The 230,686-nt window shown below is 48.5% G+C and carries 199 protein-coding genes, 6 tRNA genes, 1 rRNA gene, 1 pseudogene and 1 riboswitch (2 of these 208 only partly in view); of the genes and pseudogenes, 111 read left to right on the top strand and 96 right to left on the bottom strand.

The annotated features are described in order from the left end of the window. Window positions 1-807, bottom strand: partial view of an EF-P beta-lysylation protein EpmB gene (gene epmB, locus AB8599_RS01070; RefSeq protein ID WP_407331977.1) — the 5' portion only. It extends 216 nt beyond the left edge of the window; 807 of the gene's 1,023 nt are visible here — the first part of the coding sequence; it begins with the start codon at window positions 805-807; its stop codon lies off the left edge, out of view. 34 nt (window positions 808-841) lie between these two features. On the opposite strand from epmB, the gene efp reads away from it, so the two are divergent. After that, on the top strand, window positions 842-1,408 hold the full coding sequence (gene efp / locus AB8599_RS01075) for an elongation factor P (protein WP_016959130.1): 567 nt from the start codon (window positions 842-844) through the stop codon (window positions 1,406-1,408). Window positions 1,409-1,512: 104 nt separating this feature from the next. Here the strand turns inward: efp and frdD are convergent, their stop codons facing one another. From frdD to frdA, 4 genes are read right to left on the bottom strand one after another with little or no spacing between them, the layout of a single operon-like run. After that, a complete protein-coding gene (gene frdD, locus AB8599_RS01080) occupies window positions 1,513-1,875 on the bottom strand; it encodes a fumarate reductase subunit FrdD (protein WP_407331978.1) in 363 nt (120 codons plus the stop codon). A gap of 25 nt (window positions 1,876-1,900) precedes the next feature. Beyond that, the gene (gene frdC / locus AB8599_RS01085) at window positions 1,901-2,284 is read right to left on the bottom strand and encodes a fumarate reductase subunit FrdC (RefSeq protein ID WP_407331979.1); all 384 of its coding nucleotides are present in this window, start codon (window positions 2,282-2,284) and stop codon (window positions 1,901-1,903) included. 2 nt (window positions 2,285-2,286) lie between these two features. Beyond that, window positions 2,287-3,045, bottom strand: coding sequence for a succinate dehydrogenase/fumarate reductase iron-sulfur subunit (locus tag AB8599_RS01090; RefSeq protein ID WP_407331980.1), 759 nt, complete (start codon window positions 3,043-3,045; stop codon window positions 2,287-2,289). Beyond that, on the bottom strand, window positions 3,045-4,856 hold the full coding sequence (gene frdA / locus AB8599_RS01095; protein ID WP_407331981.1) for a fumarate reductase (quinol) flavoprotein subunit: 1,812 nt from the start codon (window positions 4,854-4,856) through the stop codon (window positions 3,045-3,047). Before frdA ends, AB8599_RS01090 begins: the two co-directional genes overlap by 1 nt. 458 nt (window positions 4,857-5,314) lie before the next feature. Between frdA and epmA the strand changes: the two genes are divergently transcribed. Continuing rightward, complete coding sequence (gene epmA, locus AB8599_RS01100) at window positions 5,315-6,286, top strand: elongation factor P--(R)-beta-lysine ligase (protein ID WP_407331982.1); 972 nt, start codon at window positions 5,315-5,317, stop codon at window positions 6,284-6,286. Window positions 6,287-6,352: 66 nt separating this feature from the next. Here epmA and AB8599_RS01105 read toward each other — a convergent pair whose 3' ends face one another. From AB8599_RS01105 to rsgA, 4 genes are all read right to left on the bottom strand, one after another. Further along, window positions 6,353-7,240, bottom strand: a complete 888-nt coding sequence (locus AB8599_RS01105) for a DMT family transporter (protein WP_407331983.1) — start codon at window positions 7,238-7,240, stop codon at window positions 6,353-6,355. A gap of 139 nt (window positions 7,241-7,379) precedes the next feature. Beyond that, window positions 7,380-8,795 (bottom strand): SLC13 family permease, encoded by a 1,416-nt coding sequence (locus tag AB8599_RS01110; RefSeq protein ID WP_407331984.1) that lies wholly within the window; start codon window positions 8,793-8,795, stop codon window positions 7,380-7,382. A 186-nt stretch (window positions 8,796-8,981) separates the two neighbouring features. Beyond that, on the bottom strand, window positions 8,982-9,890 hold the full coding sequence (gene asd, locus AB8599_RS01115) for an archaetidylserine decarboxylase (protein ID WP_407331985.1): 909 nt from the start codon (window positions 9,888-9,890) through the stop codon (window positions 8,982-8,984). 121 nt (window positions 9,891-10,011) lie between these two features. Then, window positions 10,012-11,064, bottom strand: a complete 1,053-nt coding sequence (gene rsgA / locus AB8599_RS01120) for a small ribosomal subunit biogenesis GTPase RsgA (protein ID WP_407331986.1) — start codon at window positions 11,062-11,064, stop codon at window positions 10,012-10,014. A 78-nt stretch (window positions 11,065-11,142) separates the two neighbouring features. Here rsgA and orn point away from each other — a divergent pair, with 78 nt between their 5' ends. The 5 genes from orn (at window position 11,143) to AB8599_RS01145 (ending at window position 12,463) form a co-directional block, all read left to right on the top strand. Beyond that, window positions 11,143-11,688: an oligoribonuclease gene (gene orn / locus AB8599_RS01125; protein WP_407331987.1), complete on the top strand. Its 546-nt coding sequence runs from the start codon at window positions 11,143-11,145 to the stop codon at window positions 11,686-11,688. Window positions 11,689-11,801: 113 nt separating this feature from the next. Next, a tRNA-Gly gene (locus AB8599_RS01130) sits at window positions 11,802-11,877 on the top strand. Between the two features lie 83 nt (window positions 11,878-11,960). After that, window positions 11,961-12,036, top strand: a tRNA-Gly gene (locus tag AB8599_RS01135). Window positions 12,037-12,116: 80 nt separating this feature from the next. Beyond that, window positions 12,117-12,192, top strand: a tRNA-Gly gene (locus AB8599_RS01140). A 195-nt stretch (window positions 12,193-12,387) separates the two neighbouring features. Next, window positions 12,388-12,463 (top strand) — tRNA-Gly (locus AB8599_RS01145). A 675-nt stretch (window positions 12,464-13,138) separates the two neighbouring features. Here the strand turns inward: AB8599_RS01145 and queG are convergent. Continuing rightward, window positions 13,139-14,266, bottom strand: coding sequence for a tRNA epoxyqueuosine(34) reductase QueG (queG, locus tag AB8599_RS01150; RefSeq protein ID WP_407333156.1), 1,128 nt, complete (start codon window positions 14,264-14,266; stop codon window positions 13,139-13,141). Window positions 14,267-14,316: 50 nt separating this feature from the next. On the opposite strand from queG, the gene AB8599_RS01155 reads away from it, so the two are divergent. From AB8599_RS01155 to motX, 12 genes are all read left to right on the top strand, one after another. Further along, window positions 14,317-15,813, top strand: a complete 1,497-nt coding sequence (locus AB8599_RS01155; RefSeq protein WP_407331988.1) for an NAD(P)H-hydrate dehydratase — start codon at window positions 14,317-14,319, stop codon at window positions 15,811-15,813. A 49-nt stretch (window positions 15,814-15,862) separates the two neighbouring features. After that, window positions 15,863-16,330: a tRNA (adenosine(37)-N6)-threonylcarbamoyltransferase complex ATPase subunit type 1 TsaE gene (gene tsaE, locus AB8599_RS01160; protein WP_407331989.1), complete on the top strand. Its 468-nt coding sequence runs from the start codon at window positions 15,863-15,865 to the stop codon at window positions 16,328-16,330. Between the two features lie 4 nt (window positions 16,331-16,334). Continuing rightward, window positions 16,335-18,050 carry an N-acetylmuramoyl-L-alanine amidase gene (locus tag AB8599_RS01165; protein WP_407331990.1) on the top strand — a complete coding sequence of 572 codons (1,716 nt, stop codon included), beginning with the start codon at window positions 16,335-16,337 and terminating at the stop codon, window positions 18,048-18,050. A gap of 2 nt (window positions 18,051-18,052) precedes the next feature. After that, entirely contained in the window at window positions 18,053-20,110 is a 2,058-nt protein-coding gene (gene mutL / locus AB8599_RS01170) for a DNA mismatch repair endonuclease MutL (protein ID WP_407331991.1), read from the top strand. Next, window positions 20,103-21,029: a tRNA (adenosine(37)-N6)-dimethylallyltransferase MiaA gene (miaA, locus tag AB8599_RS01175; protein ID WP_407331992.1), complete on the top strand. Its 927-nt coding sequence runs from the start codon at window positions 20,103-20,105 to the stop codon at window positions 21,027-21,029. The genes mutL and miaA overlap by 8 nt, the downstream gene beginning before the upstream one ends. Window positions 21,030-21,124: 95 nt before the next feature. After that, window positions 21,125-21,397, top strand: coding sequence for an RNA chaperone Hfq (gene hfq / locus AB8599_RS01180; RefSeq protein WP_016959113.1), 273 nt, complete (start codon window positions 21,125-21,127; stop codon window positions 21,395-21,397). 26 nt (window positions 21,398-21,423) lie between these two features. Further along, complete coding sequence (gene hflX, locus AB8599_RS01185; protein WP_407331993.1) at window positions 21,424-22,713, top strand: ribosome rescue GTPase HflX; 1,290 nt, start codon at window positions 21,424-21,426, stop codon at window positions 22,711-22,713. Window positions 22,714-22,766: 53 nt separating this feature from the next. Beyond that, window positions 22,767-23,927 (top strand): FtsH protease activity modulator HflK, encoded by a 1,161-nt coding sequence (gene hflK, locus AB8599_RS01190; protein WP_407331994.1) that lies wholly within the window; start codon window positions 22,767-22,769, stop codon window positions 23,925-23,927. Between the two features lie 2 nt (window positions 23,928-23,929). Next, window positions 23,930-24,817, top strand: a complete 888-nt coding sequence (gene hflC / locus AB8599_RS01195) for a protease modulator HflC (RefSeq protein ID WP_407331995.1) — start codon at window positions 23,930-23,932, stop codon at window positions 24,815-24,817. Window positions 24,818-24,893: 76 nt separating this feature from the next. Continuing rightward, complete coding sequence (locus tag AB8599_RS01200) at window positions 24,894-25,088, top strand: DUF2065 domain-containing protein (RefSeq protein ID WP_407331996.1); 195 nt, start codon at window positions 24,894-24,896, stop codon at window positions 25,086-25,088. A 122-nt stretch (window positions 25,089-25,210) separates the two neighbouring features. Continuing rightward, on the top strand, window positions 25,211-26,527 hold the full coding sequence (locus AB8599_RS01205) for an adenylosuccinate synthase (protein WP_407331998.1): 1,317 nt from the start codon (window positions 25,211-25,213) through the stop codon (window positions 26,525-26,527). A 185-nt stretch (window positions 26,528-26,712) separates the two neighbouring features. After that, entirely contained in the window at window positions 26,713-27,333 is a 621-nt protein-coding gene (motX, locus tag AB8599_RS01210; RefSeq protein ID WP_407331999.1) for a flagellar protein MotX, read from the top strand. 85 nt (window positions 27,334-27,418) lie between these two features. Here motX and hmpA read toward each other — a convergent pair whose 3' ends face one another. After that, window positions 27,419-28,609 (bottom strand): NO-inducible flavohemoprotein, encoded by a 1,191-nt coding sequence (hmpA, locus tag AB8599_RS01215; RefSeq protein ID WP_407332001.1) that lies wholly within the window; start codon window positions 28,607-28,609, stop codon window positions 27,419-27,421. Window positions 28,610-28,809: 200 nt separating this feature from the next. Between hmpA and nsrR the strand changes: the two genes are divergently transcribed. From nsrR to rplI, 8 genes and pseudogenes are all read left to right on the top strand, one after another. Continuing rightward, window positions 28,810-29,244 (top strand): nitric oxide-sensing transcriptional repressor NsrR, encoded by a 435-nt coding sequence (gene nsrR, locus AB8599_RS01220; RefSeq protein WP_407332002.1) that lies wholly within the window; start codon window positions 28,810-28,812, stop codon window positions 29,242-29,244. A gap of 114 nt (window positions 29,245-29,358) precedes the next feature. Then, window positions 29,359-31,902: a ribonuclease R gene (gene rnr / locus AB8599_RS01225; RefSeq protein ID WP_407332003.1), complete on the top strand. Its 2,544-nt coding sequence runs from the start codon at window positions 29,359-29,361 to the stop codon at window positions 31,900-31,902. Between the two features lie 12 nt (window positions 31,903-31,914). After that, the gene (gene rlmB, locus AB8599_RS01230) at window positions 31,915-32,652 is read left to right on the top strand and encodes a 23S rRNA (guanosine(2251)-2'-O)-methyltransferase RlmB (protein ID WP_407332004.1); all 738 of its coding nucleotides are present in this window, start codon (window positions 31,915-31,917) and stop codon (window positions 32,650-32,652) included. A gap of 126 nt (window positions 32,653-32,778) precedes the next feature. Beyond that, window positions 32,779-34,194 (top strand): DUF5666 domain-containing protein, encoded by a 1,416-nt coding sequence (locus tag AB8599_RS01235; protein ID WP_407332005.1) that lies wholly within the window; start codon window positions 32,779-32,781, stop codon window positions 34,192-34,194. A gap of 212 nt (window positions 34,195-34,406) precedes the next feature. After that, complete coding sequence (rpsF, locus tag AB8599_RS01240) at window positions 34,407-34,814, top strand: 30S ribosomal protein S6 (RefSeq protein WP_078752775.1); 408 nt, start codon at window positions 34,407-34,409, stop codon at window positions 34,812-34,814. Window positions 34,815-34,935: 121 nt separating this feature from the next. Then, window positions 34,936-35,124: pseudogene (locus AB8599_RS01245) on the top strand (primosomal replication protein N); the annotation flags it as partial. A gap of 16 nt (window positions 35,125-35,140) precedes the next feature. Further along, a complete protein-coding gene (gene rpsR, locus AB8599_RS01250) occupies window positions 35,141-35,368 on the top strand; it encodes a 30S ribosomal protein S18 (protein WP_002539422.1) in 228 nt (75 codons plus the stop codon). A 33-nt stretch (window positions 35,369-35,401) separates the two neighbouring features. Beyond that, the gene (gene rplI, locus AB8599_RS01255) at window positions 35,402-35,851 is read left to right on the top strand and encodes a 50S ribosomal protein L9 (protein ID WP_407332006.1); all 450 of its coding nucleotides are present in this window, start codon (window positions 35,402-35,404) and stop codon (window positions 35,849-35,851) included. Between the two features lie 208 nt (window positions 35,852-36,059). Here the strand turns inward: rplI and AB8599_RS01260 are convergent, their stop codons facing one another. Then, entirely contained in the window at window positions 36,060-36,803 is a 744-nt protein-coding gene (locus AB8599_RS01260) for a YdiY family protein (protein WP_407332007.1), read from the bottom strand. A gap of 165 nt (window positions 36,804-36,968) precedes the next feature. On the opposite strand from AB8599_RS01260, the gene AB8599_RS01265 reads away from it, so the two are divergent. The 3 genes from AB8599_RS01265 to AB8599_RS01275 are packed head-to-tail and all read left to right on the top strand — an operon-like array spanning window position 36,969 to window position 40,747. Further along, the gene (locus AB8599_RS01265; protein ID WP_407332008.1) at window positions 36,969-38,378 is read left to right on the top strand and encodes a replicative DNA helicase; all 1,410 of its coding nucleotides are present in this window, start codon (window positions 36,969-36,971) and stop codon (window positions 38,376-38,378) included. 12 nt (window positions 38,379-38,390) lie between these two features. After that, window positions 38,391-39,467 carry an alanine racemase gene (alr, locus tag AB8599_RS01270; RefSeq protein WP_407332009.1) on the top strand — a complete coding sequence of 359 codons (1,077 nt, stop codon included), beginning with the start codon at window positions 38,391-38,393 and terminating at the stop codon, window positions 39,465-39,467. 17 nt (window positions 39,468-39,484) lie between these two features. After that, window positions 39,485-40,747 (top strand): BamA/TamA family outer membrane protein, encoded by a 1,263-nt coding sequence (locus AB8599_RS01275; RefSeq protein WP_407332010.1) that lies wholly within the window; start codon window positions 39,485-39,487, stop codon window positions 40,745-40,747. Between the two features lie 58 nt (window positions 40,748-40,805). On the opposite strand, the gene AB8599_RS01280 is transcribed toward AB8599_RS01275, so the two are convergent. Beyond that, on the bottom strand, window positions 40,806-41,225 hold the full coding sequence (locus tag AB8599_RS01280) for a secondary thiamine-phosphate synthase enzyme YjbQ (protein WP_407332011.1): 420 nt from the start codon (window positions 41,223-41,225) through the stop codon (window positions 40,806-40,808). 268 nt (window positions 41,226-41,493) lie between these two features. On the opposite strand from AB8599_RS01280, the gene pgi reads away from it, so the two are divergent. Continuing rightward, the gene (gene pgi, locus AB8599_RS01285) at window positions 41,494-43,146 is read left to right on the top strand and encodes a glucose-6-phosphate isomerase (protein WP_407332012.1); all 1,653 of its coding nucleotides are present in this window, start codon (window positions 41,494-41,496) and stop codon (window positions 43,144-43,146) included. 66 nt (window positions 43,147-43,212) lie between these two features. On the opposite strand, the gene AB8599_RS01290 is transcribed toward pgi, so the two are convergent. Continuing rightward, entirely contained in the window at window positions 43,213-43,674 is a 462-nt protein-coding gene (locus tag AB8599_RS01290; protein WP_407332013.1) for a chemotaxis protein CheX, read from the bottom strand. 17 nt (window positions 43,675-43,691) lie between these two features. Continuing rightward, on the bottom strand, window positions 43,692-44,150 hold the full coding sequence (gene zur / locus AB8599_RS01295) for a zinc uptake transcriptional repressor Zur (protein ID WP_407332014.1): 459 nt from the start codon (window positions 44,148-44,150) through the stop codon (window positions 43,692-43,694). 313 nt (window positions 44,151-44,463) lie between these two features. On the opposite strand from zur, the gene dusA reads away from it, so the two are divergent. The 3 genes from dusA (at window position 44,464) to AB8599_RS01310 (ending at window position 46,757) form a co-directional block, all read left to right on the top strand. Next, window positions 44,464-45,504, top strand: coding sequence for a tRNA dihydrouridine(20/20a) synthase DusA (gene dusA, locus AB8599_RS01300; protein WP_407332015.1), 1,041 nt, complete (start codon window positions 44,464-44,466; stop codon window positions 45,502-45,504). 193 nt (window positions 45,505-45,697) lie between these two features. Further along, complete coding sequence (pspG, locus tag AB8599_RS01305; protein ID WP_407332016.1) at window positions 45,698-45,964, top strand: envelope stress response protein PspG; 267 nt, start codon at window positions 45,698-45,700, stop codon at window positions 45,962-45,964. 154 nt (window positions 45,965-46,118) lie between these two features. Further along, window positions 46,119-46,757 (top strand): TIGR04219 family outer membrane beta-barrel protein, encoded by a 639-nt coding sequence (locus tag AB8599_RS01310; RefSeq protein ID WP_407332017.1) that lies wholly within the window; start codon window positions 46,119-46,121, stop codon window positions 46,755-46,757. A 137-nt stretch (window positions 46,758-46,894) separates the two neighbouring features. Here AB8599_RS01310 and AB8599_RS01315 read toward each other — a convergent pair whose 3' ends face one another. From AB8599_RS01315 to AB8599_RS01330, 4 genes are read right to left on the bottom strand one after another with little or no spacing between them, the layout of a single operon-like run. Further along, window positions 46,895-47,683, bottom strand: coding sequence for an ABC transporter permease (locus tag AB8599_RS01315; RefSeq protein WP_407332018.1), 789 nt, complete (start codon window positions 47,681-47,683; stop codon window positions 46,895-46,897). After that, window positions 47,680-48,408: an ATP-binding cassette domain-containing protein gene (locus tag AB8599_RS01320; protein WP_407332020.1), complete on the bottom strand. Its 729-nt coding sequence runs from the start codon at window positions 48,406-48,408 to the stop codon at window positions 47,680-47,682. The genes AB8599_RS01315 and AB8599_RS01320 overlap by 4 nt, the downstream gene beginning before the upstream one ends. Before the next feature lie 7 nt (window positions 48,409-48,415). Then, a complete protein-coding gene (locus AB8599_RS01325; RefSeq protein ID WP_407332021.1) occupies window positions 48,416-49,393 on the bottom strand; it encodes a YVTN family beta-propeller repeat protein in 978 nt (325 codons plus the stop codon). 12 nt (window positions 49,394-49,405) lie between these two features. Then, window positions 49,406-50,575, bottom strand: coding sequence for an ABC transporter substrate-binding protein (locus AB8599_RS01330; RefSeq protein WP_407333157.1), 1,170 nt, complete (start codon window positions 50,573-50,575; stop codon window positions 49,406-49,408). 256 nt (window positions 50,576-50,831) lie between these two features. On the opposite strand from AB8599_RS01330, the gene pedF reads away from it, so the two are divergent. The 11 genes from pedF (at window position 50,832) to AB8599_RS01385 (ending at window position 63,907) form a co-directional block, all read left to right on the top strand. Next, a complete protein-coding gene (pedF, locus tag AB8599_RS01335; RefSeq protein WP_407332022.1) occupies window positions 50,832-51,284 on the top strand; it encodes a cytochrome c-550 PedF in 453 nt (150 codons plus the stop codon). Window positions 51,285-51,299: 15 nt separating this feature from the next. Continuing rightward, window positions 51,300-52,283, top strand: coding sequence for a transporter substrate-binding domain-containing protein (locus AB8599_RS01340; RefSeq protein ID WP_407332023.1), 984 nt, complete (start codon window positions 51,300-51,302; stop codon window positions 52,281-52,283). Between the two features lie 121 nt (window positions 52,284-52,404). Continuing rightward, window positions 52,405-54,171 (top strand): PQQ-dependent methanol/ethanol family dehydrogenase, encoded by a 1,767-nt coding sequence (locus tag AB8599_RS01345; RefSeq protein ID WP_407332024.1) that lies wholly within the window; start codon window positions 52,405-52,407, stop codon window positions 54,169-54,171. A gap of 384 nt (window positions 54,172-54,555) precedes the next feature. Further along, window positions 54,556-56,064, top strand: a complete 1,509-nt coding sequence (locus tag AB8599_RS01350) for an aldehyde dehydrogenase family protein (protein ID WP_407332025.1) — start codon at window positions 54,556-54,558, stop codon at window positions 56,062-56,064. 101 nt (window positions 56,065-56,165) lie between these two features. Then, window positions 56,166-58,289, top strand: a complete 2,124-nt coding sequence (locus tag AB8599_RS01355) for a 4Fe-4S binding protein (protein WP_407332026.1) — start codon at window positions 56,166-56,168, stop codon at window positions 58,287-58,289. A gap of 171 nt (window positions 58,290-58,460) precedes the next feature. Next, window positions 58,461-58,532: a pyrroloquinoline quinone precursor peptide PqqA gene (gene pqqA / locus AB8599_RS01360; protein WP_081796241.1), complete on the top strand. Its 72-nt coding sequence runs from the start codon at window positions 58,461-58,463 to the stop codon at window positions 58,530-58,532. A gap of 134 nt (window positions 58,533-58,666) precedes the next feature. Then, a complete protein-coding gene (gene pqqB, locus AB8599_RS01365; protein WP_407332027.1) occupies window positions 58,667-59,587 on the top strand; it encodes a pyrroloquinoline quinone biosynthesis protein PqqB in 921 nt (306 codons plus the stop codon). Window positions 59,588-59,659: 72 nt separating this feature from the next. After that, a complete protein-coding gene (gene pqqC / locus AB8599_RS01370; protein ID WP_407332028.1) occupies window positions 59,660-60,436 on the top strand; it encodes a pyrroloquinoline-quinone synthase PqqC in 777 nt (258 codons plus the stop codon). Window positions 60,437-60,474: 38 nt separating this feature from the next. Beyond that, window positions 60,475-60,741, top strand: a complete 267-nt coding sequence (gene pqqD, locus AB8599_RS01375; RefSeq protein ID WP_407332029.1) for a pyrroloquinoline quinone biosynthesis peptide chaperone PqqD — start codon at window positions 60,475-60,477, stop codon at window positions 60,739-60,741. Further along, window positions 60,713-61,843 (top strand): pyrroloquinoline quinone biosynthesis protein PqqE, encoded by a 1,131-nt coding sequence (gene pqqE, locus AB8599_RS01380; protein ID WP_407332030.1) that lies wholly within the window; start codon window positions 60,713-60,715, stop codon window positions 61,841-61,843. Before pqqD ends, pqqE begins: the two co-directional genes overlap by 29 nt. A 21-nt stretch (window positions 61,844-61,864) precedes the next feature. Next, window positions 61,865-63,907, top strand: coding sequence for an insulinase family protein (locus tag AB8599_RS01385; protein ID WP_407332031.1), 2,043 nt, complete (start codon window positions 61,865-61,867; stop codon window positions 63,905-63,907). Window positions 63,908-63,965: 58 nt separating this feature from the next. Here AB8599_RS01385 and AB8599_RS01390 read toward each other — a convergent pair whose 3' ends face one another. Then, the gene (locus tag AB8599_RS01390; protein WP_407332032.1) at window positions 63,966-64,634 is read right to left on the bottom strand and encodes a LuxR C-terminal-related transcriptional regulator; all 669 of its coding nucleotides are present in this window, start codon (window positions 64,632-64,634) and stop codon (window positions 63,966-63,968) included. Between the two features lie 332 nt (window positions 64,635-64,966). Here AB8599_RS01390 and nosP point away from each other — a divergent pair, with 332 nt between their 5' ends. The 6 genes from nosP (at window position 64,967) to AB8599_RS01420 (ending at window position 73,683) form a co-directional block, all read left to right on the top strand. Next, window positions 64,967-66,184 carry a nitric oxide-sensing protein NosP gene (gene nosP / locus AB8599_RS01395; RefSeq protein ID WP_407332033.1) on the top strand — a complete coding sequence of 406 codons (1,218 nt, stop codon included), beginning with the start codon at window positions 64,967-64,969 and terminating at the stop codon, window positions 66,182-66,184. Window position 66,185: 1 nt separating this feature from the next. After that, window positions 66,186-68,822 carry a NahK/ErcS family hybrid sensor histidine kinase/response regulator gene (locus AB8599_RS01400; RefSeq protein ID WP_407332034.1) on the top strand — a complete coding sequence of 879 codons (2,637 nt, stop codon included), beginning with the start codon at window positions 66,186-66,188 and terminating at the stop codon, window positions 68,820-68,822. Between the two features lie 82 nt (window positions 68,823-68,904). Further along, the gene (locus AB8599_RS01405) at window positions 68,905-69,135 is read left to right on the top strand and encodes a thymidylate kinase (RefSeq protein ID WP_407332035.1); all 231 of its coding nucleotides are present in this window, start codon (window positions 68,905-68,907) and stop codon (window positions 69,133-69,135) included. Window positions 69,136-69,387: 252 nt separating this feature from the next. Further along, a complete protein-coding gene (locus AB8599_RS01410; protein WP_407332036.1) occupies window positions 69,388-71,211 on the top strand; it encodes an assimilatory sulfite reductase (NADPH) flavoprotein subunit in 1,824 nt (607 codons plus the stop codon). Further along, a complete protein-coding gene (gene cysI / locus AB8599_RS01415; RefSeq protein ID WP_407332037.1) occupies window positions 71,211-72,929 on the top strand; it encodes an assimilatory sulfite reductase (NADPH) hemoprotein subunit in 1,719 nt (572 codons plus the stop codon). Before AB8599_RS01410 ends, cysI begins: the two co-directional genes overlap by 1 nt. Beyond that, the gene (locus AB8599_RS01420; protein WP_407332038.1) at window positions 72,922-73,683 is read left to right on the top strand and encodes a phosphoadenylyl-sulfate reductase; all 762 of its coding nucleotides are present in this window, start codon (window positions 72,922-72,924) and stop codon (window positions 73,681-73,683) included. Before cysI ends, AB8599_RS01420 begins: the two co-directional genes overlap by 8 nt. A gap of 70 nt (window positions 73,684-73,753) precedes the next feature. Here the strand turns inward: AB8599_RS01420 and AB8599_RS01425 are convergent, their stop codons facing one another. Continuing rightward, window positions 73,754-73,912: a hypothetical protein gene (locus tag AB8599_RS01425; RefSeq protein WP_407332039.1), complete on the bottom strand. Its 159-nt coding sequence runs from the start codon at window positions 73,910-73,912 to the stop codon at window positions 73,754-73,756. 89 nt (window positions 73,913-74,001) lie between these two features. After that, a complete protein-coding gene (locus AB8599_RS01430; protein WP_407332040.1) occupies window positions 74,002-74,898 on the bottom strand; it encodes a LysR family transcriptional regulator in 897 nt (298 codons plus the stop codon). A gap of 128 nt (window positions 74,899-75,026) precedes the next feature. Here AB8599_RS01430 and AB8599_RS01435 point away from each other — a divergent pair, with 128 nt between their 5' ends. Then, on the top strand, window positions 75,027-75,833 hold the full coding sequence (locus tag AB8599_RS01435; protein ID WP_407332041.1) for a hypothetical protein: 807 nt from the start codon (window positions 75,027-75,029) through the stop codon (window positions 75,831-75,833). An 87-nt stretch (window positions 75,834-75,920) separates the two neighbouring features. Here the strand turns inward: AB8599_RS01435 and AB8599_RS01440 are convergent, their stop codons facing one another. The 8 genes from AB8599_RS01440 to AB8599_RS01475 form a co-directional block, all read right to left on the bottom strand. Continuing rightward, on the bottom strand, window positions 75,921-76,574 hold the full coding sequence (locus AB8599_RS01440) for a DUF2380 domain-containing protein (protein ID WP_407332042.1): 654 nt from the start codon (window positions 76,572-76,574) through the stop codon (window positions 75,921-75,923). 2 nt (window positions 76,575-76,576) lie between these two features. After that, window positions 76,577-77,455, bottom strand: a complete 879-nt coding sequence (locus AB8599_RS01445; RefSeq protein ID WP_407332043.1) for a quinoprotein dehydrogenase-associated putative ABC transporter substrate-binding protein — start codon at window positions 77,453-77,455, stop codon at window positions 76,577-76,579. Between the two features lie 12 nt (window positions 77,456-77,467). Next, a complete protein-coding gene (locus tag AB8599_RS01450) occupies window positions 77,468-77,857 on the bottom strand; it encodes a hypothetical protein (RefSeq protein ID WP_407332044.1) in 390 nt (129 codons plus the stop codon). A gap of 37 nt (window positions 77,858-77,894) precedes the next feature. Beyond that, window positions 77,895-78,344: a plastocyanin/azurin family copper-binding protein gene (locus AB8599_RS01455; protein WP_407332045.1), complete on the bottom strand. Its 450-nt coding sequence runs from the start codon at window positions 78,342-78,344 to the stop codon at window positions 77,895-77,897. Window positions 78,345-78,461: 117 nt separating this feature from the next. Beyond that, complete coding sequence (locus AB8599_RS01460; protein ID WP_407332046.1) at window positions 78,462-80,270, bottom strand: methanol/ethanol family PQQ-dependent dehydrogenase; 1,809 nt, start codon at window positions 80,268-80,270, stop codon at window positions 78,462-78,464. A 541-nt stretch (window positions 80,271-80,811) separates the two neighbouring features. Then, entirely contained in the window at window positions 80,812-81,594 is a 783-nt protein-coding gene (locus AB8599_RS01465; RefSeq protein WP_407332047.1) for a quinoprotein dehydrogenase-associated SoxYZ-like carrier, read from the bottom strand. A gap of 15 nt (window positions 81,595-81,609) precedes the next feature. Beyond that, window positions 81,610-82,527, bottom strand: coding sequence for a quinoprotein relay system zinc metallohydrolase 2 (locus AB8599_RS01470; protein ID WP_407332048.1), 918 nt, complete (start codon window positions 82,525-82,527; stop codon window positions 81,610-81,612). Continuing rightward, window positions 82,524-83,084, bottom strand: coding sequence for a rhodanese-like domain-containing protein (locus tag AB8599_RS01475; RefSeq protein WP_407332049.1), 561 nt, complete (start codon window positions 83,082-83,084; stop codon window positions 82,524-82,526). The genes AB8599_RS01470 and AB8599_RS01475 overlap by 4 nt, the downstream gene beginning before the upstream one ends. A gap of 148 nt (window positions 83,085-83,232) precedes the next feature. On the opposite strand from AB8599_RS01475, the gene AB8599_RS01480 reads away from it, so the two are divergent. Continuing rightward, window positions 83,233-84,180, top strand: a complete 948-nt coding sequence (locus tag AB8599_RS01480) for a LysR family transcriptional regulator (RefSeq protein WP_407332050.1) — start codon at window positions 83,233-83,235, stop codon at window positions 84,178-84,180. A 70-nt stretch (window positions 84,181-84,250) separates the two neighbouring features. Here AB8599_RS01480 and AB8599_RS01485 read toward each other — a convergent pair whose 3' ends face one another. Beyond that, window positions 84,251-84,871 (bottom strand): FKBP-type peptidyl-prolyl cis-trans isomerase, encoded by a 621-nt coding sequence (locus AB8599_RS01485; RefSeq protein ID WP_407332051.1) that lies wholly within the window; start codon window positions 84,869-84,871, stop codon window positions 84,251-84,253. Window positions 84,872-85,198: 327 nt separating this feature from the next. Here AB8599_RS01485 and AB8599_RS01490 point away from each other — a divergent pair, with 327 nt between their 5' ends. Next, window positions 85,199-85,828: a LysM-like peptidoglycan-binding domain-containing protein gene (locus tag AB8599_RS01490; RefSeq protein WP_407332052.1), complete on the top strand. Its 630-nt coding sequence runs from the start codon at window positions 85,199-85,201 to the stop codon at window positions 85,826-85,828. Window positions 85,829-85,852: 24 nt separating this feature from the next. Here AB8599_RS01490 and AB8599_RS01495 read toward each other — a convergent pair whose 3' ends face one another. Both AB8599_RS01495 and cpdB read right to left on the bottom strand, forming a co-directional pair. Beyond that, window positions 85,853-86,317 carry a GNAT family N-acetyltransferase gene (locus AB8599_RS01495; RefSeq protein ID WP_407332053.1) on the bottom strand — a complete coding sequence of 155 codons (465 nt, stop codon included), beginning with the start codon at window positions 86,315-86,317 and terminating at the stop codon, window positions 85,853-85,855. Window positions 86,318-86,492: 175 nt separating this feature from the next. Continuing rightward, window positions 86,493-88,445, bottom strand: a complete 1,953-nt coding sequence (cpdB, locus tag AB8599_RS01500) for a 2',3'-cyclic-nucleotide 2'-phosphodiesterase (protein ID WP_407332054.1) — start codon at window positions 88,443-88,445, stop codon at window positions 86,493-86,495. 291 nt (window positions 88,446-88,736) lie between these two features. Here cpdB and cysG point away from each other — a divergent pair, with 291 nt between their 5' ends. Genes cysG through cysC form a run of 5 tightly spaced genes read left to right on the top strand, consistent with a single transcriptional unit; the run spans window position 88,737 to window position 94,897 of the window. Further along, complete coding sequence (gene cysG, locus AB8599_RS01505) at window positions 88,737-90,158, top strand: siroheme synthase CysG (protein ID WP_407332055.1); 1,422 nt, start codon at window positions 88,737-88,739, stop codon at window positions 90,156-90,158. Window positions 90,159-90,172: 14 nt separating this feature from the next. Beyond that, on the top strand, window positions 90,173-91,081 hold the full coding sequence (gene cysD, locus AB8599_RS01510; protein ID WP_407332056.1) for a sulfate adenylyltransferase subunit CysD: 909 nt from the start codon (window positions 90,173-90,175) through the stop codon (window positions 91,079-91,081). 10 nt (window positions 91,082-91,091) lie between these two features. After that, complete coding sequence (gene cysN, locus AB8599_RS01515; RefSeq protein ID WP_407332057.1) at window positions 91,092-92,525, top strand: sulfate adenylyltransferase subunit CysN; 1,434 nt, start codon at window positions 91,092-91,094, stop codon at window positions 92,523-92,525. Between the two features lie 6 nt (window positions 92,526-92,531). Then, window positions 92,532-94,259 (top strand): SLC13 family permease, encoded by a 1,728-nt coding sequence (locus tag AB8599_RS01520; protein ID WP_407332058.1) that lies wholly within the window; start codon window positions 92,532-92,534, stop codon window positions 94,257-94,259. 17 nt (window positions 94,260-94,276) lie between these two features. Further along, on the top strand, window positions 94,277-94,897 hold the full coding sequence (cysC, locus tag AB8599_RS01525) for an adenylyl-sulfate kinase (RefSeq protein ID WP_407332059.1): 621 nt from the start codon (window positions 94,277-94,279) through the stop codon (window positions 94,895-94,897). A gap of 42 nt (window positions 94,898-94,939) precedes the next feature. Here cysC and AB8599_RS01530 read toward each other — a convergent pair whose 3' ends face one another. Together AB8599_RS01530 and AB8599_RS01535 are read right to left on the bottom strand one after the other, a co-directional pair. Then, window positions 94,940-95,857 (bottom strand): TIGR03899 family protein, encoded by a 918-nt coding sequence (locus AB8599_RS01530; RefSeq protein ID WP_407332060.1) that lies wholly within the window; start codon window positions 95,855-95,857, stop codon window positions 94,940-94,942. 293 nt (window positions 95,858-96,150) lie between these two features. Continuing rightward, window positions 96,151-96,723 (bottom strand): YtfJ family protein, encoded by a 573-nt coding sequence (locus tag AB8599_RS01535; RefSeq protein WP_407332061.1) that lies wholly within the window; start codon window positions 96,721-96,723, stop codon window positions 96,151-96,153. 505 nt (window positions 96,724-97,228) lie between these two features. On the opposite strand from AB8599_RS01535, the gene AB8599_RS01540 reads away from it, so the two are divergent. Then, on the top strand, window positions 97,229-97,438 hold the full coding sequence (locus AB8599_RS01540; protein ID WP_407332062.1) for a DUF1107 domain-containing protein: 210 nt from the start codon (window positions 97,229-97,231) through the stop codon (window positions 97,436-97,438). Between the two features lie 118 nt (window positions 97,439-97,556). Here AB8599_RS01540 and msrA read toward each other — a convergent pair whose 3' ends face one another. Then, on the bottom strand, window positions 97,557-98,198 hold the full coding sequence (msrA, locus tag AB8599_RS01545) for a peptide-methionine (S)-S-oxide reductase MsrA (RefSeq protein ID WP_407332063.1): 642 nt from the start codon (window positions 98,196-98,198) through the stop codon (window positions 97,557-97,559). 149 nt (window positions 98,199-98,347) lie between these two features. Here msrA and AB8599_RS01550 point away from each other — a divergent pair, with 149 nt between their 5' ends. Together AB8599_RS01550 and AB8599_RS01555 are read left to right on the top strand one after the other, a co-directional pair. Beyond that, complete coding sequence (locus tag AB8599_RS01550; RefSeq protein WP_407332064.1) at window positions 98,348-100,072, top strand: autotransporter assembly complex protein TamA; 1,725 nt, start codon at window positions 98,348-98,350, stop codon at window positions 100,070-100,072. After that, a complete protein-coding gene (locus tag AB8599_RS01555; protein WP_407333158.1) occupies window positions 100,072-103,806 on the top strand; it encodes a translocation/assembly module TamB domain-containing protein in 3,735 nt (1,244 codons plus the stop codon). The genes AB8599_RS01550 and AB8599_RS01555 overlap by 1 nt, the downstream gene beginning before the upstream one ends. Before the next feature lie 116 nt (window positions 103,807-103,922). On the opposite strand, the gene fbp is transcribed toward AB8599_RS01555, so the two are convergent. Next, window positions 103,923-104,939 (bottom strand): class 1 fructose-bisphosphatase, encoded by a 1,017-nt coding sequence (gene fbp / locus AB8599_RS01560; protein ID WP_407332065.1) that lies wholly within the window; start codon window positions 104,937-104,939, stop codon window positions 103,923-103,925. 306 nt (window positions 104,940-105,245) lie between these two features. Between fbp and mpl the strand changes: the two genes are divergently transcribed. Then, on the top strand, window positions 105,246-106,610 hold the full coding sequence (gene mpl / locus AB8599_RS01565) for a UDP-N-acetylmuramate:L-alanyl-gamma-D-glutamyl-meso-diaminopimelate ligase (RefSeq protein ID WP_407332066.1): 1,365 nt from the start codon (window positions 105,246-105,248) through the stop codon (window positions 106,608-106,610). Window positions 106,611-106,623: 13 nt separating this feature from the next. Beyond that, window positions 106,624-107,244: a flavin prenyltransferase UbiX gene (locus tag AB8599_RS01570; RefSeq protein WP_407332067.1), complete on the top strand. Its 621-nt coding sequence runs from the start codon at window positions 106,624-106,626 to the stop codon at window positions 107,242-107,244. A 95-nt stretch (window positions 107,245-107,339) separates the two neighbouring features. Here AB8599_RS01570 and AB8599_RS01575 read toward each other — a convergent pair whose 3' ends face one another. The 3 genes from AB8599_RS01575 to argR form a co-directional block, all read right to left on the bottom strand. Further along, the gene (locus tag AB8599_RS01575) at window positions 107,340-107,777 is read right to left on the bottom strand and encodes a universal stress protein (protein ID WP_407332068.1); all 438 of its coding nucleotides are present in this window, start codon (window positions 107,775-107,777) and stop codon (window positions 107,340-107,342) included. Between the two features lie 57 nt (window positions 107,778-107,834). After that, window positions 107,835-110,408, bottom strand: a complete 2,574-nt coding sequence (locus AB8599_RS01580; protein ID WP_407332069.1) for a TRAP transporter permease — start codon at window positions 110,406-110,408, stop codon at window positions 107,835-107,837. A 394-nt stretch (window positions 110,409-110,802) separates the two neighbouring features. After that, complete coding sequence (gene argR, locus AB8599_RS01585) at window positions 110,803-111,273, bottom strand: transcriptional regulator ArgR (RefSeq protein ID WP_407332070.1); 471 nt, start codon at window positions 111,271-111,273, stop codon at window positions 110,803-110,805. 301 nt (window positions 111,274-111,574) lie between these two features. On the opposite strand from argR, the gene mdh reads away from it, so the two are divergent. Continuing rightward, window positions 111,575-112,510 (top strand): malate dehydrogenase, encoded by a 936-nt coding sequence (gene mdh, locus AB8599_RS01590; protein WP_407332071.1) that lies wholly within the window; start codon window positions 111,575-111,577, stop codon window positions 112,508-112,510. An 89-nt stretch (window positions 112,511-112,599) separates the two neighbouring features. Here mdh and ispB read toward each other — a convergent pair whose 3' ends face one another. Continuing rightward, window positions 112,600-113,571, bottom strand: coding sequence for an octaprenyl diphosphate synthase (gene ispB / locus AB8599_RS01595; RefSeq protein ID WP_407332072.1), 972 nt, complete (start codon window positions 113,569-113,571; stop codon window positions 112,600-112,602). Window positions 113,572-113,840: 269 nt separating this feature from the next. On the opposite strand from ispB, the gene rplU reads away from it, so the two are divergent. The 6 genes from rplU to folA all read left to right on the top strand — a co-directional run bounded on the left by rplU (window position 113,841) and on the right by folA (window position 117,865). Then, window positions 113,841-114,152: a 50S ribosomal protein L21 gene (gene rplU / locus AB8599_RS01600; protein ID WP_016959029.1), complete on the top strand. Its 312-nt coding sequence runs from the start codon at window positions 113,841-113,843 to the stop codon at window positions 114,150-114,152. A gap of 17 nt (window positions 114,153-114,169) precedes the next feature. Beyond that, window positions 114,170-114,427: a 50S ribosomal protein L27 gene (gene rpmA, locus AB8599_RS01605; protein WP_028023518.1), complete on the top strand. Its 258-nt coding sequence runs from the start codon at window positions 114,170-114,172 to the stop codon at window positions 114,425-114,427. 379 nt (window positions 114,428-114,806) lie between these two features. Continuing rightward, a complete protein-coding gene (gene cgtA, locus AB8599_RS01610) occupies window positions 114,807-115,985 on the top strand; it encodes an Obg family GTPase CgtA (protein WP_407332073.1) in 1,179 nt (392 codons plus the stop codon). Between the two features lie 135 nt (window positions 115,986-116,120). Beyond that, the gene (locus tag AB8599_RS01615) at window positions 116,121-116,888 is read left to right on the top strand and encodes a threonine/serine exporter ThrE family protein (protein WP_407332074.1); all 768 of its coding nucleotides are present in this window, start codon (window positions 116,121-116,123) and stop codon (window positions 116,886-116,888) included. Then, window positions 116,885-117,349, top strand: coding sequence for a threonine/serine exporter family protein (locus AB8599_RS01620; protein ID WP_407332075.1), 465 nt, complete (start codon window positions 116,885-116,887; stop codon window positions 117,347-117,349). Before AB8599_RS01615 ends, AB8599_RS01620 begins: the two co-directional genes overlap by 4 nt. A 36-nt stretch (window positions 117,350-117,385) precedes the next feature. Next, on the top strand, window positions 117,386-117,865 hold the full coding sequence (folA, locus tag AB8599_RS01625) for a type 3 dihydrofolate reductase (protein WP_407332076.1): 480 nt from the start codon (window positions 117,386-117,388) through the stop codon (window positions 117,863-117,865). On the opposite strand, the gene AB8599_RS01630 is transcribed toward folA, so the two are convergent. From AB8599_RS01630 to lptD, 6 genes are read right to left on the bottom strand one after another with little or no spacing between them, the layout of a single operon-like run. After that, the gene (locus AB8599_RS01630) at window positions 117,862-118,698 is read right to left on the bottom strand and encodes a symmetrical bis(5'-nucleosyl)-tetraphosphatase (RefSeq protein ID WP_407332077.1); all 837 of its coding nucleotides are present in this window, start codon (window positions 118,696-118,698) and stop codon (window positions 117,862-117,864) included. The genes folA and AB8599_RS01630 overlap by 4 nt on opposite strands. Before the next feature lie 15 nt (window positions 118,699-118,713). After that, window positions 118,714-119,088: a Co2+/Mg2+ efflux protein ApaG gene (gene apaG, locus AB8599_RS01635; protein ID WP_407332078.1), complete on the bottom strand. Its 375-nt coding sequence runs from the start codon at window positions 119,086-119,088 to the stop codon at window positions 118,714-118,716. Window positions 119,089-119,119: 31 nt separating this feature from the next. Next, window positions 119,120-119,932: a 16S rRNA (adenine(1518)-N(6)/adenine(1519)-N(6))-dimethyltransferase RsmA gene (gene rsmA, locus AB8599_RS01640; protein ID WP_407332079.1), complete on the bottom strand. Its 813-nt coding sequence runs from the start codon at window positions 119,930-119,932 to the stop codon at window positions 119,120-119,122. Continuing rightward, window positions 119,929-120,921 carry a 4-hydroxythreonine-4-phosphate dehydrogenase PdxA gene (gene pdxA / locus AB8599_RS01645; RefSeq protein ID WP_407332080.1) on the bottom strand — a complete coding sequence of 331 codons (993 nt, stop codon included), beginning with the start codon at window positions 120,919-120,921 and terminating at the stop codon, window positions 119,929-119,931. Before pdxA ends, rsmA begins: the two co-directional genes overlap by 4 nt. Continuing rightward, a complete protein-coding gene (gene surA / locus AB8599_RS01650; RefSeq protein WP_407332081.1) occupies window positions 120,911-122,206 on the bottom strand; it encodes a peptidylprolyl isomerase SurA in 1,296 nt (431 codons plus the stop codon). Before surA ends, pdxA begins: the two co-directional genes overlap by 11 nt. A 22-nt stretch (window positions 122,207-122,228) precedes the next feature. Then, window positions 122,229-124,580 (bottom strand): LPS assembly protein LptD, encoded by a 2,352-nt coding sequence (gene lptD / locus AB8599_RS01655; RefSeq protein WP_407332082.1) that lies wholly within the window; start codon window positions 124,578-124,580, stop codon window positions 122,229-122,231. A 206-nt stretch (window positions 124,581-124,786) separates the two neighbouring features. Here lptD and djlA point away from each other — a divergent pair, with 206 nt between their 5' ends. After that, entirely contained in the window at window positions 124,787-125,617 is an 831-nt protein-coding gene (djlA, locus tag AB8599_RS01660) for a co-chaperone DjlA (protein ID WP_407332083.1), read from the top strand. Between the two features lie 28 nt (window positions 125,618-125,645). On the opposite strand, the gene AB8599_RS01665 is transcribed toward djlA, so the two are convergent. From AB8599_RS01665 to rapA, 3 genes are all read right to left on the bottom strand, one after another. Continuing rightward, the gene (locus tag AB8599_RS01665) at window positions 125,646-126,599 is read right to left on the bottom strand and encodes a D-2-hydroxyacid dehydrogenase (RefSeq protein ID WP_407332084.1); all 954 of its coding nucleotides are present in this window, start codon (window positions 126,597-126,599) and stop codon (window positions 125,646-125,648) included. Window positions 126,600-126,640: 41 nt separating this feature from the next. Next, window positions 126,641-127,363: a bifunctional tRNA pseudouridine(32) synthase/23S rRNA pseudouridine(746) synthase RluA gene (gene rluA, locus AB8599_RS01670; protein ID WP_407332085.1), complete on the bottom strand. Its 723-nt coding sequence runs from the start codon at window positions 127,361-127,363 to the stop codon at window positions 126,641-126,643. Between the two features lie 129 nt (window positions 127,364-127,492). Then, window positions 127,493-130,411: an RNA polymerase-associated protein RapA gene (rapA, locus tag AB8599_RS01675; protein ID WP_407332086.1), complete on the bottom strand. Its 2,919-nt coding sequence runs from the start codon at window positions 130,409-130,411 to the stop codon at window positions 127,493-127,495. 323 nt (window positions 130,412-130,734) lie between these two features. On the opposite strand from rapA, the gene AB8599_RS01680 reads away from it, so the two are divergent. Next, complete coding sequence (locus AB8599_RS01680; RefSeq protein ID WP_407332087.1) at window positions 130,735-132,108, top strand: PhoH family protein; 1,374 nt, start codon at window positions 130,735-130,737, stop codon at window positions 132,106-132,108. Between the two features lie 113 nt (window positions 132,109-132,221). Here the strand turns inward: AB8599_RS01680 and AB8599_RS01685 are convergent, their stop codons facing one another. The 10 genes from AB8599_RS01685 to leuA form a co-directional block, all read right to left on the bottom strand. After that, window positions 132,222-133,625: a diguanylate cyclase domain-containing protein gene (locus AB8599_RS01685; protein WP_407332088.1), complete on the bottom strand. Its 1,404-nt coding sequence runs from the start codon at window positions 133,623-133,625 to the stop codon at window positions 132,222-132,224. 218 nt (window positions 133,626-133,843) lie between these two features. Next, on the bottom strand, window positions 133,844-134,842 hold the full coding sequence (locus AB8599_RS01690; protein WP_407332089.1) for a GGDEF domain-containing protein: 999 nt from the start codon (window positions 134,840-134,842) through the stop codon (window positions 133,844-133,846). 93 nt (window positions 134,843-134,935) lie between these two features. Continuing rightward, window positions 134,936-135,625, bottom strand: a complete 690-nt coding sequence (gene thiQ / locus AB8599_RS01695; RefSeq protein WP_407332090.1) for a thiamine ABC transporter ATP-binding protein — start codon at window positions 135,623-135,625, stop codon at window positions 134,936-134,938. Then, the gene (gene thiP, locus AB8599_RS01700; RefSeq protein WP_407332091.1) at window positions 135,609-137,210 is read right to left on the bottom strand and encodes a thiamine/thiamine pyrophosphate ABC transporter permease; all 1,602 of its coding nucleotides are present in this window, start codon (window positions 137,208-137,210) and stop codon (window positions 135,609-135,611) included. Before thiP ends, thiQ begins: the two co-directional genes overlap by 17 nt. A gap of 4 nt (window positions 137,211-137,214) precedes the next feature. Continuing rightward, on the bottom strand, window positions 137,215-138,210 hold the full coding sequence (thiB, locus tag AB8599_RS01705) for a thiamine ABC transporter substrate binding subunit (RefSeq protein ID WP_407332092.1): 996 nt from the start codon (window positions 138,208-138,210) through the stop codon (window positions 137,215-137,217). A gap of 50 nt (window positions 138,211-138,260) precedes the next feature. After that, window positions 138,261-138,365: riboswitch (TPP riboswitch) on the bottom strand. Between the two features lie 38 nt (window positions 138,366-138,403). Next, window positions 138,404-139,210 (bottom strand): DUF547 domain-containing protein, encoded by an 807-nt coding sequence (locus AB8599_RS01710; RefSeq protein WP_407332093.1) that lies wholly within the window; start codon window positions 139,208-139,210, stop codon window positions 138,404-138,406. A gap of 216 nt (window positions 139,211-139,426) precedes the next feature. Beyond that, on the bottom strand, window positions 139,427-140,029 hold the full coding sequence (leuD, locus tag AB8599_RS01715) for a 3-isopropylmalate dehydratase small subunit (RefSeq protein WP_407332094.1): 603 nt from the start codon (window positions 140,027-140,029) through the stop codon (window positions 139,427-139,429). A gap of 9 nt (window positions 140,030-140,038) precedes the next feature. Then, a complete protein-coding gene (gene leuC, locus AB8599_RS01720) occupies window positions 140,039-141,454 on the bottom strand; it encodes a 3-isopropylmalate dehydratase large subunit (protein WP_407332095.1) in 1,416 nt (471 codons plus the stop codon). 89 nt (window positions 141,455-141,543) lie between these two features. Next, a complete protein-coding gene (leuB, locus tag AB8599_RS01725; protein WP_407332096.1) occupies window positions 141,544-142,632 on the bottom strand; it encodes a 3-isopropylmalate dehydrogenase in 1,089 nt (362 codons plus the stop codon). Between the two features lie 2 nt (window positions 142,633-142,634). Further along, window positions 142,635-144,191: a 2-isopropylmalate synthase gene (leuA, locus tag AB8599_RS01730; RefSeq protein WP_407332097.1), complete on the bottom strand. Its 1,557-nt coding sequence runs from the start codon at window positions 144,189-144,191 to the stop codon at window positions 142,635-142,637. A gap of 650 nt (window positions 144,192-144,841) precedes the next feature. Between leuA and AB8599_RS01735 the strand changes: the two genes are divergently transcribed. From AB8599_RS01735 to ilvN, 8 genes are all read left to right on the top strand, one after another. Beyond that, window positions 144,842-146,215, top strand: a complete 1,374-nt coding sequence (locus AB8599_RS01735; RefSeq protein ID WP_407332098.1) for an efflux RND transporter periplasmic adaptor subunit — start codon at window positions 144,842-144,844, stop codon at window positions 146,213-146,215. Then, window positions 146,212-149,316 carry an efflux RND transporter permease subunit gene (locus AB8599_RS01740; protein ID WP_407332099.1) on the top strand — a complete coding sequence of 1,035 codons (3,105 nt, stop codon included), beginning with the start codon at window positions 146,212-146,214 and terminating at the stop codon, window positions 149,314-149,316. The genes AB8599_RS01735 and AB8599_RS01740 overlap by 4 nt, the downstream gene beginning before the upstream one ends. Window positions 149,317-149,474: 158 nt before the next feature. Then, a complete protein-coding gene (locus tag AB8599_RS01745) occupies window positions 149,475-150,014 on the top strand; it encodes a phosphatase PAP2 family protein (RefSeq protein WP_407332100.1) in 540 nt (179 codons plus the stop codon). 16 nt (window positions 150,015-150,030) lie between these two features. After that, window positions 150,031-151,170 (top strand): MJ1255/VC2487 family glycosyltransferase, encoded by a 1,140-nt coding sequence (locus AB8599_RS01750; RefSeq protein WP_407332101.1) that lies wholly within the window; start codon window positions 150,031-150,033, stop codon window positions 151,168-151,170. 378 nt (window positions 151,171-151,548) lie between these two features. Further along, the gene (gene leuO / locus AB8599_RS01755) at window positions 151,549-152,496 is read left to right on the top strand and encodes a transcriptional regulator LeuO (RefSeq protein ID WP_407332102.1); all 948 of its coding nucleotides are present in this window, start codon (window positions 151,549-151,551) and stop codon (window positions 152,494-152,496) included. A gap of 319 nt (window positions 152,497-152,815) precedes the next feature. Continuing rightward, entirely contained in the window at window positions 152,816-154,612 is a 1,797-nt protein-coding gene (locus AB8599_RS01760; RefSeq protein WP_407332103.1) for an AMP-dependent synthetase/ligase, read from the top strand. Between the two features lie 572 nt (window positions 154,613-155,184). Beyond that, on the top strand, window positions 155,185-156,903 hold the full coding sequence (locus tag AB8599_RS01765) for an acetolactate synthase 3 large subunit (protein ID WP_407332104.1): 1,719 nt from the start codon (window positions 155,185-155,187) through the stop codon (window positions 156,901-156,903). After that, entirely contained in the window at window positions 156,903-157,400 is a 498-nt protein-coding gene (gene ilvN / locus AB8599_RS01770; protein WP_407332105.1) for an acetolactate synthase small subunit, read from the top strand. The genes AB8599_RS01765 and ilvN overlap by 1 nt, the downstream gene beginning before the upstream one ends. Before the next feature lie 184 nt (window positions 157,401-157,584). Here the strand turns inward: ilvN and pykF are convergent, their stop codons facing one another. Then, on the bottom strand, window positions 157,585-158,997 hold the full coding sequence (gene pykF, locus AB8599_RS01775) for a pyruvate kinase PykF (RefSeq protein ID WP_407332106.1): 1,413 nt from the start codon (window positions 158,995-158,997) through the stop codon (window positions 157,585-157,587). Window positions 158,998-159,639: 642 nt separating this feature from the next. On the opposite strand from pykF, the gene AB8599_RS01780 reads away from it, so the two are divergent. After that, entirely contained in the window at window positions 159,640-161,079 is a 1,440-nt protein-coding gene (locus AB8599_RS01780) for a sensor domain-containing diguanylate cyclase (protein WP_407332107.1), read from the top strand. A 31-nt stretch (window positions 161,080-161,110) separates the two neighbouring features. Here AB8599_RS01780 and AB8599_RS01785 read toward each other — a convergent pair. Beyond that, a protein-coding gene (locus AB8599_RS01785) for an IS3 family transposase (protein ID WP_407332108.1) occupies window positions 161,111-162,273 on the bottom strand; the annotation gives its coding sequence in 2 pieces (ribosomal slippage) (window positions 161,111-162,018 and window positions 162,018-162,273; 1,164 coding nt in all). Window positions 162,274-162,431: 158 nt separating this feature from the next. After that, complete coding sequence (locus AB8599_RS01790; RefSeq protein ID WP_407332109.1) at window positions 162,432-163,313, bottom strand: GGDEF domain-containing protein; 882 nt, start codon at window positions 163,311-163,313, stop codon at window positions 162,432-162,434. Between the two features lie 549 nt (window positions 163,314-163,862). Here AB8599_RS01790 and AB8599_RS01795 point away from each other — a divergent pair. Next, complete coding sequence (locus AB8599_RS01795) at window positions 163,863-164,075, top strand: cold-shock protein (RefSeq protein WP_407332110.1); 213 nt, start codon at window positions 163,863-163,865, stop codon at window positions 164,073-164,075. Window positions 164,076-164,354: 279 nt separating this feature from the next. After that, complete coding sequence (locus AB8599_RS01800) at window positions 164,355-164,564, top strand: hypothetical protein (RefSeq protein WP_407332111.1); 210 nt, start codon at window positions 164,355-164,357, stop codon at window positions 164,562-164,564. A gap of 141 nt (window positions 164,565-164,705) precedes the next feature. Here the strand turns inward: AB8599_RS01800 and AB8599_RS01805 are convergent, their stop codons facing one another. The 3 genes from AB8599_RS01805 to AB8599_RS01815 form a co-directional block, all read right to left on the bottom strand. Continuing rightward, entirely contained in the window at window positions 164,706-165,341 is a 636-nt protein-coding gene (locus tag AB8599_RS01805) for a PolC-type DNA polymerase III (protein WP_407332112.1), read from the bottom strand. A 239-nt stretch (window positions 165,342-165,580) separates the two neighbouring features. Further along, a complete protein-coding gene (locus AB8599_RS01810) occupies window positions 165,581-167,287 on the bottom strand; it encodes a glycoside hydrolase family 30 protein (RefSeq protein ID WP_407332113.1) in 1,707 nt (568 codons plus the stop codon). 423 nt (window positions 167,288-167,710) lie between these two features. Further along, entirely contained in the window at window positions 167,711-168,067 is a 357-nt protein-coding gene (locus tag AB8599_RS01815) for a hypothetical protein (RefSeq protein ID WP_407332114.1), read from the bottom strand. Between the two features lie 678 nt (window positions 168,068-168,745). Here AB8599_RS01815 and AB8599_RS01820 point away from each other — a divergent pair. Further along, window positions 168,746-169,984, top strand: a complete 1,239-nt coding sequence (locus AB8599_RS01820; RefSeq protein ID WP_407332115.1) for a tyrosine-type recombinase/integrase — start codon at window positions 168,746-168,748, stop codon at window positions 169,982-169,984. Window positions 169,985-170,025: 41 nt separating this feature from the next. Here the strand turns inward: AB8599_RS01820 and AB8599_RS01825 are convergent, their stop codons facing one another. Together AB8599_RS01825 and AB8599_RS01830 are read right to left on the bottom strand one after the other, a co-directional pair. After that, on the bottom strand, window positions 170,026-171,630 hold the full coding sequence (locus AB8599_RS01825; RefSeq protein WP_407332116.1) for a hypothetical protein: 1,605 nt from the start codon (window positions 171,628-171,630) through the stop codon (window positions 170,026-170,028). Next, entirely contained in the window at window positions 171,620-172,657 is a 1,038-nt protein-coding gene (locus AB8599_RS01830) for a hypothetical protein (protein WP_407332117.1), read from the bottom strand. The genes AB8599_RS01825 and AB8599_RS01830 overlap by 11 nt, the downstream gene beginning before the upstream one ends. A 567-nt stretch (window positions 172,658-173,224) precedes the next feature. Between AB8599_RS01830 and AB8599_RS01835 the strand changes: the two genes are divergently transcribed. From AB8599_RS01835 to AB8599_RS01850, 4 genes are all read left to right on the top strand, one after another. Beyond that, a complete protein-coding gene (locus AB8599_RS01835) occupies window positions 173,225-174,121 on the top strand; it encodes a hypothetical protein (RefSeq protein ID WP_407332118.1) in 897 nt (298 codons plus the stop codon). Between the two features lie 87 nt (window positions 174,122-174,208). After that, complete coding sequence (locus tag AB8599_RS01840; protein WP_407332119.1) at window positions 174,209-174,451, top strand: helix-turn-helix transcriptional regulator; 243 nt, start codon at window positions 174,209-174,211, stop codon at window positions 174,449-174,451. Then, complete coding sequence (locus AB8599_RS01845) at window positions 174,444-174,707, top strand: hypothetical protein (RefSeq protein WP_407332120.1); 264 nt, start codon at window positions 174,444-174,446, stop codon at window positions 174,705-174,707. The genes AB8599_RS01840 and AB8599_RS01845 overlap by 8 nt, the downstream gene beginning before the upstream one ends. Next, window positions 174,691-176,229, top strand: coding sequence for a replication endonuclease (locus AB8599_RS01850; RefSeq protein WP_407332121.1), 1,539 nt, complete (start codon window positions 174,691-174,693; stop codon window positions 176,227-176,229). Before AB8599_RS01845 ends, AB8599_RS01850 begins: the two co-directional genes overlap by 17 nt. A gap of 103 nt (window positions 176,230-176,332) precedes the next feature. On the opposite strand, the gene AB8599_RS01855 is transcribed toward AB8599_RS01850, so the two are convergent. The 7 genes from AB8599_RS01855 to rpsU all read right to left on the bottom strand — a co-directional run bounded on the left by AB8599_RS01855 (window position 176,333) and on the right by rpsU (window position 182,149). After that, window positions 176,333-176,809 carry a hypothetical protein gene (locus tag AB8599_RS01855; protein WP_407332122.1) on the bottom strand — a complete coding sequence of 159 codons (477 nt, stop codon included), beginning with the start codon at window positions 176,807-176,809 and terminating at the stop codon, window positions 176,333-176,335. A gap of 82 nt (window positions 176,810-176,891) precedes the next feature. Continuing rightward, window positions 176,892-177,134, bottom strand: a complete 243-nt coding sequence (locus tag AB8599_RS01860) for a hypothetical protein (protein ID WP_407332123.1) — start codon at window positions 177,132-177,134, stop codon at window positions 176,892-176,894. A 235-nt stretch (window positions 177,135-177,369) separates the two neighbouring features. Further along, a tRNA-Ile gene (locus AB8599_RS01865) sits at window positions 177,370-177,445 on the bottom strand. Window positions 177,446-177,598: 153 nt separating this feature from the next. Next, window positions 177,599-179,431, bottom strand: a complete 1,833-nt coding sequence (gene rpoD, locus AB8599_RS01870) for an RNA polymerase sigma factor RpoD (RefSeq protein WP_407332124.1) — start codon at window positions 179,429-179,431, stop codon at window positions 177,599-177,601. A gap of 93 nt (window positions 179,432-179,524) precedes the next feature. Continuing rightward, window positions 179,525-181,279 (bottom strand): DNA primase, encoded by a 1,755-nt coding sequence (gene dnaG / locus AB8599_RS01875; RefSeq protein WP_407332125.1) that lies wholly within the window; start codon window positions 181,277-181,279, stop codon window positions 179,525-179,527. Between the two features lie 186 nt (window positions 181,280-181,465). Then, complete coding sequence (locus AB8599_RS01880; protein WP_407332126.1) at window positions 181,466-181,909, bottom strand: GatB/YqeY domain-containing protein; 444 nt, start codon at window positions 181,907-181,909, stop codon at window positions 181,466-181,468. Window positions 181,910-181,933: 24 nt separating this feature from the next. Beyond that, a complete protein-coding gene (gene rpsU / locus AB8599_RS01885) occupies window positions 181,934-182,149 on the bottom strand; it encodes a 30S ribosomal protein S21 (RefSeq protein WP_002537656.1) in 216 nt (71 codons plus the stop codon). A gap of 197 nt (window positions 182,150-182,346) precedes the next feature. On the opposite strand from rpsU, the gene tsaD reads away from it, so the two are divergent. Then, window positions 182,347-183,366 carry a tRNA (adenosine(37)-N6)-threonylcarbamoyltransferase complex transferase subunit TsaD gene (gene tsaD, locus AB8599_RS01890; RefSeq protein ID WP_407332127.1) on the top strand — a complete coding sequence of 340 codons (1,020 nt, stop codon included), beginning with the start codon at window positions 182,347-182,349 and terminating at the stop codon, window positions 183,364-183,366. Window positions 183,367-183,521: 155 nt separating this feature from the next. Here tsaD and plsY read toward each other — a convergent pair whose 3' ends face one another. Next, on the bottom strand, window positions 183,522-184,145 hold the full coding sequence (gene plsY / locus AB8599_RS01895) for a glycerol-3-phosphate 1-O-acyltransferase PlsY (RefSeq protein WP_407332128.1): 624 nt from the start codon (window positions 184,143-184,145) through the stop codon (window positions 183,522-183,524). Window positions 184,146-184,324: 179 nt separating this feature from the next. Between plsY and folB the strand changes: the two genes are divergently transcribed. From folB to AB8599_RS01910, 3 genes are read left to right on the top strand one after another with little or no spacing between them, the layout of a single operon-like run. After that, window positions 184,325-184,684: a dihydroneopterin aldolase gene (gene folB, locus AB8599_RS01900; RefSeq protein ID WP_407332129.1), complete on the top strand. Its 360-nt coding sequence runs from the start codon at window positions 184,325-184,327 to the stop codon at window positions 184,682-184,684. Further along, window positions 184,681-185,166 (top strand): 2-amino-4-hydroxy-6-hydroxymethyldihydropteridine diphosphokinase, encoded by a 486-nt coding sequence (gene folK / locus AB8599_RS01905; RefSeq protein ID WP_407332130.1) that lies wholly within the window; start codon window positions 184,681-184,683, stop codon window positions 185,164-185,166. The genes folB and folK overlap by 4 nt, the downstream gene beginning before the upstream one ends. A 39-nt stretch (window positions 185,167-185,205) precedes the next feature. Next, window positions 185,206-186,009, top strand: coding sequence for an undecaprenyl-diphosphate phosphatase (locus tag AB8599_RS01910; protein ID WP_407332131.1), 804 nt, complete (start codon window positions 185,206-185,208; stop codon window positions 186,007-186,009). 136 nt (window positions 186,010-186,145) lie between these two features. Here AB8599_RS01910 and AB8599_RS01915 read toward each other — a convergent pair whose 3' ends face one another. Beyond that, the gene (locus tag AB8599_RS01915) at window positions 186,146-187,387 is read right to left on the bottom strand and encodes a multifunctional CCA addition/repair protein (RefSeq protein WP_407332132.1); all 1,242 of its coding nucleotides are present in this window, start codon (window positions 187,385-187,387) and stop codon (window positions 186,146-186,148) included. Window positions 187,388-187,603: 216 nt separating this feature from the next. Between AB8599_RS01915 and AB8599_RS01920 the strand changes: the two genes are divergently transcribed. Beyond that, on the top strand, window positions 187,604-189,898 hold the full coding sequence (locus tag AB8599_RS01920) for an AAA family ATPase (RefSeq protein ID WP_407332133.1): 2,295 nt from the start codon (window positions 187,604-187,606) through the stop codon (window positions 189,896-189,898). Window positions 189,899-190,034: 136 nt separating this feature from the next. Here AB8599_RS01920 and AB8599_RS01925 read toward each other — a convergent pair whose 3' ends face one another. The 3 genes from AB8599_RS01925 to AB8599_RS01935 form a co-directional block, all read right to left on the bottom strand. Beyond that, the gene (locus AB8599_RS01925; protein ID WP_407332134.1) at window positions 190,035-190,649 is read right to left on the bottom strand and encodes a TIGR04211 family SH3 domain-containing protein; all 615 of its coding nucleotides are present in this window, start codon (window positions 190,647-190,649) and stop codon (window positions 190,035-190,037) included. A gap of 230 nt (window positions 190,650-190,879) precedes the next feature. Then, window positions 190,880-192,145: an inorganic phosphate transporter gene (locus AB8599_RS01930; protein ID WP_407332135.1), complete on the bottom strand. Its 1,266-nt coding sequence runs from the start codon at window positions 192,143-192,145 to the stop codon at window positions 190,880-190,882. A 35-nt stretch (window positions 192,146-192,180) separates the two neighbouring features. Continuing rightward, window positions 192,181-192,861 carry a TIGR00153 family protein gene (locus AB8599_RS01935; RefSeq protein ID WP_407332136.1) on the bottom strand — a complete coding sequence of 227 codons (681 nt, stop codon included), beginning with the start codon at window positions 192,859-192,861 and terminating at the stop codon, window positions 192,181-192,183. A gap of 179 nt (window positions 192,862-193,040) precedes the next feature. On the opposite strand from AB8599_RS01935, the gene AB8599_RS01940 reads away from it, so the two are divergent. Beyond that, entirely contained in the window at window positions 193,041-194,567 is a 1,527-nt protein-coding gene (locus AB8599_RS01940; protein WP_407332137.1) for a CYTH domain-containing protein, read from the top strand. A gap of 68 nt (window positions 194,568-194,635) precedes the next feature. Here AB8599_RS01940 and AB8599_RS01945 read toward each other — a convergent pair whose 3' ends face one another. After that, a complete protein-coding gene (locus AB8599_RS01945) occupies window positions 194,636-195,445 on the bottom strand; it encodes an ion transporter (protein WP_407332138.1) in 810 nt (269 codons plus the stop codon). Window positions 195,446-195,558: 113 nt separating this feature from the next. Between AB8599_RS01945 and AB8599_RS01950 the strand changes: the two genes are divergently transcribed. Then, the gene (locus tag AB8599_RS01950; protein WP_407332139.1) at window positions 195,559-197,157 is read left to right on the top strand and encodes a methyl-accepting chemotaxis protein; all 1,599 of its coding nucleotides are present in this window, start codon (window positions 195,559-195,561) and stop codon (window positions 197,155-197,157) included. Between the two features lie 125 nt (window positions 197,158-197,282). Then, window positions 197,283-200,135, top strand: a complete 2,853-nt coding sequence (gene glnE / locus AB8599_RS01955) for a bifunctional [glutamate--ammonia ligase]-adenylyl-L-tyrosine phosphorylase/[glutamate--ammonia-ligase] adenylyltransferase (RefSeq protein WP_407332140.1) — start codon at window positions 197,283-197,285, stop codon at window positions 200,133-200,135. 165 nt (window positions 200,136-200,300) lie between these two features. Here glnE and lpxL read toward each other — a convergent pair whose 3' ends face one another. Beyond that, window positions 200,301-201,230 (bottom strand): LpxL/LpxP family Kdo(2)-lipid IV(A) lauroyl/palmitoleoyl acyltransferase, encoded by a 930-nt coding sequence (lpxL, locus tag AB8599_RS01960; protein ID WP_407332141.1) that lies wholly within the window; start codon window positions 201,228-201,230, stop codon window positions 200,301-200,303. 175 nt (window positions 201,231-201,405) lie between these two features. On the opposite strand from lpxL, the gene hldE reads away from it, so the two are divergent. After that, window positions 201,406-202,836: a bifunctional D-glycero-beta-D-manno-heptose-7-phosphate kinase/D-glycero-beta-D-manno-heptose 1-phosphate adenylyltransferase HldE gene (gene hldE / locus AB8599_RS01965; RefSeq protein WP_407332142.1), complete on the top strand. Its 1,431-nt coding sequence runs from the start codon at window positions 201,406-201,408 to the stop codon at window positions 202,834-202,836. Window positions 202,837-202,945: 109 nt separating this feature from the next. Here the strand turns inward: hldE and tolC are convergent, their stop codons facing one another. After that, window positions 202,946-204,268: an outer membrane channel protein TolC gene (gene tolC, locus AB8599_RS01970; RefSeq protein ID WP_407332143.1), complete on the bottom strand. Its 1,323-nt coding sequence runs from the start codon at window positions 204,266-204,268 to the stop codon at window positions 202,946-202,948. Between the two features lie 242 nt (window positions 204,269-204,510). On the opposite strand from tolC, the gene nudF reads away from it, so the two are divergent. The 8 genes from nudF (at window position 204,511) to idi (ending at window position 212,950) form a co-directional block, all read left to right on the top strand. Beyond that, window positions 204,511-205,143: an ADP-ribose diphosphatase gene (nudF, locus tag AB8599_RS01975; protein WP_407332144.1), complete on the top strand. Its 633-nt coding sequence runs from the start codon at window positions 204,511-204,513 to the stop codon at window positions 205,141-205,143. Between the two features lie 34 nt (window positions 205,144-205,177). Beyond that, the gene (locus AB8599_RS01980; RefSeq protein ID WP_407332145.1) at window positions 205,178-205,606 is read left to right on the top strand and encodes a DUF1249 family protein; all 429 of its coding nucleotides are present in this window, start codon (window positions 205,178-205,180) and stop codon (window positions 205,604-205,606) included. 30 nt (window positions 205,607-205,636) lie between these two features. Next, complete coding sequence (gene cpdA, locus AB8599_RS01985) at window positions 205,637-206,482, top strand: 3',5'-cyclic-AMP phosphodiesterase (protein ID WP_407332146.1); 846 nt, start codon at window positions 205,637-205,639, stop codon at window positions 206,480-206,482. A 3-nt stretch (window positions 206,483-206,485) separates the two neighbouring features. Continuing rightward, window positions 206,486-207,064, top strand: a complete 579-nt coding sequence (yqiA, locus tag AB8599_RS01990; RefSeq protein ID WP_407332147.1) for an esterase YqiA — start codon at window positions 206,486-206,488, stop codon at window positions 207,062-207,064. A 96-nt stretch (window positions 207,065-207,160) separates the two neighbouring features. Then, window positions 207,161-209,053, top strand: a complete 1,893-nt coding sequence (gene parE / locus AB8599_RS01995) for a DNA topoisomerase IV subunit B (RefSeq protein WP_407332148.1) — start codon at window positions 207,161-207,163, stop codon at window positions 209,051-209,053. Between the two features lie 26 nt (window positions 209,054-209,079). After that, window positions 209,080-211,359, top strand: coding sequence for a DNA topoisomerase IV subunit A (gene parC / locus AB8599_RS02000; protein ID WP_407332149.1), 2,280 nt, complete (start codon window positions 209,080-209,082; stop codon window positions 211,357-211,359). Between the two features lie 219 nt (window positions 211,360-211,578). After that, the gene (locus tag AB8599_RS02005) at window positions 211,579-212,307 is read left to right on the top strand and encodes a 1-acylglycerol-3-phosphate O-acyltransferase (protein WP_407332150.1); all 729 of its coding nucleotides are present in this window, start codon (window positions 211,579-211,581) and stop codon (window positions 212,305-212,307) included. 100 nt (window positions 212,308-212,407) lie between these two features. Continuing rightward, on the top strand, window positions 212,408-212,950 hold the full coding sequence (gene idi, locus AB8599_RS02010) for an isopentenyl-diphosphate Delta-isomerase (RefSeq protein ID WP_407332151.1): 543 nt from the start codon (window positions 212,408-212,410) through the stop codon (window positions 212,948-212,950). An 83-nt stretch (window positions 212,951-213,033) separates the two neighbouring features. Here the strand turns inward: idi and AB8599_RS02015 are convergent, their stop codons facing one another. The 6 genes from AB8599_RS02015 to AB8599_RS02040 form a co-directional block, all read right to left on the bottom strand. Continuing rightward, window positions 213,034-213,423 (bottom strand): RidA family protein, encoded by a 390-nt coding sequence (locus tag AB8599_RS02015; protein ID WP_407332152.1) that lies wholly within the window; start codon window positions 213,421-213,423, stop codon window positions 213,034-213,036. 229 nt (window positions 213,424-213,652) lie between these two features. Then, entirely contained in the window at window positions 213,653-214,120 is a 468-nt protein-coding gene (gene pyrI, locus AB8599_RS02020; RefSeq protein ID WP_407332153.1) for an aspartate carbamoyltransferase regulatory subunit, read from the bottom strand. A gap of 16 nt (window positions 214,121-214,136) precedes the next feature. Then, on the bottom strand, window positions 214,137-215,066 hold the full coding sequence (pyrB, locus tag AB8599_RS02025; RefSeq protein WP_407332154.1) for an aspartate carbamoyltransferase: 930 nt from the start codon (window positions 215,064-215,066) through the stop codon (window positions 214,137-214,139). 441 nt (window positions 215,067-215,507) lie between these two features. Next, window positions 215,508-216,512 (bottom strand): ornithine carbamoyltransferase, encoded by a 1,005-nt coding sequence (gene argF / locus AB8599_RS02030; RefSeq protein WP_407332155.1) that lies wholly within the window; start codon window positions 216,510-216,512, stop codon window positions 215,508-215,510. Between the two features lie 307 nt (window positions 216,513-216,819). After that, window positions 216,820-218,040, bottom strand: a complete 1,221-nt coding sequence (arcA, locus tag AB8599_RS02035) for an arginine deiminase (protein ID WP_407332156.1) — start codon at window positions 218,038-218,040, stop codon at window positions 216,820-216,822. Window positions 218,041-218,428: 388 nt separating this feature from the next. Next, complete coding sequence (locus AB8599_RS02040; RefSeq protein WP_407332157.1) at window positions 218,429-218,584, bottom strand: hypothetical protein; 156 nt, start codon at window positions 218,582-218,584, stop codon at window positions 218,429-218,431. A 41-nt stretch (window positions 218,585-218,625) separates the two neighbouring features. Here AB8599_RS02040 and rraB point away from each other — a divergent pair, with 41 nt between their 5' ends. After that, window positions 218,626-219,033 carry a ribonuclease E inhibitor RraB gene (gene rraB, locus AB8599_RS02045; RefSeq protein WP_407332158.1) on the top strand — a complete coding sequence of 136 codons (408 nt, stop codon included), beginning with the start codon at window positions 218,626-218,628 and terminating at the stop codon, window positions 219,031-219,033. A gap of 89 nt (window positions 219,034-219,122) precedes the next feature. Here rraB and AB8599_RS02050 read toward each other — a convergent pair whose 3' ends face one another. From AB8599_RS02050 to pepA, 5 genes are all read right to left on the bottom strand, one after another. Further along, a complete protein-coding gene (locus tag AB8599_RS02050; RefSeq protein ID WP_407332159.1) occupies window positions 219,123-220,031 on the bottom strand; it encodes a GNAT family N-acetyltransferase in 909 nt (302 codons plus the stop codon). Window positions 220,032-220,224: 193 nt separating this feature from the next. After that, window positions 220,225-220,629, bottom strand: a complete 405-nt coding sequence (locus AB8599_RS02055; protein ID WP_407332160.1) for a DUF2061 domain-containing protein — start codon at window positions 220,627-220,629, stop codon at window positions 220,225-220,227. 206 nt (window positions 220,630-220,835) lie between these two features. Continuing rightward, on the bottom strand, window positions 220,836-223,709 hold the full coding sequence (locus AB8599_RS02060) for a valine--tRNA ligase (protein WP_407332161.1): 2,874 nt from the start codon (window positions 223,707-223,709) through the stop codon (window positions 220,836-220,838). A gap of 24 nt (window positions 223,710-223,733) precedes the next feature. Continuing rightward, window positions 223,734-224,183, bottom strand: a complete 450-nt coding sequence (locus AB8599_RS02065) for a DNA polymerase III subunit chi (RefSeq protein WP_407332162.1) — start codon at window positions 224,181-224,183, stop codon at window positions 223,734-223,736. 143 nt (window positions 224,184-224,326) lie between these two features. Then, window positions 224,327-225,835, bottom strand: coding sequence for a leucyl aminopeptidase (gene pepA / locus AB8599_RS02070; protein ID WP_407332163.1), 1,509 nt, complete (start codon window positions 225,833-225,835; stop codon window positions 224,327-224,329). Between the two features lie 193 nt (window positions 225,836-226,028). On the opposite strand from pepA, the gene lptF reads away from it, so the two are divergent. Continuing rightward, on the top strand, window positions 226,029-227,129 hold the full coding sequence (gene lptF / locus AB8599_RS02075; protein ID WP_407332164.1) for an LPS export ABC transporter permease LptF: 1,101 nt from the start codon (window positions 226,029-226,031) through the stop codon (window positions 227,127-227,129). After that, window positions 227,129-228,202, top strand: a complete 1,074-nt coding sequence (gene lptG / locus AB8599_RS02080) for an LPS export ABC transporter permease LptG (RefSeq protein WP_407332165.1) — start codon at window positions 227,129-227,131, stop codon at window positions 228,200-228,202. Before lptF ends, lptG begins: the two co-directional genes overlap by 1 nt. A 110-nt stretch (window positions 228,203-228,312) precedes the next feature. Here lptG and AB8599_RS02085 read toward each other — a convergent pair whose 3' ends face one another. Further along, the gene (locus AB8599_RS02085) at window positions 228,313-228,789 is read right to left on the bottom strand and encodes an RDD family protein (RefSeq protein ID WP_407332166.1); all 477 of its coding nucleotides are present in this window, start codon (window positions 228,787-228,789) and stop codon (window positions 228,313-228,315) included. Between the two features lie 182 nt (window positions 228,790-228,971). Here AB8599_RS02085 and AB8599_RS02090 point away from each other — a divergent pair. Then, window positions 228,972-229,056 (top strand) — tRNA-Leu (locus AB8599_RS02090). 195 nt (window positions 229,057-229,251) lie between these two features. Here AB8599_RS02090 and AB8599_RS02095 read toward each other — a convergent pair. Then, the gene (locus AB8599_RS02095) at window positions 229,252-229,374 is read right to left on the bottom strand and encodes a hypothetical protein (protein WP_407332167.1); all 123 of its coding nucleotides are present in this window, start codon (window positions 229,372-229,374) and stop codon (window positions 229,252-229,254) included. Between the two features lie 512 nt (window positions 229,375-229,886). Here AB8599_RS02095 and AB8599_RS02100 point away from each other — a divergent pair. Beyond that, window positions 229,887-230,686, top strand: a 16S ribosomal RNA gene (locus AB8599_RS02100) (it continues 745 nt past the right edge of the window).

Below are 230,686 nucleotides of genomic sequence, written 5' to 3' on the forward strand. Positions count from 1 at the left end.
GTGTTTAAGTGCATCAACGGAGTCATTCACGCCTCTCAGTAACACACCTTGATTAAGCAACGTGACGCCAGCTTGTTTTAGCAACGCCATAGCCGAAATCAATTCGCTGTTGATTTCATTGGCATGGTTAATATGCGTGACTATCACTACATCGAGGCGAGTCTGAGCAAGTAGGTGAGTCAGTGCTAACGTCACTCGTGACGGAATGACGACGGGTAAGCGAGTGTGAATGCGAAGCCGCTTTACATGAGGAATAGATTCGATGGCATCGACTAACCATACCAATTCATGGTCCTTCGCCATTAGTGGGTCGCCACCAGATAAGATCACTTCATCGACTTCAGGATGTTGTTGTAAGTAAGTGATGGCTTCGCGCCAGATTGACTTCCCACCTTTATTTTCGTCATACGGGAAATGACGACGGAAGCAATAACGACAGTTTATTGCGCAGCCTCCTTTTACAATCATGAGTACACGATTTTTGTATTTGTGCAGTAGGCCTGGAACCGAATTACCCTGTTCATCAAGAGGATCGGTGGAAAAGCCTGCAACATCCGTAAACTCATCCATAAGAGGAAGGACTTGACGTAGAAGTGGGTCGTTTGGGTTACCTTTTTCCATGCGATCAATGAAACTGTGTGGCACACGCTGAGCAAACAGTTCACGCGCAGCAAAGCCAGACTTCCATGCAGCAGGCTCGATATCAAGCTGTTGCAGAAGAATTTGAGGATCTGAGACAGCATTTGCCATTTCTTTAAGCCAGTTTTGCTCAACAGGCGAGGCATTTCGGGTTATTATGTCCGGCATTTATGACAACTTCGAAGATGTTTAGAGGATAGACATGGCGTCTTTTAGCACCAATGAATTCCGTGGCGGAATGAAAATTATGCTCGATAACGAGCCTTGTGTCATTATCGAAAACGAGTTCGTTAAACCAGGTAAAGGCCAAGCGTTTAACCGCGTGAAGATCCGCAAGCTGCTTTCGGGCAAAGTGCTTGAGAAAACATTCAAGTCTGGCGACTCAGTGGAAGCTGCTGACGTTATGGATCATGAGCTTGATTACCTCTACTCAGATGGTGAGTTCTGGCACTTCATGAACGCTGAATCATTCGAGCAGATCGCTGCCGATGAGAAAGCGGTTGGCGACAACATCAAATGGCTGAAAGAGAACGATCGTTGTACTCTGACGCTTTGGAATGGTAACCCTATTGCGGTAACGCCACCAAACTTTGTTGAGCTGGAAGTGACCGAAACCGATCCTGGTCTGAAAGGTGATACTGCCGGTACTGGCGGTAAACCAGCGACTTTGGTCACTGGTGCCGTGGTACGTGTACCCCTGTTCATCCAGATTGGCGAAGTGATCAAAGTCGACACTCGTTCTGGCGAATACGTAAGCCGCGTTAAGTAATTTCTGGCTTATTGAGAAAAGCGTCCTTTCGGGCGCTTTTTGGTTTTTAGCTATAGAGGCGAAAAAAAAGCACCCGAAGGTGCTTTTTTATTTCACTGAGTGGATTAAATCATAAAGATAAAAATCACAGACAGTGCGCTGATCAGGAATGCAGTGGCATAGCACGCCACTTTTCCGGCGGTTCCTGTATGGAACTTCAGGTCGTGCATACCATGGTGCAAGCGGTGCATTGCATGCCACATAGGTAAAGACAAAGTACCGATCACAAACAGTGCGCCAATGAAGCTGGTTACAAAGCCTGTTACACGCTCATAGCTCAGCGCTTCCGCATCGAGCATACCGAGTGGCGCCATAATACCCAGCACGAGAATCGTCACTGGCGTGATCATCGCAAACCAAGAGCCGCCAGCACCAAATAGACCCCACCATACTGGTTCGTCAGAACGTTTTGGATTCAAATCGACCACGTTGTATCTCCTCACTTGTATGGCGTTAAACCAAAAACAAAATCACGGCAGAAATTACTGCAACCGCGGCCCATTGGGTCAGCACAATGATTTTCTTATCTACCTTTTTGCCACCGATGCGAATTGGCATCACTTGCGGCATCATGCTGAAGAAGGTTTGTGCATGGAATAAGCTACCTAGCAGCGCCACAATGTTAATGGCGATGACAACAGGGTTAGCCATAAAGCTCAACCAGCTCTGCCATGCACTTTCACCCACGACCAAGCTGCCCAAGCCAAAGGTTAAGAACAAGGTAAAGAAAATCAGTGGCAATACGGTAGCTTCACGCAGCATATACATGCGGTAGAACGGGTGATCCTTCCACCAGGTACGTTTCATTTCACGAACGTAGGGTTTACGGTTAGACATCCTTATGCCTCCACTTTCTTAGGTGAACCATCAGGTTTGAGCATGGCAATCACAAAGTCCTGAGAGGATACGATCTTGCCTTGGTTGACTGCAGCTGCAGGGTCAACGCTCTTTGGGCACACTTCAGAACAATAGCCAACAAAGGTACAACCCCATGCGCCGTTTTCACCGTTGATCAGTGCCATACGCTCCTGAGCACCGCTGTCACGGCTGTCGAGGTTATAGCGATGAGCTAGCGTCAGCGCCGCTGGGCCAATGAACTCAGGGTTCAAACCAAACTGAGGACATGCTGCATAGCAAAGGCCACAGTTGATACAGCCAGCAAATTGCTTGTAGCGAGCCATTTGTTCGGGCGTTTGGTTATTTGGACCATCTTCCGGTGTGCGGCCGTTGCCAATGATGTAAGGCTTGATCGCTTCTAGACGCTCAATGAACGGCGTCATGTCTACAATCAAATCTTTCTCGATCGGGAAGTTTGCAAGTGGCTCGATGGTCACGCCGTCAGGGTAGTCACGCAAGAAAGCTTTACAAGCCAGCTTAGGTACGTTGTTTACCATGATGCCGCATGAGCCACAAATCGCCATACGACAAGACCAACGGTAAGCCAGCTCTTTGTCTAGATGATCTTTCACGTAGCCTAGGGCGTCCAATACCGACATGGTATCGTCAAAAGGCACGTTAAAGGTTTGCAGGCGAGGTTCATCATCTTTCGCCGGATCGTAGCGAAGAATGCTGACTTTCTGAATGCGATTGTCTGACATTATGCCTGCTCCTTCTGTTCTTTCTCAGCCTTCTTTGCAGCGGCTTCTGCTTCTTCTGCCGCCGCACCGTATAGGCGTGCTTTTGGCTGAGACTTGGTGATTTTTACGTCACCGTATTTGATGGTTGGCGCGCCGTCTGGGTTATAGAGTGCCAGCGAGTGCTTCAGGAAGTTCACGTCATCACGCTCGGTGCAGCCATCATCTAGACGCTGGTGAGCACCGCGAGATTCACGACGCATCATGGCAGAGTGAGCCATGGCTTCTGCGACTTCTAAGCCGTAACCCACTTCTATCGCGTACAGAAGGTCAGTGTTGAACACTTTGCCTTTGTCTTTGATGCTAATGCGCTTGTAGCGCTCTTTCAATTCGGTCAATTTGTCGATTGTTTGCTGCATCAGATCTTCGCGACGATAGATACCGCAACCCGCTTCCATGGTGTGACCCATTTCAGTTCGGATGTCAGCCCAGTTCTCATCACCTTCTTGATTCATGAGCGCGCTGATACGGTCTTCAACTGCTTTCACCTGACGCGCAATTTCGTCGTCATTCCAGCCATTAAACTCGCTTGCACGTTCAACAGCACCTTCACCAGCCACACGTCCAAACACAACCAACTCTGCCAGAGAGTTAGAGCCTAGGCGGTTAGCACCGTGAAGGCCAACAGATGAGCACTCACCCACAGCGAACAAACCTTTGATTACGGTTTCGTTCTTACCGTTGGTTTCAATACCACCCATGGTGTAGTGCGCGGTCGGACGAATTGGGATTGGCTCTTTAGCTGGGTCAACGTTCACGTACGCTTTTGCGAGTTCGCAAATGAATGGCAGACGCTCGTTAAGGTACTCCTCGCCAAGGTGGCGAAGATCCAGCAGAACCACATCACCTAGCGCATGCTTGATGGTGTTGCCTTTTTGCTGCTCGTGCCAGAATGCTTGCGACACTTTGTCACGTGGGCCGAGTTCCATGTATTTGTTCTTTGGCTGGCCGATAGGGGTTTCTGGCCCCATGCCGTAGTCTTGCAGGTACCGGTAGCCATTTTTGTTGACGATAATGCCGCCTTCACCACGACAGCCTTCGGTCATCAAAATACCTGTGCCTGGAAGGCCTGTTGGGTGATATTGAACGAATTCCATATCACGTAGCGCAGCACCATGGCGATAAGCCATTGCCATGCCATCCCCTGTGACAATGCCGCCATTTGTGTTGCAGTTGTAAACACGACCCGCGCCGCCTGTTGCCAGAATGACTGACTTAGCTTTGATGCAAACCAGTTCGCCTTCAGACATGTGAATGGCAATCAGACCTTGTGCTTCACCGTCAACAACCAGCAAGTCAACCACGAAGTACTCGTCTAGGCGTTTGATTTGCTTATATTTGATTGATGTTTGGAAGAGCGTGTGGAGCATATGGAAGCCAGTTTTGTCCGCAGCAAACCATGTGCGCTCTACTTTCATGCCACCAAAGCGACGTACGTTGACGTCGCCGTTTTCCTTACGACTCCATGGGCAACCCCATTGTTCCAATTGGATCATTTCGCGAGTGGCATTCTCAACGAAATATTCAACAACATCCTGTTCACATAGCCAGTCGCCACCGCCAACGGTATCGTTGAAGTGGTTGTCGAGACTATCCTCATCCTTGATGACGGCGGCAGAGCCACCCTCAGCGGCCACCGTGTGGGAACGCATCGGGTAAACCTTAGAAATCAATGAAATTTCTAGTTCTGGGTTTGCTTCAGCAGCAGCAATAGCGGCGCGAAGGCCAGCGCCGCCAGCGCCAATAACAGCGATATCTGTGGTAATTGTTTTCACAGCTATCCTCCGGAGGATTGTTAAAAATAGAGATGCAATCAGTGCATCTAACTGAAAAGCTCCTCCCATCTTAGTAGACTTAAATTCGTCAAAATTTGACCTGAAAGGGTATTTGTTCCGACTTTCTGCTGCTACTTCCAATTAAGCCTCGGAAGTGTGATCTTGGTCGTTAGTGAAAAAGAAATGTGCTTGTTAAATGCTGGTTACTGTTCGTTTTTTTATGTTTCTAACACGTGAAAAATGCTTTTCTATGAAAACGGTTAACTCTCTATTTTTAAAGATTTTTCTTTTGATAATGAGAAATATTACCAACAGGTGTTTTCGGGTTTTCTAACATTTTTTCACTCTTGCATCTCAAGCTGGTAAAAGTGTGGCTGACCATTCCGTGCAATGGCGTTTGATGACATCAATCTAAGCGATACAATGTCGCCTATCATCATGAAAGAGAGTGTAAGTTTATGACCCATCAGTGGCGTCCCACGTCAGATATTGAGACGTTGAAAGCTCGTGCACGTTTGATGTACTCGATTCGTCAGTTCTTTGCAGAGCGTGATGTGATGGAAGTAGATACGCCCGCGATGAGCCAAGCGACCGTAACGGATATTCATCTGCACACGTTCAACACAGAATTTGTCGGTCCTGGTTTTGCCCAAGGCATTCCGCTTTATCTCATGACCAGCCCAGAGTTTCACATGAAACGATTGCTTGCAGCAGGAAGTGGCGCTATCTATCAGATAAGCAAAGCTTTTCGTAACGAAGAGGCCGGGCGTCATCACAATCCTGAGTTCACCATGCTAGAGTGGTATCGCCCTGGGTTTGATCATCATGCACTGATGGATGAAATGGATGTGCTACTGCAAACGACAATGGGCGTGGGGCAAGCGCAGCGAATGACGTATCAAGAGGCATTTATGACTGTGTTAGGCGTTTGTCCGCTCGAAGGTAGTATGGAGCAGCTAAAAGCGGCTGCCGCACCATTAGGATTATCAGACATTGCTGAACCTGAGCAAGACCGAGATACCCTGCTTCAGTTGCTGTTCAGTGTCGGTATTGAACCGAAAATTGGCCAAAGCGAGCCTGCATTTGTCTATCACTTCCCCGCTTCACAGGCAGCACTCGCGCGTGTTTGTGAGGACGACAGGCGTGTTGCTGCGCGTTTTGAAGTGTACTTTAAGGGCATTGAGCTGGCGAACGGGTTTTATGAGCTGGACAATGCTGATGAACAACTGGCGCGTTTTGAACGAGATAATCGTAAGCGTGAAAGCATGGGGTTGAAAACGCAACCTATTGATCATCACTTGATTGAGGCGATCAGATACGGCTTACCGGATTGCGCAGGTGTTGCTCTGGGCGTTGACCGCCTGATCATGTTGGCACTTGGAAAATCGCATATTGACCAAGTGGTGGCTTTCCCAGTAGAGCGAGCTTGATCGAAAACGCCGCAATAATGAATGCGGCGTTTTTGTTTTCTCGGTGATGACTCGCTGTTTTTGACGCTAGCTGGTTACAATCAGGCCAGCCCCCGTAACCGCAAGTGCAGCACCTATCCAAGCGCTTGGCGACGGGCGTACTTTAGTGAATAGCCAAATCAGTGGCAGTACCATGACTGGGGTGGTGGATGACAACAGTGCGACCATCCCCACTTCGCCCCATTTAAGCGCGTACATAATGAGTGTCATGCCAACAGCCATTGCAAGGAAGCCGTTCACCACGACCATCCCGAAAATGCGCCAATTGATGGGATTCACCGGCTGTGCCACCCGTACTTGCAGTAAAACCAAGGTGCCGTGTGCCAAAAAGGCGGCAATCATACGAATAGCAGACGCTGCAATTGGGTCCACATTCCCGGTTAATACCGGTTTGGCGATGACACCACCCAGTGACTGGCAAAGTGCCGCTAGCAAACCAAGCGCAATAGCTACTTTTAAACTGCCTTTGGTTTCTTCCCAATGATGAGCATTGCCTGTTTGACGGAAAAACACCGCCACCATCACGCCAGAAAACACCAATATCGCACCCACTAATCGGATGCCCTCTAGCGTTTCACCAAATAGCCACATGCCAAGCAGTGCAGAAAATACCGCATGGCAGGAGTACAATAGCCCAGAGCGACGAGGGCCAATTCGGTTCATGCAGCCAAACAGTGCGGTATCGCCGATAAAAATACCGATCAAGCCTGAAAGTGCCATTGGCCACCAGATATCAGAGGTGATGGTAGCCCACCCTCCCGTCAATAAAGCCAGTAGCGACAACATGATAGAGACGCAAGCCATACGCCAGCGACTATAGGCAAAGCTACCCAGATGACGGGCAGGTGTCACCGAAATAAGGCTGGAAATACCCCAAAGAAAGGCGGCAGCAAGCGCTAGCCATTCGTACCCCAAGAGAAAGCCCTCACAACATGCGACCACAGGTTCGCATCAATAAATTTGAAAAGAGCGCGAGTGTATATGGACTTGAGGCGAGGGAAAAGCAGCAAGCGCATTTTCCCTCCTTTTTTGGCTTCAGGGTGCTATCAGCGATCTACGTCAGAATGAGCATTGCGCTATAGACAAGCGCGAGGCCAACAAGACCAATAATCACGCCGACTTTTGCCATGTCTCTGCTTTCAATTAATCCGGTTGAATATGCCAGACTATTAGGGGGTGTAGAAACAGGTAAAATCATGCCAAGCGATGCAGAAAACGCCACCACAACCAGTAAACCTTGAATGCCGCCAATAGCAGAGAGGCTTTGCATAGAAGTCGCAACCGCTGCGGCGATAGGCATCAAAAGGTTGGCGGTTGCTGTGTTAGACATAAAGTTCGCCATCAACCAGCAGATGATAGACAAGGTCAGCACCACGGCCACTGGCGATAAACTGTCGTAATCCACGGCATGCGCCAATGCTGCAGCAAGGCCAGTTTTGTCGAGCGCCAAGCCAATCGCAATCCCGCCAGCCACAAGCCAAAGTACATCCCAATTGATGAGTTTCAGTTCTGCTTTGCCCATGATGCCCGTCAGTGTAAATACCGCGAGCGGGATGATTGATACCACATAGGTGTTCATGCCATGAAGGCTGGTGGTCATCCACAGTATTATTGTCGCGGCAAACGTGGCGTAAACCGTGTATGCGCGCCAACTTTTCTTAAATTGTCCGTCGAGCTTGAGTGTCATTGTATCCTGACTGGTTGGGAAGAGCCTTTGCAATAGCCACCATGCGAAAGCGAGTTGCACAACCACAAACGGTAAACCCATGGTCATCCATTCCAAAAAGCTAATAGCGTTTTCCCCTGTTAAATATTGGAGTGCAATGGCGTTGGGCGGAGTTCCGATTGGGGTGGCAATGCCGCCTGTATTCGCTGCGACTGGAATACATAATACCAAGGCCTTAATGCCAGTATCCCCTTTGGGGACAGAAGCCACGATAGGACCAAGCAGTGCCAGCATCATCACTGTGGTGGCAGTGTTTGACATAAACATCGAGAACACAGCGGTGATCAGCATTAAGCCCAACATGATAAAGCGAGGCTTGGTGCCAAAAGGTTTGAGAAGAACACGAGCGAGGTTGTTATCTAAATCGTATTTTGATGCAGCGATAGCAAGGGCGAAGCCGCCCATGAACAAAATAATGATGGGTGAGGAGAAAGCGCCAAAGATGTCGGTGTATTTCATTAACTCACCAAGATCGTGTCCCGGTTGGGCTTCACGAAACCAAGTGAGTCCTTTATCCGATATCATGATGAGTTCTAATGCGATGATGAGGATTGACGTGGCGAATACAGGCACAGGCTCTAGTACCCAAAGCAATGCGGCAAGCAAGAAAATCGCGAGCAGGCGGTGTTGGATTATCGTCAAATCGTCGAGCGGGATCCAGTTTATGGGCATAAGCAATACACCCAGAGGCACGCCAAACGCGACGATAAACTTGAAGATGGTGGCTTGAGAGAGTCTTGGCATGGTGCTGATTCCATCCACATTGAATGAGGGAATGGCATCACATTCATGCTTGAATTCATCAGCTTGGATGCCACTGTACGAACAACAGCATACGGGTAGAAGGAGAAAAAACTCTGTTCTCGGATAAAATTCACGTACAAAAAAAGGGCAATAATGCCCTTTTCGTCACAGATCCCAACTTTGTCGTTAAGCGGGTTTAGATTCGCTATGATCTTCGTTGCTGTCTGGCACCATTGAAGTCTGACGGGCGTAAACTTCACCCATGCGCGTTGGTTTGCCAGCCACGATGCTGTCGTCAAAGCGGATCGCATCTTTCGGGAACAGGTTGATCACGGTTGATCCCAATTTAAAGCGACCCATCTCTTCGCCTTTTTTCAGCGTAATGGATTTATCGCCCTGTGTTGGATAATCCCAGCGGCGGATACTTTGTCCGGTTGGTGGCGTAATTGTGCCAGCCCAAACGGTCTCAATGCTGCCCACAATGGTTGCGCCAACCAATACTTGTGCCAACGGACCAAAGGCCGTATCGAAAATACACACCACGCGCTCGTTACGTGCAAACAAGTTTGGCACGTTTTCTGCCGTCAGAGGATTAACTGAGAACAGATCGCCAGGCACATAAATCATTTGGCGCAATGTGCCATCGCAAGGCATGTGCACACGATGGTAGTCACGTGGCGACAAATACAACGTCGCGAAATCGCCATCAGAAAATTCTTCAGCCAGTTTCGCGTCGCCACCAAGGAGTTCACATGCATCGAAGGTGTGGCCTTTCGCCTGAATCAATCTGCCTTGTTCAATTGGCCCTGCTTGGCTAACACACGCATCTGCAGGATGGCTGATCACGTCGGCTTCATCGTTAAGTGGGCGAGCACCGTCTTGCAATTCACGTACAAAGAAATCGTTGAACGTAGGGTAGCTACCCGGATCTGGGTTTTTCGCTTCGCTCATTTCCACCTTGTACTGACGCACAAACCACTTAATCACGGCAGTAGTTAAAAAACCTGCTTTTGCAGCGGCAAGCTTACCGACTAAACGGGTTAGCAGATGTTTTGGCATGCAATACTGCAGGCCAATTTTCAAATCGTTAGACACGGTTATTCTTCCTAACTTGTCTTTTGCCCAAGAGAAATTCAAAAGGCCGGAATGTAAAAAGCGGCCTAGTTTACAAAATTAACAGGCCGCTAACCAGATGAAGTGAAAAGTCAGAGGGTTATCAGTTTTCCTTATCACGCGAAAACTGACGGTTTGCCTTCATCTCAGTCATGCTGTCGATGATCTTGTGATAGCTTTCAAAGCGCTCAATGCTGATCTTTCCGCCTTCAACCGCTTCACGGATCAAGCAGCCTGGATCATCTTTGTGTTTACAGTCTCTGAACTTACAGCCGCCAAGGTAATCACCAAACTCTTTAAACCCCTGTGTAACGTGCTCTGGCTCTAAATGCCACAGTCCAAATTCACGTACGCCAGGGCTATCGATCAAATCACCACCATCAGGGAAGTGATAAAGCCGTGCAGTTGTTGTGGTGTGTTGACCAAGTCCAGAGTTTTCAGATACTTCACAAGTGTCAGCGTTTACCTCAGGCAATAACACATTCACCAGGCTGGATTTACCCACGCCCGATTGGCCGACAAAAATACTGGTCACATCAGCAAGTTTGGCTTTTAACGCCGCCATGCCCTCACCAGTCTTCTGGCTTACCATCATGACGTCATAACCGATATCATGATAAAGAGACAGAATATTTTTAACCTTTTCAATGCCTTTATCGTCCAAAAGATCAATTTTGTTGATGACGATTAGCGGCTTGAAATCAACCTGTTCGGTAGCGATCAAGTAACGGTCTATAATGTCGGTAGACAATTCGGGTAATATCGCGGAAACGATCACAACTTGATCGATGTTGGCTGCGACTGGTTTTACACCGTCATAGTAATCTGGGCGAGTGAGTACTGAGCGACGTTCGTGAACAGCTTCCACGACGCCAGCAATACCTTGCAGTGCTTCTACACCTGGGCGCCAGACGACAGTATCTCCCGTCACCAAGCTTTCGATTGAACGGCGAAGGTTACAGCGTTGAATGGCTCCGGTTTGAAGATCTTCAATATCGGCATGTTGTCCAAAACGGGTAATAACGACCCCTTCACGAGATGATTGCAGTAAGGATTCATCCCACTGGACATCCTTTTGCTGACGATCAATTCGTTTATTTTGGTTTGTCCGTACTCGGCGCAATTGGCCTTTTGTGAGATTTTTCTTTTTTGCCACGAGAATGTCGCTAGTTTAGTTGGCTTTCAAGTCAGGCTAAGTATGATACATGGTTTATTTGTAAAATAGGCAATTTGGATGTCTTTCAGCGATAAGAATTTAATCTGGATTGATCTCGAGATGACAGGGCTGGATCCACAAGTTCATAAAGTCATTGAGATCGCTACCGTTGTAACAGATGCTCAACTTAATGTGTTAGCTGAAGGGCCAGTCATTGCCATTCATCAGTCTGACGATGAATTAGCAATCATGGACGAGTGGTGCACTAACACGCACACGCGCAGTGGGCTGGTGGATCGTGTTAAAGCAAGCACGACAAATGAAGAGCAAGCGATCAAAGAGACGATCACTTTTCTCAAAGAGTGGGTACCAGCTGGTGTCTCACCGATTTGTGGCAACAGCGTGGGTCAAGATCGTCGCTTTCTTTACCTGCACATGGCAGAACTAGAGCGCTTTTTTCATTACCGCACTGTAGACGTTAGTACCATCAAAGAGTTGGTACGTCGCTGGCAGCCAGAACTTCTGTCCGGCTTCCAAAAGCAGGGAACGCATTTGGCGATGGATGATATCCGAGAGTCAATTGAAGAACTGCGTTACTACAGAAGTAAGATCTTCACGATCTGATGCCAAAATAAGCGATACGAAGAAATTTCAAAATTTATGAGTTTAGAGGCTTGCATCCCTGATTTTTCTTCGTATAATTCGCAGCCCTGACAGAGACAAATGTCTTTGACGAAGCGACACTAGCTCAGCTGGTAGAGCGCAACCTTGCCAAGGTTGAGGTCACGAGTTCGAACCTCGTGTGTCGCTCCACTTCTTCAAGTGGAATAGCAGGCTCCTGATTTATCGGGATGGCAAAAAAAGTAAAAAGATCTGATGATCGTCAGATGATCAATGCGACACTAGCTCAGCTGGTAGAGCGCAACCTTGCCAAGGTTGAGGTCACGAGTTCGAACCTCGTGTGTCGCTCCAAATTCTCTCAGTACGAGAGCAGGCTTTCGGCTCGCCGAAAGTAGTAAAACAAAAAGTCCGGTGAGAATCGGCACTGTGATGCGACACTAGCTCAGCTGGTAGAGCGCAACCTTGCCAAGGTTGAGGTCACGAGTTCGAACCTCGTGTGTCGCTCCAAATTTTAATTTCTGAGTAATCAGAAGTTCAGCACACAAAGAACCTTGCCAAGGTTGAGGTCACGCCTAAGCCTTGAAGATCGGGAACCTCGTGTGTCGCTCCAAACTCTAAACTTTCGATAGGTCGGAAGTGCGAAACGCAAGTTACCTTGTAATCGCTTCAAAAATTGCCGAAGCAATTCGGACGCTCTTTAATGCGACACTAGCTCAGCTGGTAGAGCGCAACCTTGCCAAGGTTGAGGTCACGAGTTCGAACCTCGTGTGTCGCTCCAAATTTTAATTTCTGAGTAATCAGAAGTGCGAAACACAAGAGCCCTTGCCAAGGTTGAGGTCACGCTTAAGCCTTGAAGATCGGGAACCTCGTGTGTCGCTCCAAATTTCTTGCAGTTAATCATCTGTAAGCATCAACACTTCGCAGAATATGTACCAGTTACATGTAGGGTGCAGCGAGTCGTTGTCTTTAATGCTGTGAAGCATTATCTCAGGGCAAGGTCTAGCCCAACTAAAATCTGAAAACTAAGTAATATCAGCTATGCCACCAAGGCATACCACATGCTATCAAGTGTTTCTCACAGAGTTATCCACAGCAATCAAGCTGTGGGTAAAGCCGTTGATGAATATCTGAAGGTGTGACCTTTCGCAGAGTTATCTGCTTGGAAGATGATCAGTGGATAACTCATGCCTGTGCATGGTTTTTTTTATAACTTAATGTTTTTATTGGCTAAAAAAATCTTTTCGTTCTACTTTTCAAACGTTTATCCCCAACTTTGTCACCTTACGTGACATCACGCTAAGATTATTCACAGATTGTGTTTAACTTTATTGATATGCACTGATTTATGGCGTGCTGAAAATGTTTTCCACATTACGCAGCAGAAGTGAATCTATGTCTTATTTTTGAACTTTGCTCGGCTGAAAACTGGTAAATCTGTCAAGATTTTCACGATTTATGCGTCTCTAGGCAAACCTTTCTGGACAATTCTGACTAGCCGTTTTGTTGATGCGGGCAGTACATTAATCTCCCCTTCTTTTCTGCGCTCGACTTGTTGGGCGATTGCCCAATCGAGATGCTCATCAAGCATAGCAGAGAAACTTTTAGCTGCTTGTAAAAGCTCAATAATTTCTGGGTCGTAAGGGGCATTCCCCATCGCAACAGACAGGTTCCTGCGCCATTTTTCGTGGCCTATACGGCGAATAGCAGACCCTTCGGTTTCTTTTAAAAATGTAGATTCATCCCAACCAAAGAGTGTTTTTAATGATTGCTGAACCAAGCTTGAGCGACCGTGGAAATCCGATTCTTGTGTTAACTCCGCCTGACGGTTGTAAGGGCAGACCAATTGGCAGTCGTCACAGCCATAGATTCGGTTCCCCATGGCAGAGCGAAACTCCTCAGGAATAGCGCCATCAAGCTCTATAGTGAGGTAAGAAATACAGCGTCTGGCATCAACCACGGTTTCACCAACGATGGCATTGGTGGGGCATGACGTCATACAAGCCACGCACTTCCCGCACTGATTCTCCTTCGGCGTATCCACAGGAAGGGGCAAATCAATGAGCAATTCCCCAAGGAAAAACCACGAACCGGCTTCTTCACTCAACAAAAGCGAATGCTTACCTGTCCAGCCAAGCCCAGCTTTTTCGGCCAGAGGGCGCTCCAGTACTGGTGCAGAGTCAACAAATGGGCGATAGCCGAACTGTCCCACTTCTTGTGAGATGCGATCACCCAATTTCTTCAGTCGATTTCTGATCAACTTGTGGTAATCACGGCCAAGTGCGTAGCGGCTAATGTAGGCAAGCGATGGGTCGTCGAGTGTTTTGGCAAATCCTGCGTTGGGTGGCAGGTAGTCCATGCGCGCGCTGATGACGCGAATAGTGCCTTCCACCAACTCTTGTGGGCGGGCTCGCATCATCCCGTGACGTGCCATCCAATCCATCTCTCCATGGTAACCATCGTCAAGCCAGCGCTGAAGTTGGGCTTCATGCTGACGAAGATCAACATCGGTAATACCGATATGCTGAAAACCTAGTTCACGGCCCCATTGCCTGATATTTTCAGCAAGTTGGTTAAAATTGATCGACGATAGAGATCGAGAGTCAGACATAAGATCAGGATGGATAACTGAAGATGGCCGCAAGTTTACCACACTCCCTTTACCGATCGGATCAAGTAAGAGCAGGGGAACGTAAGATCGCATTGGATCTTGGTGTTGAAATGTACGATTTGATGGCGCGCGCAGGGGTCGGTGCATTTAAGGTGCTGTGTCAGCGCTGGCCTGATGCGAGAAGCATCCTGATCTGTTGTGGTAGTGGTAACAATGGTGGTGATGGTTATGTCGTCGGGCAATTAGCGATCGAAGCAGGGTTGAACGTGACGCTTTGGTCTGCCTGTGATCCTCATAAGATCACTGGCGATGCTTTACGGGCACAACACGCGTTCTCCGCCGTCGGGGGAAATATCTTAACGGGAGATTTTCCCGATAAAACCAGTGATGTGATTATTGATGCGTTGTTTGGTACGGGGTTATCACGCGATGTATCGGGGAGATATCGTGACGCCATCACGCTGATCAATGCCTCGTCGTCGCCAGTTCTTGCCATTGATATTCCTAGTGGATTGCATGCCGATACGGGAAGTGTGCTTGGTTACGCCGTGAATGCAGATATCACGGTAACGTTTGTCGCGTTGAAGCAGGGGCTATTTACCGGAAAGGCGGCGGATCATTGTGGTGAAATAACCTTTGATGGATTAGAAATTAATCACGCGTTTGAAGCGCATATCCCCACTTCAGTTACACTGCTTGGTTTAGAGCAAGCAAAGGCATTGCAGCCGACACGTAAGCAAAGTGCCCACAAGGGACATTTTGGTCGTCTTCTTTGCATGGGGGGTGAAAAAGGCACGGGCGGCGCAATCATTTTGTGTGGTCAGGCTGCATTGCGTTCTGGTGCTGGGCTGGTGGCATTGTTGACTCATGAAGCGAATGTGACAGCCGTACTCGCTCGACAACCTGAATTGATGACTCGGCAATGGGAAGAAAAACAAGGCAGTGAAGTGTTGGCAGAAATTCTAGCGTGGGCGGATGTTATTGCGCTTGGGCCGGGGCTAGGTCAATCTGTTTGGTCAACACAGCTGTTTGAGGCCGTATTGTCGTTGGATATGCCGATGGTTATTGATGCCGATGGATTAACTTTACTCGCCAGACACCGCCAGAATCAGGGGCAATACCAAGGTAAAACATGGGTGCTGACACCTCATCCGGGAGAAGCCGCAAGATTATTAGATCTCAGCGTCGAAGAAATTGAACGGGATCGTTTTTCTGCCGTCAAAGAAATACAGAATCGATACGGTGGTGTGGTGGTGCTTAAAGGTGCAGGCACAATCGTTTATGATGGCGTTCATTATTCGTTGATACATGCGGGAAACCCCGGCATGGCATCAGGCGGCATGGGTGATGTGCTAACTGGCGTCATCGCGGCTTGTTTGGCGCAAACTCAATCGGTGGAAGGTGCTGCAAGGTTTGGCACCTTTTTGCACAGTTATGCCGCCGATAGCGCAGCGCAGCAAGGGCCGCGCGGGCTATTGGCCAGTGACTTGCTCCCTTTGCTGGGAAACAACATAGAATAAATGCAGATTTGACGGCGATTGATCGTTAAACAATAAAGCAGTGAGAAACATGACAAAAATTTTTAATACTGAGCTTGCCGATGAGCAGGCCACAGTGGCGTTTGGTGCGGCACTTGCGTCGGCATGCTCACAACAAACGACCATTTATTTGCATGGTGATTTAGGCGCAGGGAAAACCACGTTTTCTCGTGGCTTTATTCAATCTCTAGGCCATGCGGGCAATGTGAAAAGTCCTACCTATACCTTAGTTGAGCCCTATCAGCTTTCTTTTTGGCAGGTTTACCACTTCGATCTCTACCGTTTGGCTGATCCTGAAGAACTCGAATTTATGGGGATCCGCGATTACTTCACACCTGACGCACTTTGTCTTGTCGAATGGCCGGAAAAAGGTGAAGGCTTGTTGCCAGAACCTGATCTCGATATCACACTGAAATATAACGGTGAGCAACGAACGGTGCAGGTCAAAGCCAATACCGATGTCGGGGAAGCTCTGATTGATACGTTGGAGTGGAAATAGATTTATGCGTTGGCTTGGCGTGTTAGCAGGGATCATAGGTTGGCTGGGGTTGATGACCTCGGCATGGGCAAATTCAATCGAAAATGTACGTATTTGGCCAGCACCGGATGAAACCCGCGTTGTTATGGATATGGCGAGTGAACCCGCCTATTCGTTTTTCACGCTAACCAAGCCTGATCGTCTTGTGGTGGATATCAAAGATACTTCGCTGGACATGACGTTGCCAAAATCGGTCAGTGACAGCAAAATATTAACTAAAATCCGCAAAAGTAATCCGGCTCAAAAAGGCGATTATCGCCTTGTTTTTGAACTGAAAAACAAAAGCATTCCACGCCTATTTGCGCTCGCACCTGGTGGCGAATATGGTCATCGTTTGGTTATCGACCTGCCACACAGCGCGCAAACTGTGGCGGTGACACCTGTGAAGAAAACACCGCCATCTGAGGCTCAAGCAGCACTGCCGTTTGGAACGGATGACATCATTATTGCTATTGATCCAGGGCATGGTGGTAATGACCCCGGTGCGGTTGGGCCAAAGCGTAAGTACGAAAAACACGTCACGCTTTCTATTGCTCGCCGCGTTGCAGACAAGATAAATGCGACGCCGGGTTTAAAAGCGGTGCTCACGCGAAATGGTGATTACTTCGTTGATTTGAACAAGCGTTCTGAAATTGCCCGTAAGCATGGCGCACATCTGTTGGTTTCTATTCATGCTGATGGCTTTCATAAGCCTCAACCTAGCGGTGCATCGGTTTGGGTGTTGTCACGCAGTCGCGCAAACAATGAAATCGGTCGCTGGATAGAGAAGCACGAAGAGCAATCAAACTTGCTTGGCGGTGGTGCATTGCTTAATGACAACGAAGACGAATATCTCAGTCGTGCAGTGCTGGATTTGCAATTTAGTAACTCGCAAAAAGAAGGGTATGACGTTGCGATCCGTATATTAAAGGAAATGGGCAAAGTCACCAAACTGCATAAGTCCAGTCCTGAGCATGCCAGTCTTGCAGTACTAAAGTCGCCAGATATCCCATCTTTGTTGGTAGAAGCGGGTTTTATTACCAACCCGAAAGAAGAACAACTTCTGCTCAGTAGCGGTCATCAGCAAAAAATTGCCAATGCGGTATTCAAAGGGGTATTGACCTATTTTGAAGATTTTCCGCCTGATGGCACCTTAATGGCGGCGCGAAAAAATGGCGTGAAACACACGGTAGAATCTGGTCAGTCTTTGTCAGTCATTGCTAAGAAATACGGCAGTTCTGTGTCTGCGATTAAAGCTGCGAATGGTCTCAAGTCGAATTCGTTGAGAGTGGGGCAAGTGTTGAGCGTACCTAACGTAAACTTAAGTACGTTAGCGTCGACGTCATCTTCTAAGCCTACAGCGCCTCAAAGCGGAGCAACAACGTCATTGAGTAAAACTATCACCAAAGTTCACACCGTAGGTCGTGGTGAATACCTTGGTAAAATTGCGGCTGAATATGGTGTGACGGTAGCCAGTATTCGCAGTGCGAATAAGCTTCGCTCTGATGAGTTAGCGGTAGGCCAGAAGTTAAAAGTGGTGGGTATCAAACCCAAGGACAAGCAGCACAAAGTGAAACGTGGAGAATATCTGGGTAAAATCGCCAGTAATTACGGCGTGACGGTCGACAGTATCCGCAGCGTTAATAAGTTACGCTCAGATCAGTTGGCAGTCGGTCAAACCTTGATTATTCCTGGGAGCTAAGCATGGCGATTCAGATATTACCTGCCCGTCTGGCTAACCAGATCGCGGCTGGCGAGGTCGTTGAGCGCCCTGCTTCTGTGGTCAAAGAACTTGTCGAAAACAGTATTGATGCAGGCGCAACGCGTATTGATGTTGATATCGAAAAAGGCGGCAGCAAGCTCATCCGCATCCGTGATAATGGTTCAGGTATCAACAAGGATGAGTTGGAGTTGGCGCTCAGTCGTCATGCAACATCAAAAATTACCTGCCTTGATGATTTGGAAGCCATCATTAGCCTTGGTTTTCGTGGTGAAGCACTCGCCAGTATCAGCTCCGTTTCCCGCCTAACGTTAACCTCCCGCACGCAGCATCAAACGGAAGCATGGTCTGCCTATGCAGAAGGGCGTGATATGGCGGTGCAAATAAAACCTGCCGCTCATCCAGTGGGAACAACAGTGGAAGTGGTGGATTTATTCTTCAATACACCTGCACGTCGTAAGTTTCTACGCACGGAAAAAACGGAATTTAGTCACATTGATGAATTGCTTAAGCGTATTGCGTTAAGCCGTTTTGATGTGGCAATTACATTGCGTCACAACGGGACTATGGTGCGTCAATATCGCGCCGCTACCAATGATGCCCAGCGCGAACGGCGTCTGGCTACCGCGTGTGGCAGTCAGTTTGTTAAAACGGCCGTCGAGGTGAGCCTTGAGCATCAAGGATTAACGCTTCGTGGCTGGATATGCACACCGGAAGGTGCGCGCAGCCAAAACGATATTCAGCATTGTTTTGTTAATCAGCGCATGATGAAAGACAAACTCATTAATCATGCAATTAGACAAGGCTATGAAGCGTCACTGCGCTCTGATCAGTTCGCCGCATATGTGCTTTATATCGATATTGACCCTCATCAAGTGGATGTAAACGTGCATCCGGCTAAGCATGAAGTACGCTTTCATCAAGCGAGATTAGTGCATGATTTTATCTATCAGGCCGTCGCTGATGCGCTGATGCAAGTCGCGGCAGAGCAGGTGCATGAAGTTCAATATTCACACCCAGAAACGGGTGAATATGAAACAGCTACTGACAGTACGCAGCTTGATTCGTCAGCACATCATTCGGCGTCTATTTCTTCAACCTCAATGCCGACAAAGACGGTTTCATCGACAGCCGAGCCACGAGGCTTCGCATCTTCTCGTTCAGTTGAAGGTACGTCTCCTTCGTTTGACTCAAGCGCCAATGCCAATTCGAGATACACGGGGCATCGTGAAGCAACAGAGTGGCGAGCGCAGACTGATATAACGGACAACACGAATACGCGTCATGTCCCTGGTGGTGCGTCGAGAGGTAACAGTCGTTCTCGCGGTGAAAATTTTGGTGAAACAGCACCATCTCACAGTGAGCAGCGCGCTTATCAGGCGCTAATGACAACCCCGACTGTTCCTGCTCAACATGAAGTCGCTGAGCCTTCCAAAGTATTTTTAAAAACGCCGATTTCAGTTGGCCATGTGGATAAAGGATTGGGCAAAGCACTGGCGATTGTCTCATCAAAATATTTGCTGTTGCAGCGCATGGATGGTTTCGCACTATTGGATTTAGATGTGGCGGCGTATCTTTCGATACTCGGTCAGATGCGCCTTGCCTCTTCTGAAGGGTTAAAAGCGCAACCACTGTTGATCCCGCAGGCTTTGCCTGCGTCAGCACAAGAAATTGCTTTATTGGCGCAATATGATGCATTACTTCAGCAGTTTGGTATTGTGATCCGAAAGAAATCGTCTTCGCAAATTATGGTGATGGCGGTGTGTCAGCCGTTGCGCAAGCACAACTTACAACACTTTGTTCCTGCGCTTTTGGAAGCTTTAGAGCAGAAAAAGGAGCAAGACGCCCTTTCCGTGGAACAACTGGCGAATTGGTTAGCAACGCAAGCGACGCAAAAAACAGACGACTATGGTCTGTCGCAAGCTATTACACTGATCACAGAGTTAGAACACTGCTGGCAGGATAAGCTGGCAGCGCATTTTTCAACGTTACTGCGTCCGGTAGATGTGGCAGCGGCAATAGAAGCATTCAAACATGACTAACCCTTTGCCTAAGGCAATTTTTTTAATGGGGCCGACCGCGTCGGGTAAAACCGCCTTGGCTATCGCGTTAAGACAGCAGTTCCCCGTCGATATTATCAGTGTCGATAGCGCCTTGATCTACCGCGATATGAATATTGGTACGGCCAAACCTAATGCACAAGAGTTGGCATTAGCACCGCATAGACTGATCGATATTCTCGATCCTTCAGAAGCGTATTCCGCCGCCGATTTTCGCGCCGATGCGCTGCGAGAAATGGCGGATATTGTCGCAAAAGGGAGAATTCCGCTTTTAGTTGGTGGTACGATGCTTTACTTCAAAGCATTATTGGAAGGTTTGTCACCTTTGCCCCCTGCGGATCAGGCGATCCGAGCTACTATTGAGCAGGAAGCGCAGATGCGAGGCTGGCAGTCTCTGCATGATGAGTTGTGCAGTATCGATCCTGTCGCAGGAGCGAGGATTCACCCGAATGATCCTCAGCGATTGTCGAGAGCGCTGGAAGTTTTTCGTATTTCGGGTAAAACTCTGACTGAGTTGACCGAAACCAAAGGTGAACCATTGCCATATGAGGTTCACCAATTTGCAATAGCCCCTAAGGAAAGGGGGGAGCTACATCGCCGAATCGAGTTGCGTTTTCAAAATATGATGGAAGCGGGATTCGAGGAGGAGGTTCGTACGCTTTACGATCGTGGCGATTTGAATTCAGATATGCCATCGATCCGGTGCGTAGGATATCGACAGATGTGGGATTATTTGGCGGGTAGCTGCTCGATTGATGATGCAGTTTATCGCGGCGTGTGTGCCACTCGTCAGTTAGCCAAACGTCAAATCACTTGGCTTCGCAGCTGGGACAATTTGACATGGCTTGATAGCGACGACGTGCCGCTATCGTTACAAACAGTCACAAAGTGTTTAACCTGATCGCAGTTTGAGCAGGGTATACTTGGATTGTTGTAAGCGGCGTTGTTGATCTTTTTGTTGCTAATACAACTACAAACCAATAAGGAAAATTAAAAATGGCTAAGGGGCAATCTCTACAAGACCCGTTTCTCAATGCACTGCGCCGTGAACGTGTACCTGTTTCTATCTATTTGGTAAACGGTATCAAGCTTCAAGGCCAGATTGAATCTTTTGACCAGTTCGTGATCCTGCTGAAAAATACCGTCAACCAAATGGTGTACAAGCATGCGATTTCTACCGTGGTCCCTGCTCGCCCAGTGAATCATCATCATAACAATCCTACTGACCGCCCAGCAGGCGAGCGTCAGCAAGATAAGACTGAGGAGTAACAATCCTTTGGTAAGGAGTTGATCGCTTGTTTGACCGTTACGAAGCCGGTGAACAGGCTGTTTTAGTTCATATCAACTTCACCCAACAAGGCGAATGGGAAGATCTCAGCGAACTCGAATTGCTGGTATCGTCAGCGGGGGTTACGCGGTTGCAAACGATTACAGGCAGCCGACAATCCCCGCATTCCAAATACTTCGTTGGTGAAGGGAAAGCCCTCGAAATCGCAGATGCCGTCCGGATGACCGGGGCAGAAATTGTTATTTTCAACCATGCGCTATCACCTGCGCAGGAACGAAATCTCGAGCGATTAATTCAATGTCGTGTGCTCGATCGCACCGGCCTAATCTTAGACATTTTTGCTCAGCGTGCCCGCACTCACGAAGGTAAGTTGCAGGTAGAGTTGGCGCAACTTCGTCACCTTTCGACTCGACTCATTCGAGGCTGGACTCACCTAGAGCGCCAAAAGGGCGGGATAGGTTTGCGAGGCCCGGGTGAATCGCAGCTAGAAACTGACCGTCGTTTGTTACGTGATCGTGTTAAGGCGATCCTGCGTAGACTTGATAAGGTCGCCAAACAGCGTGAGCAGGGTCGACGTGCGAGAAATCGCGCTGAGATACCCACTGTCTCGCTGGTGGGTTACACCAATGCGGGCAAATCTACTTTGTTCAATCGCATCACGGAAGCGGGGGTTTATGCGGCTGATCAGCTGTTTGCAACGCTCGATCCGACATTGCGTAAAATAGAAGTAGAGGATGTAGGTGATGTGATCTTGGCAGATACTGTTGGATTTATTCGACATTTGCCCCATGATCTCGTTGCGGCATTTAAAGCAACACTTAAAGAGACGCAAGAAGCAACGCTATTGCTCCATGTCATCGATGCTAGCGATGATCGTTTTCGGGAAAATATTGACGCCGTTAATGTGGTTCTGGAAGAGATTGACGCACATGAAGTCCCAACCCTGTTGGTGATGAACAAGATCGATAATATGGAAGATGCATTACCGCGTATCGAACGTGATGATGAAGGCGTCCCAAGAATTGTTTGGGTATCAGCACTTGCAGATCGGGGTATAGATCTTCTTTTTGAGGCACTGACCGAAAGGCTGTCGGGGACTATGGTAAGCTATCGCTTACGTATTCCACCTGCGGCCATTGGCAGAATGCACAGTAAATTCTGTCGGTTGCGTTGTATTTTGCATGAAGAATACGATCAGGACGGACATTTGCTGGTCGATGTGCGCTTGCCTCAGGCCGATTGGCTAAGGTTAAGAAAACGGGAAGGCAGTGAGTTAGGCGACTTCATCGTCAACTAACAGACTGTTACAGTATAAAAACTATCGTCATATCATATTGATGGAGTGCTCTAATGGCGTGGAATGAGCCAGGAAATAATGGCGGTCAGGACAAAGATCCGTGGGGTAATCGCGGAGGTCGTGACCAAGGGCCGCCGGACCTCGATGAGGTTTTTGGTAAGCTAAGCCGCAAACTAAGTGGTTTGCTTGGTGGCGGCAAAGGTAAAGGACCATCTTTTGGCAGCAGTGCTGCTGGTTTGGGCGTAATCGCCGTTGTGGGTGTGGTTATTTGGGGTGCGACAGGCTTTTACACTATTGGTGAAGCTGAACGTGGCGTTGTATTGCGCTTCGGTGAGTACAACCGCATTGTTCAGCCAGGTCTGAACTGGAAGCCAAATTTCATTGACGAAGTCACCACAGTCAATGTTCAAGCGATTCGTTCTTTGCGCAGTTCAGGTGAAATGCTGACCAAAGATGAAAACGTTGTGAGCGTTGATATGGACGTTCAGTATCGTATTGCGGATCCTGCGAAGTATCTGTACTCGGTAACCAATGCGGACGACAGTCTGCGTCAGGCAACTGACTCAGCGCTGCGTGCGGTTATTGGTGACGCGGTGATGGACGACATTCTGACTACGGGTCGTCAAGAGATCCGTACAAAAACTCAGACGGAAATCAATCGTATTATCGACCGTTATGATATGGGTATCTTGGTTGTTGACGTGAACTTACAAGGTGCGCGCGCACCGGAACAAGTTCAGGATGCATTCGATGACGCAATCAAAGCGCGAGAAGATGAAGAACGCTACATCAAAGAAGCGGAAGCTTACAGCAATGACATTTTGCCTAAGGCGACGGGTCGTGCTGAGCGTCTGAAGAAGGAAGCGTTGGGTTATCGCGAGAAAACCGTCAATGAAGCGGAAGGTGATGTGGCGCAGTTTGAAAAACTGCTTCCTGAGTATCAGGCTGCACCGGAAGTGACGCGTAATCGTCTGTACTTGGAAACCATGGAGAAAGTCTATGGTAACACCAGTAAGGTACTGATTGATTCACAAGCGGGCGGTGGTAACTTGCTGTATCTGCCTTTGGATAAGCTGATGAACCAAGCACCTCAACCTCGTACGAACTCTGATACCAATGCGATTGATTACGGCATTGAATTGGAAGCGTCAGGCCCGTCTGGAGTGCCTAGTCCAAGTTCAAGTCCAACGACATCACGTCAGGGGAGATACTAATTATGCGTAAGTTAATAATCCCTCTGATTATCGTGTCGATCGTTGTTGGTTTGATGTCAGTGTTTGTGGTTGATGAAGGTGAGCGTGGCATCGTGCTTCGTTTTGGTCGAATCCTTAAAGCGGATAATGACCAGGCGCAGATCTACGGACCAGGCTTGCAGTTCAAAGTTCCGTTGTTTGACCGCGTTCAGATCCTTGATGCGCGAATCCAAACCATGGACGATCAATCAGACAGATTTGTAACGTCTGAGAAAAAAGACGTGATCATCGATTCTTACGTTAAATGGCGCATTCAAGATTTCGGTCAATATTACCTATCTACAGGTGGTGGTAACCGTTTGACTGCTGAAGCGTTGTTGCAACGTAAAGTGTCTGATGGCCTTCGTGCTGAAATTGGTTCGAAGACAATTAAAGAAATCGTCTCTGAGAAGCGTGAGCAAGTTATGGCTGATGTTCTGGACGAAGTGCAACAAAGTGCCAATGATATTGGCATTGAAGTGATTGACCTTCGTATCAAGAAAATCAACTTGCCGGACAAGATCAGTGAATCTATCTATGCGCGTATGCGTGCAGAGCGTGAAACGGTGGCGCGTCGTCACCGTTCACAAGGTCGTGAGAAAGCGGAAGTTATCCGCGCTCAATCTGAGCTTGAAGTGGCAACCATACTTGCTGAAGCAGAAAAAACGGCCCGTGTAACACGTGGTGAAGCAGACGCAGAAGTGGCGAACATTTATGCAGGCACTTTCAACAAAGAGCCTGAGTTCTACAACTTCCTACGTTCTTTGCAAGCTTACGAGAAGAGCTTTAGCAACAAGGGTGACATCCTAGTGGTTGACCCAAGTAGTGAGTTCTTCCAGTACATGAAAGAGCCAAACGCTAACCTAAAATAGTGTGGCGTTAATCGAAAAATTGAAAAGACAAGGTATCGCGCCTTGTCTTTTTTTTACTCCAAATTTGAGGTGTTTTATGGGCAAGGAACTGCTGTTAGCAGCGGGGTTGGTTCTGGTTGTTGAAGGCTTGGGTCCCATGCTTATTCCGAACCGATGGCGAAATATGGTCAAGGAAATGAGTCAACTACCGGATTCGTCGCTTCGTCGCATTGGTGGATGCTTGGTCGTAGCAGGTGTTGTCATCGCATATATGATGTGGCCGTCTAAGTAAATGAACAGAGCAAAAAACTGTGACAGCCTGATTAACATGTTCGGGACGACGGTTAAAAAATGACTGCAACGATTAAATGAAGGTGCTAGAATCCCGTTTTAATCAGCAACTGACTGGAAAAGATGAGTAATAACGTAGTCGTTCTCGGCACTCAATGGGGTGACGAAGGTAAGGGTAAGATCGTCGATCTTTTAACTGAAGACGCAAATTACGTGGTTCGCTACCAAGGCGGTCACAATGCGGGTCATACTCTCGTTATCGACGGTGAAAAAACCGTTCTGCATTTGATTCCTTCTGGCATTCTGCGTAACAACGTTAAGTGCATCATCGGCAACGGTGTTGTTTTGTCTCCTGACGCACTGATGAAAGAAATGGGTGGGCTTGAAGCTCGCGGTATCCCAGTTCGTGAACGCCTGTTCCTGTCAGAAGCTTGTCCGCTAATTCTTCCTTATCACATTGCCCTTGACGTTGCGCGTGAAGCTGCTCGTGGTAAGAAAGCTATCGGTACTACTGGCCGTGGTATTGGTCCTGCTTACGAAGACAAAGTTGCTCGTCGCGGTCTACGCGTTGGTGATTTGTTCGATAAAGAAGCCTTTGCTGAGAAGCTTAAAGAAGTCATGGTGTATCACAACTTCCAGTTGGAGCACTTCTACAAAGCAGAGCCTGTTAGCTACGAAGAAACGCTAGCGAAGATTCTGGAACAAGCCGACGTACTCACCAGCATGGTTATTGACGTAACTCAAGAGCTTGACGATGCGCGTAAGCGTGGCGACAAGATCATGTTCGAAGGCGCACAAGGCACACTTCTGGACATCGACCACGGTACCTACCCATACGTAACTTCTTCTAATACCACTGCTGGTGGTGTAGCTGCAGGTTCTGGTTTTGGTCCACGTCATCTAGGTTATATCTTAGGTATCGCAAAAGCATACTGCACCCGTGTGGGTTCAGGTCCTTTCCCGACTGAACTGTATGATGGTCTTGAAAAACAAGATCCAGTGGGTAAACACCTAGGCACAGTGGGTCACGAGTTTGGTGCGACGACGGGTCGTCTTCGTCGCACTGGTTGGTTTGATGCAGTTGCTATGCGCCGTGCAGTCCAAATCAACTCTATCTCAGGCTTCTGCTTGACCAAGATGGACGTGATGGATGGCTTGGAAGAAATTAAGATCTGTACGGGTTACCAGAAAGCAGACGGCACGATTCTGACCGTGTCACCAATGGCTGCTGACGAGTACGAAAACATCACTCCGATTTACGAGACCGTTCCGGGTTGGAGTGAAAAGACCTTCGGTGCAAAAACAATTGAAGAACTGCCACAAGCAGCGCTTGATTACATTGCCCGTATCGAAGAGTTGACTGGTGTGCCAATTGACATCATTTCAACTGGCCCAGATCGCAACGAAACCATCATTAAAGTGCAACCTTTCGCATCTTAATCGGTTCTCGATTGAAAAAAACCAGCCTCTTTGGCTGGTTTTTTTTTGCTCAAACGACTCTATACTGTTCATATTCCAATGCGGAAAATTTTCGCCGTAAAAAGGGTAAAGTTAGGCAAAGCATTGCCGATACAAGTTAGGCAAGACACACAGTCTCTTAACTATCGTCGTTAAAGTGGGTATGCATGAAATTGCGCATTTTGTTTATATCAATCATGTTGGCAAGCTCAGTTGCGAAAGCTGAACTCGGGCCAGCATTGCCAGTATATGAAGAAACGCAATTGATCCGCTTGTTCGAAACCAATAGCCACTTGAAGAAAGTGAAAGAAGATGAGTGTCAGCTTCTGCAAGATATTGAAGCGCGTGCCATTCGTGTTGAATTACCTGCCTATCAATTTCTCTACGGTGACATGCTAGCGTGGGGAGTGTGTGTCGATCGCGATGTCGAGCAAGGCGTTTACTACATGCAGTCGGCCGCTCAGCAAGGCTTACCTGCCGCTTTGGAGCAACTCGGGCGTTACTACTCTTTAGGTACATTGGTGCAACAAGACAAAGAGCGTGCTATCCCGTATCTGCGCGAAGCTGCGTCTCTGGGCAATATGCGGGCAAGGCTTCAATTGGCTGAGTTGCTAGTGGCCGATTATGGCAGCCCTCTGGATTATGAAGATGCTTATCGCTGGCTTTATCACACCATTACAGCCGATCAATCGACACACCAAAAAGTGGCGATGCTACGAAAAGCGCTGGAAAATAAAATGCCGCGCAATGTTATCGCCCGAGCGAAGCGGCGAGACACCTACTGGTGATGGTGTGAGCCGACAGATTTAAACCCGATTTTAAAAACGCCCTGCAAGATGACTTGCAGGGAGTTGTCTTTTATTGCCCGCGGGGTTAATCGAGGACTTTATGTGGGCCAAAGCACTCGTAGAAAATACGATCTTTTGTTACACCAGCATCTGTTAACTGCTTGGCGATTGACTGCATAAAGCCAATAGGTCCGCACAAATAGAAATGACGCTGACTGTCTTCGGTTATACCAGAGACCTTGCTGACATCCATCATGCCATGGTGGTCGTAATCTTGGCCGCGTTGATCGCTGTTTTTTGGTTCGCGATACCACACGTTGCGTTGCGCGTTACCATGCTGTTTAACCAAGGTATCAATGCGCTGTCCAAAAGCATGTTGCTGACCGTTTTCAGCAGCATGTAGCCATTGAATATTAGCTTTATGTTGTCCGCTCAAGGTTTCTAGCATCGCCAGCATAGGTGTTAATCCCACGCCGCCGGAAATGAGTGCAATGGGTGTCGTTTTTTCTGACTGGAAGAAAAAATCACCGCTTGGTGGTGCCAGTTCAACCGAATCACCCACTTGCAAATGGTCATGCAGGTAATTAGAGACCGTGCCCAATGCTTCTCGTTTCACCGAGATTCGATAGTGCTCGCCATTGGGCGCACAAGATAAGCTGTATTGGCGAATCTCACGGTTAGCAAATTGCTCGGGTTTTAGGTAGATACCTAGGTATTGTCCTGGTGTGAAGTCAGCCACAGGTTCGCCGTCTTGTGGTGCGAACACAAAGCTTGTTATCTGGTCGCTTTCAGGTGTTTTACTGATAAGTACAAAGGGGCGAGTGCCGCGCCAACCACCTTGAGAAGCTTCGTTTTGCTGATAGATTTCTTCTTCACGTGTCACGAATACATGTGCAAGCACGCCGTAAGCTTCAGCCCAAGCATCCAACACGTCTTGCCCAGGGGCGAGCAGTTCATCAATGCTTGCCAGTAAGTTTTCGCCCACAATGGCATACATCTCAGGGGTAATGTTAAAGCTGATATGCTTTTGTGCGATTTTCTCCACCACTGGCAAGAGAGCGGGTAAGTTATCGATATTGGCGGCATAGCCATGTACCGCGTTAAACAGTGCTTCTCGCTGTGCGCCGCTGAACTGATTACTCATGTTGAAAATATCTTTCAGCTCAGGGTGGCGAGCAAACATGCGGTCATAGAAATGAGCGGTGAGTGTTGGTCCGGTTTCGGCTAACAATGGTGCGGTAGACTTTACGATCTCAATGGTTTTGGCGCTGAGCATGGCATACCCTTATTAGTGTTTTTAAGTATCATTTGAAATGCATGTTTAAAGTTGTATCTGAAATGAATGTTTAGATCAACAAAAAAGTGTGATCGACTTTGAGCAAGAGATAGACACAAAGAGTGGTGATAAAAGAAACTGAGCACATACGCGCCTTTTGAATCAGTTCGATGTACAATGCGCGCAAGGAGATTTGAAAAGTGCAATTAACCAGTTTTACAGATTATGGCCTCAGGGCGCTTATGTATCTGGCTATGCTGCCTCCTGGAGAGCTGACCAGCATTACCGTGGTCACTGAGAAGTATGGGGTGTCCCGTCATCATATGGTGAAGATTATCCACCGTATGAGTCAAGCTGGCTATGTGGAAGCCGTGAGAGGAAAAAACGGTGGGATCCGACTTGGTAAGCCTGCAAGGTCAATTGTAGTCGGCGATGTAATCAGAGCCTTAGAACCATTGCAAGTTGTCAACTGTGGCGCCGATAATTGCCACATTACCCCTGCCTGTCGCCTGAAAAGTGCTATCGCGAATGCGTTAGAAGCATTTCTTGCCGAAATGGATAAACACACACTTCATGACTTGGTGTCAGGCAACGACGACCTCCACCGCCTCCTTATCCCTGTTCGTCCGGCATAAAAAACAGTATTTGAGACGATCTGTCAGATTTTTCTGGCAATCCAGCCGGGCTACCCATTTTCTTTTATTTTAAGCGATATACTTGAAGACAAGTGTCGCTAACGGGAATCCTATATGTCTCAGGACAAACACCTACACAGCAACGATCCTTTTTTGGGTCGTGAAGCAAAAAACTACGATAACCCAGTACCAAGCCGCGAACACCTTCTTGAGGTCATCAAAGGTTTCACCACACCCGTAAATAGAGATCAGCTCTTTGAAGTGCTGGGCCTGAAAAGTGAAGAAGAATATGAAGGCCTTCGCCGCCGCCTTCGCGCCATGGAGCGTGATGGTCAGCTGATTTTCACCCGTCGTCAGTGCTATGCACTGCCAGAGCGACTCGATTTAGTTAAAGGCACCGTAATAGGCCATCGTGATGGTTTTGGCTTCTTGCGCCCAGAAGGCAAAGGCAACCGAGATGATTGGTTGTTACCGCATCATCAAATGAAAAGCGTCATGCACGGTGACTTTATTCTTGCGCAACCTGCGGGCACTGACAAACGTGGTCGTAAAGAAGCGCGCGTTGTACGTGTACTTGAAGAGCGTAAAGGACAAATTGTCGGTCGTTTCTTCTTGGAAGATGGCAATGCATTCGTTGTGCCTGACGACTCTCGTTTAAGCCAAGACATCATTATCCCTAAAGAAGATCGCAAAGGCGCTCGCATGGGTAACGTTGTTGTGGTGGATATTTTCCAACGTGCCACACGTCAACAAAACGCCATGGGTCGCATTGTCGAAGTCCTTGGTGAGAACATGGCGCCGGGTATGGAAATTGAGATTGCCCTGCGCACTCACGACATCCCGAATGAATGGCCGAAAGAGGTCGAAAAGCAAGTTAAAGATTTCACGGAAATCGTCCCTGAAGAGGCCAAAAAAGGCCGCGTTGATCTGCGTGATCTGCCGCTTGTCACCATTGACGGTGAAGATGCACGAGACTTCGATGATGCAGTTTACTGTGAGAAGAAACGCTCAGGTGGCTGGCGTCTTTGGGTTGCTATTGCCGATGTGAGCTATTACGTGCGTCCAGATTCAGCACTCGACAAAGAAGCGATTAAGCGCGGCAACTCGGTGTATTTCCCATCACAAGTGATCCCGATGCTGCCAGAAGTGCTGTCGAACGGTTTGTGTTCGCTTAACCCACAGGTAGATCGCCTGTGCATGGTGTGCGAAATGACCATTTCAGACACGGGTAGGTTATCGGGCTTCAAACACTATGAAGCAGTAATGAACTCCCATGCTCGTCTCACTTACACCAAAGTGGCGCAGATACTGGAAGGTGATGAAGAACTGCGCGAGCGATATACCGCGCTGGTTCCTCACCTTGAAGAACTCAACAACATGTACAAAGTGTTGAAAGGCGCGCGGGAGCAGCGTGGTGCGATTGAGTTTGAAACCGTCGAAACCAAATTCATTTTTAATGCGATGCGTAAGATTGAGCGCATCGTGCCGGTTGAGCGTAACGACGCGCACAAGATCATCGAAGAGTGCATGATCTTGGCGAACATTGCCTCAGCACGTTTTGTTGAGAAGCACAAAGAACCTGCACTGTACCGTGTGCATGAAGCACCTGCAGAAGAACGCCTGACAGGCTTTAAAGATTTCCTGAGAGAGATGGGTTTATCGTTGGAAGGGGGGCTTGAACCGTCACCAACCGATTACGCGCAACTGGCGCATATCATTAGCAGTCGTCCGGATAAAGAGCTTATCCAGACCATGTTACTGCGTTCGATGAAGCAAGCGGTGTATCAGCCAGATAATGCTGGCCACTTCGGTTTGGCATTGAAGCAGTACGCGCACTTCACATCGCCAATTCGTCGCTATCCGGATTTGCTGTTGCACCGTGCGATCAAATACCTCATTGCGAAGCAAGAAGGGCATGCGCACGATCGCTGGACACCAACAGGCGGTTATCACTACTCGGTGGATGAAATGGACAGCATGGGTGAGCAGTGCTCGATGACAGAGCGCCGCGCCGATGATGCAACCCGCGATGTGTCCGATTGGCTGAAATGTGAATACATGCAAGATCATGTGGGCGAAGTGATGCAGGGCACGGTGGCAAACGTCACAGGCTTTGGTTTCTTCGTGCGTTTGAATGATATTCATATCGATGGCTTAGTGCATATCTCAAATCTTGACAACGATTACTACAACTACGACATGGTTCACCAAAAGTTGGTGGGTGAAAGCTCGGGTCGGGTCTTCCAGCTTGGCGATCAAGTCACGGTCAAAGTGCTATCCGTCAACCTTGATGAGAGAATGATCGACTTTGGGCTGGATGGCATGACACGTAAACCACGTGGCGAGGGGAAAACCTCGCGAGACAAAGCCAAGAAAGGCCGTGCTGAATCAGGGAAAAAACCTGAGGAAAGCAAAGAGCGAAGTTCTGTTCGTCAGCAACTGAAACGTGGCGCTATTCCTAAGGCAGCAGGCGACGATAAAGCGTCTGAAGGGAAAGGAAAGAGAAAAGGAAAGCCTCGTCGCAAAGGTCCATCTAAAAACAAGGGGCCTGCCGAAGGTAAAGTGACTGACGGCACACCAGCGAAGAAAAAGAGCAAGACTCAAAAGGTGCGCAAGAAAAAAGCGCAACGAAGCAAACCCGAAAAAGCAGGCAATTAAAAGAAGTAACCCATGAGCAATGAAATGATTTACGGCATTCATGCCGTCAAAGCCGTGTTGGCATCCGACCCAGCACGCTTTATCGAAGTTTATGTTCTAAAAGGTCGTGAAGACGATCGTTTACTGCCCGTGCTGAAGGAATTGGCTGAGCTTGGTATCACTACACAGGAAATGGGACGCAAGGCGCTGGATGATAAAGCTGACGGCGCGTCGCATCAGGGGTTGATTGCTCGTGTTAAGCAGGGGCGTCAGTACAACGAGAACGATCTCGATCTGATTCTCGAGGGTAAAGAAAACCCATTGCTGTTGGTGTTAGACGGTGTGACCGATCCGCACAACCTTGGTGCATGTCTGCGTAACGCAGATGCCGCGGGTGCGTGTGCGATCATCGTACCGAAAGATCGCTCAGCACCACTAAGTGCAACAGCACGAAAAGTGGCTGTAGGAGCCGCTGAGATAGTGCCATTGGTTCGTGTGACCAATCTGGCGCGCACCATGCGTGCCTTGCAAGACAAAGGTGTCTGGTTCGTTGGCACGGCGGGCGAAGCCACGCACGACATTTACCAAAGCAAAATGACAGGGCCATTGGCGATTGTCATGGGCGCTGAAGGTGATGGCATGCGTCGTCTGACTCGCGAAACCTGTGATGAGCTGATCAGTATCCCAATGGCGGGAAGCGTATCAAGCCTCAACGTATCAGTCGCAAGCGGCATCTGCTTGTTTGAAGCGGTGCGCCAGCGTAGAAGTTAATATTGAAATAGTGAATGCTATTCAGTTGTTGAATGAAACCCGCCTATATCTAGGCGGGTTTTTTATTCCCAACTAAAAGCCGTGGTCTAGTCTTATTGATGAGAATGGCATTTATCAAGGGAGTGCATGACGATGACTCGGAACGTGATGGCAAGAAGGCTGTTTATGGTGTTTGCGATAGTGTTACTGAGCAGCTGTGGCGGTGACAGTGACAGTACGACCTCTACGTCGACACCAACAGAAAGTACATCGGCAGTGACAGGGGTTATCACTGGATTTGGCAGTGTGTTTATTAACGGTGTCGAGTACGAAACCAGCAGCGCATCCATCTCCACTGATGATGATGCTGGAGCAACAGAAAGCGATCTTGAAGTGGGTATGATTGTTTCCATTGCTGGGGAAATCAATAGTGATGGCGTAACAGGCAGCGCTACCGCCATTTTCTATGAAGAGCAATTGAAAGGGCCATTATCTGGCACCGTTGATACAACTAACCAAACGCTAACGGTTTTGGGGCAGAATGTCACCTATGACGATTTAACGTCTTTGGGCACGCTGGATCTGACCACGTTAACGGACGGTAATTTATTGGAAATCAGTGGCTATACGCAGTCCGATGGGTCTATTTACGCGACGCGTATTAAGCTTGAATCCGGTGGAGCCAATGTCACCTATAAAATTCAGGGAAACGTCTCTGGGGTTAATACGGGAGCCAATACGTTTTCTCTGGGTACATTGACGATCAATTACGCGTCAGCAGAGCTGAAAAAACTGACTGAATCTGACTTGGTGAATGGGCTACCCGTGCGAGTTAAGGGGGATGCCACCAATTACAATGCCGGACTCAGTACCTTCACGGTGAACGAGGTGAAGTCCAAGCAAGAAGACTATGACGACGGCAGTAAAGGCAGCATTGAAGGCTACATCACCCGCTTTGCCAGCTCGAGTGACTTTGATGTTAACAGTGTGTCTGTTGTGACTAACAGCAGTACGGAGTTTGACGATGGTGCTGCGTCTGACTTGGCATTAGATATTCAGGTTAAGGTGAAAGGTACATTTGATGACAATGGAAATCTTGTCGCGACAAAAGTAAAAATCGTTCAGCAAAGCAAGGTAGGGCTAGAAGCAACAGTGAGTGCGGTTGACGTGAGCGCGAGCACCATCACTGTCTTGGGAGTTGGGTTTACCGTCACCAGCCAGACAAAAATCGAAGATGACTCCGATGCTGAAGTGCGATTTTTTGATTTAACAGACATCAATGTTGGCGACTATGTCAAAATCAAAGGGTATGAAAGTGCCTCTAATACTTATGTCGCAAATTTACTGGAGCGAAAGGATCTTGACACGGAATATGAGGTGAAAGGTGAAGTCACCGCGGTGACGGGCAGTAGTTTTGATGTGCTTGGGTTGACCGTCACAGTTGATGGCAGTACAAGTTATTCTGATGGCCTTTCTTCTCTTGGTGATATTACCGTGGGTATGATTGTCGAAGCAGAAACGAACACCAGCCTTCTCGCTGATAGTGTGCAACGAGACGACTGATAAGAGCCCGTGTGTTAGGAAAGAGGGGGGCGCTTTTTTGCCACCCCTCTTTATTTTCTTCGCTACTCCTCACTTTACATATTTTCCTTGCGTCATTTGATGATTCTCTATACTATTCTGCCTCCAAATTCCCGGTCTTTTACTTTCGTTCCTTGCTTCCTTTGGACGACTGGGCCAACACTGGAAGCTGAATAATCCGTAAGGAGCAACCTATGCGTCATTACGAAATCGTATTCATGGTGCACCCTGATCAAAGCGAGCAAGTTGCTGGCATGATCGAGCGTTACACTGGTTCTATCAAAGAGTCAGGTGGTCAAATCCACCGTCTAGAAGACTGGGGTCGTCGTCAACTGGCTTACCCAATCAACAAACTGCACAAAGCTCACTACGTTCTGATGAACGTTGAAGCTGACCAAGCAGTTGTTGATGAGCTGGAAACTGCATTCCGCTTCAACGACGCTGTGATCCGTAACATGGTCATGCGTACCAAAGGCGCTATCACTGAGCCATCTGTAATGATGAAGGCTAAAGAAGAGCGCGCGCCACGTCGTGAAGATCGTGAAGATCGCGGCGACCGTGCAGATTTTGCACAGTCTGAAGGCGAAGCAGCAGCTGAGTAATTTGATTTGATGACCAATCGAACGGAGCTTTCTGGTGCTAAACCGATGGCCTGTTCGAGAGTAGCGTTCTGCCGAAACACCTTATCGTCATTGTATGCATGAGCGTGATTTGGAATAACAGGAAGCTGCATTGCCAAGGCAAGTTTACTGCCGATTATCGGAAGTAATGAGCGGGCAAAGGTCTCAAAGCAATACGCAGCACTTAGCTTTAGGCAGTAACATTAAGGTGAGTGAGTTTCTCTCTTACCAGACCAGCCGAAATGGCGAAGGTAAATTAGTGTTACATGCCGATGACATTATAGATATTTAGATCAGGAGATAGCCCCATGGCACGTTTCTTCCGTCGTCGTAAATTCTGCCGTTTCACTGCAGAAGGCGTACAAGAGATCGATTACAAAGACGTAGCGACTCTGAAAAACTACATCACCGAAGCTGGTAAAATTGTACCTAGCCGTATCACTGGTACCCGTGCTAAGTACCAGCGTCAGCTGGCACGCGCTATCAAGCGTTCACGTTACCTGGCTCTGCTGCCGTACACTGACAAACATCAGTAATCGGCACTGTCCAAGTTAATAGAGGAATAGATAATGCAAGTTATTCTGCTTGATAAAATCGGTAACCTGGGTGGTCTGGGTGATCAGGTAACAGTTAAGTCTGGTTACGCTCGCAACTTCCTTATCCCTAAAGGTAAGGCAGTAATGGCAACTAAATCTAACGTTGAGCATTTCGAAGCTCGTCGTGCTGATTTGGAAGCAAAAGTTGCTGAAGTTTTGGCTGCTGCTCAAGCACGCGCCGAAGAAGTTGCAGCACTAGAGGCGGTTGTTATCGCTTCTAAATCTGGTGACGAAGGTAAACTGTTCGGTTCTATCGGTACTCGTGACATCGCTGATGCAGTAACTGCTGCTGGTGTTGCTGTATCGAAGAGCGAAGTTCGCCTGCCAGAAGGTGCGCTACGTAACGTTGGTGAGTACGAAATCAGTCTGCAACTGCACTCTGAAGTATTCGCAACTGTTAAAGTGAGCGTTGTTGCTGAGTAATTCAGTCGCACGTAAGCTTTGAAAAAACCGGCCATTGGCCGGTTTTTTTGTGCCTGAAGAAACGGTACTGGAAAAAGCAGGCCTAGGGGCTAAGGGGCATTTTTCCCAAGCGTGGATCTATGAGGTTTCGGATAAGATCTGCCACTGAAAATACTTTTTTACCTTTACCTTTACCTTTACCTTCTTACAGCCTTATCTCTTGGCTTTTTCAAAACCGATAAACCATATTCACCGTAAAAATTGAATCGCGATTCTTCAGTCCTGGCGGTACTTGGTCGATGTATTTTTGCGTGGTCGAAATCTTCACGGCCAAATCGTCTATCAGGCTGGTGGACAGCGATGCACGGGTTTCGATACTGGAGTTACTTGGTCCTGCAATCGCGGTGACTCGCCCCTCAAACAAAGCGGTCTCATTGATTTGCCAAGTCAGCTCTGCTTGCGTCCTGACAATAAACTCTTGCACGTCATAGGGCATGACGAGGTCATCATCATCGATTTCATCAAGGTTAGGGCTTTGGTAGCGGTAGCCAGGACCAACTTCGAGCAGTAGTGAGAGATCTTCCTGCCAAATTGCTTGATAACCCAAACCGGTTGCGAGCGTCAGATCTTGATAATAAGGACCGTATTTGTCGTCAATGAAGCTGATGTTGCCTAACACATAGCGCTTGGGGTCAAACTTGTAGTTGGCTTGGCTTTCAAATTCACTTTTATGCTTATCTTCCTCGCCGTCTTTTTCAACCAGCAAGAATTTGGCTTCCGAAGTATGGCGATAAGGCCCTTCAGTGAAGTTCACGCCTAAACGACTGTTAAGCGTCATGGAATCAGAATTGCCTGAGAGAGACTGAAATCCAAGTTCCACCTCGGATTGCCAGCGTTCAGGTACGCTAGCCTCGGCGCAAAGAGGCAATGCAACCAGACAAAACAGAGACGGTTTCAACAGCACTCGCGCCATATGGGTTACCATTACAAAACTTGGGACGATATTTTATATGAATATCCCTTCATTGCGTCAGCAAGACGTTAAATAGACAGCAAAATAATTTGTCTTTGCACTTGGTCGTGCGTCGGAAAAGGATTCGGCTATAATGACCTGCGCAATGACAAGGTACTAAGTGATATGGCAGAGCAACGCAGCAAGCAATTTAATTCAAAGAAACCCAAAGACAGTCAGGTAGATGCCCTGAAGATGCCGCCGCATTCGTTAGAAGCGGAGCAATCGGTGATCGGTGGTCTGATGCTAGACAACGAACGTTGGGACAGCGTGGCAGAAAAGGTGGTAGCTTCTGACTTTTATAGCCGCCCCCATCGCCTGATTTTTGAAAGCACTAAGCTATTGCTCGATGCGGGACACCCTCTTGATCTCATCACACTTTCAGAGCATCTAGAAAAGCTCAATTTGCTTGACGATGTGGGTGGCTTTGCCTATCTCGCGGAGCTAGCGAAAAATACGCCAAGTGCAGCCAATATCGTCGCCTATGCAGACATCGTGCGTGAGCGCGCCATGGTGCGTAACCTTATTAGTGTGGCAAACGAAATAGCCGACGCGGGCTATGAACCTGAAGGTCGTTCGTCAGAAGATCTGCTCGACATGGCGGAGAGTAAAGTGTTCGCGATTGCCGAGTCGCGCACCACGAAAAACGAAGGCCCACAAAACATTGACACTGTGCTGTCAAAGACGCTTGAACGTATCGAAATCTTGTTCAAATCGCCGCAAGACGGTGTGACAGGGGTATCGACGGGCTTTACGGACCTGAATAAGAAAACCGCAGGCCTGCAAGGTTCCGATTTGATTATTGTCGCAGCACGTCCATCTATGGGTAAAACCACTTTTGCGATGAACTTGTGTGAAAATGCCGCGATGGATCAGGAAAAGCCTGTCCTGATTTTCTCACTAGAGATGCCCGCCGAACAGCTGATGATGCGTATGCTTGCTTCGCTATCCCGTGTCGATCAGACCAAAATCCGGACCGGACAACTGGACGATGAAGACTGGGCGAGGATCTCCTCTACGATGGGGAGCCTGATGCAGAAGAAGAATATGTACATCGATGATAGCTCTGGTCTAACGCCGACGGACGTGCGCTCGCGTGCGCGTCGTGTTGCGCGAGAGCATGGTGGTTTGTCGATGATCATGGTCGATTACCTTCAGCTGATGCGTGTACCGGGCTTACAAGATAATCGTACCTTGGAAATCTCTGAAATCAGCCGATCGTTAAAAGCGCTCGCAAAAGAATTAAACGTGCCTGTTGTTGCCCTGTCGCAGCTTAACCGCTCTTTGGAACAACGTGCCGACAAACGTCCTATCAACTCAGATTTGCGTGAATCAGGTGCAATCGAGCAGGATGCCGACCTTATTATGTTTATCTATCGTGATGAGGTTTATAACCCTGAAAGCCCACTGAAAGGCGTTGCCGAAATCATTCTTGGTAAGCAACGTAACGGTCCAATCGGTTCTGTTCGTTTGACCTTCCAAGGGCAGTATTCTCGCTTTGATAACTACGCAGGTCCTGCGTTTGATGAAGAGTAACCGCGAGGTATTATGAAAGCGGCAACCGCAATAATTCGCAAAGCAGCATTCAATCACAACATCGATGTTATACGAGCCATGGCCCCGAACAGTTGTACATGGGCGGCCATCAAAGCCAATGGTTACGGGCATGGACTATTACCTGTTGCTAAGGCGTTGGCGTCGCAGACTACTGGTTTTGGTGTTGCACGTATTGAAGAGGCGTTGAAGCTTCGTGCTGCTGGTGTAGTGAAACCCATTTTACTGCTCGAAGGGTTTTACTCTGCGATCGATTTACCGGTTGTGCTTGCTAATAACTTACAAACTGTCGTGCACTGCGAAGAACAATTGCATGCTTTTGAATGCGCAACGTTAGAACATCCAGTGACGGTATGGCTGAAAATCGATACTGGCATGCATCGTCTTGGCGTTCATCCAGAAGATGTTGGCGATTTTATCGAACGTTTGAATGCGTGTCCGAATGTCGCCAAACCGCTGCATTTCATCAGTCACTTTGGCCGCGCTGACGAGCCAGAGCATCCTCTTACCCAACAGCAAATCGATGTGTTCAAAACATTGACTGCCGGCCAGCCAGGTTACAAATCATTAGCCGCATCATCTGGCACTCTATTGTGGCCCGATAGCCATTTCGACTTTGTGCGCCCAGGGATCAGCCTTTACGGGATTTCGCCCGTGTCAGAGCGCACCGGTGCAGATTTTGGCCTGCAACCCGCGATGACCATGACATCTAGCCTTATTGCTGTGCGACGTGCCCAAAAAGGTGATGCCATTGGTTATGGCGGACGTTGGATTGCACCACGTGATACTAAAATAGGTGTGGTTGCCATCGGCTATGGTGATGGCTATCCGCGTGTCGCACCAGATGGCACGCCTTTGATTGTGAATGGTCGTCGTGTCCCCCTTGTCGGTCGCGTGTCGATGGATATGCTGACTGTCGATTTAGGCCCCGATGCTACCGATCGCGTTGGTGACGAAGTGATTTTATGGGGGCCTGAATTACCCGTGGAAGAAATTGCACAACACGTCGGCACGATTGGCTACGAGTTGGTCACCAATATCACATCGCGTGTCGATATTATTTATACCTGAAGACATCGTAGGTTCTTTTGAAAATATCCTTTTCCAAAGCCGTAACTTGGGTTGCGGCTTTTCTATGTATCCCTCTTAGTGTCATGGCGTCAGAAGCGGAAAGTACTGTCGCGACAGAGCCTTTAGATATTGAAGCTGTGCCTTTTGCTTTTTCCACTGAAGCCATGGGATTATCTGCGGGTATAGCCGGTCTTTGGAAGCAAGCGGGTCAGCCGCAGGCATCCTTGTTTGTCGCAGGCTTGGGGACCAGCAAAAGCACTTGGATGGGTTTTATATCCGCTAACAACTACACGTTTTCACCAGAAAGTCGTTGGCTGGTGAGCGCACAGTTTTATGAAGGCGATTTCAAGCAATTCGACTATTTTCTTGGGGAAGCTGCATCCAACTCCTCCTCGTTTGATGATCGTCTAACTGCCGATAGCCGAGATGCACAACATCATATTGGCTTTCGCTATATCTTGCCGTGGGGCGCTGGTGAACAGCAGCCTATTCGCGCAGCGCTGTCTCCTCGGCGCGAAGTTGACGGTGATACGCCTTGGAGTAGCGGTGTTTCTTCGTTAGAGCTGCGCCCCTTTTACCAAGCGCAGAAATTAACGGGTGAGGGGGTTGATGCGCCCAGTGATTTTTCGTCAGCTGATGACGTTTGGGGGCTAGAAACCCGATTTCGTTGGGATAACCGCGATAGCCTTAACAGTCCTACAACGGGCAGTCTCAGTGATGTGATTGTGACCGTTGATCCTGGTTCTGATAACAGAGCAAGCTGGTGGCAGTGGGAGGTTAATCAGAGCTGGTACTGGAACTTGGGCGCATGGAAAGATATCGCCAATCAACAGGTGCTTGCTTTCAATGTGTACACCTCAGATACCCCAAGCTGGGATAACACCACCACAATGAATGGACAAACCGAGTTTCACCGCCCGCCGGAATTTGCCAGTGCGCGATTGGGCGGCTTGTATCGTCTTCGTAGTTATCAAAGCGGCCGATTTGCGGGGCGTTCTGCGCTGAATTATAGCCTTGAATATCGTGTGATGCCTGAGTGGCAACCCCTTGATGAAATGCCTGTCTTTAATTGGTATGACGTACCTTGGTGGCAATGGGTGTTGTTTGCCGATGTCGGTCGAGTGGCAAATGAGTACGATGTTGCCGAGCTTCATCGTGATATGAAATGGAGTGGTGGTGTTGCTATGCGCTTTCAGGTTGAAGGTATTGTCGTTCGTTCAGAAATGGCATGGGGAAGCGAAGAAGGGCTCTTTAGGGTGATGATTAATCAGCCGTTTTAAGGTTTATTTGCGGCACTAGGAAGTACGCATCCTAGTGCCAAGTAAAAGCTTGCTGCCGCTATTCTCCTTGAATCGTGACAACTATACGTCGTGACCCTCCATGATCTCTGTGTTCGCCCAAGTAAATGCCTTGCCATGTGCCCAGTGCGAGTTGCCCATTGGTGATCGGAATCATCACGCTTGAACCAAGTAGTGACGCTTTAATGTGTGCAGGCATATCATCATCACCTTCATCGATATGTTCATAATAAGGTGCGCGCTCAGGCACATACTGATCGAAATGCGCTTCCATATCCGTACGCACCGTTGGGTCCGCATTTTCGTTTAGAGTGAGGCTTGCAGAGGTGTGTTGAATGAATATATGCACCAAACCTACCTGCATGTGCTGGATTTCAGTTAGCTGAGCGGTTAGCTCTTCTGTAATGAGGTGAAAGCCGCGTGGCTTGGCACGGAGATTAATGGTTTTTTGTAACCACATTTAAAACACCCTAAATGGTAAAAATTGGTTAAAGTCACCTGCATAGAAAAAGCGGCGATGTGGTGACGAATCGATCACTGACCTAGCGCAAAATTATCGTCACATAAACGTGCCAACATGACGACCCAAAGTTGCTCTGGAATCAGTGTAAACTACATCGTAACATTGCGTGATTCTGGAGGCCGAGTGATATGCACGGTCTGCCTCTGTAATGCGTGGGATAGCAGTGCCCGCGTCAACAGACTCTGTCTACAAAGGAATAATAATTATGTTGAAGTCCATCAATCCGACGCAAACGGCCGCGTGGAAAGCGCTGACCGCCCATTTTGAAGATGCGAAGGATTTGACCCTCACAAAGCTGTTTGCTAGTGACGCAAACCGTTTTGACAAGTTCTCTGTTCGTTTTGGCGACGGCATTCTGCTCGATTATTCTAAAAACCTCATCAGTGAGCAGACGCTAGACAAATTGTTCGCGTTGGCCGATGAAACCCAGCTGAAAGACGCTATCGCCGCTATGTTCCGTGGCGACAAAATCAACCAAACAGAAGATCGTGCAGTCCTGCACGTTGCGCTGCGAAATCGTAGCAACACGCCAATTATGGTTGATGGTGAAGATGTGATGCCACATGTCAACGCGGTTCTTGAGAAGATGAAAGCCTTCTCTGAGCGTGTGATTGGTGGTGAGTGGAAAGGTTACACCGGCAAAGAAATCACTGACGTTGTAAACATCGGTATCGGCGGTTCTGATCTGGGGCCATACATGGTGAGTGAAGCGCTAGCCTCTTACAAAACGCGCTTGAACCTGCACTTTGTTTCCAACGTAGATGGCACCCATATCGCCGAAACGCTGAAAGATCTGAACCCAGAAACGACCTTGTTCTTGGTTGCATCAAAAACTTTCACAACACAAGAAACCATGACCAACGCATTGTCAGCACGTGATTGGTTTTTGGCGAAAGCAGAAGACCAAGCACATGTGGCGAAACACTTCGCAGCGCTTTCTACCAATGCGAAATCGGTCGCTGAGTTTGGCATCGACACCGACAACATGTTTGAGTTTTGGGATTGGGTTGGCGGCCGCTATTCACTGTGGTCGGCGATTGGTTTGTCAATTTGTCTGTCTGTGGGTTATGACAACTTCATCGAGTTGTTGGCCGGTGCGCATGACATGGATAACCACTTCCAGCAAACCCCGTTCTCTGAAAACTTGCCAGTACTGTTGGCATTGATTGGTGTTTGGTACAACAACTTCTTCGGCGCAGAATCAGAAGCGATTTTACCGTATGACCAATACTTACATCGTTTTGCGGCATACTTCCAGCAAGGCAACATGGAATCAAACGGTAAGTATGTCGATCGTGATGGCCTGCCTGTTGATTACCAAACTGGCCCAATCATCTGGGGTGAGCCAGGTACCAATGGCCAGCATGCGTTCTACCAGTTGATCCACCAAGGCACCAAGATCATTCCTTGTGATTTTATTGCGCCAGCGATCAGTCACAATCCGTTAAGCGATCACCATCCGAAACTGATGGCCAACTTCTTCGCCCAAACCGAGGCGTTGGCGTTTGGTAAAACTCGCGAACAAGTGGAAGCGGAATTCATCGCAGCAGGCAAAACTGCCGCAGAAGTTGCTGAGCTTGTGCCATTCAAAGTGTTCGAAGGTAACCGTCCAACCAACTCAATCTTGGTAAAACAAATTACTCCGCGTTCGCTGGGTGCATTGATTGCGATGTACGAGCACAAAATCTTCGCGCAAGGTGTTATCTGGAATATCTTTAGCTTCGATCAGTGGGGCGTAGAGTTGGGTAAACAATTAGCGAACCAAATCTTGCCAGAGCTCGCAGACCAACAAAACGTGGATAGCCACGACAGCTCAACCAATGGTTTGATTAACACGTTCAAACAGTGGCGCGCATAAGCAAACTGTTTGACTAGAAAAGAAAAAACGCCGCAATTGCGGCGTTTTTTTATTTGGAATATATGACTAATCGAAACAGATTTCGATGTATGCACGACCAAATTCAGAGTCAAACGGCATGATAATAATCTGGCCTTCGCTCTTGTGGGTAATGGTGTGATTTTTTCCTGACACCACAATTGGTGTCGCCATTTCAAAATCGAAGCCTTTCTCAGCCAGTATGCGCTTCGCTCCGCCCGTCACCATGTTGGTGATTTCTCCGACCATATCGGTAACATCAGCATCGATTGACGTTGGGCGCTCACCCAACATGCGATTCATGATTTCTAGCGCAAGTTCTTCTTCAAACGTAACAGATAGAGAGCCTTTGGTTTTATCGCCAACCATGCCGATCAAACCAGAGACATCGCCTTTCGCGATTTCTGTTTTCTTTAACTGCGGCTTCTTTGGAGTGATTTCTAGCTGCGCCATCGTGGTCAGCACATTCACCAATGAAGACAAAAATGGGTTTACAAATTCAGCGCGCATAATAACTCTTCACCGTCCTACTGCATTTTATGTGGTGCCAGCTGGCATATGTGGCATGTTCCATGGGTTTCAATGACGTGATGACTCACTACAAAACCAACCTGACTTGCTTTTTTTTGAAGGGCGTTAGACAAGGTGTCGGCATGACATTCTTCTACCGTACCGCACGTATCGCAAATCAACAGTTGAGAGCAATGTTGCTCATGACCGGGCAGACAGCAAGCAATAAAGCAGTTAGTCGATTCAACTTTGTGCACAAACCCCTGAGAAAGCAAAAAATCGAGTGCTCTATAAACAGTTGGTGGCTTGGCCTGCGGCTCGACTTCCCTCAACACATCAAGCAGATCATAAGCGCTGATCGCACGCTTACTCTGAATGATGATGTCATACACTCGTTCCCGTTGTGCAGTCATCCGCACGCCCCGTTGTTCACACAGAGATTGGGCTCGGGCGATGAGTTGTGAATGATTGGCCATAAGACCTCAAAAATCAGATTGAGGTTGTTATTCTATCACAGCAAACAAAACACGCACTCTCAAGGCCGTGACCGTGGTTCGCCTTTTGAGACATTGTAGTTTGTGAATGTTGTAGCTGCCGCACATGTAGAGGGGTGAATCGAGGCATAAACATGTGCCGTTGAATATTTTTGCGGTCTTACGTTAACGGCAGTGCATTTCAGATTCTCTGCTATTTGGTCCAGCTCACACTTTGAGGTAGAATCCGCTCACTTTTTATCAGGTGCTGCTTTTGGTGGCATTTTTGCGTCACTAAGTGCAATGAGGTCGATCCATGCTTAACGAAACTACTGACATTCACAACCCGCAATCAGGCAGCGTGCCTGAGGGTTTGTCATACCCGTCAGCCCGTTTCTCCGTCGCGCCGATGCTCGATTGGACTGACCGTCATTGTCGCTACTTCCACCGCATTCTTTCGAAGAACGCGCTGCTGTATACAGAGATGGTGACCACGGGTGCAATCATTCACGGTAAAGGTGATTTTTTACTGTTTAATGAAGAAGAGCATCCTGTGTCTTTGCAATTGGGCGGTTCTAACCCTGTCGATCTCGCAACTTGTGCCAAACTGGCGGTTGAGCGTGGCTATGACGAAATTAACTTGAACGTGGGTTGCCCGTCTGATCGTGTGCAAAACGGCCGTTTCGGTGCGTGCTTGATGGGTGAAGCCGAGCTGGTGGCGCAGTGTGTTTCAGCTATGAAAGCCGTGGTGGATATTCCGGTTACCGTGAAAACTCGTATCGGTATTGATGACCAAGACAGCTACGAGTTCTTGGTCGATTTCGTGCGCACAGTTCACGAGAAATCAGGCTGTGACAACTTCACCATTCATGCCCGTAAGGCGTGGCTTTCTGGTTTGAGCCCGAAAGAAAACCGTGAAATCCCGCCGCTGGACTACCCGCGTGTTTATCAGCTGAAAAAAGACTTTCCACATCTGACGATGGCCATTAATGGTGGTATCAAATCTCTTGAAGAAGCCGAAGCGCATTTGCAATTCATGGACGGTGTGATGATTGGCCGTGAGGCCTACCAAAGCCCGTACATGATGGCAGAAGTTGATCAGCGTCTGTTCGGTAGCAATGCGCCGATCATTAAGCGCAGTGACGCGGTGAAAGCCATGTTCCCTTACATTGAAGAGCAGCTAAGCAAAGGCGCTCACCTGAATCACATTAGTCGTCACATGTTGGGCATATTCCAAAACATGCCTGGCGCACGTCAATGGCGTCGTTACATCAGCGAAAATGCGCATAAACCCGGCTCAGGTATTGAAGTGCTTGAAGCGGCATTGGCGAAAATCCCTGCTGAGTTAAATGTATAAACATTACCAGCAAAATGCTGGTTAAAATTACCGCAAGGATTGGTGTGATTTACCAATAAATAGGAAGGCGTAGCGAGTTAATCGTTACGCTTTTTTGTTATCTCTCTGATTTATAACGGCTAGTAAAGTTGGCCTGCTTTGTGCAATACCTGAACATAATTGGGAATGTCACTGTGTACTTGAGGAGAGTCTGATGATTGAGTTTCTATTTCTGGTGGGCTTCACCATTGCATTGTTAGCCACAGGCATTAGTTTTATTGGCGTGATTGCAGCCATGGTAGTGGGCTTCGTCGTGATGGCACTGGCGGGTATGATTGGCTTGGTGTTTAAGATGTTGCCATGGATTATTTTGATTGCGGTGATTATTTGGTTGCTAAAAGGGCGCGACAAAACGGCGACAAATGCCCGAGACTATTACCACAAGCGTTCACGCCGCAGTGATCGAGCGCGCCGCTACTAACGCGACAATGATATGGGGGGAAACCCCCTTTAGTGTCCAGATTTATATTGATGACTCCGCATGAAATTACGACAGTTTATGCGGAATTTTTGTGTCAGTTTTGCTATAGTCCTCGCAAACCATAAACTGCAAAATGTAAGGCGGAGTCCTTTCAATGAAAAAATTAAACCTTTCTCTTGCTGCGTTAGCCGTAGCAGCAACCGTTTCTCTGCCTGCGCAATCAGCGGTACTTTTGGGCGCGAAAGCGGGCGTCGATGCTTGGTACGCCGATGCGAAAATCAACGATGTTCGCGCTGATGATGCAAGTGTTCAGGGCTCTTACTACGTCGCATTTGAACACTTCATCCCATTGGTGCCTAACGCAAAAATTCGTTACACCGGTGTTGAATCTGAGAAGTTTAATACTGACTTCACTCAGTATGATCTGATTGCTTACTATGAAATTCTGGACAATGACCTGATTTCTTTCGATATCGGCCTGAACCTGCAGAAATTCGATGGTCGTTTTGCGGGTCAGAACTTCGATGAGTGGCAACCCGCTGTCTACAGTGATGTGCGTCTGGGTATTCCAGCAACGCCAGTGTCTTTGTTCGGTACATTTAGCTTTGGTAGCTACGATGAAACCAGCACGGTTGATGCGGAAGCGGGCGTATTGTTCACACTGGGTCTTGTTGCGGCAGATCTGAACTTCAAAGCGGGTTACCGTGTTCAAGATTACGACTTCAAATATTTCAGCGGCCCAGCTAAGTTCATGAACGACGGCTTCTTCGGTGGTGTTGAGCTGAACTTCTAATTGCTTTTAAGCAATGTGAGTTTCGAAAACCGCGCCTTGGCGCGGTTTTTTTATGCCTGTTGTTGTGGCTGAAAGGATTGCTGCAGGAGCGAAAAGGTTACTGACAAGCGGTTAACTGAAACAAGCAAAAAACGATGCTAGCGTCCGCCTTTTCCTTGATCTCGCGTGGGCTGAAAGCCCGCAACCGCAAGAATAACAAACACCAAGGTACAGGCAAAAACCACCAGCAGGGCGGTGACATTTAATTGTTTATACAGTGCAAAACGTATTAACTCGACGCCAAATGTGAAGGGATTAAAGCGGCAAATCTCATACAGCCACACGCTGGCTTCTTGCATCTTCCAAAGCGGGTAGAGCGCGGAAGAGAGAAAAAACATCGGGAAGATGACAAAATTCATCACCCCCGCGAAATTTTCCAATTGCTTGATGCGAGAGGCAATCACAATCCCGATCGCACTGAGCATGAGGGCGGTGAGAAAAAGGGCCGGGATCGCCAGAATGTAACCCATCGGCTCAAGCGGTCTGTCATAAAGGGCTGCGATGACCAAGAATACGCCGACCTGCAAAACGCTGACCAATGCGCTCGCAATTTGTTTTGAAAGCAACAAGAACGGTCTAGGCAAAGGGCTGGTGAGTAAGACTTTGATGCTGCCCATTTCGCGGTCATACACGATCGACAGTGAACTTTGCATACCATTGAACAGCAAGATCATGGCGCACAAACCCGGCAGTATGTATTCCTCGTAATTGATGTAAGTGGAATAGGGCTCCATGATGGCGATGCCGAGCGTTGCCCGAAAACCTGCCGCAAACACAATAAGCCACAGCAGCGGCCTGACTAAACTGGCGGCAAAACGCGCCCGCTGAGAGAAAAAACGTAGCCATTCGCGATAGCAGATCCCAACAAAGGCATACCAATAGGTCATCGGGCGGCCTCCGTGTTTTCATCATCCGTGGTCAATGCTGCAAACACTTTTGCCAGTGTGGGGTGTTGATGCAGGCTGCGTAAAGTGCTGGCTTTGTTGTGTGCCTGTAATTTACCGCGGTGTAAGATCAGCACGTCGTCATCGTCATCCACTTCTTCAATCAAATGGGTTGCCCACAGCACACAAAGTGGTTGCTGCTCGCAAAGGGCACGCACAGCATCGGACAGTGATTTGCGCGCTTTGGGATCCAGCCCGCTGGTAGGCTCATCCAACAGCAATATCGAAGGAGAGTGCATCAAAGCGCGAACAAGTTCGGTGCGACGACGGTGTCCGCCGTTCAATGAACGCACTTTGTCGTGAAGCCGATCTGATAGCGCAAAGTGCGCCAACAAAGGCGAGGCTTTATCCATGCTTTGCGCTTTGCTGAAACCGTGCAGTGCCCCGTAATAACTGAGGTTTTGCGCCACGGTCAAATCCATATCCAGCGTACTTTGCTGAAACACCACGCCTAGTTTGGCCATGGTGCGCCGGCTAGGGCTTTCACTCAGTAGTTTGATGTCCCCTTGTTGGCAGGGCGTGAGCTGGGTCAGCAGCGAAAATAGCGTGCTTTTCCCCGCGCCGTTGGGCCCAAGCAACATATGCAAACCCTGTCCGAGCGACAGGGTGATATCGTTTAGCGCAAGACGCGCGCCATATCGGTGAGTGAGTTCGCTAACATCTATCATGAATGGATTAGTTCGCCTCTTTGACTGCAACACCCCAAGGGTAGCGGCCGACTTTGACGGTTTTTAGTACCTTTCGGTTTGGCACGTCGATGATCGACACATCACCACTGACGCCATTGGTGGCAAGCAATCTGTCCTGCGCCCCGTTAAACGCCATTTGCCACACGCGGCGACCTACCAACAAGTAGTCCTCCACTTCTAACGTATCAGTATTAACTACCGCCACGTGGTTTGCTGGACCTAATGCGACAAACGCCGTTTTTCCATCACCGGTCAGGCGAACGCCGACGGGTTGCACTTTGTCTTTGTGCACGCCTTTGGGGGCAAAGTTGATTTTCTTGATGATCTCTTTGCTGGCAGTATCAATAACAGATACTGTGCCGCCGATTTCTGCACTGACCCAAAGCTGCTTACCGTCAGGAGTGAACTCGGCATAGCGTGGACGTGCATCGACCAAGGTGTTGTGCACCATAGCGTTGGTTTTGGTATCAATCCAATGAACCATGTTGGAGGTTTCAGAGGTAATGATCGCGGTGTTTCCATCCGGGCTGACTGCAACACCTTCCGGCTCCACACCCACTTCCACTTGCGCGATCACGCTGGCGCTTGGAATATCCACCACTGTCATTAATGCATCGTCTTCATTGGCGATGTAAAGGCGTTTGCCATCTGGATGAAGGGCGAACAATTCAGGATCTTCCCCTGATGGTAATTCACCCACTAAGGTGTTGGTCGCCAGATCGAGCACTTGTACGGTGTCAGATTCACTGGCGCAGATGTAAAGCTGCGTGCCGTCCTTACTGAGTTCGATGCCTCGAGGGCGATCGCCCACAGCGATGGTGTTGACCACTTCCATGGTATCCATATCAATCACACTCAGGGTGTCGTCTTTTTCATTGGCCACATAGGCAAGTTCCTTGGCCATCGCTGGCGAAGTCAGCAAGGCACCAAGTATCAGTGCAAGCAGTGAGCGAGTCAGAGTCATAACGTGATGTCCTTATGCGTTATCGGGTGAAGGGTATAAGCGGCATTGGCTTTGGGCGCGATCAATGCCGAGAGAGTCCAGTTCGTTGCGAGGGTGCAGAAAACCGTCAAATGGTGCGGAAGCAATCAGAGCCTGATCGTCAAACAGCGGCACGGTTTGGCGAAGTTGCCCATTCCATGAGCGATAGGTCAGCTTGCGACCTTTGTATGCGGCAAGCTGAAAACGCTCGCCCAACATAAAGGGCAGTAAGGTGGCTATGTCAGCCGTATTGGAGGCGGTGACAGCCTCGTTGACTGAACGCACCGCGACCCACGCGGCATAATCTTTAGCGCTCATGGTGCGGGCGAACAAATCATTGAAGCGATTTTGCAGCTGAACCGCGCCCCATTGCTCAATCACGTAGTGCCAACCGTCGGCGCGAAGGCCGTGTGTGCCAACCACAGGGCGAGGTAGCCAAGTGTTGTAAGGCAAATGCTGGCCAAACAGGTTGCTTTCGTCGACAACCCACACCACGTCGTAATCGCTCGCTTGGGTAAACAAAGGCAATTCCGCTGACGCAGTTCGGCGAAGGTCGGTGTCAAAATTCCACACCTTCTCTGCAACTACCTTGTGATTGAATTTATTCAGTGTGCGTTTGACTGTCGCCAAAAAGGCCTTGTCTTCTTGCGACGTTCCCGAGACCAAAAATACGCGATTGAGTCGACGTACTCTGAGCCATTGCGCAATAGCGTCGGCGCGCATGCTGTAACTGAGGGCGGTATGCAGGGTATTCGGCAGGCAGGTTGACGTGCGCAAGGTATCGTCTTGATTACCGATGTTGAGAAGCACGGCATCGTCCGGTAGTGCCTTTCGCAAATCGACGAGAGAAGGGGTATCTACATCGGTCAGGAAAAAACGCACACCGTCTTGGTACCACTGGTTCGCGGTGGCGTTTAACTGGGCATTATCTGCGTTGGTTTCGGTGCGCAGGCTGTATTTTTGACCCAAAAATTTGCCGGTGCCATTGGCATCACCTATCGACAAGGTTGCCCCTGCCTCGCCATTATTCTCTGGTTCTCTAAGGTAGACCGGCGCGGCGGTGGAGGTATCGATGGGCTGCCGTAAAAGGCCTATTTCGATGTTGACGCTGGCAAATGTCATACAAGAAAAGAACGTGGCAAAGAGCGGCCCACAAAGTGTCATTATCCGTCTGTTGACGCGCACAGCAAGTCTATCCATTGGTTAAAACACTCCGTATGAAATTCCGTCTTTACTGTATGCAGTGTGGTCGGCTTTTGCCAAAAAGCGGGTCTCTGTTTTAAAAAAATCCTCCCAAAGAATGAGGAATACCCCCGCTTTTGTAGCATGTTCTCAATACATTGCCGCTCCTACACTTCTCCCTGTACCGATTAAAACGTGTTTAAAAAACGCATTGATTGAAAAAGGGAGTTAGCGCCACATGGAAAAGGTTGAACGCAATATCTGCTTAGTCACCGCCGTCGCACTTGTCGCGGCACTCAGTTCACAGCTTGTTTTTGCTCATGGCAATGTCACCCCGCAATCTATTGATACATCAAGCATCCCTGTGCTGGGTGCTGACTGGACGGACACCAATCCTTATCGAGACCAAACGGGAGAGGTTCGAGGTGAAATAGAACGCATTGGCGCATCGGCATACAACCAAAACTGCGCTCGCTGTCATGGCCTTGAAGGTATTTCTGGAGGTATTGCACCGGATCTCCGTTTGCTGGCGCCCGATTATGACGGGGATGAGTGGTACATCTATCGCGTGCAAAACGGTGCGGTGCGCAATGGCGCGGTATACATGCCAAAAATGACAGAGCATCTGAATCAAGAAGCACTTTGGGCTATTCGCACATGGCTTGAATCTGTGGCGCCGGAAAACGGTTAACAGAGGAGCGCCGCGATGACTCGAATTCTGTCGTTTAACCCCACAAGGCTTGCTCACTTTTTCTTCATACTGCTTGCGACATGGATGCTGCAAGTAGGGCCTTCCTTTGCGCTGTCTTATGACGACATTCAAGCAAGAGGCGTGGTGAACATTGCGGTATATCGCGACTTTCCGCCTTATTCGTTTAGCGATGCCAATGGGCATCCGGCGGGAATAGATATCGAACTCGCCAAGGCTTTGGCGCAAGGCTTGGGGGTGGCGCTCAATCTGCAATGGATGACGCCAGACGAAACCGTTGAGGATGACATGCGCAACTATCTTTGGAAGGGCATGAATCTCTCCAGTGACGACGGCCAGCGCGTGAAAGCCGACGTGATGCTGCGTGTGCCTTATGACAGAGAGTTCGCCATGCAGCGGGACGATCTGGGTTTGCCTGCGCACGAGCTAGTGCACATGTTTGCACCATATCAACGTGAGCGTTGGTTACTGGCCTATGACACCGTCAAACTCGACACACCACAAACGGCGGCGCGCTTTATGTACCACCCTGTTGGGGTGGAAGTTGATACCGTGCCGCAGTTTTATTTGACCACCGCCTACGGTGGGCGCTTTCGCGACAACACCCATACTTTTCCTACTGTCACCGAGGCTTTTTCAGCACTCACAAGCGGTGAGGTTGCCATGGTGATGGGCATGAGTTCACAGCTTGAGTGGCTGAATCAGCAAGCCTCTGCAGACGCATCATCGTTCGATAAATCAGATCAAAGCGCACCACCCAAGGTTAACCACACACAACAACTTACTGAACTTGCGTTCCCTTTACTTGGTCGCGCCGACTGGGAGCTCGGAATCGCTGTGCACACAAACTACCGTCAGTTGGCGTATGCACTGGAAGACATTGTGGTCGCACATATCGAAAACGGCGACTTCTTACGCTGGGGCGAAAAGTATGGCGTCAGCTATCAATTGCCGAGCCGTTATTTGCCTGCGCCCCCTTAACGTTTAGCGTCTGCTTCCCCGTCAAATCAAGGTCGCGATGCGGCGAAATTGGGCGAGATAGGGCAGGCATGACAATCACGACACGCTTACCAAAGCAGTTAGCCAACAAAGAGGAATTCCCATGACAGCAAAGTCATTCAAACGCTGCAGCATGTATGCTGCGCTCTCACTCGCTTTGACCGCCGCGCCGGTCTATGCAGGTGTCACGGACGAAGACATCCTCGCCGATCAGGAAACCACTGAGGATATAGTGACTTATGGTCTCGGGCTCAGAGGGCAACGGTACAGTCCTATTGAATCTATTAACCGTGAAACGGTAAAAGAAATTCGCCCTGTGTGGGCCTTCTCACTCGGTGGGGAAAAACAACGCGGTCAAGAAAGCCAACCCATGGTCAAAGACGGCGTCATGTATGTGACGGGGTCTTACTCACGCGTTTACGCCATTGACGTAAAAACGGGTGATGAGCTTTGGCAGTACGACGCACGACTGCCGGATGGGATCATGCCATGTTGTGACGTGATCAACCGTGGTGTCGCTCTCTACGACGATCTGGTGATATTTGGCACCTTGGATGCCAAGCTGGTGGCGCTGGATGCCAAAACGGGCAAAGTGCGTTGGAAGAAAACCGTGGATAACTACCAAGACGGCTACTCGATCACTGCGGCACCCATCATTGTCAAAGGCAATGTGATCACCGGCGTTTCCGGTGGTGAATTCGGCATCGTTGGTAAAGTGCGCGCTTATGACGCCAAAACCGGCGCACTGGTTTGGGAGCGTCCAACTGTCGAAGGGCACATGGGTTATGTGTGGAAAGACGGTAAGAAAATGGAGAATGGTATTTCTGGCGGTAAGCCGGGTCAAACCTGGCCTGCGGATCTGTGGAAAAGCGGTGGCGCAGCACCTTGGTTAGGCGGCACGTATGACGCAGACACCGATTTATTGTTCTTTGGTACAGGTAACCCATCGCCATGGAACTCCCACATGCGTCCGGGCGATAACCTCTTTTCCTCTTCACGTCTTGCGATTGATCCCGATGACGGAAAAATTGTTTGGCACTTCCAAACCACGCCACACGATGGTTGGGATTTCGATGGCGTGAATGAGCTGATTGCGTTCGATTACACGGAAAATGGCAAGCAGGTGAAAGCGGCAGCAACCGCCGATCGAAACGGTTTCTTCTATGTGCTCAATCGCACCAACGGTGAATTCATTCGCGGCTTCCCGTTTGTCGACAAAATCAGCTGGGCATCGGGCCTCGATGAAAAAGGGCGTCCTCTTTATGTGGCAGAAAACCGTCCGGGTAACCCTGCGGACGTTAAAGAGGGTAAGCAAGGCAGCACGGTGGTTGCCGCACCCTCTTTCCTCGGAGGCAAAAACTGGATGCCCATGGCGTACAGCCAGAAGTCAGGTTTGTTCTATGTCCCCGCCAATGAATGGCAAATGGACATTTGGAACGAGCCTGTCGCCTATAAACGTGGCGCTGCATACCTAGGCGCTGGCTTTACGATTAAGGCGCTTAACGACGATTATATCGGCGTATTACGTGCATACGACCCGAAAACGGGCGAGCGCGTGTGGGAATACAAAAACTACGCGCCATTGTGGGGCGGCGTGCTGACCACGGCGGGTGGGTTAGTCTTCACCGGTAACCCTGAAGGCTATCTGATGGCATTTGATGACAAGACGGGCGAGCTGCTTTACAAGTTCAATACCGGCTCTGGCATCGTGGGCAGCCCTGTCACGTGGAACATGGACGGTGAGCAGTATATCTCCGTCTTGTCAGGCTGGGGCGGTGCCGTACCGCTTTGGGGGGGCGACGTTGCCAAGCGCGTGAAGGACTTTAACCAAGGTGGCATGGTGTGGACTTTCAAGCTGCCGAAGAGCTAAATCTTCGCGTTGAACTCACTTGATGAAAACCACAATGCCGAGCGGATGCTCGGCATTTTCTTGTCTAATTATCGCCATTGACGACAGGTATTCGTCATGCAACGTGTTGCGGTTATTGAAATCGGGACAGACAGAGATGTGCGGAGCGAATAATACTCATCGTTAAGCGCGTAAATCTGTGGCCTAGCCCTCGCTCCCGGTCTCATCTCCCTCCAAAGTATGAGATTTTGCCGACCATGGGGCGATGGAGAGATCCTGTGAGAGTTTCATACTCTATCCATAACGCCTGACAGGGTTGTGAATTAACCTAGTGCTCCCTAAGACAATGGTTTTTTCACAAACAGGTTGGGGACGACACAGGGACAATCGCCAAAGGGGTGGACAATGATTTACGCAAAACCGAATACCGACGGAGCCGTCGTTAATTTTAAGGCGCGTTATGCTAACTACATCGGCGGTGACTGGGTTCCGCCAATCAAAGGGCAGTATTTCACCGACACCTCGCCTTGCACAGGTGATACCATCGCTGAAATCCCACGTTCAAGCGCAGAAGACATTGAGCTGGCGCTCGACGCAGCACACCAAGCCAAAGCGTCTTGGGGAGCAACTTCTGCTACCGAACGTTCAAACATCTTGCTCAAAATTGCCGATCGCATCGAAGCCAACATCGAATACTTGGCCGTGGCGGAAACGTGGGAAAATGGCAAGGCTGTTCGCGAGACCCTCGCCGCTGACCTCCCGCTTTGTGTCGATCATTTCCGCTACTTCGCCGGCGCGATTAGGTCGCAAGAGGGGTCTGCGGCTGAAATCGATGCCAATACCGTGGCCTACCACATTCATGAGCCTCTCGGTGTTGTCGGACAAATAATCCCGTGGAACTTCCCACTATTAATGGCGGCATGGAAACTGGCACCAGCGCTAGCTGCTGGCAACTGTATTGTTCTTAAACCTGCCGAGCAAACACCGACCACTATCCTGCTGCTGATGGAACTCATTGGCGACTTGATCCCACCTGGGGTATTAAACGTGGTGAATGGCATGGGCCCGGAGGCGGGTCAAGCGCTGGCAACCTCAACACGTATTGCGAAAATCGCATTCACCGGTTCAACGGGCATTGGTAATCATGTATTGCGCTGCGCCGCTGACAACCTCATTCCTTCAACGGTTGAGCTTGGCGGTAAATCTCCAAATATCTTCTTTGAAGATGTGATGGATCAAGAAGACGCATACATCAGCAAAGCGGTAGAAGGTTGTGTGTTGGCTTTCTTCAACCAAGGTGAAGTCTGTACTTGTCCATCTCGTGTGCTGGTTCAAGAAAGTATCTACGATGCGTTTATCGCTAAGGTCATTGAACGCACTAAAGCGATTAAACATGGCAACCCACTCGACACTGAAACGCAAGTGGGCGCTCAGGCATCCAATGAGCAGTTCGAGAAGATCATGGGTTACATGGACATCGGCCGCGCCGAAGGGGCAGAGGTCCTAATGGGCGGTCACTCGACAGATCTGAACGGTGGTTACTACGTGCAACCAACGATCTTCAAAGGCGACAACACCATGCGTGTGTTCCAAGAAGAGATCTTTGGTCCAGTGATTGCCGTTACCACCTTCAAAGATGAAGCTGAAGCGTTAGCGCTCGCCAATGACACAGAATATGGTCTGGGTGCGGGGCTTTGGACGCGTGATGTTAACCGTGCGTATCGTGTGGGTCGTGCTATTCAAGCGGGACGTGTGTGGACTAACTGTTATCACCTTTATCCTGCTCATGCTGCATTTGGCGGCTACAAGAAGTCAGGTATTGGCCGCGAGAACCACAAAATGATGCTCAACCATTATCAACAAACCAAAAACTTACTGGTGAGCTACGACATCAATCCGTTAGGTTTCTTCTGATCCTTGTCCGCTCGTTGAAGGCAGTCGCGACCTCCCCGCACTGCCTGACACAATAGCTTTTGCGGGGCATGATGCCCCGCTTTTTTATGAGCAGGTTTGTCATGCGATGGCGTAGTGCCCTGTTTCTATGGCTGCTTTTAATCTTGCTGCCTTTCTTGGTTTCTGCCGAATCTTGGTTGGAAGTGAGTGAGGAGGCGCAGGCAATATTTCCTAGCGCCACACGGATGAAAGCGTCCAGTGATACTTTACCTGTCACTGAAATCTATCAACTCGATCAGCCCATTGGTTTTCTATTTGAAACGGATGACTTGACCGATTTCCCCGGCTTTTCTGGTGACAGCATTAATCTACGGGTTGGCCTCGACACAGACGGTCATATTCTTGGTATTGCCTTACTCGGTCATCACGAACCTATCTTTCTCCACGGTCTGGGCGAAAAACCGCTGGTGGATTTCATCAATCAGTACGGTGGGTTATCGCTCAAACAACAAGTGTTAGTGGGCAGCGCGCAACAGCGTATTGCCAGTGATGACATTGTCTATTTTGATGGCGTGACCAAAGCAACTGTCTCGGTGATGGTGGTGCATGACACCATTATTTCGGCTGCGCGAAAAGTGGCACAGGCTCGGCTGACAGGCTTTGGCTCGTCGGTACAAGCCAGATTGAATACCGATACCTTTGCGCCTAAATCTTTGGATGAGTTGAACGATGAAGGGTTGCTTTATCGTTGGCAGCTAAGTGATGACGATGCGGCAGCGGCGCTGGGGGTAAATGCTTCTCGGCTTGAAGACGCTCGCGATCCACAGCAACCGGATACCGTGCCGTTTATCGATCTGACGGTAGCGGTGTTAAACCCACCGATGGTGGGCAAAAATCTGCTCGGTGAAAGCGAATACCAACGTGTGATGGATGCGCTTGCGCCCGGAGATGTGGCCTTGCTGGTGGGCTCTCGCGGTGGCTATCATTTTGTGGCAGATGATTTTGTTCGTGGTACGACACCTGCGCGGATTTCACTGCGCCAGCAAGGCAGCCCTTTAGCGCTGCGAGACGCGGATCTGTTTCATCTTCAACACGCCAATTTTGCTTTATCACTCGCGCCGTTCGAGCGGGTGAATATTTTTACTTTTTCCGATCAGAGCGGATTTGATCCCGCTGTGCCGCTGTCGGTCGGCATGACGGTACAATTGGTGAAAAACCATTTGGAATCTGAGCATGTGTTTGTGGACAGCACCTATTCACTGCCGCAGAGCGTGCTCGTGGCTGTGCCAGCGCCTGAAAAACCTTTGCCATTGTGGCAACGAATTTGGCTCGACAGGCAAGCTGAGATCGCCGTGGTTGCGCTGTATCTCGTGCTGCTCACGGGCGTGTTTGTGTTTCAGCATCGGTTGGCGCGGTTTCATCGTTTCTTAACACCAATGCGTTTGGTGTCTTTGGTGTTTGTGATTGGCTTTATTGGTTTTTATGCGCAAGGGCAGTTGTCGGTGGTGAATATCTACACCTTGCTGTTATCACTCTGGAATGGCTTTGATATTCAGGTGTTCTTGCTCGATCCCATTTTGTTTGTGCTTTGGACGTATGTGTTTATCAGCCTGTTTTTATGGGGACGAGGGCTGTTCTGCGGCTGGTTGTGCCCGTTTGGTGCCATGCAAGAGTTAGTCGCCATCGCGGCGCAAAGACTTCGTCTGCGGCAATGGAAAGTTAGCGAGGCGTGGCATCAACGGCTTATTTACGTCAAATACGGTGTGCTGGTGGTATTGGTGAGTACCGCGTTTTATCAATTGTCACTGGCCGAAACCATGGCAGAGGTCGAACCGTTCAAAACCGCCGTGACCTTGGTGTTTGATCGTAGCTTGCCTTTTGTTATCTACGCGCTGGCTTTGCTACTGATCAGCGCACGTGTTCACAAAGCCTATTGTCGCTACCTTTGCCCATTAGGAGCGGGGTTGGCGGTATTGGGACGTTTTCGACTTTTCAGTTGGCTGAATCGTCGCAGCGAATGCGGTAGCCCATGCCGATTGTGCGAAAAACATTGCGGCATTCATGCCATCCACAAAGACGGCAGCATTGATTACAACGAGTGTGTGCAGTGTTTAGAATGCGTGGCGATCATCAGTGATGAACACCGCTGCGTGGCAAAAAAATACGGCAAGAACCGAAAATCGAAAAGGGCGACATCGTCATCGGACGAAAGCGTGGTAGTCGTTGTTTCTCCTCATGTTTCTTAATGGTTCGACGTTGATTGGCATTCGCTTTCTCCGTTTTGGCAAAAGTCTATTGTGTCTCGGACGAGAGAAATCATCACAAAGTAGGATTGGTAGTTTTAGGTCTTCTGATTAGGCTAGAAACGGTGGCGAGTATTTTTGTCACTTGAGTATCTGGTACAAGGAGCAATCACAATGTGGAAAAAACCTAGCTACACAGAACTACGACTCGGTTTTGAAGTCACCCTCTATATCAGCAATCGTTGAGAGAGTCGAAATGGGATGCCGCCTTCGGGATGCATCCCTTTTTTTTGTTCGTCAAAAGCGTTCGTCAAAAGCATTCGTAAAAGACGCTTCGAAAAATACCGATAATAAAAAACAGACAGCAAAGGAGTGCGTAGATGCAGATTGTGGTTCTGGGTTCGGCCGCAGGGGGAGGCTTTCCTCAATGGAATTGTCATTGCCGTATGTGTCAGTCGGTGCGTAACGGCACCAGCCGCGCTTTGCCTCGCACGCAATCTTCCATTGCTGTCAGTGATGATGGCGAAAACTGGGTCGTGATTAATGCATCGCCTGATATTCGCCAGCAAATTAATGCCACGCCTCAGCTTGCCAAAGCCGACGGTGCAAGGGGCTCAGCCATTCGCGCGGTGATCGTGACGGATGCGCAAATTGATCACACCACGGGGCTGCTCATCTTGCGTGAAGGCTTGCCGCTTGATTTGTATTGCACTCCGGAAGTGGAGCAGGAGCTCAGCACTAGCTATCCGATATTGTCGATGATGAAACATTGGGAAGGGGGCTATCGCACCCACACGGTGGATGCGCAATCCAAAGAGGGCTGGAATATTCCGGCGGTGCCGGCGCTACGTTTTACCCCGATCACGTTAACGTCAAACGCACCGCCATTTTCCCCTTTCCGCAATCGCCCTCGCCCCGGCGATAACATTGGGCTCAAAATCACCGATACCCGCAGTGGGAAATCCTTGTTCTATGCGCCAGGTTTAGGGGTGAAAGATGACCCTGCCGTGCTCTCAGCGCTAGCCGATGCCGATTGTGTGATGATCGATGGCACCTTGTGGACGGACGATGAAATGATCCGTGAAGGGTTGGGGGAGTCACTTGGCAGCGACATGGGACACTTATCCGTATCCGGTGAGAACGGCATGTTGGCGCTACTGGCAGAATACGAGAAACCGCGCAAAGTCTTGATCCACATTAACAACACCAACCCCATTCTCGACCCTGACTCTAACGAGCATCAAGCGGTGTTGGATGCCGGCGTTGATATTGCATTCGATGGAATGGAAATCGTGCTGTAACTCGAACCGACAAAATAGCACTGACCTTTGAATAAGAACCTAGATCGCACCACCTCAATCCAAGGAGGGATGATGACAAACACAGCCATGAGAGCCGCCATGAGCCGCGAAGCATTTCAGGAAGCACTGCTCAGCAAAGGGCAGTATTACCATATTCATCATCCTTTTCACAAAGCCATGTACAGCGGTAATTGCAGCAAAGCGCAAATTCGCGCTTGGGTAGCAAACCGTTTTTATTATCAAACCTCCATTCCTATTAAAGATGCCGCCATTATGGCCAATTGCCGTGACCCTGACATTCGACGCGAATGGGTGCAGCGTATTCTCGATCATGATGGGCATCAGAGCCTTGATTGCAAATGGGGCGGCATTGAAGCCTGGCTTCGATTAGCGGAAGCCGTGGGCTTGGATCGCCAAGATGTGATTGATGAAAAATGGGTTTTGCCCGGCGTACGCTTTGCGGTTGATGCCTATGTGAATTTTGCGCGTCGAGCAACATGGCAAGAGGCGGCGTGCTCGTCGTTAACCGAATTGTTCGCACCAGAAATTCATCAATCACGATTGGATTCTTGGCCAACGCACTATGCGTGGATTGATCCCGAGGGGCTGACTTATTTTCGTCAGCGCTTGAGTCAGGCACGTCGCGATGTGGCGCATGGCTTATCCATCACGCTTGATCATTTTCAAACCGCAGAGCAGCAGGATAGGGCGCTGAATATTCTTCAGTTTAAGCTCGATATTTTGTGGTCTTTGCTCGATGCCATCAGCATGGCGTATGAATTTGAACGCCCGCCGTATGTGGGGATCACGGACAAGCCGGTCTGGCATCATGCGCTTGACCGATCATGAACGGCCCTAGGCGGTCTAACATCAAGGAGTGACAGTGCGTGAGTGATGAGCCGAAGTATCAGCGAAATGCCATGTTTCGTATGCAGTTTGAAAAAGCACAGAATTGCCATGTGCTGCTGTTTCCAGAAGGCATGGTGAAACTCAGTGAAAGCGCCGCGGAAATTTTGACGCAGTTTGATTCGCCACGATCTGTCTTGGAGGTGATTACGCAGTTGGAAGAAAAGTTTCCCGGTGTGGATCTGGCGCAAGATGTGAATGAGTTTGTGGAGGTCGCCCGTGACAAAAAATGGCTCGAGAACTGTTAGTCCGCCGCTTTGGTTACTGGCAGAGCTGACCTATCGCTGTCCGCTTCACTGCGCGTATTGTTCTAACCCGCTTAATCTTGGTGACGCCGCTGATGAGCTTTCCACCGAAGAGTGGTATCGCGTGTTAGAGCAAGGGCGTGAGCTGGGAGCGGTGCAGTTGGGGTTTTCTGGCGGAGAGCCTCTGCTGCGCAAAGATCTCGAATTGCTGGTCGCGCATGCCCATCAGTTAGGTTATTACACCAACCTAATTACCTCAGCCGTTGGCCTCAACGAAAAACGCATTGAGGCGCTGAAGATGGCAGGGTTGGATCATATTCAGATCAGTTTTCAATCTGCCGATCCCGATCTGAGTGATGCCATTGCAGGCAAACGTCATGCTTTCGCCCACAAAAAAGCCATGTTCAATTCCGTGAAGGCAAACGGCTTTCCCATGGTGATGAACGTGGTGATCACAAGGCAAAATATCGAGTCAATCGAAGCTATCATGGCGTTGGCGATTGAACTCAACGCAGATTTTGTTGAGCTGGCAACCTCACAATACTATGGCTGGGCGCTGCACAATCGCGATGCCTTGCTGCCCTCACGCACTCAAATCGAACAAGCTGAAGCCAAAGTAAACGCACTGCGTGACAAGCAACAAGGGATTGGGCCTAAATTTATTTTTGTCACGCCGGATTATCACGAAGATCGCCCCAAGCCTTGTATGAGTGGCTGGGGGAACATATTCATGAACATTGCCCCGGATGGTTTGGCTCTGCCGTGCCACAGTGCGGCTATGCTTGATTTGCCTCACCCAAACGTGAAAGATCACTCGCTTTCGCACATTTGGCATGACTCAGAAAGCTTTAATCACTTCCGCGGATTTGACTGGATGCAGGAACCTTGCCGAAGCTGTAATGAGAAGGAAACGGATTTTGGTGGTTGCCGATGTCAGGCCATGTTGCTGACAGGAGACCCAGCCAAAGCCGATCCAGTTTGCAGCAAGTCTCCCGATCACCATGTGATCGAAGAGGCGGTGGCAAAGGCAAATCAAGGCTGTCACAGCACAGCATTGGCGAGAACCATTAAAAATAGCCAACTGATTTTGTCTGTCAAACCTTGAGCATCTTGATGAGGGAAGTCTATGGCGAAATCACATCCTGCCGCGTCGGATTGGCTATTGCTACCGCCCTCCGAGCAGCAATTCGCATCAGGATGGGTAGGCTATCGCCATGTGAGTGGGGCGTTGCATTGGCATCATGCCTCGTCGGAAGAAACGCGCTTAAGTGCAGCGATTGTTATCCCTACGCCTGTTAACGATGACAGCGGCATCACCCATGCGTTAGAACACATGGTGCTGCGCGGCTCCATGCGCTATCCCGAACCCGAAACTTTTCTTTCCCTTCGCAGTGAATTGGCTTTACTTGAATTCAATGCCAGTACCCAAAAAGAAACCACTCGTTTTCATCTTTCAGGATATGACCCTCATTCCGTGCTGCGAGGCATTGGCTTTTTCGCTGAGAGCATTTTGTCGCCGCAGTTGACGCAAGAAGATTTTGAGCAAGAAATTGTGCGCCAGCAAGGGGATGGGTATGACGGTGCCATGTATCGAGAGATCAACGAATACATGCGTCATCAAGGCTTTCGAGCGTCTACCGAGCAGGCGGCCCACAGTGACCCGCGAGCGGCGCTGTATGGCGGCATGCCCGATACCATTCCTCAATTAGACATCGGCATGCTTCGTCGCTATCACGGCCACTATTATCGCCCTGAAAAGTTGCTGCTACTGACCTCGGGCTCTTGGCCTATGGTGGCGCTGTGGAAACAAATGTCGAAAGCGCTTAACCCTGTAGGGGAGCCTTTTCCTGTGTCTGTACAATCGGTTGAAATATTGGCAGACATCCCACCCGAAAAAGACGGCGCGCACATTGAAACCTTGCCGTTTTCGCCGCATTGGGCGGCGGTGTTGCACCCTTCGCTTAGTGCGCTAAAAAGTCAGAAACAGCTAAAAGCCTTAGGGGCAGAAGTGCTGCCGTTGAGTCATGATTTTCAGCCCGTGCCCGCCCTGCGATTTCGTGTGTCAGCGCAATGTGACAAGCTCGCACTTGAGCGTTATATCGATGATTGCTGCTTACGCCTTTCTTCTCGTCGGGCTAGGTGGCAATCGGGTTATTTTACGTTGCAGCAAGGCCGAGATATGGTCAACCGCTGGGGGAATGGATTGCAGCGCTTGTATCACGAGTTTTCAGAAACCCCGTTTGCGCCAATGTGTTTGAAAGGGGATAAATGCGATTCGCTGTTGCAAAGCGATCCTAAACAGATCTCGGAAAATCCTCACGGAGAATGGCGTTCTCCTTGCCCGCCGCTGACGCGAATGGCGATTTTGTGTCGAAGCAATGTGCGTGATGCAGAAACACGTAGCAGTTTGGAGCGCTGGCTCATGCTTTGTCAGCAGCGCACGCTGAGATGGGCGTGGATGAAGGGCAAACCTATACTCGGTTCTGTTGGCGAGTGGCATTGTGCGAATGCCTTGGTGTTGGGTTATACCGTGGATTTGCCGGAAAGAGACGTCGTTGCACTGCGTCATTTTTGGCATCAAACACTGAGTGCAGACGAGATCAGCGCCATTGATGGCGAGTGGAATCATACCCCGCAAGGCATTGTATTTTATGGTGCCGGCAGTGTGCCAGTGTTTCGTGCGGGGGCCATTATGGCAAATCATCGCGATGAGGAAACCGCGATGCATGTCACCTTGTCTTTCCCTCATACCACAGAAGCGGGCACGATGGCAGCGCTTGGGCAAGCGGTGATGGCATCATCATTGGTGCAAAAGCGTCGATTGGGAGGGCGCTGTTACAGCTTCGCGGTGGCGCTGGATTTAATGAGCTACGAACTGACCTTCGATACCTTGGCAGACAGCGATCCTAGCGTGAGCTTCATTGCTTTGTTGAATGCGTTTGAAACCCTTTGTTTGCCATTGGAAGAGGTGGGTTTTGAACAGGCGTGCCGCGGCGGGCTTGGGTTGGTTTCGGCGCGCTATAACAAATCACACGCTCGATTCCATCGCGCGTTACTGAATACGGTGGGGCGAAGCGTGGCGCTGGATTTTTCGGTGGTGACGCCGACTAACCTCGCCCAGTTGGCAAACAAGGTACTCTACGCGTTAAAGCACACGACCCTGCATTGACATTCGTGTGCTGTGTTGAGCGGGACATCCCGCCAGCGGTTATCGTTTGAGGTAGCGATCACCGCTTAAGGTAGCGGTCAAAGTCGATATTGGTGACGCCAACAACGGCTTGGATCCGATTGTGTACGCCCAATTTTTTCAAGATTGCTGACACGTGAGATTTGACCGTTGTCTCTGAGATATTGAGTTCATAGGCGATTTGCTTATTGGCAGAGCCTTGCGCCATCGATTTTAAAACCAATAATTGGCGACGAGTCAGGGTGTGAAGCATTTCTGGGGAGAAATTCGGATCGTCTTTACGACGCTGCCCGCCGTCTTTATCACTTTCTGCGCGAATAATGTCAGCCGGTAAATACACATGGCCATCAAGGATTTGCTCGAAGGCTTCGCGCATTTTTTCCCGTGGCGCACTTTTGGCGATAAAGCCCACTGCGCCATATGCAATGGTTTGTAAGATGATTTGCTTATTGGTTTCCGCTGAAATAATAGCAATAGGAATGGTGGGGTGTTGATTGCGAAGTTCAAGTAAACCCTTAAGGCCAGCCATCCCCGGCATGTTGAGATCCAATAAAATAAGATCCAGTTCAGGGTGTTCGTCGGCCAGCACCAGCGTGCGTTCGATATCTTCTGACTGAAGGATTTCACACTCTTCATAACGCCCGCGGATCACGGAGATCAACGCATCACGAAACAAGGGGTGATCGTCAGCAACGAGAAATTTGTACATTACACAATCCCTTCAAGTAGTCGTACCACCATCTTCCCGATAGGGCTTACAACTGTGTGTTTGCAGGTTTAAAGCGCCAGATTCTACAAATTGAAAAAAAAAAGCGAAGCTATCGTCTCGTTATACGCAACGATAGGCTTGTTCTTCAGTGTAGTGAGCCTGATTCCATTTGTGACCCATGACCTGTCACATTCTTGAAATTTTTGATAAGCACAGTTTGCAAAATTGTAAATATCCTTCGTAAGTATGAGGTTTCATTGTCTGTACAAGGAGTAAACTAATGACATTGATTCCCGTTCTTAGCTCATTCTGAACATGAGTAGGAGACCGACATGGCAGCGCTTCAATCTTCACCGCTTCAATCGTCAGCGCAGAAACAAGCAATCTTCAGTGCAGCAACCTATCAGCTTGATGCGGCGAAGGCGGCGCATGAACTCGCCCTTCAGCTGGATAACGAAGAGATTGGTTTTGTCCTGTTCTTTTGTTCTTCGGCCTATGATTTGGAGGCGCTGGGCAAAGAAATGAATCATGCATTTTCTCATTGCGAGGTGATGGGCTGCACCTCGGCAGGGGAAATCACTGGATCAGGCTATGCCAAAAGTAGCATCAGTGCGCTGGGCTTTTCGCGCCGTGATTTTAAAGTGTCTGGCATGCGCGTGCCGTTAGAAGAGTTTGATCTGCAAGCGGCGCAGCTTTGTGTCAGCACCCTGATTGAAGCCTGTCAGCACGATCAGAAAGCGCCGATCAGCAATAACACTTTTGTGTTGACGTTAATTGATGGCCTCTCCCCCAATGAGGAACGCTTTTTGGTCACGCTTGATACCGCGCTGGGCCGTTTGCCGCATTTTGGTGGTTCTGCTGGGGATGACATCAACCTTGCTAATACCCATGTTTACAGCGAAGGGGCGTTTCATACTGAGTCTGCCATTGTGGTGATGTTCAACACCCACTGCCCATTCGAAGTATTCACGACTCATCACATTGAAAGCCTCGACAGCAAACTGGTGGTGACGGAAGCCGATTGCACGGCACGTCGCGTGTATGAATTTAATGCCGAGCCTGCCGCGGAGGTCTATGCGCGGGAAGTTGGGATCGCTCTCGAAGATCTGCGCCCTGAGATCTATGCCTTGCACCCCTTGGCGGTGTTGATCGGCGATCAGTATTACGTTCGTTCGATCCAGAAAGTGAATGAAGACCTAAGTCTGGATTTCTATTGCGCCGTGGACGACGGCATTGTGGTTACCGCGATGCGACCGGGCGATCTGTTTGCTGACACTGAAGCCAAGCTCAGTGCGATTGAAGCACGGATCGGCGAATTAGAGCTGACCTTGGGCTGTGACTGTTTTTTACGCCGACTTGAGATAGAGCAGGCACAGATGCGAGATAAAGCCAAAGCCATGTTTTCACGTTTTCGCTTAATCGGTTTTAACACGTATGGCGAGCAGTTGAATGGTATTCACATGAATCAGACGCTCACTGGAGTGATGATTGGGAAGCCACCGAAAGAAGCCCCACCTTATGCGGCGAATGCAGAGCGAAAGGTAGGTTAAGTTGAGTGATAAGCAGCAGGCACTGGAGCAAGAACTGGCGGCGCTGAAAGCCGAGAATGCGCGCCAGAAAAAGATGATTGATGCACTGGTTCGTCGTGTCGAGCAAGGCGGTGGTGCGCAGTTAGATGCGTGGGGGGCGTTTCAGCACTCTGTTGTGTTGGCGGATCAGGTTCGAGAAAAAACTGACGAGCTTAATCACGCGCTGCAATCCATTGAGTCAGCCAATCGTCAGTTATCGCAGGCTAAGTCTCTAGCAGAGCAGGCCCATCAGCGCTTTATTGATGCGATTGAATCGATCTCTGATGGCTTTGCGCTTTACGACCCTAACCGCGAGCTTGTCTATTCCAACAGCCATTTTCAGCGTTACTGGCGCGACAATGCTATCTCACTAAATACGCCAGCACTGACACCGGAGAAGATCCGTCAGTTGGCGGTAGAGCATGGTTTGATTGTGCGCGAAGTGGGTGAAAACCATAACGGGCACACGATAAAACTGCACGACAATCGCTGGTTACAAATCAAAGAGCGTGAAACCAGCGATGGTGGCATGGTGATGTTGTATTCCGATATAACTCAACTCAAGTTGGCGGAAACGGCACGCTTTGAAGCGGCGATGGCGGAAAAAAGCCGCGTGCTGCAAAACATGGTGGATAACCTGTCGCAAGGCGTGCTGATGGTGAGCAAGCAAGGTGGTATCGAGGTCTTTAACCAACGCTTTCTTGCCATGACAGGGTTTACTCAAACCCAGCTTAACGGCGCGCACATTGAGGCGCTAACGGCGGGATCGCCAATGACCTTATGGCGTATTGGGCGAGGTGGGATGCATCCGCCTGAAGGTATCCGAGTGCAAACCTTGCCCGATGGACGCGTGATAGAAGTGCGCAGCCATGCCATGGATGATGGCGGCTACGTTAATACCTACACCGACATTACGCAGCGCTACCTCGATGCCAAAGAGCTTCGAGAAACCGAACAGTGGCTGAGGCTCATCACGGACAACGTGCCCGCCCTTATCGCCTATGTCGGCGACGATTTATGCTATCAATTTACGAATCGTGCCTATGACCAATGGTATGGCTTTCCTCCCGGAGAATTGCTTGGGCAGCATATTTCTATTTCTCGCAGTCAGTCTAAATTTGCCGCGCTGAAACCCTATGTTGATCGCGCGTTATCTGGCGAATCTGTGGTGTTTGAAATTGAAGAATACAATGCCAGTGGCGAAGCCCGATACGTGGTGAAAAGCTACGTGCCAAATCAATCATCGAACGGCAAGATTACCGGATTATTTGTTCTCAATTGGGACATTACTGAACGTCGACAGAGTGCAGCAAAATTAGAGCAAGCTTACCAAACCCTCGAACTTCGTGTGCAAGAGCGAACCGCGCAGTTGCAAGCGCTGAACACCCAGCTTCAGGATGAAGTGGAAGAGCGTCGGGTGATCCAAGAGCGTTTGCTGGAAACCAAAAAAGAAGCAGAACGTGCGAACCTGTCTAAAACCAAATTCCTGGCGGCCATTAGCCACGATCTGTTGCAGCCATTGAATGCGGCGCAATTGTATCTTGGCTCTTTGCTCAGTCATCGCATGTCGCCCTCTGCACGCAAGCTGGTCAACTCGCTGACCCATTCTTTGGATGATGTGGAATCATTGATCACCACGCTGGTAGAGATTTCTAAGCTTGATGCGGGCGTGGTCAGGGCAGATAAACAGTCATTCCCAGTGAGTGATTTGCTGGACAATATCGCCCATGACTTTGCTCATGCTGCAGAAGGTAGCCGTGTCGAGGTGCGTTACGTGCCAAGCTCTGCCTGTGTCTACTCAGACTCCCAACTGCTTGCGCGTATTCTTCGCAATTTGATGACCAATGCGCTTCGCTATACCGCCTCAGGGAAAATTCTATTGGGTAGTCGCCGTTGTCGTGATGGATTGCGCATTGAGGTGCTCGATACAGGCGTTGGGATTCCGGAAGATAAGAAAAAAGAAATATTTCAAGAGTTTAAGCGCTTAACATCCGATCATGATCACCATCATACTCAGTTAGGGCTTGGCCTTGCCATCGTGGATAAAATTTCCAGCGTACTGGGGCATGCCGTAACGGTAGATTCCATTCCCGGCGTTGGTTCGCGCTTTTCTGTTCTTGTGCCTTATGGCGCCGCCGAAACACATACCCCGCGCAATATTGAAGCCTTGGTGGCGGATGGCGGAGTGGCGCTACAAGGGGCGCGCGTATGGGTGGTGGATAACGATCAAAACATCTGCAGTGCGATGGAAGAACTCCTGCAACGCTGGGGCTGTGAAGTGACTACGGCAGGTTCATTGCAAGAACTGCAAATCAGTTGTGATACGGTGCAATCGCCCGTCGAGTTGCTGATTGCCGACTATCATCTTGATAATGAATTAACGGGACTCGCATTAGCAAAGTCGATCAATGCACAGCGCTTGCAGCCCGTACCGACTGTGATTGTAACAGCCAATCGAAGCGAAGAATTACAGCACCATGCGCGAGATTGCGGGTACTTGGTGCTTCATAAGCCCATCTCGCCCATGCGTTTAAAAATGACCATGGTGCATCTGCTTAGTGGTGATCATGGTGACGGTCTGCAACTAAAGTCGGTGTCTGCATCGTCTCGAAATCGATAGCACGACCTGTGGCACATCCAAGTGGCGGCGACTATGCTTTTGTTACTGACCCCGCTGTTTGATATGTAAGCAGGTAGGCACAATGACAAAATCAGAACTTCGTTCCCTCTATACACAACAAATGCTGGTGGAGGCGGTGGTAGAGCCTTCTTTATCCAGTGACGGATGGATTGTTGAGTTCCGCCATGCCAGAGGCGGCCTCGTGCCACTCACTGATGGTAACGGTTTAGAGCAGTGTTTCGGTGACGTGGATTTAGCCACGGAGAACGCGCTGGATATTGGTTTTCATCAAGTGCGCATTATTGACGTCTAGCCTCATTTTATTTCTTTAATTCATTGTCTTGAGCGGGTCTTTCTTTGTCGACCTTAACGCTTTTCGCCCTCCATCCCGCAACTTTCTTTGTATCTAATCCTTTTTGTTGCCTGCCCTCGATGAGCGTTTTGTCAGGGACTAACCGCGGGTGCTACTCAAACACAAAGTTATAAAACATGCGTTTCTATTCTTTCTAGTTATTACGTCAAATGGCTACTCTATGCTCACGAAATAATAAAGGAATGTCGTGACATGTTACTCAAGGAACTTTCTGCGCTGGCAAGTCCGCTTAACGATCAGCAGATCGGTCAACTGCAGCAGACCGTGGCAGAGTTGTCGCCACAACAGCTTGCATGGATCAGCGGTTACTTTTGGGGCTTAAGCCAGACCCCTGCATCAGTAGGTAGCAACCCTCAACCGCTTGCCCAGGCGGTTGCCACAGCGGCGAAGCCTGCGGGTAAGCTCACCATTATCTATGCATCGCAAACCGGTAACGCAAAAGGCGTTGCTGAGGCGTTGGAAGCCAGTGCGAAAGCGGATGGCGTTGAAGTGGCGTTGTTCTCCGCTGACGATTACAAACCGCGTGATCTGGCGAAAGAGACGCACGTTATCATCGTGGCTTCAACCAACGGTGAAGGCGAGCCGCCTGATAATGCGATTTCATTGCACGAATTCCTTCAATCGAAGAAGGCACCTAAGCTGGATAACCTGCAATATGCGGTGTTGGGCTTGGGCGATTCTAGCTACGAATTTTTCTGCCAAACCGGTAAAGACTTTGATGAGTACCTGTCAAAGCTAGGCGCAAAAGCCATTATTCCTCGTCTTGATTGTGATGTTGATTATGACGCCGACGCGGATAGCTGGCGTTTGAATGTGCTGGCGAAAGTGAAAGAGACCCTTGGTGGTGTCGAGAATGAGGTGGTTGTTCCGCTTCATGCTGCAACCACAGTCGGTGCGGCATCAGCGTATAACAAGCAAAATCCGTATGCGGCTGAGTTGGTCACTAACCAGAAGATCACGGGCCGTGATTCCGGCAAAGATGTTCGCCACATCGAAATTGATTTGGGCGACTCTGGCTTAACCTATCAGCCGGGTGACGCGCTGGGCGTCTACTACAGCAACAGCCCTGAATTGGTTGATGAGATCTTGGCCAAAGTGAGCCTAACCGGTGAAGAAACGGTTGAAGTGGCAGGCGAGTCTCTGTCGCTACGTAAAGCATTGATCGACAAGTTTGAAATCACCGCAGCCAATCCACAACAAGTGGCAGCATTTGCTGAGCTATCGGGTAGCAAGAAGCTGCAAAAGCTGGCCGAAGACAAAGACAAGCTTCGTCAGTACGCCAACAACACTCAAGTGGTCGATGTGCTGGGTGAGAAGAAAACCAAGCTGTCTGCTGAACAACTGGTTGGTTTACTTCGTAAGCTCACACCTCGCCTGTATTCGATTGCATCGAGCCAAGAAGAAGTGGGTGAAGAAGTTCACTTGACGGTGGGTTTGGTTGAGTTTGCAAACGGCGATAACACACGTTTTGGTGGCGCATCAAGCTTCTTGGCACAACGCGCAGAAGAGGCGGAGTCAGTGAAAGTGTTCATTGAGCACAACAACAACTTCAAGCTGCCAGCAGACGACAGTGCCCCTGTTATCATGGTGGGTCCGGGTACAGGTATTGCGCCGTTCCGCGCCTTCATGCAAGAGCGTGATGCACGTGGTGCAGAAGGTAAAAACTGGTTGTTCTTTGGTGATCGAACTTTTACTCAAGACTTCCTGTATCAAGTTGAGTGGCAGAAATTCTTAAAAGACGGCGTGTTGTCGAAAATTGACCTCGCCTTTAGCCGAGATCAAGCGGAGAAAGAGTACGTTCAGCATAAAATCCTTGAGCAAGCAGAAGCGGTTTGGCAGTGGCTACAAGACGGTGCCTACTTATATGTCTGTGGTGACGCGACGCACATGGCGAAAGATGTCCATGAAGCATTGATTCACGTTGTTGAGCAGCAAGGCGGCAAGAGCCGAGAAGACGCAGAAGGTTATTTGAATGATCTGCGTAAGGCGAAGCGCTATCAAAAGGATGTGTACTAATGAGTGACAAGCAAGTTGTATTGGGCGAAGAGCTGGGCCCGCTAGCGGATAACGAGCGCCTGAAAAGAGAAAGTAACTTTCTGCGCGGAACGATTGAGCAAGATCTGAAAGACCGTGTCACGGGTGGATTCACCGCAGATAACTTCCAGCTGATCCGTTTCCACGGTATGTATCAGCAAGATGACCGCGACATTCGCGCTGAGCGTCAAAAGCAAAAACTTGAACCGCTGCAAAACGTCATGCTGCGTGCCCGTATGCCCGGAGGCATTATCTCGCCAGAGCAATGGTTGGCGATTGATAAGTTTGCAACTGAACACACTATGTACGGCAGTATTCGCCTGACTACGCGCCAAACATTCCAGTTCCACGGTGTGCTTAAGCCGAACATTAAGTTGATGCACCAAACGCTAAACAAAATTGGCATTGATTCTATTGCTACCGCGGGTGACGTGAACCGTAACGTACTGTGTACCACGAACCCTGTCGAATCTGAGCTTCACCAAGAAGCGTACGAGTGGGCGAAGAAAATCAGTGAGCACTTGCTGCCGAAAACGCGCGCTTATGCGGAGATTTGGCTAGACGGTGAGAAGGTCGAAGGGCATCAAGACGAAGAGCCGATTTTAGGTTCGAACTACCTGCCTCGTAAATTTAAAACCACGGTAGTGATCCCGCCGCAAAACGACGTGGATGTGCATGCGAACGATTTGAACTTCGTGGCGATTGCCGATAACGGCAAGCTGGTGGGCTTCAACGTATTGGTAGGTGGTGGTCTGGCCATGACCCACGGCGATAACGCGACGTATCCGCGTAAAGCTGACGACTTTGGATTTGTGCCATTGGACAAAACCCTTGATGTTGCAGCAGCCGTGGTCACCACGCAGCGTGATTGGGGTAACCGTTCAAACCGTAAGAACGCGAAAACCAAATACACGCTGGATCGCGTCGGCACTGACGTATTCAAAGCAGAAGTGGAAAAACGTGCGGGCATTAAATTCGAAGCGGTTCGTCCGTATGAATTCACTGACCGAGGCGATCGCATTGGTTGGGCAGAAGGCATTGATGGCAAACATCACTTAGCACTGTTCATCGAAAATGGCCGTTTATTGGATTACCCAGGCAAGCCGCTGAAATCCGGTGTGGCTGAAATTGCCAAGATCCACAAAGGCGATTTCCGCATGACTGCGAACCAAAATTTGATCGTCGCGGGCGTCTCTAAATCCAATAAAGCGAAGATCGAAAAGATCGCCCGTGAATACGGTTTGATTGACGACGGTGTGAGCGAGCAACGTAAAAACTCGATGGCGTGTGTGGCATTTCCAACCTGTCCGTTGGCCATGGCGGAAGCCGAGCGTTTCTTGCCACAGTTTGTGACCGACGTTGAAGACATTCTGGAAAAACACGACTTAGAGGGTGAGCACATCATCTTGCGTGTGACGGGTTGTCCTAATGGCTGTGGCCGCGCCATGCTGGCGGAAATTGGTTTGGTGGGTAAAGCACCGGGTCGTTACAACCTGCACCTTGGCGGTAACCGTGAAGGTACGCGTGTACCTAAGATGTACAAAGAGAACATTACTGACGCCCAGATCCTTGAAGAGATCGATGCGCTGGTTGGCCGCTGGGCCACAGAGCGTAACGACGGAGAAGGCTTCGGTGATTTTGTTATCCGCGCTGGCATTATTGCGGAAGTGAAAGTCTCTAAGAGGGATTTCTATGCCTAAATTTCAACTGTCCGATTTGCTTAGCCGCACCAGGGCTTCGCAAATCATGGAACTGGCGCCAATTAACGCTGAACTGGAAAGCCTGTCAGCACAGGAGCGGGTTCAGTGGGCGTTGGAAAATTTGCAGGGCGAATTCGCCCTGTCATCAAGCTTTGGCATTCAGGCTGCGGTCATGCTGCACTTGGTGGTGAAAGAGAAACCTGACACTCCGGTGATTTTGACGGACACCGGGTATTTGTTCCCAGAAACGTATCAATTTATTGATGATCTCACTAAGCAGTTGTCATTAGATTTACGTGTCTACCGCGCCGAGCAAAGTGCAGCATGGCAGGAAGCACAATACGGTAAATTGTGGGAGCAAGGTGTCGAAGGTATTGAACGGTACAACCGACTCAATAAAGTAGAGCCAATGCGTCGTGCATTAGATGAACTTAACGTGGGCACTTGGTTTTCGGGGCTTCGCCGTGACCAATCAAGTTCACGTCAAACATTGCCGATTTTGGGTATTCAAAATGGCGTGTTTAAGTTCTTGCCCGTGATTGATTGGACCAACAAAGACGTGCACTACTACCTGAAAGAGCACAACTTGCCTTATCACCCATTGTGGGATCAAGGCTATGTCTCAGTCGGTGATGTGCACACCACGCGTAAACTTGAAGAAGGCATGACAGAAGAAGAAACCCGTTTCTTTGGCCTGAAACGAGAGTGTGGTTTGCATGAAGATCATGTTGGTGGAGATGGCGAGGGGATTTAAGCATCAACTCATCTCGCCATCAGAACTGACATAGGAAAAAGTGACGCTTAAAGTGTCACTTTTTTTATGCCTAGTAATCACGAAAGGTACGATCGACGTCTTTGTAGCACTGCTCTCTGTCGGCGTTGTTACGAATTTTAGAGCAATCATTCTCCGCCCATGAACGGCCCATATCAGCACTGCAGGCGCTTAAAATGAGCGGCATAACAAGCAGTAGAATCTTCTTCATGGCAGCTTTCTCCGTTTGGTGTTCATTGTCGTGTCGTGGGCATCACTGACGGTTCGACTTTTCACATTTAATCGTTTCAGTTCGCACTGTCAGCCATTGATTAGCGTGGTCAGGGTTTCTCTGAGCCATTGATTGGCAGGGCTGTTCTGATTGCGTTTATGCCACACCATTTTGTGCACTACCTTGTGCGTTTCGAATGGCGGCGATAGTACTTGCAGATCGAAGCGCGCAGCGTATTTACTGGCCAGCTTTTCACTGGTCATACCCAGACACTCCCCCTCACTGACTAGCGCCATCATGGATAAAACCGATTCACATTCAGCGCTGATTTTCCGCTCTTTGATGGTTTCCGTGGAGAAAAAATCAACCGCATACATGTTCGCGCGGCGGACACGCAACGTAATGTGCTTCTCGGCGTAGTATTGCGCTTGGCTGATGGTTTTTTGAATACGCGGGTGTCGCTTGGCGCAGATGAGTTTCATTGATTCGCCAAACAGCGGCACTGAGGAATAAGACTGACCATCTACTTTTCCAGCATCAATCGCCAAATCTGCTTTTTGCATGCTCAGTAACTCCAACATTTGATCTTCTTGGACGGGCGTTGGATTGAACTGAATATTGCAGTTTCCAAGTGCGGAAGAGCGCTCCACGATGGGTTGTAGGATTTGCACCGCCACTTCATTGGCTAACACGTTAAACGTGCGATGGCTCTGCGGAGTGAATTGGTTGATGTTCCCCATCGCCTTGTCCATTTGTTCAAATGCTGGGGTGATGTCACTGGCGAGCTGCACCGCGGCATAGGTAGGGCTGATCCCTCGGCCTTCTCGGACAAATAATTCCACCCCCACTTGTTGTTGCAAGCGCTTGAGAACACCGCTGACACCGGGCTGAGTCATGTGGAGCGCGTCTGCCGCTAAGGTAATCGAGCGCAGTCGATAGACCTCTAAAAACACAGAGAGCAAATTAAGGTCGAGTTTTGTATCCATACCGGTGTGCCCACACATAACAAATGGTGATGTTTAAAGTAAAATTACATTTATTTATGCTTATGTGTCAACTCGCTACGATCCTCTCATCAAAACAAAAGCCCTTATTTCTGTTAAGAGAGGCAATCATGGTTACGTTCAAAAAAACACCCAGTCAGCGCATTCATTTCTTTCGTTATTCTCGCACGCTGACACTGCTTTCTTTCGCTCTGGTAAGCCCTTCTTTGCTGGCGTCAGATAGCGACGAGACCTTGCAAGATATGTCAGACCCACTGGCGGTCTATACCCAAGGCGGTATGGGAGTGACAGACCAAGGTTTGAATTTCAAGCTGGGTATGGCATATGACACGGGCAATCCCGATACCATGGCCATGAACATTTTGGAACTGAAAGGCTTTGCGGGCGATTTTTTGCCTCTGGACGGTAATGACAGTTTTGATTCTCTTCGTTATCGCCATTTCAGTTTAGATACCACCACTGGGCGCGGCTCACAACTTGATGTGAATTGGGACTTTGACAACGACCTTGGTAGTGCGTCTTACAGCTTTATTCAAGCGTTGCCTGCGATGGGGAATTTGCAATTATACCCACTGGCTGGCGTGGGATTAACCGTGACCGACACCGCTGAAATTCGTGGGGTTGATAATCCAGTTGGCAGCGTTGGGTACGCCATTCCATCGACTTTCATGGTGGTGGGGACGTATGCAAAATACACCGTCAATGAAAACATTTGGCTCAACTACAACCCCATGTATATCAATACCCTGAACAGCAATCACTATATGTCAGATTTGATGGATGGTTGGCACCACGAAGTGGCGGCAAGCTACCAACTCAATGCCCGTCAGAACGTGCGTTTGTTCGGTAATTACTCCGACAGCGAAGGTTCAAGCAGCAGTGTGGATTGGCGTTTGGAATTTAACCATCAATTTTGAGGACTCTGATCAGCCTCTCGGTCTCGCATCAAGAGATTAAAGCGAATGGATACTTAGGATACAAGGATGTACCGTTTTCAGCGTTCATTACTTTTTCACTTTCTGCTGCTGTGTCACCGTATTTATCGCCTCATTGATTTGCCTCGCTAACGCATTCACCCCTCGCTGGTTCAGTTTCTGTTGCTGCCCTTTTATTTCCACGATGATTTCAGGCAGCGGCTTGCCTGTCGGCACGTGGATAACATGGGTGATCAAATAGGCGAACAGGAAGCTGGGTTTATGAAGGCGACTCACCACCACCCATTCGGCATTCATACTGTTTCCTAGGCTAGCGGCAGCGTTTGGGTGCGAAAATAGATAACCAAAGCCTTGATCGGCCTCGGCGTAAAGTGCCGTAGGTACAGGTGTTATCGTAAAATCGTATTGCGTATTTAGGGCTTCTCTCAGAAGAGGTGCGAGTGTGGCGGTACGGGCAATTTCTGGGGCGTTTGGTGCATTTTCGCTGTATTGCGTTGCACGGTCGCTTTCTGCCATTGTCAGATCGTTGAGTTCAAAATCCAGCACAGCGACGGCAGCAAAAGCGATGGGTATCCAAGCCAGCAGTAAAGAAATGAACAGCATCACGATAAAGGGGCGAAGACTGCGAGCGCGTTTTTTGATGATGGGTGGCGTGGAATGCTCTGACGCGGCAGGCAAGCGAGAAGGGGCTTCTCTGCCGCGTTGCGATTTATTGACGGGCATGATTAATCATCATCGTCATCTTTACGCGGTGTTGAGGATGCCTCGACAACAGGCACGCCATAGTCGTTTAATATCATGGCTATCTGTGGCGCGTTGGCATCCATCGCCATTTCTACCGTTTCTTTCCACGGCTTTTCGCCGTATCGCACACCCATTGAGATGGCGAAATCGAACACATTACCGCCTTCTGATGTCATAGGGATCACTGCAAGATCAGGGTTTTCTTTGGCAAAGTAGCCGGCGATTGGCCCCCAGATCACTAATACATCGAACTCGCCATCGGCGACACGATTCACCATTTTCCCTGGGTAGTCTTCAGGATCGCCATTCATGATGCGGAAAAATTGGGTGTTATCCTTAAAGCCGTTGTCTCTGAGCCAACTCACCGCGGGTGATGGGCTGAATGCAGCCACTTTTAGCGATTTTTTTACGCTATCAGGTAAGTTGAGCAGTGCTTCTTGGTTGGTCACGTTCGCCAAAGCACCGTCTTTTTTGAAGATCAATGAATAGGCAGAGCGATAATAGGGTTTGGTGGTGGCGGCGATATCGAATTGTACGGGTACACCAATCACGAGATCGCAGGCGAAACGACCTGTGTTATCAGACCAATTTTTTAAGGTATTACGGATAAACCCCATGCGCTGCGGGAACCAGACGTATTCCACATCAAGCCCCCAATACTCGCCCAGTTGTTCGGCAATTTTGTTTTCAAAGCCTTGTTGATCCTTATTGGAATAAGGAAGGTTGTTAGGGTCGGCACACACTCTCAATTTGTCAGGCAATGGTGAAGGAAAGGTTTTCTCTTCGGCCAGCGCAGGTTGCAAGGCGAGGGTGAATGACAAGGACAATAAGGCAATACAGCGACAACAAAATGATTTCATCTTTGCCTCCAACTATTGAGTACGGGTGATTTGCTGTGCCGAGAAGCAAAGCTGTTCGGCGTCATTGCGAATGGTGAGCAGTTCACCTCTGGCGGTGCGACTGTCTTTGGATGAGCGGAAATAGCCGCCACGTTCACCGCGCATATTACGTAGGCGCAAGAATGCATCAGCATGAACATAATCATCAAAGGTGAGTTGTTCGGAGATTTTGTCTATGACGCAGCTGCAACCGTACATGTTGACGTAGCTAGGGCCACCTTTGAGCGCCATGCACTCTTGAACGAATTTGACCCTTTCTAGTGTTGGGAAATCATTGGCATTGGCATTGGCATTGGCTTGCGGGGAAAGTGCCAGCAATGCCAAGACAAAGAGCGAACTTACCGTTTTAACTGCTTTCATCATAAGTTGCCTCCTGCAATTTATTCGTGCGTTAGCGGCGCTATAACAAACCTTGCTGTTGCATCTGTTTCTTGAATTTCTTTAGTAGCCCTTTGGCGGGTAGCAGCGATTTATCTTTTTCTATTTCAGCCATATAACCGTCGATGATCCCTTCAATGTCGCTCGGGTTACCGACCAGCAACACGCCACCCATCCGCGCGCCCCAATGTGGGGTGCATTTGTAGACGTAAACCCCTTCTCTATCGAATACGAAGCTAACGTTTACGCCCATCTCTGTTAGTATTTTTTCTGAGCCTTCGGGCACCATGACATCAATAGTTTCAATCAAATGCGCGGGCATGTTGGTCCATGACACTCTGTCGCCGGGTTGCAATACCACCACCATTGGGGAGAATTGCACCCCAACCGCTTGCACTTCAAACTCTTCTGCATATCCCTGATTTGCCAATCCGAACAATAAGCAGATTGACCATAAAAAACGTTTAGCCATATAAATTCCTTTTGTATGAAACAATGTTAATTTTAGAAGGCAACGCCATCGTCCCATTGATCTCAGTGCATCAAGATCGAGAAAAGGGGAGTAAAAACTCCCCTGTTTTGTTTTTTGTTAATTAGGTAATGCGAAGACAGTCAGAACACCACCCAATTGGGTGTAATCAGACAGTTTGCGATAAGCACCTACAGCACCAAGACCGTCAGTGTCACCTTCTAGGCCAGCAGCCATACCGATGCCTGCCCAACCCCCAACGCCTGACAGAACCGCAACATATTGCTTGCCGTCGTGTACATAGGTGTTCACGTTGCCAATGATGCCGGACGGTGTTTTGAAACGATAAAGCTCTTTGCCGGTTTTCTCGTCCACGGCTTTGAGGTAGCCCTCAAGTGTGCCGTAAAACACCACTCCGCCGCCTGTTGCCAGCGCACCACTCCATACGGAGAATGGCTCTGGGATTGACCAAACAATTTCACCTTTTTCCGCATCCCAAGCGATGAAGTTACCCAAACCGCCATGGCTTCCCGGTGCTGGGAACATGGAAAGCGTCGCACCTACATAAGGTTGACCTGCGGTGTAAGCCACTTCAAACGGTTCGTAGTTCATGCACACATGGTTGGTAGGGACATAGAACAAACCGGTACGCGGGCTGTACGATGCGGGTTGTTGGTCTTTCGAGCCCAATGCAGCAGGGCAAATACCTTTGGTATTGACATCCTCGCCGTTTTGGCTGGTGGAGTATTTCGCTACAACTTGCGGTTTGCCGGTTTTCATGTCGACATGGGTTGCCCAGTTAACAGCAGGGTCAAACTTCTCTGCCACTAACAATTCACCTGTTGCACGATCAAGGGTGTAACCAAAACCGTTGCGGTCAAAGTGAACCAGTAGCTTGCGATCTTTGCCGTTGAATTTCTTATCGACAAGGATCATCTCGTTGACGCCGTCATAATCCCACTCATCGTGTGGCGTCATCTGGTAGAGCCATTTGGCCATGCCCGTGTCAGCATCACGCGCCATGATGGTCATGGAGTATTTATTGTCACCCGGACGTTGAGACGGGTTCCATGTACTTGGGTTACCTGTGCCGTAGTAGATGAGATTCAACTCAGGATCGTAAGAGAACCAACCCCACGTTGTACCGCCACCAATTTTCCATTGATCCCCTTCCCAAGACTCAAGGCTAGAATCTTTGCCGATGGGTTTGAGCATGGCGGTGGTTTTTTCAGGATCGACCAGCATTTCGTCGTCAGGGCCTGTGCTGTATGCACGCCAAGCAAGGCTGCCGTCTTTGATGTTGTAAGCCGTGAGGTAGCCGCGAACACCAAACTCACCACCACTGATACCGGTTATGATTTTGTCTTTCACTACCAGTGGCGCATTGGTATTTGTGCCACCTGATTTTGGATCGCCATTCACGACTTTCCAAACCACTTTACCGGTTTTCTGATCGAGGGCGACTAAGGTGGTATCTGCTTGTTGCAGGAAGATCTTGCCATCGGCGTAAGCTAAGCCACGGTTGACCGTGTCACAGCACATAACCGCGATGACGGAAGCGTCTTGTTTGGGCTGGTATTCCCAAACCAAGGCTTTGGTTTTCAAATCGATGGCAAACACTTTGTTGGGAAAAGGGGTGTGGATGTACATGGTGTCGCCCAACACAAGTGGCCCACCTTCGTGTCCACGCAATACGCCGGTTGAAAATGTCCAGGCAACCTGAAGATCTTTCGCGTTTTTGGCGTTGATTTGATCCAGCGGACTGTAACGTGTGCCGGAATAGTCACCGCCCCACATTACCCACTGGTCCGGATCTTGCTGTAGTTTTATTAGCTCGTCGTTTGCCTGAGACGCTGCTGGAAACAGCAGAGTAAGGGAAACAGTTGCTACTGCGAGCAAACTGCTTCGCAACCTTTCTACACCTATCATGTTTACTTCCTCCGTGACAGCGAGTGCTCTTGAACATCAGGTGCTCTTGGGCACATCAGCTTTTATTGTCTCAATTTTTGATGGGCGCAATCCGCGGGTTGTGAGGGACGCTATTTTGGCCAGTACTCAACGTATGAAAGAACATTAGGTTGTGTTTGTGGCGCGTTGGCGATCTACAACTATGCGGTCTCGCGTTTCAGCATTGACCCCGAATGCCAATTCGTTCCAACATCGGATAAAGCGACAATGCTGCCGCCCACTGATAACGAAACGTCGTCATCAAAACGTTGGTGAATTGAGTTTATGGCAGGTTTGAAGGTTGTGTGAGGAGCAAACGGGCACAACACTTTTGTTGCGAGGCAACAATGTCTAAGGGATGAAAGGGCGGCTTTAACGCTTTAATAAATAATGGATTAGTGGCGGGGTGCTGGCGTGACATTTGGCAAGTTTCGATAGGAAGCAGAAGATGTCGTCTCTGTCTTTTCAGTAAGATACGACATCACATTACCCTCACTTTTTGTTGGGATTTTTCGCTTTAATTTCAAATGTCCCATTCACTGGAAAATTCTCGTCCCGTTGAATCTTTCACATTCGCTTTGAGTTTCCCGCGTTTTTGAGCATCGACATGAAAGGTGAAGGTTGGGTTTTCGCTTATCGAGATCCCACCGTTAAATTGCATAACAGGTTCGCCTTCGAGCGTGATCTGCACATCACTCACATAATCCGATGGGATCCAGTGGCGTGTGAGTTGATCGATTTGCAGACCGCTGTAGTTAGGATGACTGATCAGCAGTTGCAGCATGCGCGTGTCGGCTTGACCGAGATCTTTCAGTTTCATTTTGCCCATTCTCTGGCGCGCCAGAAGATCGTCTGCGCCCGCAGGTGCTGAGCAACCACCTGACGCTTTGACAAAATTACTCGTCATGTGCAGTTTTCCATCGGCAGTTTTGGCAATAACTCGCACAGGACTGTAGGCGTTGACGCGCACACGGGTAGAAATATTGGCGATACCATTGTTGGGGCTCATATCAAAGGTGCCCACAATGGGGGAGGGATTGTTGTCGACGATAAGATACAGGGTATTAATCGGATTGGGGTCGTTCTGACGGACATTCACTTTTATGTCGAGGGGGACTAGCGCAGCGTCGAGCGCACGGACTGGCGAGATAAGCGTGACCACATCATCTTCAAGGATATCTGGCGAGCCCGGGAAGAGGCTGTCACGGATCAGTGGCCAATTCATGCTTTCTTGTTCAGTTTGGGCGTAAGAAAAGGCGGGCATTAGCGCCAGCGCGGCGGTCAGTAATAGTGCAGTCTTGTTCATTTCGATTTCCTCACATCATTCCCACTCCAGCTCTTTGTATGCCTGAATCACATTGCGTGAATGAAACTGCTCGAACAATTTCCAATCTTTAGCATGTGACGTCAGCACTGTGAGGCTGGCAGTGTTGATATCAATAGGTTGATTGATGGCGGCACGAACTTCCTGTGCCAGCGAGAAGAGATAATGTGTTTGTTTTTCAAACGCATTTTTTCCAATTTGGACAGGGCCATGACCAGGGATCACTCGTTGAAATGGCATGGCTTCTAAGGTTTTTGTCACGTTAATCCAGCCTGTGAGGCTGCCATCTAGCGTGGGAACATGTTCAACAAATAACAGATCGCCCGTGATAAGCGTACCTGTGGTTGAGTCAAACACGCTCAAATCGTGGCGTGTGTGCGCCCGCTCGTGCGCAGTGAGCAATAAGATGCGGTGACCCAAATCAATTTCGGCTTGTGATTCAATCAGGCGGGTCGCGCCGATGGGCGTTGTTCCCTCAAACCACGGCGCGGTGAGGCGCTGAAGGTAATATCCTGCTTTGGCGTTGAAATCCCCCGGATAACGCGTATGGGCAATAAATTCAGGTTTATCAGCGACAAATGCCTGATTACCGAAGTTATGGTCAGGGTGGACATGAGTATTGATGACATAACGAATGGGTAGGGGCGTGATGTCGCGAATAGCTTGATAAATCGCTTCGCCTGCACGGCGACTGCCACCTGTGTCGATCACAGCCACAGCCTCATCACCCACAACGACGGTGATATTGGCGACAGGGTCAGATTCGGTGGTAAATAAGTCGTCAATTTTCCCCTGATGGTAGTACACGCCAGGGGCGACTTCTTGGAGATATATAGCCTGAGCCAACGAGGAAAAGGCAGCAAAAATGGATAGCCAGATACTCGCTAACAGTAGGCGTGTTTGGATGCTTTTCATGGACGAATCGGCGTGTGCGTTTCAAGCGCAAACCCCGCCTCCCTCCAGCCAGTAACACCAGCGCGATACCAAACAACTTCTGATGCGCCCAATTCGAGGGCACGCTTGGCAGCATTCCATGAGTGCCAGCAATTAGGCTCGCAAAATATCACCACAGGCTGGTCGTCAGGCAGGTTTTTTTTGAGCAAATCAATCAGTGAATCCGGCATGATCCCATGACCCACATTGGCCAACCAACGCGTGCCAGGCAGCGTGTCACGCTTGGGTTCAATCCACAGAGTGCTTTTGAGCAGATTATCCGGTTTGTTTGGTGCGGGATAGACATCAATCAAGCGAGGGTTGTGGCTGGAAATAAATTGCTTGAGCGCCTCGGGTGTGTCAATCACCGTGGCACCAATGAGTGTATTTGGAACCGGTGCACGATAATTCTCGGTGCGATAACTATCAGGCTCCGACACGTGCTCTGTCTTTGTTTCTGCGGTGACACTAAAAGCGCAAAAATAAAGCAAAATCGCATACTTAAGATGCTTTTGTATTCCTTTGATCTGGCTGTTCATACTACTTTCATCCGATAACTCTCCTACCTTAGTAGGAGATGGGCGGAGAGCTATCCATTATGGAGTAACATTAGGATAACAATCAGACCGTCAAGGGGCGGGTTTTATTGTTGCAGCAATCAATAAACTTCTTTTCAGTGGAGCAAAGATGAACCGTTGGAGTGGTGTTGAAGAATTTGTTGAAGTTGTTAACAGTGGCAGTTTTACCGCCGCCGCACGAAAGTTAGGTGTTTCAACCTCGCATGTGAGTCGACGTATCGATGCGCTTGAGAGCAGATTGAGTACGCGTTTGCTTTATCGTACAACCAGACAGATCACGCTGACCGAGGTCGGCAAAACCTATTTTGAGCATTGTAATGATCTCATCGAAGCATTCGGAGAGGCAGAAGCGCTCGTCACGCAAATGCAAACAGAGCCTGTAGGCACGCTAAAAATTACCGCACCTTCGGTGTTTGGTGAGAAATATATCGCGCCGTTGACCAATGATTTTATCAAGGTCCATCCTAAGCTGAGCGTCGAGTTTCACTTCACCAATGATGTCATAGATATGGTGCACGATGGCTATGACTTGGCGATACGAACGGGTGATTTGAAAGACAGTACGCTAATGGCGAAGAAACTTGCGCCACGTAAATTGCATGTCTGTGCGTCACCTGCCTATATCAAAGAGTTTGGCATTCCGGACGACCTTGAGGCGCTGCATGGGCACAATTGCTTGGTCGGGCTGGTGGATTCGTGGGCGTTTCAAGATAACGGCGCCATCATTCAATACAAACCGAAAGGGCGCTGGCATGGCAACAGTGGAAGTGCGGTATTAGACGCGACATTGCGTGGATTGGGGCTGGCGCAACTCCCCGATTATTACGTCAGCCAGAAACTGCAATCAGGTGAATTGGTAGAGATACTGCAAGACTATCGCGCACCGGATTCCGCAGTGTGGGCGGTGTATCCGTTCAATCGCAATTTATCGGCCAAAGTCCGCTTGTTTGTGGATTTTCTTTCAGACCACTTTTCCAAGCATCTTCCTTGGGTGGAAGAGGGCGTGGAGGCTGACTCCGACGATCTGAATGATGATGAGCGGCAGGCCGCGAACTAACGAGATCCGTGAACAACGGAAACAAAAAAAGCCAGCGAGTGCTGGCTTTTATCTTGCAGATATCCTGAAATTACAGGATATCTAGCAGCTCAACTTCGAATACAAGTGCTGCGAATGGTGGGATTGCTGCGCCAGCGCCGCGCTCACCGTAAGCAAGATCTTGTGGGATAGACAGTTTCCACTTAGAGCCAACAGGCATCATTTGCAGCGCTTCAACCCAACCTTGGATTACGCCAGTCACTGGGAACTCAGCAGGTTGGCCGCGCTCTACAGAGCTGTCAAACACAGTGCCGTCAGTCAGCATACCGTGGTAGTGAACACGCACTTGCTTGTCGCTGGTAGGGATTTCGCCGTTGCCTTCAACCAGAACTTCAAACTGAAGGCCTGAATCCGTCACCGTCACTTCGTCACGCTTTGCGTTTTCAGCAAGGAATGCTTCGCCGTCAGCAGCTGCAGCTTTTGCCGCTTCTTGACGAATCGCGTCTGCTTTCATGTGCAGCTCACGCAGTGCGTTGTTGATCTCGTCAACTTCAATTGCTGGCATGTCGCCTGCTAGTGCGGTTGCGATACCTTTTGCGATTGCGTCAACGTTCAGACCTTCCAGACCGCTTCCAGCCAGTTGCTGACCCATTTGAAGGCCAATGCCATAGCTTGCTTTTTGTTCTACGGTCTCTAGTTTAACTTCAGACATGTCGTCTCTCTTTGTTTGTGGGTTTACACCCAAACCGCTGGCGAAATGTTACATCCTCACCGCGTTTAGGTTTAAAGTGGGAAAGGATAACAGGTGCAGGTAGCTCGGGACAAATCGTGTTACTTGAATCTGGCTGAAAAATGCCGGACAGTACGATTGTCAGTCTAAGCAATGTGTTTGTTCAAACATAAGAGTTTGTGTCAATTCAGCTTTATTGTGCGAATTGAACGCGGTGACGCTGACATTTTTCTGATATTACGAGTCTACTATGCGTTACCGTATTCTTTGCATGTTGGACAAAACCCGATGAGGAAATTGGGAGAGGTGATGACCTTGAAAGGAAAGCGCGAGAAGGGAAAAGCATCGACCACGCCGCCTCTGGGCGAGATGTTGAAACAAGCGCAAGAGAAAATAAAGGGGGCCTTAGCACCAGCTATTGCCCGTGTAATGCCTTATTGGCAAGCATTGCCAAAGCCACATCGTATCGGCGTGTCTGCGCTAGCGGCGTTATTGGTGGTGCTGTTGTTATGGCCATCGAGTGAGCCCTCACCGACGTCGGTAGCAGTGGAAGGTCAACGCGTGGCTGTGCCATTGAATATCGATGACAATTCAAGCGCGGGTAATGGGCAAGCATCAGAAGATACGGCGTTTGACCGCACTTCGGCACCGGTCGTTGCACCGCAAACTATCGACACGGATTGGGTGAATTACGAAGTAGCCCGAGGTGATACGCTGTCAAATATCTTCCGCACGCAAAACGTGCCGCTAAAAGATTTGTATGCGATTTCAGCCATTGAAGGCACTGACAAACCTTTAAGCCGTATTCAGCCAGGTCAGCTATTGCGCTTCAAGCGCAACACCCAAGGCGATCTGGATATTATCCAGATTGAGAGTGCGGGTAATCAGTCAGTGATCTTCTTCCGGTTGTCAGATGGCAGTTTTGCTCGTCGTAAGTAGCAAATTCAATCAGTAACGGCTGCATTAGGCGGCCGTTTGTTCCTCTGCTCGTCGCATATCAATGTGCGGAATACCATCCTCTAGGTACTGATCCGAAATCTCTTCAAAGCCGTGTCGACGATAAAATTCACGCAGGTGATATTGCGCGCCGATGGTGATCGGTGCTTGTGGCCATGCTTCATGGGCTTGGAGGATCGCTTGGTGCACTAAATCATTGCCACAGCCATTGCCGCGTTCTGTGTTGGCCGTGACCACTCGACCAATGCTGATCTCTGGGTAAGTGAGGCCTGCGGGTAGAATACGGGCATAGGCCGTCATCTTGTCGTCACGATAACCCAGAAGGTGGCGTGTTTCTGGGTGCGTGTCGTAACCGTCTAATTCAGGGTAAGGGCAGTTTTGCTCAACCACGAATACGTCGGTGCGCAGGCGAAGTAAGTCGTAAAGTTGCCTTGTAGACAACTGACCAAAGGTCAAGGTTATCCATTGCATGGGTTGTTCCTAATAATTATAAAATTCTTGGTTTTTCTCGGGCATACATTTGTTTGTAGTTCAGATAATGTATTTCTACTCGCCAAGATAATGAAAAACCGCGACCAAGGCCGCGGTTTTTTGTATCAAAAATGGTCTTTTTCAATAATTAAACATGCCGTTAACAGGCTGTTAATTATTTCTTTAAATCAATGCGGTACTGCGCGAAGCCCACATCGTCAGTGCCAATCTTCTCCATAGGGTATTGGCCTTTCGCACCAATAAACGCAGCCGCTTTGTCACTCGGCGATGTTTCAAACACCACATTGAGGTCGGTGTCGGTCGCAATAGGGGCAAATGACCAGTTGTTGTCTGCTGTTGGTGTCACTTCACCTTTCTCTTTGGTGACGGCGCTAATGTAGTTTGCGACCACGGTGCGGTTTTCATCGGGTGATGCAAAAGCAATGAAATCATTACCTGTGCCCGGGAACTTACCCAAGTACGCGCGGTAGTTGTTGGTTGCAATCAAAAATGGCTGCGCCATGTCGACAGGCTTACCGTTGAAAGTCAGGTTCTGAATGCGCTGTGAGTTAGGATTGATCAGAGTGCAATCACCATCATAACGTGCCGGTTGAGTCACATCGATTTGGTAGTTAACGCCATCGATCACATCGAAGTTATAAGTACGGAAGCCGTCCCAATCGATCAGCGATTGTTGAGCTGATGATGAAGGGTCGATTTGTTTGAATTGACCCGCGCTGCACTCAAGCCACTCTTTTACTTCTTTACCGGTGACTTTCAGGGTGACCAGGGTGTTTGGATACAAGTAAAGATCTGCTGCATTTCGGAAAGTTAGCTCGCCAGATTCCACTTCGGTGAAGTTAGACGGATCGTTTTTACGACCACCCGCTTTAAATGGCGCGGCGGCAGACAGAACAGGAATACCATCCAGATCTGGGTCGCCTTGAATGAAGCGCTCTACGTAATCTTTCTGCGCCAGATTAACGATCTGCACGGTCGGATCGTCTTGTACCAGCGACAGGAAGCTATACATCACGTCATTGGCTTTGCCGATAGGCTGGTTAACAAACTCACGGGTGGCATGATGATCGTGCTCAAGCGCCTTTAGCATCGCAGGATCGGCATCGGCGAGAGATTTCCCATCAAAGATCGGACGTGATTCACTTTGAACGGGCGTAACAACCCAATTGTCGCCTTGTTTGTCGAGTTGTAGATCCATGATACCGACATGGCTACCCCAGCGCCCAGGCATGACAGCCGCAACGCCTTTGATGGTGCCTTTTTCGTTATCGACGCCTTTGATATTTTCAAAGCCTTTACCTGGGAACACGGCGTGAGAGTGGCCAAAGGCAATGGCATCGATGCCTTCCACGTCAGCAAGGTAGTAGACTGAGTTTTCCGCCATGGCTTTATATTCGTCTTGCGACAAACCAGAGTGCGGAATGGCAACAATCACGTCTGCGCCTTTGGCTTTCATCTCAGGCACCAGCTTTTCTGCGGTGGCTTTGATGTCTTTGGCAATCACTTTGCCTTCAAGGTTTTTCTTATCCCACACCATGATTTGCGGCGGTACAAAGCCGATATAACCCACTTTCACCAAATGCGCTTTGCCGTCCGTGTCCATCATGGTGTGTTCTTTAATGATGTAAGGTGCGATGAGTGGCTCGCCCGTATTGGCATCAAACACATTCGCCGATACATAAGGGAAGGCGGCACCGTCTAAGGTGCGATCAAGGAAATCGAGGCCGTAGTTAAATTCGTGATTACCTAAGTTGCCCACATCGTAATCAAGCTGATTCATGGCTTTGTAAACAGGGTGAACCTCACCTTTTTCAAGGCCTTTTGCCGCCATGTAATCGCCCATCGGGCTGCCTTGGATTAAGTCACCGTTGTCGACCAATACACTGTTAGCTGCTTCTTTTTGGGCGGCTTTGACTAAGGTGGCGGTGCGAACCAGGCCAATTTTCTCGCTAGCTTTGTCTTTGTAATAGTCGTAATCCATCACATTGGTGTGGATGTCGGTAGTTTCTATGATGCGCAGTTTGATGGTTTCTGCCATCGCTGGGCTTGCCATTGCAAGCATGCCAGTGAGAACGGCAATGGACAGAGGTCGGGCTGTGAGTGTCATAAATGTCTCCGAAACTTTAGGACTAAAAGTGGGTGTATTTTGCATAGTAGTGCCATGAAAAGGTTACATTTCACTCTGTAGTGTGATCTTTGGCGCGATAAATGTGACCGGATGCATAGTCAGCTCGGTCTGAGGTCGTGTCATGATGAGAGAGAAGTTCGATGTAACGTTTTTTGACTATGTGTTTATAAGCAATATTTCCAAAAAGTTATAAAAGATGAAATTTTAGAATTTCAAGTAATATCAGCAACTCTCTATAGTGGCAGGCATTGGATTGAAAGGACTCACACTATGGATTATTTGCCGATTTTTGCGAAGCTTGAGAACCGCCCGTGTTTAGTGGTTGGTGGAGGCGAAGTCGCTTGGCGCAAAACACGCATGCTGATGAAAGCAGGCGCTGCGGTAACCGTTGTTGCCCCGCATGCTGACGCTGAGATTGTTGAAGCGGCGGAGCGTGGTGAATTGGTGTGGGTCAAAGAGGCGTTTTCGCCACTGCACCTAAATGCCGTGGTGTTGGTGATTGCTGCGACAGACAATCCGCTGGTTAACGAGCTGGTTTCACAGGCTGCCAATGCCCGCCACATTTTGGCCAATGTGGTGGATGACACCCCAAAATGCAGCTTTATTGTCCCTTCTATTGTTGATCGCAGCCCGATTGTTATCGCCATTTCTTCTGGTGGTAAGTCTCCTGTGCTGGCGCGTTTGTTGCGCGAGAAACTTGAAACACTTGTTCCTTCTCACATTGGCCGCATGGCGAAACTGGCTGGCGATTTTCGTGACACCTTGAAGAAAAAAGTGACCACGTTAAACGGACGCAGAAAATTCTGGGAAACCGCGTTTGATGGCCGCTTTAGTTCACTGGTCGCCGCCGGTGATGAAGAGGGCGCAAAAGCCGAACTCGAAAAGCTGACATCAGGTGTGTCGCTGCAAGGAGAGGTCGCCTTGATTGGTGCAGGCCCTGGTGACCCAGGACTGTTAACCCTGCGTGCTTTGCAATTGATGCAGCAAGCCGATGTGGTGCTTTACGACTATTTAGTGTCTGACGAAATCATGGAGCTTTGCCGCCGTGATGCGGAGCTGATTTGCGTTGGAAAACGCGCGTCTTACCACAGTGTGTCACAAGAAGAGACCAATGCATTGTTGGTTAAACACGCTCAAGAAGGTCGCCGTGTGGTACGTCTTAAGGGCGGTGACCCATTTATGTTTGGTCGCGGCGGTGAAGAGCTTCAAGTGCTGCAAGAATCTGGCGTGCCGTTTCAGGTTGTGCCAGGAATCACCGCTGCCGCAGGCGCAACGGCGTATGCAGGCATTCCGCTGACGCATCGCGATCATGCCCAAACGGCAATGTTTGTGACGGGTCATCTGAAAAAAGAAGATGACAGCTTCCGCTGGGCAACACTTGCGCGCGGTCGTCAAACTTTGGTCATTTATATGGGCCTAATGAAAAGTGCCCATATTCAAGAGCAACTTATTCAACATGGGCGTGACCCGCAAACACCGGTAGCCATCATAGAAAATGGCACCCGTATCAATCAGAAAATCTATAAAGGCACATTGAGCGAACTTGAATCGCTGGCCGAAGGTGTAGGTTCGCCTGCACTTATCGTGGTCGGTGAAGTGGTTCAACTTGCCGACCAGTTGAGCTGGTTTGGAAAGCAATCCTTCGATTCGGCGGGTGATATTCACGCACCTTCCGTGGTTAATTTAGGCTAAGGGAATATCAAAGAATGGAAGCCAAAACCTTTACCCACCTCAAACAACTTGAGGCAGAAAGTATCCATATCATTCGTGAAGTGGCGGCGGAATTCGACAATCCCGTGATGATGTACTCCATCGGGAAAGACAGCTCCGTCATGCTTCACCTCGCGCGAAAAGCCTTTTATCCGGGCAAGATCCCGTTTCCTCTTCTTCATGTCGATACCGACTGGAAGTTCAAGGAAATGATCAAGTTCCGCGATGAAGCCGCAACAAAATACGGCTTTGAGTTGTTGGTTCACAAGAATCCAGAAGGCTTGGCAATGGGCTGTAGCCCGTTTGTTCATGGTTCGTCTAAGCACACTGACATCATGAAAACTCAAGGCTTGAAGCAAGCGCTGGACAAATATGGCTTTGATGCCGCGTTTGGTGGAGCACGTCGTGACGAAGAAAAGAGTCGCGCGAAAGAGCGTGTTTATAGCTTCCGCGATAAGCACCACCGTTGGGATCCGAAAAACCAGCGCCCTGAGCTTTGGCACACCTATAACGGTCAGGTTAACAAAGGCGAAAGCATCCGTGTTTTCCCACTGTCGAACTGGACTGAGTTAGATATCTGGCAATACATCTACCTTGAAGGCATCGACATTGTGCCGCTATACCTGTCAGAAATTCGCCCAGTGGTTGATCGTGACGGCATGTTGATCATGGTTGATGACGATCGCATGGAGCTGCGTGAAGGCGAGAAAGTGGAATACAAGAGCGTGCGTTTCAGAACGCTGGGCTGCTATCCACTGACGGGAGCGGTTGAATCAACGGCAGACACCTTGCCGGGGATCATTGAGGAGATGCTGGTGGCGACTTCAAGTGAACGTCAAGGACGCGCCATTGACCACGACCAATCTGGCTCCATGGAATTGAAGAAACGTCAGGGATATTTCTAAGGGATTTAGCATGAACAGCTTAATTGAACAACAAGTGGCCGAGTTGGGTATCGAGGCCTATCTGGATCAGCACCAGAATAAATCGATGCTGCGTTTTTTGACCTGTGGCTCAGTGGATGACGGTAAAAGTACCTTAATTGGTCGTCTGCTACATGACTCGCACCAGATTTATGAAGATCAGTTGGCCGCGATTCACTCCGACAGCCAAAAAGTCGGTACAACTGGCGAGAAGCCAGATTTGGCGCTGTTAGTTGATGGATTGCAGGCTGAGCGTGAGCAAGGGATCACCATTGATGTGGCGTACCGTTATTTCTCAACACGCCCACGTAAATTCATCATTGCCGATACCCCAGGACACGAGCAATACACGCGCAACATGGCGACAGGTGCGTCAACGTGTGACGTAGCTGTGATCTTGATTGATGCGCGCAAAGGCATCTTGGATCAGACGCGTCGTCACTCGTTCATTGCAAGCCAACTTGGCATTCGCCACTTTGTGGTTGCCGTTAATAAGATGGATTTGGTCGGCTTCGACGAAGCTCGCTATGAAGAGATCAAGGCGCAGTATCTTGCGTTTGCTAAAAACCTCAACCGTCAGATTGATATCCAATTGGTGCCGTTGTCGGCGCTGGATGGTGACAACGTGGTTGAACGCAGTGTGCATACGCCTTGGTACGAGGGCGATACGCTCCTCACCATGCTAGAAACAGTGGACGTAAACAGCGAAAAAGACCAAGGTGCATTTCGTTTCCCTGTTCAGTATGTGAACCGTCCAAACCTCGATTTTCGCGGTTTCTCGGGAACCATTTCTAGCGGCGTTGTGCGTCCGGGCGATGAAGTGAAAGTATTGCCATCAGGTAAAACTTCCACGGTTGCACGTATCGTAACCTTTGATGGCGATCTTGATTATGCCCATGCAGGTCAAGCGGTGACGCTGACGCTGGCGGATGAGATTGATATCAGCCGCGGTGATTTGATTGTTCCCGCTGGTGATACTCAAAAGGCGACCAGCCAATTTGCTGCTAACATTGTTTGGATGGCGGAAAGCCCGCTTGAAGTAGGCCGTCAATATGACATTAAAGTTGCCGGTAAGAAAACCGTGGGCTCAGTGACGAAATTCCACCATCAAGTGGACATTAACTCACTCAACACGTTTGAAATTGACAGCTTGCCGTTAAACGGTATCGCACAGTGTGAAGTGACACTGACCGAATCTGTGCCGCTGGATGTTTATCAAGATTGTGCCGACACAGGTGGCTTCATTCTGATTGATCGCCTGACCAACGTGACGGTTGGCGCAGGGATGATCAGCGAGCTACTGGAAGACACGGCAACACAAACTCAGGCAACAGATATCTCTGCGTTTGAAGTGGAACTCAATGTACTGGTTCGCAAGCATTTCCCACATTGGAATGCACGTGACATCAGTAAGCTACTGGGGTAATCCATCATGAGCTGGGATCAGTCTCTGGTGATGGGTTTGCTGCTGGCAGTGGTCGCAGGCTTGGTGTTTACCAAGATCAAGCCTGCCATCTTGTTTGCGGCGGTGGCCTTTGTTGTCTTTCAATCTGGATTGATCTCGGTCGAGGCATTGGCTGGTAACTTTACCAACAGTTCCTTGCTTACCCTGGTGATGTTGATTCTGGCGTCAGCGGCGTTAGAAAAAACCCGATTGGTGAGCTGGGTCAGTGGTCAACTTTCCACGGGTCGATTAGGCACCGTCGTGGCCAAGCTTGGCCTGTCGACTGCTGTTTTGAGCTCATTTACTAACAACACCGCGGTGGTGGTTTCCTTGATTGGTGCTGTAAAACGTAACCGTCGTCATGCCCCATCGCGTTTGTTGATCCCGCTGTCTTATGCGGCGATCTTGGGGGGAACCCTCACGCTGATAGGCACGTCCACCAACCTGATCATTAACAGCTTTGTTGAAAGTGCGGGTTTGCCTTCTCTTGGCTTTTTCGCGCCATCGATGATCGGCCTTGCTGTGTTGGCGGGTGGCTTGTTGGTATTGATCCCGTTCTGCTACCTACTACCCAACCATGACGATCAAAGCGAAGATGATCTGCCTTATGTATTGGAAGCTGTTGTCACCAAAGGATCACCGTTAGTCGGCAAGACCGTGGCTGAAAATGATTTACGTGCATTGCGCCGATTATTTCTCGCAGAAATTGTGCGCCATGGTGAGCTTATCGCGCCGGTTTGCCCTGATACGGTATTGCGTGAAGGGGATAAACTGCAATTTTGTGGCGACGTAGAAAGCGTGGCTACCTTGCAAGAAATTGAAGGTCTGGCGCTGTTTGGTCAACATCATATTAATGGTCAGAACTTACTAGAATTGGTTGTCAGCCACAGTGCGTCTATTTTGGGGAAATCACTCAAAGAAGCCAAATTTCGTGAAAATTTTGATGCGGTAGTGGTGGCCATTCGTCGCGGTCATGAAAAACTTGAAGGCGGCTTAGGCAACATCTCCTTGCAAGCGGGTGATACCTTGGTGATCGTGCCGGGTAAAGGCTTTGCCAAAGCGCAGCAGCGATTGCAGCGTGAGTTTGTGTTGGTCAATGGCTTGGATTCCAGCGCGCGTTTAGATTCCGCGATGAGTGCGTGGGTGCTTGTCGGTTTTGCTACTGTTATTGGCGCAGCCTTGATGGAATGGATACCGCTTCTCAATGGTTTGGTGGCGTATCTCACCGTGCTGTTACTAACGGGAGTGGTCAGCCTGGTAGAAGTGAAACGCCGTTTCCCCGCCGAGATTGTCGTGATTGTCGGCAGTGCGCTAAGTTTGGCACAATTGATGATTACTTCTGGGCTTTCCGAGCAAATGGGCCAGCTTTTTATCTTTTGGTTTAATGGTTGGGGAGTGTACGGGGCGTTGATCGCAACTTATTTACTGACGCTGGTATTAACTGAATTAGTGACCAACAATGCAGCTGCCGCGTTAGCCTTTCCGATTGGATATAGCCTCGCTCTCGGATATGGAGTAGATCCCATGCCATTTATTATGGCAGTCTTGTTCGGCGCGAGTGCGAGCTTTATCTCGCCTTATGGTTACCAAACCAATTTGCTGGTCTACAGTGTGGGTAATTACCAATTGATGGATTACCTGCGCATCGGATTGCCCCTGTCGCTGGTGTATTCTGCGCTGGTGCTGGGATTGATTCCGGTATTTTTTCCATTTTAATCAACAAGGATAGAGTTATGAGTGCTTTGGACTCGAAGCATACGGATGAAAACGTAGTGTGGCACAGCCATGCTATAGATAAGAACTTCCGTGCCGAGCAGAAAAAGCAACGTCCGGCACTGTTGTGGTTTACCGGCTTGTCTGGTTCAGGTAAATCGACAGTTGCAGGTGCGCTGGAAAACAAACTGGCAGAGCTGGGTTACCACACCTATCTGTTAGACGGTGACAATGTGCGCCATGGACTGTGTCGCGATCTTGGTTTTTCGGATCACGATCGTCGCGAAAACATTCGTCGTGTCGGTGAAGTCGCCAAGTTGATGACCGATGCAGGGCTTATCGTGCTATCCGCGTTTATTTCACCGTTTCGTGAAGAGCGTGCTTTGGTACGTGAACTGTTGCCGCAGGGCGAGTTCTTTGAAGTGTATGTTGATACGCCGCTAGAAGTGTGTGAATCACGCGACCCTAAGGGGCTGTATAAAAAAGCCCGTGCGGGGGAAATCAAAGCGTTTACAGGAATTAGCTCGGCCTATGAAGCGCCAGAGCAACCTGAAATTCATCTGCACACGGATCAACATGAGATTGATGCGATTGTTGAGCAATGCCTTAGCGTATTGCGTGATCAAGGTGTGATCGCCTGATCGACACCTGATCACATATGTTGAGCGCTTCTGTTGTTGTGCTTACGCTTTTTCGTTGACGGTTGATCCGACATCACTGTCGATGGAAAACGCGCGCGACAGAAGCGCAATTAATGCGTCCAGATATTCTGGGTGGGATTTCTGACCCACCAGCTTAGCCAATTCGTTACCTGTCGGACTAAAGCGGTAGTAATAGATCCGTGAGCCTTTACGAAGCGGTGTGATCATAAAGGTTTTTCCTTGCCCGCTAAGAGGAATAGAAGAGGCTGGGTCTAACAGACCTGATTCTAATTCGGTTCTCAAAATGAGTCCGAGATCCATCAAAAGCATCAAATCGGTAAAGGGCAGCTTGAAACTTCCCAGTGCCAATCTCTCCGCAAGATCCGGCTTAAAATACCTGCGCATGCCATTTTCTGGCTGGCGAAACCCCGTTATCAATTTATTGGAACCGTCGCTACCAAAGGTGCAGGCGAGTGAACATGCGCGTTGTAGCGCTTGTGCCTCTCGCTGAGTCATGGTCTCTAGCAGTGCGAGCGCTTTGAGAGATGTGCTTCCGGGTTTTAGGATCTCTTGCTTTAAGATCCGCGCCCATAAGTTTTGCATCCCTTCGCCGTATATGGTTTTTGCCATGTCGAAGAAGCGGTACAGCCAATCAGGATCCGGCGATCGGGAGGTTTCATCTCGGCAAAGGTCGTGGGCAATCTTAATGATCTGCTCAAGGTTGGCTTGCTGCTGTTGCTTGATCTGTAACTGTCTAAATGCCGCTCGTGTCGTCAGGCTGTCGTGCTCAATTTCGTGCAACTTTGCATCAATATGGTGAGCCGTCGCAATGGCAGATACCCTCTGCTGACTGGATTTGACATGATTCTCTTGGCTGCTCTGTGCGCGACCTGTGTGTTTCTTGTCGTTTTCGTCGATGATGACCGCTTCAATCACCACGTTTTTCTTGGGTTCAGCCATATTATCGTCCGCCTAAATGCGATAAATGAATGTTTTAGCAATGGTTTCGCAAGATAGGTTATCAATCAGCTATGTTAAAATTAATTTAAATTTGTTAACATTTAGCGAAATGCCGAACAAACAAGGAGGAGTCATCGCAGTGAAGAAGTTCAAAGTGAATTCTGTGAATATCCTGCTTGTCGTTTTTTATATTGCTACCTTGCTTTATCTGTCTCAGTTTATCGGCTAGTTGGTGAAAAACATTAAAAAAACCCGCCATTGGCGGGTTTTTTCGATTCAAGCAGTGAGTAAGATCACTGCATCAGCTTATTGACTAAATCAATAACTTGCGTCACTTCGGCATCGCTTAGTGCACCCTCTTTAGCAAAGCGAACCTCGCCTTGAGGGTCAATGACGACGATGGCAGAACTCTCGTCTTTTAGGTGCCATGCTTTTGCCACTGCGCCACTTTCATCCAATACGATAGATGACCAGCTGAACTCTTTTTTGCTGTCTTCTGCCGATGATTTTACAAAACCGCCCGTACCCCAGATGGCGTCATCTTGGTTGATGATAGTGGTGGTTTGGTACTTATCATTCGGAAAATCAGCCGCTTTGATGGCCTCCACTAGCGGTGCATTCATTTCTTTGGCACTACTGCGTCCTGCAATCGCCTGAATGATGCGCACTTTGCCAGTGAGATCGCTGCTGTTCCATGTTTGATAGCCGATTTTATCCCCATTTAATGTCAACTCACCGTATTTTTCGACAGTGGCTGAAGGGACGGGTTGGCCGTTAGAAATGATATGTGCCGAAGCGAAACCTGAAATGAGAGCGGTTGCTAAGGCCAGAGTTTGAATACAACGCAGAGTTTTAATACAACGCATAGAGGTGATGTCCCCATTTATTAGTGTGTGGTTTACCTTCGTACCCTCCATACATCGAAAATACATCGAACTCAGAGCACCTCATCGATTCTAATGTGATGAGCCAAAAATGGATGGAATGATGATCCCATTTAACGCTTCATCGTATATATCAATGACTGAAGTCCTTCATCTTTAGGAGGTTACGGTATTTGACTATAGCTGATACAGGGTGTCTGCCCGTATCAATAACAGATCCAACCACTCAAAATCGGAAAAATCCTTTGCACTAAAAGGAATCATTTTTGAGGCAAGGTGTCATATTTTTGCCATTTGATTATTTTTAGCTACGCTTACTCGGTGTGGCAAGAAATAGGGAATCCTTGCCCGTAACAGCTGTCCAATTTTGTACGGGAACACTCCCTGAACTTTTGGCATTTAGATTGCATCGCAAAAATGTCGGCCATCAGTGAAACTTTTGGCGTGCGATACAGGTCTTTTATATTGGCATGGAAGGAGTTCATCAATGTTTCGTATTTTTAATCAATACCGTCCGCGTCAGGTTGCTCGCTACGTGAAAGGTTTTTTCCGTGGTCGACTTTATATCGATGGCGTTGGTGCATTCGAATTTGATGGTGGGAGATTGCTTCCGCCAACGAAAAAAGACAAGCGAGCGCTGACTGTGATGTCCGAAGTGAATAATGAGATCAGGGCAATGACCGCCGCCGCCGCGTAAACACGTTGCGATCATAGTGATCAACAAACAAAAAAACGCCCGTCGATGACGGGCGTTTGCGTTTCTGCGGTTTAGCGCTAAATCTGACCCTATTTGTCACTTAAAAAGATCAGCGTGTTCATCGCTCCCAAGGGGGCAAGCAGACACCAGTCCCGCCAATGCCACAGTACCCGTTCGGATTTTTATGCAGATACTGCTGGTGGTACGTTTCTGCAAAATAATACGCCCCTGCGAGAGCGATTTCCGTTGTAATATCTGCCGGTTTTCCTGCATCAGCCAATGCTTGTTGATAGGCTGATTTACTGGCAAGTGCCGCTTCTTTTTGTTCGTTATCAAAGTAATAGATCGCTGAGCGGTACTGTGTTCCGACATCATTTCCTTGGCGCATCCCTTGTGTGGGATCATGACTTTGCCAAAAGTGTGTCAAAATAGCCGCCAGAGAAATCTTATTTGGGTCATACACGACTTGCACAACTTCGGTATGACCCGTTTGTGCAGTACACACATCTTGATATGTCGGGTTGACAGTAAAACCGCCACTGTAGCCAACTGACGTCGAGACGACGCCATCTAGCTTCCAAAACAGGCGCTCAGCGCCCCAGAAGCAACCCATGGCGATAAGTATCTGAGACAGATCATCAGGTGCACTTTTACTCAGAGGCGTGCCGTTGACGGCGTGAGATTCAGCCGGAATAATCTCAGTGGGTCGGTCAGGAAGTGCTTGTTCAGCAGTAACCTTTGTTTGTTTATTGTTGAGCATGCTGCGACTCCTTGTCGTCTGGATCGTTGTGATTCCATATTTATCGTGGTTTGGTGCACTTTTGCAACAAGACATCTGATCATATGGAGGGTCATACTGTTCAGTAAGAATCAAATTGGCTCTCAGGGTGAGAGAAAGACGTACGGTTGATGATAAAAAAACGATTAATACCTTGGGTACTAAGTGGATTCGTGTTGATGCCTGGGATGGCTATCGCCAGCGTGGATTTCGACATCAAAGGGCTAGACGATGCACTCGAGGAAAATGTCAGCATTTACATTGACGCTATCCCTGAAAGTGAACGACGACTGAATTTTCGCCTTCAAACCCGAGTGGCGGATGAAGTCAAAAAGGCACTTCAAGCTTTGGGTTACTACTCTCCTGTCATTACTTTTAAGGTTGAAGACCAAACGTCAGACTCTGATGCCACCATTGTGCTCAACATAGACCCGGGCAAGCCAATCATTATTTCAGAGGTGGATATTCAGCTCGACGGCGATGCCACCAAAGACGAAGCTTTTGCCGCGCTGTTGGAAACGGCACCCAAAAAAGGCGATATCCTAAATCAGGGTAAATATGATTCGCTCAAATCGGGGATTCAAAGCCTGGCTATCCGCCGTGGCTATTTCGATGGAGAATACACGCTTACACGTCTAGAGGTCGCCCCTGGTCTTCATGAAGCATTTATTCGCCTCCATTTCAGCAGTGGTATGCGTTTCCACTTTGGCGATGTTTATTACCACAATAGTCAGATTAACGAAGAGCGACTAAACAGCATGCTGACTTTTGAAGAAGGTCAGCCCTATCTGGTTAGTGATTTGGGGGCGTTCAATCAGGCGTTAGCGAATACGGGCTGGTTTTCATCTGTGTTGGTCGAGGCGGGATTAGATGATTTACGCCAAGACAGAGTGCCCATCTCGGTCAGTCTCGAGCCTGCGCCGCGAAACCAGTTTGAAACGGGTATTGGCTATTCAACGGATGTTGGGCCTCGCGTGAAAATAGGCTGGAAAAAGCCATGGTTTAATAGCCGAGGGCACAGTCTAAATACGGACTTGTATGTGTCGAGCCCCAAGCAAACTCTTGAGTCGACCTACAAGATCCCACTTGAAGACGTGCAGCGTGAGTACTATCAGGTTCAAGTGGGTGTTGAGAATCTTGATAACAATGACACCCAAAGTTTAGAGCTGACCTCGTCTATTTCTCGTCATTGGAAATATGACACGGGCTGGCAGCGTTCCGTTTATCTGCGTTGGTTGTATTCTGACTATACCCAAGGCAGTGTTTCAGACATATCCAATCTTATTTTGCCGGGCATCAACTTTTTACGCGTAAGAAGCCGTGGTGGCGCGATGCCTTATTGGGGTGACAAACAGTCGATCACGTTTGAAATGGCCGATCCTCTCTGGGGTGCTGACATCAATCTATATCGCGTGATTGGGCAAACAACTTGGATTCGAAGCCTTAACAACAATAACCGATTTATCTTTCGCGCGAATGGTGGCGGTGTGTTTACCGATGATTTTGAGCGTGTACCGCCGTCTCTGCGCTTTTTCGCTGGTGGTGATAACAGTATTCGTGGTTACAGCTATGAGTCTATTTCCCCCAAAGATGCCGAAGGCAAACTTGAGGGTGGTAGCTACTTGGCAACGGGCTCGCTTGAATACAATTATCGCGTTACGGGCAACTGGTGGGCAGCCTTGTTTACCGATGCTGGTGATGCGTGGACAGGCAGTGCCCCTGAATGGAAAACCTCAGCCGGTGTTGGTGTGCGTTGGGAATCCCCCGTGGGTCCTATCAGCTTGGATGTCGCCCATGGATTCGAAAACAAAGATGATAATTTCATGATCCACTTTAGTTTGGGGCCAGAATTGTGATTCGCTGGCTGAATCGTTTTGTTATTGCCATCGTCTTTTTGTTGGTACTTGTTGTGCTCGCTGTTGGGGCACTGCTGCTGACGCCTGCAGGGGTGAGAATTGCGGTTTGGGGGGCTCAAGAAGCAGTTCCTGAATTGACGATCGAGAAAAGCCGAGGTTCGCTGCTCAATGGTTTTACGCTCAACGGTATTTCCTACCAAAGCCCTACATTCTCTTTGACGGGGAAATCGCTGTCGCTCGACATCGAAAGCAAGTGCCTATCTGGCCCCGCTTTGTGTATTGACGGTTTAACGGCTGATGGTTTGGTGGTCACCGTCAGCGAAACGGAGCCATCGCCAGAAGAACCTTCAGCGCCTCTCGCGCGCATATCGACCCCTATTCCAGTATTCCTCACTGGCGTGTCTTTGAGTGATATCTCCCTTGATATTCTTGGGACTAAGGTTCACTGGGACAGCTTGACTGCCGCGGCGCAAATGCAGCGTGATACGCTAACGTTGAAACCGACCAAATGGCAGGGAATTAATCTGGAACTGGCGGCGTCCAGTGAGAGCGAAGAGACAAAAACGGATACGTCCGCGAACACAGACATTGATGCATCGTCACAAGGCATCGTGTTGCCTGAAGTGACCTTGCCATTAAATGTCGTGATCGAGCGTTTCGAACTCAAAGATGCCACCTTATTACTGCCAGAAAAACAGGTCATTCATCAATTTTTGTTGGTCGGTAAGGCGGCTGGGAGCGACATTACGCTTTCACAAGTGGTGCTGGATGCTGAGCAAGGCAAAGTCTCGTTGAATGGCAATGTTGCCCTTGCAGGGGATTACCCGCTTACGGTAGAAGCGGATGCCAGCATTCGCATGCCGCCTTTGGGTGGACACTCACTGAGCCTCGATGCGAAAGGCGATCTGAGTGCGTTGGCATTGGGTGCCCAGCTAAAAGGCACCTTGCTTGCTAATCTTTCTGGCAAGCTCAATGTCCTTAATCCTAATCTACCGTTCGATTTGCTGTTAAACAGTAAGAATCTGCAGTGGCCGATTGATACAGCCGCAGAATATCGACTCCGATCTACCTCACTCAATGCTCGTGGCAGCCTGAAGCGCTATAACGCCACATTGAAAACATCCGCCTCGGGCGATGCGATTCCGGATATGGCACTTTCAACCAAACTGAGTGGCGATTTGTCTGAAATCACCTTGAGTGATTTTAAGCTCATGACGTTAGGCGGTGACATTGCAGGCACAGCGAATGTTGGCTGGGCGGACAAGGTGAAATGGGAAACGGCGCTCGATTTTAACGACATTCAACCTGGTCTCAAGTGGCCCGAGGCAGAAGGTAAGCTCTCGGGGCAATTTGAAAATAACGGTGAGCTCACCTCTCAAGGTGGTTGGAAAATCAGTGTTCCCGAGCTGGACATTAAGGGCATTGTGCGCGATCAGGCGTTGACCTTGGTGGGCCAGGTAGATGCCTCTGATGTGAAGGGCAAAGGCGATATTAAGGTAGAAACACAAGGTTTATCGCTACGCCATGGTCCGAACCAAGTGGCAGTCAGTGGACGTATCGACAACACCTTAGCGTTAAACTTGAAGCTGAATTTACCCAAGTTGTCGGCGTCTTTGCCGCAAGCAGGCGGCAGTATTCAAGGCGATGTGGCGCTGTCTGGCACCTTGAAAAAGCCAACGGCGTCGATGACGCTAAATGCCAAAACACTGCGCTGGGAACAATTGGTGAAGGTACAAAGCGTCAATGTTCGTGGCTCGGTGACACCGCTCCCTATCGTTAGCGGTGGCCTAATTGTTGATGTCACAGGTTTGAAAGCTGAAGGCGTGGATGTGTCTCAGCTATCGCTTCGTGCCTCAGGGGATGAAAAAGATCAAACCCTGACAGTGTCCTTGAAGGGCAAACCAGTCGGCGCAGATTTGGCGCTGCGTGGTAGTTTGGATCGTAACAAAGGCTGGAAAGGCACCTTGTATGAATCCAAACTTAGTACGCCTGTCGGGCCTTGGAAACTAGCGAATGATGTACCGTTAGGCTTTGATTTGAAAACCAGTAAGGTTGACGTTGGCGCATTTTGTTTGATGCAGAGTCAAAGCCGTATCTGTTTGGATAAACGAATTTCAGTCTCAGACAGCGGCGCTGCGAAGGTGTCTATCGTTGATTTTAACCTTGATATTATCCAATCGTTTTTGCCCGTCACGACGACCTTATCAGGGGCGCTTAATGCCAATGCCGATGTGGCGTGGAAACCCAATGTACTGCCTACGGTAAAAGCTTCAGTCTCCCTAGGTAAAGGGCAAGTGGTTGAACAGCTCGATCAACCATTTACACTGGGTTGGGACAAGACGTTGCTGAACGCAACGCTGAAAGATAACAAGCTCAATGCCGATCTTTTGATTGATGTGACCAACAACGGTTCAATTTCTCTCAACGCGCTGATGACCAATTTGTCGGGCAAAAAGCGTGCTTTGCAAAGCACTTTTGACATTAACGCGATTAATCTCGATCTGCTTACGCCTTTATTCGGTGAAGAGTCAAAATTTGCTGGCATGCTAAACGGTAACGTGGTGATTAATGGTGACCTTAATGCACCAACTGCCAATGGCAGCATTAAACTCACGGGATTGGAATTGCAAAGCCAGTCTGCGCCCGTGGAGGTGCGACAAGGCAATGTGGCCATTGCGTTAACAGGGAAGCAGGGAAGTATCTCAGGTGATATTAAAACGCCGGATGGTGATTTGGTGCTGTCGGGGGATGCAGATTGGCGTGATCTCAATGCTTGGCTAGCTTCTCTTAATGTTAAAGGGGAAAGACTAAAAGTGGTGGTGCCGCCCATTGTGGCACTGGAAGTGAGCCCTGACATGACCTTAAAAGCAACGCCTCAGCAAATCGACGTGACGGGTAATGTATCCGTGCCTTGGGGGCGCATTGTCGTTGAGTCTTTACCGCCATCGGCAGTGCAAGTTTCCAGTGATGTGGTGATACTCAATGACCAATTGAAACCTGTCAGCGAAAACGAGAGTTCACCTATTACGGTTAACGCTCAAATTGCGGTCAATATTGGCAATGATGTGCGGCTTGAAGCCTTCGGCCTTAAAACCAATCTGGTTGGAAAGCTCGATGTGGGTAGCAATAGCAAAGGCCCTAGCGTCAGCGGAGAGATCAATCTGAAGGAAGGGACTTATCGTTCATTCGGTCAGGATTTGCTCATTAAAAAAGGCCAAATTCTGTTTAATGGCCCGCCTGAGCAACCGTATCTTCAGGTTGAAGCTATCCGCAACCCTAATGCAATTAATGATGGCGTGGAAGCCGGTATTCGCGTGACAGGCCCTGCTGATTCACCAGAAGTACAGGTGTTCTCTGATCCTGCTATGCCGCAGGCAAATGCCTTGTCTTATTTGACCCGAGGGCAAAACCTTGACAGCGAGTCAGACGGCAACGCAATGACATCTATGCTGATTGGTCTAGGGCTTTCACAAAGCGGCAAGCTAGTGGGCCAAATTGGTGAAGCCTTTGGCGTTCAGGACTTGAGCTTAGATACCTCGGGTAGTGGTGATGACGAAAAAGTAGAAGTGTCAGGCTACATTCTACCGGGTCTTCAGGTGAAGTATGGGGTGGGGATTTTTACCAGTTTGCCAGAGTTTACGGTGCGCTATCGACTGCTGTCAGATTTGTACGTTGAAGCCGTGTCGGGCGCAGACAATGCGGTCGATCTGCTTTACCAATTCAGTATTAAGTAGGGCAGCAACTGGGGCAGCATGGTTCAATAAACAGCCCGCATGATGCGGGCTGTTTGGTTTCTATAGATTCTTTCACGTATTAAGGCGCAGGGTTATTTCCGCGCTTTTGCGCTCGCTTAATGGGTGTCAGGGTTTTCAGCAATAAATGCTTCCAACTTGTTCACCATATTGGTCGAGCCAACAAAAAATGGCACGCGCTGGTGCAATTCTGTCGGTTTGATGTCCATGATGCGTTGTTTGCCGTCAGACGCTTTACCACCCGCCTGCTCGATGATGAATGCCATCGGGTTGCATTCGTAAAGAAGGCGCAACTTGCCGCTCGGATAGGCTGCGGTGCTTGGGTAAAGGTACAAGCCGCCTTTGAGCATATTACGGTGGAAATCAGACACCAGTGAGCCAATATAGCGTGACGTATATGGGCGGCCTTGTTCGGGTTCATTTTCCTGACAGTACTTGATGTACTTCTTCACGCCCTGTGGAAACTTAAAGTAGTTCCCTTCGTTGATGGAATAAATCTGGCCATCTTTCGGCACGGTAATGCTTTCATGAGACAAGCAGAAAACGCCGATAGACGGGTCATAAGTGAAACCATGAACGCCATTACCTGTGGTGTAAACCAGCATGGTGGACGAGCCATAAATGATGTATCCCGCAGCGACTTGTTGATTGCCAGGTTGAAGGAAATCTTCCATGGTCGCAGGCCCGCCTGTTGGAGAGACACGGCGATAAATGGAGAAAATAGTGCCGACAGAGACGTTAACGTCAATGTTGGATGAGCCATCGAGAGGATCCATTAAGATCACGTATTTGGCGTTATGCCCTTGTGCGTTGTCGAAGATAACGGCGTCATCTTCTTCTTCACTGGCAACACCGCAGACCTGATCTCGCGCAGCCATGGCTGCTTTGAATTTTTCATTAGCATAAACGTCCAGCTTTTGTTGTTCTTCTCCCTGCACGTTTTCGCCGCCGATGGCACCCGTGATATCAGCAAGCCCCGCTTTGTTGATTTCACGGTTGACGATTTTTGCCGCCAAACGAATGGACGACAAGAGAGAGCTCAGCTCACCGCTCGCATGTGGATACTCATGCTGTTTTTCAATGATGAACTCGCCAAGTGTACGCATATCTGACATTTCAGATCCTTTTGATGTCTGTAACTAAATTCTTGGGTAAGATGCTTGAAAACAAAGAGGTGTACGCCACAAGCGTTAGGCGAAAAATGCTCCTTATTTTCTCAAGTTGATTTCAGCGAAAACCAAGCCTCATGTTCTTAGTGGTATGCGTGAACGCATTCCTTGTCATGGTATGGCGGGATAGAAAATCAACTTGTTACAAAGTTTATAGTGTAGAACTTTTTATTCGTACCGAAGTAATTTGGACGTGTCCGGAACTGTGATCGCCCTGCGATACAGAACGGGTAACTAGGCTGGCGGAAGCGTATGCATATACATATTTTGGGAATTTGCGGCACGTTTATGGGTGGTGCTGCCATTCTGGCAAGACAGTTGGGCCATAAAGTGACAGGGTGTGATGCCAATGTGTATCCGCCAATGAGCACACTACTTGAATCACAAGGGATCGAGATCATTCAAGGTTACGATCCTTCTCAGCTTGATCCCGCACCTGATCTGGTGGTGGTTGGTAATGCCATGAGTCGTGGTAATCCTTGTGTGGAATATGTGCTGAACAAAAACCTGAATTACACGTCAGGCCCACAATGGCTGTTGGATTTCCTTCTTAAAGATCGTTGGGTACTGGCTGTAGCAGGGACACACGGTAAAACCACCACGGCAAGTATGTTGGCGTGGGTGTTGGATTCATGCGGCTATCAACCGGGCTTTTTGATTGGCGGCGTGCCGGGCAATTTCGGTGTGTCTGCGCGTCTTGGTGAAAGCATGTTTTTCGTGGTGGAAGCCGACGAATATGACAGCGCTTTTTTCGATAAGCGCTCCAAATTTGTTCATTATCATCCTCGTACCTTGATCCTCAACAATCTTGAGTTTGATCATGCCGATATCTTCGACGATCTGGCGGCTATTCAGCGTCAATTTCATCATTTGGTGCGCACGGTTCCTGGCATTGGCCGCATCATTGCGCCTTCTAATGATACCAATGTTAAAGAGACACTAGATAAAGGCTGCTGGAGTGAATTGGAGTTCGCCGGTGAAGATGGCCTTTGGCGCGCTGAAAAACGCCAAGCCGATGGCAGCGAATTTGATGTTTGGTTTGAGGGGGAATGGGTTGGTACTGTGTGTTGGGATTTGATTGGCGATCATAACGTCAACAATGCACTGATGACCATTGCGGCCGCCCGTCACGTAGGTGTTACGCCAGATTTAGCCTGCGAAGCGCTGGGAAGTTTCATCAACACCAAGCGCCGCCTTGAACACAAAGGTGAATTTGCGGGTGTCACTGTCTATGACGATTTTGCTCACCATCCCACAGCCATCAAGACCACGCTGGAAGGGCTGAGAGCGAAAGTCGGTGAAAAACGTATTCTTGCTGTGCTCGAGCCGAGATCCAACACTATGAAGCTTGGCGTACATAAAGAAGATATTGCGCCTTCTTTAGACTGTGCAGATGCAGTAATGCTGTTCCAGCCAGATCATATTAAATGGTCAGTTGATGATGTTGCTAAGGCCTGTAAAGCGCCTTCTAAGACGTTCGATGATATTGATCTTCTGGTGCAAGGCATTGCACAAGAAGCGCAAGCGGGTGACGTTATACTGGTGATGAGCAACGGTGGTTTTGGTGGTATCCACGACAAGCTTAAATTGGCATTGGAACAAGGTGTACAAGGATGAAATGGTAACGTTGATGAACGACAAACGCATTACCTTGGCTTGGAGCGGTGCATCTGGCGCGCCATATGGCCTTCGTTTGCTTGAGTGTCTGCTGGCAGCAGATTATGAAGTGTATCTTCTGATCTCATCCGCAGCGAGAGTCGTGTTAGCCACTGAGCATGGCTTGAAGTTACCTTCAGGCCCCGAGGCAGCTCAACAAGCACTCGTTAAACACTTGAGTGTACCGACTGACAAGCTAGTGGTATGCGGCAAAGAAGACTGGTTCTCTCCGGTGGCATCGGGTTCAGCTGCGCCTAAGAAAATGGTGGTATGCCCGTGTTCAGCAGGATCGCTCGCGGCAATTGCTCATGGCATGTCTGATAATTTGGCTGAACGTGCGGCGGACGTGGTGTTAAAAGAGCGAGGCCAACTGTTGCTGGTGGTGCGCGAAACACCGTTCTCAACGCTGCATTTGGAAAATATGCTCAAGCTTTCCAAAATGGGTGTCACCATCATGCCGGCTGCGCCAGGGTTTTATCACCAGCCTCAATCCATCGACGACTTGGTAGACTTCATGGTGGCAAGAATTCTTGATCACTTAGGAATTGAACAGGTGTTGGTGCCTCGCTGGGGATATGATCACCGCAGCGAGTGATATGGCGATGTTCAAGCAAGATGACATTGAAATAACACATTGAAATGAAAAAAAGGGCGGTTCGCAATGACCGCCCTTTTTATGTCTGAAGGTTATCAGCCTTGTGGCTTTAAAATCAGCACGTTAACTTTTGATTGCTCCAGCACTTTTGAAGCGACTGAGCCTATCAGCAATTTGTTGGCTTTCGAGCGCTTATGGCTTGGCATCACAATCAAATCACAACCTAGGGTATCAGCGGTTTTCACGATCGCTTTATACGGTTTCCCTTCGGCAACGGATATGTCATACGCCACACCATCAGGCACCATTCGCTCTGCGAAAGCCTTGAGGTTCAGCTTGACGTCTTGCTTCATTTTACGCGCTGCGTCTTCTGGGAAATACGACGCCACCATGGAATTATGTATCCCTGGCAATGCGGTTAAAAGATGAAGGGTCGCGCCAGTTTGAGCTGCTAACCAAACTGCATGTTCAACGGCGTTATCGGCAAAACTCTCATCATTCAAATCAACGGGGACCAGAATGTGTTTATACATGAGTGACACTCTCTTATTCGTTAGTGAACAGTCGGGGCGCGAACGCCCCAGCCGAATTTAAGCCGCTAGTTTAATGCGACGACGCTGATTCCACGCCAGTACACCCAACAACAGGAAGGTTGGAATGAATACCCACTCTTTCATTGGTCGATCAGCTGGCGTGCTGACTTGAACGATTTCCCAATCAAAGTCGATTCCCGCTTTTTCTGCTGGGCTGCCAAATTGGATCATATCGACAAATTTCGCGCCATCTTCATCTCGAAGTTCCAATCCTGTCGACAAGACGCGAGCTAAACCTTCAGCTTGCGCTGTATCTACAGGCAGATGAACGTGCTTGGTGATGATATCGCCATCGATATTTTCACCGCGAACTTGCAAGTTAAGCGTTTGACCATCAGGCAGTTTTTCCGCCACTTCAATAATAGCAGAACCCTCAAAGTCATTCGTTGGTGCGTATACCTCATCCCAGAAAAATCCGGGACGGAAAAGCGCGAATGTGATGAGAAGCATTAAGACGGTTTCCCACCACTTGTTTTTGGTTAGCCACCACCCTTGGGTTGCAGCAGCAAACACGAGCATTGCTACGGTTGCTGAAACAATGGTGAGGATCAAATGCACAGGACCATCAATATCGAGCAACAACAACTGGGTGTTGAAGACAAACATAAACGGCAAAATGGCAGTACGAATATCGTAGGTAAAACCCTGTATACCCGTTTTTATTGGGTCGGATTTGGCTATCGCAGCAGCAGCAAAAGCAGCCAAGCCCACTGGTGGCGTGTCATCGGCAAGAATACCGAAATAGAACACGAACAAGTGAACCGCAATCAATGGAATGATCAAGCCAGATTGTGCGCCTAAGGTAACGATAACTGGTGCCATCAGAGTCGATACGACGATGTAGTTTGCTGTGGTCGGCAAGCCCATACCAAGCAACAAGCTGATCACTGCAGTGAACAGAAGCATAAGTATGATATTGCCGCCAGAGACAAATTCGACAAAGTCAGTCATTACAAGGCCGATACCGGTTAGTGTCACTACACCAACTACGATACCCGCGGCAGCGGTAGCAACACCGATACCGATCATGTTGCGCGCGCCTGTTACAAACGCTTCTGTCAGATCAACAAAGCCCGCTTTGGTTTCTGTGTCCATTGGGTTCTTCTTGTTGAAAAACGCGAGCAGTGGACGGTGCGTCACAACGATAAACATCATGAACAGGGTGGCCCAGAATGCAGACAAACCCGGTGAAAAACGCTCAACCGTTAAACACCAAACCAGCACAAAAATAGGCAAAAGATAATAAAGACCTGCGCGAGCGGTTGGACCAGGTTCTGGCACCTCTGACAAATCTGCCGCGGCAGGGTCTTCGACGGCGTCAGATTTGTAGCGTGATGAATAGCGAACTAGTGCTACGTACGCAACCATCACAACAATACCGATTACCACGGTTGCTGCAGCGCCGAACACATCTTTTGTCCAGCCAATACCATAGTAGACAGCAAGGCTTAGCACGATCATGCCGACAATCACTGTCATGTAAGAGAACAGGCTCTCAAGGAACGTCGGTTTATGGCGACGAGGGAGTCCTTCCATGCCTGCCTTGCAGGCTTCGAGGTGAACAATGTAAATCAGCGCGATGTAGGATATTAGCGCCGGCAAAACAGCGGCTTTAATGACCTCTACATATGAAATGCCGACGTATTCGACCATGAGAAATGCAGCTGCACCCATGATAGGTGGCGTTAGCTGACCATTGGTTGAAGCCGCAACTTCAACAGCACCGGCTTTGACACCGGAAAAGCCAACACGCTTCATAAGAGGTATGGTAAACGTACCCGTGGTAACAACGTTCGCGATAGATGAGCCAGATACCAGACCGGACAGGCCTGATGCCACAACCGCCGCTTTCGCTGGCCCACCACGCATGTGACCGAGTAATGAGAATGCGACTTTAATGAAGTAGCCACCTGCGCCTGCTCTGTCTAATAACGCACCAAATAGTACGAATAAGAATACGAACGAGGTTGAAACGCCAAGCGCTACACCAAATACGCCTTCTGTGGTTAGCCACAGATGTGACATGGCCTTATTGATACTCGCGCCTTTGTGGGCGATGACATCAGGCATATGAGGGCCGGCAAAGGTGTAAAGCAAGAAGAAACCTGCCACGACCATTAACGGTGGACCCAGTGCGCGGCGCGTTGCTTCAAGCAACAACACCATCCCCATCACAGACACAACAATGTCAATTTGAGTGGGGGCGCCTGCACGTGATGCTAATTCGTTGTAGAAGAGGAATAAATAGCCTGCCGCAAAGCTCCCTAATGCCGCAAAAACCCAATCAAGCGCAGGGATACGATCACGAGGGGAGGATTTAAACGCAGGGTACGCAGTAAACGCCAAGAAGATGGCGAAAGCGAGGTGGATAGATCGTGCTTCAGTATCGTTAAGTAAGCCGAACCCAAAAATGAATGGCAGCGGTGAGGCATACCAAAGCTGGAATAGGGACCAGCATAGTGGAACGAACCACAATATTCGCCCCGGTATTCCTAATGGAGCTCTGGCCCCAGTGTCCGCCTGCGCAACAATGTCTTGAGCATCAAGCGGTGTCTCGGTCGTCTTCGTCATGCCATTGTCCCTCTATTGGCAAATGAAAGTGTAAAAACATCTGACATCAGATGTGGATAACCCGCATCGAAGCGGGCTATCTCCTCAGCTCGTTTTATACGGCCATTTCTTTTTCATCCGGTGATGTCAGCTGTAACGCATCGTCAGGTAAAGACGGGTTTACTCGGTGTAAATTGTTGTGTCTAGTGATGAATGATAACAAACTTGTATCGAGAATTTAAAACTAGAGAAATGTTTTGTCATGACCTTTCACATCGAAGTGTGGCTTCGGGAGTAAGAAAATGCAAAAGTCTCAGATTTGAGAAGGGTTTTAATGAAAGCATTGTGTGTGAGGGGAGAGAAAGAGGCAGAAGCTTAAAGAAACATCCTGCCATAATTTGCGTTTTTTACCGTATTAACGACTGTAATCAAACAGGCTGCAAACCGCGTTGAAAAGGCCTTCTGTCGTGGTAGCGCGTGTTGGGGTAATAAAGATGGTGTCATCACCAGCAACCACACCAAGAATACCTTCTGCTTTGCCCAATGAATCGAGTAAACGCGCGATTAACTGTGCTGCGCCAGGACCTGTGTGAATAACGACTAATGCATCATTGTAGTCAATATCCATCACCAACTCTTTGAGTGGGCTGCTGGTGGTAGGCACACCCAGTTCAACAGGCAGGCAATACACCATTTCCATTTTCGCGTTTCGCGTACGCACCGCACCAAACTTGGTCAGCATTCGTGAGACTTTTGATTGGTTAATATTTTCGTAGCCCTGCGCTTTCAGCGCATCAACGATTTCACCCTGCGAGCTAAATTTTTCTTCTTTTAGGATGGACTTAAAGGCTTTGACTAATAGATCTTGCTTGTCTGAATTGCGCATATTTCTTCTTTCTTACCCGTGTCACGATGGCGCATTTTTGCATAGTGATTCAGTCGCGAGCAATAAAATCCGCATTAAAGTGACGCACCTATCACCTTTCAACAGCAGGAGAGGGCATTAAAAAGAAAAATGAGAAGCGTGGCTTATCCTTACCCTCATAAGCTTGTCGGCACTGACTTAAGCCACGTATGATGCGATGAGGTCTACAACAAGGGAGTAGGTGTCGGCTATTTTGTAAACCTCAAAGACAACTACATCCCAAAGGTCTGATATAAAAATAATCGTAAATAAGGAGAACGTGATGAAAGTTGCTGTGATTGGCGCCGCTGGAGGCATTGGTCAAGCTTTAGCCCTGCTTTTGAAAAACCGTCTGCCTGCGGGCTCAGATCTGGCATTGTATGACATTGCCCCTGTAACACCTGGTGTTGCCGTTGATCTTAGCCACATCCCGACACCTGTATCGATCAAAGGCTACTGTGGCGAAGATCCAACGCCTGCACTTGAAGGTGCTGACGTTGTATTGATCTCTGCGGGTGTTGCTCGTAAGCCTGGTATGGATCGTTCTGATCTGTTCAACGTAAATGCTGGCATCGTTCGTTCTCTCAGTGAAAAAATTGCCGATGTTTGCCCAAAAGCGTTGATCGGTATTATCACTAACCCTGTGAACACCACAGTGGCCATTGCTGCAGAAGTGCTGAAAGCCAAAGGTGTTTACGACAAGAACCGTCTGTTTGGTATCACGACACTGGACATCATTCGTTCAGAGACCTTTGTGGCTGAGCTAAAAGGTAAAGATCCAAGCAACGTGCGTGTGCCGGTTATTGGTGGCCACTCTGGTGTGACGATCCTACCTCTGCTTTCTCAAGTTGAAGGTGTTGAGTTTACCGAAGAAGAAGTGGCTGCTTTGACACCACGCATCCAAAACGCGGGTACCGAAGTGGTAGAAGCGAAAGCGGGTGGCGGCTCTGCAACATTGTCTATGGGTCAAGCGGCATGTCGCTTTGGTCTGGCGCTAGTACGCGCTGCTCAAGGTGAGAAAGACGTGGTTGAGTGTGCATATGTAGAAGGTGACGGCAAATACGCACGTTTCTTCGCACAACCCGTACGTTTGGGAAAAAATGGCGTAGAAGAAATTCTAGACCATGGCCCACTCAGTGCGTTCGAACAAGACGCACTAGACAGCATGTTAGACACGCTGCGTAAAGACATCACCTTGGGTGAAGAGTTTGTGAAGTAATCACAAGCCAGATACGAAAAAAGCGGCTGATTAAGCCGCTTTTTTTATGTCTGATATCCGACGACGGATAGGGAAAAGGTCATTCACCTTTACTTGCGGCGGCGTACAGCGATGTGTGCCAGCGCTTTCAATGCATCCTTGTATTCGGATTCAGGCAATGGCGCGAGCGCTTCAATCGCTTTCTCCGCTTCTTGCTCAGCACGTTGGCGGGTGTATTCCAAGGAGCCAACTTGTTCCATGCAGGTCAATATCAGCTCGAGCTTATCAAGACCATTGCCTTGTTCAATGGCTTCGCGGATCATGGCAGCTTGCTGCTCATTACCATTCGCCATCGCGTGAAGCAGGGGCAGTGTCGGTTTGCCTTCGGCTAAATCATCGCCTGTGTTCTTGCCCATTTCATCGCCCTGTGAGGTGTAGTCCATCACATCGTCGATAAGTTGGAATGCGGTGCCTAAATAGCGACCGTAATCCTGCATGGTAGATTCGATGTCTTGAGGCGCCTCAGCAAGAATAGCACCAATTTGCGTGGCAGCTTCGAACAGGCGAGCGGTCTTCGAGTAGATCACCTGCATGTAGCTTTCTTCGGTCGTGTCAGGATCGTTACAGTTCATTAACTGCAGCACTTCACCTTCAGCGATCACATTTGTCGACTCACTCATGACATCAAGGATCCTTAAGGATCGAAGCTGTGTCATCATCTGAAACGAGCGTGTGTAGATAAAATCGCCTACCAGCACGCTGGCAGCATTGCCGAACATCGCATTTGCGGTCGCTTTGCCACGACGAAGATCAGATTCGTCCACGACATCATCATGGAGCAAAGTGGCAGTGTGGATAAATTCGACAAACGCGGCAGCAGTGACATGCCCCTCACCCTGATAATTGAGTGATTTTGCAGCCAATAGCGCGAGCATAGGGCGCAGACGTTTGCCTCCACCGCTGACGATATAAAAACCCAGCTGGTTGATCAATGCGACGTCAGAATCAAGTTGCGCAAGAATTTTTTTATCCACTTTTGCCATGTCGTCGGCAATAAGTGCTTGGATGGTGTTAAAGTCCATTGATGCGTCCGGTCCAAGGGATGAATGCAGTGTGAAACTGTCATTTTTTCGATGATAGTACACTAAATTTTTAGCCTCGACACAGGGTCTTTAATGAGAAAAACGAGGCTTAGTAACAGTGGACAGGTTTTCACCAATTTTCTTTCATTGCCCTATTGCCAGTTGGCAAATCTTGCCGTAGAATTCGCGCCCTATTGATGAATTAAATGCGCACCCCTCACTGTACACTTTTTAAACACAGTAGGCTGTGCGGAAATGCGGAGAAACCCATGTACGCAGTTTTCCAAAGTGGTGGTAAACAACACCGTGTAAGCGAAGGCCAAACTATTCGCTTGGAAAAGCTAGACATTGAAACTGGCTCATCAGTTGAGTTTGATTCAGTTCTGCTGGTTGCTAACGGTGAAGAAGTTACTGTTGGCGCACCGTTCCTGGCTGGCGGCAAAGTAACTGCAGAAGTAGTTACGCACGGTCGTGGCGACAAAGTTAAAGTCGTTAAATTCCGTCGTCGTAAGCATTCTCGTAAGCAAATGGGCCACCGTCAGTGGTTCACTGAAGTCAAAATTACTGGCATCAGCGCTTAATTTAGGAGAAGAGAAAAATGGCACATAAAAAAGCTGGCGGTTCTACTCGTAACGGCCGTGATTCAGAAAGCAAACGTCTAGGTGTTAAGCGCTTCGGTGGTGAATCTGTTCTTGCAGGTAACATCATCGTTCGTCAACGTGGTACTAAATTCCACGCTGGCACTAATGTAGGTTGCGGTAAAGACCACACTCTATTCGCTTTGACTGATGGCAAAGTGAAGTTCGAAGTTAAAGGTCCTAAGAACCGTAAGTTCATTAGTATCGAAGCTGAATAATAGCACTCGAACTTATTCTGAAGCCCTGCCTTACGGCGGGGCTTTTTGTTGTATATCCAAGTGACTTTTAAGAAAAGGCTATTGCCTCTTTGACGTGACTTGGATATATAGCGTTTAAAGGCGACTAAGCAGCTATATTTGCGTGAACTTCGCTCTGTGAAGTGTAAGGATTCTCGTCACGCAAACGTCACAGGTGTTACGAATAGGTTTGTTCGAACACAATGCATGACGATATCAAACGAAGTGCGGCATTTGATCCTAAGATCATTATGATCATCAGCCCAAAGTGCTCCATCAGGGTGCTGCTAAATCGCCAATGTTAACCCGATGACATGTAATACCTAACTTGGTTTAGGTGATGCTGGGTATGGAGAAGAAAATGAAATTTGTAGACGAAGCGGTGATCCGCGTTGAAGCGGGAGATGGCGGCAATGGTACCGTTAGCTTCCGTCGTGAAAAATATGTCCCTCGTGGCGGCCCTGACGGCGGTGATGGTGGTGATGGCGGCGATGTTTATTTGCTTGCCGATGAAAACCTGAATACGTTGATCGACTTCCGTTTTGAGCGCTTCCATGCGGCCCTTCGTGGCGAAAATGGACGTGCGGGTAACTGTACCGGTAAACGTGGTGATGATCTGGTATTGAAAGTGCCAGTGGGCACACGTGCTGTTGACGAAGATACTGGTGAGATCATTGCCGATCTGACTCAGCATGGTATGAAGATCATGGTCGCGAAAGGTGGCTGGCATGGTTTGGGTAATACCCGATTCAAGTCGTCAGTAAACCGTGCGCCTCGCCAGAAAAGTATGGGCACTAAAGGTGAATTACGTCACCTTCGCCTAGAGCTGTTGTTGCTGGCTGACGTGGGTATGCTTGGCTTGCCAAATGCGGGTAAATCGACCTTCATTCGTGCAGTATCTGCAGCAAAACCAAAAGTGGCGGATTATCCGTTCACTACCTTGGTTCCAAGCCTTGGTGTTGTGCGTGTCGCACAAGACAAGAGCTTTGTTATTGCCGATATCCCTGGATTGATTGAAGGTGCAGCTGAAGGTGCGGGTCTGGGTATTCGCTTCTTGAAACACCTAGAGCGTTGTCGTGTGCTGCTACACATGATCGACCTGATGCCTGCTGACGGTTCAGATCCTGTCGATAACGCCTTTACCATCATTGAAGAGCTGCAACGTTACAGTGATAAATTGGCTGACAAACCGCGTTGGATCGTCTTTAACAAGATTGATCTCATGTCGGAAGAAGAAGCTGAAGCTCAGATTGAACGTGTGCTAGAAGCGCTTGCTTGGGATGAACCTTATTACGCGATTTCTGCGATCAATAAAGGTAACACTCAACAGCTGACGTTTGATTTGATGGAATTCATCCAATCTCTTCCAGCGGAACTGACAACAGAAGTCGCTGAAGAGAATAAAGTTGAATTCAAGTGGGATGATTACCACGAGCAGCAGCTTAAGAAACAACAAGAAAGCGCTGATGATGACGACGATGATGATTGGGATGACTGGAATGAAGACGACTACGACGTCGAAATCATTTACCGTCCGTAATTATCCGTTATAAAAAAAACCGCCCATCGAGGCGGTTTTTTTTCATCCAAATCAAAGTAAAGCCAGTTCAATTAGCGTACAAACATACCTCTGTCAGGGAAAGAGTGGAGTAGTAAGGTGCAAGAGGTGCCAGAAATGAGCGAACCCGTCCAGAGAGAAGTCTCGAGGCTAGTGAGCCATGCCGGACAAATGTTGTTACAACATGGGGCGGAAAGTAAGCTTGTCAGTGATATTTGCTGTCGACTTGGCGAAGCGCTGGGTTTAGACAGTGTTGAGATTTCATTGTCGGCAAGTTCAATGGTGATCACGACGATCACCCATAAACATTGCATCACTACAGCGAGGCGTTGCCCAGATCGCGGGATCAATATGCGAGTGATCACCGAGATCCAGCGTATTTTGATCATGACAGAGAAAGGCTTACTCGAAAGAGATGGGGTAAGTAAGCGCCTCGAAAGGCTATCACCCGCGCGCTACAATCGCTGGTTAGTGGCTGTGATGGTTGGACTTTCTTGTGCCAGTTTCAGTCGCCTTTCTGGTGGCGATAGTGCGGTGTTTGCGATTACTTTTCTGGCCTCTTTCGTGGGGATGTTGGTTCGACAAGAAATCGGGCATCGCCAGTTCAATCCTCTCCTTAATTTTGGTGTTACCGCTTTCGTTACAACATTGATTTCAAGCATTGGCGCTATGCAGCAGATAGGTAATCAGCCCTATCTAGCAATGGCGTCTTCTGTGCTGATGTTAGTCCCTGGTTTTCCGCTCATCAATGCAGTATCAGACATGGTCAAAGGCTACGTGAACATGGGTATCGCACGTTGGGTGTTTGCCAGTTTGCTGACTCTGGCGACCAGCCTTGGGATTATCGGGGCGATGAATGTAACAGGCGTGTGGGGGTGGTTATGACATTATTGCTGGCGTTACTCCATGACATGTTATTCGCAGCCATCCCTGCCATTGGGTTTGCATTGGTGTTCAATGTACCCGTTAAGGCGCTGAAGTACTGTGCAATGTGCGGTGCATTGGGGCATGGAAGCCGTTTTCTATTCATGCATTTTGGTGTGCCAATCGAATGGGCGACACTTGGTGCAGCAACCTTGGTTGGTATGGTTGGGGTGTATTGGTCTCAGCGTTTGCTGGCACATCCTAAAGTGTTTACGGTCGCCGCTATCATTCCTATGGTGCCGGGTGTGTTCGCGTTTAAGGCCATGATTGCCTTGGTCGAGATAAACAGCTTAGGTTATAGCGAAGCGTTATGGGCGACCATGATGAACAACGCCATTAAGTCTCTTTTCATTATTGCAGCACTGGCGATTGGCTTGGCAATGCCAGGATTGCTATTTTACCGTCGTAAGCCTGTGGTGTAGCATGTCGCGGCGTTTATTAGAAAGGATCAATCCAGCATGAAAATCAGTATGATTGCCGCGATGGCAAAGGGAAGAGTAATAGGCAAAGACAACGCGATGCCGTGGCATTTGCCGGCAGATTTTGGCTGGTTCAAACGAAATACTTTGGGCAAGCCTGTGATCATGGGGCGTAAGACCTATGAATCGATTGGCCGTCCTTTGCCGGGAAGACGCAATATAGTGATCAGCCGAAATAGTGCATGGTCAGCGGAAGGCGTTGAAACGGTGTCGAGTATTGATCAAGCGCTGGGGCTGGTAGATGGCGTGGACGAAGCGATCATCATCGGTGGTGGCGCGATTTATACGGCGTGTTTGCCGCGCGCCGATCGTTTGTATTTGACGTTTATTAATGCGGATATCGACGGTGATACCTGCTTTCCTGATTGGGGCGATGGCTGGCTGACCAGCCATTCAGAAACCTACACGGCAGATGACAAAAACCGCTATGACATGGAATTTGTGGTGCTCGAGCGTTAATGGGCATGCACAGGGCAAGGAAGGCTAAATACTTGGCCATCCTCCCATCGCACCATGGTCAAGGCACCGCCCCAAACACAACCTGTGTCGAGTCCCATTAAATGACGATTTACCACACCCCCCAACGCAGCCCAGTGTCCAAATACAAGAGTTTCGTCAATGGGTTGGCGGTTTTTAACATCAAACCAAGGCACTAAATCGCCGTCAGTCATTTGTTCCGGTGGTAATTTGCAGTCCATATCTAAGCTGCCATCAGCTTGGCAAAAACGCATGCGCGTTAATGCGTTGATGGTGTAGCAGTAACGATCGATCCCTTCCAAGGCCTCTGACCACTTAGCTGGCTTGTTGGCGTACATGTTTTCTAATAGCCATGCATAGCGGTCACTTCGCAAGATGCTTTCTACGACATTGGCATGACGCTTTGCGCTATCAAGATCCCAATCCGGAGGGATGCCTGCGTGGGTCATGACAAAACCAGGTGCGTTGTCATTGCTCGAATCACAATGGATCAGAAGGGGTTGTTGTCGAAGCCAATACAAAAGCTCAGCACGATCGGGGGCATAAAGGATAGGCAGTGTTTTGTCTTTGGTTTTTGCTTTTTTAAACCCTTCCGCAACCGCTAACAAGTGGAGATCATGGTTACCTAGCACCGTATGTCCGTGATCACCCAGAGACTTCACATAGCGCAGCACGGAGAGTGAATCTGGCCCGCGTGCAACTAGATCCCCTGCAAGATACAGATGATCATGGTTTTCATCGAAGCTGACAGTGTCTAGCAGTGTTTTTAGATCGTCAAAGCAACCTTGAATGTCGCCGACAAGGTAAGTGGCCACAGAAGCTCCCGAAAACTAGTGAAGGATATTAGGTAAGGCGAGGCGAAATGGCATCACTTCAATATCAAACTCTTTGTCATCCATATCAATCATGGAGTAAAAGCCTTGCATTACACCGACGGGTGTCTCTATCACAGTCCCACTGGTGTAAGTGTACTGTTCACCAGCCTCGATGAGCGGCTGTTCACCAACAACGCCATCACCTTCAATGACCAGCTTTTTGCCATTTGCATCGGTGACTAGCCATTTGCGGCGAAGAAGCTGTGCGTCGTGATCACCATTGTTTTCAATGGTAATGGTGTAGGAGAAAACGTAGCGCTTGTTATCTGGTTCGGATTGCTCTTCCACATAGTGTGTGACAACCCGAACCATAAATTTGTGATTAACCATCCCTGTCACGCTTCCTTGTTATTGTTATTTTTTACTGCTGTTGGTGGTTTGCATCCAGCCAGTTAGCCAGCGCGACAAACTGCCCCAATGTCAGGCTCTCTGGGCGAGCGGTTATATTGATACCAAGAGACTCAAGTGTTTCCGCGTCAACCAGTGCCTTAAAGCAGTTACGCACGGTTTTACGACGTTGGTTGAAGCCTTCTCGGCACACTCGCTCTAGCCATTTCAGACTGGTTGCTGGGTGCGGTAACTCTTTGTGCGGAATAAGGCGCACAACGGCTGAATCCACTTTAGGCGCTGGCGTGAAGGCCGTTGGTGGCACTTCTAGCACAGGAACAACCTTACAATAGTATTGTGCCATGACGGTCAAACGGCCATATGCTTTGCTGTTTGGACCTGCGGCTAAACGGTTAACCACTTCTTTTTGAAGCATAAAGTGCATGTCTTTCACTGCACCCGTAAAGGTGAACAGGTGGAACATCAGTGGGGTAGACACGTTGTATGGCAAGTTACCAAAAATACGCAATGGATTTTCTGGCGATGACAAAGCGGCAAAGTCGAACTTCATGGCATCACCTTGATAAATTGTCAGCTTCTTTGACAATTCAGGATGATGGCGAAGACGTTCTGCCAAATCGCGGTCAAGCTCAACCACGCTCATTTTGTCAACTTCACGTGCAACAGGCTCAGTCAATGCGCCAAGACCTGGACCGATCTCGACCAAGTTTTCGCCTGGCAGTGGGTTGATGGCCGATACAATGCCGTCAATGATGTACGGGTCGTTCAGGAAGTTTTGACCAAAACGCTTACGGGCACGGTGGCCTAGATGGACTTTATCGCTCATGCTTTCTTATTCACTAATTCGATGGCGTGGGATAGCGCTGTCCGCAGGCTTCCAGTATCCGCCGTACCGGTACCCGCTAAATCCAATGCGGTACCATGATCTACAGAAGTTCGGATGAAGGGCAGGCCAAGCGTAATGTTGACCGACTTTCCAAATCCCTTGAATTTTAACACAGGCAGCCCCTGATCGTGATACATCGCAAGCACAGCATCGGCGTCTTTCAGGTATTTGTCTTGAAATAGGGTGTCGGCGGGCAGCGGACCAATCAGATTCATGCCTTGTTGGCGCAGTTTTTCGAGCGCAGGTTCGATGACTTCAATTTCTTCTCGACCAAGGCAACCGTCTTCCCCTGCGTGAGGGTTAAGGCCGCAGACGTAAATCTTGGGCTCGGCAATACCAAATTTGGTTTTGAGATCGTCATTCAGTATTTCAATGACTTGAAATAGACGCTCTTCAGTAATGGCTTTTGACACGTAGGCCAGCGGGATGTGAGTGGTCACTAGCGCCACGCGCAACCCTTCTGTCGCCAGCATCATCACCACTTGTTGTACATTAGCGTGGTGCTGGAAGTATTCAGTATGGCCGCTAAACGAAACGCCAGAACGATTGATGACACCTTTGTGCACAGGTCCTGTGACGACTGCTGCAAACTCACCCTGCATATTGCCTTCAGCAGCACGTGTGAGTGTATTGAGCACGTAACGGCCGTTGGCTTCATTTAGCTCACCAGGAACGACGTTGGCATCCAGTGGCTCATCGCACACCACTAACACGCCCGGTTTGTGTGCTTCGGCTGGACGTGTGGGGTCGTAATCTTCAAAAGCCACATCAATGCCAAGCACTTTCGCGCGCTCAGCCAGCATGGCTTTGTTGCCACAAATCACCAGTTGGTGAGGCCAATCATCATGCGCAAGCGCTAAGACCAAGTCTGGGCCAATGCCCGCCGGTTCACCCGGGGTGATGGCAATACGTTGAGGATTAGCTTTCATCCGCATCACCAATTTGTTCCACGTAAGCGCCCGCACGAAGCTCTTGCAGCCAAGCTTGAGCTTCTTCGTTGAACTTACGATTCATCAGCATACGGTAGGCACGGTTTTGCATGGCGGCGTCGGTGCGATCTGCCTGACGGCGGTCCAGCACTTCGACAATGTGCCAGCCATGCACAGTTTTAAATGGCTCGCTGATTTCGCCTTCTGAAAGCGCATCCACTTTATCTTTAAATTCAGGCACGTAAATTTCAGTGGTTTGCCAGCCCAGATCGCCACCTTTTATCGCCGATCCTGGGTCCGCACTGTATTGCTTCGCTAAATCTTCAAAGGTTTTGTCGCCATTTTCGATTTGCTTAACCATCAGCTGCAGCTGGCGCTGTGCACCTTCATCACTAAGAACAATCGATGGTTTGATCAGAATGTGTCGTGCTTTCACTTCCGTGACGGCGATGGATTCGAGCCCTTTCACGTCGGCAATTTTCAGAATGTGATAGCCCACACCGCTGCGGAAAGGACCGAGAATAGCCCCTTTACCGTTATTGCCGATCTGGTCTGCAAAAATGGTTGGCATTTCTTCTAAACGTAGCCAGCCCCAATCACCGCCTTCTAGCGCTTTTGGCCCTTTGGAGTTAGCCAATGCTAAGCTGGCAAAGTCTTTGCCTTGTTTTAGCTGTTTAGCCAACAGTTCAGCGTTAGAGGCAACCGCATCGCGCTCTGCTTTTTCAGCATCCTCGTCTAAACGAAGCTGAATATGGCTAATTCGGTACTCGACTTTTTCCAAGTTCTTGGCATTAAGTTGAGTAGCGAGTGATTCCACCTCTTGAGGCAAGATGTTGATACGACGACGAACTTGCGCATTACGTGCTTCGCTAATGGTCATTTCGCGGCGGATTTGGTCACGATACTCTGACCAAGAAATGCCGCTGCGTTTAAGAGACTCTCTCAGCGCGGCCACGGATGTGTTCTTTTCGGCGGCAATGGCATCGATGGCTTGCTCTAAACGTGTATCGTCAATACGGATACCGAGGCGGTTTGCTTCTTGAAGTTGCAATTCTTCTAAGATCAGTTGATCCAGGATCTGTTGTTCCAAAATATCAGCTGGCGGCAGAGATTCAGCATTCGCGTTGAGCGCTACCGTTTTTTTCAATGCCTCAATATCACTTGATAAGATCACGCCTTCATTCACAACAGTGATCACGCGATCTAGCTCTGCCGGTGAGGCAGAGACTGACAACGAACTGGCTGAGATTGTTGCGGCCAGTAAAGCTTTCGTCCATTTATTCATTAGCTGTTCCAAAATCTCACTATTAATTCTTCAGGCCAAATGGGCTGCGGTATCCCAATGCGTTGCCACTGCCTGTGCTGTAGCCAAAGCCTGCGTTTGCACCCAGCCCCAATAAGCTGAAGGACAAAGATATACTATTGTCATACCTTGCAGGATCATTGATGTTACCTCTGGCCAGTAGGTACTCGTTATAATTTAACCCTATGACCCAGCATGCCGATGTGTAGGTGATGCTAAGTTGGTTTTCTAGCATTAAATCTTGGGTTAAGTCGTGGAAATACTGCCCTTGGAAGTTTACCTTGTCGGTGATGGGGAATCCTGTCACCAGACCTGCTTGAGAAATGCCATCTTCAGTGATCAAATCTAGGTTGTCAGCACCTATTGTACTCGCGATGTAGTCCTTTGAAACATAACGGTAACTGGTTTGTGCGAAGAAGCTACCATCGCGGTATTCCAGTGTGGCATTACCAAACTGAAGGTTACTCAAGTTATTGTCATATTCCACTGAGCCTCGCACAAACAGTTTGTCGCTGACGTTTAATTCGCTTTCCACAGCCCATGCTGAGTAGTTGATCGAAGCGTCGTCATCTTGTTGCTGGCGATCCAAGTAATAAATTTGGCCAAAGGCGATGTTAAATCGCTCTTTATAGGCATCATCAAAAAAGCGCGATGCGGCACCAAGGGTAAATTGGTTCGCGGGGTTAATGTAATCAACACTGCTGAATTGATTGGCGCGGAATAAGCCATAGTAATCGGTTTGTAGACGGGCGGTATCATAACCACCACCGGCATAGTTGACTGGGTTGTAGATTCCGCTTTGATCAACATCCTTGATGTACAGGTACTGCACTTGCGGCTCTAAGGTCTGGGTGTAATTGTTGCCCCAAAACGTGTCATCACGTTCTAACGTTACTGTCGCATGCAATTTAGCCATCGGTACGACACGAGACACCGTTTCTTCCAGTGTCTCGCCGTTGTAGCCCGTAACGCCTTTGACATTTGACTGGTCGTAATAGGTGGAATAAACCTTGCCTTGTGCCGACGCACTCAGCCATGGCAGGTTGTAAGGCAAAGTGATGGTAGGTTCTAGATTAACGCGCAGTGCATCGGGTTTACTGTCGTCGTCTGTAGCAAATTTGCTGATCTGCGATGGCATGGAAAAATCCATTCCATAAGCGAGTTCAGGACGATAGTAGTTCATCGCCAATTGAGGCAGCAGCTTATAGACCGAGGTATTTGGGCTTAGTGATTGGAAGCTGCGAACACTTAGCGTGGTGTCCCAGTTGAGATCGCGATACGACACGTCACCCGTTTGCAGCAAGGTATTGTCTTCACGGCTACCAACACGCGAGTCAGTGTGACGTGTGAAATAACCGATATCGCTGACTTTGCTGTAATCAATGTCGTATTTCCAGTGATTTTGAATACCTGAGTGGCGCCAGTTGGCCCCCCAACTCTTGTCGAATTCGGGGTATAGCTCATCGCTTCCCATGTACTCAAACACCATGCTGCCACTGCCGGCCTCAGTGAGGTAACGAGGCTCCATGGTCATGAAAAGGCCACGGTTGGACATGTATTTTGGTGTGATCAACATGTCAGCTTGAGGGTGGATATTCCAGTAAAACGGTGTTTCTAGCTCGAAGCCATCATTGTCATTCCAGCTAACCGACGGGTAGAGAAAACCTGTTAGGCGGCCATCTTCAACCGGCACGCGAAGGTAAGGAAGATAGAAAACCGGCGTGTCGAGCACTTCAAATCGTGCGTGATAGAGATCGGCAAAAATATCACCGTCTTCTTTTTCAATTTTTCCCGCACTAAAGCGCCAACTGTCGTCATTGTCTGGGCATGTTGTGTATGTGCCGTCATCGAGTTCATAAAACGTGGTACCGTTTTTAAACACGCGCTTTGCTTGACCGCGACCAGGCGTACACATCATTTTGTATTCTGCGTCGGTTAGCGTGGTGTCTTCGTTATCGAGGTTGCTCTGCAGCGATTTACCTTTGATCGCAATCTCGCCATCATGAAAATAGACATTGCCTTCTGCGGTCACGATATTTTCTGGCTGACGCAGTGTCGCGGTATCCGACTTTACGGTTCGGTTGCCTTGAGTGACGATCACATCACCACGATAGATAGCCTTCTCGTTCGCTTTCGCTTCGGCATGATCGGCGACGATAGTGACAGGGAGATTGTTTATATCGTCAGTTTTGTCATTTTTCGTGAGGCATCGATATTCTGGCGCGAGGCAGGTTTCTTTCGGGATCACCAAGGGTTTAGTGCTGCCTTGGTTTACATTTGCCTCTTCCGCCACAGCCTGTCCATAGAGCGCGAGCCAAATCATGGAAGATAAAAAACTTTTGGCAGTCGGTGACATGAAAACTCAATCCTGTTGTTGGCATACAGCGCTGGTATACTGTTGCGCGGCACTGTGGCAAATTTGTTCTGCAAAATGTGGGTTATGATAATGCAAATTACTCATATACCCAAACTACCTCTGTCATCATACAGAGAAGGTGGCTTGGGTATATGCGGTTCTGCGTTGTTGCAAATCAAATAGATTAACTAAAAAGAGAAAGAAACATGGCAGTGTGGGGAAAGGTACTTGGGGCATTCTTTGGTTACCTGCTAGGTGGGCCATTCGGATTACTGTTAGGTTTGTTTTTAGGGCATAAGTTCGATAAAGCGAGACGAAATACATCTTTTGGCGGTGGTTTTCGTGGTGCGGATCAACAAGCGCGTCAACAGGCCTACTTTCATGCCACATTCGCGGTAATGGGACATGTCGCCAAAGCCAAAGGGCAGGTGACGCAAAATGAAATTCGTTTGGCCTCCGTTTTAATGGATCGCATGGGGCTACAAGGCGAAGCTCGCCGACAGGCGCAAGATGCATTTCGTGAAGGCAAAGAAAGTGGGTTCCCACTTGAGGATGTGCTGCAAGATGTGAGGCGAACCACTGGCGGTCGCTTTGACTTACTGCAATTCTTTTTGGAAGTACAGATCCAAGCGGCATATGCCGATGGCACCGTGCAGCCCAGCGAGCGTCAGGTGTTGTACACCATTGCAGATATGTTGGGTTTTTCGCGTCAGCAGCTAGAGCAGCGTCTGGCGATGCAAGAAGCGGCGTTTCATTTCTATCAACAGCATGGTCAAAACGGCGGTGGCGGACATCACCAGCAATGGCAGCCTGATACCGCTCAGCGCTTAAAAGGGGCGTACCAAATTTTGGGCGTCGATGAAGATGCCGATGGTCAAACCATTAAGCGTGCCCATCGCAAGCTGATGAATGAGCACCATCCTGACAAATTAGCAGCGAAAGGCTTGCCACCGGAAATGATGGAAATGGCCAAGCAAAAAGCGCAAGAAATTCAAGGTGCTTACGATTTAATTAAGAAAGAAAAGGGCTTCAAGTAGCCCTTTTTCGACCTTGCCAGTGGCTTATCTAAACCAGATTCTGAGGGGCGCCTTTGACAAAGGTGTCCATGTTCTCTGTTAATTGGTTTGCCAGTGCCTGAATGCTGGAATCTGAACCCCAGGCAACGTGTGGCGTCAGAATAAGATTCGGCATGCCAGCATGCGCCAATAACGGGTTCGACATGGTCGCTGGTTCTTGGGTGAACACATCGACACCTGCACCTGCAATCACCCCTTTTTTTAGTGCCTCAACGAGCGCCTGCTCATCAACTAAGCCGCCACGACCCGCGTTAATTAGTATTGCTGACGACTTCATCTGAGCGAACTCTTTGGTGCTCATCAAATTTGTCGTGTTTTCGTTAAGTGGGCAGTGAAGCGTCACCACATCAGCTTGCGAGAGCATAGTTTCAAACGGCACGTAGCCTTCTCGGGTGTGCGTAGCGCCTTTTCTTTCTGAACGTATCACCATCATCCCCACCGCTTTTGCGAGCGTCGCAACACCGTCTCCAAGGCTACCCGATCCAATAATGCCTAGGGTGGCGTCAGCAATGTCGCCGATGGGGTGCGTGAAGAAGCAAAATTGATTTTTCTCTTTCCATACACCGTTTTCTATGTCGCGATGATAGGCGTTGAGGTTGCGACGCAGTGCAAATGTCATTGCTATTACATGCTCGGGCACGGAGCGAGTGGCGTAGCCGCGGATATTGCACACAGGCAAGCCATTCGCGTGGCACCAGTCGACATCAACATTGTTGTAGCCTGTGGCTGATACTGCAATGAGCTTGAGCGATGGTAGCTTAGAAAGCGTCTCTGCGCTTAACATCACCTTGTTAGTGATGACAATGGTCGCGTCAGCAAGACGCTCAAGGATTTGTTCCGGTAAGGTGGATTCAAAGCTTTCCCATTGATGGGGAAATGAAGGCGCAGGAATGCGAATGTGAGCAGGGATGGTGGCGCTGTCGAGAAAGACTATCTTTTCCATGGCGGACTTCCTTTTTCCGCCACTGTAGAACGTTGACAGCGCTATTTCAATAAACTTGCATCGGCTTTAATGCCACGTTTGACCAATGTATCAGTAGGGGCATTGGCGTAGAAATCACAGGGTGCCGACAAATGCATGGGTTCACCTGTGCCAGGGTGAAGAAAACATAACTCGCCCGCATGAAGTTGAAGACGTGGCGAATACTTGTACGCTTGCGGATACGCATAAAATTCATCACCAACAATCGGGTGCTCGAGCGCCAACATGTGTACGCGAAGCTGATGAGATCGTCCCGTGATGGGCAGCAGGCGCATCAATGTGGTTTTCTTCTCGCGCTTGATCACTTCATAGTCAGTGATAGACGGCTTGCCGTTTTCGAAGCACACCATTTGTTTTGGACGATTCGGCCAATCACAAATTAGCGGTAAATCCACACGACCTTCATCAAGCTCAACATTCCCCCAAACCCGCGCGTAATAAAGTTTGTGGGTTACTCGCTCGCGAAATTGCGCTTTCAAGTGGCGTTCAGCGTCTTTGTGCATAGCGAACACAATTAAGCCAGAGGTGGACATATCAAGGCGATGTACCAATTCCGCCTTGGGATACTCTTGTTTGATGCGTGACCAAGCGCTGTCGTAATGCGCAGGGTCGCGACCCGGATTGGTCAAGAGTTCGCTGGGTTTATTCAGGGCGATAATGTCATCATCCTGATAAATAACGTCCAGCCAAGGTTCCTTTGGCGGGTTGTAGATAAAGTCGCTCATGAGTTCGCTCGAAAATTAAACGGCCGGAAGTGTAGCACGACAGGCTTGAAAAAGAAGAGAGTGAAAAACAAAGGCACCGCCGAAGCAGTGCCTTGATTGAGTGTTTAGCAAATGTTTACCGGTAACGGATTACTGGTGGCTAACCACAATCACACGTAACGCATCAAGACGAACTTGCGCTTGGCTGATGTAGGTACGCAAATCCGACATTTGTGTTTCCAAGCTTTCCAACTCGTCATCACGAATGTTCGGGTTTACCGCTTTCAAAGCCTGTAGGCGATCCAATTCCGAGCGCAACTTGGTGGTCATCTCCGCTTCGGCACTTTCTTTTACCGACACCAGATGAGTTTGTGCAATCGGGGTGCCCATCTCAATCAATCCATGGATCTGCGTTTGAACCGAAGAGACAAGCTTGCTGCCAAGGTGGCGGTTAACTGGGCTTAATTGACGGTTGAAGCCTTCAAATTCCACTTGGGCTGCTAAGTCATTGCCTTTGGCGTCCAGAAGCACCCGAATTGGCGCAGCCGGAAGGAACTGATGAATGCCTGAATTTTTCGGCGCTTGCGCGTCAGCAACATACAGCAGTTCAAGGAACAAAGTCCCAACAGGCAGGGCTTTGTTTTTCAACAGTGAAACCGCCGTCGTACCGACATCTTCTGACAGCAGTAAATCGATGCCGCCTTGGATCATCGGGTGTTCCCAGCTGATAAAGCGCATGTCTTCACGTGAGAGTGCTGTTTCGCGATCAAACGTGATGGTGCAGCCTTCTTCAGGTAGCCCTGGATAGCTTGATACCAGCATGTGCTCTGATGGCGTCACCACAATGGCGTTTTCGCCTTTGTCGTCTTGGTTCAGGCCAACCGTATCAAACAGACCCAATGCGAATGTCACTAGATTGGTGTCGCCATCAAGTGAGGCAATTTTTTCTGCCAACGCTTTCGCTTGCTCACCACCGTTAGAGTGCATTTCCAGCAGACGGTCACGGCCTTTTTCCATTTCACCTTTCAAGCGGTAATGCATCTCGGCACTGGTTTCGACCAGTGCATCGAGAGACTCATCAATGCTGCCTTTTGCCAGAAGCTGAAGCAGGTCATCTTGAACGTGCTCAAACACGGCACGACCGGTTGGGCAGGTTTCTTCAAAGGCGTTTAGGCCTTCGTTGTACCAGCGAGCCAGCAGTGCTTGTGAGGTGCCAATCATGAAAGGCACATGGATTTCGATATCGCGCTGTTGGCCGATACGGTCCAAACGACCAATACGCTGCTCAAGCAAGTCAGGGTTCATGGGCAAATCGAACATCACCAATTGGTTTGCAAACTGGAAGTTACGACCTTCTGAACCGATCTCAGAACAGATAAGCACCTGCGCGCCAGCTTCGTCTTGGGCGAAATAAGCCGCCGCTTTGTCACGCTCAAGAATCGACATGCCTTCGTGGAAAACGGTGCCACGAATGCCTTCACGCTCACGCAGTGCTTGTTCTAGCGAAAGCGCCGTTTGTGCTCGTGAACAGATCACCAGCACTTTTTCTTGTCGGTTAGATTTTAGTAGATCCAGCAGCCAATCAATGCGCGGGTCAAAGCCCCACCAGGTGGCGTTTTCGCCTTCAAACTGCTGGTAGATATCTTCAGGGTACAACCACTGAATCGCTTTCTGCTCAAGGCTTTGATTACCGCTACTCATGATGCCCGCCACGCGCATCGAGGTTTGATACTGTGAAGGTAACGCAAGTGGGTACAGATTTAGGTGGCGCTGAGGGAATCCTTGAATAGCAGCACGGGTATTCCGGAACAAAACACGGCCAGTGCCGTGGCGATCCATCAGGTTATCAATCAGCTCGTTACGTGCGTCGCGACGTTGGTTATCATCGATGTCATTGGCTTCGATGATGCGTAGCAATGGCTCAACATCTTGCTCAGACAGCAGCTCAGTGATGCTGTTTTTTGCATCATTGGTCAGCGTTTCGTTAGACAGCAACTGACTAACCGCATCAGCAACGGGTGCATATTGCTGCTCTTCTTTGACGAATGCTTGGTAATCATAGAAACGATCTGGGTCTAGCAGACGCAGACGTGCAAAGTGGCTTTCATGGCCCAATTGCTCTGGGGTTGCAGTCAATAGCAGCACCGCTGGCGTGTTTTCTGCAATGGCTTCAATCACCTGATATTCACGGCTTGGCTTTTCTTCGCTCCACTCAAGGTGGTGCGCTTCATCCACAACCATCAGATCCCATTCGCCTTCTGCCGCTTGTTCCGCACGCTTGCGGCTTTTGCGCAGGAAATCCAGCGAGCAAAGTACAAGTTGCGCAGTATCAAACGGGTTATCAGCATCGGCAAACGCTTCTACACAGCGCTCTTCATCAAACACTGAAAAATGTAAGTTGAAGCGACGTAGCATTTCTACCAGCCATTGGTGTTGCAGGGTTTCTGGCACCACGATCAATACACGAGATGCACGACCCGACAGCACTTGCTGGTGGATGATCATGCCTGCTTCGATGGTTTTACCCAGACCGACTTCATCGGCTAATAAAACACGTGGCGCGTGACGTCGACCCACTTCATGAGCAATGAATAGTTGGTGTGGGATTAAACCAGCACGCATACCACACAGGCCACGCATCGGGCTTTTATGCTGCTCGTATTGGTTTTTCAGCGCGCGATAGCGAAGTGCAAAGCGATCCATTCGGTCGATTTGACCCGCGAACAGTTTGTCTTGCGGTTTATTAAAGCGAATTTGGTGGCTCAGAAAAATTTCGCGAAGTTGAACATTGTCTTCGCCTGTGTCTGAGCGTTGGCCGGTATAGGTCAGTATTCCCTGTTCTTCGTCAACGTGCTCAACCTGCAAAAACCAGCCTTCGTGGCTTTCAATGCTGTCACCCACATTAAACATTACACGGGTGATTGGCGCGTCGCTGCGGGCGTATAAACGATTTTCTTCGCTGGCGGGGAACATTAGGGTAACGGTACGCGCGTCGATAGCAACCACAGTACCAAGACCTAGGTCACTTTCAGTATCGCTGATCCAACGTTGTCCGAGGGCGTAGGGCATAAGGGAAGAAACCTCTGGTTAAAGCTGACACAAATTGGAGCGTGCTTTTCGAGAACTACAGTGTAGGCCATGATGAGCACTGAGAAAATGGTCGCTAATGGTACTTGAAGTTGTGAACATGGTCACGGTCAATGTAAGAAATTTGGCGCGCGTAACAAATAGGCAACAAATTCGTGAAAATGTGGCGTAATCGACGTGTAAGGATTTGAAATTGTCTTACGATTAAGAATATCCCCCGATGCGAGTGTCTTTCTTCAGGAGGGCATCGTCATTAGGGGAATATGTGGGTTGTCCCACTTGCCTATGTTACCAAGGAGGTGTCTATGGGCGATGCCGAACGGAAATTCTTTGTGCTGGATACCAATATCCTGCTTCACGAACCATTCGCCATCTATTCATTTCAAGAACATGATGTGGTCATTCCTATGACCGTCCTCGAAGAACTTGACCGGATCAAAGACAGTAAGCGGGATGTGTCCCGTGATGCACGGGTAGCGATTCGGGCCCTCGAAGATATATTCAAAGACGCAACGCCGGATCAAATCTCAGAAGGGATTGTCGTTGGCAAAGAAGGTGGCACTGGCACGGTTTCGATCCTGGTGGATTTTGAAATCAAAGAAACAGTCCAAGCTTTTGCGGACAAAGCCGGTGATAACCGTATCCTCAATGCCGTTTTGTTCCTGCAAGCCAAACGTACGCCCCGCAAGGTGGTCTTGGTCACCAAAGACATCAACATGCGACTTCGCGCCAAAGGTGCGGGTGTGCTGTATGTTGAGGACTACCGTACTGACCAGTTAATCGACGATGTCAGCCTGCTTACCAAGGGCTTTCAAGTATTCGAAGGCAGTTTCTGGGATAGAGTCGGGCAATGCGACACGCAAAACAGCGGCAGAACCACGTTGCATACCGTGCCGCGTGAATTGGTCGACAACACCTACATGAACCAATATTTCCTTGACGAAGGCGATGACTTTGCGGGGCGAGTGGTTGGGCTCAATGACAACGAACTCCAACTCAAAGACATTAGCCGTGAACGCTTAATGCATCGTGAAGCATGGGGGGTGCGTCCGAAAAATATTTATCAAGGTATGGCCGTGGATGCCTTGCTCGATCCGAATATCGATTTGGTCATTCTAACGGGGCCTGCGGGTTGTGGTAAAACCATTCTTGCCATGGCAGCAGCGCTTGAGCAGGTGGTGGAAAAAGGGATGTATGACAAGATCATTGTCACCCGAAATACCCCAGAAATTGCCGAGTCTATTGGTTTCTTACCCGGAACCGAGGAAGAGAAAATGCTCCCTTGGCTCGGCGCGGTTACCGACACACTAGAAGCGCTGCATAAAAACGACGAGTGCACCGATGGCTCCATGCGTTACATCATGGATAAAGCCAACATTCAGTTTAAATCGGTTAACTTTATGCGCGGTCGCTCCATACAGAACGCTTTTGTGATTCTGGATGAGTGCCAAAACCTCACGGCATCACAGCTCAAAACTATTATTACGCGCTGTGGTGAAGGAACAAAAATTGTCTGTTCAGGAAACCTTGCGCAGATTGACAGTCCGTATCTGACCCCTGTGACGTCAGGGCTAACTTATATCGTAGAGCGGTTTAAAAACTTTGAAGGCAGTGCATGCGTCTACTTGAATGGCGTGGTGCGAAGTCGTCTGGCCGAGTTCGCTGAAGAAAATTTATAGCAGCTTGATGGATAGTCACTATTAGATAGTTGATAGAGCAAGGGTAAAAAAATGGCTGCCTTCGGGCAGCCTTTGTTGTGTTGGTTTTCACTACTGTGTTTTTGCGATCACGATTAAGCCCAATGACGCTCAGCCATGTTGTCTGGTTCATTATCATTCGCGCTATAAGTGCCATAGTTTGGCTTGTTTGCTCGCATACGCATCGATGCGATACGTACCAAAGCTTCACCATGCTCACCGTCATAAGGGTAACAGCCCACTCCCGCACTGAATTTCACTGGAACGACTTGTTGATCAAAATAGAGTGGACTCAGTTGTAGGGCTTTTTGTATCTGATTAATTTTTCGCATCGCCTGACTGCTATCACTCAAATCAAACAATATCGCAAATTCCCCGCCACTGAGGCGTGCAAACATGGTCTGGCTTGAAAGTTGAAGGCGCAGTTGGGTCGCAAGGTGTTTTAGTGCCATATCACCAATGTATTGGCCATAATTTTCATTGATGTGTTTCAGCCCGTCGATGTCCAGCACAGCAACCACAAATGGCGAAGGAGAAAAGCGCTTGTCGGCGAGTTGTGTGAAAAATTGATGACGAGATTTAGCGCCGGTTAGAACGTCATTTTGCACAGCACTTTCAAGGCGATCATTTGAATCTTTCAGCGCCTCAACGGCACTTTTTAGCTCATTGGTGCGAAATTTCAATAAGCGATGGTAAAGCGTTAGTCCGCCTATCAGCAATACCAAAGAAGAAATGAGAATCACATAGTGGGCTTTTTTATCCAGCCAAGGCAGGGTCGCATAGATCTTGCTAGCAGGGATCCACTTGTTATAAATCGCACTAATGTCATCTGCGCTTATATTATCTAACCCTCGTTCAATCTGAGTCACTTCATTTTGCGCGCTTTTTGTCACCGCAAAATGAAGAGGAAAAGAGTAGAGCTTACGTCTTGGTGTAAACAGGCCCGTATTTCCTGAGTGGCGCATATCGTAAAGTGCGGTGGTGAGATCATCGATAAACACATCGATTTCACCACGGTATGCCGCTTCATTCAGCGCACCAAAGGTGGGGAATAGCGCAATGTTTTTTTCCGGCAAGCGGGACAAGAGAAAGGCATGCTTGGTGCTGTCTTTAACTGAGCCAACTTTGGCAGTTCCAAGGGTATTAAAGTTCTCGAAGGGCAGGTCTTTTTGTACGAATAGACTGACGTTGTAGTGCTTGAGTGGTAACTCGCGTGAGAATGCTAAGCGTTTAGCGCGATCACCCGTATAGCCTAAGCCGCCGTGGATCACGCCTTCGTTGTTGGCTACGAATTGAAGAGACTCACTCCAAGGCAACAAATGAAAGCGCACATCAACATCGTTGGCTTTAGCATACAGGCGCCAATAGTCGACCATGATCCCATCGGGCTGCCCGTCACGGTTAATGAATGAGAAAGGTTGCCAAGTTGATGAGCCAGTGACGATCAATTGCTTTGTATCGGCAAGTGAAGCAGGCGAAACCAAAAAAAGAAACAACATTAGTGCGGTAACTACGAACTGGCGAATGCGGGGCATAAATGAACTCGAAATGACCAACCTGTCTAGATTTTCTGGCGTGGATTATACGCAAGCATCTGCATTTAGGGAATTGATTCGTGATGTTTTTGTCAATGGCTTCGGGGGTGTGAATTTGGATTTTGTGTCACAAAAACAAAAGCCGCCTTTGTGGGCGGCTTACATTGTAGCGTGCATGGCACTTAGAACAGCTCTACGTCATCTTCTGGTACGAGAGATTGTAATTCGCCACTGGCAATCAAATCTTCATAAAATGCCACTTGGTTACGTCCATTTTGTTTGGCTTTATAAAGCGCCTGGTCGGCAAAGCCTAAAACGGTTATCGCATTAAGTTCCTGATCACTGATCGAGGCCGCACCCATTGAGATTGATACATCTTTGGCTTGCCCATAATCGCGCTCGTTGACTGTCTTAATAAAACCACGAACAGTGACTTCCATATCCTCGCGAGACTGCGGATGCATAATGACCACAAACTCGTCTCCTCCGTAGCGGAACAGAAGATCTTCATCGTCGAATGCTTTTTTCATCATTGCCGTGATCAGCAGAATCACTTCATCACCGAATACATGCCCTAACGCATCGTTAACCTGCTTGAAATGGTCGATGTCAAAGATGCATACCCAATGGTGGTGAGAAGGGTCATCAGTAATGCTGTTTCCCTGTATGAGAAAGCGGTCAAGCAGTAAATCAATTTTCGTCGTGAGCAACTTGCGATTATATAGCCCTGTTAGGCCATCACGTTCACTGGCAGAAATGATTTTTTGATAGTTTTCATAGATTTTTGCTAAGCCTTCAATCAGCTGGACTTCATCACCCTTTAACTGATCGCACTTGCAGAAAACCACGGCGCTAATTTCGTCACTCTCGCCATTGATAGGCACCGCGAGGAGAGACTGGTTTTCAGAGGCAATGTATTCCACCACATTGTCACCAATAGTCACGCAATTGTGCAGCACTCGCTCAATGGCATCTTTCTCTTCTTCATAGAGAAAGATGTCTGAACATGCGACGACCATAAATTCAGGATTTGTCTCAGGATTATAATCCAACACCAGAACCTGATTTGCCGGGGTCAATTGCAAAATTGTTGTGATGAGGCTTTCAGAAATGGTATCGGACTCCGTCTGGGCCGTAATATCGACCACCGAGTCCAGCACATCAATACTGGTAACAGTCACAATCGCATCTCTCTTATGAGTTAAGTGTCTTAAAAATAAGTATAGATGCGGTTGATTGATGCGCAATGTCTGACCAGTGTTTCAATGCTAACATTATGAAATATATTGCTTTATGATTTCATTTGGCGCGCTAAGTTCTGAGATTTCCGCGTGATAGACCACTTTTCCATCGTCTATAAACAAAACGTTATCAGCGACAGCCATGGCATCTTCAGGGTGATGAGTAACCATCAAAATGGTGATGTTTGATTGTCGAGCGAGTTGTTTTACCTGTTCTAGCATATCTTTACGCAACGAAGGATCGAGTGCAGAGAAGGGCTCATCAAGCAGCAACAGCGGACGGTTGCGAACCAGGCATCGTGCCAGTGCGACACGTTGTTTTTGGCCGCCAGAAAGCTGCCCAGGCAATCGGTCAAGATAGCCTTCTAATCCAACTTGCTCAGTGGCTTGCTCTACGGATTTTTTATCATCGGCATTAAGTGCCAAACGCGGACTGATGCCGAGCCCAATGTTTTCGAACACGGTTAAATGGGCGAAAAGGTTGTGCTCTTGAAACAAGATCGAAAGTGGACGCTCATGTGCAGGGGCTTGGGTGAATGTCTCGTCACCAAATTGCACACTGCCACCACTTGGCGGCAGTAAACCGCACAGCAGCGAGAGCAGGGTGCTTTTACCCGCCCCACTTGGGCCGAGAATCGCGGTGATGGAACCTGGCGCAGATTCAAACGAAAAAGACAGTGTTTCTGCCTGATAGTGATACGACAATTCACTGACTTTTAGCATGACGTTTTCTCGTGATCAAAGTTTCAATAAGGGCATAGCTGCCAAGGCTCAGTGCAAACAGGACAAGCGATGCTGCCGCCGCTGCATCCATTTGGTAGCTTCCCATTAAATGGAACAAGTACAGAGGGAGAGTTTGAAAATCTTGACTGCCGACTAGGGCGATTGCGCCTAAATCTCCCGTTGATAATACGAAGCTGACGGCGAATGCGCGCGCAATGGGTGCGCTAAGGGCTCGCCATTCGATCAAACGTAGTCGGTTGAGTCCTTTGATACCAAGGCTATTACAAAGACCATGGTATTGCTGTGCGAGCTGATAGGCTGGCTGGCTGAGTACCTTCACCACATAGGGCAAAGCCATTAAGGTATTGACTGCGAGTATTAACCAATACGGTGAACTGAAGACATCCATATGTTCACGCAGCATCAAAAATAATCCCGTCCCCAATACCACGCTAGGTACAACCAAAATGAGTGAGGCGGCCATTTCAATACCATCGGCACGTTTTGATTGCTCTGTCAGACGCCAGAATCGGCTGGTCAGCACAATTGTCGCACCCAACACAAATGCGCAGACAGCACTGCCAAACGCCAAAGAGACAGAGTTGGCCGTTGCGCGCCATAACGCACCTTGTGTGAGTACTGACAAGGCGCTGGTGTTGATACCACTCACCAGCACCATGACGAGTGGAGGCAAAACCAACAGCGCTGAAAAACCGATCCAAACGCTATCCCATATTTTCTCGCCTCGAGAATCACAACGTTTGGGCAACAGAATGTTGCTGTCTTTACCTTGCAGGGTCACAGGCTTGGTCATGCGCTGCACCACCAGATGGAATAAACCGCAGAGAATCAATTGCCACAAGGCAAGCAGCGCACCTGTTTGCAAATCGAAATCAAAACGGATGGCCTGATAAATAGCCAGTTCAATGGTGGTTGCACCCGGGCCGCCACCGAGTGCCATTACGGCGGCAAAGCTGGTAAAGCACAACATGAATACCAAGCCAATGGTATGGGGCAATTGCTGGCGTAAATACGGCCATTCAAGCAAGCGAAATTGATGCCATCCTCGTATCCCCAGTTGCTGCGCCAAACGGCGTTGATCTGACGGGATTTGATCTAGGGCTTGAACCAGTAATTGAGCAGAAAAGGGCAAGTTAAAGAAAACGTGTGCGAGCAATATGCCGGGCAAGCCGTAGATGCTCACATCCCATTCCATGCCAAATAGCGGCAGCGTGTCTGCCAGCAATCCGCTTTTACCATAAATCGCCAACAGGCCAAAAACGCCGACCAACACGGGTAGCACAAGGGTCATGGAAAACAGTTTAAGCAGCAGCGCTTTGCCTTTGAACTGACGTCGCGATAACGCATGGGCAACGGGGATCGCTAGCCCGACAGAAAGCAGTGTGGAAAGCAGCGCTTGTTTGAAACTGAAAACAGTGACGTGTTGAAGGTAAGGATCACGCCATAGCGAGGCGACATCTAACGACGGTGCTTGAGAAAGCAAAGAAAACAACGCGGCGCTGATCAGCGCCGCGATTAACGAGGCCGAGAGAATGCCCGGCCACGTTCTAGATGGGTTTAGCACGATGTTATTTCACTAATGCGGATTGCCATTCACGGATCCAAGTGCGACGATTATCCGCGACTTTTTCAGGTGTGAACTGCAAACTTTTGCTAGGAACAGACAGGGTATCAAAGCCTTTTGGTAACTCGACGCTCGTAACGGGATACATCCAGTTGCCTGTTGGAATCGCGTTCTGAAAACCATCACTTAAGATAAATTGCATAAACTCATCAGCCAATTTTTGGTTGTTCGAGCTTTTCACTTTTGCCGCCACTTCCACTTGCATATAGTGGCCTTCTTCGAAGTTAGCGCTGGTGAAGTTCGGGTTTTCTTCCGCAATCAGGTGATACGCAGGGGACGTGGTGTAAGAAAGCACCATGTCGGACTCGCCGTTCAAGAACATATTGTAGGCTTCAGACCAACCTTTGGTCACCGTGACCGTTTTGCCCGCCAGTTTCTGCCATGCGCTAGCAACATGATCGCCGTAGACAGATTTCATCCACAGCATTAAGCCTTGGCCGGGTGTTGAGGTGCGCGGGTCTTGGTAGATAACGGAAATGTCATCGCGTGTTTCAACCAGATCTTTCAAGCTTTTCGGCGGGGTTTTCAGTTTGGTTTTGTCGTACACAAACGCGAAGTAGCCATAGTCGAAAGGCACGAACGTGGTATTTTTCCAGCCATCGGGTAGCGTGACGTTTTTCACGTCCACAGTGTGCGGTGCAAGCAAGCCAGTTTTTTCCGCTTCCGCCATTAAGTTGGTGTCTAGGCCAAGCAGGATGTCAGCTTTGCTGTTTTTACCTTCAAGGCGCAGGCGATTAAGAATGGTTACGCCATCTTCCAATGCCACTAGGTTCAAGGTGCAATCACATTGCGCTTCAAACGCTTTTTTCACCGCAGGACCCGGACCCCAATCAGCGGCAAACGAGTCGTAGGTGTAAACGGTTAACGTGTTAGAAGTATCGGCTAACGCAGGGCCCGCCATGGCCATGGTTAACATCAGGGTGGAAAATGGGATTTTCATGGTTGCCTCACATCATGTTCGGCGAGGCTGAGGGTCATTGAGTTGAGTTGCACTCCGCGACATCTCATTCCTACGCCAGCATTATCTGGTTCAGGTTTATGGGTTTAGCGTTCGCAATCTCAGCCGACTTCATGTCAGCTCCCCACGAGATGGTTGATATTGTAATCATCAAGGCGATGATTACCAATCATTGTTATGGCTTATTGAGCGACCAGTCGTAATCGTACTGGATTTTACCTGACCAGCCTTTCAGCGGCTTCCCGTCACGATATAGGTCTATCTGTTCCAAAATAGCTTGTTCATTGCGACCAAAATCAACGCCATACCAGTCGTAAATGGATGATAAGGTCAATGTATTGCCTTCAATGACGGCACCTTTGGCGCTATTGGTGAACTGTGTTGCCGCTGCATCAAGCAAAGACTCGGTGTTCTCAGCAGTAAAGGCAGTGTTGGCCAAATTCGGGCAACCAAGACTGGCGCAATTCACGGCATAATGAATGCGCGAATCGTTCCAGATCGGACGAAGAATGCGGTGCTCAATATCATTTAATGTCAGCGATTGCCCTGCGACCGTGGTGACTTTGTCATCCCATGGGCCAAAACTTAAAAAACCACCCAGCTTGGTGATGGATTTAATGGGGTATTCATCAAGAATAAGCTTCACGGTCAGCGCATTGTACAGATTCACCCAGTAAGCAAATTGCTCGCTTTGACGATAGTTACGTGGGTCAAGTGAGGTTAAATCGGTCAGGTATTGCTCCAGTACAGCCTTGTCTTGAGCTGACACTGCGCCATAGTTGAATAGGGTATGCTGACCTTGTTCGGTCAGGTAAGAATCTAGAAGCTGTTGCCATTTGCTGTGATCGAAAGATGCTGAAGATGTTTCGTTGCTGCGATCCCAAATGGGCCATAACTCACTTTTCGGCGCAGCAAAAGCTTGACTCGACAGTAAGAGCAGTGCGGCGAATAAGGTGAGGTAACGTGGCAGAGTGTTGTGCATGGCTTATCCCTAACTTGATGTGATTCAATTGACACGTACACCCAAGCAACCTCAGATGCTTGTTCAGCGAGAGGTTGATTGGGTTCATACCGATAGCGCTTAGATATCAGACCTTCTCTCTTGCCGTTTTCTTTCTTTGTGTTTACGGATGACATAAAAAAACCGACCATCACGATCGGTTTTTATAGCAGTTATACTCTTTTAGTGCCGAGTGGCTTACGCCAAAAACGCCGGGATCTTCGCTTCGTATTCGGCAATTTTGTCTTCATGTTGCAGTGTCAGGCCAATGCTATCGAGACCTTCCAGCAAACAATGACGACGGAAATCGTCGATTTTAAACGAATAGACCTTGTCACCCGCAGTCACCGTTTGCGCTTCCAGATCCAAGGCGATTTCTGCCCCATCGTTGGCTTCAACAAACGCAAACAACTCGTCAACTTCCGCTTCTGTTAATTGCACTGGCACCATCTGGTTGTTGATGGAATTACCGTAGAAAATATCGGCAAAGCTGGGTGCAATCATCACTTGGAAGCCAAAATCGGCCAGTGCCCAAGGGGCGTGCTCGCGCGATGAACCACAACCAAAGTTTTCACGAGCAAGCAAAACGCTCGCGCCCTTGTAGCGAGGCTGGTTCAGCACAAACTCAGGGTTGTCCTGTGTGCCGGCTTCATCGAGGAAACGCCAATCGTGGAATAGGTGCTTACCAAAACCCGTGCGATTTACTTTCTGCAAAAATTGCTTTGGAATGATCGCGTCGGTGTCGACGTTCGCCGCGTCCAGTGGTGCCACCAGACCAGTATGTTGTTTAATTCCTGACATGGTGATTCCTTATACGCTCTGAATGTCGAAGCTGTTTACGTCAACAAAGTGACCGGCGACAGCGGCAGCGGCGGCCATGGCTGGGCTAACCAGATGAGTACGGCCTTCACGACCCTGACGGCCTTCGAAGTTACGGTTACTGGTGGATGCGCAGCGCTCTTTTGGCCCTAAGCGATCGTTGTTCATCGCCAGACACATAGAACAACCGGGCAAGCGCCATTCAAACCCAGCTTCGATAAATATCTTATCCAAGCCTTCTGATTCCGCTTGGGCTTTCACTTGCTCTGAGCCCGGTACAACCAGCGCTTGAACGCCAGCGGCCACTTTGCGGCCTTTAGCAACAGCCGCTGCCGCGCGCATGTCTTCGATACGTGAGTTGGTGCAAGAGCCGATAAAGACTTTGTCGATGGTGATGTCGGTAATTTTCTGACCCGCTTCGATACCCATGTATTTCAGCGCGCGCTCTGCAGAGTGACGCTCAATCGGATCGGCAAAGCTCTCTGGAGCAGGAACCACACCGTTAATACCCACCACTTGACCTGGATTTGTACCCCAAGTGACTTGATTGGTGATCTCAGCTGCATCTAACGTGACAACCGCATCAAATACTGCGTCATCGTCAGTTTTTAACGTCTTCCAGTACTCGACAGCAGCATCCCAATCCGCGCCCGTTGGCGAGAATTTGCGGCCTTGCAAGTAATTGAATGTGGTTTGATCAGGAGCCACCAAGCCCGCTTTCGCGCCTAGCTCAATTGCCATGTTACAAACCGTCATACGGCCTTCCATGGTCAGATCTTCAATCGCTTGACCGCAGAATTCGACCACGTAGCCCGTACCACCGGCATGGCCGACTTTGCCGATAATGGCGAGAACGATATCTTTGGCGGTGACGCCATCAGCAACCTTGCCTTTGACCTCAATCTTCATGGTCTTGGCACTGCCTTGTTTCAAGGTTTGGGTTGCCAATACATGCTCAACTTCTGAGGTGCCAATACCAAACGCCAATGAACCAAATGCGCCATGGGTTGCGGTGTGGGAATCACCACAAACAATGGTGGTACCCGGTAGGGTAATACCCAGTTCCGGCCCCATGACATGAACGATGCCTTGATACGGGTGGTTCAAATCGTAAAGGGTGACGCCAAACTCTTCGCAGTTTTTCGCGAGGGTTTCCATTTGGATTTTTGCCATCTCGCCAGAGGCATTGATGTCTTTGGTCTGGGTCGAGACGTTGTGATCCATGGTGGCGAAGGTTTTTGACACCTGACGCACCGGACGACCTTTTTCACGCAAACCATCAAACGCTTGCGGCGAGGTGACTTCATGCACCAAGTGACGGTCAATGTACAGCAAAGGGGTTTCACCTTCGGCTGCAACCACCACATGGGCGTCGTAGACTTTTTCGTAGAGTGTTTTTGCAGACATTGCTTCTTCCTTATTTTCCCTGTTGTCTTGAGACTCGCAGCGGCGTTGGCGACGAGATCTAAGACTAACGGGAAGAATCCTTTCTTATTTTATGCTTCGCGAACATACGCGGCGATTTTATCACCCATTTCCGATGTCGTCAGCGGGGTGGTGTTGCCAGCCAGATCAGCAGTCAGTTCGCCAGCTTCTAATGCCTTGCTTACCGCATTTTCGATAGCGAGCGCTGCATCTTCTTCGCCCAAGCTATAACGTAGCATCAATGCCGCAGACAGGATTTGTGCCACAGGGTTAGCGATGTTTTTACCTGCGATATCCGGTGCACTGCCGCCTGCTGGTTCGTATAAACCAAACTTACTGTCATTGAGGCTGGCTGATGGCAGCATGCCCATTGAGCCTGTGATCATCGCGCACTCATCAGAGATGATGTCACCAAAGATGTTCGAGCACAGCATCACATCAAACTGCGACGGGTCTTTGATCAGCTGCATGGTCGCGTTGTCGATGTAGATGTGTGAAAGCTCTACATCTGGGTAGTCTTTGGCGATTTCTTCCACCACTTCGCGCCATAAAATCGAGCTTTGCAGCACGTTAGCTTTGTCGACAGACATGACTTTTTTGCGGCGAAGACGTGCCGATTCAAACGCGATGCGGGCAATGCGTTCGATTTCGTAGCGATAGTAAACTTCAGTATCAAATGCACGTTCTTCAGCGCCAGAGCCTTCGCGGCCCTTTGGTTGACCAAAGTAAATGCCGCCCGTCAGTTCACGGACAACCACGATATCGAAACCGCGCTCAGAGATGTCAGCACGCAGTGGCGAAAATGCTTCAAGACCTGCATGAATTTGCGCAGGGCGAAGATTACAAAACAGTTGGAAGTGCTTACGCAGTGGCAGCAGTGCGCCACGCTCTGGTTGCTCGTTTGGTGGCAGATTTTCCCATTTTGGGCCGCCGACCGAACCGAACAGCACGGCATCGGCAGCTTCACAACCTTTTAAGGTCGCGTCAGGCAGTGGCGAACCATGGTTGTCGATGGCAATACCACCGACGTCATATTCATTTTTTTCAAAGGTGATATCGAACTTTTCACTGATTGCATCCAGCACTTTATGGGCTTGTTGCATCACTTCTGGGCCAATACCGTCTCCCGGTAGAACGGCAATCTTATACGTACCTGCCATGGTTACACTGTCTCCGTTTTAAATGTTGCTTGTTCTTTGATTTGAGCGATGCGGTCAGCACGATAAATGCTGTTGATGACGTGCAGTAGCGCCTGTCCCGATGCTTCAATAATGTCGGTTGAAACGCCCGTACCGTGGTACTTACGCCCTTTATAATTCGCGATAATGTCAGCTTGTCCTAGACCGTCTTCCCCTTCGCCTTTGGCGGTTAGGTCAAACTTGTCCAGCACGATTTCGTAACCCGTAATACGGTAGATAACTTGGTACAAGGAATCTACTGGGCCGTTACCGATGGCGGCGTCACTGACTTCTTCGTCGCCACACTGCAAGCTGATGGTGGCGGTGGCTTTCACGCTACCACTTTGCACGCTCAGGTACTTCAACTTATAGAAGTCGTCTTCTTCTTGTAGGTTATTGAAGAACATCAGTGCTTCCAAGTCATAATCGAAAACCTGTCCTTTTCGGTCGGCCAGCTTCAAAAATGCTTGATACAGATTATCCAAGTCGTATTCAGTATCGCTGTAGCCCATGGTGTCCATGTGGTTCTTCACCGCAGCGCGACCCGAACGGCTGGTCAGGTTCAGGGCTTTTTGACCCAAACCGATTGACTGAGGGGTCATGATTTCATAAGTGTTCTTGTTCTTAATCATGCCGTCTTGGTGAATACCTGAGCTGTGGCTAAAGGCATTGGTACCGACAATCGCTTTGTTGGATTGAATCGGCATGTTGCAAAGTTGGCTGACCATCTTACTGGTACGACTGATTTCGCTATGGTTGATGCCTGTATCCACGCCCAGCAATTCACTGCGGGTTTTGATGATCATGGCTATTTCTTCCAGTGCGCAGTTACCTGCACGCTCACCAATACCGTTAATTGTGCCTTCGATTTGACGCGCACCAGCTTGCACTGCGGCAATCGAGTTCGCGACCGACATGCCCAAGTCGTCATGGCAGTGAACTGAAATCACGGCTTTGTCGATGTTTGGTACACGGTTAAACAAGGTTTCGATAATGCCACCAAATTCACCCGGTACGGTGTAGCCAACGGTATCAGGAATATTCACCGTGGTTGCGCCTGCTTTGATAGCTTCTTCTACCATGCGGCACAAGTTGTCAATTGGGGTGCGACCTGCATCTTCACACGAGAACTCGACATCGTCGGTATAGCGACGCGCACGTTTAACGGCGTTGACACCCATCTCGACCACTTGGTCATAGCTGCGACGCAATTTGTCTTGTACGTGAATGGTAGAGGTAGAGAGAAACGTATGGATGCGGAACGCTTCGGCGGCTTTTAACGACTCAGCTGCGACATCAATGTCTTTATTAACTGCGCGGGACAAGCCACAAATACGGCTGTTTTTGATCGTTCTGGCAATGGTCTGCACCGATTCAAAATCGCCTGGGCTTGAAACTGGAAAACCCGCTTCAATCACATCAACACCGAGACGTTCGAGCGCCAGTGCGATCTGCAACTTCTCTTTCACAGTCAGGCTGGCTGACAGCGCTTGTTCGCCGTCACGTAAGGTGGTGTCAAATATGATGACTCGGTCTTTCATGGTCGTTCCCTCTCTTGCCGTTGAATACCCATATCGTGAACAGTTTTTTAGCTACTGACTGATAGTGATAATAGTGATCCGCACCGCTGGCAGGTAATACAAAAAAACCCGCGCACTTGGCGCGGGTTTCGTAAGTCTTGGTGGATGTTATCTTCAGTCCATGACCTACCCGCGCGAGAAATTCACGAGGAGTAGAAGGTCTAGGAGGAAAATACGCATCATCATTTTTACAGTTTCCTAATAAGGTCTGTACAAAGGAATACCAAACCGTTCACTAAAACGTCAATATCAAAATACAAAATAACAAGAATGCGTTACTCATACTGTTAACTGTGGTGTAAAACACTGCTTTTAGTGTTGTTAATTGGTTTTTTTCACTAACTAGAATTTAAGGCGACATGGTGACTTAATCAGCAACTGGGTTTTGAGGCTTTAAATCCTGCATTTTGAGCTTGCTTGGGTATATCTGTATTGACGTAGGACACACGCGCCAACAAGGGGGCGCGCTTGCCTTGTTAGCATCAGTCCGGTTTGTCACAAATTGATACTTTAGCAATGCAATGTTTTGTAAATTGAGAGAAAAGCTCTATGTTCCAACGTAGTATTGATCCTTGTATAAATCGTGTTGTTGGAAATGGAGGTCAAACTTGATGTCACTGCGCCGAAAACTGCTTTTCTTCCCAGCCTTGGCGATCGGTGTTTTGGTGCTCTTTATTGCCATTACATCACGACCGGATATTCCCGTTAAACCCGCACAATCAAAAGCGCGCGCAGTGGATGTGATGACGCTAGCCCAGATAGACATCGCCCCTGAAGTGACGGGGTTTGGGCGCGTTACCCCGAAACTAACATGGCAAGCCATCGCGGAAGTGAATGGTAAAGTGACGTATCGAAATCCAGCGTTGGAGAAAGGGCGCGTGTTGCCCGCTGGCACCGAATTGCTGCGTATTGACCCAACGGACTATCAACTTGCCGTTGCGCAGGCGCAAGCGGATGTCAGTGCTAAAGAGGCGCGTCTCGCAAAGCTAGATTTAGACAGCGTTAATGTGCAAGCCACGTTGGACATTGAAGTGCGCCGTCTCACCTTGAGTAAAGATGAGCTGACACGCCAAAAGAATCTGCGCCAAAAAGGGCTCACATCCCAATCCGATCTGGATGCCGAGCAGCAAGCCTTCTTATCTCAACAATCACGCGTGCAAGATTTACGGAGCCAGTTAAAAGTCTTGCCGGACGAAAAGCGCATTACACAGGCGGAATTGGACGCAAGTCGCCTTGCTCTCGAGCAAGCTGAGCGCAATTTGGCGAAAACCCAAATTGTTCTTCCGGTGGATAGCCGCATAGCGGAAGTGAATATCGAGCAAGATCAAGTCGTCACGCCTCAACAAATCATGGTGGTGGCGCATGGCCTTGAAGCAGTAGAAGTGGACGCGCAGGTGTCTATTCACGACATGCAAACGGTGTTTGATACGCTGGTGGACGCGAGTGGCAGTGGCTTTGAAAATAAAATCCATCAGCTTGGCGCTAGTGTTGCGTTGTCGAGCGGCTCGTTTACCCGAGAGTGGGATGCCAATGTGGCGCGCATTAGCGATACCGTGAACCTCAATCAGGCCACGGTGGGCGTGATTTTGGAAATTGCGTTGAGCGAGGAAAAGCAAACAGGCATTGCGGCCATGCCGACCCTGGTGAATGGCATGTTCGTGAAAGCCGTGATTGATGGACAGCCCATTGCTCATTGGGTGATCCCTGAGCAAGCGCTGCGAGGCGATAAAATCTACGTGCTCGAAGAGGGAGTGCTTGCCATTGTGCCGGTCAATGTGGTGTTTCGTCGTGGAGAGCAAGTGGCAATTGAGGGTGATCTGAAACAAGGCCTGCAAATTATTATCAACGATCTCTTACCTGCCGTGCCGGGCATGGCGTTAGAGGCGGTCACGGTAGACGGACGAAAACGTGATGAAACGGGGAATAACGAAAACCGTATCGATGAGCGGCAAGCGAGCGAGGAAGCAGGAGAGATCGCATCATGATCCGTTTCTTTGCGCGACATCCTACCGCCGCCAATTTGTTGATGCTGACGCTGATCTTGCTGGGCCTTACGTCATTATCCAAGCTTAAACGCGAAACCTTTCCCGAATTTGCGCCACCTTACATCCTTGCCAATGTGGTCTATCCCGGCGCGAGCCCAGAGCAGGTAGAGCAAAACATCTGTCTGTTGATGGAAGAGGCGGTAGATGGGCTTTCCAATATTGAAGAAACCCGCTGCGAAGCGGTGGAAGGCGCTGCGAGTTTGGTGGTCAAGCTCAACGCCGAAGCCGATATTTCACGCATGCTGGTGGATATTCAAACCCAAATCAACGCTGTCAATAATTTCCCCAGTGACATCGAACCGCCCGTGGTGCGCGAGCTGGATTGGAATGAACCCGTGGTTGATGTTGCGATTGCCGCAGAAACTGATTGGGTTGGCTTAAAAGCCTACGCAGAAGATCTAAAGCAAAAGCTTAAGCATCAATATGATGTACAGCTCGTGAACGTGGCGGGATTTTCCGACAAGCAAATACGCATCGAAGTACGCGAAAGTGCCATGCGTCAACTGGGCTTGAGTGTGGAAGATATTGCTGCCCAAGTCAGCGCGCAAAACATCAACTTACCCAGTGGTAACCTCGAACTGACAGACAAAAGCCTGCTGATCCGTTTTGATCAGCGACGCATTGCGGCAGATACCTTGGGTTTGATTGTGGTCGCAGCGGACAGTGAAGGCGGCGTGATCCGCTTGCAGGATATCGCCACGCTAACAGAGCGTTTTGAGCTAGATGAACAGAAGGTTTGGTTTGATGGTAAGCCATCAGCACTGCTGAAAATCAGCAAAAACAAAGCCGATGATGCGCTGCGTATTAAAGAAAAAGTGGTGGAGTTTGTTGAGAACGAACAAGCCATTGCCCCGGCGGGTGTCACCTTAAACCTAACCAATGATTTCTCGTCACTGCTGTGGGATCGCCTCACCATGATGGCGCGAAACGCATGGCAAGGGGTGTTGCTTGTCTTTGGCGTTATGTGGCTGTTTTTCTCGTTTCGTTACTCGTTTTGGGTCGCCGCGGGTTTACCTGTTGCCTTCCTCGGCGGTTTCTTTCTCATGGCGCAGTTCGGGCTTTCCATTAACATCATGTCGTTGGTGGCGCTATTGATGGCAATCGGCATCATGATGGATGATGCTATCGTGATCTCTGAGTCCATTGCCTCTCATATTGATCGGGGACAAAAGCTGGAAGATGCCGTGGTCAACGGGGTGAAGAAAGTGATGCCGGGCGTGGTGTCTTCTTATCTCACCACTGTGTGTATTTTCGGTAGCTTGATCTTCTTACAAGGGGAAATGGGGGCGGTACTTCGAGTTGTCCCTATGGTACTGATCTTGATCCTCACCCTTAGCCTTGTTGAAGCCTTTCTCATTTTGCCGCATCACTTGCAGCAGTCCCTGTCAAAAGCGGGAGAATCTAAGCCCGATCTTGCCTTTAAACGAAAATTTCTCCAAAAATTTGAGCATTTCCGTACCCACAGATTAGCGGCTTTAGTGACCAAAGCGGTCGAGTGGCGCTATGCCTTTGTGGGCGGTGTACTTGCTATGTTGCTGATCTCTTTTGCCTTGTTGGCATCGGGTTCATTGCGTTTTGTGGGCTTTCCAGAATTGGATGGCGACATTGCCGAAGCGCGAGTGATCCTACCGCCGGGCTCGTCACTCGCACAAACCGAGTCCGTGGTGGCAACGCTGATTGAATCTGCAAATCGTGTGAGTGAACGGTTAAGTGAAGATAATGAGCAAGGACAACCGCTGATAGAGCACATCACTCAGCAATTTAATTTCAATGCAGACGCCGATGAAAGCGGGCAGCATATCGCGACGGTGCGCCTAGATTTGCTCAGTGCGGAAATCCGGGAGACTCTGATTGATGGTTTTGTCGCAGAGTGGGAGAAAGAAACGGGCGTGCTGACTGCACCGATCTCCTTAGTGTACAAACAGCCCGCCATGGGGCCGGGCGGGAGAGATTTTGATATTCGATTGCAGCACGACGACCTAGATGAACTAAAACAAGCATCGGTGCAAATTCAGCAATTCATCGGACAGTTTCAGGGTGTATCGGGTGTGCTTGATGATATGCGCCCAGGCAAAGAAGAAGTGAAAGTAACGCTGCGTCCCGGCGCGGAAAGTTTTGGCATTAATGGCCAGATGATCGCTCGCCAGTTACGGGCGGCCTATTTCGGGCAAACCGCCGATGAAATTCAAGTGGGGCCAGAGTCGATCGAAGTGGATGTGCGGCTAGACAGTGCTGATGCTAGCAGTCTGCAAGGGTTGGCGAACTTTCCCATTGTCTTGCCAGATGGCAGCTTGATTCCACTCTCGACGGTGGCAGAGCTCAATTACCAGCGTAACTATGTGCGCATTCAACGCATTGATGGGCTTCGCACTCTGAGCGTTTTTGGTGACGTGGTGCAAAGCCAAGTCAGTATCGGTGATGTGTTAGCGCGGCTAAAAGAAGAAGTTGTGCCCGGCTTGGAAACGCAATATCCGGGGTTGCGCGTGTTGTTTGAAGGACAAAGTCAGGATTCGGCAGAAACAGGGCGTTCAATGGGCATTGGTTTTGCTCTTGGTCTGTTTGGCATTTTCGTCATCTTGAGTTTCCAGTTCCGTAGCTACCTTGAACCTTTTGTGGTGTTGATAGCGATCCCACTGGCGCTGATTGGCGTGCTTTGGGGGCATTGGCTGCTTGGTCATCCACTGAGTATGCCAAGTATGATGGGCTTTGTTTCTCTGGCTGGCGTAGTGGTGAATGATTCCATTTTGCTGGTGCAATATATCCGCCATCATCTTGATGAAGGGGACGATGTTTACAGTGCCGTGGTGCGCGCCAGTCAGGCGCGTTTTCGTGCGGTGTTCTTAACCTCGTTAACGACTGCGGTTGGTCTTTTGCCCTTAATGCTGGAAACCAGTTTGCAAGCGCAAGTGGTGAAGCCATTGGTCATATCTATCGTGTTCGGCATCTTTACCTCAACCCTGCTAGTGTTGTTCATGATCCCCGCGGCCTATGCCATTTTGGCGGATTTTGGCAAAGTGAAACGCCATGAAGGTTTGAGCTAGAAAACAGATACGAGCGTCGAGATAAAAGATGAGAGATAAGGGGTCTCGCGACCCTTTCTGCAATCCATAAGTTTCATCAACTCGTCTGCAAAACGTCACCGGATTGTCACTCCCCACTTCTACGCTGATTGTGTAACGTCAATAAATGGAGTTGATGAATGCGCAGTCTCGTAACCATCCAACGGATGGATCTAGCCGTATCCACCCTTTGTTTAAGCCACCGATTCAGTGCCGACATTGCACGTGTGTTTCGTTGGGTGTCCAAAAGCGGAGATGGACACCTTTATTTGGCTATCGGTGCTTTGCTTGCACTGACCGCCGGCGACAAAGGTGTTTCGTTTCTTGTTTGTGGTTTGCAAGCCTTTGCCATTGAGTTGCCCCTGTTTATGGTGCTCAAACGCGTGTTTCGCCGCGCAAGACCGCAGCATCTTCCTGCCTTTATTGTTCCTTCCGATCTTTACAGCATGCCATCTGGCCACACGTCAGCAGCTTTCTTGATGGCAGCGGTTCTTAGTCATTTCTATCCCGATTACAGCGTTGTCTATTGGGCATGGGCAGCCAGTATCGGAGCCTCACGCGTGTTGCTCGGCGTGCATTACGTTTCTGATGTATTGGTGGGCGCGCTATTGGGGCTAGGGTGTGCGTCACTGATTTTGCGCTTTTCCGAATATGCGAATTTCACAGGATCGGCTGTTTAAAAATAAGAGAGCTGCGATGAAAATTCTTTATGGCGTGCAAGGAACAGGTAACGGGCATATTTCACGAGCGCGAGCGATGGCAAAAGCGCTCGCTGACATCCCGAGCATAGAGGTGCAATTTTTGTTTTCGGGGCGTCCAGAGTCTGAATATTTCGATATGGCAGTGTTTGGTGATTACGCGGTTCGACGTGGGTTCACCTTCTACAGTCGCGCAGGCAAAATTGACCGGATTCAGACAGCACGAAATAACAACCTGTGGCAATTTTTGCAGGAAGTGCGAACACTGGATGTATCGGAATATGATTTGGTGATTTCAGATTTTGAGCCCATTACTGCGCATGCTGCTAAGCGCAAAAATGTGCCTTCGCTTTCAATCAGCCATCAGTCAGCATTCATTTATGATGTGCCCAAGCAAGGGCAAAGCCTGTTAGATAAAGCCATTATGCGTTTCTTTGCGCCAACTGCATTAAACATTGGCCTGCATTGGTATCACTTCAATCAGCCTGTGTTGCCGCCCATTATCGATTTGTCATTAACGCAATCATCATCAAAAAATGGGCCTGTGCTGGTGTATTTGCCGTTCGAGCAACTCGACCATGTTGTCAGTACCTTGCAGACATTATCATCCCCGTTTGTTTGTTTTCACCCTGATTGTCAGCAGGCGAAACAAGCCAAAAATGTTGCTCTTCGGCCGCTCAGCAAAAACGATTTTCATCAGGCGTTGTTTGCTTGTCATGGCGTGATCGCTAATGGGGGATTTGAGTTGCCTTCTGAAGCGTTGTCATTGGGCAAAAAGTTACTTCTTAAGCCACTCACCGGTCAGTTTGAGCAGCAAAGCAATGTCACCACGTTAGACATGCTTGGGCTGGCAAGCACCATGGAAAGTTTAGACGTAAAAGTGATCCGCCAATGGTTAGCGCATTCAGATAGCCAGAGAGTGAAATACCCCGAAGTGGCGAAAGCTATTGCTCAATGGCTTGAGATAGGCGACATGGACACCTTGCCTGAGCTTCATCGAGCGCTCTGGTCACAGGTGGAATTTCCAGAACATGTGAACGATTTATTGTCAGATTTCTGGCCGAGTCAGCGTCGGAAACAGGCGATGTTCAACATGCAAATTTCTACGGAGTCAAATATGAAAGCCAAGCGGCATTGATCTTGTGAATGTGTAAATAACAACTAAGTCAATTGTGGTTTTTAGATCTATCTCTTTGTTTTTTTGGTGTTAAATGGGGTCTCTTTTTAGGTTTTTACTCCTTCCTGTGAACATGTTTTTATAACAATTTACTGGGGTATCTTTCGCCAGTCATGTTACTAAGTTTATGTCCCCGTCAAAGTGTGTTCAGCTTCAGTAAGTAAACTCATCACCAATGGGGACATGAATGCGTGTTTGACGTTCCGTTATCCAAACTCGAGCCAATGCGCTCGATGGCATGGCAGCCTAATCGCTTTGTAACCGCCTTTGTTAGGTGCGAAAGCCGTTTGTATTGATGGGCGACGTTTACACATAAACTCCCTTGTTCAAGGTTTAGGTATGACGCATATAGAGTCGACGAATAATTCTGAAAATCGCGCTGATACGACGCTGAGAAGTGTCGATCTTAATCTGATCACAGTATTCGATGCGGTGATGCAAGAGCAGAACATTACTCGTGCCGCACAAAGTTTGGGTATGTCGCAACCTGCAGTGAGCAACGCAGTGGCGCGTTTGAAAGTGATGTTTAACGATGAGCTGTTCGTACGTAACGGCCGTGGTATTAAACCCACTCAGCGTGCACGCCAGCTATTTGGCCCTATTCGTCAAGCCATACAGTTGATCAAGAACGAACTGCCAACGTCAGTGTTTGTTCCTGAAACCAGCAACCGAACGTTCCGACTGGCCATTTGCAGCCCGTCAGACATGCGTTTTGTTCCACAAATCTTGAACTCAATCAGTCGCGTTGCACCGGCGATTAATGTTCAGGTCGAAACTGAATTTGACCGCGATATTTCGCGCAAGCTTCGCTATCAGGAAATCGATTTTGTGATTGATTACCTACGTTTTGGTGAAGCAGGCTTTTCGAGTACCGAAATGTTTAACGACGAGCTGGTCGTGGTGGTAAACAAAAATCACCCGCGCTTAGGTGACACCATTACCGCGAAAGCACTGCTCAATGAAGCACATGCCGTGCTGAAGCACAGCGGTGAAATGCTCGGCTATGCTGAAGGATTTTATCGTGATGGTCGTTACCGTGAAGCCTACCAAGGCGTGAGTTTAAGCAATATTTTGTACGTGGTGAGCCAATCTGAACTCGTGGCGGTTGCCCCGCGCTGGATGGTGGAATCGGGTCAGCATGAAAATAATCTTAAGACGCTTCCATTACCATTGGAAAACAACCGCATTAGTGGCTATTTAAGCTGGCATGCATCCGCAGAAAAAGACAAAGGTCACCTCTGGATGCGTGATCAACTGCTGTCGATTTGCGGCAACTCGTTGAGCTAATTCCTCAGCATTCATTTGCCAATTTCCCGCCAAAGCCGACCTTGTGTCGGCTTTTTGCATACCTACCGTTTTTTCTTGTCACCTTGATACGTCTTGTTACAACTTGCTCAGCAATTGAGAGAACACGTGTACCCTTAAATGAACACTGTTCTTAATATTTATTGTTCGCTTTTTGAGCGTTTCTCAGGCGCTTTTTCTTGTAATTGATGTGGGAGTCATTACACTGCATACCTAGTTTGAGCTTACAAGTGTTAGCTCATTTTTTTGATGTTTCGCGAGGTGTTCTTGCGGAGCATAAGATGTGCTGAGAGAGAATTGAATGGCGCTGAAATTTCATATCGTTAATCGTATCCGTGAGCAGGTAAAAGCGCAGGGAGACAAAACCGCATTGCGTTTCCAAACAGGGAAAGGTTGGGGCGATATCAGCTGGCGTCAATTTGGTCAGCGCATCGACGATATATCGCGAGCGATGTTGGTTTCAGGCCTTGCTGTGCAAGACAAAATCGCTATCTTTGCGAATAACTGCCCAGAGTGGACCATTGCGGACATGGCAGCACTGCAAATTCGTTGTGTGCCTGTGCCAATTTACCCAACAAACACGCCAGATCAAACGGCTTACATTCTTAAGGATGCGGGAGCACGCATCATGTTTGTTGGCGATCAAGCGCATGCAGATATTGCAATGGCCATTGCTGAGCAATGCCCGACGCTTGAACATATCATCAGTTTCAGTGAAAACGTGGATTTTGCCGGCCACCCTATGGGAATGAGCTGGGAAGTGTTTATGGCGCTTGGGAACGACAACGTTGAGCAAGAGCTTCAAACGCGCATTGCCGAGGCGGCGATGGATGATTTGACAACCCTGATTTACACCTCAGGCACAACGGGCGAACCCAAAGGCGTGATGTTGGATTACGCCAACTTTGCTGCTCAACTTGAAAGCCATGATAAAGTATTGTCGATTTCTGAAAATGAAGTCTCGTTAGCCTTTTTGCCGTTGTCCCACGTGTTTGAGCGTTGCTGGACCTTGTTTGTGCTGCATAACGGCGCAACCAACTGTTACTTGTCTAACACATCCATGGTGCGCGAAGCCTTGCAAGAGGTAAAACCCACCGTGATGTGTGCTGTGCCGCGCTTCTACGAGAAGATCTACAGTGCCGTGCATGAGAAAGTCGCCACGGCGAGCCCGGTGAAAAAAGGCATGTTCCATGCCGCTGTTGCCATTGGCAATAGAATGGCAACGTGTATTCAGCAGGGCAAAAAACCGTCGGCTCCGCTAAAAGCGGCGTATCGCGCGGCAGACAAATTGGTATTGAGCAAACTGCGCCAATTACTCGGTGGTCAGATCAAAATGATGCCGTGTGGTGGCGCAAAACTTGAGCCTGCGATTGGCCGCTTTTTCCACGCGATTGGCATTAACGTGAAGCTAGGTTATGGCATGACCGAAACCACGGCGACGGTTTCATGCTGGGACAATGCAACGTTTGACCCCGATTCAATCGGTTTGGCGATGCCTGGTGCTGAAGTGAAGATCGGCAAAAACAATGAAATTTTGGTTCGCGGCCCAATGGTCATGCGTGGCTATTTCAACAAGCCAAAAGAAACCGCCGAGACTTTTACCGAAGACGGTTTCTTAAAAACCGGAGATGCCGGTCATATTGATGCTGCAGGTAACTTGTTCATTACCGATCGCATCAAGGAGTTGATGAAAACGTCTGGCGGCAAATACATTGCACCTCAAGTGATTGAAGGCAAACTGGGTAAAGACCACTTTATCGAGCAAATTGCGGTCGTTGCAGACGCACGCCACTTTGTGTCTGCACTCGTTGTTCCTTGCTTTGAAACGCTGGAAAGCTGGGCGAAAGAGCTCAATATTAAGTATCACGATCGCATGGATCTGATTAAACATAGCGACGTGGTTGAAATGTTTGAAAAGCGGATCACCGAGTTGCAAAAAGAGTTAGCGAAGTTTGAGCAGGTGAAAAAATTCACCCTGTTACCTTCAGAATTCTCAATGACAACGGGAGAGCTAACACCGACGCTGAAGTTGCGACGTAAAGTGATCCTTGAACGTTACAAAAAACAAATCGAAGCCATGTACAAAAAGCACATGTAATTCGAACTGAATACGATAAACAAGCATCTTGACGTTGCTTTTGTCTATGTAACAAACAAGCCCAGCGAGAATATCGCTGGGCTTTGCTTTATCTGGAGTTAGGCTGCGGATAATCCTCATGTTTCATCCTGTCTTATTTCTGATGCGAACGCTAAAAAACTGCACTTTACGGACGGCTTGATCCACTTTTCGTTCTAAGTTCGTAAAATTTGATGTTTTACATCACGACAAGGTGACACATTTCGAACACTAAATGTTGTCTATTGGTCGTATTTCAGCGGGAGATGCTACTATGGCAAGCTGTAACAGAGTCTTTGCTGATGAAAAGTTCATCAGATAGAGTTTTAATGGGAATTTCGGTTAACCAATAGACAGATTTGCTAACAAAGCGTTAAAGTTGGTCGTATTCGATACACTCTCAGGAGTGGGTTGAAAATTGCTGTTTTGATTCCTGTTACGACCGGAATCAAAGGCATAGCTGGAATGGGATATCGGCGATGAAACAGTAAATTCCGATACCTATCAATAGGCTAAAAATAAGTCCTAATACTATGCATACATGGAGGCGTATAGTGGAAATGTTATCCGGAGCCGACATGGTCGTTCGTTCAATGATCGACCAAGGCGTGAAACATATTTTTGGTTATCCAGGCGGATCAGTGCTGGATATCTACGATGCTCTACACGAAAAAAGCGACATAGAGCATGTGCTCGTTCGCCACGAGCAAGCAGCAGTGCATATGGCAGATGGTTATGCCCGTGCAACCGGTGAAGTGGGCGTGGTACTGGTTACCTCTGGCCCCGGCGCAACCAACGCGATCACAGGTATTGCGACTGCGTATTACGATTCCGTTCCTATGGTTGTGCTTTCCGGTCAGGTGATGAGTAACCTGATTGGTAACGATGCTTTCCAAGAATGTGACATGGTGGGTATTTCGCGCCCTATCGTAAAACACAGCTATCTAGTGAAAAATGCGGAAGACATTCCGAAAATCATCAAAAAAGCCTTTTATCTCGCATCGACTGGCCGTCCTGGTCCTGTGGTTGTTGATCTGCCAAAAGATATGCTTAACCCTGCCAATAAATTTCCGTATGAATATCCGGATAGCATGTCTATGCGCTCGTACAACCCGACGACCACAGGTCACAAAGGACAAATCAAGCGTGGCTTAAAAGCCCTGCTTGAGGCGAAAAAGCCAGTTCTTTATGTGGGTGGCGGAGCCATTATCTCTGAATGTGGCGAGCAAATTAAAACGCTGGCAGACACGTTAAATATTCCGGTTATCAGTACACTGATGGGCTTAGGGGCTTATCCGAGTACGGGTGACAAAGCGCTAGGTATGCTTGGCATGCACGGCACCTACGAAGCCAACATGGCAATGCATAATTCTGACCTTATCTTTGGTATTGGTGTGCGTTTTGATGACAGGACGACCAATAACGTCGAAAAATACTGTCCGAATGCCAAGATCATGCATATCGACATCGACCCGTCGAGCATCTCGAAAACGATCTCCGTGGATATCCCGATTGTTGGTTCGGCAGATACGGTACTGAGCAACATGCTCAAGCTCCTGACCGAGCAAGGCGGCACGAACGATGCTGCAGCGATTGACGCTTGGTGGAGTAACATCAAAGTATGGCGTGATCGCAAGTGCTTGGCGTATGAAACCAACAATGAGCGCATTAAGCCGCAACAGGCGGTTGAAGCCGTTTATAAGCTGACTAATGGTGATGCATACGTGGCATCCGATGTGGGTCAGCACCAAATGTTTGCGGCCCTGTATTACCCGTTTGATAAGCCACGTCGCTGGATCAACTCCGGCGGTCTCGGCACCATGGGCTTCGGCCTGCCAGCAGCCATGGGTGTGAAATTCGCGCTTCCAGATGCTGAAGTGATTTGTGTCACTGGTGATGGCAGTATCCAGATGAACATCCAGGAGCTGTCAACCGCATTGCAATACGACATTCCCGTTAAGATTATCAACCTTAACAACCGCTTCCTCGGTATGGTGAAGCAGTGGCAGGACATGATTTATCAAGGCCGCCACTCACAATCGTACATGGATTCGGTGCCTGATTTCGCGGCCATTGCAGAAGCCTACGGCCATGTAGGTATTCGCATTAACGACCCTGCTGAGCTGGAAAGTGAGCTGGCGCGTGGATTGGCGATGAAAGACAAATTGGTCTTTTTCGATATCAGCGTTGATGAAACTGAGCACGTTTACCCAATGCTGGTAAGAGGCGGTGCGATGAATGAAATGTGGTTGAGTAAGACGGAGAGAACGTAATGCGCAGTATTTTATCGGTTTTGATGGAGAACGAACCAGGCGCATTGTCTCGTGTTGTTGGTTTATTTTCTCAGCGCGGTTATAACATCGAATCTTTGACCGTTTCACCGACAGATGATCCCACTCTGTCTCGTCTCAACATTACCACAACGGTGGTGAAAGACTCTGAACGTGAGCAAATCGAGAAGCACCTACATAAGCTGATTGATGTGCTGAAAGTCAGCAACGTGACTGAGTCTGAGCACATCGAACGTGAACTGGCGATGGTAAAAGTGAAAGCAACGGGTTTTGCGCGTGCTGAAGTGAAACGCACTGCTGACATTTTCCGTGGTCAGATCGTTGATGTCACCAACTCCTTGTATACGGTTCAGCTAGCCGGAACCAGCGAAAAGATTGATGCCTTCATTTCAGCAATGAAAGACGTCACTGACATCATCGAAGTCGCGCGAAGCGGTGTGGTGGGTATTGCACGCGGTGAGCGAGCACTGCGTCAGTAAGCGCTAAGTGCCAGAAAAAAGAGCGATTTGAACATTAAAACCGACAGTGAAAGCTGTCGGTTTTTTTTTGGGGTCTGAAAGCGGTTCTGAGGGCAAGGGCCGCTCTCTACCTGCTTTTCCTAGCCTCTTACAGGCATAAAAAAAGGAGCCAATCGGCTCCTTTTTCAGCTTCAGTAAACGCCTATTACAGAACGTGTACAGAAGAAGTGTTAGTGGTACCTGAAGCAACCAATGCGCCAGAAACCATAACAACGATGTCGCCTTTCGCGCCCAGACCAGATTCCAGAGCGATTTCTTTACCTTGACGGTAGAATTCGTCAGTGCTTTCGTACTGGTCAACAACAACAGGCGTGATGCCTTTGCTTAGACACAGCTGCGCAGCAGTTTTTGGATTAGTGGTCACTGCAATGATGTTTGCAGTTGGGAAGTATTTACGCACTGAACGTGCAGATTTACCCGCTTCAGTTGCAACAACGATCAGTGGAGCACCCAGCTTCTCAGCGGTGTCTACTGCGCCTTTACATACTGCTTCAGTGATGCGTAGACGAGCGCTGTCTAGACGTGAACCCAGCTCAGCTTTCAGTACTGAATCAGTACGCTTAGCGATTTGCGCCATGATAGTTACTGCTTCTACTGGGTATTTACCTTTAGCGGTTTCACCAGAAAGCATCACTGCATCAGTACCATCCATGATGGCGTTCGCAACGTCGCCCGCTTCAGCGCGAGTTGGACGTGGGTTCTTGATCATTGAATCCAGCATTTGAGTTGCAGTGATAACAACTTTACGTGCACGATTACATTTCTCGATCATCATCTTCTGCGCGAAGATAACTTCTTCAGCAGGGATCTCTACGCCCAAGTCACCACGAGCAACCATGATGCCGTCAGACAGCTCAAGGATCTCATCGAAGTTATCTACACCTTCTTGGTTTTCGATCTTCGAGATGATTTGGATGCTCTCGCCGCCGTTAGCAGCAAGAATTTCACGAATTTCTTTAACGTCAGATGCTTTACGGATGAAAGAAGCCGCAACGAAGTCAACGCCTTGCTCACAACCAAATACTAGGTCGCTCTTGTCTTTTTCAGACAGTGCAGGAAGGTTAACTGAAACACCTGGTAGGTTAACGCCTTTGTTTTCACCCAGATCGCCATTGTTCAGTACTTTACAGATAACTTCAGTTTCTGTGGTTTCCAGTACTTCCATTTCGATCAGACCATCATCAACAAGGATGATGTTGCCAGCGTTCAGGTCTTGAGAAAGACCGGTGTAAGTCACAGCAACGCGCTCTGAGTTACCCACTACTGATGCGTCAGTTGTGAAAGTGAACGTTTGGCCTGCAACTAGAGCAACGTCGTTGCCGCCTTCTAGTTTGATAGTGCGGATTTCAGGGCCTTTGGTATCGAGCAGGATTGCCAGCTGCTTACCAGTGTTCTTCATCACTTCACGAAGATTTGCGATACGCGTACCGTGTTCGTCAAAGTTACCGTGTGAGAAGTTCAGACGCATTACGTTCATGCCAGCATCAGCTAGCTTGGTCAGCATTTCTACTGATTCAGTTTTTGGTCCAATCGTACAAACGATTTTGGTCTTTTTCATGTAGGGTTCTCTCCGGTCGAGCTTTTAACCAAGGGACAATTGTTGCTGTAATCACAATTATTAGTGCTCGATGTCTGTAATAAAACAACAAGCTAATCGAGGTGAGCAACAAGATTGCCCTTATGCTCTTACAGCGTTAATACAGATTCATGACACAGTAATTGTGTTGTCCAAACGGCGTTTATCGCTTGGACAACACAACTCATCCATGAAAACGGACACAGTATACATGCTTTGTGTGGCGGAAATTTGATCGCAGGCAATGGATAAAGCGTATTTTCTACCTTCATTCCATCATCTACTCAAATGATACAGGTATAGAGCCGATCTCAAGGGCCGTAAATTTACCACAAAAAATGAGGTAGATCACTAACTGGCAACGATTCAGCAAAGACCAGTAAACCTTGGGGATTAAAGGGGAGAAAGTCGCTAATAAAGGGCTAATGGCGCGTTTATCTCTCCGTATTCACATGAAAATTAACTACAATTCTCTTTCTAAAAATCGGTTTTATCATAACGTTTCATGTGAAAACCGAGACACTTCTCGTTCTCGTCATTCAATATTATTCAAGGTAGAGCGACCCGCTCAAATTTTGCGACAATGTTATCAAATTATTCGCCAAGGTGGCGTTCTTCAAGGAAATGCATTTGTATCGTCAATTGGTTGCGTGGGTTGTAACAGCCGCGATTTTCTCGTGGGCGTCGGTCGGTATGGCGATGCCTTCGACGGGTGAAAATACTTTGACAGTGACTAACTCCCACAGTTGGAAACCTTTTGCATTTGTTGAAAATGGTGAGCCGAAAGGGCTATTGGTGGACTATTGGCGTTTGTACGGTGAGGTCAACAATGTTCCTGTGGAATTCATTCTGTCTGATTGGAGTGATTCCTTAGATTTGGTGGCAGAAGGGGGAAGGAAAGTGCATGCCGGACTGTTGTACTCATCATCTCGCGATCTTTATTTGGAGTACACGCTACCACTCTTTGAGATATCCGCTTCTCTGTATATTGTTAACGACAGTGAACAACTGAAAACGCAAAGTATCCTGCCCGGAATGAAGATAGGTGTGGTGCGAGGAGGATACGAAGAAGAGCATCTAGGCTCTCGATATCCGTTGGTTGAATTGGTGGCTTTTGATAACAACGCCAAGCTGATTGATGCCGCACTGAATGGGCAAGTGAACCGTATGTTGCTCGACACCCAAGTCGCCACCTATTACCTATCACAGCGGGCTGACCCATATCAGTTCATTCCTGTTGATATTCTTTATACCAAAATGATTTATGCCGCCGTGCCTGAAGGCAATGAAGCACTGCGAGATGAGATCATGGCAGGCATGAAGAAAATTCCAGTTTTAGACATGACACGCATTGAACAGAAATGGCTCAATACCAGCCGTGTGTTTACTGTGCCAGGATGGATTTGGCCTTTGGGGATCGTGTTGGTTGTCTTGGTGACACTAAGCTACATTGTCCTTCTTCGCCAAACCGTACAGCGTAAAACGCGTGATTTGAAAGCACTCAATAAAAAACTGGAAGCGTATGCTTTTACCGACTCGCTGACTGGCTTGTTGAATCGTCGAGGCCTTGAAAAAGAGTTTGAAAGCCGAAAAGTCACAGCATTGATAAAACGTCATCAATTGGCGGTGTTAGTGATTGATGTCGACCATTTCAAGAAAATTAACGACAGTTTTGGCCATAGCAAAGGTGACGAAGTGTTGATGAGCTTGGGCAAAGCATTTGAACAGGCGCTGGAAGAAGGTATTGCACTATCGCGTTTGGGTGGGGAAGAGTTTTGTTTACTCTTGGATGTCAAAAGCCGTGAACAGCTTGATGCCGTCACTGAATATATTTGTTACTACCTGGTTCCTAGCGCATCGCAATCAGACCTAGGGCTGCAAGTGAGTGCTTCAATTGGAGCAGTACTGGTGGATACGAATCAAGGTCAACTGTCGCTAGATTCCTTGATCCATCAAGCGGATAAGTTGATGTATTTGGCGAAAGCTGCTGGGCGTAACACGGTGAGAGCGAAATCCCTATCGAGTGAGCTTAAGCCTTCTCAGTTACTGGGTGTTATGAATTAACATGACACATACCCGAGTCACTTTGTAGTGGTCAACTCATTCCGGACAGTAAATTAGGCCGATTTTCAGCTTTTGCAGGTGGAAGACCACCGTTATAACTATGCGGTCTCTTCCAGTTGTAATAGCTCATCAGGTAATGGCTGATATCTTTGGATGCCTCAGCGAAAGATGCATAGCCTGTTGCTGGTATCCATTCAGATTTTAGACTTCTAAATAGCCTTTCCATCGGAGCGTTGTCCCAACAGTTGCCACGGCGACTCATGCTTTGTGTCATCCGATACCGCCACAGGTGTTGTCGAAACTGGCGGCTGCCGTATTGAGACCCCTGATCCGAATGGAACATCACGCCACTTGGTTTTCCTCGTTGCTCATACGCCATCGACAACGCTTTTGTAACCAATGCCGCATCAGGACTGTCAGACATGGCCCAACCGACAACCCGTCTGCGATACAGGTCAATGACAACGGCAAGATAGCACCAACGTTGACCCGCCCATATATAGGTAATATCACCGCACCAGACTTGATCTGGGGCTGCGACACTGAACTGACGATCAAGCTGATTGGGAATATCAAGCCGTTCAATCGAGGCTTGCTTATAGTTATGTGAGCCGGGTTGCTTACTGATGAGTTGTGCCTCTTTCATCAATCGGCGAACCTTGAATCGGCCAATCTTATGTCCGAGATCAGTCATCATGTCGACCAGAGTGCGACTACCCGCAGAGCTTCTGCTCAGCGTAAACAGTCGGTTGATCTCGCTACGAAGATGCAAACGTTCAGCATCAATATCATGGCGCCGTTGGCAATGCTCATAGTAAGTCGACGTAGCAATATCTAACACAGCACAAACCAATTCTACCGGTTCTTGCTCTCTCAATTGGTCTATCAGCGCGTACGTTCGAGTTCGTCCGACATCAAGAGAGCAGTAGCCTTTTTTAGAATGGATTTTTCTCGTTCAAGTCGATGGATCCTTGCCTCTAACTCTTGGATTTTCTGCTGCTCTGGCGTTAAGGCTTTGGAAACTGGCGTACTACCTCCGCGCTCTTGTTCAAGTTGTGTGACCCAGCGTCTGAGTCCCGTTTCACCGACGTTTAATGAGCGGCTAGCCTCAGCAATTGAATACCCTTGGTCAAGTACCAAACAGGCTGCTTCCAGTTTAAATTCAGCGGAGAATGAACGACGTTGTCTTGTCATGGAACACCTCTTTCTTTAGTGGTGACTTTACCACCTTAAATGGTGTCCGGGATCATTAAACCACTACACTTCTTACACAAGAAGCATGCCGCGGTCGTAGGTGTGGTTATTTCACTGCCGAGCTAACGCGATTCATCATGCTGGCAAAGAGTCGGGACTTAATCACCACAGTCATTATTCATGACCTTATTGCGACCAGATTCTTTGGCCTGATACAGTGATTTATCTGCTCGCAGGCTGGCTGATATAAACCCTTCCGAATCGCTGATTTGAGTGAAACCAATCGACACGGTGCAGTTGATAGCCAATGGCTGCTTATTTGACTGACTAACACGTACCGTTAGATCTTCTATCGAACAACGCAGCATCTCAAGCCTCCCACTGGCATGGTTTCGGTCGTCAGCTCTTAGAAGTAGTGCAAATTCCTCACCACCTAAACGAAAAGCACACTCTTCCGGCTCTGTGAATTCTTCGATAATGCGTGCTAATTGCTTGAGGACAAGATCACCAACAGGATGGCCAAAACTATCGTTGATGCGTTTAAAGTGATCAATGTCCACCATTGCAAGGTACTGTCGGCGTTGGGGCGTTGTATTTCGATCGTTAAACAAATCGAGCAAATAACGGCGATTATAGAGGTTGGTGAGATCATCTCTATTTGCCATGTCCCTCAACGTACGCTCTCGGCATACCTGATCGGTTACCACACTCACAAACGTACACATCGCTTTTTCACCATACCAATCAATCACTTTATCTGTGATTTCCGCGATCATTGGATTGCCTTTTAAATCAGTGTGATTGATGACTTCTGGTGGGGTAGGTGTGCCTGTTTCAATGGCATGCTTGTAGCGCCGGCGTGCTTCTGGCCAGTGATCTTCTTCAAACAACACTTGAATACTTTCTAGGTTCAATACGTCCTCGGCGCTCGCCATGCCGCTGAACTTTGCGAAGGCATTGTTGGCGTACTTAGGCACGAAATCGATATGGATCACGCAAGGATTGGGATGAATGTCTAAAATGTCTTTGAAATCTGGCATCACATGGATAACGGTTTAGTCAAAAGAGTGTGAAACTTATCATTTATTTATGTAAAAACTGAGATGAATTTCAATAAGTTGGGATTATTACCCTCATTTTCTCAATAACGAAATGAGTGTGTTGCATATCTACGCGTGTTAACGCTTGGTTTATAGCCCTACTTATTGATTAAAGCGTCAGTTATTTGGGCGATGAATGCGCAGGTGCTTCCGCAAACGTTCTCAATGTGCAACGCAGAAAGTCAGGTGAAAAAGTACAAGAAAATCGACGACTTTTGGTGCTAACGTCCTCAAGAACTGCCGAAAAACCACTCAAGAAGTGATGCAAAAATAACTTAAAAATAAATCTCGCTATTTAAATTTTAAGCGGTATAGTGATGGCTGGCTCTTAGAAAAGAGTTGTTAATGCCACATTTAGTATAAGTTTCTTCTCAGCTACTTCTCGATACCCTTCGTTTAATATCCTGCGTCAAAATTTGTCTTCATCGAACATTCAATAGCTTTCATTATCAGCCTTACTTAACATTAATCTAAAAAATAGAGGTCACTATGTCTGCTAAAACGACTGGTTCAGTAAAATGGTTTAACGAAGCGAAAGGTTTTGGTTTTCTTACTCAAGATAATGGCGGAAAGGACGTATTTTGTCATTTCAACGCGATTGTTTCTGACGGTTTTAAAACCCTAGCCGAAGGTCAAAAAGTTAGCTTTAACGTAGAAGATGGGCCTAAAGGCCTACAAGCAAGTGAAGTGTCAGCGCTATAATCTATGATCGATTGGTTAGTACGCTTACTTTAACTGATCGGTGTTAGCGTTGTGTAATGACGCAGTGTGGCAATGCACAATCACCATGTTGCGTCTTTAGACCTTTCTTAAAAATCACGAAAAAACACCCTTTCTTATGCTCGTTTACGCACTCAGTGTGTGTAGAAACGAATCTGTAGAAAAACAAAAAGGAATAATAATGTCTCGTAGAACAACACGCCAAAAACATTGGTACCAATTATCACGTGAAAAAAAGCAATTAATGACTAAGAGTAAATAATGATAAAAATTGATTTTCATTTAGAAAAAGAAAATGCATTTTGGAATGCAGAGATACATCAGCTAAACAGTGACGTTTTGAAAAGGCACATATTGCCAAAGATAACATCGACCAATCGTAATATTGATTTCGAATACTGTGACAAAACCTGCCTAGGAAAAATCATTGAGCCGAGTGGCAATGTTGTTGGTGAATTTACCGTACATTAATGATTTAAGCATTTCAGAGATAACCGCGTAATAAACGCCGTGCTATAAATGCCCCGCTAAAAACGCATAGAGAGCGAGACTTATACCGAAATTCGATCTTGTCGTCAGACTGACACCCATCGATAATCACCAAGTATCGCTCTAACTTCCCCGTACTTTTCGAAACACACCGTCAAGCGCCTGTTTACTCGTCTTACTGATCGTTTGCATCAACCTAAACTCAGGGTTGCAAATACGCTGCTGATCCAAATCGTCGAGCATAAGCATCCATAGCTTCGCGGTCATCTGAGCATCCGCCAATGCGCGGTGAAAGACACCATCATTATCAATACGCTTGAACCGAACCAGCTCACCCAATTTATGACTGGGCGCATCCTGAATAAGACGCCGTGCGATCAGCATTGAACAGGCGAACTGGCCCGAATAGCCAATACCTAGTGGCTGAAGTTCTGCATCTAAAAAGCGCTTATCGAATGACGCATTGTGTGCAACCAGATTACTTCCAGCAATAAACTCAGCAAACTGCGCCATCACCTCTTCACAACTTGCAGCTGTACGCAGCATGTTATTTGTGATGCCGGTATACCCTTCAATAAAGCGGCTGACTCGAAACCCTGGGTTCATGAGCGCCTGAAACGTATCAACAACTTCGCCATCAACCAGTTTTACCGCGCCAATCTCGATCGCTCTGTCACCCATATTGGGGGATAAACCCGTGGTTTCAAAGTCGAGTACGGTAACAGTATGAGCCGGTAAGTGTGAGAGTGTGGATGACATCAAGAAGACCTTATAGGTGCGAGTTAGGAAAGCGGTGCGAGTATAGCGCTAGTCGTGATGAGAAACGAGAATAGGCAATGAAATAGAGGCGGCCAGTAAGGTGAATTCTGCATATTATGAAGAAAAAGCAAAAAAGCCTGAGAGACAGATTCTTTCAGGCTTTTTGTATATCGTATCTTTCTAAGCGTAAGCTGATATCAGCTTAAAACGCCTGTTCCCGTGAAGATCGCTTGCCGTATTTACAGTTGCACGCGAACCGTTTGTAGGGCGTTTGCTGGCATCTCAATTTTCGCTTTCTGTGCACCTATCACCAAATCAAACGTGATTGGCTGTTTGGTGGTATTCAGCAATTGCACACTTAGCAGGTTATCGCTGTTAATCGTCGCACTCGCATGCAATGCATCATGCTCTAGGCCGTGCAAAAATTTATCAGCCTGTACGGCTTTATCGCCAGGACGAATGGTTCGGCTAAATTGCGCCAACACATCGTAAATAGGCGTGTAGTAAACATGCCCTTTTTCCACGTCAATCATGATCGGCGCACCGCAGAAATTGCCCGCGTGATTTGGACCGCCGTTGTGGTCAAGCACCGCATTCCAATCAACCCAGCCCGCCATCCAATGGTTCAGGCTAACAATAATGTCACGCGCATAACGATGAACTGGCGTATAGATAGGGTGATTCTCTGGGTTGGGCGCCCACGTTGCCGTGTATGCCCAATCCGTTGCGTTTTCATTCCACCAGAACTCATCATTGTTGAACCAGCCGGATTCTTGAAACTTCACCGGATCTAAAATGCCTTTTGGTGCAGGTTTCCCCAGATCATCGATCGTCCCTTCGGTGTGAATAATGGCGAAGTCAGGGAATGTGTTGTGCACCTTGTCGAGAACATCTTCATACACATCCACAGTGCTGGAATACCAATGCACCGCCGAGCCGTAAACAAATGGCGCAGTCTCAGGATCGCCCAAGATCACATCTGTCCAATGCTCTAAGTGATCGCGGTTTTGATCGTAGATCAACACGCGAGTATCAGCGAAAGCGCTTTCTTTTAACGTCGGCCCAAGGAACTCTTTGATGAAGGTATTCTGGGTTTCAGCGGTAAAGTGCATGCTTTCCCAGTTACCGCTGTTACCGTGCGGTTCGTTAACTGGCGTTAACCCCCAGATCTCTACGCCGGCTTCTTTATAGTGCTCAAGGTACTTCAGCAGATACTTCGCATAGGTAGACACATATTCTGGCTTCAACTGACCGCCAGTGCCTTCCCAATCGTTTTCTTTCGACCCTTTGATAAACCATGTGTCGATGTCTTTCATCCAAGGTGGCGCAGTCCATGCCGACGCAATAATATTCAGCGTGCTGTCATCTTGCATGGATTTGATCGCTTGGGCTTGGTGGATCATCGGCAGCACATCAAAAGACTCATCTTGAATGTCTGGGTACTTCGCCTTAGAAAAACCGTCGCTGTCTGGTGCGATAGTAAAGTGTTTTAGCTCGGTATCACCTTCAACTTCGGCATATCCAAGCTTTCCTTCCACTGAAAAATCCGTCGAGCCGATAGGGGTTCGCGTCAGAGAGAAATTCGCGCCGGAATCTGAATACAGTTTTTCCATCACCGCTTGGCGCTTTTCAACGGGCAAATGCGCGAGAACAAAGGCCGAAGATTCGGTAAACGACGTACCAATTCCCGTGATCGTTTGCTTTACCACATCAGGTTGGATCACGATCCGCGTGCCGCTGACAGGCTCAGTGGTAAAGGGTTGATTAGCCATCAAAGACATCTTATCGCCTGCTTCACTGGTCAGCAGGATTTCAGTGGTAGACGATAAACCGAAATGTTTGTTTTTATGAATCAAAGGATTCTCCCTGTCATAGTGAGATGTGCAGGACAGCATCATCGCTGATGACAATGCGATAAAAACTGCAGAGAGCGTTCTCACTTCCATGTTATTTGCTCCGTTGTTAGTCAGTGCTTGGTGTGGTGCTTAGCTAATATTTCAGTGCAGAGAAAAAGGGATATACTTTGTATCGCGCTGTGAAAGCGCTTTCTCTATTGTTCGAAAAACAAAGTCAAAGCACCAAAATCTCCCCGTACATATACCTTGCTCCGGTGAACGTTGTCACCCACACCAATGATGAACCCATGGTGCGTTCTTAGATTCAATACAAAGGAGTGTTGGATATGTGAAGTGTGGCTAATTGTGTCTTTTTTCTGGTGATATACCGACAAGGGCGAGGCCTTTATTGCTGCCGCGTCTGCGCCAGAATGTCACTGACGCATGATGAAAAAAACAGGGTTCTGCACACACACGTACACTAGAGCGGAAGTGTATGTCTCCCGCCGTCGTCAATGAATGGCGTTAAAAATACTATTCAGAAATAGGCTCGGATTCTAGAGTAGAAAGACTCGCTTTCACTATCGTCTCTAGCGTTGACCAGTTATCAATGTTGGTCGTGCCCAGCGTAAAGCATCTCCCAGTTAGTTTCCCAAAAAGGGAGGTTTTCACGTTCTCAGTCGGGTATTGGATTTCGCACCGAATGGTGGGTGCTATCGGGTCTAAATCAAATGCCACCAAAGCAACAGGAATATCGCTGCGCGCATTGCCCATGTTCACGCGCAAAATAACGGGTAGACCCTCATCGGTTGCAAACATATAAATGGGGACGACGCGATTCGCATTCCCACTGGGCAAGAGATTTTGCAGGTAATCAAGTCTGTCTAACATTGCCAGTAACCCCACTTAAAGTAAGTCTAAATGCATTCTAGCTTACCGTTTGACTATAGCCATAAAACGGCCGTTTGAAATTCGATGTACTCGAAATGGGATGTGTGAATAGGTGTAATAGCAAAGCAATAAGTGTGGATTGGCATATCAGCTAAGAAGTGGATTGATTTGCTTTGATAGGTCATAGGAGTTGCTGCAAAAGGTTGGGACACAAATACTTGGCGAATTGATTTGGACATAGAGTCATTTGCTGAGATTGGCAATTGTGTGTCAATCGGTACCGTTGATAGTCACTTAGCATTTAGCCCTGATGATTTTTCGGCGATCTATACCGCCGAGAAAATACATAAAGGGTGTCTCATATCGCGGCGGATAAAGCCAGGATGGGGTATTCCGTGGGTGTGATAACAGGGTTATATCTTGGCCTGTCCCTTAAGTTTGATACCTCTCGTTTGATAAAACATCTCCATTTTGAATCAAAGACCATGCGATTATGAGTAACTAAAATACTGTTTATCAGTGAACACCCATGAACAGGAGTGAATATATAAAATTAATTAAATCATAGTCTTGCGTGTGGTTGTTTGTTTTGCCTTGTTCACGGGAATTCATGGCGATATAAAAATTTTGCTATAAATATGCTATAACGGAGGAATTGAAAGCAAGGAAGCCGACAACATGCCACTTAAAAAGAAGATAACCGCCACCAGTCTCAAACAGCTTACCTTAGAAGAAAGGCGACTGAATGATACCGAGATCGCAGGCTTTCATGCGCTCATGTCAAAGGCGGGAAAAGTCACCTATTACCTTTATTACCGCATTGATGGAAAGCAGGTAAATTACAAGCTGGGATTGGCGAGCGAAATCACCCCTGCTCAAGCAAGGGATCTTGCTAAAACGAAAGCGGGTGAAGTGGCAAAAGGTAATGACGTTCAAGAAATCAAAAAGCAGGCAAGGGAAGACAACCTGCGCCGAAAACACCTCAAGCTCTCCACTTTCCTCAATGAACGCTATTTGCCGTTCCTAACCATGCGAAACCCAAAAACCTCAGATCGAACCATCAAGCACTTACTCAGTCGCTTTAAATTCCTGCTAGATAAAGACCTAAGCCAGATCACCGCATGGGAGATTGAGAAGTGGAGAAGTAAAGAGCGCAAGCTTGGTAAAGCTGCTGGCACAATTAACTACACAGTGAATTCACTCAAAGGTGCATTATCACGCGCTGTTGAGTGGGGGCTGATTGACTCTCACGAACTCAGCAAAGTGAAAGCTATTAAAGCCGATAACACCCGCGTTCGTTACCTCAATGAAGCCGAAGAAAAGCGCTTACGCCATGCTTTAAAAGAAAGGGATTGGAAAATCAGAGAGGCAAGGCGTTCAGCCAATGAACACAGAAGTATTCGCCGCTATGACACTATGCCAAGCTTGGACGACGTAGCATTTGCGGATTACGTTGAACCGCTCGTGTTGTTAGCGATGAATACAGGGTTACGCCGTGGGGAACTGCTCGGCCTTGAGTGGAGTGACGTGTTCTTTGGTGAGCGCTTCCTGCAAGTGAAAGCCAGCAACGCCAAATCAAAACTCTCTCGCACTATGCCACTAAACAACGAAGCCTTTGATGTGCTGACAAAGTGGCGAAAGCAAACACCTGCTTCTCGTTACCTGTTTGAAGGAAAAGAAGCAGGTAAACCGCTAACCGATGTGAAAAAGCCTTGGGCGACAGTGCTAGATATTGCCATGATTGAAGGCTTCAACTTTCATGATCTCCGCCACCACTTCGCAAGTAAGCTAGTGATGGCGGGCGTTGACCTGAACACAGTTCGTGAACTGCTAGGCCACGCCGACCTTAAGATGACGCTAAGGTATGCACACTTAGCGCCAGAGCATAAGGCGGCGGCCGTGAATCTTATAGGCTGATAGCGTAGAATCTAAAGTTGAGAAATCCAAAATATGTACTGCTACAAGTTTAATCCCGGAATGTTTTCTAAATGCTCTAAGAACTCAACATTGTACTCCTTAGATAGTAACTTTCCATTTTTATGATTGCTATAGTCAATTGCATTTATATTAGAATTTGAATACTTATTATTGCTGTACTCTTCGGACTTTAGTGTTGATGTAAGTATTACTTGTTTTCCAAGCTTTATGTATAGGTCAAGCATTTTCATTTCTTTCGACGTAGAGAGCTCTCCATCTCTAAATGAATCTATTATTATTGGGAAGGTATGGTTTAATTTTTTATTTATGGCAAGCGTTCTACAGAAGTAATATTCTTGCTCATCACTTCCTGAATAAACAGTTTGTTGTTTTGAAAATATATCATCAAATCTAAGCCTTCCATCATGATCGATCTCTCTACAAATCTCATTCATATGATCTGTTATTTCTGATATGAATTTAGCCACTTGAGCTTTTGTATCATTAACACCCTTTGATAAATTGTCTTTTTGTCTTTGATATTCTTTAATATCTGCGGTGACCTCATGTGCTTCCTTGTCAAACTCTTCCATCGTTCTAATGTCATCACTAAACATGGCGAGTTGAAAAATATCAGGTGGGCTTTCTTTCTCTAATTTGGTTAGTTTTGATTGAAGAGTGTTTATTTCATGTGAGAGGGATGCAATTAATTCATTTTTACTTTCTATGTTTTTTGATATTGAAGATAATATTTCACCTCGAACTTCTATATTTGAGACGTCAAAATTAAGGTCTTTGTTTTTAAATATAATTTTATCCGAACCGCACTCGTTACAGATAACTTCACCTAGCTGCATATTTCTGTTGAGAGAGCTTAACTCACCTTTCAATGATTCTAGGTTTGAAACCCTAATTTCTTCCTTGTTCCTTTTTTTTCTTTTGTCTAAGATTTCGTCTGAAATCTCTCTTGCTCTCTTTCTTAACTCCTCAACATCAATGTTATCCTTTGACTTGGAAGTGAATGAAGCTAAGCGAGGGTTTTTAGATATTATCTTAATTTTCTTTAAAAGTGACTTATGTGTATTTTGAAGTTCCTTTATTTTATTTTTTATCTCCAACTCTTCAAAACTTACATAAATAGGTCTATCTATTCCTGATAGTTGAGCTAGCATTGATTTGAAATCTTCTTTATTAAAATATCTATCGCCAATAAGGCCTGAAGGAGTTCTTCTATCTTGGCCAATGAAGAAAGTCTCATACAAAGTTGCTAGATCAACAGTGATGTCTGTTCCTTTTTTATTTACCTTTGGTATCTTGCCATAGAACTTTGATAAATATCTACGTAGCTCTTGTTCTGAGTCAAAGATACTTAAGCCATCATCAGACTTTACTATAAATGAAGAGTTTTTCCTGACGAAATGAAATTCGCTTCCGTTCATCTCGATCAATGAATAGAATGTGTAATCCTTATAGTCGAAACCTTCGGGAAAAATAGGGTTGTTACCGATGGAATATAGCATTCCTTGCAGTAGTAAAGTCTTTCCCCTGTTATTGTCATCACTATATATAACATTTACTTTTTCATTTAGTCTAGACTCGAAGAATGCTTCTTTGCCATTACCCATGCCGAATTTTTTAAATTTCATTTTCATTTCCTTGAACGACTAAAGATATAAGGTATAGAATTGAAAGCCTATCTAGGTAAGATGGCGGGTTTATTTTTTTTATATGTATCGATTCATAAATCTCATATATGTTAGTTGACTTTTCCTTTGTTATTTTCTTTATTATCCCTTCTGATATTTTCCAGAATTTGTGAGAGGTTCCTTTATCAAACATTGCTCTGCTCAGGTTGGAGTTACACTCAAAAATCAAATCTTTTAATACTTCCCCGTCGAAACCTATAGATTCCTTTGTTATTACCTCTAAGAATGGGTATGGAACACCTTCACTTTTGAAGATATCACTCACTCCAATTATTCTACTGATAATTAGGGTTTTTATTTGATTTTTTGTTATGAATCTATTTAATTTGATGACGTCTTCTGGTTTTTCTATTGTTATATTCTCAATTTCAGAGTTTTTCAGGGATGACTGTTTGTTTCTAATCTCATCGAAAATGTTTTGATATGTTAGATCCTTTATTATTTTCTTTGAACCGAACTCAACCATGGATTTTATATAGTGAGAGCACGGTTTGTCGTCATTGAAGAAACTCACCGATAATAAGAATTTACCCAGTGAATCTTCATCTATAACGCAATGATTTTTTTGTATTACTTCTCTTAGTTTTTTCTCTATTCTTTTTTTTGTTTTCTCGTGTATGTTTTCATAGTTATAGCTATTTAGATTGCTATCTAGTAAATATGCTTTCTCAAAAGGTTGACTAAAAAGGATGTATGCGTCGAATTTGAAATTTGAAATGAAATTATCATAGAGAGTAAATAAGCTCTCGCCTATTTTGGCTGGATTGAATTTACTGTAGTTCTTACTTTGCACATCGAGCATTAGTGTAAAGTTCTCATCTACACCTGTTACGTCATTGAAGCAATCAACAATAACAATCTCAATGTTGTTGCTATCATTTCTCATGCCCAGCAGGTAAAGCATTGATTTTGTCTCGTAATCAGAAGATTTCTTATTTGTTATTTCTGTATTTCTGAACGTATACAAGGCTAGTTTCCCTTAGAGGATTTAGTATGGACTATCTGTTTCACAATTGGATAGAGCGAATCTGAAGGTATCACCTAATCCTTACACTGAGTAATTGATTGTATTGTTTTTTGGGCTCGATACCAGCAGTGTTAACAATTTAATAGCAGGTTTAGTGATAGATATGTTGTTTGTTGAGGTGTACATGTTTTACTTCTATCCGAGCATGGTTATAGCACTCGTTCGGTTCGATAACCGACGAAGCCCCGCAAACACTTGGCTTCTAACCGAAACGGGCAAGCCTAAAGGCTTGTGCGTTCGGCTTGCCTAGCCTAAAGGCTATTCATCCGGCGACACGTCCCCAATCCCTGACCATCATCCCTACATAACGTTATGTAACGAACCTTGCCCGTTGGTTCACTAAATGCGCTTTCCCGTTATGTAACGTTACGAGAATACGAGCCAGATCGCTTGTCGTTAGGTTATACGTTTAGGAACATAACGTTATGAGGCATTGTGTTATGTCGGCTTCGAAGCCGAACAATAACCGATGATAAGGCGAGGGAAAGCCTAAAGGCTTGGGAGCATATGAAAGACAACAGGCGATTTTTCAGATTAGACGAAATATCCGATGTGACGCCGTTAACCAAAGGCCAGTTGTTAGACGCCATTGATAACGACAAGTTAACCTTGTGCGCATTGATTGAAGGTAAAAGCCTTGGTTACTTTCATGAAGCGAAAACGCTCGCCAATGTGTTTGATTACAAGGGCGTCGCTCGGCTAGGTCTTGATGTGGCGAAAAAGCTACTTAACGACGGCAAGGCGACGACTTCTCGTGTCGTGGTGCTAGAGCCAGATAAGATTGAAAACTGGCGTTCGGTTGAGTCGGCTTATCCAAATATCAGCACTGAACGGTTTGACCATGTCAAAAACTTTACCAAACCAGAATGCGCCGTCAGCGCTTATGTGTCGATTGAACAGATAGACGATTGGAAAGGCACATTAGAAAGAACCCTCTTACCTAAGCGAAAGCGCAGTGCCGAAGAGAGTAGGGAAGCCCTTAACAATCTGTTTCAAGCGATTGGAGGCACAAAAAGGCAAGTTATTGCGTCTCAAAGCATATATTTGCAAGCACATCAGCTTCGCTTTGATTTGGTATCGGTTCACAAAGTATTTGGTTTAGATACCAATCAAAATGCGCTCCAAAGCCCACCTATTGTGAATACCAACGATATTGAAATTCATCCCCTCAAAATCATGATCAACAAGGTGATTATTGGCAATGTTGAAGCCAATGCACGAACCATTTGGAATGCAATCAAACGGGATCATCAAACCGATGCCAAACAGATTGATGTGGATAGCCTGATTAGCAATATGAACAATGATGAAATCGAATGGTTTGGTCAACAAGACACAGTGCGAGTTACCAAATATAAAACCTTTCAAAACCTGCTTTCAGAGGTAAGAAAAGTGAAAAGTTAAAAACCTTCCCGACCATCTTCCCGATTATCTTCCCGACGCGATCGGGACACTTACGGTATCTCCTAACACACATCAGGAGATACCCAAATGCAATCAGACAACACCCAAAAACGCGCATACACAGAGCAAGAAACTTCCGCCTATATCGGTATGAGCCGTTCCTTTCTGCGTCAATCACGCATGGAAGGCCACCGCCAGAATCGCACCGAAGCGCCACCGTTTATCAAAATTGGTCGTGCAGTCCGTTACCTAAAAGAAGATCTCGACCAATGGCTCGATAACCAACGCAAATACACCCAACTCATTTGTGATGGGGGTGCTCATGCTTAAGTTAAATCCATACCTAACAAGCATCATCAAAACCATGCAAGAGGGTCATTGGTTTGAGCAATGTGCCGATTATCGTGTTACTCAAACTTCTTTTATCGGTTCACGCGGATTCAACATCAAGCTGAATCACCGAACTGTTTTCAAGCTTTTCCGTGAAGGGCTGATCACCTACCAAACGATTTATCCCTATGGGGTTAAACGTTACGTGTTCGAACTGACTCAGGAAGGGAGGGCGCTCAATGTCTCCAATCACTGAGGAAGAATACGAAACACTGGATAGATTCGACAGGCCGTTCGTGGAGGAACGGCTTTGCCGTTTGCCACCGAAAGCGCAACGCATTCTCTTTAAACGCTATATCGCTATTTCAGACGCTTTCACCCGAAATACTGACCTTCGTGAAACCGTTGATAGCCTTGTTTCGAAGCTGACCGTTTCCCCTGAAAAGCTCAACCTCAATATTTCAGAAGATGAACTGCGTGAAGAAGCCGAAGCGCTGGTTGATGCTGCGTTATCTATCCGTCGCACTTTGTATGGTGCAGAAGACGAAACCATTAGTGCCCTTCACGCGCTTTGCCTGAGCTTTGGCTTTGAGCCGCCTGACGAAAACAAATACACGTTAGAGGGAAGGCTAAGAAGGCTTTCTGATAAATCGTGGTGGCTACGCAAACTTAGAAAGGCACTGCGTAAGAACATTGAAACCGTGATGCGCCATTTGAACCAAGTGAGCCGAGTGAAAGCTATCTACTGTTCAGATGAAACGCTCGATGCCAGAACCGCACAAAAGTTTCACCAAGCACGTTATCTTGAGAACACGATAGCCACGAACCAACTAGGCCAAAGCTTTAGCCTGTTGGAGCTTTCACAAAAGGGCGTGTCTGATCCTAAAATCCGCAAAATGGAATTGATGGTTCGTGCGCGTGGCTTTGAAGATCTTGCCAACGAACTCGGCCATTCAGCCACGTTTTTAACGCTTACTTGCCCGTCAAAGTATCACCGCAGTTACGCCACCACGGGCGATGAAAACCCAAAGTGGGGCGGTTACACACCCGCCGAAGCGCAAGCCTACCTAAACGACATTTGGAAACTCATTCGCGCCAAACTTCAACGTGAAGAGGTGCGTTTCTATGGTTTTCGCGTCGTAGAGCCTCAACACGACGGCACACCGCATTGGCACTTACTGTTGTTCGTTGAGCCAAGGCACTATGACGTGTTGATAGATACCATGCGCGAATACAATTTGCGCGAAGATGGCGACGAAGCTGGTGCAGATCGACACCGTTTCACCGAAGTGAAGATAGACCCTAACAAGGGTTCAGCAACGGGTTACATCGCGAAATACATTTCCAAGAACATCGACGGCGAAAACCTTGAATCAGGCGTTTACGGTGAAGACCCTAAATGCGCAGCGGCAAGGGTGGAAGCGTGGGCGGCCTGTTGGAGCATTCGCCAGTTTCAGCAACTCGGCGGTTGTTCGGTCACGGTATGGCGTGAACTGCGTCGCCTGAAAGAAATGATGGGCGAGAGCAAGTTAGTCACAGACATTCACGAAGCCGCTGATAACGGCTGTTGGAAATCCTACACGGCATTAATGGGCGGTGTGTTCTGTAAGCGCACAGAACAAGCTATCGCGCCGCATTACGAACTCAGTGTGGATTTCGCGACGGGAGAGGTAAAAAGCTCCATGTACAGCGACGAGGAGCTTTTAAAGGTACTCAAAGGTATCTCAGCAGGTGGGAAAACCATCATTACCCGCGTCAATGAGTGGCATTTGTCCTAGTGGCAAATGTGCTTTTACTTGGAGTTCTTTGAATAACTGTATTTTGGGCTATGTATTCGAGTAACCAGATGATTTTCAATGCATGATCTAGACGACGCTTCAATTACTTGGTTCTTGGGGGTGTTTGCTCATTAGAATCACTACTTGAGGATTGTTCGCGGTTATAAAAGGGGGAATTTTCCTCTGATTCTTTTTGATGAGTAACTAGGTTAGTAACAAAACCGAAAACTGAGAGAGTTAAAAGAGTGATGGCTAGTTGTAGAACTGATTTTTGGAATGAAATCAGAGCCTCGACTGCGGCTGTTGATAAGTTATGTTGGTATTTCGCCAGTTTACAGTCTTTGAAACTAATGTGTTCGACGTGACATTCCATATTTTCGAATGTCTTAAACTCCTTCTTCAATGAGTACTCTACGGCGAACTTTAGCTCATAAGCACTTTTCTCAATAGGTAATGTGGTGTTTATGACTTGTATGGTTGCTACCAAATACAACGTTGCAAGAGCTACGCTCCCTTTAAATAGCGAGATTTGATTTCTTTCGCTGGTTATTACATCAAGGAAATTCTCGAACAATTTCACGTTTTTTATTCCTCAGCTTTAGAGTGCTATCTGTTCGTTAAAGCACGAAAGTGAATATTCTGCGTATTGGCCATAGAAAAACTCAATACCCCGATAACCAATCTCTAATAACTGATAACAACGCTGGAACAAGAAACACCACACCCAAAATGGGCGCAAGCGTCACCGAGGTTTGCGCAAGCCCTTCACCTATCGCCGAGCCGTTTTCCAGCCAAGCTGGGGCGAGGAATGCGAGAACCACGTATACAACCGCTGAGAAAATGATGCTTACCCACCAAGGCGCACTGGTGAGCAAAACCAGAATATGATCGTTTCGTTTTGGCATGTCCGTCACTCATCAATTTACGATACAGCCAATTAATCACAGTCAGTGAGATCTCGGTACACGATTGAGTGGGGTATTCGATGGGGTCTGTAGAAAAAAGTGAAACAGGTAGGGCGTTACTTGGGATCTGCAATAGCGAGTTTGTTATAGCAAAAATTTGCTATAACGGTGCTATAACGGCTCTAAAAACGCGAAAGGCCTGAGTGGTTACTAACCCCTCAGGCCTTGCTGTATATGGTGGCCCCTCCCAGACTTGAACTGGGGACCAATCGATTATGAGTCGAGTGCTCTAACCACTGAGCTAAGGGGCCGTGTAGGCGGTTGATTATAGGGGAACGTGGTTGAGGTGTCTAGACGCAACCACCCCCTAATCAGTATGGATTTTAGCCACTTAAACCATTTCTTGGATATGAAAAAGGCGAGCTGTGCTCGCCTTCTCATTTTTGTTGCTTAACCCGTGTGGATTATTCGTCCAAGAAGCTGCGCAGAACTTCTGAGCGGCTTGGGTGACGCAACTTACGCAGTGCTTTCGCTTCAATCTGACGAATACGCTCACGCGTTACGTCAAATTGTTTGCCGACTTCTTCCAGCGTGTGATCGGTATTCATGTCGATACCGAAACGCATACGCAGAACTTTCGCTTCACGTGGCGTTAGGCCAGCAAGTACTTCGCTGGTTGCCATGCGTAGGTTGTTCATTGTCGCTGAGTCCATTGGCAGTTCGAGGGTGGTATCCTCGATAAAGTCACCCAGATGCGAATCTTCATCATCACCGATTGGTGTTTCCATGGAGATTGGCTCTTTGGCGATCTTCAGCACTTTGCGGATCTTGTCTTCTGGCATTTGCATGCGCTCTGCCAGTTCTTCTGGCAGTGGCTCACGGCCCATCTCCTGAAGCATCTGACGTGAGATACGGTTCAGTTTGTTGATGGTTTCAATCATGTGAACAGGGATACGAATAGTACGTGCCTGGTCAGCGATTGAACGGGTGATTGCCTGACGGATCCACCATGTTGCGTACGTGGAGAACTTGTAACCACGACGGTATTCGAACTTGTCTACCGCTTTCATTAGGCCGATGTTACCTTCTTGGATTAGATCCAAGAATTGTAGGCCACGGTTGGTGTATTTCTTCGCGATAGAAATAACCAGACGCAAGTTCGCTTCAACCATCTCTTTCTTCGCACGGCGTGCTTTCGCTTCACCGATTGACATGCGACGGCTGATGTCTTTAATACGCTCAACGTTCAGGCCGGTCTCATCTTCGATGATTTTCAGCTTCTGTACGCTGCGGCGCAGATCTTCTTCATATTGCTTTAGGCGATCAACGAACGGTTTTTCTGACGCTAGTGCTGCATCCAGCCAGTTATCAGAAGATTCGTTACCGCTAAATAGCTGTACGAAGGTTTTCTTTGGCATTTTAGCTTGGTCAACACACAGGCGCATGATGAGGCGCTCTTGTGTACGTACGCGATCCATTGTGCCGCGCATTTCTTTAACCAAGCGATCGAACTGTTTCGGGATCAAGCGGAACTGCTTGAACACTTCAGAAAGTTCTGCAACTGATTCTGCCGTGTCTTTGTGGAAACGTCCGTTTTTGTTGATAGCCACTTGCATTGCGTCATAAGCCAAGCGCAGTTCATTGAACTTCTCACGCGCTAGCTCAGGGTCAATGCCTGTGTCTTCTTCTTCTTCGTCGTCTTCGTCGTCATCATCTTTGTCTTCATCTTCGAGTTGCTCTTTTGTCAACTCTGAGCCGATATGTGTTGCTGTCGGCGCGATGTCGTCTTGGCTTGGGTCTACAAAGCCAGAGATGATGTCAGTTAGACGAAGCTCTTCAGCTTCAACTTTATCGAATTGGTCTAGCAGGTATGCAATTGAGCCAGGATATTCGGCAACCGAAACCTGTACTTGGTTGATACCATCTTCGATGCGTTTGGCGATGTCGATTTCGCCTTCGCGGGTAAGCAGTTCTACCGTACCCATTTCACGCATATACATGCGGACAGGGTCTGTTGTACGGCCGATTTCAGATTCAACGCTAGATAATGCTGCTGCTGCGGCTTCGACGGCATCTTCGTCAGCTACAGTTTCAGACATCATCAGCTCATCGGCATCAGGAGCAGTTTCTACCACCTGAATACCCATGTCGTTGATCATCTGAATAATATCTTCAATCTGATCGGAATCGACAATGTCTTCTGGTAGGTGGTCGTTTACTTCTGCATAGGTTAGATAGCCTTGCTCCTTACCTTTTGCGACAAGCAACTTTAGCTGTGACTGCGGATTTTGATCCATAGACGATATCCAACTTCGGGTCTGAGTGAAGAATTTAGTATGCGGAAACGCAAACCGCCAATTCTAGCAAATTACAATGGTTCTGACTACTTACTAGTCGGGACGGCTTTGAAGTAACTGCCATAATTCCCGTCTCTCTTCGGCTGATAAGCCGACGCTTCTGTCTCGAGCCTGTAATTTGTCTATTTGTTGCGCGACACACTGAGCCAATATTTTGTCCAGTGAGTCTAAAAATACATCTAATGCATTGTTTTCAGTAATGGGAAGTTCCCAACTGGCCAACTTGGCTAACAACGCTTCTTGATCTGAGCCACGCCAATGTTCGAGCAGTTGACCTGTCGTAATATTGGGACGATGACGACAGAGTTCAAGCATAGTCGTGAATAAATTTAAGCCAGGTACGCCCAGCGCTTCCACGCCATCAAGTGGCGGGACAGATTCAACAAACCCAGGATTCTGTAATAACAGTGTAATGACTTCTCGCATCGGCGTGCGTTTCATTTCTGGTAGTGGCTTGCGTGTTTGCGCTTGCCCTTGTTTGCTGAGCAGCTTTTCAAGCTGCTGTTCATCAGGTAGACCGAGCTTTTGCCCTAATGTATTCCTTAAGTAGAGGCGCAATGTGCCCCCAGGAACTTTGTCGATCAATGGGACGGCTAGTGTGGTCAGTTTGGCTTTGCCTTCTTGACTGCTGCTGTCCACTTGTTCCATTAGGGTGGAGAACAAGAACTCTGATAGCGACATGGCATTGGCCATGCGTTGTTCAAAGCCTTCTTTTCCTTCTTTTCTCACCATGGAATCCGGGTCTTCGCCATCGGGCAAAAACATGAATTTCAATTGGCGGCCGTCAACTAAGTGCGGCAGTGCTTGCTCCATGGCGCGCCATGCTGCATCACGTCCGGCTCGGTCTCCGTCGTAACAACAAACCACGCTCGATGTCTGTCGATACAGGGTTTGCATGTGTTCTGCCGTGGTCGCTGTACCCAGTGAGGCGACGGCGTAGTCAACATCAAACTGTGCCAACGCAACCACGTCCATATAACCTTCGACTACCAGAAGCTGTTTCGGTTCACGATGCGCTTGAAGCACTTCGTAAAGGCCATACAGTTCTCGCCCTTTATGGAAAATGGGCGTTTCTGGGGAGTTGAGGTATTTCGGCGTACCATCACCTAATACTCGACCACCAAAGGCAATCACTCGGCCACGTCGATCACGAATGGGGAACATCACTCGACCGCGAAAACGGTCGTAGCGTCGTCCATTATCGTTTTCGATCAACATGCCAGTTGATACTAACGCTTGCTGACTCGCATTGTCTTTGCCAAAGCGGGTGCGGACTTGATCCCACTCGTCGGCGACATAGCCAATGCCAAATTTTTGCACGATTTCCCCAGACAGGCCACGGCCTTTAAGGTAGTCGATTGCTGTTTGTCCCGCTTCATTGCGCAGCCCGCTTTGATAGAATTGGGCGATTTGCCCCATCATCTGGTACAGGTCGCGTTTTTGATCGCTTCGCGCATAGGGGCCTTTTGGGGCGCCTCCATCACTCTGTTCACGGGGGACATCTAAACCAAGCTGTGAAGCCAGTTCTTCAATCGCTTCAACAAATTCAAGTCGGTCAAATTCCATCACAAAATCGATGGCATTACCGTGAACACCACAACCGAAGCAGTGGTAGAACTGTTTTTCCTGACTCACCGTGAATGAGGGGGTTTTTTCGTTATGGAAAGGACAGCAGGCACCGTAGTTTTTACCCTGCTTTTTTAGTTTTACCCGCGCATCTATGAGCTCGACAATGTCTAGTCGGGCAAGTAGATCGTCAATGAATGAGCGTGGGATTTTTCCTGCCATAAAACTATGTGCGTTAAACCTATGTCTGTTTGCAAAACGTCTGTGCGATTTTTGAATACGAGAACGTGTGTGAATTCAGTATGTTCTAGTCAGATAACAGTAACAGTATTTACTAACGAGAAGATACGAACAAGCCGCGCATTCCATAATGGATAGCACGGCTTGTTTGCAGGTTGGGTAAAAACCCTATGCCAGATTGGATTTAACCAATTGGCTGATTTTACCCATGTCAGCACGGCCCTGAACTTGAGGTTTCAGGAGGGCCATGATTTTGCCCATGTCTTGCATGGAACTCGCACCAGAGGCTGCGATGGCATCTTTTACCATTGCATCCACTTCGTCGTCGCTGAGTGGTTGTGGCATAAATTCTTCTAAAACAGAGATTTCAGCCAATTCCACATCAGCAAGGTCATCACGACCTGCTGACTGGTATTGCGATACGGAGTCACGACGTTGCTTAACCATCTTGACGATCACTGCCAGCGCTTCGTCGTCAGTCAGCGTTTTCTGACCGTCGATTTCTTGCTGTCTAATTGCAGATATCATCAAGCGAATAGTGCCAAGGCGAGGTTTATCTTTCGCCTTCATCGCGACTATTTGTTCACTCTTAATGCGAGCAATCAATTCCATATCACAATCCTGTATTAATCGTAATTAGTACAGGCGAACGCGGCGAGCGTTCTCGCGAGCCAGCTTCTTCAGGTGACGCTTAACAGCGGCAGCCTTAGCGCGTTTGCGAACGGTAGTTGGCTTTTCGAAGTGCTCACGACGGCGAACTTCAGAAAGAATACCTGCTTTTTCACAAGAGCGCTTGAAGCGACGCAGTGCTACGTCGAATGGTTCGTTTTCACGTACTTTAACTACTGGCATGTGCCTTTCACCTCAGGGGTTGTTCGTTAATCGCTGGAGACAAAAAATGACCAGCTTTGTTTAAAAATGGTGCGGAATTCTAATCCGATCTACGGGTGCTTGTAAAGCATAACTGGTGAATTTGATCGCGCCCATGTAATATTGCGGCCTGTTTTTGAGAAGACAGATTGAATATCAACGAAGTGAGCTGAGGTGTTATGCGAATTCTGGGCATCGAGACATCGTGCGATGAGACTGGCGTTGCGATTTATGATGATGAAAAAGGGCTTCTGGCACATCAGTTGTACAGTCAGGTTAAAGTTCATGCTGATTACGGCGGCGTGGTACCCGAACTCGCATCTCGCGATCATGTGAAAAAGACGATTCCATTGATCAAAGCGACACTAGAAGAGGCGGGACTAACGCCTCAAGATCTGGATGGTGTGGCATACACGGCAGGCCCTGGCTTGGTGGGCGCGTTGCTGGTTGGCGCGACAATTGGCCGCAGCCTTGCGTACGCATGGGATTTACCGGCTGTGGCCGTTCACCATATGGAAGGTCACTTGCTGGCACCGATGCTGGAAGATAACCCTCCTCCGTTTCCGTTTATTGCTCTCTTGGTTTCTGGCGGCCACACCTTGTTGGTGGAAGTGAAAGCCATTGGCGAGTACAAAATCCTTGGTGAATCGATTGATGATGCCGCCGGTGAGGCGTTTGATAAAACCGCTAAACTGATGGGCCTTGATTACCCAGGCGGCCCACTGCTTTCTAAGCTGGCCGAGAAAGGGGACAGCAGTCGCTTTACCTTCCCACGTCCGATGACAAATGTACCGGGCTTGGACATGAGCTTCTCTGGCTTGAAAACGTTTACGGCCAATACCATTGCGGCTAACGACAATGATGACCAGACGCGTGCAGATATTGCCCGCGCATTTGAAGACGCTGTGGTTGATACCTTGGTGATCAAGTGCAAACGTGCGCTGAAACAGTGCCACATGAAGCGCATTGTGATTGCTGGCGGTGTGAGTGCTAACCGCCACCTTCGTGTGAAACTGGAAGCGCTGGCTGCGTCTATTGGCGGTGAGGTCTATTACCCTCGCACCGAATTCTGTACCGATAATGGCGCCATGATTGCTTACGCGGGCATGCAGCGTCTGAAAAACGGCGAGCACAACGATTTGGGTGTGAAAGCTTTCCCACGTTGGCCTATTGACCAGCTAATGGCGATTGAAGATTAAGAGCGGGTCCTACGAAAAGCGAAAGCAGAATCTAGGTAGAGCTGAAGCTGAAGTAGAACCAAAAAAAGCGGCGACTGTTTAACAGTGCCGCTTTTTTCATGCCTGACGCGAGACATGCTATTTTCTAGGACCTTAGGACCTGCTCTTTCTAGGGTCTATCCCTTTTGTTCTTCCCTTTTTTCTCGCTTCTTCTTTTTGTTCCACACTTTCTGTTCTGTGCCGTTTAATAGCCGTTTAATGTTTTCCTGATGGCGGAAAATGATCAGGCACGACAGCATGGCAACAGGCATGGTGAATTGCGGTTTTACCATCCATGTGAACAGCGGGGCGAATAAGGACGCGACGAGTGCGCCGATGGAAGAGTAGCCCGTGAGCAATAATGTGGCTATCCATGTGCCAAGCATCATTCCTGTGAGGTCTAAACCAATAGGTGCGATGGCACCGAGGGCGGTAGCAACACCTTTGCCCCCACGAAAATGGAAGAAGATGGGATAAATGTGCCCAAGGCAGGCGGCAATACCAATTAAGCCAAGCATGAAAGGGTTGAGGCCAATCAGGTAGCTAATCCAAACGGGGATTGTCCCTTTAAGCATGTCGCAAAGCAGGACTAATGCAGCGGCTAAGCGGCCACCTAAACGAAATACATTGGTGGCGCCGGGGTTGCCTGAGCCTTGCTCTCGTGGGTCTGGTAGGCCATAGAGCCGGCAGATCAGCACTGCACTGGATATTGACCCCAGTAGGTAGGCAGCAACGATCATCAGCATTCCGAGTGCGGTCATTTTTTCATCCGTTTGAACATTCGCTAGGGCGGCGAGAACTTGCTATAGTTCGCGCACCAGACACAAAGTATCCAATTATTTAGAGATTTTGTGTATATGCAGCACCGCGACTTTGGCGCTGATTGAGCGATGTTACGTGCTTTTGCGCATAATAGGTATCCGACCTCTGAATTTTTTGAGTGAACATGGATTTAGTATTTATTGAACAGCTGGAGGTCATTACCACCATTGGTGTGTATGACTGGGAACAGCAAATCAAACAAAAATTGGTGTTTGATATTGAAATGGCGCACGACAACAAACCCGCTGCTAGCAGTGATGATGTTGCTTATGCCTTAGATTATTCTGCCGTCAGCGGCGCGATCATTGATTTGGTGGAAAACGGACGTTTTCTGTTGGTTGAGCGAGTGGCAGAAGAGATTGCCGCGCTGATCCAAACCCAATTCGGCGTGCCATGGATTCGCGTAAAAGTGAGCAAACCGGGTGCGGTGCCACAAGCACGTACTGTGGGTGTCGTGATTGAGCGAGGCACGCGGTGATTCAGGTTCTGGTGAGCATTGGGTCGAACATTGAACGTGAGCACCATATTGCTGAAGGCATGGCGGCGCTTAAAGCGCTTGATCCAAACTGTCGTAGCTCTCGCATTTTCGAAGCCGTACCTGTTGGCTTCGAAGGCCCGAATTTTTACAACCTTGTGGTTGAGCTGCATACTGATTTAAGCCTTGAAGGCATCATGGCTGCGCTGCGTGAGATTGAGTCGCGCTGGGGTCGTGAACGTGATGCCATTAAGTTTCGTGACCGCACGTTAGATATTGATTTGCTGACCTACGGCGAGCTGACGCAAGCGTCTGGCCCCGTGTTGCCACGAAAAGATGTGTACAAATTTGCGTTTACCTTATGGCCGCTGGCAGAGCTTTGCCCTGACCAAGTGATCCCGGGAGATACGCAAACTTACCAACAAGCTTGGGACGCGTTCAGTGACGAACAACCTCTCTGGCCGGTAACGGATTTTACCGTGTAACTCATTTCTATTATTAAATAACTTAAGTGACTAACAACTATGAGCATGTTTGAAGCCTTTGCGCTGGCTTTAATTCAGGGCCTGACAGAATTTCTCCCCGTGTCGAGCTCTGCGCACCTTATTCTCCCTTCAGAAATTCTTGGCTGGCAAGATCAGGGCTTAGCCTTTGATGTTGCTGTGCATGTGGGTACTTTGCTGGCCGTTGTCGGTTACTTTCGCAAAGAAGTTACCCAGCTGCTTGGCGCGTTTTTCCGATCGATTTTCAAAGGCGAGCGCTCTGCTGATGCAACCCTTGCGTGGATGATTGCGTTGGCGACGATCCCTGCCTGTATCTTCGGTTTGTTTATGAAAGACATCATCGAAATATATCTGCGTTCTGCGTGGGTGATTGCGGTGACGTGTATCGTGTTCGGTCTGCTCTTGTGGTGGGTGGATAACAATGCCAAGTGCGAGATTGATGAATACAAAACCACACCTAAATCGGCGATGCTGATTGGTTTGTCGCAAGCATTAGCGATGATCCCGGGTACGTCTCGCTCTGGCGCGACCATGACCATGGCACTTTACTTGGGCTACACCCGTGAAGCGGCGGCGCGTTTCTCGTTCCTGATGTCTATTCCTATCATTGTGCTGGCGGGTAGCTACCTTGGTTTAGGTTTGGTGAAGAGCGATGTGCCAGTGATGTGGGGGCCGATTTTGGTGGGCGTTGCTGTGTCGTTTGTCAGCGCTTACATCTGTATTCACTGGTTCTTGAAGCTGGTCACCACCATGGGCATGAAGCCTTTCGTGATTTACCGCGTTCTTCTGGGACTGGGCTTGATGGCGTTTTTAGCGACGCGCTAAGTGTTAAGAGCAGATAGAGCAGGAAAAGAAGGGCCTAGGTCCTAGAATAGAAAAAAGCGGCTCTGTTATCAGAAGCCGCTTTTTTAGTCTCTTATTTCGGGGCAATGTTTTCTTTAGGATCCTAGGACCTTAATTCTTATTCCGGCTTCTCCGGCCTTGCCTGCGCAAGAAACCCTTTCACCGCTTCAATACGTTGGCGCGTCAATTCCTCGCGAATTAGCGGCCCTTGAAACCCTGCGGCCACAATGTGTTTCACTTCTACGCGCAATGCCGCCTCAAACGTGCCTAGCAACAAGGTAGCTTGCGGATAGGGGCGATCTTCAAACCCAGTTCTTCCTTTGTGATCGGCTTCACTGGCAATGGCAAGTTGCGGCACTTTCTCGGGCTTTCGCCAGCAATCGTTTCGGTCAAATATCTTAATGAAGGTCGCGGCTTTTAGCTCGCCAGCGTTATGCACGTTGGTGTGTTCAGCGCAGACCAGCAAACCCGCATCGCGATAGGCATTGGGTACACGAATACGTTGGCAAAGCGCTTTAACGGGTTTTAATCCCAGCTTGGTATGGAGTTTGTGGCTTGGCCATTCTTCTTTGGGTGTGAGCGCTTTTCCTAGGTCGTGCACCTGCGCCGCAAAGCGGATCACGGGGTCTTCGGTCAGCTGTGCTGCTTGCTCAGCGACCATCAAGGTGTGAATGCCCGTATCAATTTCTGGGTGCCACTGCTCAGGTTGGGGAACGCCAAACAAGGCATCTATTTCGGGTAGCACGACAGCAAGCGCACCGCAGTCACGCAGTACCTGTAAGAAAATCTCTGGGTTGGCTGTCAGTAACGACTTTTCCCATTCCTTCCATACTCGCTCTGGCGTCAGCGCACTTAACTCGCCGCTTTCAACCATAGTGCGCATGAGCGCCATGGTATCGTCAGCGACCGCAAAACCGAGAGAGCGGAATCTTGCCGCAAAGCGTGCAACGCGGAGTACGCGCAGTGGGTCTTCGACAAAGGCGGGGGAAACATGACGTAACACGCGATCATTGAGGTCACGCTGTCCGTGGTAGGGGTCAACCAGCGACCCGTCTTTCGCTTGGGCAATGGCATTGATGGTGAGATCGCGACGCGCCAAATCTTCTTCCAGCGTGACATTCGGGGCGAAATCGCACACAAAGCCTGTGTAACCCGAACCGGATTTACGTTCAGTGCGGGCAAGGGCATGCTCTTCATGAGATTGCGGGTGCAGGAACACGGGGAAATCTGCGCCGACTTGCTGATAGCCTGCATCTAACATGGTTTTGATGTCAGCCCCAACAACCACCCAGTCTTTGTCTGCAACATCTAGCCCTAGCAGCTTGTCTCTTACTGCGCCGCCAACAAGGTAGGTATTCACATGAGTATCCGATATTTAAGCAATAATGTAGTCATGATATACCCAAACAACGTCAAGATGCAGGATTCAGCGAGGGGGGAATTTTGTATTAGTGTGTAAAAGCTGCGAACCCGCCCCCGATTAATCTGTCACACCTAGTGATAGCCTTTACATGCTTGGGGCTGCGCGATACCGTGACGTGCCAATCAAATGCGATTGAAGACACAGAGAATTTTCATGTATCAAGATTTTTTCCGGCTTACCGAATCACCGTTTGCAATAGTGCCAAACCCTAAATTCTACTTCTTGAGTGAGCGACACAAAGAAGCGCTTAGTCATGTCCTTTCGGGGATCGAAGATGGGGGAGGTTTGGCGTTGTTGACCGGAGAAGTGGGTACCGGAAAAACCACCACCATGAAAGCAATGCTGGAGCGCTTGCCTGAAAAAACACAAGTGGCCACCATTCTCAACCCCAGCGTGTCTGTGCTTGAGCTGCTGCAAACGCTTTGTGATGAACTTGGCGTCGAATATCGTGAAGAAGACAGCTTTAAGCGCTTATATGATGCCATTGCCGACAAGTTGTTTAATAACGAATCTAAAGGTATTCAAACCATTTTGCTGGTGGATGAAGCGCAGCACTTGATGCCAGATGTGCTTGAACAGCTTCGTCTACTGACCAACATCGAAACCTCTTACCGTAAATTACTCAAAGTGATTTTGATTGGGCAGCCTGAACTGCAACAAATGCTGCGTCAGCCAAACCTGCGTCAGCTCGCGCAGCGCATTACTACCCGCTATCACTTGATGCCGTTGACACCGGATGAAGTTCACCAATACATCACGCACCGTATCAGTTGTGCGGGGGGGCTTGAGCCTTTATTTGAGGCCTCTGCAGTGAAGCTGATTGCCAAAGAAACTGGCGGAGTGCCGCGCTTGGTGAATGTGGTCTGCGATCAGTCGCTGAAGCTGGCGTTTAAAGCGTCCAAACAACGCGTAAACAAAGAAATTGCATCTCAAGCCTGTCGAGATGTTCTCGATTGGCAAGATGCGAGCAAGCCCGCTTTTGGCCAACATGCGCAACGCTCAGTGAGTCGATACTGGCCGTATTACGCAGGGGCAATTGGTGGTGCGGCGTTACTCGCTATCGCTATTCGTATTGGCCTGAGTGGCGGCGCAAGCGATGTGTCACCGCCTGTGGCGGCGAATACGGTGACAGGCCTTCCGCCTGCTGCTGTCATTGTGGCAGAGCCGGCGGTTGATGCTGTGGCGGTGGTCGTTGAGTCACAACCTGCGCCCGCAACGGTTACGAGTCCGATGGTTGAGCCGCCCACGAGCACTGGCTCAGCACAGCCTGAAACCATGACATTTTCTGCGCTGGTGGCCGAAAGCCTGAGCGCCGGTTCTGCCATGCAAGCGCTTTACAAGTTGTGGGGCTTTGATGCTGACGTATTGGCCGCGAGTTGTTCAAAACAAGTCCGTGGTGAGCTTGCTTGCTATAAGAGTAAATTACCTTTTAATCAATTGCTGACGATCGACCGTCCTGCGGTACTCGCCATGAATGGCCCGGAAGGACGTACATGGTTCGCTGTGCTTTACAGTAAGGGCAATGAGCAATATGAGTTGCTTGCCGGTGACAAGCGTGTCTTGGTCAGCGAAGCGTTTCTCAAACAAACATGGAACGGTGAGGCGCTTATTTTGTGGCGACCACCATTGGGTAACCCATCTGCTATCACATCAGGCCAACGTGGCGAGCGCGTTCGTTGGCTTGAACAGCGCTTGAATCTGGTGTTGGGCAGTACCGATCCTATTTCCAATCAATTTGGTTTGGCGCAGCGAAGCAAAGTGCGGGAGTTTCAGCGCAGCAATGATTTGGATGCCGATGGTATTCCTGGGCCGCTGACGTTTATGGTGCTGGATACTGTACTAGAGATGCCTGGGCCAACCTTGGTCAACAGCGTGAATGCCACGCCGTCTGAACACGCACTGATTGCCGATGGAGACATTGTGGTGCTACCAGAATCTGATGTGTTCGACGTGGCACTGCAGCCGCTCCCTGAGCCTGTTCTTGCTGAGCCAGCATATGTTGAGCCTGTGACTGCAGCTGCCACGAACACGGAAAACAGACAAGTTGCGAGTTCTAATCTTTCTAAAGCCGATAAAGATCAGCTCACGCTAGATAATCTCGATTTGTCGGCACTCTCGCCTGAATTGGCGCTGAAAGTGGAAACGGCTTTGAGTAGCGATAAATCGCGTACGTTGGAAGCCAAGCTCCAGCGAGTTCAGAATGATATTGATGTGGTGGCTATCGCTGAGCTTTCCGATGACATGCTAAACCGTCTTCCTAAAATGAATTTTCAAACTCATATCTACGCATCGAATGAAAAGTCACGCTGGATCAAAGTCAACGACAAGGAAGCCCGTGAGGGGGAATTTGTTGCCGATGGCGTCCTATTGCGTGGCATAGAGCCACAACAGGTGGTGGTGCAGTTTGAAGATGCTCTTATTGCTATTCCAGCGTTGACCACGTGGTAGGGATGAAGAGCGGGTTCTAGGAAGAGCCGGCCTAGGAAGAGCCGGCCTAGGAAGAGCAGAACCCAGAACCTTGTCTTATATCCAAAAACCAAAAAAGCCGCTTTCGCGGCTTTTTTGTATTGAGTCTTTTTTACGTTTACGCCCAACCGTTATTACGTTTTTTGCGACGTGGGATAAGGTGAGGAAGAATCAAGCCAAACAGCAGACCACCACCCGCGACAATACCGCCGTAGGTGAAGTAGCGCATCAGCAAGTCATCTTTTTGCGTATCGATACGTGCACGAAGTTCACGGATTTCCGTTTGTGCGTCAATGAGTTTCTGATTCAGTTCGCTGGTGTGTTGCTCTAGCTCTTTCACTTGCGCGTTACGTTGGTCCAGTGAGGTGATCAAGCCTTTGGTTTTGGCTTCAGTATCACCTTGCGCGCTTTCCAATGCTTCTTTCACTTGGGAAAGCTCTGCTTCCAGTGCAGGTAAGCGTGTTTTCAGGCCTGGTTGATTGGTCACGTACTTGGTTTCAATCCAACCTTTGCGGCCACGGTCATCAATCACTTGGCTGTAACCTTCATTCCGGTTACGGTCCACAACTGTAATCTTTGTACCAGCATCTATGCTACCCACGATGCGATATTGGGAGCCCGGGCCAGAATGCATGTAAGTAAAAAGCTCGTCAGAGATATAGTTGTCCTGCGCGTGTGCCGCTGGAACCACTAGCATCATCAATACAGCCAGGGCAGAGAAAAGTTGCTTCACGGATTCTTCCTTTGGTTGTTCGTGAGTGTCGTTTGTTTTTTACCCTTCGTTTTCGTGCTTTGCTCTTCCTTGCTGATGCAATCTTCGAGCAGAGACGTAATACGATTGGTATCAGATACTAAAAAATTTTCGGGGCTAGGTACAACAAAAGGGAGGTATAACCTCCCTTTTTTGACCGAAGACTGACATCGCTGCACAAAAACGTGACGGAAATGCCTTTCTTTGCGTAATTACAAACCGAAGATTGCTTCCATGATATAGAAGAAAATCACGGCAAGTAGTGCGCCTGCGGGCAAAGTGACCACCCAAGATGCGACGATATTTCTCACCACACCCAAGTTCAGTGCACCAATACCACGTGCAAAACCAACACCCAATACCGCACCTACTAGAGTTTGTGTGGTTGAGATTGGCAGGCCAGTACCTGATGCCAAAACAACGGTTGAGGCGGTGGCTAGCTGCGCGGCGAAACCGCGGCTTGGTGTCAGTTCAGTAATGCCGGTACCGACGGTTGCCATCACCTTATGACCGAGTGTTGCGAGGCCAACAACAATACCGATGCCGCCAAGTGGCAATATCCACCATGCAATTTGGGTTTTGTCTGAGATTTGCCCCATGTTTTCAACTGTCGAAACGATAGCGGAAAGTGGGCCAATCGCATTGGCAACGTCATTGGAACCATGCGCAAATGCCATCGCACACGCTGTTACGACCATTAATAAGCTGAACACACGCTCAACGCCTTGGTAGCCATTGGCGCCCACGTCGTTGTTTTTGTATTTGCGGCTAATATAGACGTAACCAAAGGCCATGATCAGTGCAGATAGTGCCACTGATACCATGACGGCCTCACCTGTTGTCAGATGAAGACCAACGTGTTTCAACCCCTTTTTGATGGTGACCATTGCGATGATCATGGCCGTCAAAAACATGTAAACAGGTACAAAACGTTTGGCGTTAATCAAGGGTTGGTCGGTATCAAAAATCAGGCGCTGGGCGCTGAGAAAGATGACGTAAGCAAAAATACCCGATATCAGCGGTGTGACAAGCCAACTGCCCACGATACCTTGCACTGAACTCCAATCTACGGCGTGTGCGCCAACAGACACACAAGCGAAGCCAATGATGGCGCCAATGATGGAGTGAGTGGTTGATACCGGCCAGCCCATAAAGGACGCAACCAGAAGCCAAGTACCCGCCGCCAGCAATGCTGACATCATGCCGTAGACCAGCACTTCAGGTTGGCTGGCGTACAACGAGGTGTCTATCACGCCTTTGCGGATGGTGTCGGTGACTTCGCCACCTGCGAGGTATGCGCCCGCAAATTCGAAGATCATGGCAATAATGATTGCTTGTTTAACGGTTAGCGCTTTCGAGCCAACAGATGTTCCCATGGCATTAGCAACATCATTTGCACCAATACCAATTGCCATCATGAAACCAAAAGCCGCGGCCACCAAAATAATGATGGTGCCGTAATTCGCTAGGATTTCCATTGTTTTACCTTGTTATTTGTTCGGTGAACGTTGCACTACGAACGAGATAGCATAAGCTCAAGACGCGAGCCAACACGTTGTGCCTGATCGGCGATTTCGCCGACCCATTCAAGGATCTTGTACAGGAACATCACATCAACTGGGTTGTATTCACTCTCAATTGACATCAGTTGCTGACGCAGATGAATTTGCATCGTATCGGTGTCATCTTCGATGGCATCCAATTGATTGATCATCTCTTCCACTAGCGTTACTTCACGTCCTTTAAAGCCAGTTTCGAGTAATTCATCCAGTTCACTAATAACGCGGCGCGCCTGATCGGCGGCGTCGAGACAGCGCTGCACATAGGCAACAAAGTCTGGGTAAAGAAGGGAGGGAACCTGAAGTTGACGGCCGATAACACGACCAGCAATGTCTTTGGCGAGGTTAGCTAGCTTGTCTTGCTGAGTCAGCAGATCAAGCATATCAGTGCGGTCCACGGGGAGGAAAAGACCACGAGGTAATTTAAGACGAATTTCGCGCTTCAAGACATCCGCTTCTTTTTCTAGCGTCGAAATTTCGTGGCGCAAAGCCTCTGCACGCACCCAGTCTCCTTGCTCGCAAGCTGCGAAGAAGGGAACCAATAATGAACAGCAGTCGTTGACGCGGCTCACGTGACGTTGCAAAGGTTTTAGAGGGCTCTTTGCGAATAGCCCCATGATTGTATTTACTGGCATAGCCGTATCTACCTATCAAGTCTGGATTGGATGCAGACTAATACTTACACAATGGTGTACAAGCGGCGAATGTTAGCGCAATCACATTCTTATTGATACCGTTTCAGATCAATGAAAGTCTCTTGCCCGAGTGTCTAATTCCCCATATTCTTGTCCTGCTATTGGTTATAGGTACCGTTATGGAAACTGAGATAGAGTTAAAGTTTTTTGTCTCGTCCGATTTTTCGCGACAAATTCGAGATAAAGCTGCTGATTTAAAAGTATTGCAGCAATGCCAACGACACCTTGGCAATATCTATTACGATACCCCTGATTTTTTGCTGCGTCAGCACGATATTGGCTTGAGGGTGAGACGATACGATGATGTATTTGTTCAAACGCTGAAGACTGCCGGGCGGGTTGTTGCTGGGCTGCACCAGCGACCAGAATATAATGCGGAACTTGAATCTCCCGTTCCCGATCTTTCATTAATCCCTGCTGATGCCTGGCCAGAAGGGTTGAACCTCGACGCACTCCACGCCAATCTACAGCCTTTATTCTCAACTGATTTTGAACGCCAGCAATGGTTACTCGCAATGCCCGACAGCAGTCAGGTTGAGCTGGCCTTTGACAGCGGTGAGGTGACGACAACCGATGGCGGTTATGATCCTATCTGTGAGGTAGAGATTGAACTGAAATCCGGTCAGACAGATGCACTGTTTGTGCTGGCGCGGGAGTTAGCTGAAAACGGCGGTTTGCGTTTAGGGAACTTGAGCAAAGCGGCACGTGGCTATCGTCTCGCGACAGGCTATCAAGGCGACGCGGTTAGAGCGCTGTCAATTGTTGGCGTGAATAGCTCTGAGTCAACGGAGCAAGCCTTTGTAAGGGCGCTCGAACATGCCCTTGAACATTGGCATTACCATGAGCAGATTTACGTTGAGCGCCCTGAGAAAAATGCCATTTTTGAAATGTGCAATGCAGTTGCGCTTATCCGCCAAGTCTTGGTGTTATATGGCGGTTTGATCCCTCGTCGTGCTAGCGCCTTGTTGCGCCAAGAACTGCAATGGCTTGAAGGCGAACTGGATTGGATCAACCAAGCGCGTGCGATTGAACGTTTGGTGGATGACAAAGGCTATTTCCTGCGAAAACTGAATGTTCAGAAGCCATTGCTGGCAAAGTTAGCTGAAAGCTACGGTGCATTGCCTGAGCGGGCCGACGTACTTGAGCTGCTCCACTCTTCGCGATACTGCAATTTGTTACTCGATCTCAGTCGTTGGATTTTGACGCGAGGCTGGCAGCCGTTTTTGGATGATAAAGCCCGCGAAAAGCTAGCTGAGCCTATCCGTAGCTTTGCCACTCGTTCGCTGGCAGCGTCATATGACGAGTTACTGAGTGTGTTTGCGCTTGAAAATGAGCTCGACAGATTTGGTTACCTAGACCAACAGCCTCGTTTAACGCGTAATTTGCTGTCGGGTTGTTGTTTGGCGGCACTATATGATGCGGAAGATCGCGAAACCTTCCGATTACCGTGGCTGGATTTACTGCAAGGTATTGATGATATTTTGCTGCTTGAGCCTATTCGTAAGTTTGCTGAAGACGAAGATTTCAGTGAAGAAGACAAAGCGCAAATCGAAAAATGGCTACGTCGCAAAGAAGAGTCTTTGCTTCATGCCATGATGCAATCGCGCCAAATCGGATTAACACTCGATCCTTATTGGGATCAGTAAGCGTATTGGAATCAGTCACTCAGGTTATTTGAATATCTGGTTGAAAAGAGAAATAGCGCCAAGAGGCGCTATTTTTTTGTCGATTTTTCAGTGGTGTTTTCTTGTTCTGGCGCTGTTGGCGTTAGTATGTTGAGTCGCGCTTCCATATCTGCCAAACGCGCTAACATTTGCTGTTGCTGCGTCAATAAGGTTTCTAACACTTCGCTTTGGCGCATGGCTTGTTCCTGCTCTTTTTCCTCCGGTTTGGTGATATACGACGCGACCAGACCCGTAACAGCACCAAAAATACCGACCCCACACACAATCACCACCACTGCAACCGCTCGCCCCGCAGCGGTAACGGGGTAGTGATCGCCATAACCAACGGTCGATATGGTCACAAACATCCACCAAATGGCATCGGTCAAACTATCGATATTGGCGTTATCTGCAGGGCTTTCAAACGCAAATATCGCGGCAGAGCCAGCGGAAATCAGCACGGTAAGTAGTAGCAGAATACTGGCCATGGCCGTTTCGTTGCGATTTCTCTTCATATAAAAGAGCAAGGGCTCACTGGCTTTGAGCAATCGGAACACTCTGAAAATTTGAAATACGCGGGCAAATCGAAGCGCTTCGACAATGGGAATGCTCGCGAGTATGTCTATCCAATGGGTTTTCAAATAAGTGAGTTTGTTATCACTTTTAAGAAAATGTATGGATATTTGTAGCAGAAAAACCAGACAGATCAGCGTGTCGACCCCAAGCAATAGGGTATAAAGAGGGTCGTTTTTGGGCAGTAACAGAATAGTGCTGACCACGCACAATGAGACGAACGAGAGCAGCAAGCTCAACAAACTCATTGGATTCAGATCTAGGTTTTGCGTTTTTGTCTCTGTCATCACTTTAAGAACTGCCTTTGCTGCCGTTAAGAAATGTGGCGAGTTTCCACCCGTTTTGCGTCAACGCTAGTGTCTCGCACCTTTGCGAAGCAATGATAAAGGAGTCACACAGAATGTCTCAGATGATATTCAAGCCTTGGGAAAAGGCTGTTAGTAACATCAAATTGGTCCCCAAGCTTGTGATACTCATGGTATTTAGTACCGTGTTGTTGCTTGCAAAGCAACTTTGGGATGCGAATGCGTTTCGCGCATCGGTCACCGAAGTAACAGAAGCACAAAGCCATAGCCAAGCGCTGAGAAGTGCAGAATTGGCCAAAACCTTGCTGACACTGCCGGACGGCGTTGCGTTACTTGAGCAAGTGGCCAAAAGCGAGAACCTGACCAGTAATACCCATGAATACGTCTTTTTTGCCAACAGCGCGACTGGCGAAGTATTGGCTCATCCTTCAATCACGTCTTTTCAGGGATTAAACCTGCCATTAGAAAATGGTCGTCTGCTCGCAGAACAAATGCGAAATGCTCAAAGTGAGTTTACCTACCACCTCACCGATAAAGCACGTCATGGTTTTGTTGTTCCTGTGACGGGAAGTGACTGGGTGGCCGTGGCTTCACAAGCAGACTCTGCGGCTGACCAATACTATCAAGCATATCTGGTTCAGGTTGCTTGGCAGACAGCGGGCATGATTGTGGCGTTTATGGTGATCTTACTTGGTGGGTCACGTTTGATGCTACGTCAGATTAACTATTTGATTGATTGCATGCGTGAAATGGCGCGCAAGAACTTGAGTCAGCCCGTTAATATGGACTGCGGTGATGAATTTGGCGAACTGGCTCGCGAACTTGAGAAAACGCGCATTCAGCTAGTCAGCGTGATTAAAACCCAGCGCAGTTCATCAGAAGATCTGTCCTCGATGGCAGAAGTGATGACGATTAGCATGGATGAAACCCGTGAGTCAGCCAAAGAGCAGTTCGGTGAAATTGATCTGCTGGCATCGGCCATGAGCGAAATGACATCTACGGTACAAGACGTTGCGGGTCATGCTCGCGCTGCGTCACAAGCCACCGAAAGTTCGCGTGAACAGGCTGTCAGCGGTCAGCGCTACGTGAGCAATACTATCGGTACGATTAATAAGCTGTCTAACGATATCCGCGAATCAGCCAATGTGGTGAATCAGGTTGAAGAGCGCGTGGAGAAAATCAGCTCAGTGGTGGTCACCATTCAGGGGATTTCAGAGCAAACCAACCTGCTGGCATTGAACGCGGCGATTGAAGCAGCACGTGCTGGCGAGCAAGGGCGTGGTTTTGCCGTGGTGGCGGATGAAGTGCGAAATCTGGCGCAAAGTACACAAAAAGCGACGGTAGAAATTCAAGATATGATCACGCAATTGCAATCGTCAGCACGACAAGCGGTCGGCCTGATGGAGCAAAGCGTGGTGGAAGCAGTCGAGAGCGTGGCGTCTGTCAGCAAAGCGGGTGAAGAACTGAATTTGATTGTGGAGCAAATTGCCCAGATCAATGACATGAACTTCCATATTGCGTCGGCCGCTGAGCAACAAGCGTCGGTGACGGATGAAATGAACCTCAATCTAAATAATGTCAGAGAGTTGGTGGAGGCATCGGTAACGGTCGTCACCGAGCTGGCAGAAACGTCGGGTGACATGCAAAACAACGCCGAAGCACTTGATTTGAAGATCAAGGAGTTTGCGGTGTAGTTTCTGCACGCGTATCAAGAAGCCCGCACCATTGTGCGGGCTTTTTTTGTGATATTTTAGGGGCAGTATCGATTAGCGATAAACATAGCCATTAACGATAGCCATTAGCGATAGGGACGGATCAGATGTCTTTGCCCAAGGAACTGGAAACTTGCGCGGCTCGCAGGTTAGAAGCACTTGTTGAACAACAGCCGGAGAATCTTGCCAATTGGCAGGGTGAGTCGAGAGAAACGTTGACGCGAACGTTGGCATTGAGTGATTTCATTGCAGAATCCATTCTTCACGATGACACTTTGTTACCTTGGCTCAAGGACAACTTGTCGTCAGGTCTGCGCGCGCCGCAGTATCGAAAGCGATTAAAAGAGAAGCTCGATAGCCAGCAAGACGAAAACGGCTTGATGCGTGAGTTACGCCGTTTTCGCCGACAGGAAATGACGTGGCTGGCATGGCATGATTTCAATGACACCATGACGCTAGACGACAGCCTTTCCCATCTGTCTAAGTTGGCGGAGGCGCTGATCATGGAGGCTTACGGTTGGCTGTATCGTCATTGTTGCACGGAATGGGGTACGCCTTGTGACGCAGAAGGAAACCCGCAACCTATGCTGGTGCTGGGGATGGGGAAACTCGGTGGCGGTGAACTCAATTTCTCGTCCGATATTGATCTGATTTTCACTTATCCAGAGAACGGTGAAACTCAAGGTGCACGTCGCAGCATTGCTAACGCCCAATTCTTTACGCGCCTTGGTCAGCGTCTGATCAAAGCGCTCGATCAACAAACCTATGATGGCTTTTGCTACCGCGTTGATATGCGGTTACGTCCTTTTGGCGACAGTGGCCCCTTGGTGATGAGCTTTGCTGCACTGGAAGATTACTATCAAGAGCAGGGACGTGAATGGGAACGTTACGCGATGATCAAAGCCCGCGTGATGGGCAAAGAGCAGTTTGATTGTTATCAGACGCTTCGCCAAATGCTACGCCCGTTTGTGTTCCGTCGTTATATCGATTTCAGTGCTATCCAATCTTTACGCCGCATGAAGGCGATGATCCGCAGTGAAGTTCGCCGTCGTGGCCTCACCAATAACATCAAGCTCGGCGCGGGCGGTATTCGTGAAATCGAATTTATTGCCCAATCTTTCCAACTAATACGCGGTGGTCGAGATCCTATTCTTCGTCGCCGTGGTCTGTTCTTTACCCTTTATGCCATTCGTGAGCTTGGTTTACTGCCAGAAGCGGAAGTGGACACGCTAGAGGCGTCTTATCGCTATCTGCGTCGTGTTGAAAACCTTTTGCAGGCTATTGATGACAAGCAAACACAGACGTTGCCAGACAACCCCCTCGATCAACTGCGTCTTGCGACGGCGATGGGGCAAAGCAACTGGGGCGATCTTGCTGCTGCGATCAGTCAGCATATGCTGGGTGTTCATCAGGTCTTTGACGATCTTATTGGGGATGAAGAAGACAATGGCGAAGACAAGATCGACGCGGATTTTGGTGAGATCTGGGATGCGGCACGTGATCCTGAATTAGTGGAAAAGATCTTAACCGATATGTCCGCAGCCAACACGGCGGAGAAAGCACAAGCTTTGCTGCGCTTTAAAGAAGAATTGGCCAAGCGTACCTTGGGGCCGCGCGGTCGTGAAGTGATGAACCGCCTGATGCCTGTGGTGTTAAGCAATATTGTTTGCCGTGAAAACAGCTTGGCAGTTTTGGAACGCGTGTTGAAGCTTCTGGTGAGCATTGCTACCCGCACCACTTACCTTGAGCTTTTGGATGAGCATCATGGCGCGATCACTCAGTTGGTGCGTTTGTGCAGTGCCAGTCGCATGGTGGCGGAGCAGTTGGCGACCTACCCAATATTGCTCGATGAGCTATTGGATCTTCAGCATCTTTATAATCCCACGCCGATCGATCAATACCGAAATGAGTTATTTGATTTCCTTGCCCGTATCCCTGAAGAGGATATGGAGCAGCAGATGGAGATGATCCGTCAATACAAACAAGCTCAGTTGTTACGCATAGCAGCGGCGGATATTGCTGATGTATTGCCTGTGATGAAAGTGAGTGATCATCTGACGTATTTGGCTGAAGCCATTGTCGAGGCCGTGGTCAATCAGGCGTGGTATCAAATGGCGGAAAAATACGGCCAGCCGAAGCATTTACTTGAACGCGATGGCCGAGGTTTTGCTGTCGTTGGGTACGGTAAGGTTGGCGGTATTGAACTCGGTTATGGCTCGGATCTGGACGTGGTATTTTTGCACGACTGCCCAGACAATGTGTACACCGATGGGCCGAAAGAGATCGATGGTCGCCAGTTTTATCTGCGTCTCGCTCAACGTATTGTGCACTTGTTCTCAACGCGCACCGCGTCAGGTGTTTTGTATGAGATTGATACCCGTCTTCGTCCCTCTGGTGCGTCAGGCATGCTGGTAACCACTCTTGAATCATTTCAGGAATATCAGAACACAGAAGCGTGGACGTGGGAGCATCAAGCCTTGGTGCGCACACGCATGATTTATGGTGATGCGGCGCTCTCTCAAGGTTTTGCCAAAGTGCGCAAGCAGGTACTCACCCAATCGCGTGATATTGAGACATTAAGAAAAGAGGTGGCTGACATGCGTGTAAAAATGCGCGACCACCTTGGCAGCAAAGAAAGCGGAAAATTTCATATCAAACAAGATCCTGGCGGGATCACGGATATTGAATTTATGACGCAGTTTTTGGTGCTTGCCCACAGTCATGACGAACCTGCGCTAACGCGCTGGAGTGACAATGTGCGTATTCTCGAAGACATGGCGCAAGCGGGAATTCTAGACCCTGCACAGGCGCTTGCTCTGCGTGATGCATATGTTGCTATGCGAGATGAAATTCATCGTCTCAACTTGCTTGATGCGTCTGTGGAAGTGGACGACAGAGCATTCATGGCAGAGCGTGAAGCGGTGAAATCGGCTTGGGATGCGTGGATGGAACCTGTATAAAACAGGTCCTAGGAAACGAAGGTCCTAGGGCCTGGGGAGAGCAAGCGCTTTGCGTCGTCGCAGCGAATCTAAAAGCCTTGCAGGACCCAGGACCCAGGACCCAGGACCCAGGACCCAGGACCCAGGACCCAGGACCCAGGACCCAGGACCCAGGACCCAGGACCCCTAATCGTAGAGCGAAGGCTCACCGTCAGGTCGGCTTTTAAAGCGGCGGTGTAACCACATGTATTGCTCTGGCGCACGCATGATTGAGCGTTCGACAAATTTGTTCATGTAAATCGCGGCGGCTTCTTCATCATCGTAAGGGAATGCCTCCAATGGTGGATCGAGCGTCAGCGTATAGCCCGTACCTTCACGATCTCGCGTGATGGTAAATGTCATCACTTTTGCTTTGCCTGCAGAGGCTAGCAAGTGCGTGCCTGTCGTGGTGCAGGCTTTCTCAACGGCAAAAAAGGGCGCCCACGCATAGCGATGGCGACCATAGTCATGATCAGGCGCATACCAAAGCAGTGAGCCTTTACGAAGCACTTTGACCATGCGTTTGACATCGCGACGGTCAATTGCACCATTATCTCTAGTGCGGCCTCGGTATTGGAACCAATCGTACACGGGGTTGGTGTTGGGACGATAAACGCCATAGCCAGAGGTGTGGGTACCAAATGCACGCGCGCCTAGCTCAAGATTAAATGAATGAACAGCAACAACCAGAACACCTTGCTTGCTGGCTTTAATTTCCTCAAGTTGCTCAAACCCGACGTATTTCATGTGTTTTTTAATACGCCAGTCAGGCCAGAACCATGCCATGCAGGTTTCAAATAGCGCGAGCCCCATGTGCTGAAAATTTTCTCTCAGCAGGGTATTGCGTTCACCGCCTGTCATTTCTGGGAAGCAAAGTTGAAGGTTGCGATCGGCAATTTTGCGACGACTTTTAAACAGCTTCATCACCAGCAGGCCAATGTTTCTGCCCAAGAAACGCTGTACACGGTAGGGAAGCCAACTGATAAGAAACATCAAGCCAACCCCAATCCACGTATGCAGATATTTGGGATGCAAATAAGACCATTGGAATGTTGGTGCGTCGTGTGTTCGACTCATGGCGATTACGTGTTTCCTGACTCAGTCGATAAACAGAAGAATCGCATTGTAACCTTAACTCTGACCAAGATGCATGTTTCAGTGTGTTAGAGAGAACGTAGAGGGGCCTAATCGGCTGTTGCTTTGTGGGCTTTATGGTACTATCGCCGACGTTCCTATGTCCGTGGAGAAAACAATGAAACTCACTTTGCCTGACTATCAGCAAGCCGACGTTCTGGTTGTTGGTGATGTAATGCTAGACCGTTACTGGTATGGCCCAACGGGACGTATCTCGCCAGAGGCGCCTGTGCCTGTGGTGAAAATCAACCAAACCGAAGAACGTCCAGGCGGCGCAGCGAACGTGGCAATGAACATTGCAGCGCTCGGTGGCAAAGCAAGACTGATTGGCCTTGTTGGTCAGGACGAACAAGCACAGGTGCTGAATGACACCCTGAGCTCTTTGAAAGTGGATTGTCATTTCGTTGGTTTGGCGGATTACCCAACCATTACGAAACTGCGCGTGATGAGCCGCAACCAGCAGCTTATTCGTTTGGACTTCGAAGAGAGCTTCCACAATGTGGATGTGCAGCCGATTTTAGATCGCATTGAAGCGGCGTTGCCTCACACCAAAGCCATGATCCTTTCTGACTACGCCAAAGGCGCGTTGGAAAATGTGCAGCCGATGATTCAATTGGCACGTAAAGCGGGTATTCCTACGCTGGTGGATCCAAAAGGGGCTGACTTTGAGCGTTACCGCGGTGCGACACTGCTAACGCCAAACATGAGCGAGTTTGAAACCGTCGTGGGGGCGTGCCTCTGTGAAGACGACATCATCGAAAAAGGCTTAGAACTTATCCGTAAGTTCGAGTTTGATGCACTGCTTGTTACACGCAGCGAACACGGCATGATGCTGTTGCAAGAAGGCCACGAACCTCTAAGCCTGCCGACACTGGCAAAAGAAGTGTATGACGTGACCGGTGCGGGCGATACTGTGATTTCTGTGTTGGCGTCGTCACTTGCTGCCGGAAAATCACTGGCAGATGCGTGTGCGCTTGCAAATGCCGCGGCAGGTGTTGTTGTTGGTAAGCTGGGTACGTCGACACTGTCGACCATTGAATTGACTGAAGCGGTACACGGTAGCCACCAGTCTGGCTATGGCGTAGTGACTGAGAATCAATTGATTACAGCAGTTCAAGTGGCGAAAGCGCGCGGTGAGAAAGTCGTGATGACCAATGGTTGTTTTGACATTTTGCATGCAGGTCATGTTGCCTACTTAAACGAAGCAGCAAAATTGGGTGATCGCCTGATTGTGGCAGTCAACACGGATGAGTCTGTACGTGCGCTTAAAGGCCCAGGTCGCCCGGTTAACCCAACAGATCGCCGTATGGCGGTGCTGGCGGGCTTGAGCGCGGTAGATTGGGTGGTTCCGTTTGGCGAAGAGACGCCACAGCGATTGATCAGTGAAGTATTGCCAAGTTTGCTGGTAAAAGGCGGCGACTATAAGCCTGAAGAAATTGCAGGCGGTGAAGAAGTGATTGCGGCTGGCGGTGAAGTGCTGGTGCTGAACTTTGAAGATGGTTGCTCAACCACAGAAATCATCAATTCGATTTTAAGTGGCCATAACTGATCGCATTTTATCTTCAACATTGAGTGTTTATGATTCAATGTTCAAGCGAAAGAAAAGGCACCGCATTGCGGTGCCTTTTTTGATTCTTAGGTTTGGTTACTCAGCGAAATTATTTCTTTGGTGGGATCAGGCCGCTGTTCACTTCAACCAGATCATTTTCGCTTAGCGTACCGACCGCTTGACGCAGTTGCAGCACACTCACGATGTAGTTGTAACGTGCATCGGACAGGTTGCGGTTTGCGTCGTACAGACGGCGAGTTGCATCCAGTACATCAACGATAGTACGTGTACCCACTTCGAAGCCTGCTTCTGTTGCTTCCAGCGCCGATTTTTGGGAAATCACGGTTTGCTCATACGCACGCAATGCACCAATGCTGGCATTAATGTTGTTATAAAATGCGCGAACATCTTTCACTGTGGTGCGGTAAGTGCCTTCTAGTTGCTCAGAAGCGGCAACATAGTTGTATTGCGCTTCTTTTACACCAGCACTGATCGTGCCGCCAGAATACAGCGGCATCGCAAAGTTAATGCCGCCAGACAATTGGTTGTTGCCGCTCACATCACGTGAAGGGTTGGTTTTGTTGTCTTGATCGGTGTAGCCGTATCCCGCAACCAGTGTTAGGGATGGCATATGCCCCGATTCCGCCAAACTGATACGCTCTTTCGCAGCATCACGAGAAATACGTTGTGCCAGCAAGCTGAGGTTGGTCTCTTCTGCTTGCTTAACCAGTGCTTCAGGCGTTTGATTTGGACGCGTTGCTGAGAAAGATTTGGTGTTCAGGATATTCAACGATTCATGACGCTGCCCTGTAATTTCACGCAGCGCTTCGTAGCTGTTACTCACCGAGTTCTCAGACAAGATTTCTTGTGCCAGTACCGAGTCATACTGTGCTTGTGCGTCATGAACATCGGTAATGGCCGACAGACCCACCTCAAAGCGTTGCTTGGTTTGTTCAAGTTGACGACCTACGGCCGCTTTTTCTGCACGGACAAATGTTAAATCGTCAATGGCGCGCAGCACATTGAAGTACGCTTCCGAAACGCGAAGAATAAGACCTTGTTGCTGAACCGCATACACAGCGTCAGCTTGACGCGCAGTAATTTCAGCGATGTCTAGATTGATCCAGCTATTTTGGTCAAACAATTCTTGGCTCAAATCTACACCCGCAGTTAACGTGTTGGTGTCATTGATCAGCGCATCTTTGCTGTTACGGGCGAGGTTGTAACCTGCACTCAAGTTGATTTGAGGCAGTAGTACACCACGTTGCGTGTCAACTGCCGCAAACGCAGCATCGCGAGTCGCTGCAGATTGCAGCAATTGCGGGTCGCTTTGTTTGGCTTGTTCATATACTTGAATCAGATCATCTGCGCTAGCCAGGGGGGCCGTGGTGCCTAGCGCCATCCCGATGAAATAGGGGAGCAATTTTTTCATAAAGGTTATCCCTGAACTCTGTTCATTTTTATAAATTGCCGAAGGGCATTCGGCCTAGTGTAAACCATGCTTGCTGACTTGGAACTGACAATATGAGGGTTTCTTAAGAAAAGTTGGTTGTAAAAACACCTAAACCTTGACGCTATTCAAATATTTCTGCAATCCATACCAAAAAAGTGAAGGTTTCTGATTGCGGGTAGATATTTATGAGACTTATCATTTGCATCCCGTTTGGAGGCTATATGGGACAAAACGTGCCACAGCAAACGCAACCTAACCAATTTGGCGTCAATGACGTTCATATTGATAACACTGACATTGTCTATAATGGTTACTTTAAGATGGTGAAATATCGCTTTCGTCATCGCCTGTTTGCAGGTGGCTGGAGTGAAACCATTGAACGTGAACTGTTTGAACGCGGACATGCAGTGGCGATGCTCCCTTACGACCCTGTGAGTGACATGGTGGTATTGGTTGAGCAAATTCGCATTGGTGCGATGGCGGCGAGCCCATCACCTTGGCAGTTAGAAATCGTCGCGGGCATTATCGATAAAGATGAAACGCCAGAAGCGGTTGCCGTGCGCGAGGCAGAGGAAGAAGCCGGGCTCAACGTGAAAGAGTTGCTACCTATGACCAGCTATTTGTCTAGCTCTGGTGGTTGCTCGGAACGTATTCACCTGTACTTGGGCATTGTTGATGCCAGTGATGCGAAAGGCATACATGGCTTGCCTGAAGAAGGGGAAGATATATTGGTTCATCTTGTACCGCGCACAACAGCGATGCAGTGGATGGAAGACGGTAAGATTGAAAACGCAGCATCAATCATTGCGTTGCAATGGTTGGCTCTAAATCTCAAGAGGTGGCGAGCAGATTGAGTCACGACTCGTCTGATCGTAAGCGGGAAGTGATATGTTGAGACGAGGGTATCAAGTCGATTTAAGTGCCTTGATGCGAATGTATGAAACGAACTACGCAAAGCTGCTCAGACTGATGCCACGTCAGGATGATGTCGGGGAATTTTGTGTATATGACATTCAAGGCAATGAGTTTCAACTAGACATTGTTGAATCAACTCGTTATACCACGTTGCTCGATATCTGGCAGCGCGGGGAAATTCCTCAATATTTGAGACCTCGGCTCACGGTTCGTATGTATCACGATGCACGTGTCGCTGAAGTGTGTACAAGCCAGCAGATTTCTCGGATTCAGCCGCGTTATGATTACCCGAACCCTCGAATGCACCAGCGGGACGAAAAGCACCAGATTAATGCATTTCTTTCAGATTGGTTGGCGCATTGCTTGCGAAACGGAATGACAAAACAAAACATTATTTATTAGTTTGACGCGTTATTATGACCACGCGTATTTATGATCAGGATTTTCAAGACGTTGCGGACTTGCCATCTAACTAGCCAACACAGCCAGACCGTCCGGTTGTTGCAAATTACAGATACTCACCTTTTCGCAGATCCTTATGGCTGTTTGCTAGGGGTGAATACGGCTGCGAGCTATAAGGCCGTGGTGGCGGATATCCGGTCCCAAAATATTGAATTTGATGCGATTATTGCAACGGGTGATTTGTCGCAAGACCATACCGAAGAGTCTTATCAACGCTTCGTGGAAGGCATCGCCCATTGGTCACAACCTTGCTATTGGTTGCCGGGTAATCATGACTATCAGCCTGAAATGCAAAAAGCACTGACGCAATCGACTTTGGTACGCTGCGATCAGGTATTGATAGGGGATGATTGGCAGCTGGTGATGTTGGACAGTCAGGTGAAAGGTGTTCCTCATGGTCGTTTGTCGACTGAACAGTTGATACTGTTAGAGCAAGCCCTAGAGATAAATCCTTCTCGCCACACATTGGTGTTGCTTCACCACCACCCTTTGCCTGCGGGTAGCGCATGGCTGGATCAGCATCAACTTCATAACCAAGATGATTTTTGGACGCTGGTGGAAAAGTACAATAACGTGAAAGGCGTGGTATGTGGTCATATCCATCAGGCGTTAGATACGCAATTTAAAGGTTGCCGAGTGATGGCTGCGCCTTCAACGTGTATTCAGTTTCTGCCCGATTCTGATGATTTTGCGCTCGATTCAACTAACCCTGGCTGGCGTGAAATTTCGTTGCATCAAGATGGCACGATTGCCTCGAAAATTGGCCGCATTAAAGGCGCACACTTTCAGCCCGATATGAATTCGTCAGGTTACTGATTCATGTCTTCATTACTGCTTTATATCCATGGCTTTAATAGCTCGCCGTTGTCGGCAAAAGCGCAGCAAATGAAAGCCTGGTGTGAGGTCAATCGCCCAGACATAAAGCTGGAAGTTCCCCGCCTTGCCTGTTACCCTTCCGGCGCTGCAGCTCAGCTAGAGCAGATTGTTGAGCAATATAAAGGTGACTATTGTATCGGTTTGGTCGGTAGTTCTCTTGGTGGTTATCTATCTACCTGGCTCAATGAAAAATATGGCATTCGCGCCGTTTTGGTTAACCCTGCGGTGAAGCCTTATATGTTGCTGGCAGACTATCTTGGCCCGCAACAAAACCCGTATACCGGGGAGCAATATTTGCTAGAGCCTCATCATATGGATGAGCTTAAAGCGCTTGAGACAGAATCCATAACACATCCCAATTCGATTTGGCTGTTACAGCAGGAAGGCGATGAGGTGCTTGATTACAGGCAAGCCGTCTCCAAGTATCAGGGGTGTAAGCAAACTGTTGAAGCGGGCGGAGATCACGCTTTCGTCGGCTTTGATAGATATCCCGCTGAGATTATTCAATTCTTAGGACTGTGACTGTAACTCACAGAATGATCGCGTCAGCTGTGTCATTATTTGACAAGCTAGCGAACCTTCACAGACCATGTGACAAAATTTAGAAACCAATCATCTATGACAGATCAAGTTTATAACGCTGGATCCATTGAAGTTCTCAATGGTCTTGAGCCGGTACGTCGTCGTCCCGGTATGTATACAGACACGACTCGCCCCAATCACCTCGGTCAAGAAGTCATCGATAACAGTGTCGATGAGGCGTTGGCGGGACATGCTCGCAAAGTGGAAGTTATTCTTCACGCTGATCAATCACTTGAAGTGATTGATGACGGACGAGGGATGCCTGTTGATATCCACCCTGAAGAAGGGGTATCGGGCGTCGAGCTGATCATGTGTAAATTGCACGCTGGTGGTAAGTTCTCGAACAATAACTACCAATTCAGTGGTGGTTTGCACGGCGTGGGTATATCCGTGGTGAATGCGCTGTCAAAGCGTGTCGAAGTCTCTGTCAAACGCGATGGTCAGGTGTATGACATTGCCTTCGAAAATGGCGATAAAGTCCAAGAGCTTACCGTAACAGGCACTTGTGGTCGTCGCGCCAAAGGTACTCGCGTCCACTTCTGGCCAGATACCTCTTACTTTGATTCGCCGAAATTTTCTGTTTCTCGTCTAAAAAGTAACCTCAAAGCAAAAGCGGTGCTTTGCCCTGGGCTTGAGATTGTCTTTACCGATAAAAACACTAATGAAACTATTCGATGGTGTTACGAGACGGGCCTGAAAGACTACCTCGTTGAAGGTGTGAAGGGCTATGAATTGCTACCGGCAGACCCCTTTACTGGCGATTTTAGTGCCCCGCATGAAGCGGCTGATTGGGCGGTTATTTGGCTGCCGGAAGGCGGCGAACTGATAACAGAGAGCTATGTAAACCTGATTCCTACCGCGCAAGGCGGTACACACGTTAATGGTCTGCGCCAAGGTTTGCTGGATGCGATGCGTGAGTTCTGTGAATTCCGTAACTTGCTGCCTCGTGGTGTGAAACTGACTGCTGACGATATCTGGGAGCGCTGTGCCTATGTGCTGTCGGTTAAAATGCAGGATCCTCAGTTTGCCGGTCAAACCAAAGAACGTTTGTCGTCGCGTCAATGTGCTGCGTTTGTTTCTGGTGTGGTGAAAGACTCATTCAGCCTGTGGCTCAATGAACGCCCACAACTGGCGGAGCAACTCGCTGAAGTGTGTATTGCGAACGCACACAAGCGTATGCGTGCGGCGAAGAAAGTGGTGCGTAAGAAGGTGGCTTCTGGCCCAGCACTGCCGGGTAAGCTGACAGATTGCTCAATGCAAGATTTGGCGCGTACTGAATTGTTCCTTGTCGAAGGTGACTCGGCAGGTGGCTCGGCGAAGCAAGCCCGTGATCGCGAATTTCAGGCTATCATGCCGCTGCGCGGTAAGATCCTAAATACGTGGGAGGTGTCTGCTGACCAAGTGTTGGCGTCGCAAGAAGTTCACGATATTTCCGTTGCTTTGGGCATTGACCCAGACAGTGAAGATTTAAGCGGCCTGCGTTACGGCAAAGTGTGTATCCTCGCGGATGCGGACTCAGATGGACTTCACATCGCGACTTTGCTGTGTGCGTTGTTTGTTAAGCATTTCCATGCGCTAGTAAAAGCTGGTCACGTGTACGTGGCCATGCCGCCTTTGTATCGTATCGACTGTGGCAAAGAAGTGTTCTATGCCCTTGATGACGGAGAGAAGACTGGCATCTTAGAAAGCTTAAGTAAGAAGCGCGCAAAAATAGATGTTCAGCGATTTAAAGGTCTGGGTGAAATGAACCCACTGCAGCTTCGAGAAACCACTATGGATCCTAATACACGTCGCTTGGTGCAGCTCACTATTGACGATCAAGAAGAAACGGATCGCATGATGGACATGTTGCTCGGTAAGAAACGTGCAGAAGACCGTCGCCATTGGCTGCAAGAAAAAGGCGATAAGGCCGAGCTGGCAGACATTTAATTTGATTTTATGATCGGACGTTTTCAATGACTGATATCACTTATGACGGTGTTGAGCAGCTTCCTCTTAGGAAGTTCACTGAGGATGCATACCTCAACTACTCAATGTACGTCATCATGGACCGAGCACTGCCATTTATTGGTGACGGTCTCAAGCCGGTACAGCGCCGCATTATCTATGCAATGTCGGAACTGGGCCTGTCGGCGACTGCAAAATATAAGAAATCCGCCCGTACTGTGGGTGACGTGTTAGGTAAGTACCACCCACACGGTGATTCGGCGTGTTATGAAGCCATGGTTTTGATGGCTCAACCTTTCTCCTACCGCTATCCCTTGGTTGATGGTCAAGGTAACTGGGGTGCGCCGGACGATCCAAAATCCTTTGCAGCAATGCGTTACACAGAATCGCGCTTGTCTCGATTCTCTGAAATATTGTTGAGCGAAATCAGTCAAGGCACTGTGGATTGGCAGCCGAACTTCGATGGCACCATGAAAGAGCCGAAAACCATGCCTGCTCGCCTGCCGCACATTCTGCTGAATGGCGTGACGGGTATCGCAGTGGGTATGGCGACAGATATTCCGCCGCACAATGCTCGTGAAGTAGCGAATGCGTTAGTGGCATTGATTGACTCGCCGCAGCTTGATTTAGACGGCCTTTTGGAACATGTGAAAGGGCCTGATTATCCAACGGAAGCGGAAATTATTACGCCGCACGTTGAGCTGAAAAAACTGTATCGCAGTGGTAAAGGCTCTATCAGAATGCGTGCTGTTTGGCACAAAGAAAATGGCGATATCGTCATTTCGGCGTTACCTCATCAGGTGTCTGGTGCAAAATTGCTGGAGCAAATTGCCAACCAAATGCGCGCGAAGAAACTGCCGATGGTGGAAGATCTTCGTGATGAGTCTGATCATGAGAACCCAACACGTATCGTGATCGTGCCACGCTCGAACCGTGTTGATTGTGATCAGCTGATGAATCACCTGTTTGCGTCGACCGATCTTGAGCGCAGCTACCGTGCAAACATGAATATGATTGGCCTTGATGGTCGCCCTCAGGTGAAAGGCCTGCTGCATATTCTGACCGAGTGGTTGGTGTTCCGACGCGAAACCGTTCGTCGTCGTCTGCAATTCCGTTTAGACAAAGTATTGGCTCGCCTACACATCCTTGATGGTTTGTTGGCCGCGTATCTCAACATTGATGAAGTGATTGAGATCATCCGCACCGAAGATGAGCCGAAAAAAGAGCTAATGCAGCGCTTTGAGCTCAGCGAGAAACAAGCGGAAGCCATTCTTGAAATCAAACTTCGCCAGTTAGCCAAACTGGAAGAGATCAAAATCCGTGGTGAGCAAGACGAGCTAAACAAAGAACGTGAGCACTTAGAAAAACTGCTCGGTTCTGAACGTCGTATGAACACCCTGATGAAAAAAGAAATCATGGCCGATGCTGAAAAGTACGGTGATGATCGTCGCTCGCCATTGGTTGAGCGCGAAGAAGCAAAGGCGATGACAGAGCGTGATCTGATCCCAAGCGAACCGATCACCGTGGTGCTGTCAGACAAAGGCTGGATCCGTCATGCTAAAGGGCATGAGGTGGATGCAACGACATTAAGTTATAAATCTGGCGATAGCTTCCTTGCTGCTGCCAAGGGTAAGAGTAGTCAGCCTGCGGTCTTCATCGGTACGGATGGTCGAAGCTATGCGCTTGAATCGCACAGCTTGCCGTCTGCACGTAGCCAAGGTGAGCCGATTACCGGCCGCCTGAATATCACGGCAGGCACTACCGTTCGTCATGTATTGATGGGCGAGAATGAAGATCTGATGCTGATGGCGTCAGACGCAGGCTATGGCTTCGTGTGCAAACATGATGATCTGTTGTCGAAGAATCGCAGTGGTAAGGCTTTACTCAGCCTGCCTCAAGCTGCTGAAGTGATGCCGCCACAAAAAGTCGGCGATCTCGACCATGATGACATTCTGGCGATCACTAACGAAGGCCGTATGCTGGTTTTCCCTGTGAAAGAGTTGCCACAATTGGGCAAAGGTAAAGGGAATAAGATCATTAATATTCCTGCTGCTCGCGCCAAAGCACGTGAAGAGCTTCTTGCTCAGCTGTACGTGATTCCACATGGTGCCACCGTGACCTTGCATGCCGGCAAGCGTAAACTTTCGCTTAAACCGTCGGATATTGATAATTTCCGAGGAGAACGTGGGCGACGTGGGGCGATGTTACCGCGTGGGTTACAACGTGTGACCGCGATAGAAATTGGCTCGCCAAATGCTGCGGAGCCATCTGAAGCACCGGAAGCATAGTCTCAAAATGTGAATTGAAACCCTCCTTTCGGAGGGTTTTTTATCAGCGAAGTGACGTTTTATCGTTCGACAGATGAATTTTGCCGATGGATACGTATACTAGTCGCGATTGAGTTTTAGCGAACACCTGTACGCTGTAATGCCAGCCTTGATTTCGGCATTGCTCACAGGGATGTTTTTCCTACCCCACAAGCGGGTGTTAGGCATTAGGAGAGAAGAATGTACTTTATACTGCGACTGTTGGCTGTTGCCTTGTTTGCGATTGTCATATTTATTTTCGGTTGTGGTTACTGCCTGCTAAGTCCAAGAAACCCTGAGAATGTTTATACGATTGGCCGCTGGTTTGGCAAGCTTTCAAGCCTGTTCGGAATCAAACTGGACTTGCGTGAGACTGATGCATCGAAAGAAGTGGGCACCTGCGTGTATATTGCTAACCACCAGAGCAACTGGGATTTGGTTACTGTCTCTAACGCTGTGCGCCCAAGAGCCGTCACTGTGGGTAAAAAAAGCCTGACGTATATTCCGATTTTTGGTCTGATTTACTGGCTAACCGGTAACATTTTGATTGATCGTAATAATCGCAGTAAAGCGATGGGCACGATTGGTCAGGTGGTTGATCAAATTAAAGAAAATAACGTTTCGGTTTGGTTGTTCCCAGAAGGTACGCGCTCACGTGGTCGTGGTTTACTGCCGTTCAAAACGGGTGCGTTTCACGCCGCCATTGCGGCAGGTGTGCCGATTGTTCCTATCGTGTGTAGCTCAACCCGCGACCTTCGCGCATCACGCGGAAACAATGGCCATGTGATTGTGGAAGTGATGGACCCTATCTCTACCGAAGGGTTAACCAAAGATCAGGTGCGCGAATTGGCAACGCGTTGCCATGATGTAATGGCTGAAAAATTGGCGCAACTTGACGCAGAAGTGGCTGATTTGAACAAGAAGTCATAAACTTCCGTTCAAGACAAAAAAGTTGAACAAAAGGATACGCTAATGCGTATCCTTTTGTGTTTATAACGCCAACGTATTTGTGAGAGTAGTTAAAACAGGTATGCGGAAAGATCTGGTGGTTTTGGTAACAGAAAGCGGCGAGCCGATTGGGCTGGCTGACAAAATGGCGGCGCATCAGCAAGGTCTGCTGCATTTGGCTTTTTCTGTGATGATCTATCGTGAAACGGCTGTGGGTCGCGAATATTTGCTGCAGCAACGTGCTCAGAGCAAATATCACAGTGGCGGCTTATGGACTAACACCTGCTGTTCACACCCTATGCAGGGCGAGGCTTTTGATGTTGCGGCTGCACGTCGTCTTCATGAGGAGCTGGGTATTGTTGCGCCGTTGACGTTTCAAATGGGAACAACTTTTTGCTATCGCGCGGAGCTCGACAACAATCTGACGGAACATGAGCTGGACCAAATTATTGCGTGTGAAGCGGATAATGTTGCGTTGGTGCCAAATCCGGATGAAGTGATGGATTGGCGCTGGTGGCCTGAACAGGAAATGTGTGATGCCATGCGAACGACGCCTGAGCGGTTTACAGCATGGTTTTCTTTGGTCGTTGGTCACATTGAAAAACAGCTAACAGCGCAAGCATAGACACTGTGCGACAGACAAATAAAAAGCGGCGTGAATACGCCGCTTTTCTCGTTCTATCGCTGTCTATTGTGAGAGCAGTCGAATTACTTACGTACCGCGATCGCTTCGATTTCGATACCGACATCTTTTGGTAGACGAGCCACTTCCACACAAGAACGTGCTGGGTAGTGTTCTACGTTATGCTCATCAAAGAACTTACCGTAAACCTCGTTCACTGTGCCGAAATCGTTAAGATCTTTAACGAACACGGTCATTTTCACGATATCGCCCACTTTCAGGCCTGATGACTCAACAACCGCTTTCACGTTTTCCAGTGACTGACGCGCTTGGGCAGCAATATCAGGAGAGACTTCACCGGTAACTGGGTTAACAGGGATCTGGCCAGAGGTCAGTACCATGTTGCCAAGATCAACGCCTTGAATGTATGGGCCGATTGCAGCTGGCGCGTGTTCAGTGTGAAGCACTTTAGTCATTTACCTATCCTTAATTAAACATTTGGTACGGAAACAGGGTAGGCGCCTAGTCTGCATCTTGGCAGCGGCTAGGTAAACCTGCTTAATCACATTTTAGGTGTGTTGTACGCATCAAGCACAAGAAAAAGCCGACGATTAACGTCGGCCTGAGTCCTTGCTTCATCTGGACTGCGGATTGATGTCACCATGTTAACGGCGTTGGTTAAGGCCTGGTTAACGGAAGGTGCTATCAGTGATTCTCTGTCATGATTTCTCGTGAGAACACCTTCTCGCAGTATTTGCATTTGAGGTGAATGTCATCGGCTTTGTTGATGACATTAAAGCTACTTTCCACGGCGTTCTCGTCGTGCGTGATGCAGTTGGTGTTCGGGCAGCGGAATACGCCAAGAATCGTTTGAGGAAGCGTGAGCGGAAGCTTAGCCACCACTTCATAATTTTCAATTTGATTGACGGTGGCGTGTGGTGCGTACAATGCCAATTGCTGCGCTTGTTCTTCGCTCACGAAAATATTTTCAATCTTGATAATGTCTTTGGCACCCAACGCGGAAGAAGGCAAGTTCAGACCAACCGTGACACGTTCATTAGTCTTATGCAGCTTGAACAGTTTCATCACTTTAAAGCCGACATTGGCAGGAATGTGGTCGATCACTGTGCCGTTTTTGATAGCTTCAACCTGAAGTTTGTTTTGTTTTACCATGACCTTTGCTCCTGCCTTAAATCTCTTCGTTCATAACCAGTGCGAGTAGTGCCTGGCGCGCATACACCCCATTTTCCGCCTGTTGGAAGTAATAGGCATATGGGGTTTTATCAACGGCGACAGTGATCTCATCCACACGTGGCAGCGGATGAAGCACTTTGAGATTCTCACGTGCATGTTCTAGTGCTGGCGTGTCGAGAATGAACGCGGCTTTGATATGCGCATATTCAGATTCGTCAAAACGCTCTTTTTGAACCCGGGTCATATAAAGAATATCCAGTTCTGGCACCACATCTTCAATGCTGCTGTGCAAGCTGTAAGGGATTCCCGTTTCATCTAACTCTTCCAGAATGTAATCAGGCATCGCCAATGCGTCTGGTGCAATGAAGTAGAAGCGATTGTTGTCGAACTTGGAGAGTGCTTGCGTCAGAGAGTGAACAGTACGACCGTATTTCAGATCACCCACCATGGCAATGCTCAGGTTATCTAAGCGACCTTGTGTTTCAAAAATACTGAACAGATCGAGCAGTGTCTGCGTCGGGTGTTGGTTTGCGCCATCACCGCCGTTAATCACAGGTACGCCTTTTGAAAACTCTGAGGCGAGACGTGCTGCACCTTCTTTAGGGTGACGCATAACAAATGCATCCACATACGAAGAAATGACCTGCACCGAATCAGACAGGGTTTCCCCTTTCTTGCCTGATGATGTGTTGCCTGCATCAGGGAAGCCAATCACGGTACCACCGAGACGTTGAACCGCTGTTTCAAACGACAAACGAGTGCGAGTTGAGGCCTCAAAGAAACAACTGGCTACCACTTTGTTTTTCAGTAAGGTCGGGTTTGGCTCGGCTTTCAGTTTGCCGGCGGTGTCGACGATCAGTTCCAATTCTTCGCGGGACAACTCCGGGATGGAGATGATGTGTTTGTTGTACAGCGAGGTCGCCATGTCTTTTCTTCCCTCTGTGGTTGCACATCATGCGCTGTGTTTCGTGTAAAACCAGAGCGTGGTGGCTATCGGTAGTAAATTTTGGTCAAAAAAAAGCCTCCCGATCAGGAGGCTTTTTTTATCAATACATGAAAAACGAAATAGGATGACATTGCCATGTTAGGGCACTCATTAGCAGTCGATTGTGTCGCTAAGTAGGTCATTCCGATTCATTTTTCTGACAAATTGCGGAGAATTATACGCCCATTTTTTGAGGGTGCAAGAACAGTAGAGTAAACCTCACAGGAACCGCGACTATCAAGCCTTGCTTAATCGCACGTGGTATTTGGGTTATTCGATCACGCTGAATATGAAAGGAGTGGTACTTAAAACAAACAGGGTGTTTGTTGATAAAGGGAAAAAAACCGCTGCATCATACAGCGGTAATCAGGGGGAGAGTGATTAGCTACCTAGTGTGGCGACTAAGACCGCTTTAATGGTGTGCATGCGGTTTTCAGCTTCATCAAACACGATGGAGTAATCAGACTCAAACACATCTTCGGTGACTTCGAGGCCGTTCATACCGTATTTTTCAGCCACTTCAGCACCAATGGTGGTTTCGTCATTGTGCAAAGCGGGTAGACAATGCATAAACTTAACATGCGGGTTGCCCGTGGCTTTGATGACATCCATATTGACCTGATATGGCTTCATCAGCGCCACACGCTCATCCCATGCTTCTTTTGATTCGCCCATCGATACCCAAACGTCGGTATATAGGAAATCACAACCTTGTACACCTTCTTCAACGTTTTCGGTCAAGGTGATCTGAGCGCCCGTTTCTTTGGCGATGGATTGGCATTGTTCAACCAGCGCATCTTCTGGCCAGAATTGCTTTGGCGCAACTAAGCGAATATCCATGCCCATTTTTGCTGCGCCTACCATGAGAGAATTTCCCATGTTGTTGCGCGCATCACCCAGATAGGCGAATTTGATTTCTTGCAGTTGTTTGCCGCGTCCATGCTCTTGCATGGTAAGAAAGTCGGCAAGGATTTGTGTGGGGTGGAATTCATCCGTTAGGCCATTCCAAACAGGAACACCTGCATACTGACCCAATTCTTCGACTATCTCTTGTCCGAAACCCCGATATTGGATGCCGTCGTACATTCTACCCAACACGCGTGCGGTGTCTTTCATCGATTCTTTATGGCCAATCTGCGAGCCTGAAGGACCCAGATAGGAGACTTGTGCACCTTGATCAAAAGCAGCCACTTCGAATGCACAGCGAGTGCGCGTGGAGGCTTTTTCAAAGATCAATGCGATGTTCTTGCCCTTTAAGCGAGGTTGTTCGTAGCCATTGTATTTGGCTTTTTTGAGCTCGGCAGACAAAGAAAGCAGATGCTCAATCTCGCGAGGCGTGAAATCTAATAGCTTGAGAAAATTCCGGTGGCGAAGATTAAAAGCCATAATGAGTTCCCTTCAAAATCTCGTGTACAACTGAATAGCAGAATCATGGTCCACTATGATAATAATCACGATTTTCACTTATATGTGAGTAAGAATGCAACCCCTGTGAATAAATAATTATTTATTGCGGATCGATATTCGTTAAAAATACTCAGGACGACGAAATCGAAAGCGAAATGAACCACGAAATGAACGACGAAAGAAAACAAAGCAACGGGGAAGAATCGGTGTTGAGTCATGCTCCCAAAAAAGTAGGCCACCTTACGGCAGCCATTGTCGATTAAGGAGAGTGGGAGAGTTCGAGGTGTTACAGCCCATCGCGTTCAATCGGGCAGCTCATGCAACGCGCGCCACCGCGTCCACGTCCAAGCTGATCGCCGGGAATAGGCAGTACCTTGATGCCTGCTTTATCATACTTTTCATTCGTATAGACGTTACCCTCATAGCCGATGACGACGCCTGGACGCACGGTAAGGACGTTGTTTGCGTCATTCCACTGCTCGCGCTCAGCTTCGAAACTATCACCACCTGTGGTGATGATATTGAGCTGTGGGATAGCGAGTGCTTTCTCAATCGCATGCAGAAAGTAGTCAGCTTCCTTGACCTTAACATCGCCATTGCCTTGGTCGATCAGTCGCCAAGATTGTAAGTCTTTACGCATCACCTGGGGGTAGACTGAGAAGGTGTCAATATCCATGTGAGTCATGACGGTGTCTAAGTGCATGCAAGAGCGGTGCTTGGGCAGGTTAATAGCAATCACTTCTTTGGCTTGTCCGTTTTTGAACAAGCTTTTGGCTAACGCTTCAACACCTTGTGGTGTGGTGCGCTCAGACATACCAACCAGCACTGCGCCATTACCGATAACCAGTACGTCTCCGCCTTCAACCATGGCATTGTCATAGTCGCGCTGTTCTTCACCCAGATAAGTAAGAAAATCATTGCCTGCAAAAATTGGGTGCCAGCGGTAAATCGCACGAAGATGATTCGTTTCGCGCTGACGGGCTGGTTTCGCCATTGGGTTGAGTGATACGCCGCCATAGATCCAGCAAGACGTATCACGAGTAAATAAGTGATTCGGCAGCGGGTCGATAATGAAATCTGTGCGCTCATGCATTGCCTGCATCATTGAAGAAGACTGACGTGGGAAGTCGATATAGCTCAGACCGCCCAAAAGAATATGCGCTAGCTCTTCATGACTTAATTCAGTCAGATAAGCGCGAACGTCTCCTGCAAATTGATAGCCCAAGCGGTATTCGCCAACCTGCACATCTAATAGCCAATTCTTTGCTTCGGGTATGGTTAAGGTCTCTGCCAGCAGATCGTGCAGCAGCAAGACTTCTACGTTTTGGTCTCGCAATGTTTGCGCAAATTGATCGTGCTCTTCTCCTGCGCGCTCGACGGCTAATACATCATCAAACAACAGATCTTTGTAATTTGAAGGAGTGAGGTGGTTGAGGGCTCGCTCGGGCCTGTGTAGCAGGACTCGTTTCAATTGACCGACTTCAGAACCCACATATAACTGACTCATGATCGTTTCTCTCTTGAATTATTATTAGTCTTGTCACATGGAGAATTTCGCGAATAAAAGTCACTAAGCCAAGGCTGATTGGGTGATTTTGTATCGTGATTATGTTGTCCAAAATGACAAGAATATTGGGAGATTAATCGACAGAATTCTGTAACAGGGGCGTTTGCTAGCAAGGACGCCTGAATACATGTCGTAAATCCATTTATCTCAACAATGGCGCTTTGGTTGGATGAGCCGACATTGTGCGATGCTCGACGTCGATTCCCCCATTAAGCGCTCGTGTTGTATCGTGCTTATCTATGCGATAAAAATGCACACTATTCCATAAATCAGGGGTTTCTTGGCGCAAGATGAGGTGAAACATCGGGATATCCAGCATCTTGTATTGTTATTCCCCTGTTCTCAAATAATGACAACCTTGTTGGTCAAGGTCAATTTTACTTTTAATTAACAAGAGTTCGATATCATCATTCGTGCGGAAAAGAGCCTTTAAAGGTGTCTTTGGTTTACCATCAATTGGACGTGGCAAACCAAGCCAATCCATGCGATAGTGCCTCGGTTATTATTTCAGTCTGGAGTTATCCGATGTCTTATGCTGACATTATTGAAGAACAAAAAGCGGAAACCCGCGAAATCATTGCTGCGCTGCTAGAAGATGGTAGCGATCCAGATGCGCTTTACACCATTGAGCACCATCTGTCTGCTGACAGTTTTGCTGAGCTGGAAGGTGCTGCGGTTGAAGCGTTCAAATTAGGTTTTGAAGTGCTAGACGCGGAAGAGTTGGAACTGGAAGATGGCTCGACGGTTATTTGCTTTGACGCGGTAATGGAATCTGCCCTTGATGCTGAGCGTATCGATGAGCAAGTTGAGAAACTGGCGGCATTGGCTGAAAAACACAAAATCGATTACGACGGCTGGGGCACTTACTTTGAGTCTGATGAAGAAGACGACGAAGAAGAAGGTGACTTGGAAGAAGCAGACGACGAGAAGTAATCGTGACGCTGCTTAAGAAAATGAGAAAGCCGGATTCGTCCGGCTTTTTTGTGCGTGCTGATCATTGATTGGAGATTCTCACTACCAACTTAAAAAGTTTTCAGCATAACGACTTCACAATCGCCATGGCCAGTTATCCCCATTGGCTTATCAAGACGTTTAAAACCAAGAGATTCATAAAGATGAATGGCTTCTTTTAAACAAGCGGTGGTTTCGAGGTAACAGCCGGTGTAGCCTTTTTCACGCGCAAACTTCATTGCCATGGCTGCCAAGCGTCGAGCAAAACCTTTGCCACGCAACTCGGGGCGAAAATACATTTTCTGAAGTTCACACAGTGAATCTTCACCCATTAATGGTGCAATCCCGCCACCGCCCAATATTTTCCCTTTGTGCTCAATGACCCAAAATGCGGCATTGTCAGCCTGATAGCATTCACTTAAGGAATCCAGTGTTGGGTCAGCCACACTGTAGCCTTTGTCTTCGGTCAAACCGTATTCCGCAGACACTTTGCGTATCACGGCGGCAATAGCAGCATTATCAGCCGGTTCTAGCGTGCGCAGGGTGTACCCTTTTTGATGTGCACTTTGTTCCATTGCGCGATTATAGCGATGCAGAGAGCGAGACAGGCTTTCGATCTCATCGAGATCTAATTGCTCAAGGTATAAAGCGATTTCTTGGTTAATGCCGACATGATGTTGCTCAAGCCGTTTGCGTCCAAGTTCGGTCAGTAGATAGTGTGGCTTGGCACTTCGGCCATCGACCTGATAGGCGACAGTGTCGTGATTGATCAAGATAGCCAGCGTACGGTTGGCGTTGATCACGTCTATGTTGAGTCGTGTTGCCAATTCTTCCGCGCTCAATGCACCTTGCTCAAGCTCGATCAATACATGGCATTGAACGGTTGTCAGACCTGCAGTGCCATAAATATTGTCTAATAGTCCGCGGTGTCTGAGTAGCTGGCGGACTAACGATCTGATTTCTATCGGGCCTGAGGGCATAGTGTCTCCATTGGCTTTCTGATGCCTTGCGCAAATTGGCAAGCGCGTTCCTCTATACAGAGTAAGGCATTCGTATTTTTAACCAAAATAAAAATGACGGTATTGATTCAACAAATTGAAGGGGAGAGAGACGATAGAGGCCATAAGAGACAAAAAGAGCAGCGCTCGCTGCCCTATTGGTTTTGATGAGGTGTTATGCGGTGACAGAGTGATTGTGGTGGCATTGCATGACGCGAAACGCTTCTTTTTTCTGCCAAACACGCTCATGAAGGTAATAGGCCATGGTGTTGATACACGGCTCAATCATCGCCATCACACTGCCAATTAAGATATCGCCTGTCAGCAAATACACTACACCAAACGCGACACTGAAGTGAACCACCGCAAAACTGGCTGTTTTTCGACCTGGGTTATTGTTCATGGTGCGCTTTAAGCGACTGCTGTCCCATGCTTTTTCATGAAAGTAAAAGGCCACTGTATTCACCATAGGCTCAACCATGGCAATCAAACTACCAATCAATATATCGCCAGTCAGTAAGTATGCGACGGTGAATGCGACGGTAAAGTGAATAGCAGCAAAGCTCATGGTCTTTTTCATAACAGTTCCTCAGATCCCTCATGGGTGTATTTCCATTATTGCAAATAATTCTCATTTGTAAATGCGTTTTCTGTGAATTATTTCGATAGGTGAAATCTATTGATCGGCGAGGGTGAACTGTTGGCTGAAATTAGAAGCCTGAAATGCAGAAAAGGCTGACGATTTCTCGTCAGCCTTTTATCGGTTAAACCGTTTGAAGCGTTGAATTACAGTGCAGCGATGATCGCTTTCTGTTCTTCCAGTTTCACCAGTGTTTCGTTGTAACCGTCTAGCTTGGCACGTTCTGCTTCAACAACCGCTTCTGGTGCTTTAGCCACGAAACCTTGGTTGCCGAGCTTGCCAGAGATACGTTTGATTTCGCCTTGTGTCTTGGCAATTTCTTTATCTAGACGCGCTAGCTCTGCATCTTTGTCGATGAGACCTGCCATTGGGATCATTAGAGTAGATTTGCCCACCAGTGCAGTCGCACATGCTGGGGTTTCTTCCCCTGATTCTAGAACGCGAACGCCTTCCAATTTCGCCAAAGACAATAGCACTTGCTTGTTTGCTTCAAGGCGAGCAACGTCTTTCTCGTCTGCGGCTTTCAGCATCACATCAAGCGCTTTGCTTGGTGCGATGTCGTATTCTGCACGCAGATTACGAATAGAAGTGATAAACGCTTTTACCCACTCAATGTCAGCCAGTGCATTTTCATCGAACTGTGCTTCATCATACTGAGGTAATGCTTGCAGCATGATGGTGTCACCTTCAACACCGTTAACTAGCGGCTTCACGCTCTGCCAGATAGATTCGGTGATGTATGGCAGCACTGGGTGAGCAAGACGCAATGTCTTCTCAAGTACAGTGATCAATGTGTAACGGGTCGCTTTCTGTTGCGCTTCTGTGCCTTTCCAAAGAACCGGTTTGGTCAGTTCTAAGTACCAGTCACAGAATTGGTTCCAGATGAATTCGTACAGCGTGTTTGCTGCCATATCCAGACGGAAGTTATCAATGTGTGCGTTGAAGTCTTTCGCTGCCAGCTGGAATTGAGATTCAATCCACTTGTCGGCCAGTGAGAATTCCATCGCGTCACGTTGTTCTTGAGACAAAGAGGTGCCGCAATCTTGGTCTTCTGTATTCATTAGTACGTAACGGCTAGCGTTCCATAGCTTGTTACAGAAGTTACGGTAACCTTCAAGGCGCTTCATGTCCCAGTTGATGTCACGGCCAGTTGATGCCATCGCAGCAAGGGTGAAGCGCAGTGCGTCAGTACCGTAAGGTTCGATACCGCCTTCAAAAGCTTTACGGGTGTTCTTTTCAATCTTAGCGGCCAGTTGAGGCTGCATCATGTTGCCACAACGCTTCTCAACCAGAGACTCCAGATCAATACCGTCAATCATGTCGATTGGGTCAAGCACGTTGCCCTTTGATTTCGACATTTTGTCGCCGTTTTCATCACGGATAAGACCCGTAACATAAACGGTTTTGAACGGTACTTGTGGCTTGCCGTTTTCATCTTTACAGAAGTGCATGGTCATCATGATCATGCGAGCAACCCAGAAGAAGATGATGTCAAAACCGGTCACCAACACGTCAGACGGGTGGAAGGTTTTCAGATCAGGCGTTTGCTCAGGCCAGCCTTGTGTACCGAAGGTCCACAGGGCAGATGAGAACCAGGTGTCCAGTACATCATCGTCTTGGCGAAGCACAACCACAGGTGCAAGGTTGTTTTTCTCTCGCACTTCTTCTTCGCTGCGACCAACATAGACGTTACCGTCGTTGTCGTACCATGCAGGAATGCGGTGACCCCACCAAAGCTGGCGAGATATACACCAATCTTGAATGTCACGCATCCAAGAGAAGTACATGTTTTCGTATTGCTTAGGCACGAATTGAATGTCGCCATTCTCGACGGCTTCAACCGCTGGTTTTGCCAGTGTCGCAGCACGCACGTACCATTGGTCAGTCAGCATTGGCTCAATGACTACACCACCACGGTCGCCGTAAGGCACGGTCAGATCGTGATCTTTGATCTCTTCAAGCAGACCCAGTGTGTCAAATTCCGCAACGATCGTTTTACGTGCAGCGAAACGTTCCATGCCGCGGTAAGCTTCTGGAAGCTCCGTGCCATAAACGTCGCTTGCTTCGCCGTTGGTGTTGAACACTTCAGCGCTGTCACGGATGTCAGCATTGAAGGTCAGAATGTTGATCATTGGCAGTTGGTGACGTTTACCAACTTCGTAGTCATTGAAATCGTGAGCAGGGGTGATCTTCACACAACCTGTGCCTTTTTCCATGTCTGCGTGCTCATCGCCCACGATAGGGATACGACGATTCACGATTGGCAGCATGATTTCTTTGCCGATCAGATCTTTGTAGCGTGGATCTTCAGGGTTTACTGCAACGCCAGTGTCACCCAGCATGGTTTCTGGACGTGTAGTCGCAACAACAATGTAGTCTTTACCGTCTGTGGTTTTTACGCCGTCAGCCAGAGGGTAACGGAAGTGCCACATGTAGCCTTTCACGTCTTTGTTTTCGACTTCTAGATCAGAAATTGCAGTGTGCAGTTTCGGGTCCCAGTTGACCAGGCGCTTACCGCGATAGATCAAATCTTCTTGGAAAAGGCGAACAAACACTTCTTGAACGGCGTTAGATAGGCCGTCATCCATGGTGAAGCGTTCACGATCCCAGTCAACAGATGCGCCAAGGCGACGAAGCTGTTTGGTGATAGTGCCACCTGATTCAGCTTTCCACTCCCAGATCTTGTCGATGAAGGCATCACGACCGTAATCGTGCTTAGTTTTGCCTTCTTCTGCTGCGATCTTGCGCTCAACAACCATTTGCGTGGCAATACCTGCATGATCGGTACCAACCTGCCAAAGGGTGTTTTTGCCTTTCATGCGCTCGCAACGGATCAAGGTATCCATAATGGTGTCTTGGAACGCGTGACCCATGTGAAGGCTACCAGTGACGTTTGGTGGTGGGATCATGATGCTGTACGCATCTTTTGATGTGTCACCGTGAGGCTTGAAGTAACCAGCCTCTTCCCAGCGCTGGTACAGCGCTTTTTCAATTGATGTTGGGTTGTATGTCTTTTCCATAGCGCTCTTGATGGATCGTGTGATTTAGGACATGTCATCAATGGCGAGGGTTCGCATTTGTCGCCCTGCCATTCTATAAATTTTGTAGCGCTCTCGCGCTTGCTGCTTGAGAGTTTCTTCGCAAGGCACGAAGTCTACCACTTGTGCAAAGGAAGGCGCAAAAATTGCTGCTTCTTCGGCCAAATTTATTAGCACATTTCGGTGTCCTGAATGTCTGACACCCGACCAGCCAATTTCCACCTGCGCGCCGCCTCTCGGCCCTTCACCCACAAGATTGTGTGCGACAAAGTTGTCGGGAGATTGCTGCCAAAGGTATTCATCGACGCTTTCCGCTTGAGATTTGTCGTTCGCCGAAATGTAAACCTTCATGCCTTGTTGACTAAAAAGCGCTGAAAGTTGGCCGGCTTTTTCTACCATACAGCGCTGTGGATCTGTATGGGTGTCATCTAATAAATAGAAGGTTGCCAATGCCATGTGAGTTTCTCTATTTAACGGCGAATTAATGCGTTTCAGTTTGCGGTTAGCTTGCCTGAAAAGCCATCGCTTTTTCTTTGGCTAACCACATGACAAACGAAAAAAAGGAGGCTGTTTAGCCTCCTTGTCGATGTTGTGAAGTGTTACTCCACAGTTTCCAGGCCAGAGCGGTTCAGTAAGAACTGGACAAGCAATGGGACAGGACGACCTGTTGAACCTTTGTTTGCCCCGCCTCGGAAAGAGGTGCCGGCAACGTCAAGGTGTGCCCAGTTGTATTTCTTGGCAAAGCGTGAAAGGAAACAACCCGCAGTAATCGTACCGCCGCCAGGGCCACCGATATTTGCCATATCTGCAAACGGGCTCTTGAGCTGTTCTTGGTATTCTTCCGTCATTGGCAGACGCCACGCGCGGTCACCCGCTTGTTCAGATGCATTGACGATTTCGTGTGCCAGAGGGTTGTGATTGGAAATCAAACCACTGATGTGGTGGCTTAGTGCCACGATACATGCGCCAGTGAGGGTGGCAACGTCAACAACACATTCTGGTTCAAAGCGTTCGACATAGGTCAGCGCATCACACAAAACCAAACGGCCTTCCGCATCGGTGTTTAATACTTCAACGGTTTGGCCTGACATGGTAGTGACAATATCGCCTGGACGATATGCATTGCCATCAGGCATGTTTTCACAACCAGCCAATACGCCAACGACATTAATTGGGAGATCCAACTTTGCGAGTGCTTTCATGGTACCGAATACCGATGCAGCGCCACACATGTCGTATTTCATTTCATCCATGTTTGCAGGTGGCTTAAGTGAGATACCGCCAGCATCAAACGTCAGACCTTTACCAACTAATACGATAGGCTTGGCTTCTGGGTCAGGGTGGCCCTTGTACTCCATGATAGACATCATCGATTCATTGCGTGAACCTTGGCCTACGGCTAAATAAGATGTCATGCCCAGCTCTTTCATCTCTTGCTCGCCGATGATTTTGGTGCTGACTTTATCGAAGTCATCAGCAAGGCGACGTGCTTGAGAAGCAAGGTAAGCAGGGTTTGCTACGTTTGGCGGCATATTTCCGAGGTCTTTACATGCTCTTACACCAGACGCGACTGCTAAGCCATGGGTGATTGCGCGTTCGCCAAGATTCAATTCTCGACGAGTGGGTACGTTAAACACCAATTTACGCAGTGGACGACGAGTTTCAGGCTTCACACTTTTGAATTGATTAAAGGTGTACAGGCTGTCTTTGGTGCTTTCTACGGCCTGACGAACTTTCCAGTATGTGTCGCGACCTTTTACGTGCAGTTCGGTTAGGAAGCAGACGGCTTCCATAGAACCTGTTTCGTTAAGTGTGTTGATGGTGTTCTTGATGATTTCTTTGTATTGACGCTCACCGAGTTCACGTTCTTTACCACAACCAACTAACAACACTCGCTCAGAAAGTACGTTAGGAACATGATGCAACAATAGCATCTGGCCAGGTTTTCCTTCGAGATCGCCGCGACGCAAAAGGCTACTGATGTAACCGTCGCTGATCTTATCGAGTTGCTCTGCGACAGGTGACAAACGGCGTGGCTCAAAGACACCAACGACGATACATGCGCTGCGTTGCTTCTCGGGACTCCCGCTTTTAACACTGAACTCCATGCGTACTCCTACATCCTAAAGACAAGTGAGGCTAAATGTTGGATAATGCCCGCTTTATTGGAACTCGAATTCGTGTTCGAGGTAAATTGAATTAAGCAGGTCAACACTTGGCCGAAAGATTAAAAAATAACTCATTTACCCAAAAACTATAGCGATTCGAGTAAAAAAACAAGTTTTCTAAAGGTAAAACGCCGTGATTATTGTTCGGTATTTGATCCGAGAGACAGTGAAAACGCAACTCGCTGTGCTGTTTGTGCTTTTTCTGGTCTTTTTTAGCCAGAAGTTCATTCGTGTGCTGGCAAACGCTACAGATGGCTCAATTCCGGGTAGCGATGTGTTAACACTGGTCGGTCTATACATGCCTTCGATGGCAATGTTGATGTTGCCACTCAGTCTTTATATCGGGATTTTGATTACTTTCGGGCGTCTCTATGCTGAAAGTGAGATTACCGTGATGAATGCAACGGGTATTGGGAATAAGTTCCTGATCCACGCTGCGTTGTACTTGGCTTTGCTGACGGGGGCTGTTGCGGCATTTAATGCACTGTGGCTGACACCTTGGGCGAATGACAAAGAAATTAAGGTGATGGAAAGTCTGGAATCTGATTCTGGTCTTGAACTTCTTGTGCAAGGGCAAATACAAACGACGCCAGATGGCCAGGCGGTGGTCTTTGTCAACGAAATTACGGACAGCGGGCAGAATCTACATAATATATTTATTGCTCAACCCGTGCCTCGTGACACGATGCGCCCGAATGTAATTGTTGCTGAAAAGGGCTTTGTCTCTGAGCTTCCTGATGGCCGTCAGGTATTGGATTTAAACACAGGCGTCCGGTACGAAGGTATCCCTACGCGCTTGGATTACACCATTACCGATTATGAAAATTATCAGGTGTTGATTGGCCAGCGTGAAGTGCGTCAGAAACAACGCGATTGGGATGCCATGCCGACGCCGGCGCTGTTGAATGAGCCGTCGCCACGTGCGCAAGCTGAGTTGCAATGGCGTATTTCACTTGTACTGTGTATTCCGCTAATGACAATGATTGTGGTTCCACTCTCTTCTGTGAATCCTCGACAGGGACGTTTTGCCAAACTTTTCCCTGCGGTATTGATATATCTGACTTACTTCCTCGCAATAAGTGCGGCTAAGTCAGCCATTGAGGAAGGGAAGTTACAGCCAGAAATCGGTTTATGGAGCATTAATATAGTTGCCTTGCTGGTGGCCATTGGGTTGATTAGTTGGGACACACTACCCATGCGCAAATTGAGATATCGCTTGAGGAGAACCGCTTAATGTTTAAGATCCTTGACCTTTACATTGGGCGAACGATTATTGCTACGACGTCGCTGTGTTTGGCCACTTTGGTAGGGCTTTCTGCCATTATCAAATTTGTTGAACAGCTACGCTCAGTGGGTGATGGCGTGTTTACCATGATGACGGCGGTTCAATATGTCTTATTGAGCATGCCGCGAGATATCGAAATGTTCTTCCCGATGGCCGTGTTGCTGGGAGCATTGATTGGTCTTGGCTCACTCGCATCAAGTTCGGAATTGGTGGTGATGCAAGCGTCTGGTTTCTCGAAGCTAGATATTGGTCTTTCCGTGTTAAAAACGGCAATGCCCTTGATGTTGGTGGTGCTGGCGTTAGGGCAATGGGGTGCACCTGATGCGCAAAAAGCAGCGCGTGAACTGAGAACGTTTGCGAAATCGGGCGGTAACGTTATGTCTGTCCGAAGCGGTGTTTGGGCGAAAGATGGCAGCGATTTTATTTACATTGCGCGTACGGACCAAAAAGAGTCTCTCTCTGGCGTGAACATTTGGAAATTTGGTGACAACCAAGCGCTTAAAAGCATGGTGTTTGCGGATAGTGGAACTTACCTTGATAAAGACAGTTGGATGCTCAACAACGTCACTGTCACGCACTTTGAAGGGCCAGTTAAAATCAGTGAGACGAAAGAGAGTCAATTGGCTTGGAGAACGACACTGACACCAGAAAAACTCTCGATCGTAACGGTAAAGCCGGAAGAGTTATCACTCAGTGGTGTTTACAGCTATGTCGAATATTTGAAAGCATCTAAACAGGACGCAGCTCGCTATGAACTCGCTTTGTGGCGCAAGGTTCTGCAACCGCTGTCTATCGGCGTGATGATGTTATTGGCACTTAGCTTTGTATTTGGTCCGCTTCGTACGGTAACCATGGGCGCGCGCGTGCTTTCCGGTGTCATTTTTGGTTTTGCCTTCTATATATCAAATGAAGTCTTCGGGCCGTTAACCTTAGTCTATAACTTGCCGCCTTTCTTTGGTGCTGTCGCCCCCAGTTTGGCCTTTGTCGGTGTGACGCTCTACCTGCTTAATAGAAAGTTATAGCACCAAGATTTTAAATCTATTGATAAACAAACTTATGTTTATAGAAGAGGGAGCCGATTGGCTCCCTCTTTTGCAGTGGAACGTCTACATAGGAAACGCACTGCTCGAATTTAGTCGATTTTGAGCATTTGGCTATGTGAGAAGTGATCCTGAAAAGCACGGTTGTTTCGATCGAATAAGGTGAACAGATTCCCCGCCCCTAGGCAGGCTGTTGCCATTCGGATCAGCGCTTGAGTAAAGGTAACGTTCCCACCAAATTCACTGACAAGTTTTAGCTTCCATGCTTTCATTCCAACCGTCTGACCTGCTTGAGACCAAAAGTAGCCATAAAAGCCTGCAGCAATCGCAAATACATACATGGTAAAGAAAGGGCTGATCATCGGGTTACGAGTAAGGTAATCCCCAACATCCACATAACCTTCTATAGAAAGGCCAAATTGCATTGCAACGGCGAAACCGCTAACAACCAAACCGATGGCAAGCATTTCAACGGCGACAAGTACGAGAAGGTCATAAAGCCATGCGCCCATGCGACGAAAGAAGCTTGCGCCTTTAGGCACAGTGAACTGAACAGAAGATTGAGACATGTTGCTGTCCTAATAATGAGTAATGCGTGCAGTTTAACAGCCTTATCGAGTAGGGTGAATGACGAAAAATGGGGCAAATTGCATGTTTATTTAGCAAGGTGGCGAAAAAAGAAACGGTTGAACATTTTTTTCTATTTATCTACTTGCGTCGTTGTTCTGCTTGCGTATAATTGGCCGCACTTGCCCGAGTGGTGAAATTGGTATACACGACGGATTCAAAATCCGTTTTCTTCGGAAGTGACGGTTCAAGTCCGTCCTCGGGCACCAAATTCCGAAAAAGCCTTAGTCGAAAGACTAAGGCTTTTTTCGTTCTAGCCTCCAACAAACTTCCTTGTCTTTATCTATCTTTATCTATCTTTGTCGGTTCTTACTCTATTCGAATTTTTCCTACATATCGTCGAGAGCCGAAAAAGCAATTTGCTCTCAACCCATCCTTTATTCTTTACTCCCATATTTTTCCCGTTACGCTGCTTCTGCTTCTGCTTCTGCTTCTGCTTCTGCTTCTGCTTCTGCTTCTGCTTCTGCTTCTGCTTCTGCTTCTGCTTCTGCTTCTGCTTCTGCTTCTGCTTCTGCTATGCGATACAAACGTGCCAAAACGAGAAGTTAAAATGATGCTCTTGGTATACAAATACGCTATATAAAGAAGAAATTTCGAATTGGCCGTGCCTCAAGAAAGAAAACTCAATGAAAAACAGCGTAGAATAGAGTATTAAATAGTCTATTTTGCCCACTTTGATGCAAAAGTGGGCAGTTAAGTGCTTTTTTTAAGGTTTTTTGCATTTAGCTATTGCCAACGTGATCGAACTCTCTATAATGCGGCTCATCGACACGGAACACGGCGAGTTAAGCCAGTGACCAAGTCAACGTTCTTTAACAATTTGACCTATACAATCTGTGTGGGCACTCGTATTTGATAGACATAAGATTTATCAATGAACTGAGTGACCCAATCGAATTGGAAATCAGCCTTGAGCTGTTTTGATTTCACTTTCTCAAAAGTGGAAACCAATAAGAAACACAGTCAATGCAGATTTGCCTTAGGGCAAAAAAGTAATTCAGTATTCATTGAGCGTCACTTTCGAGTGACAACAAAATTCTAATTGAAGAGTTTGATCATGGCTCAGATTGAACGCTGGCGGCAGGCCTAACACATGCAAGTCGAGCGGTAACATTTCAAAAGCTTGCTTTTGAAGATGACGAGCGGCGGACGGGTGAGTAATGGCTGGGAACCTGCCCTGACGTGGGGGATAACAGTTGGAAACGACTGCTAATACCGCATGATGTCTACGGACCAAAGAGGGGGATCTTCGGACCTCTCGCGTCGGGATGGGCCCAGTTGGGATTAGCTAGTTGGTGAGGTAATGGCTCACCAAGGCGACGATCCCTAGCTGGTTTGAGAGGATGATCAGCCACACTGGAACTGAGACACGGTCCAGACTCCTACGGGAGGCAGCAGTGGGGAATATTGCACAATGGGCGCAAGCCTGATGCAGCCATGCCGCGTGTGTGAAGAAGGCCTTCGGGTTGTAAAGCACTTTCAGCAGTGAGGAAGGTTAGTACGTTAATAGCGTATTAATTTGACGTTAGCTGCAGAAGAAGCACCGGCTAACTCCGTGCCAGCAGCCGCGGTAATACGGAGGGTGCGAGCGTTAATCGGAATTACTGGGCGTAAAGCGCATGCAGGCGGTTTGTTAAGCAAGATGTGAAAGCCCCGGGCTCAACCTGGGAACCGCATTTTGAACTGGCAGGCTAGAGTCTTGTAGAGGGGGGTAGAATTTCAGGTGTAGCGGTGAAATGCGTAGAGATCTGAAGGAATACCGGTGGCGAAGGCGGCCCCCTGGACAAAGACTGACGCTCAGATGCGAAAGCGTGGGGAGCAAACAGGATTAGATACCCT

This window comes from Enterovibrio litoreus (assembly GCF_045679545.1).
GTDB lineage: Bacteria > Pseudomonadota > Gammaproteobacteria > Enterobacterales > Vibrionaceae > Enterovibrio.

What these genes read in the sequence shown, in the direction of transcription:
- AB8599_RS02040 (WP_407332157.1), bottom strand. Translation starts at nt 218,584, where the DNA reads ATGGATTGGCTTGGTTTGCCACGTCCAATTGATGGTAAACCAAAGACA.
- AB8599_RS02015 (WP_407332152.1), bottom strand. Translation starts at nt 213,423, where the DNA reads ATGACTAAAGTGCTTCACACTGAACACGCGCCAGCTGCAATCGGCCCA.
- pykF (WP_407332106.1), bottom strand. Translation starts at nt 158,997, where the DNA reads ATGAAAAAGACCAAAATCGTTTGTACGATTGGACCAAAAACTGAATCA.
- AB8599_RS01950 (WP_407332139.1), top strand. Translation starts at nt 195,559, where the DNA reads ATGTCTCAGATGATATTCAAGCCTTGGGAAAAGGCTGTTAGTAACATC.
- rpoD (WP_407332124.1), bottom strand. Translation starts at nt 179,431, where the DNA reads ATGGATCAAAATCCGCAGTCACAGCTAAAGTTGCTTGTCGCAAAAGGT.
- AB8599_RS01110 (WP_407331984.1), bottom strand. Translation starts at nt 8,795, where the DNA reads ATGCCAAGACTCTCTCAAGCCACCATCTTCAAGTTTATCGTCGCGTTT.
- AB8599_RS01550 (WP_407332064.1), top strand. Translation starts at nt 98,348, where the DNA reads ATGATAAAAAAACGATTAATACCTTGGGTACTAAGTGGATTCGTGTTG.
- AB8599_RS01390 (WP_407332032.1), bottom strand. Translation starts at nt 64,634, where the DNA reads ATGTACAAATTTCTCGTTGCTGACGATCACCCCTTGTTTCGTGATGCG.
- AB8599_RS01445 (WP_407332043.1), bottom strand. Translation starts at nt 77,455, where the DNA reads ATGAAATCATTTTGTTGTCGCTGTATTGCCTTATTGTCCTTGTCATTC.
- idi (WP_407332151.1), top strand. Translation starts at nt 212,408, where the DNA reads ATGCGGAAAGATCTGGTGGTTTTGGTAACAGAAAGCGGCGAGCCGATT.
- leuD (WP_407332094.1), bottom strand. Translation starts at nt 140,029, where the DNA reads ATGTCAGGAATTAAACAACATACTGGTCTGGTGGCACCACTGGACGCG.
- AB8599_RS01475 (WP_407332049.1), bottom strand. Translation starts at nt 83,084, where the DNA reads ATGAACAGCCAGATCAAAGGAATACAAAAGCATCTTAAGTATGCGATT.
- glnE (WP_407332140.1), top strand. Translation starts at nt 197,283, where the DNA reads ATGTCTTTGCCCAAGGAACTGGAAACTTGCGCGGCTCGCAGGTTAGAA.
- AB8599_RS01740 (WP_407332099.1), top strand. Translation starts at nt 146,212, where the DNA reads ATGATCCGTTTCTTTGCGCGACATCCTACCGCCGCCAATTTGTTGATG.
- epmA (WP_407331982.1), top strand. Translation starts at nt 5,315, where the DNA reads ATGACCCATCAGTGGCGTCCCACGTCAGATATTGAGACGTTGAAAGCT.
- AB8599_RS01290 (WP_407332013.1), bottom strand. Translation starts at nt 43,674, where the DNA reads ATGCGCGCTGAATTTGTAAACCCATTTTTGTCTTCATTGGTGAATGTG.
- parC (WP_407332149.1), top strand. Translation starts at nt 209,080, where the DNA reads ATGACTGATATCACTTATGACGGTGTTGAGCAGCTTCCTCTTAGGAAG.
- rpsF (WP_078752775.1), top strand. Translation starts at nt 34,407, where the DNA reads ATGCGTCATTACGAAATCGTATTCATGGTGCACCCTGATCAAAGCGAG.
- AB8599_RS01495 (WP_407332053.1), bottom strand. Translation starts at nt 86,317, where the DNA reads ATGCAATGGATAACCTTGACCTTTGGTCAGTTGTCTACAAGGCAACTT.
- arcA (WP_407332156.1), bottom strand. Translation starts at nt 218,040, where the DNA reads ATGAGTCAGTTATATGTGGGTTCTGAAGTCGGTCAATTGAAACGAGTC.
- AB8599_RS01350 (WP_407332025.1), top strand. Translation starts at nt 54,556, where the DNA reads ATGATTTACGCAAAACCGAATACCGACGGAGCCGTCGTTAATTTTAAG.
- fbp (WP_407332065.1), bottom strand. Translation starts at nt 104,939, where the DNA reads ATGTCAGATATGCGTACACTTGGCGAGTTCATCATTGAAAAACAGCAT.
- lptD (WP_407332082.1), bottom strand. Translation starts at nt 124,580, where the DNA reads ATGTCACCGACTGCCAAAAGTTTTTTATCTTCCATGATTTGGCTCGCG.
- cpdA (WP_407332146.1), top strand. Translation starts at nt 205,637, where the DNA reads ATGATCAGGATTTTCAAGACGTTGCGGACTTGCCATCTAACTAGCCAA.
- AB8599_RS01480 (WP_407332050.1), top strand. Translation starts at nt 83,233, where the DNA reads ATGAACCGTTGGAGTGGTGTTGAAGAATTTGTTGAAGTTGTTAACAGT.
- rsmA (WP_407332079.1), bottom strand. Translation starts at nt 119,932, where the DNA reads ATGAGCGATAAAGTCCATCTAGGCCACCGTGCCCGTAAGCGTTTTGGT.
- AB8599_RS01615 (WP_407332074.1), top strand. Translation starts at nt 116,121, where the DNA reads ATGAGCGAACCCGTCCAGAGAGAAGTCTCGAGGCTAGTGAGCCATGCC.
- AB8599_RS01575 (WP_407332068.1), bottom strand. Translation starts at nt 107,777, where the DNA reads ATGTATAAACACATTCTGGTCCCCGTTGATTTGAATGATGAGAGTTTT.
- AB8599_RS01710 (WP_407332093.1), bottom strand. Translation starts at nt 139,210, where the DNA reads ATGCACAACACTCTGCCACGTTACCTCACCTTATTCGCCGCACTGCTC.
- AB8599_RS01280 (WP_407332011.1), bottom strand. Translation starts at nt 41,225, where the DNA reads ATGTGGTTACAAAAAACCATTAATCTCCGTGCCAAGCCACGCGGCTTT.
- pgi (WP_407332012.1), top strand. Translation starts at nt 41,494, where the DNA reads ATGTTGAAGTCCATCAATCCGACGCAAACGGCCGCGTGGAAAGCGCTG.
- AB8599_RS01310 (WP_407332017.1), top strand. Translation starts at nt 46,119, where the DNA reads ATGAAAAAATTAAACCTTTCTCTTGCTGCGTTAGCCGTAGCAGCAACC.
- AB8599_RS01790 (WP_407332109.1), bottom strand. Translation starts at nt 163,313, where the DNA reads ATGCCAGATTTCAAAGACATTTTAGACATTCATCCCAATCCTTGCGTG.
- rplI (WP_407332006.1), top strand. Translation starts at nt 35,402, where the DNA reads ATGCAAGTTATTCTGCTTGATAAAATCGGTAACCTGGGTGGTCTGGGT.
- AB8599_RS01440 (WP_407332042.1), bottom strand. Translation starts at nt 76,574, where the DNA reads ATGCCCGTCAATAAATCGCAACGCGGCAGAGAAGCCCCTTCTCGCTTG.
- leuC (WP_407332095.1), bottom strand. Translation starts at nt 141,454, where the DNA reads ATGTCTGCAAAAACACTCTACGAAAAAGTCTACGACGCCCATGTGGTG.
- efp (WP_016959130.1), top strand. Translation starts at nt 842, where the DNA reads ATGGCGTCTTTTAGCACCAATGAATTCCGTGGCGGAATGAAAATTATG.
- apaG (WP_407332078.1), bottom strand. Translation starts at nt 119,088, where the DNA reads ATGGTTAATCACAAATTTATGGTTCGGGTTGTCACACACTATGTGGAA.
- AB8599_RS02065 (WP_407332162.1), bottom strand. Translation starts at nt 224,183, where the DNA reads ATGGCATTGGCAACCTTCTATTTATTAGATGACACCCATACAGATCCA.
- AB8599_RS01945 (WP_407332138.1), bottom strand. Translation starts at nt 195,445, where the DNA reads ATGACAGAGACAAAAACGCAAAACCTAGATCTGAATCCAATGAGTTTG.
- folA (WP_407332076.1), top strand. Translation starts at nt 117,386, where the DNA reads ATGAAAATCAGTATGATTGCCGCGATGGCAAAGGGAAGAGTAATAGGC.
- AB8599_RS01265 (WP_407332008.1), top strand. Translation starts at nt 36,969, where the DNA reads ATGGCAGAGCAACGCAGCAAGCAATTTAATTCAAAGAAACCCAAAGAC.
- AB8599_RS01745 (WP_407332100.1), top strand. Translation starts at nt 149,475, where the DNA reads ATGCGCAGTCTCGTAACCATCCAACGGATGGATCTAGCCGTATCCACC.
- nosP (WP_407332033.1), top strand. Translation starts at nt 64,967, where the DNA reads ATGGCAGCGCTTCAATCTTCACCGCTTCAATCGTCAGCGCAGAAACAA.
- AB8599_RS01165 (WP_407331990.1), top strand. Translation starts at nt 16,335, where the DNA reads ATGCGTTGGCTTGGCGTGTTAGCAGGGATCATAGGTTGGCTGGGGTTG.
- yqiA (WP_407332147.1), top strand. Translation starts at nt 206,486, where the DNA reads ATGTCTTCATTACTGCTTTATATCCATGGCTTTAATAGCTCGCCGTTG.
- AB8599_RS01680 (WP_407332087.1), top strand. Translation starts at nt 130,735, where the DNA reads ATGGGCGATGCCGAACGGAAATTCTTTGTGCTGGATACCAATATCCTG.
- AB8599_RS01825 (WP_407332116.1), bottom strand. Translation starts at nt 171,630, where the DNA reads ATGAAATTTAAAAAATTCGGCATGGGTAATGGCAAAGAAGCATTCTTC.
- parE (WP_407332148.1), top strand. Translation starts at nt 207,161, where the DNA reads ATGACAGATCAAGTTTATAACGCTGGATCCATTGAAGTTCTCAATGGT.
- AB8599_RS01325 (WP_407332021.1), bottom strand. Translation starts at nt 49,393, where the DNA reads ATGACTCTGACTCGCTCACTGCTTGCACTGATACTTGGTGCCTTGCTG.
- AB8599_RS01455 (WP_407332045.1), bottom strand. Translation starts at nt 78,344, where the DNA reads ATGGCTAAACGTTTTTTATGGTCAATCTGCTTATTGTTCGGATTGGCA.
- AB8599_RS01530 (WP_407332060.1), bottom strand. Translation starts at nt 95,857, where the DNA reads ATGGCTGAACCCAAGAAAAACGTGGTGATTGAAGCGGTCATCATCGAC.
- AB8599_RS01345 (WP_407332024.1), top strand. Translation starts at nt 52,405, where the DNA reads ATGACAGCAAAGTCATTCAAACGCTGCAGCATGTATGCTGCGCTCTCA.
- AB8599_RS01910 (WP_407332131.1), top strand. Translation starts at nt 185,206, where the DNA reads ATGAGCATGTTTGAAGCCTTTGCGCTGGCTTTAATTCAGGGCCTGACA.
- hflC (WP_407331995.1), top strand. Translation starts at nt 23,930, where the DNA reads ATGCGTAAGTTAATAATCCCTCTGATTATCGTGTCGATCGTTGTTGGT.
- pyrI (WP_407332153.1), bottom strand. Translation starts at nt 214,120, where the DNA reads ATGGTAAAACAAAACAAACTTCAGGTTGAAGCTATCAAAAACGGCACA.
- rpsR (WP_002539422.1), top strand. Translation starts at nt 35,141, where the DNA reads ATGGCACGTTTCTTCCGTCGTCGTAAATTCTGCCGTTTCACTGCAGAA.
- pepA (WP_407332163.1), bottom strand. Translation starts at nt 225,835, where the DNA reads ATGGAGTTCAGTGTTAAAAGCGGGAGTCCCGAGAAGCAACGCAGCGCA.
- zur (WP_407332014.1), bottom strand. Translation starts at nt 44,150, where the DNA reads ATGGCCAATCATTCACAACTCATCGCCCGAGCCCAATCTCTGTGTGAA.
- motX (WP_407331999.1), top strand. Translation starts at nt 26,713, where the DNA reads ATGAAATTGCGCATTTTGTTTATATCAATCATGTTGGCAAGCTCAGTT.
- argF (WP_407332155.1), bottom strand. Translation starts at nt 216,512, where the DNA reads ATGGCTTTTAATCTTCGCCACCGGAATTTTCTCAAGCTATTAGATTTC.
- cgtA (WP_407332073.1), top strand. Translation starts at nt 114,807, where the DNA reads ATGAAATTTGTAGACGAAGCGGTGATCCGCGTTGAAGCGGGAGATGGC.
- lptG (WP_407332165.1), top strand. Translation starts at nt 227,129, where the DNA reads ATGTTTAAGATCCTTGACCTTTACATTGGGCGAACGATTATTGCTACG.
- AB8599_RS01470 (WP_407332048.1), bottom strand. Translation starts at nt 82,527, where the DNA reads ATGAAAAGCATCCAAACACGCCTACTGTTAGCGAGTATCTGGCTATCC.
- AB8599_RS01485 (WP_407332051.1), bottom strand. Translation starts at nt 84,871, where the DNA reads ATGTCTGAAGTTAAACTAGAGACCGTAGAACAAAAAGCAAGCTATGGC.
- cpdB (WP_407332054.1), bottom strand. Translation starts at nt 88,445, where the DNA reads ATGACACTCACAGCCCGACCTCTGTCCATTGCCGTTCTCACTGGCATG.
- djlA (WP_407332083.1), top strand. Translation starts at nt 124,787, where the DNA reads ATGGCAGTGTGGGGAAAGGTACTTGGGGCATTCTTTGGTTACCTGCTA.
- msrA (WP_407332063.1), bottom strand. Translation starts at nt 98,198, where the DNA reads ATGCTCAACAATAAACAAACAAAGGTTACTGCTGAACAAGCACTTCCT.
- AB8599_RS01405 (WP_407332035.1), top strand. Translation starts at nt 68,905, where the DNA reads ATGACAAAATCAGAACTTCGTTCCCTCTATACACAACAAATGCTGGTG.
- AB8599_RS01385 (WP_407332031.1), top strand. Translation starts at nt 61,865, where the DNA reads ATGGCGAAATCACATCCTGCCGCGTCGGATTGGCTATTGCTACCGCCC.
- AB8599_RS01820 (WP_407332115.1), top strand. Translation starts at nt 168,746, where the DNA reads ATGCCACTTAAAAAGAAGATAACCGCCACCAGTCTCAAACAGCTTACC.
- argR (WP_407332070.1), bottom strand. Translation starts at nt 111,273, where the DNA reads ATGCGCAATTCAGACAAGCAAGATCTATTAGTCAAAGCCTTTAAGTCC.
- cysI (WP_407332037.1), top strand. Translation starts at nt 71,211, where the DNA reads ATGAGTGACAAGCAAGTTGTATTGGGCGAAGAGCTGGGCCCGCTAGCG.
- alr (WP_407332009.1), top strand. Translation starts at nt 38,391, where the DNA reads ATGAAAGCGGCAACCGCAATAATTCGCAAAGCAGCATTCAATCACAAC.
- leuB (WP_407332096.1), bottom strand. Translation starts at nt 142,632, where the DNA reads ATGGCAGGTACGTATAAGATTGCCGTTCTACCGGGAGACGGTATTGGC.
- AB8599_RS01205 (WP_407331998.1), top strand. Translation starts at nt 25,211, where the DNA reads ATGAGTAATAACGTAGTCGTTCTCGGCACTCAATGGGGTGACGAAGGT.
- AB8599_RS01260 (WP_407332007.1), bottom strand. Translation starts at nt 36,803, where the DNA reads ATGGCGCGAGTGCTGTTGAAACCGTCTCTGTTTTGTCTGGTTGCATTG.
- cysD (WP_407332056.1), top strand. Translation starts at nt 90,173, where the DNA reads ATGGAAGCCAAAACCTTTACCCACCTCAAACAACTTGAGGCAGAAAGT.
- AB8599_RS01920 (WP_407332133.1), top strand. Translation starts at nt 187,604, where the DNA reads ATGTATCAAGATTTTTTCCGGCTTACCGAATCACCGTTTGCAATAGTG.
- frdC (WP_407331979.1), bottom strand. Translation starts at nt 2,284, where the DNA reads ATGTCTAACCGTAAACCCTACGTTCGTGAAATGAAACGTACCTGGTGG.
- rplU (WP_016959029.1), top strand. Translation starts at nt 113,841, where the DNA reads ATGTACGCAGTTTTCCAAAGTGGTGGTAAACAACACCGTGTAAGCGAA.
- AB8599_RS01200 (WP_407331996.1), top strand. Translation starts at nt 24,894, where the DNA reads ATGGGCAAGGAACTGCTGTTAGCAGCGGGGTTGGTTCTGGTTGTTGAA.
- cysC (WP_407332059.1), top strand. Translation starts at nt 94,277, where the DNA reads ATGAGTGCTTTGGACTCGAAGCATACGGATGAAAACGTAGTGTGGCAC.
- tsaD (WP_407332127.1), top strand. Translation starts at nt 182,347, where the DNA reads ATGCGAATTCTGGGCATCGAGACATCGTGCGATGAGACTGGCGTTGCG.
- AB8599_RS02085 (WP_407332166.1), bottom strand. Translation starts at nt 228,789, where the DNA reads ATGTCTCAATCTTCTGTTCAGTTCACTGTGCCTAAAGGCGCAAGCTTC.
- pyrB (WP_407332154.1), bottom strand. Translation starts at nt 215,066, where the DNA reads ATGGCGACCTCGCTGTACAACAAACACATCATCTCCATCCCGGAGTTG.
- rraB (WP_407332158.1), top strand. Translation starts at nt 218,626, where the DNA reads ATGTCTTATGCTGACATTATTGAAGAACAAAAAGCGGAAACCCGCGAA.
- rpsU (WP_002537656.1), bottom strand. Translation starts at nt 182,149, where the DNA reads ATGCCAGTAGTTAAAGTACGTGAAAACGAACCATTCGACGTAGCACTG.
- tsaE (WP_407331989.1), top strand. Translation starts at nt 15,863, where the DNA reads ATGACAAAAATTTTTAATACTGAGCTTGCCGATGAGCAGGCCACAGTG.
- cysN (WP_407332057.1), top strand. Translation starts at nt 91,092, where the DNA reads ATGAACAGCTTAATTGAACAACAAGTGGCCGAGTTGGGTATCGAGGCC.
- AB8599_RS01850 (WP_407332121.1), top strand. Translation starts at nt 174,691, where the DNA reads ATGTCTCCAATCACTGAGGAAGAATACGAAACACTGGATAGATTCGAC.
- AB8599_RS01420 (WP_407332038.1), top strand. Translation starts at nt 72,922, where the DNA reads ATGCCTAAATTTCAACTGTCCGATTTGCTTAGCCGCACCAGGGCTTCG.
- AB8599_RS01410 (WP_407332036.1), top strand. Translation starts at nt 69,388, where the DNA reads ATGTTACTCAAGGAACTTTCTGCGCTGGCAAGTCCGCTTAACGATCAG.
- pqqB (WP_407332027.1), top strand. Translation starts at nt 58,667, where the DNA reads ATGCAGATTGTGGTTCTGGGTTCGGCCGCAGGGGGAGGCTTTCCTCAA.
- AB8599_RS02050 (WP_407332159.1), bottom strand. Translation starts at nt 220,031, where the DNA reads ATGCCCTCAGGCCCGATAGAAATCAGATCGTTAGTCCGCCAGCTACTC.
- AB8599_RS01435 (WP_407332041.1), top strand. Translation starts at nt 75,027, where the DNA reads ATGGTTACGTTCAAAAAAACACCCAGTCAGCGCATTCATTTCTTTCGT.
- AB8599_RS01580 (WP_407332069.1), bottom strand. Translation starts at nt 110,408, where the DNA reads ATGACGAAGACGACCGAGACACCGCTTGATGCTCAAGACATTGTTGCG.
- AB8599_RS01795 (WP_407332110.1), top strand. Translation starts at nt 163,863, where the DNA reads ATGTCTGCTAAAACGACTGGTTCAGTAAAATGGTTTAACGAAGCGAAA.
- hmpA (WP_407332001.1), bottom strand. Translation starts at nt 28,609, where the DNA reads ATGCTCAGCGCCAAAACCATTGAGATCGTAAAGTCTACCGCACCATTG.
- leuA (WP_407332097.1), bottom strand. Translation starts at nt 144,191, where the DNA reads ATGAAAGACCGAGTCATCATATTTGACACCACCTTACGTGACGGCGAA.
- AB8599_RS01235 (WP_407332005.1), top strand. Translation starts at nt 32,779, where the DNA reads ATGACGATGACTCGGAACGTGATGGCAAGAAGGCTGTTTATGGTGTTT.
- AB8599_RS01735 (WP_407332098.1), top strand. Translation starts at nt 144,842, where the DNA reads ATGTCACTGCGCCGAAAACTGCTTTTCTTCCCAGCCTTGGCGATCGGT.
- mutL (WP_407331991.1), top strand. Translation starts at nt 18,053, where the DNA reads ATGGCGATTCAGATATTACCTGCCCGTCTGGCTAACCAGATCGCGGCT.
- AB8599_RS01355 (WP_407332026.1), top strand. Translation starts at nt 56,166, where the DNA reads ATGCGATGGCGTAGTGCCCTGTTTCTATGGCTGCTTTTAATCTTGCTG.
- tolC (WP_407332143.1), bottom strand. Translation starts at nt 204,268, where the DNA reads ATGAAAAAATTGCTCCCCTATTTCATCGGGATGGCGCTAGGCACCACG.
- surA (WP_407332081.1), bottom strand. Translation starts at nt 122,206, where the DNA reads ATGAATAAATGGACGAAAGCTTTACTGGCCGCAACAATCTCAGCCAGT.
- AB8599_RS01330 (WP_407333157.1), bottom strand. Translation starts at nt 50,575, where the DNA reads ATGACACTTTGTGGGCCGCTCTTTGCCACGTTCTTTTCTTGTATGACA.
- thiQ (WP_407332090.1), bottom strand. Translation starts at nt 135,625, where the DNA reads ATGCTAAAAGTCAGTGAATTGTCGTATCACTATCAGGCAGAAACACTG.
- rpmA (WP_028023518.1), top strand. Translation starts at nt 114,170, where the DNA reads ATGGCACATAAAAAAGCTGGCGGTTCTACTCGTAACGGCCGTGATTCA.
- mdh (WP_407332071.1), top strand. Translation starts at nt 111,575, where the DNA reads ATGAAAGTTGCTGTGATTGGCGCCGCTGGAGGCATTGGTCAAGCTTTA.
- miaA (WP_407331992.1), top strand. Translation starts at nt 20,103, where the DNA reads ATGACTAACCCTTTGCCTAAGGCAATTTTTTTAATGGGGCCGACCGCG.
- AB8599_RS01750 (WP_407332101.1), top strand. Translation starts at nt 150,031, where the DNA reads ATGAAAATTCTTTATGGCGTGCAAGGAACAGGTAACGGGCATATTTCA.
- pqqC (WP_407332028.1), top strand. Translation starts at nt 59,660, where the DNA reads ATGACAAACACAGCCATGAGAGCCGCCATGAGCCGCGAAGCATTTCAG.
- hflK (WP_407331994.1), top strand. Translation starts at nt 22,767, where the DNA reads ATGGCGTGGAATGAGCCAGGAAATAATGGCGGTCAGGACAAAGATCCG.
- rlmB (WP_407332004.1), top strand. Translation starts at nt 31,915, where the DNA reads ATGAGCAATGAAATGATTTACGGCATTCATGCCGTCAAAGCCGTGTTG.
- dnaG (WP_407332125.1), bottom strand. Translation starts at nt 181,279, where the DNA reads ATGGCAGGAAAAATCCCACGCTCATTCATTGACGATCTACTTGCCCGA.
- rnr (WP_407332003.1), top strand. Translation starts at nt 29,359, where the DNA reads ATGTCTCAGGACAAACACCTACACAGCAACGATCCTTTTTTGGGTCGT.
- AB8599_RS01155 (WP_407331988.1), top strand. Translation starts at nt 14,317, where the DNA reads ATGGCCGCAAGTTTACCACACTCCCTTTACCGATCGGATCAAGTAAGA.
- AB8599_RS02005 (WP_407332150.1), top strand. Translation starts at nt 211,579, where the DNA reads ATGTACTTTATACTGCGACTGTTGGCTGTTGCCTTGTTTGCGATTGTC.
- AB8599_RS01425 (WP_407332039.1), bottom strand. Translation starts at nt 73,912, where the DNA reads ATGAAGAAGATTCTACTGCTTGTTATGCCGCTCATTTTAAGCGCCTGC.
- rapA (WP_407332086.1), bottom strand. Translation starts at nt 130,411, where the DNA reads ATGCCCTACGCCCTCGGACAACGTTGGATCAGCGATACTGAAAGTGAC.
- AB8599_RS01930 (WP_407332135.1), bottom strand. Translation starts at nt 192,145, where the DNA reads ATGGAAATCCTAGCGAATTACGGCACCATCATTATTTTGGTGGCCGCG.
- AB8599_RS01980 (WP_407332145.1), top strand. Translation starts at nt 205,178, where the DNA reads ATGTTGAGACGAGGGTATCAAGTCGATTTAAGTGCCTTGATGCGAATG.
- AB8599_RS01540 (WP_407332062.1), top strand. Translation starts at nt 97,229, where the DNA reads ATGTTTCGTATTTTTAATCAATACCGTCCGCGTCAGGTTGCTCGCTAC.
- orn (WP_407331987.1), top strand. Translation starts at nt 11,143, where the DNA reads ATGTCTTTCAGCGATAAGAATTTAATCTGGATTGATCTCGAGATGACA.
- AB8599_RS01840 (WP_407332119.1), top strand. Translation starts at nt 174,209, where the DNA reads ATGCAATCAGACAACACCCAAAAACGCGCATACACAGAGCAAGAAACT.
- hldE (WP_407332142.1), top strand. Translation starts at nt 201,406, where the DNA reads ATGAAACTCACTTTGCCTGACTATCAGCAAGCCGACGTTCTGGTTGTT.
- thiB (WP_407332092.1), bottom strand. Translation starts at nt 138,210, where the DNA reads ATGAAAATCCCATTTTCCACCCTGATGTTAACCATGGCCATGGCGGGC.
- nudF (WP_407332144.1), top strand. Translation starts at nt 204,511, where the DNA reads ATGGGACAAAACGTGCCACAGCAAACGCAACCTAACCAATTTGGCGTC.
- pedF (WP_407332022.1), top strand. Translation starts at nt 50,832, where the DNA reads ATGGAAAAGGTTGAACGCAATATCTGCTTAGTCACCGCCGTCGCACTT.
- AB8599_RS02060 (WP_407332161.1), bottom strand. Translation starts at nt 223,709, where the DNA reads ATGGAAAAGACATACAACCCAACATCAATTGAAAAAGCGCTGTACCAG.
- AB8599_RS01490 (WP_407332052.1), top strand. Translation starts at nt 85,199, where the DNA reads ATGACCTTGAAAGGAAAGCGCGAGAAGGGAAAAGCATCGACCACGCCG.
- AB8599_RS01780 (WP_407332107.1), top strand. Translation starts at nt 159,640, where the DNA reads ATGCATTTGTATCGTCAATTGGTTGCGTGGGTTGTAACAGCCGCGATT.
- AB8599_RS01465 (WP_407332047.1), bottom strand. Translation starts at nt 81,594, where the DNA reads ATGAACAAGACTGCACTATTACTGACCGCCGCGCTGGCGCTAATGCCC.
- pspG (WP_407332016.1), top strand. Translation starts at nt 45,698, where the DNA reads ATGATTGAGTTTCTATTTCTGGTGGGCTTCACCATTGCATTGTTAGCC.
- mpl (WP_407332066.1), top strand. Translation starts at nt 105,246, where the DNA reads ATGCATATACATATTTTGGGAATTTGCGGCACGTTTATGGGTGGTGCT.
- AB8599_RS01620 (WP_407332075.1), top strand. Translation starts at nt 116,885, where the DNA reads ATGACATTATTGCTGGCGTTACTCCATGACATGTTATTCGCAGCCATC.
- AB8599_RS01340 (WP_407332023.1), top strand. Translation starts at nt 51,300, where the DNA reads ATGACTCGAATTCTGTCGTTTAACCCCACAAGGCTTGCTCACTTTTTC.
- AB8599_RS01800 (WP_407332111.1), top strand. Translation starts at nt 164,355, where the DNA reads ATGATAAAAATTGATTTTCATTTAGAAAAAGAAAATGCATTTTGGAAT.
- AB8599_RS01665 (WP_407332084.1), bottom strand. Translation starts at nt 126,599, where the DNA reads ATGGAAAAGATAGTCTTTCTCGACAGCGCCACCATCCCTGCTCACATT.
- AB8599_RS01535 (WP_407332061.1), bottom strand. Translation starts at nt 96,723, where the DNA reads ATGCGTTGTATTAAAACTCTGCGTTGTATTCAAACTCTGGCCTTAGCA.
- AB8599_RS01315 (WP_407332018.1), bottom strand. Translation starts at nt 47,683, where the DNA reads ATGACCTATTGGTATGCCTTTGTTGGGATCTGCTATCGCGAATGGCTA.
- AB8599_RS01320 (WP_407332020.1), bottom strand. Translation starts at nt 48,408, where the DNA reads ATGATAGATGTTAGCGAACTCACTCACCGATATGGCGCGCGTCTTGCG.
- AB8599_RS01450 (WP_407332044.1), bottom strand. Translation starts at nt 77,857, where the DNA reads ATGATGAAAGCAGTTAAAACGGTAAGTTCGCTCTTTGTCTTGGCATTG.
- ilvN (WP_407332105.1), top strand. Translation starts at nt 156,903, where the DNA reads ATGCGCAGTATTTTATCGGTTTTGATGGAGAACGAACCAGGCGCATTG.
- AB8599_RS01805 (WP_407332112.1), bottom strand. Translation starts at nt 165,341, where the DNA reads ATGTCATCCACACTCTCACACTTACCGGCTCATACTGTTACCGTACTC.
- ispB (WP_407332072.1), bottom strand. Translation starts at nt 113,571, where the DNA reads ATGGACTTTAACACCATCCAAGCACTTATTGCCGACGACATGGCAAAA.
- AB8599_RS01835 (WP_407332118.1), top strand. Translation starts at nt 173,225, where the DNA reads ATGAAAGACAACAGGCGATTTTTCAGATTAGACGAAATATCCGATGTG.
- cysG (WP_407332055.1), top strand. Translation starts at nt 88,737, where the DNA reads ATGGATTATTTGCCGATTTTTGCGAAGCTTGAGAACCGCCCGTGTTTA.
- AB8599_RS01815 (WP_407332114.1), bottom strand. Translation starts at nt 168,067, where the DNA reads ATGTTAGACAGACTTGATTACCTGCAAAATCTCTTGCCCAGTGGGAAT.
- AB8599_RS01685 (WP_407332088.1), bottom strand. Translation starts at nt 133,625, where the DNA reads ATGTTGTTTCTTTTTTTGGTTTCGCCTGCTTCACTTGCCGATACAAAG.
- AB8599_RS01570 (WP_407332067.1), top strand. Translation starts at nt 106,624, where the DNA reads ATGAACGACAAACGCATTACCTTGGCTTGGAGCGGTGCATCTGGCGCG.
- AB8599_RS01460 (WP_407332046.1), bottom strand. Translation starts at nt 80,270, where the DNA reads ATGATAGGTGTAGAAAGGTTGCGAAGCAGTTTGCTCGCAGTAGCAACT.
- AB8599_RS01940 (WP_407332137.1), top strand. Translation starts at nt 193,041, where the DNA reads ATGGAAACTGAGATAGAGTTAAAGTTTTTTGTCTCGTCCGATTTTTCG.
- AB8599_RS02055 (WP_407332160.1), bottom strand. Translation starts at nt 220,629, where the DNA reads ATGAAAAAGACCATGAGCTTTGCTGCTATTCACTTTACCGTCGCATTC.
- AB8599_RS01810 (WP_407332113.1), bottom strand. Translation starts at nt 167,287, where the DNA reads ATGGAAGTGAGAACGCTCTCTGCAGTTTTTATCGCATTGTCATCAGCG.
- plsY (WP_407332128.1), bottom strand. Translation starts at nt 184,145, where the DNA reads ATGACCGCACTCGGAATGCTGATGATCGTTGCTGCCTACCTACTGGGG.
- AB8599_RS01935 (WP_407332136.1), bottom strand. Translation starts at nt 192,861, where the DNA reads ATGCCAGTAAATACAATCATGGGGCTATTCGCAAAGAGCCCTCTAAAA.
- AB8599_RS01880 (WP_407332126.1), bottom strand. Translation starts at nt 181,909, where the DNA reads ATGGAATTGATTGCTCGCATTAAGAGTGAACAAATAGTCGCGATGAAG.
- AB8599_RS01845 (WP_407332120.1), top strand. Translation starts at nt 174,444, where the DNA reads ATGCTTAAGTTAAATCCATACCTAACAAGCATCATCAAAACCATGCAA.
- AB8599_RS01860 (WP_407332123.1), bottom strand. Translation starts at nt 177,134, where the DNA reads ATGCCAAAACGAAACGATCATATTCTGGTTTTGCTCACCAGTGCGCCT.
- AB8599_RS01520 (WP_407332058.1), top strand. Translation starts at nt 92,532, where the DNA reads ATGAGCTGGGATCAGTCTCTGGTGATGGGTTTGCTGCTGGCAGTGGTC.
- hfq (WP_016959113.1), top strand. Translation starts at nt 21,125, where the DNA reads ATGGCTAAGGGGCAATCTCTACAAGACCCGTTTCTCAATGCACTGCGC.
- AB8599_RS01760 (WP_407332103.1), top strand. Translation starts at nt 152,816, where the DNA reads ATGGCGCTGAAATTTCATATCGTTAATCGTATCCGTGAGCAGGTAAAA.
- pdxA (WP_407332080.1), bottom strand. Translation starts at nt 120,921, where the DNA reads ATGAAAGCTAATCCTCAACGTATTGCCATCACCCCGGGTGAACCGGCG.
- AB8599_RS01090 (WP_407331980.1), bottom strand. Translation starts at nt 3,045, where the DNA reads ATGTCAGACAATCGCATTCAGAAAGTCAGCATTCTTCGCTACGATCCG.
- leuO (WP_407332102.1), top strand. Translation starts at nt 151,549, where the DNA reads ATGACGCATATAGAGTCGACGAATAATTCTGAAAATCGCGCTGATACG.
- dusA (WP_407332015.1), top strand. Translation starts at nt 44,464, where the DNA reads ATGCTTAACGAAACTACTGACATTCACAACCCGCAATCAGGCAGCGTG.
- lpxL (WP_407332141.1), bottom strand. Translation starts at nt 201,230, where the DNA reads ATGAGTCGAACACACGACGCACCAACATTCCAATGGTCTTATTTGCAT.
- AB8599_RS01430 (WP_407332040.1), bottom strand. Translation starts at nt 74,898, where the DNA reads ATGGATACAAAACTCGACCTTAATTTGCTCTCTGTGTTTTTAGAGGTC.
- rluA (WP_407332085.1), bottom strand. Translation starts at nt 127,363, where the DNA reads ATGAGCGACTTTATCTACAACCCGCCAAAGGAACCTTGGCTGGACGTT.